Annotated in this window: 157 protein-coding genes, 2 tRNA genes and 1 pseudogene (1 of these 160 running past the window's edge); 45 read left to right on the plus strand and 115 right to left on the minus strand. The window is 60.3% G+C overall.

The window, feature by feature from the left end:
• On the minus strand, window positions 1-504 hold the 5' portion of the coding sequence (locus tag NCCP436_RS07475; protein WP_220803359.1) for a VacJ family lipoprotein. 201 nt of this gene lie to the left of the window's left edge; only the first 504 of its 705 coding nucleotides appear in the window; the start codon lies at window positions 502-504; the stop codon falls past the left edge of the window.
• A 104-nt stretch (window positions 505-608) separates the two neighbouring features.
• Between NCCP436_RS07475 and NCCP436_RS07480 the strand changes: the two genes are divergently transcribed.
• Together NCCP436_RS07480 and NCCP436_RS07485 are read left to right on the plus strand one after the other, a co-directional pair.
• Window positions 609-1,019 carry a thioesterase family protein gene (locus NCCP436_RS07480; RefSeq protein ID WP_220803360.1) on the plus strand — a complete coding sequence of 137 codons (411 nt, stop codon included), beginning with the start codon at window positions 609-611 and terminating at the stop codon, window positions 1,017-1,019.
• A gap of 213 nt (window positions 1,020-1,232) precedes the next feature.
• A complete protein-coding gene (locus NCCP436_RS07485) occupies window positions 1,233-1,499 on the plus strand; it encodes a DUF4404 family protein (protein ID WP_220803361.1) in 267 nt (88 codons plus the stop codon).
• 6 nt (window positions 1,500-1,505) lie between these two features.
• On the opposite strand, the gene queF is transcribed toward NCCP436_RS07485, so the two are convergent.
• From queF to NCCP436_RS07505, 4 genes are all read right to left on the minus strand, one after another.
• Window positions 1,506-2,336: an NADPH-dependent 7-cyano-7-deazaguanine reductase QueF gene (queF, locus tag NCCP436_RS07490; protein ID WP_220803362.1), complete on the minus strand. Its 831-nt coding sequence runs from the start codon at window positions 2,334-2,336 to the stop codon at window positions 1,506-1,508.
• Window positions 2,337-2,481: 145 nt separating this feature from the next.
• Window positions 2,482-3,276 carry an ABC transporter permease gene (locus NCCP436_RS07495; RefSeq protein WP_220803363.1) on the minus strand — a complete coding sequence of 265 codons (795 nt, stop codon included), beginning with the start codon at window positions 3,274-3,276 and terminating at the stop codon, window positions 2,482-2,484.
• Window positions 3,273-4,205: an ABC transporter ATP-binding protein gene (locus tag NCCP436_RS07500; RefSeq protein WP_220803364.1), complete on the minus strand. Its 933-nt coding sequence runs from the start codon at window positions 4,203-4,205 to the stop codon at window positions 3,273-3,275. The genes NCCP436_RS07495 and NCCP436_RS07500 overlap by 4 nt, the downstream gene beginning before the upstream one ends.
• Before the next feature lie 135 nt (window positions 4,206-4,340).
• Window positions 4,341-5,012, minus strand: a complete 672-nt coding sequence (locus NCCP436_RS07505; protein WP_220803365.1) for a transglutaminase family protein — start codon at window positions 5,010-5,012, stop codon at window positions 4,341-4,343.
• Between the two features lie 144 nt (window positions 5,013-5,156).
• On the opposite strand from NCCP436_RS07505, the gene NCCP436_RS07510 reads away from it, so the two are divergent.
• The 7 genes from NCCP436_RS07510 to guaD all read left to right on the plus strand — a co-directional run bounded on the left by NCCP436_RS07510 (window position 5,157) and on the right by guaD (window position 14,735).
• Window positions 5,157-7,604 carry an acyl-CoA dehydrogenase gene (locus tag NCCP436_RS07510; protein ID WP_220803366.1) on the plus strand — a complete coding sequence of 816 codons (2,448 nt, stop codon included), beginning with the start codon at window positions 5,157-5,159 and terminating at the stop codon, window positions 7,602-7,604.
• Window positions 7,605-7,683: 79 nt separating this feature from the next.
• Window positions 7,684-8,091 carry a PA2817 family protein gene (locus NCCP436_RS07515; RefSeq protein ID WP_220803367.1) on the plus strand — a complete coding sequence of 136 codons (408 nt, stop codon included), beginning with the start codon at window positions 7,684-7,686 and terminating at the stop codon, window positions 8,089-8,091.
• Between the two features lie 284 nt (window positions 8,092-8,375).
• Complete coding sequence (gene xdhA / locus NCCP436_RS07520) at window positions 8,376-9,815, plus strand: xanthine dehydrogenase small subunit (protein ID WP_220803368.1); 1,440 nt, start codon at window positions 8,376-8,378, stop codon at window positions 9,813-9,815.
• 63 nt (window positions 9,816-9,878) lie between these two features.
• Window positions 9,879-12,275, plus strand: coding sequence for a xanthine dehydrogenase molybdopterin binding subunit (gene xdhB / locus NCCP436_RS07525; protein WP_220803369.1), 2,397 nt, complete (start codon window positions 9,879-9,881; stop codon window positions 12,273-12,275).
• Between the two features lie 129 nt (window positions 12,276-12,404).
• Entirely contained in the window at window positions 12,405-12,536 is a 132-nt protein-coding gene (locus NCCP436_RS17630) for a hypothetical protein (protein ID WP_259651466.1), read from the plus strand.
• Window positions 12,533-13,363 carry a xanthine dehydrogenase accessory protein XdhC gene (gene xdhC / locus NCCP436_RS07530; protein ID WP_220803370.1) on the plus strand — a complete coding sequence of 277 codons (831 nt, stop codon included), beginning with the start codon at window positions 12,533-12,535 and terminating at the stop codon, window positions 13,361-13,363. Before NCCP436_RS17630 ends, xdhC begins: the two co-directional genes overlap by 4 nt.
• Before the next feature lie 64 nt (window positions 13,364-13,427).
• Window positions 13,428-14,735 carry a guanine deaminase gene (gene guaD, locus NCCP436_RS07535; RefSeq protein ID WP_220803371.1) on the plus strand — a complete coding sequence of 436 codons (1,308 nt, stop codon included), beginning with the start codon at window positions 13,428-13,430 and terminating at the stop codon, window positions 14,733-14,735.
• 106 nt (window positions 14,736-14,841) lie between these two features.
• Here the strand turns inward: guaD and NCCP436_RS07540 are convergent, their stop codons facing one another.
• The 3 genes from NCCP436_RS07540 to rnd are packed head-to-tail and all read right to left on the minus strand — an operon-like array spanning window position 14,842 to window position 17,242.
• On the minus strand, window positions 14,842-15,774 hold the full coding sequence (locus NCCP436_RS07540; RefSeq protein WP_220803372.1) for a D-2-hydroxyacid dehydrogenase: 933 nt from the start codon (window positions 15,772-15,774) through the stop codon (window positions 14,842-14,844).
• Between the two features lie 3 nt (window positions 15,775-15,777).
• Window positions 15,778-16,071, minus strand: a complete 294-nt coding sequence (locus tag NCCP436_RS07545; protein ID WP_220803373.1) for a YcgL domain-containing protein — start codon at window positions 16,069-16,071, stop codon at window positions 15,778-15,780.
• Between the two features lie 49 nt (window positions 16,072-16,120).
• The gene (rnd, locus tag NCCP436_RS07550) at window positions 16,121-17,242 is read right to left on the minus strand and encodes a ribonuclease D (RefSeq protein WP_220803374.1); all 1,122 of its coding nucleotides are present in this window, start codon (window positions 17,240-17,242) and stop codon (window positions 16,121-16,123) included.
• Between the two features lie 160 nt (window positions 17,243-17,402).
• Between rnd and NCCP436_RS07555 the strand changes: the two genes are divergently transcribed.
• Window positions 17,403-18,455, plus strand: a complete 1,053-nt coding sequence (locus NCCP436_RS07555) for an SMP-30/gluconolactonase/LRE family protein (protein WP_220803375.1) — start codon at window positions 17,403-17,405, stop codon at window positions 18,453-18,455.
• A gap of 46 nt (window positions 18,456-18,501) precedes the next feature.
• Here the strand turns inward: NCCP436_RS07555 and gdhA are convergent, their stop codons facing one another.
• Together gdhA and NCCP436_RS07565 are read right to left on the minus strand one after the other, a co-directional pair.
• Window positions 18,502-19,839: an NADP-specific glutamate dehydrogenase gene (gene gdhA, locus NCCP436_RS07560; RefSeq protein ID WP_220803376.1), complete on the minus strand. Its 1,338-nt coding sequence runs from the start codon at window positions 19,837-19,839 to the stop codon at window positions 18,502-18,504.
• A 164-nt stretch (window positions 19,840-20,003) separates the two neighbouring features.
• Window positions 20,004-20,810 carry a 1-acyl-sn-glycerol-3-phosphate acyltransferase gene (locus NCCP436_RS07565; RefSeq protein WP_220803377.1) on the minus strand — a complete coding sequence of 269 codons (807 nt, stop codon included), beginning with the start codon at window positions 20,808-20,810 and terminating at the stop codon, window positions 20,004-20,006.
• A gap of 84 nt (window positions 20,811-20,894) precedes the next feature.
• On the opposite strand from NCCP436_RS07565, the gene NCCP436_RS07570 reads away from it, so the two are divergent.
• Window positions 20,895-21,749 carry a sulfurtransferase gene (locus NCCP436_RS07570; protein WP_220803378.1) on the plus strand — a complete coding sequence of 285 codons (855 nt, stop codon included), beginning with the start codon at window positions 20,895-20,897 and terminating at the stop codon, window positions 21,747-21,749.
• Between the two features lie 462 nt (window positions 21,750-22,211).
• Window positions 22,212-23,486: an OmpP1/FadL family transporter gene (locus NCCP436_RS07575; protein ID WP_220803379.1), complete on the plus strand. Its 1,275-nt coding sequence runs from the start codon at window positions 22,212-22,214 to the stop codon at window positions 23,484-23,486.
• A gap of 68 nt (window positions 23,487-23,554) precedes the next feature.
• Here NCCP436_RS07575 and NCCP436_RS17635 read toward each other — a convergent pair whose 3' ends face one another.
• From NCCP436_RS17635 to moaB, 8 genes are all read right to left on the minus strand, one after another.
• Complete coding sequence (locus tag NCCP436_RS17635) at window positions 23,555-23,677, minus strand: hypothetical protein (RefSeq protein ID WP_259651467.1); 123 nt, start codon at window positions 23,675-23,677, stop codon at window positions 23,555-23,557.
• Window positions 23,674-24,879: an MFS transporter gene (locus tag NCCP436_RS07580; RefSeq protein WP_220803380.1), complete on the minus strand. Its 1,206-nt coding sequence runs from the start codon at window positions 24,877-24,879 to the stop codon at window positions 23,674-23,676. Before NCCP436_RS07580 ends, NCCP436_RS17635 begins: the two co-directional genes overlap by 4 nt.
• Before the next feature lie 51 nt (window positions 24,880-24,930).
• Window positions 24,931-25,335 carry a MarR family winged helix-turn-helix transcriptional regulator gene (locus tag NCCP436_RS07585; RefSeq protein WP_220803381.1) on the minus strand — a complete coding sequence of 135 codons (405 nt, stop codon included), beginning with the start codon at window positions 25,333-25,335 and terminating at the stop codon, window positions 24,931-24,933.
• A gap of 240 nt (window positions 25,336-25,575) precedes the next feature.
• The gene (gene ampE / locus NCCP436_RS07590; RefSeq protein WP_220803382.1) at window positions 25,576-26,415 is read right to left on the minus strand and encodes a regulatory signaling modulator protein AmpE; all 840 of its coding nucleotides are present in this window, start codon (window positions 26,413-26,415) and stop codon (window positions 25,576-25,578) included.
• Between the two features lie 334 nt (window positions 26,416-26,749).
• The gene (locus tag NCCP436_RS07595) at window positions 26,750-27,274 is read right to left on the minus strand and encodes a C40 family peptidase (RefSeq protein WP_220803383.1); all 525 of its coding nucleotides are present in this window, start codon (window positions 27,272-27,274) and stop codon (window positions 26,750-26,752) included.
• 88 nt (window positions 27,275-27,362) lie between these two features.
• Window positions 27,363-27,980: a C40 family peptidase gene (locus tag NCCP436_RS07600; protein WP_220803384.1), complete on the minus strand. Its 618-nt coding sequence runs from the start codon at window positions 27,978-27,980 to the stop codon at window positions 27,363-27,365.
• A 142-nt stretch (window positions 27,981-28,122) separates the two neighbouring features.
• Window positions 28,123-29,337 (minus strand): gephyrin-like molybdotransferase Glp, encoded by a 1,215-nt coding sequence (gene glp, locus NCCP436_RS07605; RefSeq protein ID WP_220803385.1) that lies wholly within the window; start codon window positions 29,335-29,337, stop codon window positions 28,123-28,125.
• On the minus strand, window positions 29,334-29,873 hold the full coding sequence (gene moaB, locus NCCP436_RS07610; RefSeq protein WP_220803386.1) for a molybdenum cofactor biosynthesis protein B: 540 nt from the start codon (window positions 29,871-29,873) through the stop codon (window positions 29,334-29,336). The genes glp and moaB overlap by 4 nt, the downstream gene beginning before the upstream one ends.
• 68 nt (window positions 29,874-29,941) lie before the next feature.
• Here moaB and mobA point away from each other — a divergent pair, with 68 nt between their 5' ends.
• The 3 genes from mobA to NCCP436_RS07625 all read left to right on the plus strand — a co-directional run bounded on the left by mobA (window position 29,942) and on the right by NCCP436_RS07625 (window position 31,016).
• Window positions 29,942-30,514, plus strand: a complete 573-nt coding sequence (mobA, locus tag NCCP436_RS07615; RefSeq protein ID WP_220803387.1) for a molybdenum cofactor guanylyltransferase MobA — start codon at window positions 29,942-29,944, stop codon at window positions 30,512-30,514.
• 97 nt (window positions 30,515-30,611) lie between these two features.
• Complete coding sequence (locus NCCP436_RS07620) at window positions 30,612-30,833, plus strand: YgdI/YgdR family lipoprotein (RefSeq protein ID WP_220803388.1); 222 nt, start codon at window positions 30,612-30,614, stop codon at window positions 30,831-30,833.
• Window positions 30,834-30,939: 106 nt separating this feature from the next.
• Window positions 30,940-31,016 (plus strand) — tRNA-Pro (locus NCCP436_RS07625).
• A 170-nt stretch (window positions 31,017-31,186) separates the two neighbouring features.
• Here NCCP436_RS07625 and NCCP436_RS07630 read toward each other — a convergent pair.
• Window positions 31,187-36,028: an NAD-glutamate dehydrogenase gene (locus NCCP436_RS07630; RefSeq protein ID WP_220803389.1), complete on the minus strand. Its 4,842-nt coding sequence runs from the start codon at window positions 36,026-36,028 to the stop codon at window positions 31,187-31,189.
• 454 nt (window positions 36,029-36,482) lie between these two features.
• Here NCCP436_RS07630 and NCCP436_RS07635 point away from each other — a divergent pair, with 454 nt between their 5' ends.
• From NCCP436_RS07635 to NCCP436_RS07660, 6 genes are read left to right on the plus strand one after another with little or no spacing between them, the layout of a single operon-like run.
• Complete coding sequence (locus NCCP436_RS07635; protein WP_220803390.1) at window positions 36,483-37,442, plus strand: MoxR family ATPase; 960 nt, start codon at window positions 36,483-36,485, stop codon at window positions 37,440-37,442.
• 56 nt (window positions 37,443-37,498) lie between these two features.
• Window positions 37,499-38,440 carry a DUF58 domain-containing protein gene (locus NCCP436_RS07640; RefSeq protein WP_220803391.1) on the plus strand — a complete coding sequence of 314 codons (942 nt, stop codon included), beginning with the start codon at window positions 37,499-37,501 and terminating at the stop codon, window positions 38,438-38,440.
• The gene (locus NCCP436_RS07645; protein ID WP_220803392.1) at window positions 38,437-38,931 is read left to right on the plus strand and encodes a DUF4381 domain-containing protein; all 495 of its coding nucleotides are present in this window, start codon (window positions 38,437-38,439) and stop codon (window positions 38,929-38,931) included. The genes NCCP436_RS07640 and NCCP436_RS07645 overlap by 4 nt, the downstream gene beginning before the upstream one ends.
• Window positions 38,924-39,931, plus strand: coding sequence for a VWA domain-containing protein (locus NCCP436_RS07650; protein WP_220803393.1), 1,008 nt, complete (start codon window positions 38,924-38,926; stop codon window positions 39,929-39,931). Before NCCP436_RS07645 ends, NCCP436_RS07650 begins: the two co-directional genes overlap by 8 nt.
• Window positions 39,928-41,670: a VWA domain-containing protein gene (locus NCCP436_RS07655; RefSeq protein WP_220803394.1), complete on the plus strand. Its 1,743-nt coding sequence runs from the start codon at window positions 39,928-39,930 to the stop codon at window positions 41,668-41,670. The genes NCCP436_RS07650 and NCCP436_RS07655 overlap by 4 nt, the downstream gene beginning before the upstream one ends.
• A complete protein-coding gene (locus NCCP436_RS07660; protein WP_220803395.1) occupies window positions 41,667-43,304 on the plus strand; it encodes a BatD family protein in 1,638 nt (545 codons plus the stop codon). The genes NCCP436_RS07655 and NCCP436_RS07660 overlap by 4 nt, the downstream gene beginning before the upstream one ends.
• A 441-nt stretch (window positions 43,305-43,745) precedes the next feature.
• Here NCCP436_RS07660 and NCCP436_RS07665 read toward each other — a convergent pair whose 3' ends face one another.
• From NCCP436_RS07665 to NCCP436_RS07710, 10 genes are all read right to left on the minus strand, one after another.
• Window positions 43,746-46,124, minus strand: a complete 2,379-nt coding sequence (locus NCCP436_RS07665) for an RND family transporter (protein WP_220803396.1) — start codon at window positions 46,122-46,124, stop codon at window positions 43,746-43,748.
• A 16-nt stretch (window positions 46,125-46,140) separates the two neighbouring features.
• Window positions 46,141-47,229: a YCF48-related protein gene (locus NCCP436_RS07670; RefSeq protein ID WP_259651468.1), complete on the minus strand. Its 1,089-nt coding sequence runs from the start codon at window positions 47,227-47,229 to the stop codon at window positions 46,141-46,143.
• A 195-nt stretch (window positions 47,230-47,424) separates the two neighbouring features.
• The gene (locus NCCP436_RS07675) at window positions 47,425-48,795 is read right to left on the minus strand and encodes a DUF1329 domain-containing protein (protein ID WP_220803397.1); all 1,371 of its coding nucleotides are present in this window, start codon (window positions 48,793-48,795) and stop codon (window positions 47,425-47,427) included.
• 163 nt (window positions 48,796-48,958) lie between these two features.
• The gene (locus tag NCCP436_RS07680; RefSeq protein WP_220803398.1) at window positions 48,959-51,037 is read right to left on the minus strand and encodes a DUF1302 domain-containing protein; all 2,079 of its coding nucleotides are present in this window, start codon (window positions 51,035-51,037) and stop codon (window positions 48,959-48,961) included.
• Between the two features lie 503 nt (window positions 51,038-51,540).
• Window positions 51,541-54,198, minus strand: coding sequence for an aminopeptidase N (gene pepN / locus NCCP436_RS07685; RefSeq protein ID WP_220803399.1), 2,658 nt, complete (start codon window positions 54,196-54,198; stop codon window positions 51,541-51,543).
• Between the two features lie 55 nt (window positions 54,199-54,253).
• Entirely contained in the window at window positions 54,254-55,090 is an 837-nt protein-coding gene (locus tag NCCP436_RS07690) for a DUF2797 domain-containing protein (RefSeq protein ID WP_220803400.1), read from the minus strand.
• The gene (locus tag NCCP436_RS07695) at window positions 55,090-55,353 is read right to left on the minus strand and encodes a YeaC family protein (RefSeq protein WP_220803401.1); all 264 of its coding nucleotides are present in this window, start codon (window positions 55,351-55,353) and stop codon (window positions 55,090-55,092) included. The genes NCCP436_RS07690 and NCCP436_RS07695 overlap by 1 nt, the downstream gene beginning before the upstream one ends.
• A gap of 44 nt (window positions 55,354-55,397) precedes the next feature.
• Window positions 55,398-56,246, minus strand: coding sequence for a rhomboid family intramembrane serine protease (locus tag NCCP436_RS07700; RefSeq protein WP_220803402.1), 849 nt, complete (start codon window positions 56,244-56,246; stop codon window positions 55,398-55,400).
• Window positions 56,243-57,217: a metallophosphoesterase gene (locus NCCP436_RS07705; RefSeq protein ID WP_220803403.1), complete on the minus strand. Its 975-nt coding sequence runs from the start codon at window positions 57,215-57,217 to the stop codon at window positions 56,243-56,245. The genes NCCP436_RS07700 and NCCP436_RS07705 overlap by 4 nt, the downstream gene beginning before the upstream one ends.
• A complete protein-coding gene (locus tag NCCP436_RS07710; RefSeq protein ID WP_220803404.1) occupies window positions 57,218-58,105 on the minus strand; it encodes an NAD(+) kinase in 888 nt (295 codons plus the stop codon).
• Between the two features lie 83 nt (window positions 58,106-58,188).
• Between NCCP436_RS07710 and NCCP436_RS07715 the strand changes: the two genes are divergently transcribed.
• Window positions 58,189-59,121 (plus strand): DUF1853 family protein, encoded by a 933-nt coding sequence (locus NCCP436_RS07715; RefSeq protein ID WP_220803405.1) that lies wholly within the window; start codon window positions 58,189-58,191, stop codon window positions 59,119-59,121.
• A gap of 2 nt (window positions 59,122-59,123) precedes the next feature.
• Here the strand turns inward: NCCP436_RS07715 and NCCP436_RS07720 are convergent, their stop codons facing one another.
• The 4 genes and pseudogenes from NCCP436_RS07720 to NCCP436_RS07735 form a co-directional block, all read right to left on the minus strand.
• Complete coding sequence (locus tag NCCP436_RS07720; RefSeq protein ID WP_220803406.1) at window positions 59,124-60,101, minus strand: 1-aminocyclopropane-1-carboxylate deaminase/D-cysteine desulfhydrase; 978 nt, start codon at window positions 60,099-60,101, stop codon at window positions 59,124-59,126.
• A gap of 3 nt (window positions 60,102-60,104) precedes the next feature.
• Window positions 60,105-61,457 (minus strand): chromosome partitioning protein ParA, encoded by a 1,353-nt coding sequence (locus tag NCCP436_RS07725; RefSeq protein ID WP_220803407.1) that lies wholly within the window; start codon window positions 61,455-61,457, stop codon window positions 60,105-60,107.
• A 316-nt stretch (window positions 61,458-61,773) separates the two neighbouring features.
• A pseudogene (locus NCCP436_RS07730) lies at window positions 61,774-62,204 on the minus strand (nuclear transport factor 2 family protein).
• A gap of 62 nt (window positions 62,205-62,266) precedes the next feature.
• Window positions 62,267-64,300, minus strand: coding sequence for an NADPH-dependent 2,4-dienoyl-CoA reductase (locus tag NCCP436_RS07735; RefSeq protein WP_220803408.1), 2,034 nt, complete (start codon window positions 64,298-64,300; stop codon window positions 62,267-62,269).
• A gap of 202 nt (window positions 64,301-64,502) precedes the next feature.
• On the opposite strand from NCCP436_RS07735, the gene NCCP436_RS07740 reads away from it, so the two are divergent.
• Together NCCP436_RS07740 and NCCP436_RS07745 are read left to right on the plus strand one after the other, a co-directional pair.
• Window positions 64,503-65,528, plus strand: coding sequence for a carbon-nitrogen hydrolase family protein (locus tag NCCP436_RS07740; protein WP_220803409.1), 1,026 nt, complete (start codon window positions 64,503-64,505; stop codon window positions 65,526-65,528).
• Window positions 65,525-66,610, plus strand: a complete 1,086-nt coding sequence (locus NCCP436_RS07745; RefSeq protein WP_220803410.1) for an AraC family transcriptional regulator — start codon at window positions 65,525-65,527, stop codon at window positions 66,608-66,610. The genes NCCP436_RS07740 and NCCP436_RS07745 overlap by 4 nt, the downstream gene beginning before the upstream one ends.
• Before the next feature lie 232 nt (window positions 66,611-66,842).
• Here the strand turns inward: NCCP436_RS07745 and uraH are convergent, their stop codons facing one another.
• On the minus strand, window positions 66,843-67,196 hold the full coding sequence (gene uraH / locus NCCP436_RS07750; RefSeq protein WP_220803508.1) for a hydroxyisourate hydrolase: 354 nt from the start codon (window positions 67,194-67,196) through the stop codon (window positions 66,843-66,845).
• 386 nt (window positions 67,197-67,582) lie between these two features.
• Here uraH and puuE point away from each other — a divergent pair, with 386 nt between their 5' ends.
• The 6 genes from puuE to NCCP436_RS07780 all read left to right on the plus strand — a co-directional run bounded on the left by puuE (window position 67,583) and on the right by NCCP436_RS07780 (window position 72,722).
• Window positions 67,583-68,509, plus strand: a complete 927-nt coding sequence (gene puuE, locus NCCP436_RS07755) for an allantoinase PuuE (protein WP_220803411.1) — start codon at window positions 67,583-67,585, stop codon at window positions 68,507-68,509.
• Between the two features lie 12 nt (window positions 68,510-68,521).
• The gene (gene uraD / locus NCCP436_RS07760) at window positions 68,522-69,037 is read left to right on the plus strand and encodes a 2-oxo-4-hydroxy-4-carboxy-5-ureidoimidazoline decarboxylase (protein ID WP_220803412.1); all 516 of its coding nucleotides are present in this window, start codon (window positions 68,522-68,524) and stop codon (window positions 69,035-69,037) included.
• A gap of 42 nt (window positions 69,038-69,079) precedes the next feature.
• Window positions 69,080-69,583, plus strand: a complete 504-nt coding sequence (locus NCCP436_RS07765) for an ureidoglycolate lyase (protein WP_220803413.1) — start codon at window positions 69,080-69,082, stop codon at window positions 69,581-69,583.
• Between the two features lie 47 nt (window positions 69,584-69,630).
• Window positions 69,631-70,932, plus strand: a complete 1,302-nt coding sequence (locus NCCP436_RS07770) for a urate hydroxylase PuuD (RefSeq protein WP_220803414.1) — start codon at window positions 69,631-69,633, stop codon at window positions 70,930-70,932.
• A gap of 267 nt (window positions 70,933-71,199) precedes the next feature.
• Window positions 71,200-71,784, plus strand: a complete 585-nt coding sequence (locus NCCP436_RS07775) for a solute carrier family 23 protein (RefSeq protein ID WP_220803415.1) — start codon at window positions 71,200-71,202, stop codon at window positions 71,782-71,784.
• Between the two features lie 77 nt (window positions 71,785-71,861).
• On the plus strand, window positions 71,862-72,722 hold the full coding sequence (locus NCCP436_RS07780) for an outer membrane protein OmpK (protein ID WP_220803416.1): 861 nt from the start codon (window positions 71,862-71,864) through the stop codon (window positions 72,720-72,722).
• A 311-nt stretch (window positions 72,723-73,033) separates the two neighbouring features.
• Here the strand turns inward: NCCP436_RS07780 and NCCP436_RS07785 are convergent, their stop codons facing one another.
• Together NCCP436_RS07785 and moaA are read right to left on the minus strand one after the other, a co-directional pair.
• Window positions 73,034-73,879, minus strand: coding sequence for an ABC transporter substrate-binding protein (locus NCCP436_RS07785; RefSeq protein ID WP_220803417.1), 846 nt, complete (start codon window positions 73,877-73,879; stop codon window positions 73,034-73,036).
• 42 nt (window positions 73,880-73,921) lie between these two features.
• Window positions 73,922-74,917, minus strand: coding sequence for a GTP 3',8-cyclase MoaA (gene moaA / locus NCCP436_RS07790; protein ID WP_220803418.1), 996 nt, complete (start codon window positions 74,915-74,917; stop codon window positions 73,922-73,924).
• A 212-nt stretch (window positions 74,918-75,129) separates the two neighbouring features.
• On the opposite strand from moaA, the gene NCCP436_RS07795 reads away from it, so the two are divergent.
• Entirely contained in the window at window positions 75,130-75,774 is a 645-nt protein-coding gene (locus tag NCCP436_RS07795; protein ID WP_220803419.1) for a TetR/AcrR family transcriptional regulator, read from the plus strand.
• A gap of 42 nt (window positions 75,775-75,816) precedes the next feature.
• Here the strand turns inward: NCCP436_RS07795 and NCCP436_RS07800 are convergent, their stop codons facing one another.
• The gene (locus NCCP436_RS07800) at window positions 75,817-76,251 is read right to left on the minus strand and encodes a heme-binding protein (protein WP_220803420.1); all 435 of its coding nucleotides are present in this window, start codon (window positions 76,249-76,251) and stop codon (window positions 75,817-75,819) included.
• Between the two features lie 316 nt (window positions 76,252-76,567).
• On the opposite strand from NCCP436_RS07800, the gene gcl reads away from it, so the two are divergent.
• From gcl to NCCP436_RS07830, 6 genes are all read left to right on the plus strand, one after another.
• Window positions 76,568-78,343 carry a glyoxylate carboligase gene (gcl, locus tag NCCP436_RS07805; protein ID WP_220803421.1) on the plus strand — a complete coding sequence of 592 codons (1,776 nt, stop codon included), beginning with the start codon at window positions 76,568-76,570 and terminating at the stop codon, window positions 78,341-78,343.
• A gap of 95 nt (window positions 78,344-78,438) precedes the next feature.
• Window positions 78,439-79,221, plus strand: a complete 783-nt coding sequence (hyi, locus tag NCCP436_RS07810; RefSeq protein ID WP_220803422.1) for a hydroxypyruvate isomerase — start codon at window positions 78,439-78,441, stop codon at window positions 79,219-79,221.
• Window positions 79,222-79,234: 13 nt separating this feature from the next.
• On the plus strand, window positions 79,235-80,125 hold the full coding sequence (locus NCCP436_RS07815) for a 2-hydroxy-3-oxopropionate reductase (protein ID WP_220803423.1): 891 nt from the start codon (window positions 79,235-79,237) through the stop codon (window positions 80,123-80,125).
• Between the two features lie 196 nt (window positions 80,126-80,321).
• Window positions 80,322-81,596: a glycerate kinase gene (locus NCCP436_RS07820; protein ID WP_220803424.1), complete on the plus strand. Its 1,275-nt coding sequence runs from the start codon at window positions 80,322-80,324 to the stop codon at window positions 81,594-81,596.
• Window positions 81,593-83,008 (plus strand): pyruvate kinase, encoded by a 1,416-nt coding sequence (pyk, locus tag NCCP436_RS07825; RefSeq protein ID WP_220803425.1) that lies wholly within the window; start codon window positions 81,593-81,595, stop codon window positions 83,006-83,008. The genes NCCP436_RS07820 and pyk overlap by 4 nt, the downstream gene beginning before the upstream one ends.
• 83 nt (window positions 83,009-83,091) lie before the next feature.
• A complete protein-coding gene (locus tag NCCP436_RS07830; protein ID WP_220803426.1) occupies window positions 83,092-83,982 on the plus strand; it encodes an urea transporter in 891 nt (296 codons plus the stop codon).
• 47 nt (window positions 83,983-84,029) lie between these two features.
• Here the strand turns inward: NCCP436_RS07830 and NCCP436_RS07835 are convergent, their stop codons facing one another.
• From NCCP436_RS07835 to ccmA, 10 genes are all read right to left on the minus strand, one after another.
• Window positions 84,030-84,353 (minus strand): hypothetical protein, encoded by a 324-nt coding sequence (locus NCCP436_RS07835; RefSeq protein WP_220803427.1) that lies wholly within the window; start codon window positions 84,351-84,353, stop codon window positions 84,030-84,032.
• Window positions 84,350-85,564, minus strand: coding sequence for a c-type cytochrome biogenesis protein CcmI (ccmI, locus tag NCCP436_RS07840; RefSeq protein WP_220803428.1), 1,215 nt, complete (start codon window positions 85,562-85,564; stop codon window positions 84,350-84,352). Before ccmI ends, NCCP436_RS07835 begins: the two co-directional genes overlap by 4 nt.
• Window positions 85,561-86,049 carry a cytochrome c-type biogenesis protein gene (locus NCCP436_RS07845; protein ID WP_220803429.1) on the minus strand — a complete coding sequence of 163 codons (489 nt, stop codon included), beginning with the start codon at window positions 86,047-86,049 and terminating at the stop codon, window positions 85,561-85,563. The genes ccmI and NCCP436_RS07845 overlap by 4 nt, the downstream gene beginning before the upstream one ends.
• Entirely contained in the window at window positions 86,046-86,585 is a 540-nt protein-coding gene (locus tag NCCP436_RS07850) for a DsbE family thiol:disulfide interchange protein (protein ID WP_220803430.1), read from the minus strand. Before NCCP436_RS07850 ends, NCCP436_RS07845 begins: the two co-directional genes overlap by 4 nt.
• Window positions 86,582-88,555 carry a heme lyase CcmF/NrfE family subunit gene (locus tag NCCP436_RS07855; RefSeq protein ID WP_220803431.1) on the minus strand — a complete coding sequence of 658 codons (1,974 nt, stop codon included), beginning with the start codon at window positions 88,553-88,555 and terminating at the stop codon, window positions 86,582-86,584. The genes NCCP436_RS07850 and NCCP436_RS07855 overlap by 4 nt, the downstream gene beginning before the upstream one ends.
• The gene (gene ccmE, locus NCCP436_RS07860; protein WP_220803432.1) at window positions 88,552-89,028 is read right to left on the minus strand and encodes a cytochrome c maturation protein CcmE; all 477 of its coding nucleotides are present in this window, start codon (window positions 89,026-89,028) and stop codon (window positions 88,552-88,554) included. The genes NCCP436_RS07855 and ccmE overlap by 4 nt, the downstream gene beginning before the upstream one ends.
• Window positions 89,025-89,201 (minus strand): heme exporter protein CcmD, encoded by a 177-nt coding sequence (gene ccmD, locus NCCP436_RS07865; RefSeq protein WP_220803433.1) that lies wholly within the window; start codon window positions 89,199-89,201, stop codon window positions 89,025-89,027. The genes ccmE and ccmD overlap by 4 nt, the downstream gene beginning before the upstream one ends.
• The gene (locus NCCP436_RS07870; RefSeq protein ID WP_220803434.1) at window positions 89,198-89,953 is read right to left on the minus strand and encodes a heme ABC transporter permease; all 756 of its coding nucleotides are present in this window, start codon (window positions 89,951-89,953) and stop codon (window positions 89,198-89,200) included. Before NCCP436_RS07870 ends, ccmD begins: the two co-directional genes overlap by 4 nt.
• Before the next feature lie 68 nt (window positions 89,954-90,021).
• Entirely contained in the window at window positions 90,022-90,693 is a 672-nt protein-coding gene (ccmB, locus tag NCCP436_RS07875; protein ID WP_220803435.1) for a heme exporter protein CcmB, read from the minus strand.
• Window positions 90,690-91,334, minus strand: coding sequence for a cytochrome c biogenesis heme-transporting ATPase CcmA (gene ccmA / locus NCCP436_RS07880; protein WP_220803436.1), 645 nt, complete (start codon window positions 91,332-91,334; stop codon window positions 90,690-90,692). Before ccmA ends, ccmB begins: the two co-directional genes overlap by 4 nt.
• Window positions 91,335-91,514: 180 nt before the next feature.
• Here ccmA and NCCP436_RS07885 point away from each other — a divergent pair, with 180 nt between their 5' ends.
• Both NCCP436_RS07885 and NCCP436_RS07890 read left to right on the plus strand, forming a co-directional pair.
• Window positions 91,515-93,047: a flagellar hook-length control protein FliK gene (locus NCCP436_RS07885; protein ID WP_220803437.1), complete on the plus strand. Its 1,533-nt coding sequence runs from the start codon at window positions 91,515-91,517 to the stop codon at window positions 93,045-93,047.
• A complete protein-coding gene (locus NCCP436_RS07890; RefSeq protein WP_220803438.1) occupies window positions 93,044-93,388 on the plus strand; it encodes an EscU/YscU/HrcU family type III secretion system export apparatus switch protein in 345 nt (114 codons plus the stop codon). Before NCCP436_RS07885 ends, NCCP436_RS07890 begins: the two co-directional genes overlap by 4 nt.
• A gap of 132 nt (window positions 93,389-93,520) precedes the next feature.
• On the opposite strand, the gene NCCP436_RS07895 is transcribed toward NCCP436_RS07890, so the two are convergent.
• From NCCP436_RS07895 to phnN, 53 genes are all read right to left on the minus strand, one after another.
• Window positions 93,521-93,934, minus strand: a complete 414-nt coding sequence (locus tag NCCP436_RS07895) for a DUF2802 domain-containing protein (RefSeq protein WP_220803439.1) — start codon at window positions 93,932-93,934, stop codon at window positions 93,521-93,523.
• Window positions 93,935-93,937: 3 nt separating this feature from the next.
• Window positions 93,938-94,417 carry a chemotaxis protein CheW gene (locus NCCP436_RS07900; protein WP_021445082.1) on the minus strand — a complete coding sequence of 160 codons (480 nt, stop codon included), beginning with the start codon at window positions 94,415-94,417 and terminating at the stop codon, window positions 93,938-93,940.
• A 99-nt stretch (window positions 94,418-94,516) separates the two neighbouring features.
• Window positions 94,517-95,308 (minus strand): CheW domain-containing protein, encoded by a 792-nt coding sequence (locus tag NCCP436_RS07905; protein WP_220803440.1) that lies wholly within the window; start codon window positions 95,306-95,308, stop codon window positions 94,517-94,519.
• A gap of 81 nt (window positions 95,309-95,389) precedes the next feature.
• Complete coding sequence (locus tag NCCP436_RS07910; protein ID WP_220803441.1) at window positions 95,390-96,178, minus strand: ParA family protein; 789 nt, start codon at window positions 96,176-96,178, stop codon at window positions 95,390-95,392.
• Window positions 96,179-96,260: 82 nt separating this feature from the next.
• Window positions 96,261-97,070 carry a flagellar motor protein MotD gene (gene motD / locus NCCP436_RS07915; RefSeq protein WP_220803442.1) on the minus strand — a complete coding sequence of 270 codons (810 nt, stop codon included), beginning with the start codon at window positions 97,068-97,070 and terminating at the stop codon, window positions 96,261-96,263.
• Between the two features lie 12 nt (window positions 97,071-97,082).
• Entirely contained in the window at window positions 97,083-97,823 is a 741-nt protein-coding gene (locus NCCP436_RS07920) for a flagellar motor protein (RefSeq protein ID WP_220803443.1), read from the minus strand.
• Between the two features lie 94 nt (window positions 97,824-97,917).
• Complete coding sequence (locus NCCP436_RS07925) at window positions 97,918-99,036, minus strand: chemotaxis response regulator protein-glutamate methylesterase (RefSeq protein ID WP_220803444.1); 1,119 nt, start codon at window positions 99,034-99,036, stop codon at window positions 97,918-97,920.
• Window positions 99,037-99,077: 41 nt separating this feature from the next.
• On the minus strand, window positions 99,078-101,264 hold the full coding sequence (locus NCCP436_RS07930; RefSeq protein WP_220803445.1) for a chemotaxis protein CheA: 2,187 nt from the start codon (window positions 101,262-101,264) through the stop codon (window positions 99,078-99,080).
• Between the two features lie 12 nt (window positions 101,265-101,276).
• On the minus strand, window positions 101,277-102,065 hold the full coding sequence (locus tag NCCP436_RS07935; RefSeq protein ID WP_220803446.1) for a protein phosphatase CheZ: 789 nt from the start codon (window positions 102,063-102,065) through the stop codon (window positions 101,277-101,279).
• Between the two features lie 24 nt (window positions 102,066-102,089).
• Entirely contained in the window at window positions 102,090-102,464 is a 375-nt protein-coding gene (locus tag NCCP436_RS07940) for a chemotaxis response regulator CheY (RefSeq protein WP_169968482.1), read from the minus strand.
• Window positions 102,465-102,570: 106 nt separating this feature from the next.
• Window positions 102,571-103,317, minus strand: a complete 747-nt coding sequence (fliA, locus tag NCCP436_RS07945; RefSeq protein ID WP_220803447.1) for an RNA polymerase sigma factor FliA — start codon at window positions 103,315-103,317, stop codon at window positions 102,571-102,573.
• Entirely contained in the window at window positions 103,314-104,144 is an 831-nt protein-coding gene (gene fleN / locus NCCP436_RS07950; protein ID WP_220803448.1) for a flagellar synthesis regulator FleN, read from the minus strand. Before fleN ends, fliA begins: the two co-directional genes overlap by 4 nt.
• A gap of 88 nt (window positions 104,145-104,232) precedes the next feature.
• The gene (gene flhF, locus NCCP436_RS07955) at window positions 104,233-105,546 is read right to left on the minus strand and encodes a flagellar biosynthesis protein FlhF (RefSeq protein ID WP_220803449.1); all 1,314 of its coding nucleotides are present in this window, start codon (window positions 105,544-105,546) and stop codon (window positions 104,233-104,235) included.
• Between the two features lie 11 nt (window positions 105,547-105,557).
• Entirely contained in the window at window positions 105,558-107,681 is a 2,124-nt protein-coding gene (flhA, locus tag NCCP436_RS07960) for a flagellar biosynthesis protein FlhA (protein ID WP_220803509.1), read from the minus strand.
• 150 nt (window positions 107,682-107,831) lie between these two features.
• Window positions 107,832-108,965, minus strand: a complete 1,134-nt coding sequence (gene flhB / locus NCCP436_RS07965) for a flagellar biosynthesis protein FlhB (RefSeq protein WP_220803450.1) — start codon at window positions 108,963-108,965, stop codon at window positions 107,832-107,834.
• Between the two features lie 2 nt (window positions 108,966-108,967).
• On the minus strand, window positions 108,968-109,744 hold the full coding sequence (gene fliR / locus NCCP436_RS07970; protein WP_220803451.1) for a flagellar biosynthetic protein FliR: 777 nt from the start codon (window positions 109,742-109,744) through the stop codon (window positions 108,968-108,970).
• Between the two features lie 13 nt (window positions 109,745-109,757).
• On the minus strand, window positions 109,758-110,027 hold the full coding sequence (fliQ, locus tag NCCP436_RS07975; protein ID WP_220803452.1) for a flagellar biosynthesis protein FliQ: 270 nt from the start codon (window positions 110,025-110,027) through the stop codon (window positions 109,758-109,760).
• Window positions 110,028-110,039: 12 nt separating this feature from the next.
• On the minus strand, window positions 110,040-110,825 hold the full coding sequence (gene fliP / locus NCCP436_RS07980; protein WP_220803453.1) for a flagellar type III secretion system pore protein FliP: 786 nt from the start codon (window positions 110,823-110,825) through the stop codon (window positions 110,040-110,042).
• Window positions 110,825-111,253 (minus strand): flagellar biosynthetic protein FliO, encoded by a 429-nt coding sequence (gene fliO, locus NCCP436_RS07985; protein WP_220803454.1) that lies wholly within the window; start codon window positions 111,251-111,253, stop codon window positions 110,825-110,827. The genes fliP and fliO overlap by 1 nt, the downstream gene beginning before the upstream one ends.
• 2 nt (window positions 111,254-111,255) lie before the next feature.
• Window positions 111,256-111,729: a flagellar motor switch protein FliN gene (fliN, locus tag NCCP436_RS07990; RefSeq protein ID WP_220803455.1), complete on the minus strand. Its 474-nt coding sequence runs from the start codon at window positions 111,727-111,729 to the stop codon at window positions 111,256-111,258.
• A 38-nt stretch (window positions 111,730-111,767) separates the two neighbouring features.
• The gene (gene fliM / locus NCCP436_RS07995; protein WP_220803456.1) at window positions 111,768-112,739 is read right to left on the minus strand and encodes a flagellar motor switch protein FliM; all 972 of its coding nucleotides are present in this window, start codon (window positions 112,737-112,739) and stop codon (window positions 111,768-111,770) included.
• A gap of 13 nt (window positions 112,740-112,752) precedes the next feature.
• Window positions 112,753-113,268 (minus strand): flagellar basal body-associated FliL family protein, encoded by a 516-nt coding sequence (locus NCCP436_RS08000; RefSeq protein ID WP_220803457.1) that lies wholly within the window; start codon window positions 113,266-113,268, stop codon window positions 112,753-112,755.
• Between the two features lie 234 nt (window positions 113,269-113,502).
• A complete protein-coding gene (locus NCCP436_RS08005; protein WP_220803458.1) occupies window positions 113,503-114,624 on the minus strand; it encodes a flagellar hook-length control protein FliK in 1,122 nt (373 codons plus the stop codon).
• 67 nt (window positions 114,625-114,691) lie between these two features.
• Window positions 114,692-115,045, minus strand: coding sequence for an Hpt domain-containing protein (locus NCCP436_RS08010; RefSeq protein ID WP_220803459.1), 354 nt, complete (start codon window positions 115,043-115,045; stop codon window positions 114,692-114,694).
• A 347-nt stretch (window positions 115,046-115,392) separates the two neighbouring features.
• Window positions 115,393-115,842: a flagellar export protein FliJ gene (gene fliJ, locus NCCP436_RS08015; RefSeq protein WP_220803460.1), complete on the minus strand. Its 450-nt coding sequence runs from the start codon at window positions 115,840-115,842 to the stop codon at window positions 115,393-115,395.
• Window positions 115,843-115,873: 31 nt separating this feature from the next.
• Window positions 115,874-117,220 (minus strand): flagellar protein export ATPase FliI, encoded by a 1,347-nt coding sequence (fliI, locus tag NCCP436_RS08020; protein WP_220803461.1) that lies wholly within the window; start codon window positions 117,218-117,220, stop codon window positions 115,874-115,876.
• The gene (gene fliH / locus NCCP436_RS08025; RefSeq protein ID WP_220803462.1) at window positions 117,210-118,010 is read right to left on the minus strand and encodes a flagellar assembly protein FliH; all 801 of its coding nucleotides are present in this window, start codon (window positions 118,008-118,010) and stop codon (window positions 117,210-117,212) included. Before fliH ends, fliI begins: the two co-directional genes overlap by 11 nt.
• A 3-nt stretch (window positions 118,011-118,013) precedes the next feature.
• Complete coding sequence (gene fliG / locus NCCP436_RS08030; RefSeq protein ID WP_220803463.1) at window positions 118,014-119,030, minus strand: flagellar motor switch protein FliG; 1,017 nt, start codon at window positions 119,028-119,030, stop codon at window positions 118,014-118,016.
• Window positions 119,023-120,801 carry a flagellar basal-body MS-ring/collar protein FliF gene (fliF, locus tag NCCP436_RS08035; protein ID WP_220803464.1) on the minus strand — a complete coding sequence of 593 codons (1,779 nt, stop codon included), beginning with the start codon at window positions 120,799-120,801 and terminating at the stop codon, window positions 119,023-119,025. The genes fliG and fliF overlap by 8 nt, the downstream gene beginning before the upstream one ends.
• Before the next feature lie 10 nt (window positions 120,802-120,811).
• The gene (fliE, locus tag NCCP436_RS08040; RefSeq protein ID WP_220803465.1) at window positions 120,812-121,141 is read right to left on the minus strand and encodes a flagellar hook-basal body complex protein FliE; all 330 of its coding nucleotides are present in this window, start codon (window positions 121,139-121,141) and stop codon (window positions 120,812-120,814) included.
• 204 nt (window positions 121,142-121,345) lie between these two features.
• Window positions 121,346-122,731 (minus strand): sigma-54-dependent response regulator transcription factor FleR, encoded by a 1,386-nt coding sequence (fleR, locus tag NCCP436_RS08045; RefSeq protein ID WP_220803466.1) that lies wholly within the window; start codon window positions 122,729-122,731, stop codon window positions 121,346-121,348.
• A 2-nt stretch (window positions 122,732-122,733) separates the two neighbouring features.
• On the minus strand, window positions 122,734-123,948 hold the full coding sequence (locus NCCP436_RS08050) for a PAS domain-containing sensor histidine kinase (protein WP_220803467.1): 1,215 nt from the start codon (window positions 123,946-123,948) through the stop codon (window positions 122,734-122,736).
• Between the two features lie 154 nt (window positions 123,949-124,102).
• Window positions 124,103-125,578 (minus strand): sigma-54 dependent transcriptional regulator, encoded by a 1,476-nt coding sequence (locus NCCP436_RS08055; protein WP_220803468.1) that lies wholly within the window; start codon window positions 125,576-125,578, stop codon window positions 124,103-124,105.
• 240 nt (window positions 125,579-125,818) lie between these two features.
• Complete coding sequence (locus tag NCCP436_RS08060) at window positions 125,819-126,112, minus strand: flagellar protein FliT (RefSeq protein WP_220803469.1); 294 nt, start codon at window positions 126,110-126,112, stop codon at window positions 125,819-125,821.
• Window positions 126,113-126,137: 25 nt separating this feature from the next.
• Window positions 126,138-126,518 carry a flagellar export chaperone FliS gene (fliS, locus tag NCCP436_RS08065; protein WP_220803470.1) on the minus strand — a complete coding sequence of 127 codons (381 nt, stop codon included), beginning with the start codon at window positions 126,516-126,518 and terminating at the stop codon, window positions 126,138-126,140.
• 89 nt (window positions 126,519-126,607) lie between these two features.
• Window positions 126,608-127,003, minus strand: coding sequence for a flagellar export chaperone FliS (gene fliS / locus NCCP436_RS08070; RefSeq protein ID WP_220803471.1), 396 nt, complete (start codon window positions 127,001-127,003; stop codon window positions 126,608-126,610).
• Window positions 127,000-128,400 (minus strand): flagellar filament capping protein FliD, encoded by a 1,401-nt coding sequence (gene fliD, locus NCCP436_RS08075; RefSeq protein ID WP_220803472.1) that lies wholly within the window; start codon window positions 128,398-128,400, stop codon window positions 127,000-127,002. The genes fliS (NCCP436_RS08070) and fliD overlap by 4 nt, the downstream gene beginning before the upstream one ends.
• A 148-nt stretch (window positions 128,401-128,548) precedes the next feature.
• The gene (locus NCCP436_RS08080; protein WP_220803473.1) at window positions 128,549-128,926 is read right to left on the minus strand and encodes a flagellar protein FlaG; all 378 of its coding nucleotides are present in this window, start codon (window positions 128,924-128,926) and stop codon (window positions 128,549-128,551) included.
• A 71-nt stretch (window positions 128,927-128,997) separates the two neighbouring features.
• Window positions 128,998-130,194, minus strand: a complete 1,197-nt coding sequence (locus NCCP436_RS08085) for a flagellin (RefSeq protein WP_220803474.1) — start codon at window positions 130,192-130,194, stop codon at window positions 128,998-129,000.
• Between the two features lie 364 nt (window positions 130,195-130,558).
• Window positions 130,559-134,080: a glycosyltransferase gene (locus NCCP436_RS08090; RefSeq protein WP_259651470.1), complete on the minus strand. Its 3,522-nt coding sequence runs from the start codon at window positions 134,078-134,080 to the stop codon at window positions 130,559-130,561.
• A complete protein-coding gene (locus NCCP436_RS08095; protein ID WP_220803475.1) occupies window positions 134,073-135,335 on the minus strand; it encodes a CDP-glycerol glycerophosphotransferase family protein in 1,263 nt (420 codons plus the stop codon). The genes NCCP436_RS08090 and NCCP436_RS08095 overlap by 8 nt, the downstream gene beginning before the upstream one ends.
• On the minus strand, window positions 135,332-136,453 hold the full coding sequence (locus NCCP436_RS08100; RefSeq protein WP_220803476.1) for a DegT/DnrJ/EryC1/StrS aminotransferase family protein: 1,122 nt from the start codon (window positions 136,451-136,453) through the stop codon (window positions 135,332-135,334). Before NCCP436_RS08100 ends, NCCP436_RS08095 begins: the two co-directional genes overlap by 4 nt.
• 97 nt (window positions 136,454-136,550) lie before the next feature.
• Window positions 136,551-138,074 carry a glycosyltransferase gene (locus tag NCCP436_RS08105; protein ID WP_220803477.1) on the minus strand — a complete coding sequence of 508 codons (1,524 nt, stop codon included), beginning with the start codon at window positions 138,072-138,074 and terminating at the stop codon, window positions 136,551-136,553.
• A gap of 1 nt (window position 138,075) precedes the next feature.
• Entirely contained in the window at window positions 138,076-139,356 is a 1,281-nt protein-coding gene (locus tag NCCP436_RS08110) for an ATP-grasp domain-containing protein (protein WP_220803478.1), read from the minus strand.
• Window positions 139,353-141,971 carry an FkbM family methyltransferase gene (locus tag NCCP436_RS08115; protein WP_220803479.1) on the minus strand — a complete coding sequence of 873 codons (2,619 nt, stop codon included), beginning with the start codon at window positions 141,969-141,971 and terminating at the stop codon, window positions 139,353-139,355. Before NCCP436_RS08115 ends, NCCP436_RS08110 begins: the two co-directional genes overlap by 4 nt.
• A 107-nt stretch (window positions 141,972-142,078) precedes the next feature.
• On the minus strand, window positions 142,079-142,540 hold the full coding sequence (locus NCCP436_RS08120) for an adenylyltransferase/cytidyltransferase family protein (RefSeq protein WP_220803480.1): 462 nt from the start codon (window positions 142,538-142,540) through the stop codon (window positions 142,079-142,081).
• The gene (locus NCCP436_RS08125; protein ID WP_220803481.1) at window positions 142,533-143,663 is read right to left on the minus strand and encodes a class I SAM-dependent methyltransferase; all 1,131 of its coding nucleotides are present in this window, start codon (window positions 143,661-143,663) and stop codon (window positions 142,533-142,535) included. The genes NCCP436_RS08120 and NCCP436_RS08125 overlap by 8 nt, the downstream gene beginning before the upstream one ends.
• A 203-nt stretch (window positions 143,664-143,866) precedes the next feature.
• Complete coding sequence (locus tag NCCP436_RS08130; protein WP_220803482.1) at window positions 143,867-144,562, minus strand: TylF/MycF/NovP-related O-methyltransferase; 696 nt, start codon at window positions 144,560-144,562, stop codon at window positions 143,867-143,869.
• 36 nt (window positions 144,563-144,598) lie between these two features.
• The gene (locus tag NCCP436_RS08135) at window positions 144,599-145,828 is read right to left on the minus strand and encodes an acylneuraminate cytidylyltransferase (protein WP_220803483.1); all 1,230 of its coding nucleotides are present in this window, start codon (window positions 145,826-145,828) and stop codon (window positions 144,599-144,601) included.
• A gap of 3 nt (window positions 145,829-145,831) precedes the next feature.
• Window positions 145,832-146,725 (minus strand): N-acetylneuraminate synthase family protein, encoded by an 894-nt coding sequence (locus NCCP436_RS08140; protein ID WP_220803484.1) that lies wholly within the window; start codon window positions 146,723-146,725, stop codon window positions 145,832-145,834.
• A gap of 11 nt (window positions 146,726-146,736) precedes the next feature.
• On the minus strand, window positions 146,737-147,933 hold the full coding sequence (locus tag NCCP436_RS08145; RefSeq protein ID WP_220803485.1) for a polysaccharide pyruvyl transferase family protein: 1,197 nt from the start codon (window positions 147,931-147,933) through the stop codon (window positions 146,737-146,739).
• Window positions 147,923-149,596 carry a hypothetical protein gene (locus tag NCCP436_RS08150; protein WP_220803486.1) on the minus strand — a complete coding sequence of 558 codons (1,674 nt, stop codon included), beginning with the start codon at window positions 149,594-149,596 and terminating at the stop codon, window positions 147,923-147,925. Before NCCP436_RS08150 ends, NCCP436_RS08145 begins: the two co-directional genes overlap by 11 nt.
• Window positions 149,597-149,767: 171 nt before the next feature.
• Entirely contained in the window at window positions 149,768-150,358 is a 591-nt protein-coding gene (gene phnN / locus NCCP436_RS08155) for a phosphonate metabolism protein/1,5-bisphosphokinase (PRPP-forming) PhnN (protein ID WP_220803487.1), read from the minus strand.
• Between the two features lie 430 nt (window positions 150,359-150,788).
• Here phnN and NCCP436_RS08160 point away from each other — a divergent pair, with 430 nt between their 5' ends.
• Entirely contained in the window at window positions 150,789-151,115 is a 327-nt protein-coding gene (locus NCCP436_RS08160; RefSeq protein ID WP_220803511.1) for an Arc family DNA-binding protein, read from the plus strand.
• A 284-nt stretch (window positions 151,116-151,399) separates the two neighbouring features.
• Here NCCP436_RS08160 and mgtE read toward each other — a convergent pair whose 3' ends face one another.
• Window positions 151,400-152,842, minus strand: coding sequence for a magnesium transporter (gene mgtE, locus NCCP436_RS08165; protein WP_220803488.1), 1,443 nt, complete (start codon window positions 152,840-152,842; stop codon window positions 151,400-151,402).
• Between the two features lie 324 nt (window positions 152,843-153,166).
• Here mgtE and NCCP436_RS08170 point away from each other — a divergent pair, with 324 nt between their 5' ends.
• A complete protein-coding gene (locus NCCP436_RS08170) occupies window positions 153,167-153,646 on the plus strand; it encodes a DUF4124 domain-containing protein (protein WP_220803512.1) in 480 nt (159 codons plus the stop codon).
• Window positions 153,647-153,787: 141 nt separating this feature from the next.
• Here NCCP436_RS08170 and metE read toward each other — a convergent pair whose 3' ends face one another.
• Window positions 153,788-156,091: a 5-methyltetrahydropteroyltriglutamate--homocysteine S-methyltransferase gene (metE, locus tag NCCP436_RS08175; RefSeq protein WP_220803489.1), complete on the minus strand. Its 2,304-nt coding sequence runs from the start codon at window positions 156,089-156,091 to the stop codon at window positions 153,788-153,790.
• Between the two features lie 172 nt (window positions 156,092-156,263).
• Here metE and metR point away from each other — a divergent pair, with 172 nt between their 5' ends.
• Entirely contained in the window at window positions 156,264-157,181 is a 918-nt protein-coding gene (metR, locus tag NCCP436_RS08180) for a transcriptional regulator MetR (RefSeq protein WP_220803490.1), read from the plus strand.
• Between the two features lie 402 nt (window positions 157,182-157,583).
• Window positions 157,584-157,673 (plus strand) — tRNA-Ser (locus NCCP436_RS08185).
• Between the two features lie 103 nt (window positions 157,674-157,776).
• Here the strand turns inward: NCCP436_RS08185 and NCCP436_RS08190 are convergent.
• The 9 genes from NCCP436_RS08190 to NCCP436_RS08230 form a co-directional block, all read right to left on the minus strand.
• Entirely contained in the window at window positions 157,777-158,061 is a 285-nt protein-coding gene (locus NCCP436_RS08190) for a type II toxin-antitoxin system RelE/ParE family toxin (RefSeq protein WP_220803491.1), read from the minus strand.
• Window positions 158,061-158,336 carry an antitoxin of toxin-antitoxin stability system gene (locus NCCP436_RS08195; RefSeq protein WP_220803492.1) on the minus strand — a complete coding sequence of 92 codons (276 nt, stop codon included), beginning with the start codon at window positions 158,334-158,336 and terminating at the stop codon, window positions 158,061-158,063. Before NCCP436_RS08195 ends, NCCP436_RS08190 begins: the two co-directional genes overlap by 1 nt.
• Window positions 158,337-158,402: 66 nt before the next feature.
• Window positions 158,403-159,449 carry a tyrosine-type recombinase/integrase gene (locus NCCP436_RS08200; protein WP_220803493.1) on the minus strand — a complete coding sequence of 349 codons (1,047 nt, stop codon included), beginning with the start codon at window positions 159,447-159,449 and terminating at the stop codon, window positions 158,403-158,405.
• Window positions 159,449-160,726 (minus strand): hypothetical protein, encoded by a 1,278-nt coding sequence (locus NCCP436_RS08205; protein WP_220803494.1) that lies wholly within the window; start codon window positions 160,724-160,726, stop codon window positions 159,449-159,451. Before NCCP436_RS08205 ends, NCCP436_RS08200 begins: the two co-directional genes overlap by 1 nt.
• 198 nt (window positions 160,727-160,924) lie before the next feature.
• Window positions 160,925-161,239 (minus strand): hypothetical protein, encoded by a 315-nt coding sequence (locus NCCP436_RS08210; protein ID WP_220803495.1) that lies wholly within the window; start codon window positions 161,237-161,239, stop codon window positions 160,925-160,927.
• A gap of 9 nt (window positions 161,240-161,248) precedes the next feature.
• A complete protein-coding gene (locus tag NCCP436_RS08215; protein ID WP_220803496.1) occupies window positions 161,249-161,647 on the minus strand; it encodes a hypothetical protein in 399 nt (132 codons plus the stop codon).
• On the minus strand, window positions 161,640-161,981 hold the full coding sequence (locus tag NCCP436_RS08220) for a hypothetical protein (RefSeq protein ID WP_220803497.1): 342 nt from the start codon (window positions 161,979-161,981) through the stop codon (window positions 161,640-161,642). Before NCCP436_RS08220 ends, NCCP436_RS08215 begins: the two co-directional genes overlap by 8 nt.
• Window positions 161,974-162,189 carry a hypothetical protein gene (locus NCCP436_RS08225; protein WP_220803498.1) on the minus strand — a complete coding sequence of 72 codons (216 nt, stop codon included), beginning with the start codon at window positions 162,187-162,189 and terminating at the stop codon, window positions 161,974-161,976. Before NCCP436_RS08225 ends, NCCP436_RS08220 begins: the two co-directional genes overlap by 8 nt.
• Complete coding sequence (locus NCCP436_RS08230; protein WP_220803499.1) at window positions 162,186-162,404, minus strand: helix-turn-helix domain-containing protein; 219 nt, start codon at window positions 162,402-162,404, stop codon at window positions 162,186-162,188. Before NCCP436_RS08230 ends, NCCP436_RS08225 begins: the two co-directional genes overlap by 4 nt.
• 454 nt (window positions 162,405-162,858) lie before the next feature.
• Here NCCP436_RS08230 and NCCP436_RS08235 point away from each other — a divergent pair, with 454 nt between their 5' ends.
• Together NCCP436_RS08235 and NCCP436_RS08240 are read left to right on the plus strand one after the other, a co-directional pair.
• Entirely contained in the window at window positions 162,859-163,188 is a 330-nt protein-coding gene (locus NCCP436_RS08235; protein ID WP_220803500.1) for a hypothetical protein, read from the plus strand.
• Between the two features lie 15 nt (window positions 163,189-163,203).
• Window positions 163,204-163,755, plus strand: coding sequence for a hypothetical protein (locus NCCP436_RS08240; RefSeq protein ID WP_220803501.1), 552 nt, complete (start codon window positions 163,204-163,206; stop codon window positions 163,753-163,755).
• Between the two features lie 337 nt (window positions 163,756-164,092).
• Here the strand turns inward: NCCP436_RS08240 and NCCP436_RS08245 are convergent, their stop codons facing one another.
• From NCCP436_RS08245 to NCCP436_RS08260, 4 genes are all read right to left on the minus strand, one after another.
• Window positions 164,093-164,482, minus strand: coding sequence for a hypothetical protein (locus NCCP436_RS08245; protein ID WP_220803502.1), 390 nt, complete (start codon window positions 164,480-164,482; stop codon window positions 164,093-164,095).
• A gap of 90 nt (window positions 164,483-164,572) precedes the next feature.
• Window positions 164,573-164,752 (minus strand): hypothetical protein, encoded by a 180-nt coding sequence (locus NCCP436_RS08250; protein ID WP_220803503.1) that lies wholly within the window; start codon window positions 164,750-164,752, stop codon window positions 164,573-164,575.
• An 8-nt stretch (window positions 164,753-164,760) separates the two neighbouring features.
• Window positions 164,761-165,345, minus strand: a complete 585-nt coding sequence (locus NCCP436_RS08255; RefSeq protein ID WP_220803504.1) for a DUF6338 family protein — start codon at window positions 165,343-165,345, stop codon at window positions 164,761-164,763.
• A gap of 115 nt (window positions 165,346-165,460) precedes the next feature.
• Entirely contained in the window at window positions 165,461-165,940 is a 480-nt protein-coding gene (locus NCCP436_RS08260; RefSeq protein WP_220803505.1) for a hypothetical protein, read from the minus strand.
• Between the last annotated feature and the right edge of the window lie 576 nt (window positions 165,941-166,516).

Here is a 166,516-nt window from a genome sequence, read left to right on the forward strand (position 1 = left end):
GTCCGGTACCCGGCTGAAGGTATCACGCACAGTACTCGGGCCAAGGAGCGGAATTACCACGTAGGGCCCGCTATCGACACCCCAGGCGCCCAAGGTCTGGCCGAAGTCTTCGTCGTTCTTCTGCAGTCCCATATGCCTGGCCACGTCAAAGAAGCCCAGCAGACCGAAGGTAGTGTTGATGATCAACCGGCCGGTATCGACACCGGCATCATGGAACTTGGCCTGCAGCAGGTTGTTGGCCAGATTGCCGACATCACCGATATTGCCGAATACATTGTGCACGCCATCTTCAAGAAATTGCGGGGTGACGGCCTGGTAGCCCTTGGCGATCGGCTTGAGGGCATAGGTGTCCAGGGTATCGTTGAAGCGGAAAATGGCGCGATTGACGCCTTCCCACGGGTCCTCCTGGGAAGCGGCCTGGCCAGCGGCAGGCAGCAGGCCCAGTCCAACAAGCGCCATCAGGCTGCCCACACGGGCGACCCAGCGAGCACCGATTACATGCATGGAAATCTCTCCTTGAGGAAAATGACGTGGCCGCCGCCAGCAGCCCAGAGGCCGCGTAGTATAAAGTCTGCCAATCACCTTGGGCAGCATAGCGGACAAATCCAATGAGCAACAAAGGTCTGCTTTACAGCGCACCTATTCCGGTACGCTGGGGCGATATGGACAGCTACGGCCACGTCAACAACATTATTTACATGCAATATTTGGAGGAAGCGCGGATCAGTTGGTTCGCCCAAGCCGGCATCATCGAGGATCAGGTGCCCTACGGCCCCGTGGTGCTACAGACGCTGCACACCTACCTCAAACCGGTGGTCTACCCGGCCACTGTCGTGGTCGAACTCCATGCCGGCGCGCTGGGCCGCAGCAGCCTGGTACTCGAACACCGCCTGACGACTCTGGAGCAGCCGGAAATTCTGTGTGGTCAAGGGCATTGCAAGCTGGTCTGGGTGGATCACACCAGTGGCCGCTCGGTGCCACTGCCAGAATCCCTGCGAGCCCTTTTCACCCCGAGCTGAGCTACTGCAAATTCACGGAACTTGCGTTGAATCAGGCAAAGCAGCCCGGGCTGGATTACCCTTCAGGCAGTAACCGCAAAACGCTGACGCAACCGGCCTGGACAGATTCAGCAACCTGCCGGTAGCAGCATTTCACGCAAACGGCCAATACGGATGGAAACCTCCGCGGCACCGCTGCGGTCGACTCTATGCCCAACGACAAGGGAGAACCCTATGCCACGCACCGATCTGCAGCAGCAACTGGAAGCCCTCAACCAGCAACTGACTGAAGATGCGCCGCTCAGTGATGAGGAGCGCGCATCGCTTTACCTGCTGGCCCAGAAGATCGAAGTACAACTGGCCCGCGAAGCGGCAGCCGCGCCGGACGCCACTCTTATCGACGGCGTCAACCTGGCCGTGGAACGCTTCGAGGCCAGCCACCCGACCCTCGCCGGCACACTGCGTAACATCATGCACAGTCTGGCCAGCATGGGTATCTGAGCGCTGCTACTGGCGAGCCAGTCGGGCGTTGTCCGGGTGCATTGCCTCCGTGCTGCGCCAGGGATTGATATCCAGCCCTCCACGGCGCACATAACGGGCATGAACCGTCAGCGACTGCGGCTGTAGCAGTCGCTGCAGGTCGAGGAAGATCCGCTCCACGCACTGCTCGTGGAAATCGGCATGCTGGCGAAAGCTCACCAGATAGGCCAGCAGACTGGCGTGATCCAGCGCAACGCCACGATACTGCACCACCAGACTGCCCCAGTCGGGCTGGCCGGTCACCGGGCAGTTGGACTTGAGCAGGTGGCTGTGCAGGCACTCCTCCACTTGCCGCTCAGGGTCACAGCGCAGCAATTCGGGCTGCGGCCGCTCGTAACAACTGACATTGATGTCCAGATCGTCGATGCACTGCCCGGGCAACGAAGCCAGTCCCTCATTCATTACCTCCGCCAACGTGCGCAGGCGCACCGTCACTGGCTTGCCGGCCACCGCGGAAAGATCGCACGCCAGTGTCTGCTGCAGCGCCTCCCAGGAGGTAAATACCGTCTGATTCAGCGAGTTGAGATAGAGCTTGAACGACTTCGACTCGATGATATTCGGCGAGTCGGCCGGAATGGCGAACTCACCGATGGCCACCACCGGCTTACCCGACGGCAACAACCAGGACAGCTCATAGCAGTTCCAGTAATCAACACCCTGATATGGCAGGCTGGCACCGTCGAGACCCAGTTCGGCCCACTTGACTGAACGCGCAATGGGAAACAACAACTGCGGACTGTATTCGGCGATGTAGGCGCTGGACTTGCCCAGCGGGGACTGCTCGGCGGGATGCTGCATGGTCGACGATCCGGATAGACAGAAAACCGTCGAGTTTAACGGCTTGGCTGTTTCCCCGCACGCTGCCGGCAGGCTAGTGCCCCAGCGGCAGCAGACCTCGCATCAGGCGATGACTCAAGCCCCACGCCCAGGCGCCCCCACTCTACTAGTGACGCATGCCACGGCCACTGGAGAGCAGACGAATGCACAGCAGGTACAGCACAGTCGTAGCCAACAGCATGAAACCAATGGCCACGCCAATGCGGATATCCGACACACCGAGGATGCCGTAGCGGAAGGCGTTGACCATGTGCAGGATCGGGTTACCCAGCGACACGGCCTGCCAGAACGGCGGCAGCAGCGTGATCGAATAAAATACCCCGCCCAGATAGGTCAGTGGCGTCAGCACGAAGGTCGGCACGATGGAAATGTCATCGAAGTTGCGCGCAAACACCGCGTTAACGAAACCGCCCAGCGAGAAGATAGTTGCCGTCAACAGCACCACCAGCACCGTCACCCCCAGGTGGTGCACCTGCAGATGAGTGAAGAACAGCGACAGAATGGTGACGATCAGCCCCACCGCCAGACCACGCAGCACTCCACCAATGACGAAACCAATGAGAATGATGTGCGGAGACACTGGTGAGACCAGCAGTTCCTCGACATTGCGCTGAAACTTGCTGCCGAAGAAACTCGAAACCACGTTGCCGTAGCTGTTGGTGATCACCGACATCATGATCAGGCCCGGCACGATGTACTCCATGTAGCTGAAGCCGCCCATCTCGCCGATGCGCTGGCCGATCAGGTTACCGAAGATAACGAAGTACAGAACCATGGTGATCGCCGGTGGCAGCAGCGTTTGCGGCCAGATCCGCACGAAGCGACGCACCTCTCTCTGGACGATAGTACGCAAGGCCACCAGGTTGGCGGCAAATTCGCTATTGAGGTAAGGGGTATTCATCGCGCTACCTTGGCCAGATTCTTTTCCACCAGGGAGACGAACAGCTCCTCCAGGCGATTGGTCTTGTTACGCAGGCTCAGCACCTGCACCTGTTGCTGCGCCAGTTGCTGAAACAGCGCATTGAGACCCTGACTCTTCTCTACCTGTACCTCCAGGGTATGGGGATCAAGCAGACGCGCCGGGTAACCCTCGAGCCGTGGAGCCTCACCGTAGGAGGCCTCCAGATCGAGCAGGAAGGTCTCGACGTGCAGCTTCTTCAGCAGATCCTTCATGCTGCTCAACTCAACGATGCGTCCATGATCGATGATGCCGATATTGCGGCACAGCTGCTCGGCCTCCTCCAGATAGTGGGTAGTGAGGATGATGGTGGTACCCTGGCTGTTCAGCTCGGTGAGAAAGCTCCACATCGAGCGCCGCAGCTCGATATCCACCCCTGCAGTGGGTTCATCAAGGATCAGCAGGCGCGGCTGGTGCACCAGCGCACGGGCAATCATCAGCCGGCGCTTCATACCGCCGGACAGCTCGCGCGAGGCTACATCGCGTTTGTCCCAAAGGCCCAACTGGGTGAGGTACTGCTCGGCGCGCTCGCGGGCAATGCGTCGTGGAATACCGTAATAGCCGGCCTGGGTGACAACGATGTCGAAAACCTTCTCGAACTGGTTGAAGTTGAACTCCTGCGGTACCACACCGAGACAGCGTTTGAGCGCATAGGGATCGCGGTCAAGGTCGTGGCCGAACACGCTGACCGTACCGCCACTTTTGTTCACCAGGGTCGACAGTACGCCGATGGTGGTGGATTTGCCGGCGCCGTTGGGCCCGAGCAAGGCAAAGAAGTCGCCCTCGGCAACATCCAGATCGATGCCATGCAGGGCCTGGAAGCCGTTGCCATAGATCTTGGTCAACTGGCGAATGGTCAGGGCGGTGCTCATGAAAATCGGATTTCCCCGCGCAAGAAAGAGATAGGTAGAGATGGGGATGCCTGCGGCCGATTACAACCAGCCGCAACGCAGCACGCACCCTACAGAGCCCTACGCCTGGAGGAAAGTCCGGAAAGCCGATGAAGACTATCGACTCAGTCGATGCACCTCAGCCTCACGCTGCATGTCTCCACCGCCCGCCAGCACTCCGACCTCGAACAGGTGCGGATAACAGCGCCGCAGGTGGTCGAAAAACAGCTGCTCGGGCAAATCTGCGAACTGGCCATGATCCTCCAGATACTCCATGTAGCGCTCACCGGCGGCGTTGTAGGGGTGGAACACGCTGTCATTGACACCATCGAAATCCAGCGGCTCGACCTTGAACACCCGGCACAGCGCCTCATGGAACGCCGGCGTAGCCTTGACCCAACGACCGTCGAGATGCAGCTCGGTGTAGCCATGCATGGCGAACACCTCGCTACGCAGGATTTCAATCAGGCGCGGTGTAGACAGGTGATTGCGCACGTCGGCCAGGCCGATGCGTGCCGGAATTGCGCAATGCCGTGCACAAGCTGCCAGCAGGATGGCCTTGGGTACGCAGTACGACTCAGCAGCAGCCAGTGCATGACTGGCCTTGAGTGTTTGCGAGTCGAGACTGAAGGCATATGGGTTGTAGCGAATATGCTCGCGCACGGCCAGATACAGGGCCACGGCCTGACTGCGCGGATCACGTGCAGGCCCACGCCAACGCTCGGCGAACTCGACTACCAAAGGGTGGTCACTGTCAATGAAGCGTCCGGGACGCAGGTAGGTCTGCATGACGGGTACTCCTGAAGTTCACCCAGTGTAAACCTGACGATTGCGCCATGCTCACGGCTATCCGGCCAAGCTCACAGCTCCTGCTGCCAAATGTGGCTATGCTCGGGCACGGCCCGCCCCACTCATGCTCATGGAGGAATACACATGCTAGTTATCTGGTTGCTGGCCTTACTACTCGGTGTTGCCTATCTCGCGCACCGGCGTACCGCCGCCCTGCCGGCACTAGGCATCACCGCCGTATTTTTGCTGGCTATGGCACTGTTCAGCCCGGTTCCCGGCTGGCTGCAATTGGTGTTCTGGATTATCACCGCCGCCCTGACCGCCTTTGTTCTGCTGCATGACCAGCGCCGGCAACTGTTCACCCGGCCGCTGCTGGCCTGGTTCAAGCGCGTACTGCCGCCAATGTCCGAAACCGAACGCGATGCCATTGAGGCCGGCACCGTCTGGTGGGATGGCGAGCTGTTCAGCGGCCGTCCCGACTGGGACAAATTGCTGGCCTACCCCAAGGCAAAATTGACGGAAGAGGAACAGGCCTTTCTCGACGGCCCCACCGAAGAACTGTGCGCCATGATCAGCGACTGGCAGGTGGGTCAGCAGATGGATCTGCCGGAAAAGGCCTGGCAACACATCAAGCAACACGGTTTCTTCGCCCTGATCATTCCCAAGCAATATGGCGGCAAGGGATTTTCCGCCTATGCCCACTCACAGGTCGCAATGAAACTGGCCACCCGCAGTGGCGACCTGGCTTCAACCGTGATGGTGCCCAACTCCCTGGGACCTGCCGAGCTACTGCTGCACTACGGCACCGAGGCGCAGCGCAACCACTATCTGCCACGCCTGGCACGCGGTGAAGAAATCCCCTGTTTTGCACTAACCGGCCCCTTGGCCGGTTCCGACGCCGGTGCCATGCCGGATACCGGCATCATCTGCAGGGGACAGTGGAACGGTGAGGAGATCATCGGTCTGCGTCTGAACTGGGAAAAGCGTTACATCACCCTTGGCCCGGTAGCCACCTTGCTCGGCCTGGCCTTCAAGGCCTATGACCCGGATCACCTGCTGGGTGATAAGGAAGAATTGGGCATCAGTCTGGCTCTGGTGCCTACCAATACCCCCGGAGTGGAGATTGGCCGCCGCCACCTGCCGCTGGGCGCGGCCTTCATGAACGGCCCCAACTCCGGCAAGGACGTGTTCATCCCGCTGGACTACCTGATTGGAGGCCCGGAGTACCTGGGCAAGGGCTGGATGATGCTGATGAACTGTCTATCCGTCGGCCGCTCCATTTCACTACCGGCGGTAGGCACCGGCGCCGCCAAGTTCACCAGCCTCACTACCGGACAGTACGCCCGCCTGCGCGAGCAGTTCAACGCACCGCTGGCTGCCTTCGAGGGTGTTCAGGAGGCACTGGCACAAATCGTCGGCAATGCCTGGCTGATGGACAGCGCGCGCATCCTCACTGCCAACGCGGTGGATCTGGGCGAGAAGCCTTCGGTGCTTTCGGCCATTCTCAAGTACCACCTTACCGAGCGTGGGCGCGACTGTATCCGACACGCCATGGACGTGCATGGCGGCAAGGGCATCATCATGGGCCCAAACAATTACCTGGCTCGGTTCTGGCAAGCTGCGCCGATCTTCATCACCGTCGAAGGTGCCAATATCCTCTCACGCAATCTGATGATCTTCGGCCAGGGTGCCATCCGCTGCCACCCCTACGTACTCCAGGAAATGCAGTTGGCCAGTCGTGAAGACAACGAACAGACACTGGCCGACTTCGACCAACTGCTGCTGAAGCATATCGGCTTCGCTATCGGCAACGCCGCCAGCAGCCTGCTGCTGGGGCTGGGCCGCGGACACTTGGGAATGGTTCCGGGGGACGATCTCAGCCGATCCTACTTCCGCGCACTAAACCGTCTGGCTGCCGCCTTTGCCATGTGCGCCGACAGCAGCATGCTGTTGCTCGGTGGCGAACTGAAACGCCGCGAACGGCTTTCCGCTCGACTCGGTGACGTACTCAGCCATCTCTATCTGGCTTCGGCCACACTCAAGCGCTATCACGATCTGGACTACCCCGAGACCATACGGCCACTGGTGCGCTGGGCACTGGAAGAAAACCTGCAATGCGCCGAGCAGGGGCTTGCCGATCTACTCGACAATTTCCCCAGCCGTCCCTTCGCTTGCCTGCTCAAGCTGCTGGTGTTCCCGCTCGGCCGCTGCCACAAGGGCCCGGACGATTCGCTGGATGCAGAAGTGGCGGCCATCATCGGTCGCCCGGCCGGCGATCCAGCATTGGAGCTTCTTCTGGAAGGGTGCTACCGGCCGCAGGCAGAACAGGACGCAGTGGGCGCCCTGCAGCATGCGCTAAGCCTGCTACAGGCCAGCGAGGATGCTCGCAAACGTTTGAGCCAGGCCCTGCGTGACGGCACCCTGCGCCCGCCCCCCGGCCAGGACGCCATCGCAGCAGCTATTGCTGCCGGCATCCTCGAGACCGAAGCGGGACAACGCCTGCAAGAGGCTGAGGCGGCACGACGTCGGGTCATCGATGTCGATGACTTTGCCCACGATGAGCTCACCCTTGCCCCTGGCCAGGTGCGCTGAAACCATCGCCCGGAAACAGGACAGCGGGCGCCAGGATCTCTATACTCCTGCGCCCGTTCCAGCCAACAGGAAGCCCGCCATGGCCAGCCATCTCGAACACCACCTTGCCCTGCTCAAGCACCTTCGCGGCATTCTGGTCGCCCTGGGCGACGCCGAACAGGTGCTCGACGACAGCCACGACCTGTTTCTCGAACGCTACGACGAACTGCTTGCTGAGCTGCCGCGCGACCCGCTCGCCAGCCAGTATCTGGGCCAGGATCTGATCAGCCAGATCTTCCACCGCTACCCACAAATCGCCCATCTGGTACCGAGAGACCTGCTGTGGTTCTTCGGCGGCGACTGCCTGCATTTCATGCCTGACGAAGAAATCACCCTGTACCAGACCCTCGACGAGCGTCGCTTCGAAGCCGAGGAAAAGGGCGAACCCTTCGACTGGAATCAGGAAAAGCAACTGCTGGCCCTGCCCACCGACGGCGCCAGCCACTAACCCTCTCCCGCCAGTGCCGCCTGCCACCGACAGGCGGCCTTCTCAGCCTCTCTCCGTTCTCCTTCAAACCCGCCCGGTGCTCATACGGCCCGAACGGCGCGCGGGTGTTCGCCTACGCTCATAACCAAAGTGAATGACAACCAACTGACCAAAAGGTCAAATATTTGTTGACCCAAAAGTCAGAAAACTCTAGATTGCAACCATGGCCACCACGCCCGGGGTTTGCGTTGCGTGCCCCCGTGAGCCAGTTGAATCGATAAAAATAAAACGCCTGGAGGTCGTCCTTGATCCAGTTTTTACTCAACCGGGAGCTGCGCACCGAGCATGCCCTGGATCCCAACGTCACCGTGCTCAATTACCTGCGTGAACACGTCGGCAAGACCGGAACCAAGGAAGGCTGCGCCTCAGGCGACTGTGGCGCCTGCACCGTGGTAGTCGGCGAGCTGGACGGCGATCGCGTCCGTTACCGCACCCTCAACTCCTGCCTGACCTTCGTTTCCAGCCTGCACGGCAAGCAGTTGATCACCGTGGAAGATCTCAAGCACCAGGGCAGACTGCACAGCGTGCAGCAGGCCATGGTTGACTGCCACGGCTCTCAGTGCGGCTTCTGCACCCCCGGCTTTATCATGTCGCTGTTCGCCCTGCAGAAGAACTCCGACGGTTTCGACAAGGGCCAGACTCTCGAAGCTCTGGCCGGCAACCTGTGCCGCTGCACCGGCTACCGTCCGATCATCGATGCCGCCGAACAGGCCTGCCGCCAAAAGCAGTCGGATCAGTTCGACGCCTTCGAGAGCGACACCGTGGCCAAACTCAAAGCCATTGCCCCGCGCGAGACTGCTGAACTCAACAGTGGCGACAAGCGCTGTCTGGTACCACTGACCGTCGCCGACCTGGCAGAGATCTACGTCGCCAATCCGCAGGCTCGCCTGCTCGCCGGCGGCACCGACCTGGCACTGGAAGTGACCCAGTTCCACCGTGAGCTGCCGGTGATGATCTACGTCGGCCATATTGAGGACATGAAGCGTATCGAGGTGACCGACGAGGCCATCGAGATCGGTGCAGCAGCGACACTGACCGACTGCTACCAGGCCCTGGCGGCCGACTACCCGGACTTCGGCGAACTGCTGCATCGTTTCGCCTCCCTGCAGATCCGCAACCAGGGCACCCTGGGCGGCAACATCGGCAACGCCTCGCCGATCGGCGACGCCCCGCCGCTGCTGATCGCCCTCGGCGCGCAGATCGCCCTGCGCCAGGGCAACAGCCGGCGCATTCTGCCGCTACAGGACTACTTCCTCGACTACAAGGTCACCGCTCGTCAGGAAGGTGAGTTCATCGAGAAGATCATCGTGCCGCGTGCCCGACCGAATCAGGCCTTCCGTGCCTACAAGGTTTCCAAGCGCCTGGACGACGACATCTCCGCCGTGTGTGCAGCCTTCAACCTGACCATCGAGGACGGCGTGGTGCGCGATGCCCGCATCGCCTTCGGCGGCATGGCTGGCATTCCCAAGCGCGCCAGTGCCTGTGAAGCCGCGCTGATCGGTTCGGCCTGGTATCCGGACGTGATCGAACGTGCCTGCGAGGCACTTAGCGAGGACTTCACCCCGCTTACCGACTTCCGCGCCAGCAAGGAATACCGCCTGCTCACTGCCCAGAACCTGCTGCGCAAGTTCTTCCTGGAACAGCAGTCACCCGAGATCGAGACCCGGGTTACCGCTTACGCCTGATGGCGCAGTGAATTTAGACGCCGCCGGCCCGCACCGGCGGCATGCGAAGTTTTGGAGGCGAAGATGTCCAGTCATATCGAACACAAATCCCAGGCTGAACTGGCCGAACTGTTCCGCGCCGGCATGACCACTGGCGTTGGCCGCAGCGTCAAGCACGAGAGCGCGGACAAGCACGTGTCCGGCGAAGCGGTCTACGTCGACGACCGCCTAGAATTCCCCAACCAACTGCATGTTTACGCGCGTCAGTCGGATCGCGCCCACGCGCGCATCCTGCGTATCGATACCAGCCCCTGCTACCAGTTCCCCGGGGTGGCCATTGCCATCACCAAGGATGATGTGCCGGGCCAGCTGGATATCGGCCCGGTGGTCGCCGGTGACCCGCTGCTGGCCGATGGCAAGGTGGAGTATGTCGGCCAAGTGGTGCTGGCGGTTGCCGCCGACAGCCTGGAGACCGCACGCAAGGCGGCCATGGCCGCGATCATCGAATACGAGGATCTGGAACCGGTGCTCGACGTGGTCGAGGCCTATCGCAAGAAGCACTTCGTGCTCGACAGCCACACCCACCGCATCGGTGATTCGGCTGCCGGGCTGGCCAGCGCCCCACACCGTCTGAAGGGCACCCTGCACATCGGTGGCCAGGAGCACTTCTATCTGGAAACCCAGATTTCCTCGGTGATGCCCACAGAAGATGGCGGCATGCTGGTCTACACCTCGACGCAGAACCCCACCGAAGTGCAGAAACTGGTAGCCGAAGTGCTCGGCGTACCGATGAACAAGATAGTCATCGACATGCGTCGCATGGGCGGTGGTTTCGGCGGCAAGGAAACCCAGGCTGCCGGCCCGGCCTGCCTGTGTGCTGTGATCGCACACCTGACCGGCCGGCCAACCAAGATGCGTCTGCCGCGCATGGAAGACATGAGCATGACCGGCAAGCGTCATCCCTTCTATGTCGAATACGAAGTGGGTTTCGACGACGACGGTCTGCTGCGCGGCATCGAAATGGACCTAGCCGGCAACTGTGGCTACTCCCCGGATCTATCCGGTTCCATCGTCGACCGTGCAATGTTCCACTCGGATAACGCCTACTTCCTCGGCAATGCCACCATCAACGGCCATCGCTGCAAGACCAACACCGCCTCCAACACCGCCTACCGCGGCTTCGGCGGCCCGCAGGGCATGGTCGCCATTGAGGAAGTGATGGACGCTGTGGCTCGCCATCTGGGCAAGGATCCGCTGGAGGTGCGCAAGCTCAACTACTACGGCAAGACCGAGCGCAATGTCACCCACTACCACCAGACCGTAGAACACAACGTCATCCACGAGATGACTGCCGAACTTGAGGAAAGCGCCGAGTACGCCAAACGCCGTGAGGAAATCCGTGCCTTCAACGCCAACAGCCCGGTACTGAAGAAAGGCCTGGCGCTGACTCCGGTGAAGTTCGGTATAAGTTTCACCGCCACCTTCCTCAACCAGGCCGGTGCGCTGATTCACATCTACACCGACGGCTCGATCCACCTGAACCATGGTGGCACCGAGATGGGTCAGGGCCTCAATACCAAGGTCGCGCAGGTCGTGGCCGAAGTGTTCCAGGTGGACATCTCGCGCATCCAGATCACCGCCACCAACACCGACAAGGTGCCCAACACCTCGCCCACCGCAGCCTCCAGCGGCGCCGACCTCAACGGCATGGCGGCGAAGAATGCGGCCGAAACCATCAAGCAGCGCCTGGTGGACTTCCTCGTACGCGAGTACCGGGTCACCCCGGAAGACGTCGAGTTCCGCAACGGTCAGGTGCGTGTGCGCGACCACTTCCTTTCCTTCGAGGAAATGATCCAGAAAGCCTACTTCGGCCAGGTATCGCTGTCTTCGACCGGTTTCTACCGTACACCGAAGATCTACTACGACCGCGACAAGGCCGCCGGCCGCCCCTTCTACTACTACGCCTACGGCGTGGCCTGCGTGGAAGTGCTAGTGGATACCCTGACCGGCGAATACCGCATGCTGCGCGCCGACATCCTGCATGACGTGGGCGACTCACTGAACCCGGCCATCGACATCGGCCAGGTCGAGGGGGCTTTCGTCCAGGGCATGGGCTGGCTGACCACCGAGGAGCTGGTGTGGAGCGACAAGGGCCGGCTGATGACCAACGGCCCGGCCAGCTACAAGATCCCGGCCATAGCCGACATGCCCATCGACCTGCGGGTGAAACTGGTGGAAAACCGCAAGAATCCGGAAGACACCGTATTCCACTCCAAGGCCGTCGGCGAGCCGCCGTTCATGCTCGGCATCGCCGCCTGGTGCGCCCTCAAGGACGCCGTGGCCAGCCTGGCCGACTACAAGGTGCAACCGCAGATCGACGCCCCTGCCACCCCTGAGCGCGTGCTCTGGGGTGTGGAGCAGATGCGCAAGCTGAAAGCTGCCAGCAAGGCGACCAACGCTGCCGAGGTTGAACCGGCGTAACGCCAAAGACCGCCCCGCTGGATGTAAAGATCGACATCCACCCTACGGGCTGCCGAGGTTCGTAGGGTGGACAACCGCGCAGCGTCATCCACCAGGGGCGTGAATGAGAAACAAAGCAGGTGTACAACAATGACAAAACACACCGAACCGAATAACCCGCCCGCACGCCCGACGCCGGTACCGATTCTCGATCCGTCGCCGAGCAACTGGCGCCTGCCGCGCCCGGGCCAGACCACTCCGAGCTGGAGACTGAGCAAATGAACTGGATCAGCGCACTCGCCGAGCTGCAGCAAAAGGGTGAAGCCTGCGTTCTGGTAACCATCATCGAGGAGCGCGGCTCAACGCCGCGCAACTCCGGCTCGAAGATGGTGGTCACCGCCGAGCGTATCTTCGAAACCATCGGTGGCGGCCATCTGGAATACAAGGCCATGGAAATCGCCCGCGAAATGCTCGCCAGCCGTAGCCAGGATACCCGCCTGGAGCGCTTCTCCCTGGGTGCCAGCCTCGGCCAGTGCTGCGGCGGTGCCACCGTTCTGCTGTTCGAGCCGATGGGCCAGCCTCAGGCGCAGATCGCCGTGTTCGGCGCAGGCCACGTCGGCCGCGCGCTGGTGCTGTTGCTCGCCAACCTGCCGTGCAAGGTGCGCTGGATCGACTCACGGGAGAACGAATTCCCCGAGCAGGTTCCTGCCGGCGTGGAAAAGATCGTCAATGACGAGGTAGTCGACGAGGTGGAGAACATGCCACCCGGCAGCTACTTCATCGTCATGACCCACAATCACCAGCTCGACCTGGAACTGACGGCAGCAATTCTCAAACGCGGCGATTTCGCCTACTACGGCCTGATCGGCTCGAAAACCAAGCGCGTCAAGTTCGAACACCGCCTGCGCGAACGCGGCTTCGACGAACTACTGATGGCACGCATGCGCTGCCCCATGGGCCTGGCCGAGGTCAAAGGCAAACTGCCTGCGGAAATTGCCGTATCCATCGCCGGCGAAGTGATCGCCACCTACAACGCCAACTTCGGCCAGGAAGTGAATAAGGGCGAGTCCGCCGTCGCCCGTCTGCTGCCCGGCTCGCGCCGCGCCTGAGCCCTCCGTACACTGACCGAAACGGGTTCGCACAGCGCACCCCACGCATGAGATCCGAATAACCATGAGCACCACCCGCAAAGCCTACCGCGCCGCCATCCTGCACAGCCTTGCCGATCCGGCGGTGGCAGGCATCGAGTCGTCCTACCAGTACTTCGAGGACGGCATCCTGCTGATCGAGAACGGCCAGGTTGCCGAGGTTGGTGAGGCCGCCAGCCTGCTGCCGAAGCTGAACGGGGTGGATATCCAGGAATACCGCGATGCGCTGATCACCCCCGGCTTCATCGACACCCATATCCACTACCCGCAGACCGGCATGATCGCCTCCTACGGCGAACAGCTGCTCGACTGGCTCAATACCTACACCTTCCCTACCGAGCGGCAGTTCGCCGACAAGTCCCATGCGGCGGACGTGGCGGCGATCTTCCTCAACGAACTGCTGCGCAACGGCACCACCACCGCACTGGTATTCGGTACCGTGCACCCGCAGTCGGTAGACGCCTTCTTCGAGGCGGCCCTGGCACTGAACCTGCGCATGATCGCCGGCAAGGTGCTGATGGATCGCAACGCTCCGGACTACCTGACCGATACGGCAGAAAGCGGTTACGCCGAAAGCAAGGCGCTGATCGAGCGCTGGCACGGCAAGGGCCGTCTGCACTACGCCGTCACCCCGCGCTTTGCCCCCACCAGCACGCCGGAACAGCTGGATCTGGCCGGTAAGCTGCTGCGGGAATATCCGGATCTGTATATGCACACCCACCTGTCCGAGAACCGCAAGGAAATCGAGTGGGTCAAGGAACTGTTCCCGGAGCGCAAGGGTTACCTCGACGTCTACGATCATCACAAGCTGACCGGCCCACGCGCGGTGTTCGCCCATGGCGTGCATCTGTGCGACGACGAGTGCAAGCGTCTGGCGGAGACTGGCTCGGCAGTGGCCTTCTGCCCCACTTCCAACCTGTTCCTCGGCAGCGGCCTGTTCAATCTGAACAAGCTGGAGCAGCACGGTGTGCGCGTCGGCCTGGGCACAGATGTGGGCGCCGGCACCAGTTTCAGCCAGCTGCAATCGCTCAACGAGGCCTACAAGGTGATGCAGCTGCAGAGCAAGAAGCTCGACCCGTTCAAATCGCTGTACCTGGCAACCCTGGGTGGTGCCAACGCACTGTATCTGGACGACCGCCTGGGCAACTTCCTGCCGGGCAAGGACGCCGACTTCGTGGTGCTCGACTACAACGCCACGCCGCTGATGAGTTACCGCATGCAGCAGGCCCGCAGTCTGGAGGAACGTCTGTTTGCCCTGACCATGCTTGGCGACGACCGTGCCGTAAAGGAAACCTTCGCCGCCGGCGTATCGGTACACCGCCGCGACGCCTGAGTGGAAGCGAAAAGCCCCGGACTCTCCGGGGCTTTTCGCTGATGCCGACAGCCAGGCTCGGTACGAAACGCGCCTGCGCTCGATGAGGCTTCGTTTCGTACGAAACCTAGTAACCGCGGGCGAAATCCACTTCACCGCGCAGCGCTTGCCGGTTCTGCCAGCGCGCCAGATTGTCGAGAAACAGCTCAGTCATCAGCGCCGGATCAGTAGGTGCCGAGCTGTGCCCGGTCAGCAACAGACGCGGCGCCGTCCAGAACGGATGGCCGGGTGGCAGAGGCTCCTCGCGGCAGACATCAATCACCGCGCCGGCCAACTGCTGCCGTTCCAGCGCTGCGACCAGATCCGCCTCCACCACCGCCGTGCCACGCCCGGAGTTGATCAGCAGCGCCTCGGGGCGGAAACATGCCAACAACGCAGCATCGTAGATATCGCGCGTGGCCGGGGTATCCGGCAGCAGATTGACCACGTAGTCGGCCCAACCGACCTGCTCAGCCAGTGATTCAAGCCCCGTCACCTCACTGAACGGCACCTGCCGGCGCGGCTGGCTGGCAATGCCACGCAGCAACACCCCGAATGGCAGAAGAAATTCGGCCACACGCTGGCCGATGTCGCCGCAGCCAACGATCAGCACCCGCCGCCCGTTCAGGCTGCGCGGCAGACTGTTGTCCCAGCGCTGCTCGATCTGCGACTGCAGGCGAGCGAACAGACGCCGTTCATGGGCCAACATATGGCCCAGCACATACTCGGCCATGACCTGACCGAAAATCCCCACCGCACGGCTCAGTCGGTAGTCGCGCGGCAAGTCGTCAGCCAGCAGCGGCGTGATCCCGGCCCAGGTGGACTGTAACCAACGCGGGCGCAACCCCTGACGCAACAGTGGTGCCAGCAGGCTCGGTTCCCCCAGCCATACCTCACATGTCGCAGCCTGCGCCTCCAGGATTTCACTATCACAGGCAGCCACACACTGCAGATCTGCACGGATGGCGGAGAGCCGCTGCGCGTAGATGGCGTGATCCTGTTCGGCAATCAGCAGTCGCATGACTTACACCGGGTCATTGCGGCGCAACAGTTCGTCCGGCAGGTGCTGGATGTACTCATCCTCCGGTGGCGGCATCTGCAGGTGATAGCCCTGTTTCTCGAGGTTCTCCAGCACTTGGCCGATATCCTCACGCGCCAGCTTGCGCTCCGGCGTCAGCACCAGGTCAAAGGCATGCACCGGCGGCCCGAACAGCGCCAGCAGGCCCTCTGGCACGCGGCTCAGTGCTTCGGCCTTGAGCACGTAAAGGTACATCTCGTTCTTACGTGGACTCTTGTAAATGGAACAGATGCGTTTCACGCAGATTTTCTCCTTCGATGGCCTGCAGGGCCTTGAATGACCGGACGGATCAGCGCTTCGCGAGGAAGTCGAGCAGAGCCTGCCCCATCAGCTCCCGGCGCCAGCCTCGCAGCGAATCGGGCAGTTGGTAAGGCCCATCGGGATAACCGCTCTTGAGCAACGCCTCCAGGCTCTTCTTGCGCAGCATCAGCTCTGGCGCAATATCCAGCCGCTCGGCCTCACGCTGACCAATCGCACGCAGTTTCTTCAGTATCGCCGCAGCTTCCAGGGGGAGTGGCTCAGGTAGTGGCTGTGGCCACTGCTCCGGAGGCAACGCGGCAGCCTCACGGATTAATTGCAGCAGGGTTTCGCCATCCTGTCGCACGGTTCGCGGGTGCATGTCATCGATACGCGCCAGAGCCGCCAGATTGTCCGGCTGAGTACGCGCCAGTGGCCACAGCGAATGCTCGCGCAGGATGCGGTTGCGTGGCAGGTCACGGGTGCGCGCCTCACGCTCGCGCCAGGCACACAGCACACGCAGCACAGCCAGTTGTTGAGATCCAAGGCGCCAGGCCAGCTTGACTTCGCGCCAGGCCTCCAGCGGATCACTCTCGCTCCCCAGATTGGCCACCAGCTCGGCACCGTCCTCCAGCACCCAGTCGAACTTCTGCCGCGACAGGCGCGTCTCCAGAGCCCGGTATATCTCCACCAGATGCAGCACGTCCTCCGCAGCGTAGCGTACCTGCAGTTCGGAAAGCGGACGCTGCAGCCAGTCTGAACGGGTTTCCCCCTTCGGCAGCTCGATGCCCAGCAACGCCTGCACCAGCCGCGAATAGCCCATGGAGAAGCCGATATTGAGATAGCCGGCAGCCAGCTGCGTATCGAACAGCGGGCTCGGCAGCACGCCAGTCAGGCGCAGGAACACCTCCAGATCCTCACTGCACGAGTGCAGCACCTTGATCACTTCCGGCGCCTGCAGGAGTGTGGCAAAGGGTGACCAGTCACCGATCGATAGCGGATCGATCAGGTAGGCCTGAGCGCCGCAGCTGACCTGCAGCAGGCCGGCCACAGGATAGAAGGTATCCACGCGCATGAACTCGGTGTCCAGCGCGACGAAGGGCTGCGCCAGCCAGGCCGCACAGTGCTCGGCCAGGCTGGCATCGTCGAGAATCCAGTGAATGTCGTTGGCCACGCGGCTCTCCCATCAACAATGGCGCGCAGTATATATGCCTGGGAAGGATGCCGGACATTCATCCGCTCAATCCACTACCGACAGCCTCCGGTCTTCCCGGTAAGCTGGCCGCCCGGAGCCCGATTGAACCGCCGGGTACCAGTACATGGGAATTACAACAATGAAGAAACTGCTGCTTCTGCCGCTGGCGGCCGTCATCGGCTATCTGACCCTGACACCCAGCCCTATCGACCCGCTGTCCTGGCAAGCTCCCGAGCCGCCAGCCATGATCGGCGTGCTGGAACCCAACGACACTCTAATGAAGGCCGAACTGCTCGCCCGCAGGCAAATCCACGGCCCGGAAGACACAGCAGTAGACGGCCACAACCGTATCTACGCCAGCCTGCAGAACGGGGGCATCATCCGCCTGCTGGCCGACGGCAGTCTGGAGACCTTCGCCGACACCGGCGGCCGCCCGCTGGGCATGGACTTCGATGCCGCAGGCAACCTGATCGTCGCCGACGCCTACAAGGGTCTGCTGCGCATTGATCCACAGGGCGCGATTCAGGTGCTGAGCACCGAGGCCGAAGGCATGCCCTTCGCTTTCACCAACGACCTGGATATCGCCAGCGACGGCACCATCTACTTCAGCGACGCCTCCTCACGCTTCCAGCAGCCGGACTACCTGCTCGACCTGTTGGAAGCCCGTCCACACGGTCGCCTGCTTGCCTTCGATCCGGTCAGCGGCAAAACCCGCGTACTGCTCAAGAATCTGTACTTTGCCAACGGCGTAGCCTTGTCGGCCAACGAGGACTTCGTACTGGTCAATGAAACCTATCGCTACCGCATCACCCGCTATTGGCTCAAGGGCGACAAGGCAGGCCAGCATGAGGTGTTCATCGACAACCTGCCCGGCCTGCCGGACAACCTGCAAGGCGACCGCCAGGGCACCTTCTGGGTCGCCCTGCCCTCGCCACGCAAGGCCGATGCCGACTTCCTCCAACGCCACCCCTGGCTCAAGGCACAACTGGCCAAGCTGCCACGTTTCATGTGGCCGAAAGCTAAACCCTATGGCCTGGTGATTGCTCTGGACGAGAACGGCAGCATCGTGCGCAGCCTGCACGATCCCAGCGGCACCCACCTGCGCATGATCACCTCGGTCAAGCCGGTCGGCGATCAGCTGTACTTCGGTAGTCTGGACAACGACCGCATCGGTCGCCTGCAGCTGCACTGACAAAAAGCCCCGGCATAGCCGGGGCTCTTCTAGTCCTCCGGGCGAATCAGACCACGCCCTGAGCCAGCATGGCATCGGCCACCTTGACGAAGCCGGCGATGTTGGCGCCCTTGACGTAGTTGATACGGCCGTCCTCCTCACCATAGTGCATGCAGGCGTAGTGGATGTTCTGCATGATGCCATGCAGACGCTCGTCCACCTCGCCGGCGCTCCAGTGCAGGCGCATGGCGTTCTGGCTCATTTCCAGGCCGCTGGTGGCCACACCGCCGGCGTTGGAAGCCTTGCCCGGCGCGTAGCAGATGCCGGCCTCGATGAACAGATCCACCGCCTCCAGAGTCGAGGGCATGTTGGCCCCCTCGGCCACACAGATACAACCGTTCTTCAGCAGGGTACGCGCATCCTCACCGTTGAGTTCGTTCTGCGTCGCACACGGCAGTGCGATGTCGCATGCCAGCCCCCAGGGCCGCTGGCCCGCAAGGAACGGCAGGCCATAATGCTCGGCCATTTCCTTCAGTCGTCCGCGACGCACGGTCTTCAGCTCCATCAGGTAGTGCCACTGCTCCTCGCTCAGACCAGCCTCGATGTGCAGGGTACCTTCGGAATCGGACAGCGAGATGACCCGGCCGCCCAGCTCCATCACCTTCTGTGCGGCGTACTGCGCCACATTGCCGGAACCGGAGATCGCCACACGTTTGTCGCAGAAACCCTGGTCGATGCGTTTGAGCATTTCCTCGGCAAAATACACACAACCGTAACCTGTGGCTTCCGGACGGATCAGACTGCCGCCATAGCTCAGGCCCTTGCCGGTCAGCACCGAGGTGAACTGGTTGGACAGGCGCTTGTATTGGCCGAACAGATAGCCGATCTCGCGACCACCAACGCCGATGTCACCGGCCGGAACGTCAAGGTCGGCCCCGATGTGCCGGTACAGCTCACTCATGAACGACTGGCAGAAGCGCATCACCTCACCCTCGCTCTTGCCCTTGGGATCAAAGTCCGAGCCACCCTTGCCGCCGCCCATGGGCAGCGAGGTCAGGGAGTTCTTGAAGACCTGCTCGAAGGCAAGAAACTTGAGCACCCCGAGGTTGACAGAGGGATGGAAGCGCAAGCCGCCCTTGTACGGACCGATGGCACTGTTCATCTGGATGCGATAGCCACGATTGACCTGCACCTGGCCACGGTCGTCGACCCAGGGCACACGGAACATAATGACGCGCTCCGGCTCGACCATGCGTTCGAGAATGCCGGCCTCGCGATAGCGCGGGTTGGCTTCGAGGAAAGGCCACAGACTGCGAACCACCTCTTCCACCGCCTGGTGGAATTCGGGCTGATCCGGATCACGCTGCTTCACGCGCGACAGAAAAGAATCGACAGACAACGACATGCGGCACCTCGACAGCACGGAGACAAAGTGGCCGGCACTTTAGCAGGCGAGCAAGCCCCAAAACAGATCAAAATGTCGCCTTAATGAAACTTTTTAGTGCCACGACCTGCAAGAGCACATCAAACCCCGCTCAGAAGCGGGCTATGTCGCACCAAAAATAGACGCTATTTCGCCCTATTTTCGATCATCTCGACTTCAAAGGGCTGCGTCTCTACCCTTGTCTCTCCTTCGCTCAACAACTGCTGCATAGTCTGACGGGTGTCGTCCATCAGCGCGGCCATGTCATCCCGGCTGTAGCGACAGGTATCGATGGGAGCGCCAATGGCCAACTGCACCGACTGATTCAGGTTCAACCTCCAGGTTCGCGCCGGCAATACCTGATGGATGCCGCGGATAGCCACTGGAACGATGACCGCATCAGTATCGAAGGCCAGGTGAAAACATCCCTTCTTGAATGGCTGCAAACGCCCGTCAGGCGAACGCGTGCCTTCCGGCGCGGCCCACAGCACGATACCGCTTTCCATCATCTGGCGCGCCAGCTCCAGATCACGACGCGCCTGCTGAGGGTTGTGCCGGGCCACGAATGGGAATTCGGCCATGCGCATGGCCCGACCGAGAAAAGGAATGCGAAACAGCTCGCTCTTGGCCAGCATGCGGATCGAGCCCGGTAGCGCGACAAAGCTGACCGGAATGTCGTAATGACTGGAGTGAGTGCACAGAATCAGATAACGTCGACCGTCACTGAAGTCCGGGCAGTCGCCCTGCACCGTCAGACGCAGCCCCACCAGACGCAGCAGCGCCGCCGACCAGACGCGGGTGTAACGGTCAACGTGTTCTCGGCGCAGCCGTCCGAGGACGGCCCGGCCCATTACCAGCAGGCAGAAATACAGGGTCACGACAACCGTCCCCAGTGCAACGCCGGCGCGCCGGGCCAGGTTGGCATGGCGTGAAGCAGGTAGCAGACTCAACATCACAGGGCTCCTTCTTGGCGGGAGATCAAACGGCGGGCTAGGCGATAAGATGCCTGCAAAGCCTAAGACGACACAGGAGGCAATATGCCATTGGCACAGCTGATCAGCACGGAACAACTTCACCAGCGCCTGGGTGAAAACAATCTCATATTGCTCGACTGTCGCTTCGCTCTGGAAGAGCCGGCCTACGGCCGCCGCAGCTATTTGGACGGCCATATCCCGGGCGCCCATTTCCTCGATCTGGAACAGGATCTGTCGGCTCCGGTGATTAGTGGTGTCACCGGCCGTCATCCGCTGCCCGACCCCAGCGCACTGGTCGAACGTCTGCGCGCCTGCGGACTGCGCGCAGACAGCCAGGTGGTGATCTATGACGACGGCCCCGGCGCCTTTGCCGCCCGTGCCTGGTGGCTGCTGTTGTGGCTGGGCAAACGAGATGGCCTGTACCTGCTCGACGGAGGCCTCAAGGCCTGGCGCGAGGCTGGCCTGACACTGGACAGCCAGCCGCCAACCGCCGGCAACGGAGACTTCTGCGCCAGCCCGGACGACAGTCTGGTGCTGAGCGCCGAGCAACTGCTGCTGCGCCTGGGCAGCAGCGACCTGACACTGCTCGATGCTCGCGCCCTGCCGCGCTTTCGCGGCGAAGTGGAGCCTATCGACCCGGTGGCCGGACACATCCCGGGGGCACAGTGCGCGGCATTCACCGACAACCTCGGAGTCGATGGCCGCTTCCTTCCCCGCGAAGCCCTGCGCGAGCGCTTTGATCGTCTGCGCGGCGAACGACCACTGAACAACCTGGTGGCTTATTGTGGTTCCGGCGTCACCGCCTGCCACAACCTGTTCGCCATGAACCTGGCCGGCTACCCGCTGGCACCACTATATGCTGGCTCCTGGAGCGAGTGGATCACCGATCCGGCCCGCCCCGTAGCCACTGGCAATTGACACCTGCTTGCAATCGCCCACCCGGCATACCCACAAACTCCGCCGTGAAACCTGGCTTAAACGCCAAAAGATCACAGCAGCCATGAAAATGAGCAGCCCGGCAGAGTCTTCTGGCCAGACTACCAGCTTGACGACTCTGCCTGCCCTCCCAGCCCCGGCGCTGCGCACGACTACCACGGCAATAACTGCCAGCGATCTCTAATCCCTTCAAGGCCACATCATCTCGACCGACGCCTGCCAGGGCAATCAGCCCACTAGCCTGCAGAATCATTCCAGCGCATGCGGTCTGAGCATAGGGACAAACTTACCAAAGCCGTCCCGGCCATCAGAACAACATCAAGATGCCAGCATGATCATGAAAATTGTCAGACAATCTTAACTTTTTACTGAACTTTATCGACTTGGCAGCAGTCCACAAACCCTGTAGCGTGCGCCCCCTCGCCTCACCACAGGAGCTTCCCCGTGAGCCAACGTCTCCTCAAGACCGGTCTGGCCATCGCCATCAGCACCCTCTCCATCCATAGCCTGGCCAGCGGCTTCGCCCTCAACGAACAGAGCATCTCCGGTATGGGCACCTCCTTCGCTGGCCGCTCGTCATCCGCTGACGATGCCAGCACGGTGTTCGGCAACCCTGCCGGTATGGCGCGCCTCAAGCGCGACGAAATCTACGCCGGGGCCGCAGCAATCCATGCTCGCAGCGACATCCGCCAGCCCCACGCCAGCGTCGGCCCGCTCTCCCTGAGCGGCAGCAACGATGGCGACATGGTGCCGACCACTGGCGTACCCATGGGTTACTACGTCAAACCGCTGGACGACAAAGTGGCCTTCGGCCTCGGCATCTACGTACCGTTTGGCCTGATGACCGACTACGAGCGCAACTTTCAGGGCCGGTACTACGCAGACAAGAGCTACGTACGCGTCATCACAATCCAGCCGACCCTGAGCTATCGCTTCAACGACAAGCTGTCGGTAGGTTTCGGCCCTACCTTCAACCATATCGAGGGAGAACTGAGTTCCTCGCTGCTCAATCCACTGAGCCCCGGCAGCAATGACGGCAAGGTTCGCGTACGCGGTGACGATACCGCCGTGGGTTTCAATGTCGGCGTACTCTACGAATTCAGCCCCGCCACCCGCGTCGGCCTTACCTACCATTCACGGGTGAAATACCAGCTCGACGGCGACACCCGGGTATCCGGCAGCGGCGCCCTGGCCGGTCTTGCCGGCAAGTATGACGCCAGTCTCGACCTGACCACGCCCGAGTCCGTGGACTTCTCGGTGACCCACGAACTGACCGATGCGCTGACCCTGCATGCCGGCAGTACCTGGACGCGCTGGAGCCGATTCCAGGAAATCCGCGTGGAGAATGATTCCACCACCCTCCCGGCGAACCTTTCCACCATCACCGAAGAGCAAAACTGGCATGACACCTGGGCGCATGCCCTGGGCCTGTCCTATCGGCTGAACCCGCAGTGGACGCTACGCACCGGCCTCGCCGTTGACCAGTCGCCGATCAACAACACCAACCGCTCGCCACGCATCCCCTCCGGCGACCGCACGATCTTCAGCCTGGGAGCCGGCTGGAGCCCGACTCAGGATCTGACCGTGGATCTGGCCTACTCCTACCTGCAGGAAGAATCGGTCAACGTAGCCCATCAAAGCCCAACGCGCGGCGACTACCGTGCACGCTATCGCAATAGCGCTCACGGCTTTGGCGCAGCACTCAGCTACCGCTTCTGATCATCTTTTGCTGGAGCCTGTTACTACAGGCTCTTAGAGCCCGATCCGATGGCCAACAAAGAGCGCAGCTAGCAGATACCGACACCCAGCTGCAGCAAGGCCAGCCCACCCTGGCGCCAGCCCCACCAGGCCAGCGCCAGCAACCCCAGAACGAGCGCCAGGACGGCCAGCCACGACACCCAACGACTCACGCCGCCGCTTCCTGCAAGCGAGCTACCGGCACTTCACGAACCGGCCAGTTGAGCACCGCCGCAACCACACTCAGAGCGATGGAAATCTGCCAGACCAGGTCGTAGCTACCGGTGTGATCGTAGAGGTAGCCTCCCAACCAGCCGCCCAGGAAGGAGCCTAGCTGGTGGAAGAGAAAGACAATGCCGCCAAGCATCGACAGATTGCGCACGCCGAACAGCGTAGCCACCGTGCCGTTGGTCAGAGGCACCGTCGACAGCCATAGCAACCCCATGGCAATACCGAACAGGTAGGCACTCCACTGCGTCAGCGGCGCCAGCAGAAACAGCGTGATGACCACACCGCGCAGCAGGTACAGGGCACTGAGCAGGCGCGGCTTGGACAGGCGTCCACCCAGCCAGCCGGCGATGTAGGTACCAAAGATATTGAACAGACCGACCAGTGCCAGCACCGTGGTTCCGGTAAGCGCCGGCAGGTGATGGTCAACCAGGTAGGCCGGCAAGTGCACAGCCACAAACACCACCTGAAAACCACAGACGAAGAAGCCCAGCGCCAACAGCCAGAAACCGGAATGACCGGCTGCCTCACGCAGCGCCTCGCCAAGCGTCTGCTCCACTCCGCCGCTGGCCGGCATCGGCGTCTCTCTTATCATTGCCGCCAGCGGCAGGATCAGCGCCACCAGCAACCCCAACGCCAGCAGTGCGGCGGACCAGCCCAACCAGCCGATCAACCCGAGCGTACCCGGCAGCATGGCGAACTGACCGAAGGAGCCGGCGGCCGCAGCGATGCCCATGGCCATGCTGCGTTTCTCCAGCGGAACTGCCCGGCCAACCACCCCGAGGATGACCGAAAAAGATGTGCCGGACAGACCGATACCAATCAGCAGGCCGGCACTCAACGACAGGGACTGAGGCGAATCGGAAAGCCCCATCAGCACTAGCCCCAGCATATACAGTAGACCGCCACTAACGATGGCCTTGCGTGCACCGAAGCGGTCGGCAAAGGCACCGGTTATCGGCTGCACCAACCCCCAGATCAGGTTCTGCAGGGCAATGGCGAAGGCAAAGACTTCGCGTCCCCAGCCGAACTCCGCACTCATCGGCGGCAAAAACAGACCGAAGCCATGTCGCGTGCCAAGCGACAGCGCCAGGATCAGCGAGGCTCCAAGCAGCAGCCAGGTGGATGAACGCCATGCAGTTGGCATCGGTATCTCCAGAGGCGGTCGCTTGCGACCGGATAGACACTATTCAGGCACTCAGGCCAGTTCTTCAAGAAGCCTCATCAGCTCGGCATGACGCTCAACGCCCAGTTGCCCGGCCAGCGCCTGCTGCGCCTGTTCCCACAGCGGCACAGCCTGTTCGATGCGCTGCACGCCGGCATCGGTGAGGCGCACCTCACGCGCACGCATATCACGCCCCTCCCCCAGCTGCAGCAGTCCCTGCTCCGCCAACACCCGCAGATTGCGTCCGAGAGTGCTGCGATCCAGCCCCATCGCCTCAGCCAGCGCCGAGATGCTCGGCTGACCAAGGCGCTGAACATGGCGCAGCAGGGAAAACTGGGCAGCCCCCAGCCCGACGGCGATAAGCGCGTCGTCATAAGTCCGGGTCACCTTGCGGCTGGCTCGGCGCAGGCGCGTACAAAGACACTGGGTCGGCAACATGCATACAGGTATATACCCGCATTACTCATTCGTCCTCATACAGCTGCGCATCGAGTTGGCGTAACAGTTCCTGATCTGCCACATCGGATTAGCTTGCGGACATGAAGATACTGCCCGGCCAGCACCGAATTCGATGGTTCATCGCCTGCAGCGGCTCGGCTCAATACAGCTACCCCACCACTGCCGGACTCGAAAGGCACGCCTCATAAGGTGTTTCGACGGAATTGTCGGGCCTCATGCTCAGGCAAACCACAGCTCCAGAATCAGCAGGCACACCAGCCACAGTGCAATACCGGTGACAAGCAGATTCAACGCCCGTTCGATGTCACGGGCCTGCGGTGACTGTCCCTGCCCTAGCCCCTGCAGACTCACCCCGAGAGCTCCGGCGCCGGCCGCCAGTACCGGACCGATGTTGGCACCCGGCCAGGCGGATGCCTGGCACATCCAGCAGCGTAGCGCGGGAGCGGTTCGGCCAAGCAGTGCATAACTCAGAGCCGTCAGCCTGGCCGGCAGATAACCAAGCACATGGGCAATCTTCAGCGCAGCCCAGCCGAAGCGCTCACAACGTGGGTTAGCGACACCCCAGGCCGTCTCCAGACCGCTGCTCAGGCGATACAGCACGACCCCTGGCGCACCTGCGATGAAAAACCAGAACAGCACGGCAAATACCGAGTCGAAGCCCTGCTGCAGCACTGTCGCAACACCGGCAGATGCGGCACCTGTATTCTCCTGCAACCGACCAGTTCCCTCAGAAGAAAAGCCCAGACGCAAGCTCTGCGCCAACACTTGAGCGCTACCGTACAGCGAGCGCAGACCAAGTGCGAAATACAGGACCAATATCTCCAGCGCCCAGCCAAATTCGGTCAGGTGTACCAACAGCCAGGTAATCAGGGTCAGCGGCAGCACCGCCAGACACCAGGCTGTCACACCATGGCTACGCCAGCCCCCACCCGCCGGATTGAAACGCTGCTCCAGGCGTTCAGCCAACCGCCCGAACGGCTCCCGGAGATCAGCATGCCTCGCTCCACCGAGCACGGCATTCAGAGTAATGCCAGCTGCGGTAATCATAAACAGACTCATGCCATCACACTCCCCCGAGACGGAAGTGCGCTCGCGGCCAGCCTTCCGGCACAATCATACATGCAGTACTTCCGTGCTTTGGATGCCCACGTAGCGCACTGCCGCAGCAGCAACCGACCTCACTCGGACATCCATATAGATCAGAACATGTGAAAAGCAGAAAGATACGCTCCCGCTGCCAGCGGAAGAAAAGCCGGGCAGCGTCCTCCGTGATGCGTTAAATCCACAGCAAGCCGGTCTCGAACTGATTTTCCCGGCGAATCCTAGCGGCTCGAAGGGTAGAAGGCGGTGACACTGCCCGTCAACGCCAAGCCTGGAGACTGACAGCCAGATATCAGGGATGGCGTGCCAGACCAGGCGTAATGATCCTCCTGGCATCCAGATAGGCGCGCTGCCAATAGCTGTTGTCCAGGCTGTCCAGACGCACTGTACCTCCACTGGAAGGGGCATGGACGAAGCGCCCTTCACCAACATAAATCCCGGCATGGCTGACAGACCGTCCGCCACTGGTGGCGAAGAACACCAGATCACCGCTCTGCAGAGAGTCACGCCGCACGGAGGGAACACGCATAGAACTCAGTTCGCGAGTTGAACGCGGCAGACTGATACCCGCAGCATCGCGGTAGACGTAGCCAATCAAACCGCTGCAGTCGAAACCGCCCTCAGGAGTATTGCCGCCATAGCGATAGGGCGTTCCGACCAAGCCCAGGGCGCGGAACAGCACATCTTCGGCCGTACCAACGTAAGCACTGGGCGTTGCAACAGGTAACTGAGGAGACTGAGGGGCCGGCGAGCGACTGGAGCAGGCACCAAGCAGTACCAACAGAAAGACGAGGGCAAGGCGAGAAATAACAGCCATGGGCATAGCAATCCTAAGCCGGAATGCACTTTACTCTGCCGGCTCGCGGCACACCATGCAACCTTGGCGGCCACGACTGGCGTAGCATTCAGCGCGACTTGGTGTCGCCCTGCTCCTCAACCGGTGCAAGTGCCAATACGCGTTTGGCTTCCAGATAGCTACGCTTCCAGTAGCTGTTATCGAGGCTGTCGATACGTACGCCGCCGCTACGACTGCTGCTGGAGTGAATGAACTGGTCGTCACCCAGATAAATCCCGGCGTGACTGACACGGCCGCGACCACGATCATTGAACAGAATCAGATCGCCAGGCTCCAGATCGGCACGCGCCACCTTGGGCGCATCCAGCTTGATCAGCTCTCGCGTGGAGCGCGGCAGCTCCAGACCGACTTCCTCACGGAACAGGTAGCCGATGAAACCGCTGCAGTCGAAGCCCGACTGCACCGAGGTGCCACCGTAGCGGTAACGAGTACCGATCAATGAGCGACCAAGCTCCAGCAAGCTGTCAGCCAACTGCGGCATCTCATAGGGTTCATCGTTCATCAGCTCACCGACTTCTTCGTCGGCAGGTTCGACCTGTAGGCTGATCGAAGGCGATTGGAGCTCAACCGGCGCCTGCATCACCAGAGGCTGCTGTGGCTGAACCGCACAGGCGGCAAGCATGGCTGCGAGCGCAAGAGGCACGAGGGGTGCGAAGCGTTTTAGCATGGGCACGACCGTGTCGATGGAATTCACAAGCTGCCGACTATGCCTTCTATGAAGTCGATTTGCAAATTCTATCGCTGTTTTGTGTGACCCACACCGACGCAAGGAACATCTAACACGCCTTGATCAGCAAGATGTGCGCTACTCAGCCCAGTATTTCGCTCAGTGGGATGAAACGCAGCCTGTCGCCCTCGGCCAGCTCCCGTCCTTCAACAACCTCAGCCAGTCCCTCGGCCCAGGCAGCGCTGCGCAGCACTCCCGAACTCTGGTTGGCATAGGGCACCGCACGACCATTTTCCAGCCGTGCCCGCAGATACTCACGACGTTTGCCAGGCCGCGACCAGGCGAAACCGGCCGGCACCTCGAACGCCAACGGCTCGACCCTGCTCACGCCCAGTCGGCGCAACAGGTAAGGTCGTGCCAGCAGACCGAAGGTCACCAGCGTAGAGGCCGGGTTGCCTGGCAGGCCGATTACCGGCACACCCTGAAAATGGCCGACCGTCAGCGGCTTACCCGGCTTGATCGCCAGCTTCCACAGCGCCAGCTCGCCTGCTTCACGCAGCGCCACACCGAGAAAATCAGCCTCACCGACGGAAACACCACCACTGGAAAGGATCAGGTCCACCGCCCCGAGATCTGCCAGCACCTGCCGCGTGCGCGACAGGTCGTCCGGCACGATGCCTGCGTCCACCACCTGACAGCCCAAACGCTCCAGCCAGCTAATCAGCAGCAGTCGGTTGCTGTTGTAAATCTGCCCCGGCCCGAGTGGCAAACCTGGTTCAACCAGCTCATCGCCTGTAGATAGCACCGCCACCTTCAGTGGCCGGCATACCTGCAGGCGTGCAACACCCAGCGAAGCAGCCAGGCCCTGTTCGACAGGCCCCAGCCGGGTACCAGCAGGCAACACGCAGTCGCCACTGCGCGTTTCCTGGCCACGGGCACGGACATTCTGCCCACGCATGAGCGGTTGGCGAAAGATCACCCGCCCAGCATCATCGAGCTCGACGTTCTCCTGCATTTCCACGGTATCAGCGCCTTCCGGCAGCGGAGCACCGGTAAAGATGCGTGCACAGCTACCTGCTGCCAACGGAGCAGGCGCTGCCCCGGCAAGGATGCGCTGGCTGACCGGCAGAGACTGGCCGTGCCAATCGTCCAGACGCAGCGCATAGCCATCCATTGCGCTGTTATCCCAGGGTGGCAGATCCAGTGTTGCAAGCAGCGGCTCGGCCAGTACTCGGCCAGCAGCCCGGGACAGCTCAACAGTCTCGACCTCGGTTACCCGACTCGAATCGGCCAGAGCCAGCAAACGCTCCAGAGCCTGCTCCAGGGGTAGCAGGCCAGGCTGATCGCAACCACTCATCCGCGCGTCTCGCATGCAGCCACGGCCTTGAGCTGAGGAACGAAGTTGCAGGGACGATGGCGAGCATCCAGTTGCTCGACAAGAATGCCGTCCCAGGCCGTGCGACAGGCATTGGTCGAGCCTGGCAGACAACATACCAGGGTGCCGTTGGCCAGGCCGGCCAAAGCCCGCGACTGAATGGTGGACGAGCCGATGTCGGCCACGGAAATCTGCCTGAACAACTCACCGAAGCCATCAACCTGCTTGTCCAGCAAGCAGCTCACAGCCTCTGGCGTACTATCGCGCCCGGTAAAGCCGGTACCACCGGTAATCAGCACCACCTGCACCTCGTCCTCTGCAATCCAGGCAGCCACCTGGGCACGGATACGGTAAAGATCATCCTTGAGCAGGACACGCGCCGCCAGTCGATGGCCGGCGCCACTCAGGCGTTCGACCAGAAGCCGCCCGGAAGTGTCGGTCTCCATCGAGCGGGTATCACTGACAGTCAGCACGGCAATGTTCAGCGGCACGAAAACCGCATCGGCCTTGTGGTTCATGACGGGTATCCAATCAGGTAAGAATGGGCCAAGTTATATCACACAGCCCGCTTCCGGAGACCGATCACATGAACATCCCCTCCTGCTCGGTACTACTGCTTTGCGGCGGTCGTGGCCAGCGCATGGGCGGCGCCGACAAAGGACTGCTGACCTGGCACGGCCGGCCTCTGGTGGCCTGGCTGCACGACGTGGTGCGACCGCTGAGCGATGACCTGATCATTTCCTGCAACCGCAATGCCGAGCACTACCGGCCCTATGCCGACCGCCTGGTAGAAGACCAGGATCGCACTTTCCAGGGGCCACTGGCCGGCATTCGCGCCGGACTGGCTGCGGCCCGCCACGAGCAAATGCTGGTACTGCCCTGCGATGCGCCACGAATTGATCACTCCCTGATCGACGCTCTGCTTGCCCACTCCGGCAACCGACCGGTAGTGATTCGCCAAAATGGCTTCTGGGAGCCGCTATTCTGCCTGCTGCCCACTGCACTGGGTCAGTCACTTGAACAGGCCTGGCAGACAGGCGAGCGCAGCCCGCAACGCTGGCTGGCCGGACTTGAACCAGTTGCCGTGGACTGCCCTCCTGACGATCCACGCCTGGCCAACCTCAACAGCCCCGATCTGCTAGCCCTAGAACCTCTCTGAGAAATATCGCCAGACCGGCAAAGGAACTCACAAAGCTGTTTCACGTCAGAGCCAGGGTAACGCAGAACTTGCGCTTCATTAATTCAGGAGACAGAGCATGAACCAACGGATTATTCCCGCCCTGCTGTTTACTCTCGGCCTGGCCACCCTGGCCGGCTGTTCCACCCCGTCGGTCATCACGCTCACTGACGGCCGCCAGATCCAGACCGTGGACACGCCGAAGTTCGACGAAGAGGCCGGCTTCTATGAGTTCGAACAACTCGACGGCAAACGCGCCACAATCAACAAGGATCAGGTTCAAAGCGTCAAGGAGCTTTAAACGCCTTCAGCGAGCATGCCGGACACAAGCCGAATGAGCGCTGTGGTGAATTTTTTTTGCCTAACCCCTTGTGCAGTAAAAGTTTTTCAGTAGAATGGTCTGCATTCGGAGTGTAGCGCAGCTTGGTAGCGCGTCTCGTTCGGGACGAGAAGGTCGCAGGTTCGAATCCTGTCTCTCCGACCAACTACCTGTTCCAGCTGGAACAACGAAAAACCCGGCCATAACGCCGGGTTTTTCGTTTCCGGCCATCTCATCCAATACCCTTCTCCCGGTTCAGGCTTATTACGCCCCCAACGGGACTGCCTGAAAAGAACAAGCCCCGCCAGAGCGGGGCTTGTTTGCAGTAGTGCAGTTCAAGCGCTCAGGGCCAGATCCATTAGTTCGCGACTGGCTACGGCATACATGGCATAGTCGTTGCCGATAGCAGAGCGAAGCTCGGCCAGCATGGTCTTCCAGCGGCCCACCAGACGTTGGTGCTGCTCCAACCAAAGCGCCACACGAGCCTTCACCTCCTGTGGTTCATCGGCCATCTGCAACACCGAAACAGTGATCGCTCGTTGCTGCCAGTCCAGGTCGTCGCGGAAGGCTTCGCGAGCCAGCGCCTGCCAGTTGCTCTCTACACTAAGGCTGGCAATCTGCTGCAGGTACCAACCCAGATCCAGCGCATCGCCAACAGCGAAGTAGACACCAGCCACCTCACCGGCATCCCGCCCGGTGACATCCGCCGCCTCGATGATCGGCAACAGCGTGTAGAGATGCCCGGTACCGGCCACCACACGGGCCAGGGCGTCCGGTACACCAGCCTCGACGAGGCCCTGATAACGCTCAAGCCACTGTTCACGCGCCGGCCCTTCAAGCAACTCATCGAGACGACCGATGAGAGCCTCGATACGCGGAGCAAAATGCGCCACGTCATGCGCGGCGTCCAACTCGTTGCGATGATTGCGCAGGAACCAGCGCGTGGCACGACGCCCCAGTTGCATCAACTCATCCATCAGTTGCAGTTGCAGGTCGGCCGGCACCTGATAATCCAGTGCCTCGATCTGCTCCCACCAGTACGGCAGACGGAACAGGTCACGCACGATCACATAGGCACCAGCGACATTAGCCGCACTCACGCCGGTAGTTTCCTTGAGGCGCTGCACAAAGGTGATACCCATGTGGTTAACCAGGTCGTTGGCGATCTGCGTGCTGATAATTTCGCGCTTGAGGCGGTGGCGACGCATAACCTCACCGAAGCGCTCTGTCAGCACATCCGGGAAGGCCGTTTCCATCTCGCGTGCCAGGTAGTCGTCGTCCGGCACGCGGGACTTGAGCAGCGACTCCTTGAGATCGATCTTGCTGTAGGAAATCAGCACCGCCAGCTCTGGCCGGGTCAGACCGCGACCATTGGCACTCCGCTCGTTGAGCGCCTCATCGGAAGGCAGGAACTCCAGAGCCCGATCCAGCTTGCCGGCACTCTCCAGAGCATTCATCAGACGCTTGTACTCGCCGATGTTTTCGCACGCATATCGCTCGGCCAGAGACAGGGCCTGGGTCTGCTTGTAGTTGTTGCGTAGCACCAGCGTGGCGACTGCGTCGGTCATCTCGGCCAGCAACTTGTTGCGCTGTTTCTCTGTCATGTCGCCGGCGGCAACGCTTTCCCCCAGCAGGATCTTGATGTTCACCTCATGGTCCGAGCAGTCGACACCACCGGCATTGTCAATGAAGTCGGTATTGCTCGCCCCGCCATTGAGGCAATACTCGACCCGGCCCAGTTGAGTCATGCCCAGATTACCGCCCTCACCCACTACCTTGGCACGCAGCTCGCAGCCATCGACCCGCAGTCCATCGTTAGCCTTGTCACCAACGTCAGCGTGGCTCTCCCGACTGGATTTCACGTAGGTGCCGATACCGCCGTTCCAGATCAGATCCACCGGTGCCTTGAGCAAGGCATTGAGCAGTTCGTTGGGAGCCAGTCTATCTGCGCAGATGTCGAAACGCGCCTTCATCTGCGGAGTGATGGCAATACTTTTGGCACTGCGCAGGAATACACCACCACCCTCAGAGATCAGCGAAGCATCATAGTCAGCCCAGCTTGAGCGCGGCAGCTCGAACAGCCGCTTGCGCTCGACATAGCTTCTGGCCGGATCCGGATTAGGATCGATGAAAATGTGCAGATGGTTGAAGGCTGCCACCAGTTGCAGACTCTGCGACTGCAGCAGGCCGTTGCCGAACACATCGCCGGCCATGTCACCAATGCCGATGACCGTGACATTGTCCTGCTGCACATCTATCCCGCGCTCGCGGAAATGACGCTGCACGCTAACCCAGCCCCCCCTGGCGGTGATCCCCATCCCCTTGTGGTCGTAACCGGCCGAGCCGCCGGAGGCAAAGGCATCCCCCAGCCAGAAGCCATACTCGGCGGCAATACCATTGGCGATATCAGAGAAGGTAGCGGTGCCCTTGTCCGCAGCCACAACCAGATAGGGGTCGTCACCGTCGTGGCGTACCACACCGGCTGGCGGAACCACCTGGCCATCGCGCAGGTTGTCGGTGATGTCCAGCAGGCCGGAAATGAAGATGCGGTAGCAGGCGATACCCTCAGCCATCACCTCGTCACGACTGCCACCAAGCGGCAACCAGCGCGGTACGAAGCCGCCCTTGGCGCCCATGGGCACGATCACGGCGTTCTTCACCTGCTGCGCCTTGACCAGGCCAAGCACCTCGGTACGGAAGTCCTCTTCGCGATCGGACCAGCGCAGACCGCCACGGGCCACGTCACCAAAGCGCAGATGAACGCCCTCGACCCGTGGACTGTAGACAAATATTTCAAACTTAGGCACTGGTCGAGGAATTTCCGGAATCAGTCGCGGGCTGAGTTTGAAGCTGAAATAACTGCGGGCTTGCCCCTTGTCATCCAGCTGGTAGAAGTTGGTTCGTAAAGTTGCCTTGATCAGGTCGAGGTAGCGCCGCAGGATACGGTCCTCGTTGAGCACCGCGACGTTGTCCAGCTCGGCCAGAATGGCCTGTTCGAGTTTCTGCTGTTTGTCTTCCAGATCCTCTGCGGTGAGCTTGCGCGCCAGGTAGAAACGAATCCGGAACAGACGCACCAGCTCCTTGGCAATTTCCGGGTGGTTGATCAGAGTGGCAGCGATATAGCTGAGGTCAAAACCCAGGCGGATTTGCTTGAGGTAATGGGCATAGGCACGCAACAGTGCCACCTCACGCCAGGGCATCGCGGCCGTCAGTACCAGACGGTTGAAGGCATCGTTCTCGGCATCGCCGCTGACGATATGAATGAAGGCATCCTGCAGCGTGTCATTGAGTTGCTGGATGTCGACAGCCAGACCTTCGGCATAGGTGAAGGCGAAGTCGTGGATCCAGAACTCACGGCCGTCGGCGCGATGCAACCGGTAGGGAAACTCGCCGAGCACACGCAGACCAAGGTTTTCCAGGATCGGCAGCACGTCTGACAATGGCAATGGCGTGTCCGCATGGTAGAGCTTGCAATGCAGCTGCCGCCCACCCTGGGCCAGCGGCTGATAAAAACTCATCACCAGCGGTCGCTCGGCACCCAGGCTGAGCAGATGCTGCATGTCCACCACCGCCGAGTGCGGCGCAAAGCGCTCGCGGTAACCGGCCGGGAAACCGTCCGGGAACTCGCTCAGCACGCGGGTGCCCTGGGCCTCGCCGAGGCTTTCCACCATTAGAGTGAAATAGTCGTCCTTCCATGAGCGACAGGCCTGGATGACTTCCTTCTCCAGCAACAGCGGATCTATCTGCACCCTGTTCTTCGCATCAACACGGAGGATGAACTGCACCCGGGCCAGTACCGACTCGGAGAAGAAGGTCCAGAATTCGCAATCGGTTGCCTGCAGGCGATCCATCAACACCTGCTGTATCTTCAGTCGTGTCTCGGTGGAGTAAACGTCGCGCGGCACGTAAACCAGGCAGTAACAGAAGCGGCCGTAAGGATCACGGCGCAGGAACATGCGGATCTTGTTGCGCTCCTGAATCTGCACGATGGCCATGGCAGTGGCGAACAGGTCGTCTACCGAGGTCTGGAACAGATCGTCACGGGGCAACACCTCGAGCACCTGAGCCAGTTCCTTGCCCAGATGCGCACTGCTGTCAAAGCCGGCGCGTTGCTTGATCTCATCCACCTTGCAACGGATATAGGGAATGTTCCAGACGCTCTCGGCGTACACCGAGGAGGTGTACAACCCCATGAAACGGCATTCGCGCAGCAGGTTGCCCTGAGCGTCAAGCTGGCGGATGGATACGAAATCGGGATAAGCCGGCCGGTGCACCCGGCTGGGTACCGCAGCCTTGGCAAACGACAACAGCTGCGGCTCAAGCAGATAGGCCACGGCTTCCGGCTCGATGTGCAGCTCCTCGGCACTGAGCCCGGTGCGCAGGCGCCGCGACAACCCGAGCAGGGAGCTCTCGTCGTAGAGCATGCTGCCACCATCGGCATTTTCGGCCACGATGAACTCTTCGTAGCCGAGGAAGGTGAAGTGGTTGTCCAGCAACCAGCTCAGGAAAGCCTTGATTTCCTCGATCTCGGCCCTATCCGCCTGGACACCGGCCTGATCGAGCCAGCCCAGCAGATCACGGGCCTTGTCCTTCATTGGCAGGAAGTCAGCCACGACCAGCCGTACATCGCTGAAGACATCCTCAATGGCCCGCTCCAGCGCGCGCAGATCACTGCTGCTGCCACAGCGGTCGATCTCCAGGAACATCAGCGCTTCCTGCAGGATACCCTCGCCCTGACTACCCTTGGGCAGGATTTCCAGCAGCCCGCCACTGGCGTCGCGACGCACGCTGAATACGCTGTTCTGCAGGGTGTGGATACTGAAGCCTCGGCGATTGAGCTCCATGCGCACCGAGTCGACCAGAAACGGTATGTCGCCGTGGAGTATCTCTACCGCCGTGTGGGTCGACTGCCAGCCATGCTTCTCGTAGTCCGGGTTGAACGCGCGCACTTGCGGCTGTGACTGATCAAAACGTCCCAGCAGTCGCCAGGCGGACAAGGTGCAGCCGATCAGGTCGGACATGCGTCGCTGAATCAGCTCCTCGAGCGCGACAATGCCGAAGAACTGTTCCGCGAACAACGCTACCTGCGGCAGCGCCTGATCACTGACATGCTGAGCCAGGGCCGCTTGCAGTTGATGCTGGAAGTCAGCTTTGCTGGCCGCTGTAAAGAAAGCCATGGTAATGCTCCTTTGGCTATTGGTTCGACAGGAGGGCAATCACGCCCTGATCACACCGTCGTCCCATTGTTTCAACCTTAGTCCACGGAGCGCCGGTGGCTCCGGCAACCGGAACTGAACCGCAACAAGGAATGGCGACCGATCAGTCACGTCTGGAAATTCAGCTTAACGAGGGTGCCCGGGCAGCCGCTTGCGATGCTGCGACATTTTCGTTCAAGGGCGTACCCTGCCCGCTCCTGCACAAGAACAAAATCGGGTCATTAATCAGGCTTGAGTGATCCAGCAGCCTGGCCTGCAACACAGAGGCTAGCTCCAGCTACCGGCACAGACTGATATCCAGTTCATCTCCAGCCACCGGATACATGGCGAGCGGGACGGCAAATGCATTAAAGTCGGCCCTCAGCACAGCAGGCGGCGCACAGCGCCCGCCCATTGCCACCATAAGAGCCCGACGATGGAACACCGTGACGCCCTGGTTGCCCTGCGACAATTTCTTTCCAGCCAGATCCTTGGCCAGGATCGACTGATCGACCGCCTGCTGATAGCGCTGCTGGCCGACGGCCACCTGCTGGTCGAAGGCGCTCCCGGACTGGCCAAAACCAAAGCGATCAAGGAGCTGGCCGAAGGCATCGAAGGCGAGTTTCACCGCATCCAGTTCACCCCGGATCTGCTTCCGGCCGACATCACCGGCACCGAGATCTACCGTCCGGAAACCGGCAGCTTCGTGTTCCAGCAGGGACCGATCTTCCACAACCTGGTACTGGCCGACGAAATCAACCGCGCCCCGGCCAAGGTGCAGTCGGCGCTGCTCGAGGCAATGGCCGAGCGTCAGGTCAGCGTCGGCCGCTCGACCTATGACCTGTCGCCGCTGTTTCTGGTGATGGCGACGCAAAACCCCATCGAACAGGAGGGCACCTATCCGCTGCCAGAAGCTCAGCTCGACCGTTTTTTGATGCACGTGAAGATCGGTTTTCCCGACGCCAGCGTGGAACGCAAGATCCTCGCCCAGGCCCGTGGCGATGCGCTCAACGGCGAGGCCAAGCCAGAACGGCGAGTCAGCCAGCAGGCGATCTTCGCCGCCCGCAAGGAAATCCTTGGTCTGTACATGGCCGATGCTGTGGAGGAATACCTGGTTCAGCTGGTGATGGCCAGCCGCACTCCCGCCAAGTTCGATGCCGAGCTGGCCGAATGGATTGCCTATGGCACCAGCCCACGCGGCTCCATCGCCCTCGACCGCTGTGCACGGGCTCACGCCTGGCTGGCCGGTCGCGACTTCGTCAGCCCAGAAGACATTCAGGCGGTGCTGTTTGACGTCCTGCGCCACCGCATCATTCTCTCGTTCGAGGCCGAAGCCTCAGGCGTGGATCAGGATCGCGTGATCCAACGCATCCTCGACGTGGTCGCGGTGGCCTGAATGGATAGCCTCGCCATCAGCTCACCAGCCCGGCTGCGGGCCCTACACTGAGTCTCATGCCGATCCGCGACTCCGCCCTGCAGGTCAGCCTTGGCGAGCTGATCGAGATGCGCAATAAGGTACGTGAAATACCGCTGTTCTCCACTCCGGCGCGGCGCAGTCTGCTGATCGGATTGCACCATTCGCGTTTGCGTGGCCGAGGCGTGGATTTCGACCAGGTTCGCGTCTACCAGCCGGGCGACGACGTGCGCACTATCGACTGGCGGGTTACCGCACGCACCCAGGAACCCCATACCAAGCTGTTCCACGAAGAGCGCGAACGACCGATCTTCATCATCGCGGAACAGAGTCAGCGCCTGTTCTTTGGCTCCGAGCGCTGCTTCAAGTCGGTTCTGGCCGCCCGTGCAGCCGCGCTGGTGGGCTGGGCCGCGCTGGAGCACAACGACCGCATCGGCGGTCTGATATTCGGCGACAGCGAATATCACGAGGTCAAACCCCGACGCAGTCGACAGAGCCTGCTGCAGTTGCTCAGCCTGCTGGCCCGCGCCAATCAGGCGCTAGCCCCGGATGCGCCACCATGCCCGTCACGTGACACCTTCGGCTTGGCTTTGCGCCGGGCGCGCGAAGTGTTGCGTCCCGGCAGCCTGGCGGTAGTGCTGTGTGATGGACGAGCGCTCAGCGATAACACCGAGCAGCAACTGAGCCTACTGGCGCGCCATACGGATCTGCTGCTGCTGCCGCTGGTTGATCCACTTGACCAAGCGTTGCCGGCTGCCGGCCTGCTGCGCTTCACCCAGAACGGCAGCGAACTGGAACTCGATAGCCACGATGGCGAACTGCGCCAGCGCTACCGGACTCTGGCCGAAGAACGCAGCCAGCGCTGGCAGCGCCTGGCGCAGAAACTTGGCGTGCCGCTGCTGCCGCTGAATACCCGGTTCGAACTGGTAGCACAACTGCAGGAGCAACTCGGCGCCCCGAGGACAAGGAGCATGCCATGAACCCGCTAGACCAATTGCTGCCGCTTATCGATCCACAACCCATACCCTGGTGGCCGCCAGCTCCAGGCTGGTGGCTACTGGCGCTGATCTTGCCATTAATGGGCTGGGGCCTGTGGCGGCTGGCAAGGTACTGGCGCAACAGGCCACGCCGAGCACCCCGGGAACAGGCACTAGACTCTCTGCGCCTGGCTGCACTGGACGAGCTCGCACAATTGTCCAAGCCCTATGACGGTGCCGCCGCAGGCCCCTGGCTGCAGCAGCTCAATGGCCTTCTCAAGCGTCTGTGCCGCCAGCGCTACCCGGATGCTGGCAGCCATGTGCTGAGCAACCGCGCCTGGCTGGCATTTCTCGACAGCCGCTGCCCGGCCGCCGGCCTGACTCGCTGGATGGTGCTGGTAGAAGGGGCTTACCGTCCCCACTGCATTCTCAGCGACAAGGCTGTCGACGAGCTCGAGCAGGCGGTCGCCACCTGGATCCGCAAGCATGTTTGAGTTCGCCTGGCCATGGATTTTCCTGCTCGCGCCGTTGCCCTGGCTACTGCGCATACTGCTGCCGCCGGCGGATAGCGGAGATGCAGCACTACGCGTCAGCTTTCTCGACGAACTGCAACAGGTCAGCGGCCGCCGGGCCCGCGCGACACTACCGGACTGGCGCAGACAGGCTCCGCTGGTGCTGCTCTGGCTCCTGCTGCTGACAGCTGCCGCGCGCCCGCAATGGGTTGGCGAGCCACTGCCATTGCCAGCCAGCGGTCGCGACCTGCTGCTGGCTGTGGATGTCTCTGGCTCGATGGAGTACGCCGACATGCATTGGGATGACGAACCGCTCAGTCGTCTTGAACTGGTCAAGCGCCTGTTCGGCGACTTTATCGAGAACCGCCGTGGCGACCGTGTCGGCCTGATTCTTTTCGGCAGTCAGGCCTACCTGCAGGCTCCACTGACCTTTGACCGGCATACTGTGCGCACCTGGCTGGATGAGGCGCTAATCGGCATTGCCGGCAAAAACACCGCCATTGGCGATGCCATCGGCCTGGCCCTCAAGCGCCTACGCCAGCGCCCGGCGCAGAGCCGCGTACTGGTCCTTATAACTGACGGCGCCAACAACGGCGGGGAGATCGACCCGCTGCTCGCCGCGCAGCTGGCAGCCGACGAACAGGTACGCATCTACACCATCGGCATCGGTGCCGACCCTCAACAGATCGGTGTTTTCAGCGCCCTGGGGCTGGGGGTCGGCCTGGAACTGGATGAGCCGACGCTCCGCCAGATTGCAGAGATAACCGGCGGCGAATACTTCCGAGCACGCAGCCAGGACGAATTGCATCAGATTCAGCGCAGCCTGGATCGCCTTGAACCCGTGGCCCAACAGTACGCTCTGGCGCGTCCGGCCAAGACGCTATATGCCTGGCCACTGGCCCTTGCGATATTCGGCTCGCTAGTGCTGAGCGCCCATACCTTGTGGCCGACAATCGGCCCATCACTGTGGAGGCGCCCATGAACCTGCTCTGGCCGGAGTGGCTAAGGCCGTTGTGGTTGCTGCTACTGCCATTGCTTGCCTGGTTGCTGTGGCGCCTATGGCATCGCGAGCGGCAAAGCGGTCGCTGGCAGCAGTTGCTGCCTGCAGCTTTCCATCCTTTGCTGCTCAAGGGTGGCACAGGCCGTAGCAGCCGCCTGCCCTGGCTGCTACTGGGGCTGGCCTGGCTGCTGGCACTGTTGGCGCTTCTCGGCCCCAGTTGGCAGCAGCTTGAACAGAACAGCCAGAAACCGGCCGATCCACTGCTGGTGATGCTGGAACTGACGCCTCAGATGCTGGCTACCGACGCAGCCCCCAACCGCCTGGAACAGGCTCGTCGCAAGCTACTGGATCTGCTCGAGGCACGCCGCGACGCACAGACCGCCATCATCGTCTACGCCGGCAGCGCCCACAGCCTCGTGCCGCTGTCCGATGACCTGGCCACCAGCCGCAACCTGCTTGAAGCGCTGAAGCCATCATTAATGCCCGAGCCAGGTCGTCGTGCCGACCTGGCCGTGCAACGTGCCCTGCTGTTGCTGGAACAGGCACAACTGGGACGTGGCCGTCTGCTGCTGATCAGCAGCGCCCTCGACGAGCAGGAGCGCCTGGGCATCGACCAGGCGCTGAAGCGGCATCCGACGACACCTTTGCTGATACTTGGAGTCGGCAGTCGTGAAGGTGCTCCGGTCACCAAGGAAGATGGCAGCTTTCTCAAGGATGAACGGGGTGCCATTCTTATTCCGCGTCTGGACAGTCGCAGCCTGCGAGCAGCAGCGGAAGCTCACGGTGGTGACTACGCGCCCATCCGGCTGGACGACAGTGACCTGCGCCAGCTGGGACTGCTCGATGCGCCCCTGGCACTGCGCGATGCCCATGAACCCACCCGTCTCGACAGCCATATCGACCAGGGTTACTGGTTGCTGCTGCCACTTCTGCTACTTGCCGCCTGTGCCGGCCGGCGCGGCTGGCTGCTATGCCTGCCGCTGCTGATGCTGGCACCGCAAAGCAGCCAGGCCTTCAGCTTCGAAGATCTCTGGCTAAGACCAGATCAGCAGGGTATGCGCCTTCTGCAAAGCGGCCAGGCTGAAGAGGCGGCACAACGCTTTCAGAATCGGCAGTGGCAGGGCAAGGCGCTGTACGAAGCTGGCGACTATGCCGCCGCCGCACAATGCTTTGCTCACGGCGATCAGGCCTCCGATCATTACAACCGCGGTAACGCCCTGGCCCGCTCCGGCGAGCTGGAAGCAGCCTTAGATGCCTACGATCAGGCGCTGGAGCGCCAACCCGAACTGGAAGCAGCCCGGCATAACCGCGCCCTGGTCGAGCAGGCACTACGCCAACAACAGCAACAACAGGAGCAAGCCCCGGCGGCAACGGACAAGACCGGCAACCTGCCGGAAAGCGGAACAGCCGGATCTTCCGCAGACGCCGCCTCCAGCCAACAGCCCCAGGACACAGAACAGTCATCCGGGTCTGCCGGGAAGCAGCCGGCGGCTCCAGATCAGGCTGACAACAGCGATAAGGCCGAATCACTCCAGCCGGACAAGAACTCAGCGGACGAAACGCCGCAACAGAGTCTGGCGACGGAAACCGACCGGGGCTCGGCCGACGAGCACCGCCAGGCCCTGGAGCAGTGGCTACGGCAGATTCCGGACGACCCGGCCGAACTGTTGCGGCGCAAATTCTGGTATGAACAGCAACAGCGTCAGGAATCCCTGCAATGAAGCGTTTCGTCATGCTGCTTCTCTTACTGGCCGGCCAGGCACACGCCGATGCCTTCGTCGCCAGCGTCGACCGAACTCGCCTGAGCGAAGGCGAAACTCTGATCCTGACACTCGAATCGACGGATCCGACTCGCTTCGGCCGACCGGATCTGAGCCCACTGGAAGCCGACTTCGAAATACTCGGTAGCCGCCAGGTCAACCGCCTGAGCAGCATCGGCGATACCCCCAGGGCCAGCACTCGCTGGATCCTTACCCTGCAGCCACGACACAGTGGCGAGCTGGTAATTCCGCCAATCCACCTCGGCGATGCGCAAACCCTGCCCATCACCCTGGAAATCGAGCCCCGCGAACAGTCTGACGGAGTCGAGCAGTTGGCGCCGGTGTTCATCGACGCCAGCCTCGACCAGTCCAGTGTCTATGTGCAAGCCCAGACAGTGCTGACCCTGCGCATCTTCCACTCGGTATCCATGTACGACGACAGCAGCCTGACCTCGCTGCAGATGAAGGACGCACGGATCGAGCAACTGGGCGAACCTCGTACCTACGAGAAGGTCATCGGTGGGGTACGCCATGGCGTGATCGAACTGCAGTACGCCATCTACCCACAGCGCAGTGGCGAATTGGTGATCCCGGGACAGACCTTCAGCGCTACGCTGGTGGATCGCTCGGCCGCAGGCGACTTTCTGCCGTTCGGCCCACGGGCGGGCAAGGTTTCCCGGGTCAAATCACCGGACATCCCGTTGCAGGTTCGGCCCAAGCCCGCCGAATACCCGGCCGATGCTCCCTGGCTGCCTGCACGGGCACTGGGCCTGGCAGAAACCTGGAGCCCACAGCCAGAGCAGAGCCGGGTCGGAGAGTCGCTGACCCGACGACTGATCCTTAAGGTCGACGGACTCTCCAGTGCGCAGTTGCCTCCCCTTCCAGCCACCCAGGTGGATGATCTGCGACGCTACCCGGATCAGCCCCAATTGAGCGATCAGAAAAGCGAGAGCGGTCTGATCAGTACCCGCGAGGAAAGCGAAGCACTGGTGCCCAGTCGCAGCGGTCAGTTCGAACTGCCGCCACTGGAAGTGGTCTGGTGGAATACCCGAACGGACAGCCTGGAGCGCAGCACCCTGCCCGCTCGCACGTTGCAGGTTGCCGAGAATCCTCAACTGCAGAACGACGAACAACCCAATACGCCGATGGTGACCACCCAGGTGGTCGAGGGGCCGGCGTTGTGGCCCTGGCAGTTGGCCTGCGCCCTGCTGAGCCTGAGCACGTTGATCGGCTTCGGTCTGTGGTGGCACGCACGTCGCCAACCGGCGATCCAGCGCGCCGCGCAGACCGGCCCAAACCCGCGCACCCTGCTCGACGACCTCAAGCGCGCCTGCCTGGCCGGCGACGCCCAGGCCACCCGCCACGCCCTCGACGCCTGGGCGCGCCAGCAACCGGAAACCCTGGCCGACATGGCGGCGCGCTACGTGCCGTTGTCGGATGCACTTGACGGTCTCAACGGCGCCCTCTACAGCGAAAGCGGCCAGTTCTGGCAAGGCGAAGAGCTGTGGAAAGCCATTCGCAGCCTGCCCGCCAGCCAGGAGCCGAGCGCGGCGCCGCAGGAAAGCAGCGCATTACCGCCGCTATATCCGCGCTAGGTGATACCCGCCCTACAGAGCGATGCGAGCGATGTGCTCGCAAGATACGCGGCCCGAGGCGTTCAACGAGTAGGGTGGGCTTCAGCCCACCGACAGCGTATGACCTTGGTGGGCTGAAGCCCACCCTACGCACTGAAGCGGAGCGCCGCCCGGCTCACCCTACTTACAGCCTCCACGCTGACGGCGATCATCCGTAGGGGGCGCCGCGCGCACCGGCTCCCGACTCCGGCACATCGGATCGCCCCTCACCACTGACAAGATTTCTCCAGGCGACCTGTGCATGTGCATCGCCTCCAGCGCAACAGTATCGGCGGTGCGCACGGCGCACCCTACGTGAACGTAGGCACACATCGGTAAGCGTACCGTGCACGCCCTTCCCTAGGGCTCATAACGAAAAAACCGCGGCCCAGGGGCCGCGGTTTTCGTTAAACACTGCCTGCCTTAGTGAGCCAGCAGCGAGCCACCCTTCTTGCCCACCAGCTTCTCGGGCTTGATCAGGAAGCGCGCCAGTGCCGGCAGCAGCAGCATGGCACCGAACATGTTGACGATGAACATGAAGGTCAGCATCAGCCCCATGTCGGCCTGGAACTTGATCGCCGAGAACATCCAGGTCGCTACGCCAATGGCCAGGCACAGACCGGTGAACAGCACCGCCTTACCGGTCGACTTGAGCGTCTGGTAGTAGGCTTCTTGCAGCGGCAGCCCAGCACGCAGGAAGCTCTCCAGGCGACTGTAGATATAGATGCCGTAATCCACACCGATACCCACGCCGAGTGCGATCACCGGCAGGGTTGCGACCTTCATGCCGATGCCGAGGAAAGCCATCAGCGCATTCCCGAGAATCGAGGTGAGGATCAGCGGCAGCACGATGCAGATCATCGCCGGGATCGAGCGGAAGGTGATCAGGCACATGATCGCCACCCACAGGTAGACCAGCGTCAGCATCAGCAGCTCGGAGGTGGAGATCACCTCGTTGGTCGCCGCCTCGATACCTGCGTTACCGGCAGCCAGAAGGAACTCCAGGCCATCGCGGTTGTGCTCGTCAGCGAACGCCTGCACCGCCGCAACGGTACGCTTGAGCGTCTCGGCCTTGTGATCCTCGAGGAACAGCAACACCGGCGCCAGCGAGCAATCGGCGTTGTACAGACCGTCAGCACGGGCGATGGAGTTGTTCAGCACGTCCTGGTTGCGGGACAGGGTTTCCCATTTCAGGTTGCCCTCGTTCATGCCTTTGATCAGCTGCTTGGACACCGTGACCATGGAGATGGCCGACTGCACGCCCTGGGTGTTCTCCATCTTCCACATCAGCTCGTCCATCGCCGACAGGGTTTCATAGGTCGAGCAGGCCTCGGCCTCGGTCTTGACCATGACCACCAGCACGTCGGAGCTGGTCGAGTAGTTCTGGATGATGAAGTCGTTGTCCAGGTTGTAGCGCGAATCCGGACGAAGCTCCGGCGCTCCCTGATCGAGGTCACCGATCTGCAGGTTGGCCTTCTGGTAGAAGAAGCAACTGACGCCGGCGAGCAGACCCAGCACGACCATGAACGGCGCCACGTTGGGATGGGCGACCTTGGCCAGCAGGCGCCACATCGGCTTCTCGGTGACTTCGTCACGCTTGCTGCGCTCGATGGCGCGCTTGCTGATGCCCAGATAGGAGATCGCTACCGGCAGCAGAATCAGGTTGGTGAAGACGATCACCGCGACACCGATGGAAGCACCGATGGCCAGCTCGTGGATTACGCCTATGTCGATGATCAGCAGCGCGATGAAACCCACGGCGTCAGCCAGAATGGCGATCATCCCCGGCAGGAACAGCTGGCGGAAGGTACGCCGCGCCGCCATCAATGAGTTCTCGGCGCCGCTGGACTGCAGTGCGATACCGTTGATCTTCTGCACGCCGTGGGACACGCCGATGGCGAAGATCAGGAACGGAACCAGCATCGAGTACGGGTCGAGACCGAAGCCGGCCAGGTGCATCAAGCCCAACTGCCAGACCACCGCGATCAGGGTGGTGACCAACACGCCGATAGTGCTACGGATACACCAGCTGAACCAGTACAGCAGGACGAAAGTGATCAGCAGCACGATGGCGAAGAAGCCCACCACCATGATCAGGCCATCGATCAGGTCACCCACCTTCTTGGCGAAACCGATGATGTGGATCTGTACGTTGGGATTTTCCAACTGGTACTTGTCGCGGATCTTCTCTTCCAGCTCGTCGGAGAACTTCTGGTAATCCAGCTTGATCAGCTTGCCCTGATCGTTGGGATCCGGATAGGACTCCAGCAATGGCACGTCGATGATGCTGGACTTGAAGTTGTTCGCCACCAGACGGCCGATCTGCCCGGACTTGAGCACGTTGCTGCGCAGCTCTTCGAGGCTCTGCGCGCTGCCGTCGTAGGTCTGCGGAATCACTTCGCCGCCGGCGAAACCTTCTTCGGTCACTTCGGTCCAGCGTACGCTCGGGCTCCACAGCGACTTCAGGTTGGAGCGGTCGACGCCATTGATGTAGAAGGCCTCGTCATGGATCTGCCGCAGCGTTTCCATGTACTCCTTGGCGAAGATGTCGCCGTCCTTGGCCTCTACCGAGATACGCACGGTGTTGCCTAGGTTGGCCAGGTCGTTACGGTGCTCCATCATCTTCTCGATGAACGGATGCGACAGCGGGATCATCTTCTCGAAGCTGGTCGAGGGACGAACCTGGGTGGCCTGATAGAGCAGGAAGATGGTGGTCAGCAAACAGAGCAGAATGACCGCCGGCCGATTGTTGAAGATCAGACGCTCGAGAAAGCTCGCCTTGTCCTGGTGATGATCGGTCATCGAAGACTACCCCTTATTATTGTGCGGTCGGCATGGCGCCAGTCGGCGTAGCCAGGCGAACACCACCCTGCCCAACCAGAACCAGTTGACCCTTGTCACCTGCAGCTACCGCTGCCAGGGACAGGCGATCCGGACGATTGAACAGGCTGAAGCTGCGCCCACCGTCATCACTCTTCAGTACCGTGCCACCGTGCCCGACCACCACGATGGAGCCGTCGGCCAGCAAAACCGCACCAGACAGACCGAATTCCAGCGGGCCGTTGCCGGGGTTCTCGAGTCGAATTTGCTGCCAGCTGTCACCGAAGTCGCTGGAACGGAACAGATGGCCGCGCAGACCATAAGCCAGCAGAACACCGCTCTGATCGGTTCCCATCACGCCGAACAGCGATCCCTCGTAGGGAGGCTCTGCGATCTTCTCCCAGCTCTCGCCCCAGTCGGCGGAACGGAACATGACGCCCATTTCGCCAACGATGAACAGGCCACTGTCCTTGACGGCGGCGATGCCGTTGAGGTGATAGGCATCTTCGTTATCGAGGCGATCGCTGACGTCGTCCCAGGTCTTGCCGCCGTCGAGGGTCTCCAGCAGCGCCCCGTATGCGCCGACGGCAAAGCCGTGATCGGCATCCTTGAACCAGATATCCAGCAGTGGGGCTTCACGTTCGAGATCGTCGAACTGCTTGACCCAGGTTTCGCCGCCATCGGTTGTGGCGAGGATCTGTGCATCATGTCCGACCGCCCAGCCATGTCGGGCGTCGACGAAGAACAACGAGGTCAGCATCTGGCGGCTGGGCACACGGGCCTGCAGCCAGCTTTGACCCTGATCCTCGGAGTAGAGAATGTGACCACGGTCACCCACGGTGACGAGGCGCTCGCCGGTGTCAACCACGTCGAGCAGCAGGCTGTGAACGGCCTTTACCGACTCGATGGCATAAACAGCCTCGGTCGAGGCATGCAGCGGCAAGGGTGCGGCAGCAATAACCAGAGCGGAAAGCACACTGCACAACGAGAGCGCTTTGGCCAGCGGCGAATGGACACGGAACGCCGGCATGCACGTCCGTCTGGACGCCTGACCGGAGCGGGTGCGCCGCATGACGGGCTCACTCATATACCTTCCCCCTTCTTGTTATAGGTGGCGCTGCCTAATGACAGGCTCCCCATCCTAGCGAGCTTCGGAAAGCCCTGACAATCGGTGCGACGTTATGTTTTGTTAAGGTCCGGACGCTTTATCACGGCACATTCGCCTGGCTGATGCGAAAAGGCCGCTACAGTCGTAGCGGCCTTTTGCCGGACTGCACCGGAATCAGCGCGTACCGCGGCGACGCAGGGCAGCAGGCTTGAAGTAGCCGTCGTCCGGAGTAGCCTGGGTGAAGTCGATGGTGTTGCTCTCTTCGTTATCCAGGTTCTGCACGTGGTAGCGACGAGCCTGCAGATCATGGAACACGTCCAGAGCGGACCAGGTGGTCGGCAGGTCGTAGTAGTTCTTCAGGTAGGCGATTGACACGCGCCACAGTTCGCCGCGGCCGTCGTACTGATCCACTATCGCAGCCTGCCAGCTGTCCTCGTCGAGGAACAGGGTGCGCTTGGAGTAAATGTGACGGGAACCCGGCTTCAGGGTGCCTTCGACGACCCACACACGGTGCAGTTCGTTGCGGGTCAGTGCCGGATTGAGGTGGCCGACCTGCAGCAGATCCTTGTACTTAACATCCGGACTGGTGACCTGGTAGTTGTTGTACGGAATGTAGATTTCCTTCTTGCCCACCAGCTTCCAGTCGTAGCGGTCCGGAGCACCGTTGAACATGTCAGTATCGTCGGCGGTACGCAGACCGTCGGCGGCAGCGATCGGAGTGTCGTAGGCCAGATTCGGTGCGCGGCGCACGCGGCGCTGACCGGCGTTGTAGCCCCAGGCCTGACGCGGTTCCTTGACCTGATCCAGGGTCTCATGAACCAGTGTTGCGCCACCGGCCAGACGAGCCGGGCTGGTAGTGAACGACAGGTAATAGAACATGATGTTGTTCAGATCGGCGAAGGAGCCGTTCTGCAGGTAGTACTTGAACAGCGCTTCCTGCTGCGAAGTCACCAATGAGTAGGAACCGTTGCGCTGCACAGCCACCTCGGAGGCGCGGCGCACAATGTAGGTACCGCGGTAACGCGCGATGTGGTTCCACAGTGCTTCGACACCGCTCTGCGGAATCGGGAACGGGATGCCGCCGTAGGCATCGACAAAACCGTTACCACCGTCGACCAGCTTGGCACTGGCGGCGTTCTTGATGGTGTTGTCATACACCCACTGCGGTGCGGAACCGGAACGACGGGTCTGGTAGACCGGCATCTGGTAGGTGTCCGGGTAGGCCTTGAACATGGCGATCTGGCCAGGAGTCAGGTTGGCCTCGTACTGACTCAGGTTGGCCGCAGTGATGGTGAACAGCGGCTTGTCATCCGGAAAGGGATTGACGTGGTGCTGGCCCGGACGGCTATAACCGGCCGGCACCTGGGTGATGCCGCCGGTCCAGGCCGGGATGGTACCGGCCGCGTTGCCGGACTTCTCGGCGCCGAAGGGAGTCAGGGTATCGCCGAGCTTGGCAGCTTCCTGGGGGGATACCGCAGCTACAGCGGAACCGGCGGAAAACGCCAGTGCAACGGCAGCGGCCATCAGCCTGTGCTTGATCAGCATGGGTAATTCTCCGTGAGAGGTCTGACCGGGCGCGACAGGCGCCCGGCGTATTTCTGGTTATGGGTACTGCGGCGTCCTGCAGGACCGTAGGCCAAAGCCGTGTGATGCGGAAACAGCCGGACACCCCACTGTTCCGCGCCGCATGGCCGACTGCAGCGCCCGTTTAGAAGGAGTACTTGACATTCAGGCCAATGTTGTCGCGGTCACGCGCACCGTTGTTCTGACCGGCGCCATAGAACTCGGTGTACTGGATCTCGGCTTCCAGGCTGTTCAGGTAGCTGGCACGCAGACCGACAGTGTAGGCCTTGCGACCTTCAATGAAGTTGCCGGTCTGGTGCGAGTTGCCCTCAAAGTCGTGCTTGAACACGGCGAACGGCGACAGGTTCACACCGGCATAGACATCGTTCCAGGTGCCAGACAACACCAGGGTGTAGCCGTAAGCATTCTTGTTGACCTGGTCGTCGCGGTCGTAGCCAGAGATGTAGGAACCATTGCCACGACCGGCAAAGTAGCGAGTACCGTTGCGCGACTCGTACTTCAGACTGTCACCGCGCAAGTGCTCGGAGGCCAGCTCGGCCACGCCGAACAGCGAGTCGAAGCCAAGGCTCGGGCCGAAGTTGTAGATGGTACCCAGCGAGGCGTTGAAGGCCTCGACACGGGTGTAGTTGTGGATCTGGTCACCCAGTTGCACCTGCTGGCCACCGATATTCACCTGACCACCAGAAGCGAGTTGCGGAGCCTGAGTCAGCAGGTCGCCAAGCAGATCGTTGGTAGCGGCGATACCGATCGGCAGGTTCGGGCGGTAAGCCAGCTCACCGAATACCGAAGCATTGCCAACGGTGGTGTTGAAACTGAAGCCATACATACGGATGTCTTCAGCGTATTCACGACGAGCAGTGACGTTGTTGGCCACGTCGATGGTCGCCAGACCACCAGCCGCGTTGGCCGCAGCACTGCCCAGCGCAGCCTGATACTGACCGAGAATCGCCAGTTCGGTGGCAGCCGAGCCCAGGGTCGTACCGTTGGCACCGGTATTGATGATGTTGTCCAGCATTGCCCCAGTGAAGCCCGGATTCACGTTCTGCTGCACACCAGCGACCACCCCCTGACGCACCACCGGATCGAGCTGGGCAGAAGCAGCGGCACCGATGGCTGCCAGGTCGAGGCCGGCATAGTTACCCAGATCGGCATAGATGGTGGGCTCTTTGCCGTGGTAATTGACGAAGTAGAAGCCGAACTCGGTGGAGTTCAGTTCCTCGGCAATGTAGCGGAAGGCCACACCGAACTGGCCGTCATTGCGGGCATTGATATCCGAGCCGATGCTGGCCACCTTAATGTTGCCATTACCGTCGACGGTGCGACCGCCCTGCAAGCCACCGACGCCAAAAGCGCTCAGGCCCGAATACAGGCCAGCCAAAGGAATCAGGGCCGGCTGAGTCGAGTAAGCGGTGTTGCCACCGGCGGCGAACAGGTCAGTCTCGGAGAAATAGGTGCCAACCGGGTCGATTGCCGACTCTTTCCAGTTGAACTGGTAGAAGGCTTCCATGGACAGGTTGTCGGTCAGGCCGATGTTGAAGCTCAGAGCCTCAACCGGCACCAGCACTTCCTTCACTTCGGAGCCGGGCAGACGGAACTTGGCCGCATCCACCGGGTTGGTGGTATTGACACCGCCGCGATAGAACAGGCCCTCGCCCCAGTTGAATACCTGCTTGCCCAGACGACCGGAGACCGGCATGTTGCCGACGTCCCAGTTGCCGTAGACGTATGCGTCGAGGATCTGCGCATCACGCCCGGCCTTGTGGCGGGTATCACGGGTGAAGGTATTGTCGCGCGGCGCACTCTGGCTGGGCTGAACGCGTGAGTTGGCGTTGTAGTAGTCGTTGCGCTTATCCATGATCTGGGTGTCATAGAAAGCGGTACCGCGGACGAACAGGCCGTAGTTCTGATAGGAGACTTCCAGGTCCGAGGTGATCTTGAACACTTCGGAAACCAGACCGGTATCGAAGTTGCGATTACCGTCGTTGGTGTTGATGTCGTCGTTGGTCTTGTCCTGGCCCTGCACACGCCACAGTTGGCCATAGGAAAGCGTGGTATCGATGGAGCCGGTGACTTCGTTATCGGCAAAACTGAATTCCACCGCCTGTGCATGAGCGGTTACCAGCAGCGGCAGGACACCTGCAAGGGCGAAGCCGGCCTTGGCCGGTGCATAGCGCAGAACAGGCTTGCGGGACTTAATTACCATCGAGACGTACTCCGTGGACAGATCATTCTCTTGCGCGGCCCATTGGCGGTACCGCAATACGCCGTACTGACGACGGCTTTTTTATTGGCTGAAGCTGCCTGATCCAACGACAGCTGCAGCTTCGCGGGATCAAATCCAGCCGGACTTTGCAACCATGATGCCAATTCAGGCCGTCGGATCAGCATGAAAAGAGGCCAAACAGCGTTTCTTTTCGTGACTGGTCGTTCACTGACCAACAAGGAAGGATTTGAGAGAGAGGATGGCGCGGATTGTCCTACGATCTGACGCGATATACTCCTTGTATAGGGCATTCCAGAGCGGTACGGAGCACCTCTGGATATTTTTTGAAAAGTCTGCCTTCCTGATTTTTGTGTGCAAAATCAACGAAAGACGAATACACCCTCACTCTGGTAACAAAAAAGTGTTACCAGTCAAAGACTGGTAACACTTCCCATAGGCTCACTGCCTGTCGCTGCCCTAGGCTATCGGCAGCGTCGTCAGATTCAGGCCAGGCTCTTGCTGACCACTTCGTAAACGTCGCTGGACAGTTCCCCCGAGGTGAGGATGCGCTCGAGTTCGGCCTTCATCAGCGTCTGGCGGGCACTGTCGTACTTGCGCCAACGTGTCAGCGGAGCCAGCAAACGCGAGGCAATCTGCGGATTGAGTGCGTTGAGGGCAATCACCTGGTCGGCGAGGAAGCGGTAGCCCGCTCCGTCGGCGCGGTGAAAGTTGATCAGGTTCTGGTTGGCGAAGGCCCCGATCAGCGCACGCACCTTGTTCGGATTCTTCAGGGTGAAGGCCTCGTGCTGCATCAGTGCATGCACCCGCTCCAGACCGCCAGGCAGCGGGCAGCCGGCCTGCACGCTGAACCACTGGTCCATGACCAGCGCGTCGTCCCTGAAGTAGTCGGCGAACATGGCCAGAGCCTTGTCGCGCTCCTGCTGGAACGGCGAGTTGACCAGCACGGCCAGCGCGGCCAGGCGCTCGGTCATGTTGTCGGCATTCTCGAACTGCTCGACGCAGGCTGCCAGCACCTCCGGCTTCTCGCTGAGCATCAGGTAGGACAGCGCGATGTTCTGCAGGCTGCGGCGGGCAAAATGCGCCGCCTCGGCGACGTACGGGGTGGCCCTGGAGACTTCGCGGTTGGCCTGATAGCGCGCCCACAACGGGGCGAACAGCGTCATGGCCAGCTCCTTGCGGGCGAACTCGCGAGCCGCGTGGATGGCCTCGACATCAGCCACCTCGCTGATCTCGGTCAGATAGGCCTCGCCCGGCAGCGAGAGCATTTCCGCGACCATGGCCTGATCCAGTGTCTCGTCTTCCAGCAGCGTACGCAGCGCGCTGACCAGGCGTTGATCCAGCACCAGAGCCTCGCCGCGCTGATGCTGGCCGATCAGTTCCTGCAGTACCTGCACGGACAGCTGCTGGCCGGCTTCCCAGCGGTTGAAGCCATCGTTGTCATGCTGCATGAGGAACATCAGCTGGTCGCGGTCGTAAGGGAAACCCAGCTTGACCGGCGCGCTGAAACCGCGCAGCAGCGACGGCAGCGGCTTTTCGGCAATACCCTCGAAAGTGAAGGTCTGCTCGGCCTCGGTCACCGACAGCACGCGACTGCTGCCCTGCGCTGCAGCCTCACCCTGCAGGCGCAGCGGCAGTTCATTACCCTGCGCATCGAGCAGGCCGAGCGCCACGGGAATCACGAACGGCAACTTCTCGCTCTGCCCTGGGGTGGCCGGGCAGCTCTGGCGGAAGGTCAGGCTATAGGTCTGCGCAGCGGCATCATGGGCCTCAACGACCTCCAGACGCGGCGTGCCGGCCTGGGTGTACCAGCGCTTGAACTGGGTCAGGTCGATGCCGCTGGCATCCTCCATGGCCTTGACGAAATCGTCGCAGGTCACGGCCTGGCCATCGTGGCGCTCGAAGTACAGATCCGAGCCCTTGCGGAACAGCTCCGGACCGAGCAGGGTGTGGATCATGCGCAGCACTTCGGCACCCTTCTCGTAGATGGTCAGGGTGTAAAAGTTGGAGATCTCCATGTACGCGTCCGGACGCACCGGGTGGGCCATGGGGCCGGCGTCCTCGGCGAACTGATGGGTGCGCAGGTAGGCCACGTCCTCGATGCGCTTGACCACCCGCGAATGGGTGTCGGCGGAGAACTCGCTGTCACGGAACACGGTGAAGCCTTCCTTGAGCGACAGCTGGAACCAGTCGCGGCAGGTCACGCGGTTGCCCGACCAGTTGTGGAAATACTCGTGGGCCACCACCGCCTCGACGCGCTGATGAGCGGCGTCGGTGGCGGTTTCGGCCTTGGCCAGCACGCAGCTGGAGTTGAAGATGTTGAGCCCCTTGTTCTCCATGGCGCCCATGTTGAAGTCGTTGACCGCGACAATCATGAAGATGTCCAGGTCGTACTCGCGGCCGTAGACCTCCTCGTCCCACTTCATCGAGCGCTTGAGGCTGTCCATGGCGTGCTGCACCTTGTCGATGTTCTCCGGCTCGACATAGATGCGCAGCGCCACTTCACGTTTGCTCATGGTGGTGAAGCTGTCTTCCACGCACCAGAGATCACCAGCGACCAGGGCGAACAGGTAGGCCGGTTTCTTGAACGGGTCTTCCCAGGTGGCCCAATGGCGACCGCCCTCCTCGCTGCCGCTGGCGATCGGATTGCCGTTGGACAGCAGCACCGGATAGCGATGCTGCTCGGCGCTGAGCGTGGTAGTGAATTTGCTCATCACGTCCGGGCGGTCGAGGTAGAAGGTGATCTTGCGAAAGCCCTCGGCCTCGCACTGGGTGCAGAACATCTTGCCGGACTTGTACAGCCCCTCCAGCGCGGTGTTGCTCTCCGGATGGATGCGCACGCTGCTGTCGATGACAAAGCGCTCGGCGCTCGGCTGCAGGGTCAGGTGGCTGTCGGTCAGGGTGTAGTCGCCCTCGCCCAGCACGCGGTCGTCGAGCTTGAGCTCCAGCAGCTCCAGCTGCTGGCCATCGAGCACCAGCGGCGGCAGGCCGACGCCGGCTTCCGGGTTGCGCCGCATGACCAGCTGCGCATGCACCAGGCTGTGATCCTCGAACAGCTCGAAGGTCAGATGGGTCTCGTCGATCAGGTAGTCCGGAACCCGGTACTCGCTGAGGTAGATCATCTTCGGTTGTTCGGTGCGCATGGCGATAGCTCTCTCGTCTGGGGCGCGACAGGAGCGCCCGGTGCATTCGGTCGGTTCAGCCGGCGATCTGGTGGACGGCCAGCTGGTAGGCGGTGTACTTGCGGATATTGATCACGCCGGTATCGAACATCAGGTACTGGCCCTTGATACCGAGCAGAGTACCTTCGGCCAGCGGTTGTTTGTCCAGATTGAAGCTGGTGATCTTGGCTGGATAGGCCTCGATGGGATAGCGAATTTCCAGTACTTCGGCAGCGGACAGCGGCTGGATGGCTTGCAGGCCGAAGCGCTGCTGCAGCGTGGTAATGCCCCCGGCGCAGGCATCCAGGACCTGCTCGCGAATGGCAACCAGGTCGACCGGCGCGGCATCGCCCTTGAGCAGTGCGCGCCAGTTGGTCTTGTCCGCCACCTGGCTACGCAGCAGATCCTCGACGAAACCGGACTGCTGCCGGGTAGCCACACGCATGATCGGTAGCGCCTGACTGGCGCCCTGGTCGATCCAGCGCGTCGGTACCTGACTGGCACGGGTGATGCCGACCTTCACCCCACTGGAGTTGGCCAGGTAGACGATATGGTCGGTCATGCAGAACTGCTCGCCCCAGCTCGGCTCGCGGCAAGTACCCTGGTCGAAGTGGCACCTCTCCGGACTCATGATGCAGACATCGCACTGCGCCAGTTTCTGCATGCAGGGGTAGCAGTAACCCTGGCTGAAGCTGGTCTTGGTCTTGCGCCCACAATGGATGCAGTGAATGGCGCCCAGGTATTCCAAGCGCAAAGTCTTGCCCACCAGCGGGTTGACCGGCAGCTCTTCCTCGCCCAAGCGAAATGCGTACTGCACAGGGGCTTCCAGGCGCGCCTTCATCTTGCTTAGCGAGCCACGTCCAAGCTCGATCATCAGTGCAAGGTATCCGAGGACTTGAACAACAGGTTAGGCACCGGCTCGGACTTGCTGCTGCACTCCTGCGGGCCCATGTAGCCGGTACGCTCTTCCTCCGGCAGGTTCTGCGTCTCCCAGGCGATCATCGCCTGCAGGGTCAGTTCCTTCTGCTCCTGAGTCAGCTTGCGGCCATCGGGCCACTTGCCGATTTCCACGGCCAGCTTCAGGCGTTCGTAGATTTCCGGCGTGATGTTGTCAATGGCTTCGAGAAAGGCAGACATGGCGTTCTCCAGTTAAACCGTGGGGCGGGTTAGCCGCCAAAAAATCAGCGTCGGGCCAGCATACCGCCAAGCAGGCCGGTCAGGCAGCCCGCCAGCAGGCCACCGACATGCGCGGCGTTGGCGATGGCGCCAAACTGCAGCAGCTCGAAAATGCCGGTCATGCAGATTGCCAGCCAGGCCAGCATCATCACCAGAACTCCGGGCGGCAGGCGATAGGCCGCGTTCGGCGCCAGGCGCTGATAGATCCAGCAATGCCCCAGCAGGCCGTAGAGCACTCCGGAAAGGCCACCAAAAAGCGAAGGCCCGGCCCACCAGTACTGGGCAAAATTCGACGCCAGTGCAAACAGTAGTGTCAGCCCGAGCAGCCCAATGGCGCCTTGGCGAAACTCGATGCGGCGCCCTAGTTCCCAATACCACAGGCTGTTCATTGCCAGATGCAGCCAGCCAAAGTGGATCAGCATCGGCGTGATCAGACGCCACCACTGACCACTATCGAAGGTGGCCTCCAGATAGGTCAGATAGATGCGTTCACCATCAACGCGAAAATCGACGAAGCTCAACCAGCGAATGGTGGAAAAATTCTCTCCAGCCAGGGTCACGGCAAAGACGATAAAGGTGCTCAGCAGCACCAGGGCCGTCAGCGGGCTACGCCGCAACTGACTCAGAAACCCTTCACGAACCGCTTCTTGCTGCGGCTCTGCTCCTGCATCACCCTGCGGCTGGCGTGCGTATAGTTCGCGCACCTGAACCGCCAGGGACTCATCCGGTACCCAGAGCACCTGTTTGCCACCCTCCTCCGTAACCCGGTGCGGCACCTGCAGGCGCCGCAGCAGAGAAACGAAGCCACTCAGATCAGCATCCAGCGGCAGACGCAGTACTTCAACGGCACTCATCTCGGTACCTCCTGCGCATCCACTTCAACCCAGACGAACTTGTCCGCATCCAGCCGACGCTCCCGATCCAGCCGATAGGCCACCAGCTTACCGCCCACCACCGCGCTGTAATCCAAACAGGCCAGGTTGGGACGAATCGGTGCCGGACGACCCTGCCGCCAGTAGTGGCCGACGAACAGTAACGGCTCTTGGGCGCCGTAGCGTAGCAACTCGTCCTTCTGCAACTCGGTCAGTGGCGTCTGTGCCGCCAGCTCCGGTAGAGCATCGGGCTGGAAGACGATGTCGCCATAGGTCTTGGGATTTTCCTCCCAGAACTTGGTCCGGAAGTAAGATCGGGTAAATCCGTCATCACCGGTCAACGTCAGACCGTGCGGCAAGCGCATGTCGGTTCCGCGCAACAGGCGGTCAATGGCCATATTGGCGAAACTGCCGGGAGTAGCGGCGGCTTTGAGAAAACCCTCGTCAATGCAGCCGTTGGTGAACTGCGCCTGCAGCGGCTTAATAAAATCGGCATCCCAGCAGGCATGTACGGCTCGGAAATGACCTGCATCGAGAAACAACGGCATCCGGTAGAACCAGCGCAAAAACTCGCTCCACTCCTGCGGATAGGCCTCAAACTGGGCCAGAGTCTCGCGGATCAAACGCTGGTGTCGTGGAGTATGCTCGCGTACGTAACGACGACCACTTCCGGGCGGAGCCGGGGTGCTCCAGCCCAACGCGTAGAACTCGTGGTTGCCCATGACGCACAAGGCCTGGCCGACCTCGACCATCGCATGCACCTGGTGCAGGGTTTCACGGATGCCCGGCCCACGATCAAGCAAGTCGCCAAGAAAAATCGCCATGCGCGAGGGGTGCCGCCAGATGCCTCCCTGGCGCCTGTAGCCCAGAAGCTCCAGCAGACGCTCCAGGGTTCGCACACAACCGTGAACATCACCGATCAGGTCATAGCCGCGATAAGGGTCGAGGGTCATTCAGCCCTGTCCTCCCAGGCGGCTTCCCCAACCCAGCTTGGTGCGGCAGATCTCATAATAGTTGTGGTCCAGCGGGTGGATGAGTCGCAGCTTCTGCGCCTTCTTCGCCACATGCAGGGTATCGCCCGGCGCACAGGTGAAGTGGTTCTGCCCGTCACAGGAGACCTGCGGATAGACCTGCAAATCCTGCGACACGACAATTTTCAGCTCGCTGTTGCCATCAACCACTATGGGCCGGCTGGACAGGGTGTGCGGGTACATCGGCACTACCACAATAGCATCGAGTTTAGGGTGCATGATTGGCCCGCCAGCCGACAATGCATAGGCGGTGGAGCCAGTCGGAGTGGCCACGATCAGGCCGTCGGCCTTCTGGCTGCAGACGAACTGGCCGTCGATGTACAGCTCGAACTCGATCATCCGTGTTGACTTGCCCGGGTGCAAAACCACGTCGTTGAGGGCATCACCCTGACCAATGGCCTCGCCATTGCGGCGCACCTCAGCCTCCAGGAGGAAACGGTTCTCAGTCAGGTACTGCCCTTCCAGCACCTGGGCCACCTTTACCTCCAGTTCGTCCGGGCGGATATCCGTGAGAAAGCCCAGACTGCCGCGGTTGATCCCCAGCACCGGCACCTTGTGCCGCGCCAGCGCGCGGGCTGCGCCCAGCATGCTGCCATCGCCGCCGACAACGATAACCAGATCGCACACCTCGCCCAGCAGCTTTCGCGAGGCTGTCTGCAGACCATGCCCTGGCAGAACCTCACCGATGGCATCCTCAAGAATTACGTGCAGATGGCGATCAAGAAGAAACCGCTTGAGCCTGCGTACCGTTTCCAGCACACGGGTGCTGCCAAGGCGTCCGATGATACCGATATTGCGAAATTGATCCATGGGACTCCCGACAGCCAGGTAAGAAACAGAGGTGAATTATCGGTCAAAGCCCGAGGTGCCGGCAAACCGGCTATTCTCAGGCAATGCCGATCCCCTGCCTGCTACCCGAGCTGCTGCAGATTCTTCACACCCCCGCGGTGCGCGATCTGACCTGGACACTGCTCTCTCCACCATTGCTGGACAAGACATGCGGCCCGCTGCGCCATCCGTTGCAAGCCAGCGACTGGGTACGGCATCCACAGCAACTGGCCGACTGGCTGCTGCTCCTGGACCGCCAGCCCGATGTTCTGCATGCCTGGCTGAGTGCGCGACCGTTGCGGCGGCTTGGCCTGTACTACGAACGGCTCTGGCAGTTCGCCCTGCAGGCGGCTCCCGGCATCCAGGTAATCGCGGCAAATCTGCCGATCCGTCAAGGCAGCCGGACACTGGGTGAACTGGATCTGCTATTGCGCGATGCCGAGGGCGAGCACCATCTGGAACTGGCGGTAAAGTTTTACCTGGGCACGAACAGTGACGACGAGCCCCGCACCGCCTGGCTTGGCCCGGCCAGCCATGACCGGCTCGACCTCAAGCTCCGTCATCTGGCCCGTCACCAGTTGCCACTGTCAGCGCGGCATGAAGCCCGGGAAATCCTCAATCCGCTGCAACTGAACCACCCCCGAGCCTCATTCTGGCTGGGCGGCTATCTGTTCTACCCCTGGCCGCACGGCTGCCAGCCACCACATGGCGCTACACCCGGTCACCTGCGTGGCAACTGGCTGCATCACAAGCAGTGGCAGGCTTTCAATACCCTGAGTGACGGCACCTGCTGGCAGCCGCTGCCACGTCTGGCCTGGCTGGCACCAGCACGCTTCGCCGTCAGTCAACTCTGGACTGCAGAGCAACTGCAACACTGGCTCGGCGACCTGACACCCAGCTGCCCGGGGCAATTGCTGGTACGCCTGAAAGAAGATCCCACAGGTAACTGGCAGGAGGTCGAGCGGTTCTTTCTGCTCAACGATCGCTGGCCCGCCTGAAACTAGCGACCGCGCTCAATCTGCGGCTGCTTCGTGTACGTCTCCCCTGACCTGGATTTAGCTGCCATCAGTACCCGTCCCCCCTGCAGCCCGCCGGTATGAACAAATATCAGGCGCGTCCCCGGAGCCAGCTCGCCCCGAGAGCACGCCTCGCGCAGTGCCAGCAACGCCTTGCCAGTGTATAGCGGATCCAGCGGCAGACCGGTGCTCTGCCCGGTTTCGAGGATGAACCTATGCAGCGCATCATCCACTCGCGCAAAACCCAAACGCGCAGCCTCCAGCAGACGGTAACGGCGCTGCATCTGCCCGGCCTCGTCAAGCAGCGCCTCCACCTGGCGGGCCACGCCATGATCGCCTGGTACCGCCATGGCGCCATACACCATGCGCCGCCCCTGCTCCCCAAGCACCAGCCCGGCCAGGGTCGTACCGGTGCCGGCCGCCAGCCACCAGCCGTCGAAACCCGCCCAGCCGACAGACGACAGCTGCGCATCGACCATCTGAATCAGCGCACTGCAGCCACGAGCACCGGCTAGGCCAAGGCCGCCCTCGCCCAGCGGGTAGAAATTCTCATAACGGGCCAGCCAGGGCTGCCAGAAATCCGCTTGATGGCGTGCGCGATAACCTCCATAACCCAGCCAGTGCAACTGCATGCCAAAAGCCTGCAGATCGCGAACGGTCGGTGTGTCCTGCGGCTCGCCACGCAATAGGCCAATGGTGGCGAACCCGAAACGACGACCGGCCGCAGCCAGCGCATGTAGATGATTGGAATGGGCACCACCCAGGCTGATCAGCCCCCGCGCACCACTGGCCTGCGCCGCCTGCAGATAGGGCGCAAGCTTGAACCACTTGTTGCCACTGATCAGCGGGTCGATCAGATCCAGACGCAGACAGGCCAGTTCAACGCCTGCCTGCACGAGCCAGTCCAGCTCGAGGGACTGCAGAGGTGCCAGCGGGCGCCAGTCGGCAATACGCGATTGCAAGGCTCAGTTGACGCTACGCAGGCGGCTACCGGCCTTATGCCGGGCGCAGCAGTTGGACTCGCCGAGTACGAAACGGCTAGGCGCATCGATTCGGTCGATGGGAATGCCGCAGCGCTCGCCCGTGGACAGCGTCGCATCGCAGGACGGCTGCTGATAATGCGCCAGCCAGTGACGATACTGCTGCTGGGAGACGAAACACTTGGCCGCTGCATAAGCCAGCGGATCCTCCTGATAACGGGCCACGTCCTGCAGCGGAATCGTCAGGTGACCGGCGCCTGGGTGATAAACCACGAACACCACTCCAAGACTGGCCAGCCGTTCCAGAGCCTGATCACCACGCTGACTGGCGATTTCGTCGCGCTCACGCTTGAGCTGTTCGATTTCCGCCTGCAACTGCCCATCCAGCTCGTTGCGGTAAGCCAGCTCCACGTCACGAATGGCTATCTGCTCCTGGTATTGCGCCACGGCTGCCCTTACCTTCGCCTGAATTTCGCTCTCGAGCTGGGCACGCAGGTTCTTGCCTTCGCTGCGTCCGTGCTGCTCCAGCTCGCGTATCTGCCGGGCCATTTCCTCACGGCTACGCTGGAAGCTCTCTGCCTGCGCGGTCAGTTGCGTCTTTAGGCCGGCGTTGAGTTCTTCCTGCTGATGTAGGGCCTGCTGCAGGGACTGAATCTGTGCCTGCAACTCGCGAAGTCGCTCCTCGCCGGCTTGCTTGAGCCGTGCCAGCTCCTCTTCGTGCTGCTTGGCCAGGCTGGCGATGTGCAGGCGCTGCTGCTGGATCATCTGGGCGGTCTTGGCAGGCTGTTCCTGCTGCGGATCAGTCTGAGACGTCGCCTCACACGCAGCATCAGGGGCATACCATTTGTCTTCGGGAGCCACCTGCAAGCGCTCGGGCACAACCACGGCCTGTATATTATCCTCCTCAACGAGCAGGCCCAGTTGGTTGAGCTTGACCGCATCACGCAACTGCACCAAGTCGCTCTGGCCCGGATCCCACAGGTGCATCTGATGCCAGGACACCGGGCACTGGCTGCGACAGGCCAGCCGGATCGGCCCGCTCCCCAGATCCGGCCCACGCCCGGCACGCTCGGCCAGGTGCTGCAAGGGAATGTTCCAGCCGCGATCCGGACGACCGTCCTCGTCGAAGTCGAGATAGAAGAACACCACGGCCCTGATCAGCAGCCGCGGATTGATGACCACGAAAGCCGCACGCAACTGCTCGTCAGCGAACTCCGGCATGTTGACCACGCCATCGAGCAACGCCTCGAACTCGGGAAACATCATCTGTTTGCAGATGCCGCGCTCACTGAAGAACATCACGGCCTCCGCCATCTGCGGCTTGTTCTGCATGCTCATCGAAAGCCCTCTGCACCCAAGGGGGAATATGTGCGTGCACTGTCACATGCCGGAATCTCGGGAACCGGGCATGGATGCCGACGTTGATCGGCCCGCCAAGTCTAGGGGAAAACTCACGAGCCGCAATGTGACTCGGTTGGCAGTGGTTCGGCGCGCTTCCTGCAAATCTTTAGAGGATTAGCCAAAACTGTGACGAAGACGCGAAAGCCACACTTGCGACAGGGCAGTCATCGGGCTGGCTCAAGAGCATGTCCCGGCTAACAGCCTGACACGTGCCTCTGCCGAGGGGCCGGCCAGCTGCACAGGAGCACTTGCCTCAGTGCTTGTCGGCTGCCAGAAACGGGGCAAGGCGCTGCGCCATCTCCCCCCCAGCACCTGCAGGCCACTGAGCGGCCGCACCATCACCTCGAACTCGACGATCCGCCCCTGCTCATCGAAACGGATCATGTCAATGCCCTTCAGCTCGCGGTCGCCAACCCGTGCAGAGAATTCCAGCACCACGTTCAGCCCGTCAGCGCTGGCCAGTTCACGGTGATAGGTGAAGTCCTCGAATACCTTGAGCACGGTATTGAGGATCAGATTGACCACTGACGCGCCCGGATAGGGCTTGTGCGCCATGGGCGAGCGAAATACCGCCTGCTCATGCAGCAGCTCCGACAGACAGCTCAGATCCCGGGCGGAGACAAACTGGTGCCAGCGTTGCAGCGTGGCGGCCGCAGCAGGTTGTAGTCGGGCCTCCAAGGACATCGGCTTCTCCTTGTGGTTATCGATCCGATGGCAAACGCCCCGCACAAGGCGGGGCGCCTCTGTCACAGCTCGGCAGCGAGGCGCGAGCCCTGATTGATGGCGCGTTTGGCATCCAGCTCGGCAGCCACATCGGCACCACCGACCAGATGCACACTCTGACCGGCCGCCACCAGGGCGTCGTGCAGCTCGCGCAGCGGCTCCTGCCCGGCACAGACGATCACGGTGTCCACCGACAGTACCTGCGGCTCGCCACCGGCAATGCGCACGTGCAAACCGGCATCATCGACCTTCAGGTACTCAACCGAGTTAAGCATCTGCACCTTCTTGTTCTTCAGTCCGGTTCGGTGAATCCAGCCGGTGGTCTTGCCCAGACCGTCGCCCACCTTGCTCTTTTTGCGCTGCAGCAGGTAAACCTCACGGGCCGGAGCATGCGGTTGCGGCTGTACACCGGCCACGCCGCCGCGCGCTTCAAGACCCAGATCGATGCCCCATTCCTTCCAGAAGGCATCACGATCCAGGCTGGTGGACTGACCATCATGGGTGATGTATTCGGAAACATCGAAGCCGATACCACCGGCACCGATCACCGCCACCTTGCGGCCGACCGGCTTGCGTTCGAGGATGGCATCCAGGTAGCTGATCACCTTGGCATGGTTGATACCTGGGATATCCGGGGTACGCGGCACGATGCCGGTAGCCAGGACGATTTCGTCGAAGCCGCCCTTGACCAGATCATCGGCTGAGACGCGGGTATTCAGACGCAACTCGACGCCGGTGGTCTCCAGCTTCCTGCGGAAGTAGCGCAGGGTTTCGTGGAACTCCTCCTTGCCCGGCACCCGCTTGGCTACGTTGAACTGACCGCCAATCTCGCCAGCCGCATCGAACAGGGTCACAGCGTGGCCACGCTCGGCGGCGACGGTGGCAGCGGCCAAACCAGCCGGGCCAGCGCCCACCACGGCAATCCTCTTAACCTGCTGGGTGGGGATATAGTTCAACTCGGTCTCATGACAGGCGCGAGGGTTGACCAGGCAACTGGTCAGCTTGCCGCCAAACGTGTGATCAAGGCAGGCCTGGTTGCAGCCGATACAGGTGTTGATCTCGTCGGCACGGCCCTCGGCGGCCTTGTTGACGAAGTCCGGGTCTGCGAGGAACGGACGGGCCATGGACACCATGTCGGCATCGCCATCGGCCAGCACCTGCTCGGCCACCTCCGGAGTATTGATGCGGTTGGTGGTGATCAGCGGGATCGACACCTCGCCACGCAGCCTGGCGGTGACTTTGGTGAAAGCTGCACGCGGTACCTTGGTGGCGATGGTCGGGATACGCGCCTCATGCCAGCCGATGCCGGTGTTGATTAGCGTGGCTCCGGCCTGCTCGATGGCTTTGGCCAGCATCACGATTTCGTCCCAGGTGCTGCCACCTTCGACCAGATCGAGCATCGAAAGTCGATAGATGATGATGAAGTTCGGCCCCACCGCCTCGCGCACGCGGCGGACAATCTCCACCGGCAGACGCATGCGGTTCTCATAGCTGCCGCCCCAGCGATCGGTGCGATGGTTGGTGTGAGCCACCAGGAACTGGTTGATGAAGTAGCCTTCCGATCCCATCACCTCAACGCCGTCGTAACCGGCCTGCTGAGCCAGTACGGCACAGTTGGCAAAGTCGGCAATCTGCTTCTCGATGCCCTCTTCATCCAACTCACGCGGCTTGAACGGGTTGATCGGTGCCTGGATGGCACTCGGCGCCACCGACTTCGGGCTGTAGGCGTAGCGTCCGGCATGCAGGATCTGCATGCAGATCTTGCCACCTGCCTCATGCACGGCGCGGGTGACAACCTTGTGCTTCTCGGCCTCCTCCGGAGTACTCAGCTTGGCTGCCCCGGAGTAGACGCCCCCCTCCTCGTTCGGACCGATGCCGCCGGTAACCATCAGCCCGACACCACCACGGGCACGTTCGGCGAAATAGGCCGCCATACGCTCGAACCCGCCCGGCCGCTCTTCCAGGCCGGTGTGCATTGACCCCATCAGGGTGCGGTTCTTCAGTGTGGTAAAGCCAAGATCGAGAGGAGCCAGCAAGTGGGGGTAACGAGCAGTCATGGAATTCTCCACATCGCGGTGCAGTTCACGGATTGCCGCGGTCTCATGGGCACGCGGTCGGTTTATGGAGCCGACAATAAAGAGCCCTCACCACAGCAGCAATGATCAAAACTGACAAGATAATGATCATAGCGCGCAAGATGGCTTGGAATTGCCGCCCTGCTGACCTACCATGAACCACAGATAAACCGAAATCACCGACATGCGCCTACTGACCACTCTGCTACTGCCCCTTGCCCTGCTGGCCGGTCTGGGCAGCTATGCCTACTGGTGCCAGCAGCGCCCCACCGGCCACTATTTGTCGGATCTGCGCAGCCAGCTCGCCCTTGAATTCGGCCAACCCGGCGGCCATGGCAATCTCCTGGGCATCCAGCCCGAGCTGTTCGTCGCCGATTACCAGAGCCTTGCCCGTCTGCGCCTGAAGCTGGCTGCCTATCTGGATCAGGCACGCGCGCAGGGGCTGCTCGGCGAACGCACCGTGGTCGTGCTACCTGCGCACATCGGCACCTGGCTGCTGGCCGTGGGGGAGAAGGAAGAACTTCGCCACGCCGGCGAACTGCGCCAGGCTTTGCACTGGCTGGCAGCGAGTAACCCGCTATCGTTCGCAAGCGCACTGTTTGCCGCCAAACCGGGCCAGCGTCTGGATGATGCTCTGCTGCGCACCAAGGCAGGATCAATGGCCCGCGACTATCAGCAGCTATTCGGCGGACTGGCCCGCGAGTACCGGATAACTCTGGTTGCCGGCTCCATTGTGCTGCCGGAGCCGCGAGTGGAGCAGGGGCGGCTCGAAGTCGGTCACGGGCCACTGTACAACGTCAGTCTGGTCTTCGATCAGGCCGGCAATCTGCTCGGCCAACCACAGCGCCAGCGCTTGCGCGCCGGCGATCTGAGCACAGCTCCGGCCGATAGCCTACAGGTGCTGGACACCCCAGCCGGCCGGCTGGCGGTGCTGCTCGGCAATGAAACAAGCCTGCCGAGCGCACTGACAGCGGCAGACGAGGAACCGATCGAGCTACTGGCCCTGCCCGGCTTTCTCGGCGAAGCAGCGGACGCAGCATCGCTCGGCCAGCACTTACAGAACCTGGGCATCCATGCCGGGCTGATAGTGCAGCCACGCGGCCGGCTCTGGGAGTTTGCCGGCCAGCCCCGGGCACAGGCCTTCATGGACGGACGGGTGATCGCCGGACCCGGCCGCCACGGCGCACAACTGGTCAACCTGTGGCTATGAAGCGCGCACGTGTTCGTCTGGGCGACCTGTCCGTCGGTTTCACCCAGGCTCTGGCCAACACCCTGCGTGCCCGGAACCTGAATCCTGATCCACTGCTCGAACAGTTTGGCTTAGATGCCCGGCGCCTGAGCGAACCACGCGCCCGGCTGTCGATTCCGCGCTTCATGCGTCTGGGTCATAGCGCCATAAGCCTGTGCAATGATCCGGCCCTGGGCCTGGAGATGGGCCGTCACAGCCGCCTGAGCCAGGTCGGCCTGGCTGGCATCTGTGCAGCCCAGGCACCCAATCTGCGCGAGGCGGCCCGGGTTATGACACGCTTCGAACCGCTTTACGCCGCCAACTACCGGGGCCGCTCCGGCTTCTGCGAGGATCCTCGCGGCGCCTGGCTCCAGTTCTACTCCATCAGCCCGTACAACGCCTACAACCGCTTTGTGGTGGACTCCGTGCTGGCAGGCTGGCAAGTCAACCTGGGCCAGGTGGCAGGCCAGGCAATAGTTCCGGAGAAAGTCGAGATAGAGTTCCCCTCGCCCGCCTATGGCGAGCGCTACGAGACGCAGTTCGGCTGCGTGGTGGAGTTCGGTGCCGCCACCAATCGGCTGCGCCTGAGTCAGGAAACCCTGGATCTGCAAAATCCGCAGCACTGCCCGGGAACCTGGCAGCACCTGCTTGAGCTGTGCGAGCGCGAGCTGGATCAGTTGACCCGTACCCGCAGCCTGCGCGAACGGGTGATCCAATTGATCGGACCACTATTGCATGGCCACGAACCGGACCTGGAAGAAGTCGCCCGCAGCCTGCAAATGCCCAGCTGGACACTGCGACGCCGACTGGCCGAGGAAGGCACGCAGTTCCGCACCATCCTCAATGACACCCGCCGTGACCTGGCTACTGCCTATATCCGCGATACCGAGCTGAGTTTCGGTGAGATCGCCTACCTGCTCGGCTTCGCCTCGGCCGAGGCTTTCCAGCGGGCGTTCCGCCGCTGGCTGGGACAGACGCCCGGAGACTACCGTCGTACCCAGCGCCGTACCGCACAATCACCTGTGCCCGGAAAGCAGCAACCAGGCAGTCTGAATACGGGTTGACATCGGGACTTCGCTCAGGTGATTCACGTTGGGCAGTGCTCCTGTTCATACCGGGCAGTCGCCACCCCGGCAGCAGCCGCAAGCTGGGCAAAGCCAATTTACGTCTGACTCTGCCAAGCCACCTTCCCTATCCCGCAGACAAAAAAATGCCCGCTGGATGAGCGGGCATAAGGACTCTAAAGGAGTCGGAGGGTGACAAGCATTCGTTGGGCAGGACATGCCTGCCGCCGTTTCAGCTACCCCGATAGGTGGAGTAGCTGTAGGGGGAAATCAGTAGCGGTACATGGTAGTGCTCCTGCCCGGCATCAATGCCGAAGCGCAATACCACCACATCAAGAAAGGCCGGCTCAGGCAGGCTGACACCACGCGCGCGGTAGTAGTCACCGGCATGGAAGTGCAGCTGGTAGACCCCTGTACGGTAGTCTTCTCCCTGCAGCACCGGTGCGTCGCAACGCCCGTCGTCATTGGTGATCACACTGTTGATCAGCTCCAGCTGCGCGTCGTCCACGCGGTACAGCTCGATCTTGATGCCCTGCCCCGGACAGCCGTGCGCGGCATCCAGTACATGTGTCGTCAAACGTCCCATGGCTCTCGGGGCATCCGCCAGCGGCACAAGGCCCGCGGACACCACTCCTCCTCTATGCTGTTGAAACCGGCTCGGTGTAGCACCCGCACTCAGACGGGATAGCACGCCAAATGAAATAAAACATTTTCACAGATAATTGTACACAATTATTTTTCACAAAGCCCGCGAAATCCAGGCAAAACGCCTTGCCATCACCCATATTCAACGACCCCAGCCTGCTTCTGGCGAAACCCGAAAAGCTGCTACCCAGAGCGATCTGAGAGTTTTTACGCAAAAGGTGATTTACAAGCGGCGATTCACTTTGTATACAATTAGCCATCCAGGTCACACTGTCACTTCTTTATCCGGTGCGTAGTGGCCGCAACATTCCATATAGGAAGACTGTAGTGAACGCTGATTACCCACGCGACCTGATCGGCTACGGCGCAAACCCACCCCATCCACACTGGCCGGGGGACGCTCGTATCGCCCTCTCCTTCGTGCTGAACTACGAGGAAGGTGGCGAGCGCAACATCCTGCATGGCGACAAGGAATCCGAGGCTTTTCTCTCCGAAATGGTGGCAGCCCAGCCGCTGCAGGGGCAGCGCAACCTCTGCATGGAGTCTCTCTACGAGTATGGCAGCCGTGCCGGGGTATGGCGCCTGCTCGAACTGTTCCGCCGTCACGACATTCCCTTGACCATCTTCGCCGTGGCCATGGCCGCCCAGCGTCACCCCGATGTGATCCGTCAAATGCTCGCCGCCGGCCATGAAATCTGCAGCCACGGCTACCGCTGGATCGACTATCAGTATGTCGACGAAGCCACCGAGCGTGAGCACATGTACGAGGCCATCCGCATCCTCACTGAACTCACTGGCGAGCGTCCACTAGGCTGGTATACCGGCCGTCTCGGCCCAAACACCCGACGCATCGTGCGCGAGGAAGGTGGTTTTCTCTACGACTCCGACACCTACGACGACGACCTGCCCTACTGGGATCCGGCCAGTACTCCGGAGAAGCCCCATCTGGTGATTCCCTACACCCTGGACACCAACGACATGCGCTTCACCCAGGTACAAGGCTTCAACAAGGGCGATGACTTCTTCGAGTACCTCAAGGACGCCTTCGACGTGCTCTACGCCGAAGGCGAGGCCGGCGCACCGAAAATGCTGTCGATCGGCATGCACTGCCGCCTGCTCGGTCGTCCGGCCCGCCTGGCTTCGCTGGCCCGTTTCCTGGATTACGTGAAGAGCCACGACAAGGTCTGGTGTGCACGCCGCATCGACATCGCCCGGCACTGGTACGCCACTCACCCCTTCCGTGTCACCGAATAAGAGAGAACTGCCATGAGCCGCTTCCAGAGCCTGACCCCGTCCCGACTGAGCCGCGAGGATTTCGTCGCCGCCTTCGCCGACATTTATGAACACTCGCCCTGGGTGGCGGAAAAAGCTTACGACCTGGGAGTCGATGCTTCCCTGGACGAGATCGAGACACTGCAGCAGCGCATGGCCGACATCCTGCTTTCGGCCAGCCGCGAAGAACAGCTGGCACTGATCAACGCTCACCCGGATCTGGCCGGCAAGGCCGCCATCCGAGGCGAGCTGACCGCCTCCAGCACGGCTGAGCAGTCCGGTGCTGGAATTCACGAATGCACGGCAGAGGAATTCGCCCGCTTCACTGAACTCAACGACGCCTACAAGGCCAAGTTCGGCTTCCCCTTCATCAAAGCCGTCAAGGGCAGCAACCGCCACCAGATTCTGGCGGCCTTCGAAGAGCGCATCCATAACTCGCCGGAACAGGAGTTCGCTACTGCTCTGGCGGAGATCAACAAGATCGCCATGTTTCGCCTGCAGCAGCTGTAACTGCGGCAGCCCGATAACCCAATAGAATAAGTAGAACAAGCCATGCGCAGCCTGACTATCGAGCCTCTGACCAAGGAGGCCTTCGCCCCGTTCGGTGACGTTATCGAAACCGAGGGTAGTGACTTCTTCATGATCAACAACGGTTCCACCCGCCGCTACCACAAGCTGGCTACGGTGGAGACCGCCCAGCCCGAGGATAAGGCCATCATCAGCATCTTCAGCGCCGAGGCGCTGGAAATGCCGCTGACCATCCGCATGCTGGAACGCCATCCGCTGGGCAGCCAGGCGTTCATTCCGCTGCTCGGCAACCCCTTTCTGATCGTGGTCGCGCCACTTGGCGATGTACCTGTATCAGGGTCCGTCCGTGCCTTCCTCAGCAATGGCAGGCAGGGCGTCAATTACCATCGCGGCGTCTGGCACCACCCGGTGCTGACGATCGAAAAGCGGGATGACTTCCTGGTGGTTGATCGCAGTGGCTCCGGCAACAACTGCGATGAGCATTTCTTCAATGAGGACGAGCTCCTTCTCCTCAATCCCCACCAATAAGAGAAGCCCGGGGCTGGCGTGCCTCCCCCGGGAAAGAGGTACAGATCGTGGAAGCACACTTCACCGAATGGCTAAACCTGGGCATCCGCTGGATCCACATGATCACCGGTATTGCCTGGATCGGCGCATCCTTCTATTTCGTCTGGCTGGAAAACAACCTCAACCGCAGCAATCCGCGCGAGGGCCTGTCGGGAGACCTCTGGGCCATCCACGGCGGCGGTATCTACCACCTGGAGAAGTACAAACTGGCGCCGCCGAAGATGCCGGAGAACCTGCACTGGTTCAAATGGGAGGCCTACTTCACCTGGATGTCGGGCGTGGCCCTTCTGCTAGTGGTGTACTACCTCAACCCCAGCCTCTACCTGATCAAGCCGGGTGTTGATCTGGCTCCAGCGGCCGGCATTCTGATCGGTATCGGCTCGATGGTTGCCGCCTATGTGATCTATCACTTCCTCTGCGACTCGCCACTGGGCAAGCGTCCGGCCCTGCTCGGCGTCGTACTCTTCGTGCTGATCATCGCTGCCGCCTATGGCTTCAGCCTGATCTTCAGTGGACGTGCTGCCTACATCCACGTCGGCGCGGTGATCGGCACCATCATGGTCGGCAACGTGTTCTTCACCATCATGCCGGCGCAACGCGCACTGGTTAAGGCCATCGAGGAAAACCGCGAACCGGATCCGGTACTGCCAGCCAAGGGCCTGCTGCGCTCGCGCCACAACAACTACTTCACCCTGCCGGTGCTGTTCATCATGATCAGCAACCACTTCCCGAGCACCTATGGCAGCCAGTACAACTGGCTGATCCTGGCGGGCATCGCAGCACTGGCGGTACTGGTACGTCACTACTTCAATACCCGCCACGACAGCAACCGCTTCGCCTGGACCCTGCCGGCTGCGGCCCTGGGCATGGTCTGCCTGGCCTACGTCACCTCGCCGGCTCATCGCGCCGCACCGACTGTTGTGCCCGCAGCCCAAACCGAGCAGCCGGCACCAGCACCGCTAGCCGACACCGCACCAGCCAAGGTCGAAGCAGCCCCTACCGAGAACACCGCAGCCGCTGCTCCGACAACTGCTGATGCCGGAAGCCAGGTCGACTTTGCCAAGGTGGTGAGCGTAATCCATGAGCGCTGCACCGTCTGTCACTCGGCTACACCTAGCAGCCCACTGTTCAGCACTGCACCATCCGGTCTGCTACTCGACACGCCTGAGCAGATGCAGGCTCAGGCCGCCAAGATCCACGCTCAAAGCGTGGCCACCCAGATCATGCCACTGGGCAACATCACCCAGATGACCCAGGACGAGCGTGACCTGATCGGCGCCTGGATTGCCAAGGGGGCCCAGATCAACTGATTGCCACACATGCCGTATCCACTTTTCGGTGCGGCATCTTTTTATACGGACGGGCGCAAAGACTCGTCGACAGCCGCCGGCAGTGCGAACTGACCGGCGGCTTTATTTTTGTACACAATTTTAAAATAAAGCGTTCCAAAAATTGTCCACAAGTTGTTATAGTCAACTCAACCTGACCGCCAGGACAACTTCTGGCCGATCAGTGCTAAGGTGCCGTAAACCTTGAGCAAGCCCATGACCGTATAAAAACAACCGGCAGGCTACGACATGACCATCGACCGCAACACCACGGCTGCGCCCGAGCTGATCTACCAGCTGGACAATACTCCTGCTTTCTTCTCCGCCCTATTTGCTGCGCTGCAGAACATGCTGGCCAGTTTCGTCGACATCATCACTCTCCCCCTGATTGTCGGCAGCGCTCTCGCCCTGTTCCTCATGCTCGGCGCAGTGCTGCAACTGATGCCCGAGCCAGTACTGGATGGTGCATCTCCGGTCATCTACGGCATCGTTGCGCTGGCCGGGGGCAGAATCCTCAGCGAAGCCAGTCTGCCTCGGCGTCACAAACACATCGTTTCCATTTCTCTGGGACTGGGCCTGAGTGCAGCAGCAATGCCCGAGGCTCTGACGCAAATACCGGAAATGCTGCGCAATATCCCCGGCGTCCCCATTGCCATCGGAGCTTTCTGTGCCATTGCGCTGAACATCTTCCTACCGGAGGAGCCACTGGCCGAGGACGACTACGAGCCCGAAGCCCAACTTCATACAGTGCTGCAAAACCGCACGACGGACGATGAGGCAGACAGTCTCGACTTCCTCGTACGCGACCTGCATGAGGCCATCCGCCCAAGCTGACCACGATATCAGCCCGAATTCTCCCGGCGGCCTGCTGCCGGATATAGACGCCTGCACCTCAACAACAAGGAGAACCCATGAAAATCAAGCATCTACCCCACTGCCTGGCACTCGCCTGCGGCCTCGGTGCCGCCCAATACAGCCTTGCCGGAGATCTGCTCTACTGGCAGGACAACAGCCTGACCTACCTCTACGGCGAGAATTTCCAGCGCATGAACTTCAATGGTGAAGAACAGCGCACCCAGACCACCTTCACCTTCGAGCATGCCAGTGGCTGGGCCTGGGGTGACATTTTCTATTTCATCGATTACATCCGTGCCGACAACGTACAGACCCGCGGCAGCTTCGACAAAGGCACCTTCCGCCAGCACGACAAGGACTCCTTCTACTACATGGAGTTCTCCCCGCGAGTGAGCCTGAGCTGGCTGACCGGGCAAAATCTGTCGGCGGGCCCGATCAAGGACGTGTTCGCGGCCTTCACCTACGAAAAGGGCAATGGCGGTCCCGGCACGGAAAACTACCTGTACGGTATCGGTCTGGACTGGAACGTGCCCGGCTTCACCTACTTCAAGAGCAACCTGTACCGGGTGAAGATCAACAATCACACGTTCTTCGCCGACAGCAACAGCAACGGCCATGCGACGCAACTGACCGTCACGGCGGCCTACCCGTTCAGTGTTGGTGACCAAGACTTCCTGGTGGACGGCTTCATCGACTGGCGCTCGCCCTCAGGCAACGCCGGTACCCAAACCTCAGTCGGCTCCTCAATCCAGATCAAGTGGGACGCCGGCAAGGCGCTGTTCGGCAAGGAGCGTCAACTCTATGTCGGTACCGAGCTGAACATGTGGCATAACAAGTACGGCGTGAAGCCGGTGGACGGTTCCACCGACGGCTTCGACCAGACCGCCGTCCAGGCCTTGGTCAAGTACCACTTCTGACCCAGCCTGACCGAACTTGGCCGGCGTCGGGTAGGGACGACGGTCAGGTACCAGGGGGGATGGGCCTTGTTGCCCTCCCCCCTTTTTTCTCGCCCGCACCAGTTATTTCCTGACTCCCTCATAAAAGCGGATCTTGAGACGGACAGCGTGTCCGATACATCTCTCAGGCTTTCGTCGAGAGGACGAATGCCTACGCGTACCGGGCAGTCGTCATTTCCGCATACGTCCCTGCAGAAGCCGCGCGCTCACAGCAAAGCGGATTTCCGGCCGCTCCTGCAGCCTCCGAAGAACTTACGAAGTCAGCCGTGGATTCAGCGTGATTCAAGGTTCGCTTCCCGTGCTTCCGCACGGGCCTTCTGGCGCTCCAGGAAATCCACCTTCCACTGTTCCAGGCCCATGTACTCGCTGTCCAGATTGGACTCTACCCGGTGACGCTGCTTGAGTGCCAGCACCTCGGCCTCCTTCTCCTGCAGGAAATGGTCGAAACGGGAAATCACCTCTGGATGACGTCTACTGGACAGATGAAAGCTGCCACGAACATGCGGCAACGCCGGATCAAATACCAACGCCCCGGGACTGGCGCGGACGTTGTCAAGGTAATGAGTGGCCACCACCACATTGAAGTAAGCCCCATCGACATCCTTCTTCAGTGCCTGACGAATCATCTGTCGCAAGTCGTTACTGTAGTTCACCCTGATCTGTCCGCTGGCAATATGCTCCTCGTAGCCTCGTGGCGTCCATCCCTCCACCATGGCCAACTGACGCACGTCATCGAGCTTCATGCCCTGGCGTTTCGGCGCTACCAGCACACCATCGACATAGGCCACCACAGGAAGGCTGTAGTGCATGTTCAGACCGGCCTTCTCATCCACAGCCCAGTGCGGACTGTCCGGATACTTGAAATCGATCTTGCCCTCACGCAGCGCCTCGATCAGTTGCACCGGCGCCAGCGCCCGATACTGCAGAGTCACACCGCTGTCGGCAGCAAAGGCATCGAGCAGCTCACGAGCAAAGCCTCGGTACTGGCCGTCATCGTCGAAGTAGAAGTGGGGAGCATAGCGCGGAAGATTTTCGACCCCGACCACATAGCTTTCAGCCGAGGCACTGGAAGCGGCCAGCAGGATGGATGACAGATACAAGCGTACGGGCTTCTTCATCAGAGCCTCCTCTTATTGTTGTTGTGCAAACAGAAAGACGAATCAGCCGCCGGTCATGCTCATAAAGCGCACCACCTGCACTTGCTCGTCACGGGCAAAGTGATGTCGCTCGGGCTTGAGCCTAAGCGCCTCGACCAACGCCTGACGCAGCCGCTCGCCGTCACCCGGATGGGCCCGCAGCAGCCCCTTGAGATCCAGAGCGTCGTCGTGCCCAAGGCAGAGCACAAGCCGCCCTTCAGCGGTGACCCTGACGCGATTGCAGTCGCCACAGAAGTTGTGGCTGTGCGGCGAGATAAACCCCACCTGAGTCCGATAGCCAACTACCTGCCAGTAGCGCGACGGGCCACCGGTAACCCGGCTGCTGCGCACCAGCGCATAGCGCTGCTCGATCCGCTCGCGCACTTCATCACTGGAACAGAACGTCTGTTGGCGGGCATGAGTGACAATGCTGCCCAGTGGCATTTCCTCGATGAAACTGATATCCAGATCCCGCTCGATGGCGAACTCCAACAAATCGAGAATCTCGTCATCATTGCGTCCGCGCTGTATCACGGTATTGATCTTGATACGAGCAAAACCCGCTCTTCGTGCCGCCTCGATGCCGTCCAGTACCTGGGCGAGGCGGTCTCGCCGTGTCAACGCAGCAAAGCGTTCGGCACGCAGGGAATCGAGGCTGATGTTCAATCGCCGGACACCCGCCTCACGCAGCGACTGCGCCAGCGTCGCCAACTGCGAGCCATTGGTCGTAATGGCCAGATCCTCCAGCTCTTCACGGCCCCCCAGCCTTCGCAGCAACTGCAACAGGTTCTTGCGCACCAGCGGCTCGCCGCCGGTAACACGGATGCGCCGCACCCCCAGGCCGATAAATGCATCGGCAACGGCATAAAGTTCTTCAAGGGTGAGGATCTGCTGACGCGGAGCAAACTGCATGTCTTCGCTCATGCAGTAGGTACAGCGGAAATCACAGCGATCCGTGACCGACAGACGCAGGTAGGTGATACGACGACCGAAGGGGTCGACGAGCTGATTGGTATTCACGGCAGGTCTCCTGGAGCGTCACGCGCCGGGACTTTTTGTTAGATCGAACGTCTGCAGATAAAAGCAGAAAAGGATGTTTTTGTATACAAGTAAACTGACCTATAGGTCAGATTCATTCCAGACAGCCATCCCCCGCCAGCTTGAGCCGTCGGCGAGGCCGGTGCTACCATGCCTGCCCGCCATTCGGCGGCGAAAGAATCAAACAGGGCCTTATGACCAGCATTCGCGAGCGAAACAAAGAGCTCATCCTCCGCGCAGCCAGCGAAGAATTCGCCGACAAGGGCTTCGCCGCTACCAAGACCAGCGATATTGCGGCCAAGGCCGGCCTGCCCAAGCCCAACGTCTATTACTACTTCAAATCCAAGGAAAACCTCTACCGCGAGGTTCTGGAAAGCATCATCGAGCCGCTGTTGGCGGCCTCAGCTCCGTTCAATCAGCCGGGCCATCCGAGCGAGGTGCTGACAGCCTACATCCGCTCGAAGATCCGCATTTCTCGCGAGCTACCCCATGCCTCAAAGGTGTTCGCCAGCGAGATCATGCATGGCGCCCCACACCTATCGGCAGAACAGACCAAACAGCTCAATGCGCAGGCACGACACAACATCGGTTGCATTCAGAGCTGGATCGATCAGGGGCTGATGGCGCCAGTCGATCCGCATCACCTACTGTTCAGCATCTGGGCGGCCACTCAGACCTACGCCGACTTCGACTGGCAGATTTCCACCGTTACCGGAAAGGCCAGGCTCGACGACTCCGACTACGAAGCAGCAGCCCAGACCATCATTCGCCTGGTGCTCAAGGGTTGCGAAATCAGCCCGGCAGCAATGACTGTCAAAGAACCGTGTCACAGCCTCTGAGGCCACTGGCGGGCTCTGCGCCAGCCCGCCAGTCGTCCGCCCCTACTGCCCCGCGTCCGCCTTCAGCCCCAGCGACTCCAACGCGCTGATTGCACATCGCTCGTCAATATCCGAGGTATCGCCGGTAACGCCCACGGCACCTATTACCTCGCCACGATCGTCACGAATCAACACCCCACCCGGAGCAGGCACCAACCCACCCTGCGCCAAGTTGCTAACCGCCCCGATGAAGGCCGGGCGCTGCTGGGCATCAGCAGCAATCAGGCGAGAGCCTTTGCCCAGAGCCAGAGCGCCCCAGGCCTTGCCTATGGCGATCTGCGGTCGCAACAGACTGGCTCCGTCCTCGCGCTGCAGACTGATCAGGTGACCTCCCGCATCAAGCACCGCAACGGTCAGCGGTGCAGCATCAATCTCGCGTCCGACAGCCAGGGCCCGGCTGCCAATGGCATTGGCGGTTTGCAGGTTCAATTGGCTCATGGTGAATACTCCTGAAGTGGAAAAGGGATGACCCACTCCGGACGCAAAAGCCTCCGGAGCAATCCAAAGCTCTTTCTCACTATCCCACCAGAAACAAAAAACTCAATACCCTTATACAATATTATTTTTTATTGTATACATGTTTTCAGGCAGGCTTTCTTATCAACAGAAAAACCCCACTGGATAAGGCACTTTCAAAAGCCAATCACCTGCCGACAAGCTGCAACGGAAAAGATGTTGACCACGGAGTCATGGTCTGCATAGAATCGCTAAAAGAATTTTTGTATACAATCTGATAACAAAAGAGGCACAAGATATGGCCAGAATGAGAGCAATTGAGGCAGCCGTGCTGGTGATGCGTCGTGAAGGCGTTGACACCGCATTCGGCGTCCCCGGCGCCGCCATCAATCCCCTGTATGCCGCGCTGCAGAAAATCGGCGGCATCGATCACGTCCTGGCCCGTCACGTCGAAGGCGCTTCGCACATGGCTGAGGGCTATACCCGAACCAATGCCGGCAACATCGGCGTGTGCATCGGCACCTCGGGCCCGGCCGGAACCGACATGGTCACCGGCCTGTACTCGGCCAGCGCCGATTCCATCCCAATCCTCTGCATCACCGGGCAGGCGCCGCGTGCCCGCATGCACAAGGAAGATTTCCAGGCCGTCGACATCACCAGCATCGTCGGCCCTGTCACCAAGTGGGCGACCACCGTCATGGAGCCTGGCCAGGTACCTCGTGCTTTCCAGCGTGCCTTCTATGAAATGCGCAGCGGGCGCCCGGGCCCGGTGCTGATCGACCTGCCGTTCGACGTACAGATGGCTGAAATCGAATTCGATATCGACGCCTACGAGCCGCTACCGGTGGCCAAACCGACGACCAGTCGCATTCAGGCCGAGAAGGCCATTGCCATGCTCAACGAAGCCGAGCGCCCGCTGCTGGTAGCTGGTGGAGGCATCTTCAATGCCGATGCGGCCGACAAACTGGTGGAGTTTGCCGAACTGGTCGACGTACCGGTCATCCCAACCCTGATGGGCTGGGGTGCAATTCCTGATGATCATCGCCTGATGGCCGGCATGGTTGGCCTGCAGACCTCGCACCGCTATGGCAACGCCACCCTGCTGGCTTCAGACCTGGTATTCGGCATCGGCAACCGCTGGGCGAACCGCCACACTGGCTCGGTAGAGGTCTACACGGAAGGCCGCAAGTTCATCCACGTCGACATCGAACCGACGCAAATCGGCCGCGTTTTCAACCCGGATCTGGGCATCGTCTCCGATGCTGGCAGTGCCCTGGAGGCCTTCATCGAAGTGGCCCGGGAGTGGAAAGCTGCCGGCAAGCTGAAGGATCGCAGCACCTGGGTTGAATCCTGCCGTGAACGCAAACGCACCCTGCAACGCAAGACCCACTTCGACAACGTGCCGGCCAAGCCACAGCGCGTATACGAGGAAATGAACGAGGCTTTCGGCAAGGATACCTGCTACGTCAGCACCATCGGTCTGTCGCAGATCGCCGGCGCTCAGTTCCTGCACGTGTACAAGCCGCGCCATTGGATCAACTGCGGCCAGGCCGGCCCGCTGGGCTGGACCATTCCGGCAGCGCTCGGCGTGGTCAAGGCCGATCCGCAGCGCCAGGTAGTGGCTCTGTCCGGCGACTATGACTTCCAGTTCATGATCGAGGAGCTGGCCGTCGGTGCGCAGTTCAAGCTGCCCTACATTCACGTGCTGGTGAACAACTCCTATCTGGGTCTGATTCGCCAGGCCCAGCGCGGCTTCGACATCGACTACTGCGTGCAGCTGTCGTTCGAGAACATCAACGCGCCAGAACTGGGCGCCTATGGTGTCGACCATGTGTCGGTTATCGAGGGGCTGGGCTGCAAGGCAATCCGCGTGTTCGACCCGAGCGAACTGCAGAACGCCTTCGCCGAAGCCAAGCGGCTAATGGCCGAGCACCGCGTACCGGTGGTGGTCGAAGTCATCCTGGAGCGTGTCACCAACATCTCCATGGGCACCGAGATCAACGCAATCAACGAGTTCGAGGAGCTGGCCGAACGCGGCGCGGATGCCCCGACCGCCATCGCCCTGCTCGACTGATGCAACCGTAGGGTGGATATCGCGTAGCACATCCACCAATCCCCAGGTGGAAAACGCTGAGCGGTTTTCCACCCTACGCAACCGAGGAGTTCGTCATGCCCCGTTTTGCCGCCAACCTGTCCATGCTGTTCACCGAAGTGGACTTCCTGGATCGTTTCGCCGCCGCTGCCGAAGCCGGTTTCAGCGGTGTGGAATACCTCTTCCCGTACGATTTCCCAGCCGAGGAAATCAAGTCCCGTCTCGACGCCAACCAATTGGAACAGGTGCTGTTCAACCTGCCGGCCGGTAACTGGGCCAAGGGCGAGCGTGGCATCGCCTGCCACCCGGGTCGAGTCGAAGAATTCCGTGCTGGTGTCGACCAGGCAATCGCCTACGCCAAGGTGCTGGGCAACAAGCAGATCAACTGCCTGGCCGGCATCCGCCCGCAAGGCGTGGACTGCGCCACGGTCGAACAAACCTTCGTCGACAACCTGCGCTATGCGGCCGACAAGCTGGCCGCCGCCGGCATTCGTCTGGTAATGGAAGCGATCAACACCCGCGACATTCCCGGCTTCTACCTGAACAACACCCGTCAGGCGCTGGAGATCCGCGAAAAAGTCGGCAGCACCAACCTGTATCTGCAATACGACATCTATCACATGCAGATCATGGAAGGTGACCTGGCGCGCACCATCGAAGGCAACCTGGCAGCCATCAACCACGTGCAACTGGCCGATAACCCGGGCCGAAACGAACCCGGCACCGGCGAGATCAACTACCGTTTTCTCTTCGAGCACCTGGATCGCATCGGCTACCAGGGCTGGATCGGCTGTGAATACAAGCCGGCAACCACCACCGCTGCCGGCCTCGGCTGGATGAAAGCGCACAACGCAATCTGAGGAGATTCAACTCATGGCTAAAATCGGATTCATCGGCACCGGCATCATGGGCAAACCCATGGCTCAGAACCTGCAAAAGGCCGGTCACACCCTGTTTTTCTCCGAGCATTTCGAGAAGGCACCGGCCGAGCTGCTGGGCGACAACGGCATCGCCCTGGCCACCCCGAAGGAAGTAACTCAGGAAGCCGAGTTCATCATCATCATGGTTCCCGACACTCCGCAGGTCGAGGACGTGCTGTTCCGTGCCGACGGTGTAGCCGCTGGCGCCGCTGCCGGCAAGGTCGTGATCGACATGAGCTCGATCTCGCCGACTGCCACCAAAGCCTTCGCCGAGAAGATCAAGGCCACTGGTGCCGCCTACCTGGACGCGCCGGTCTCCGGTGGTGAAGTCGGCGCCAAGGCCGCCACTCTGTCGATCATGGTCGGTGGCTGCCCGAATGCCTTCGAACGCGCTCTGCCGCTGTTCCAGGCCATGGGCAAGAACATCACCCGCGTTGGCGGCAACGGTGACGGTCAAACCGCCAAGGTCGCCAACCAGATCATCGTCGCCCTGAACATCCAGGCGGTGGCCGAGGCTCTGCTGTTTGCCGCGAAGAACGGCGCCGACCCGGCCAAGGTTCGTGAAGCGCTGATGGGCGGCTTTGCCGGCTCGAAGATTCTCGAGGTGCACGGTGAACGCATGATCAAGGGCACTTTCGATCCGGGCTTCCGCATCAGCCTGCACCAGAAGGATCTCAACCTGGCACTGTCCGGCGCTCGCGAGCTGGGCCTGAACCTGCCCAACACCGCCAACGCACAACAGGTGTTCAGCACCTGCGCAGCACTTGGCGGCAGCAACTGGGATCACTCGGCCCTGATCAAGGGTCTGGAACACATGGCCAACTTCAACATCCGCAACGAGTAAGATGGCCATTCGCGACGCATCGGCAGTGCGTCGCGAACCCTGACATCCGGGCCTGCCCGGTACCCTTTCGACCTTCCTGGCAAGAGGAGTCACGGCCCGATTGCCAGGTTGGTCGATTCCACTCCACAGCTGCTGCACCGCGGCATCTGTGGACTGGAATCGATCCAGCGTCATCACCAGAACAAGAGAAGCCGCCATGACCCTCGATCCGCAAAGCCTGCTGCGCGACCTGTTCGCTACCGCCATCGCCGCCGCTCATCCCCGTCAGGTGCTGGCCGATCATCTGCCGGCCGAACGCAGTGGCCGGGTGATCGTTATTGGCGCCGGCAAGGCGGCTGCTGCCATGGCCGAGGTGATCGAGCAACAGTGGCAAGGCGAGGTCAATGGTCTGGTGGTGACTCGCTATGGCCATGGCGCCGACTGCCGACGAATCGAAGTGGTCGAAGCCGCTCACCCGGTTCCCGATGATGCTGGCGAGCGCGTGGCCCGTCGCGTGCTGGAACTGGTTTCGAACCTGTCCGAGGCCGACCGGGTGATCTTCCTGCTTTCCGGCGGCGGTTCCTCGCTGCTGGCGCTACCGGCCGAAGGGCTGACTCTGGCCGACAAGCAGGCAGTGAACAAGGCACTGTTGAAATCCGGTGCCACCATTGGCGAAATGAACTGCGTGCGCAAGCACCTCTCGGCGATCAAGGGCGGTCGTCTGGCCAAGGCCTGCTGGCCGGCTACCGTCTACACCTACGCGATCTCCGATGTTCCCGGTGACGAGGCCACAGTGATCGCCTCCGGTCCCACCGTGGCCGATCCGACCACTTCCGCCGATGCCCTGGCCATTCTCGCCCGCTATAGCATTGAGGTGCCTGCCAACGTGCGCGCCTGGCTTGAAGATCCACGTTCTGAGACGCTCAAACCCGGTGATCCTATGCTCTCCCGTAGCCACTTCCAGTTGATCGCCACCCCGCAGCAGTCCCTCGACGCGGCAGCCTCCCGAGCCCAGGAAGCGGATCTGCCGGTACTGATTCTTGGTGATCTGGAAGGTGAGGCCCGCGATGTAGCCAAGGTACATGCCGGTATCGCCCGCCAGATTCTGCTGCACGGGCAGCCAATCAAGCCGCCATGCGTAATCCTCTCCGGAGGTGAAACCACCGTGACGGTACGTGGCAATGGCCGCGGCGGACGCAATGCCGAGTTTCTCCTCAGCCTCACCGACAGCCTCAAGGGCCTGCCCGGTGTCTACGCCCTGGCCGGAGATACCGACGGAATCGACGGCTCCGAGGACAATGCCGGCGCACTCATGACTCCCGACAGCTACGCCCGCGCCGAAGCCCTTGGCCTGTCTGCCCGAGACGAACTGGACAACAACAACGGCTATGGCTATTTCGCCGCCCTCGACGCGTTGATCGTTACCGAACCGACCCGAACCAACGTCAACGACTTCCGCGCCATCCTGATCCTTGAGAGCCCTGTCCAATGAAAGCCGACAAGAAAGTAAAGATCCTTGCCACCCTCGGCCCGGCGATCCGCGATGCCGACCATATCCGCCAGCTGGTGGAAGCCGGGGTCAATCTGTTCCGCCTCAACTTCAGCCACGGCGAGCACGCCGACCACGCCCAACGCTACCAGTGGGTGCGCCAGGTGGAGCGCGAGCTGAATCAGCCGATCGGCATCCTCATGGATCTGCAGGGGCCGAAGCTGCGCGTCGGCCGCTTTGCCGAAGGCAAGGTGCAGCTGATCAACGGACAGACTCTGCGCCTGGATCTGGACAGTACGCCGGGCGACGCCAGCCGGGTCAACCTGCCCCACCCCGAGATCATCGAGGCACTACAGCCGGGCATGAGCCTGCTGCTCGATGACGGTCGTCTGCGTCTGAAAGTGACTGCCAAGCAGAACGATGCGGTGATCACCGAGGTGATCGCCGGCGGCGAGTTGTCCGATCGCAAGGGTGTCAACGTACCCGAAGCGGTGCTGCAGCTTTCCCCGCTGACCGAAAAGGATCGCCGCGACCTGGCCTTCGGCCTCGAACTGGGCGTGGACTGGGTGGCACTGTCGTTCGTCCAGCGCCCGGAAGACATCGCCGAAGCCCGCGAGCTGATCCGGGGCAAAGCCTTCCTCATGGCCAAGATCGAGAAACCTTCAGCGGTGACTCACCTGGAGGAAATTGCCCGCCTGTCCGACGCCATTATGGTGGCGCGTGGCGACCTGGGCGTTGAAGTGCCGGCCGAGAATGTACCGCGTATCCAGAAGGACATCGTGCGCATCTGCCGTCAGCTTGGCCGCCCAGTAGTGGTGGCTACGCAGATGCTTGAGTCCATGCGCTTCTCCCCGGCGCCGACCCGTGCCGAAGTCACCGACGTGGCCAATGCCGTGGCCGAAGGCGCTGACGCGGTAATGCTGTCGGCCGAGACGGCCTCTGGTGACTATCCGCTGGAAACCGTGCAGATGATGAGCAAGATCATCCGCCAGGTGGAAAACGGTCCGGATTACCAAAACCAGCTTGATGTAGGCCGACCACAAGCCGAAGCCACTGTCAGCGATGCCATCAGTTGCGCCATCCGCCGAATCAGTTCGATTCTGCCGGTGGCGGCGCTGATCAACTACAGCGAGTCTGGTTCCAGCAGTCTGCGCGCCTCGCGCGAGCGGCCGATGGCTCCGATCCTCAGCCTGACCCCGAATCTGAATAGCGCACGCCGCCTGACAGTGGCCTGGGGGATCTATTCAGTGGTCAAAGAACGCCTGGATAAAGTCGAAGAGGTCACCCGCACGGCTCTGGAAATTGCCCACGCGCAAGGTATGGCCAACTCCGGTGAGACTGTGGTAATCACCGCAGGCGAACCGTTCGGCCAGTCCGGCAGCACCAACAGTCTGCGGATCGAAACTCTGCCCTGAAGCCTGCTCCCTCGTTCCGGCCCGCGGGGAGCTAAGCTGCCCCGCATGCCGTCCGGGCCTTGCTACGAGGGTTACCCATCACCATGCACCTAATCTCCGCTTCCTTCTTGCGAAGCCTGCGCATCCTGCTCAGTGGTTTTGCTCAGGTTTTCCTGCAACAACATCCGGGCTGCGGCCTGCTGGTGCTACTCGCCCTCCTCATTGGCACGCCCGAACTGATACCTGGTGCTCTGCTTGGCGGACTGGCATCGCAGCTAACGGCACGTCTGCGCGGTTGCCCGGAAGCGGATCTGAACATCGGCCTGTATGGTTACAACGGTGTACTACTGGGCCTGCTGCTGAGTTTGAAGCTGCCAGCTACGCCGCTATTAGCGCTGCTTATCGTGCTGCTGGCCGGACTCTCCAGCCTGCTGCTGATGCCCTGGATGCAGCGGATGCGCCAACGAGGCTGGCCACCCGCCTTTACCCTCCCTTATGTCACCCTGAGCTGGCTGGCACTGGCGCTTTACGCACCTGCGACGCCAGCTATTGCACTTCCCGCTCCAGTAGATATGGATGCTCTGCAAGCATTGCTGGCGATCCTTCGGGGAGTGGCTCAGGTGGTATTTCTCGATTCTGCCGCTGCCGGCTTCTGCCTGCTGCTGGCCCTGCTGCTGGCGGACTGGCGCGCCGCGCTCTGGGCAGTGCTCGGCTCCAGCGTCGGCCTTGTCCTGGCGCTGCTGCTGGTCGGTTCAACGGCTGACACCCTCGCCGGGATATACGGCTACAACCCGGTGCTGGCAGCCATTGCTCTAGCCCAGGTACACCGTAGCCCGCTACTGCCAGTACTCGGCATACTGCTGGCCGTGCTGCTGCAGCCGATTTTTCCCGCCCTGGGCATGCTGCCATTGAGCATGCCATTCATCCTCGCCTGCTGGCTGGTCAGAGCCGGCACACAAAGCTGGCAAAGAGCGCTTCACAGTTGCGACAGGTAACTGGCAACTCCGCGGCTGGAATTCTTCCAGGCAGTTGAGTGAGAGTGTCAGCGACTGAGGTAGTGGCGATACAGTCCGGGCGGCACGCCGGTACTGTCGATGGACCGCCAGGGGCCACCTGGTCGCGGCGACCAGCTCCAGCCCCCGTCATAACGGTAAAAGACGCGCTCACGGTAGTAGAGATCGCTTACACCCTCCACTACGTAGACGCCCAATGCCGGATTCCAATGGCTCTTTACTGCAGGTGGTGGGGCATAACGCGGGTGCGTGCGTTGCACCGCGGGAGGCTCGGTCTGCGGCGCACCTGGCGGCTGCAGCACGCAACCGCCCAGGGCAAGACCCAAGGTGACGAGTAGCGCCAGGCACCTCATCGGGACTCCTGATCCGCGCTGTCGATCAACAACGTCTGAACTTCACCGGCGCTGGTGGAAACCGGACCAAGCTGGCCAATCCACTCACCCTTGATAGCGTTGCCTTCGCGGGAAACCCGGGCCACCAGTTGTACCTGCTCGAACAGTGACAGCTTGGGCTCCGGCATCATCGCGTCAACGTCGGAAAGGCTGACCTGAACCGGCAGGTCCGAAACCTTCAGACGCTTGACTGCCAGCGGCATCGGCGGGCCGCTGAGCGCACGGGCAAAGATGAATACGCTATCGTCCGGCAGCACCTGCGCCTGCACTTCAGGCGCCAGTGATACGCTGACCTCCAGCACCTGCCGAGCCGTACCCTCTGCTGCAACAGCCGCACCCGACTGCTCACCTTCACCAATCTGCTGACGGGCACGCTCAATGCCGCTGGCAATAGCCTGTCGCGACGGATCCTGCTCCGGCAAAACCGCCACCAGGCGTTCCCAGTAACTCACCGCATCGGCAAAGCGCTGGCTTTCATAGGCAGCGATGCCGAGCAGGCCAAGGCTGGTGACCTCCTGCGGATCGGCCTGCAGGGCTTCGTCAGTCAGCGCCTGCAACTGCTCGCTCCACTGCTTGTCGCCGGCGAAATAAAGCGCCTGAGCCCACTGGCCAAGCAACTCCGGCGCACGACCGGCAATATTGACCGCCTGCTCGAAGGCTTTGGCGGCATCGCCAGCGCGCTCCTGGGCCATGTAGGTACGACCGAGGAAATACCAGGCCTCGGCCGACTGGGGCTGCTCGCGAACGCTCTGCTCCAGCCGGGAAGTCATTTCCTCGATGCTCTGTGGTTGACGGCTGGCCAGTTCACGGGCCTGATCGAGCTGATCCAGTGCGCCCCAGTGCAGGTACAGCACCACTCCAAGCACCGGCACCAGCAAGGCGCAGGCCAGCGGAACAGCGCCACCCAGCGTACTGCTGCGGAGCTGCACACCTTCAGTATCAGCCAGCAGTTCACGAGCGGCTTCAGCACGACCGGCCTCCAGTTGCGCCTCGTCAAGCACACCCGCCTGGCGCTGGGCTTCCAGCTCCTGCAAACGCTCCTGATACAGGGTGACATTGAGCGCGGTACGGTCTTCCTCGGCCTGCCGCTTGCGCGTGCGCAGAGCCGGAATCAGCAGAAATGCCAGGGCTGTGAGCAGCAGCAGCCCGGCCGGTAGCCAGAAATCGATCATGAGTCTTTCTTATCCTGGGAGGCCTGTTGCAGCAAAGCAGCAAGACGCTGCTGCTCATCGGTAGAAAGGGTGGCGGCAGTACGGGCCTGTTGCTGACCACGACGACGCAGCAGGATGACGCCGAGCACACCGAAGCCGATCAGCAACAAACCGGCCGGGCCATACCAGAGCAGCAGGGTGCGACTGGTCAACGGCGGCTTATAGAGCACGAAATCGCCATAGCGCGAGACCAGGAAATCGATGATCTCCTCGTTGCTCTTGCCCTCCTCCAGCATGCGATAGATCTCACTACGCAAATCCATGGCGATCGGCGCATCGGAGTCAGCAATATTCTGGTTTTGGCACTTCGGGCAACGCAGCTCCTCGATCAGGCTGCGATAGCGCTGGCGCTCCGCCTCGCTGGAAAATTCGAAGGTGTCGATGGCGGCATGGGCTCCGGCAAACAAACCCAGCGCCAGCGCGGCGCCGGCTAGCAGACGTTTCATGGCGTCACCTCGTCCACCAGCGACTGGTAGATCGGCGCCAGTTGCTCGCGCCAGATGCGCTCGTCGATGGTTCCGACGAATTTGTGGCGGATGATCCCTTGGGCGTCGATAAAGAAGGTCTCCGGCGCGCCGTAGACGCCCAGATCCAGGCCCAGGCTGCCCTTGGCATCCTCGATGTTGAGCTGGTAGGGGTTATGCAGCTCACGCAGCCATTTCTGCGCCGAGTCACGCTGATCCTTGTAATTGACGCCGTAGATCAGCACGCCGGCCTCGGCCAGTTTGTTCAATACCGGGTGCTCGTAGCGACACGACGGACACCAGGTCGCCCAGACATTGACCAGCGCCGGCCGCCCCTTGAGATCGGCCTCGCTGATAGTGCCTCCTGGCTCGTCCAGCGACGGCAGGCTAAACGCCGGGAACGGCTTGCCGATCAACGCCGAGGGCAGCTCGGAAGGATCGAGGAACAGGCCGCGATAGAGAAATACCGCAATGGCCAGAAAGGCCAGCAGTGGCAACAGCAGCAACAGACGTCTCATGCATTGGCCTCCTGCATTCCCAGCGCCTCGCGCACACGGGTTCTGACCTTGATCCGATAGCGTTTATCCGCTGCTGCCAGCAGGCCACCCAGAGCCATCAGCAAACCGCCGAGCCAGATCCAGCGAACGAACGGCTTGATATGGATCCGCACAGCCCAGGCGCCCTGCTCCAGAGGCTCGCCAAGAGCGACGAACAGATCGCGAGTGAAGCCGGCGTCAATACCTGCCTCGGTCATGGTGGCCTGCTGCACGGTGTACAGGCGCTTCTCCGGGTGTAGTACCTTGATCTGCCGCTCGCCATCGAAGACTCGCACCGTGCCCCGATCCGAAATGAAGTTGGGGCCTTCATAGTGCGCTGCGCCATCGAACTGGAAGCGGTAGCCAGCCAGCTCAACCGAATCGCCGGGAGCCATACGCAGATCGCGTTCATAGCTGCCCAGACTGGTCAACACCACACCCAGCGCACAAACTGCAAAGCCCAGGTGCGCCAACTGCATGCCCCAGTAGCTGCGGCTAAGGCCCGGCAGCCCCTTGAGCAGGCCCTTATGACGGGTCTTGTCCAGGATATCGCGCCCTCCGGCCAGCACCACCCACAGCGCCAGCAGACACACCGCCAGCACGGCCCAGTGGAAATCGCCATGAACGAAGGTCGCCAACACCGCCAGCAGCACGCTGGTTACCAGCACCGGCGCCAGCATGCGCCCCAGCCAATTCAACGGGGTGTCCTTCCAGCGTACGATCACGCCGACGCTGATCACTGCCATCAGCAAGGCCATCAGCGGCACGAACAGTGCGTTGAAATAGGGTGGCCCGACCGACAGCTTGGCTCCGGTCAAGGCATCAAGCACCAGCGGGTAGAGCGTGCCGAGCAGGATCATCGCAGCCGCCACCACCAGCACGATGTTATTCACCAGCAGCAACGTCTCACGTGACCACAGGCCAAAACCCACCTGACTCTTGACCACCGGCGCACGCAGGGCAAACAGCGCCAGTGAGCCACCGACCACGACCAACAGGAAGACCAGGATAAACACGCCACGCTCCGGATCAGAAGCGAAGGCATGCACTGAAGTGAGCACCCCGGAGCGCACCAGGAAGGTACCCAGCAGACTCAGGGAGAAGGCGGCAATGGCCAGCAACACGGTCCAGCTCTTGAACACACCGCGTTTTTCCGTCACCGCCAGTGAGTGGATCAGCGCCGTACCCACCAGCCAGGGCATGAACGAGGCGTTCTCCACCGGATCCCAGAACCACCAGCCGCCCCAGCCCAGCTCGTAGTAGGCCCACCAACTGCCCAGAGCGATGCCAATGCCGAGGAAGGCCCAGGCCACCACAGTCCAGGGACGCGACCAGCGCGCCCAAGCAGCATCCAGCTTGCCGCCAAGCAGTGCGGCGATGGCGAAGGCGAAGGCTACCGAGAAACCGACATAGCCCATGTACAGCATCGGCGGGTGGACGATCAGGCCGAAGTCCTGCAGCAACGGGTTGAGGTCACGGCCATCGGCTGGCGAATGCGGCAGCAGGCGCTCGAAAGGGTTGGAAGTGATGATCAGGAACAGCAGAAAACCAACGCTGATCATGCCCATCACCGCCAGCACCCGCGCCAGCATCTCTTCCGGCAAATGGCGCGAGAAGATCGACACGGCAAAGGTCCAGCCACCGAGAATCAGCGCCCAGAGCAAGAGCGAGCCCTCGTGCGCACCCCAGACTGCACTGAATTTGTAGTACCAGGGCAGTGCGCTGTTGGAGTTGGCAGCTACATAGGCAACCGAGAAATCATCAACCATGAAGGCATAGGTCAGACAGACAAAGGCCAGCAACAGGAAGCTGAACTGCCCCCAGACCGCCGGCTGCGCCAGGCTCATCCATTGATGGTCGCCGCGCCAGGCTCCGATCAGCGGCAGCGTTGCCTGTACCAGACTCAGGCACAGCGCCAGGATCATCGCCAGGTGGCCGAGTTCAGGGATCATTGCGCACTCTCCCGCTTGGCTGCGGTAGCCGCATCGTGCTGCTGCTTCATGCCGCTCTGCTCCAGCGCCTGCATTACCTCGGGCGGCATGTAGTTCTCGTCATGCTTGGCCAGCACCTCGTCGGCTTCAAGCACGCCGTCGGCATTAACCCGCCCCAGTGCAACGATGCCCTGCCCCTCTCGGAACAGGTCCGGCAGGATGCCTTGGTAGCGGATGGTCACGCCATGGGCACCGTCGGTGACCACGAAGTCCACTGCCAGCGAGTTGCTGGAGCGCTGCACCGAGCCCTCCTGCACCAGACCACCGGCGCGAATACGGGTATCCAGTGGTGCTTCACCGTTGGCTATCTGGGTCGGGGTGTAGAACAGGTTGATATTTTCTTGCAGGGCACTCAGGGCCAGTGCCACGGCGATGCTCACACCGCAAAGTATGGCCAGGACGACATACAGGCGCTTCTTGCGAACCGGATTCACTTGGACTTCTCCCGGCGCATACGACGCGCCTCGTCTTGCAGGTAACGACGGCGGGCCAGAACCGGCAACGCCACATTCAACGCCAGCACCGTCAGGCTGATGCCATAGGCGCTCCAGACGTAGACGCCATGTGTGCCCATGGCAAGGAACTCGGCAAAGGAGGAAAAGCTCATGCCCGCCCCTCCAGCAGCTTGCGCACTTCGGCCTGCACCCAGCTGCTGCGGGCCTCGCGCCGGAGTACCTCCAGGCGCATGCGGTAGAACAGCAGGGCAGCGAAGAAGCAGTAGAAACCAAGCACCGCAAGCAACAGCGGCAGCCACATTTCCACCGGCATCGCCGGTTTCTCGGTGATCTTGAAGGTGGCAGTCTGATGCAGCGAGTTCCACCACTCCACCGAGTACTTGATGATCGGGATGTTGACCACGCCAACAATGGCCAGCACCGCACAGGCCTTTGCCGCGCTGTCACGATTGCTGATGGCGTTGCCCAAGGCAATTACGCCGAAATACAGAAACAGCAGGATCAGCATCGACGTCAGGCGGGCATCCCAGACCCAGTAGGTGCCCCAGGTTGGCTTGCCCCAAATGGCTCCGGTCAGCAGCGCGACAAAGGTCATCCAGGCACCGATCGGAGCGGCCTGCTGAACGGCGACATCGGCCAGCTTCATCTTCCACACCAGGCCGACCAGACCGGCGACGGCCAGCATGATGTAGATCGACTGCGCCAGGAAGGCGGCTGGAACATGGATATAGATGATGCGGAAGCTGTTGCCCTGCTGGTAGTCCGGCGGTGCGAAGGCCAGCCCCCAGACCAGTCCGGAGATGATCAGCAGCATGGCAGCGACACTGAGCCAGGGCAGCCAGCGGCCACTCATCTCATAGAACCACTTGGGCGAACCCCATTTGTGAAACCACGTCCAGTTCATGCTCGACTCGTTATTCAGGCTCGATCCGGCAGCTGTCCGGCTCGGAAATCATTGGTCACGGTTCTTTCTTATTCGCCAACGCTGATGGTCAGACCGGCGGCGATAGCAAAGGGTGTCAGAGTCACCGCCAATGCGGTGAGGCTGGCCAGCCACAACAGGTGGCCGGCAGCCGGCAGTCCTTGCAGAGCCGCCTGCAATGCCCCACTGCCAAGAATCAGCACCGGGATGTACAGCGGCAAAATCAGCAGCGCCAGCAGCAGTCCGCCGCGCTTGAGCCCGACGGTGAGCGCGGCGCCTACAGCACCGAGCAAGCTCAGCACAGGCGTACCCAACAACAGGGACAGCAGCAGCACCGGCAGGCAGCGGCCCGGCAAACCGAGCATTAGTGCCAGCAGAGGAGCCAGCAACACCAGCGCCAGCCCGCTAAACAGCCAGTGTGCCAGCACCTTGGCCGACACCAGAAGAGGCAGGGGGTGCGACGAAAGGACCCACTGTTCCAGCGAGCCATCTTCGAAATCACTGCGGAAAAGCCCGTCCAGCGAGAGCAGCACGGCCAACAGCGCCGCCACCCAGACCAGACCCGGCGAAAGGGTTTGCAACAATTGCGTCTCCGGCCCCACCGCCAGCGGAAACAGAGCAACGACTATGGCGAAGAACACCAGTGGATTGGCCAGATCCGACGGACGGCGGGCCAACAGGCGCATCTCTCGCGCAAGCAGTTGTATGAATACATTGCTCATGCCGCGTACCGTCCCAGATCCAGATCCCGGTAGCTGGCAGGTCTGTGCTGCAGGCTGTGGTGGGTGGTCAGTACTACTACACCACCGCCCTCACAATGAGTGGCCAGATGTGCCTCAAGCTGCGCCACAGCGTTCTTGTCCAACGCGGTAAAGGGTTCGTCGAGCACCCACAACGGTGGTGTGTCATCCAGATACAGGCGCGCCAGAGCCACTCGGCGCTGCTGGCCGGCCGACAGGGTATGACAGGGAACATCCTCGAAACCACGCAGCCCAACGGCTTCCAGCGCTTTCCAGATGACCTCTCGGCTGGCCGGACGATGCAACGCACAGAGCCAGGCCAGGTTCTCCTCGGCAGTCAACAGCCCCTTGATGCCGGCAGCGTGGCCGATCCACAACAGACTGCGTGCCAGCTCGCTACGCTGCTCGGGCAAAGCCCGCCCATGCAAACGGATTTCACCGGAAGTCGGTTGCCGCAGACCGGCCAGCAAACGCAGCAGGCTGGTCTTGCCGCTGCCATTGGGGCCGCTGATCTGCAACATCTCGCCAGGTTCCAGGGAAAAGGCCAGTTGCTCAAAGAGCACGCGCCAATCCCGCTCACAACTGAGCGCCACAGCTTCTAGGAAAGGAACGGAAGAGGTCATCGATACCTGGCTGGGTTAAAGTCGACGGAACCACGGCCGCTATACTGAGGCGTGCCGGATTAACTGCGCAGCAACGGGGCGGCATTATACATGGCCTACTGCTGCCCCCGCAGTCAGCATTTTCGACAGGGTGTGAACGAGGCAGTAACGCTTCGGCCGGCCCCACTCGTACGAGACAACATGAGCGAAATCAGTAGCCCGCGTCCTGTTCCCGCCTCTGCCCCCGTCAGCCGTAGCAGCCCGACGGCCACTGAACTGGCCGTTCGTTTGCTGCAACCGCTGGAGGGCATGCTCAAACCGGGTGAAAGCGCCCGGGCCGAGGTGATTGCCGTACGCGAACAGGCACAGAGCTTCGAGCTGTTACTGCGTCTTACCCTACAGGGCGGTCGCCAGGCCACTCTCAGGGCCGAGAGCCTGCGTCCGCTGCTGCAAGGCAGCAACCTGACCCTTACCGCCCTATCCGACACCCGACTGAGCGTACAACTGCGTGCGACGGAGAATCCGCCACTAAACCGTCTTGATCTTGGCCAGGTACCTCCCGGCACCCTGCTACAGGGCAAAGTGATCAACAGTACACCTTTGCCGGCGGCCAATGCGAGTGCCGCCTACCGGGTGATGGTCAATCTGCTCAACACACCATTGGCCGGCAGTACCCTAGCTATCGACAGTCTCCAGGATCTCGCCATCGGCAGCCTGCTCAGCGCCCGAGTGCAGGACAGTCAGCAACTGGCCTTTCTGCCCCTGAGCAACCGCCTGGATCAACTGGCCCTAGCCCAACAACTGGCGGCCCAACAGAGCCGCCAGGGCTCGCTGGAAGGCTTGCTCAAGGGGATACAGAGCATGAACGGTGTCGACGAGGCCCTGCGCGGCAGCATCGACAGACTACTCGCAACTCTGCCGGACAGCGCCCAGCTCAGCACTGCCCGCGGGCTGGCCCAGGCACTTGAAGGCAGTGGGCTGTGGTTCGAAGCACGACTGCTGCAGGGGCAGACCAGCGCTCTTGCAGTTGATCTCAAAGCCAACCTGTTGCGCCTGATTGCCCAACTGACGGTACAGTTGCCTGGCGGCAACGCTGCCCTGGCCAGCCTGCAAAATGCCTTTGGTCAAAACCTGCCGGGTCTTGCGCGGCAACTCTTTGGCCCACAGGCAGGCGGTACCTTGCGTCAACAAGCACTGACCTTTCCCCTGCCCTCACGCCTGCTGCAGAACCTCGACGGCGAGGCTGACCTGGAAACCCTGCTCAAACTCGCCGCCGCCGCCATTTCGCGACTGCAGACTCACCAGTTGTCGAGCCTGGCTCAGACTCAGGTAGACGCCAACGGCAACCTGCTGACGACCTGGCAACTGGAGCTGCCGATGCGCCATCAGCTGGATCTCATCCCACTGCAGATAAAGCTGCAGCGCGAACAGCAAAAAGGTCGCGACGACAAGAGCGAGGAGCGGGACATGCTCTGGCGTATCGAACTGGCCTTTGACCTGCCACATCTTGGCCCGCTACAGGTACGCGCCCAATTGCTACGCGGCAGCCTGTCCAGCCAACTATGGGCCGAGCGCACTGACACCGTATCGCTGATCAACGCCGAACTGGAGAATCTGCGCGAGCGCCTGCGCTCTGCCGGACTGGAGGTAGGCGAACTGATCTGTAACCAGGGCATGCCCCCCCAAGGCCCACGCACCTCGCTTGAGCAGCGCTGGGTGGACGAAACCGCATGAACAGAAGAACAGAAAGCGCAGGTCGCCAAGCCATCGCCCTCAACTATGACGGACAGAATGCCCCTGTCCTCAGTGCTAAGGGTGACGACGAGCTGGCCGAGGCCATCCTCGCCATCGCTCGCGAGTACGAGGTGCCGATCTACGAAAATGCCGAGTTGGTGCGCCTGCTGGCTCGCCTGGAGCTGGGCGAGGCGATTCCCGAAGCGCTCTATCGCTGCATCGCCGAAATCATTGCCTTCGCCTGGTATCTGCAAGGCAAGGCACCGGCCGGATTTTCCGCTCAGCAGGCAGACTCCCAGACAGACGTAACTGCACTACCCCGCCTGCCCGGGCCGGAATAAGGAGGAAAACCAGGCGCTGCAGGAAAAGTCGCCGAGCGAAAGCCTGGCAAGAATAAAACAGGTGAATAGACGCAGTTTAGTGCGCCAGACAAGTACTCCGAGCCTGTTTTTAGCCCCCTTTTCGGACACAGCCTAGGGTTTCTTCGGCTGATGCAAGCGACTGATCAATTCGGCCTCGGCCTTACTCAGGCCACAGGACTGGGTGAGATCCTCGACACTGGCCCCCATACCCACCAGCCGGGCTGCCTGGGTAAAGGACAGGCTGTCGGGATCGCGCTGCTCGATCTGGCTGAGCTTGTCCGGTAGCGGCGCGACAATGCGACGCAACTCGTGTAGTTCCTCACCCATGCGGATGCTTCCGGTAAGGTAGGCATCCAGGCGCTTGCTCAATTCACGAATCCGCCCGTCACGCGCAGCGTCACGCCGCGCCTGCTCCGCCAGCAGACGCTGCTGGCTGCGGTACAAGCCGTTGCAGACGATGCCCAGTGCCACACACAGCAGCGTCACAAAGGCCAAACCCAAAGCCAGCAGGGCGAATTCGGACATGCTTCAGATGCTCTCCAGCTCCGACCATTCCTCTTCGGTCATCATCTTGTCCAGCTCGACCAGAATCAGCAGTTCGCCGTTCTTGTTGCACACGCCCTGAATGAACTTGGCCGATTCGTCATTACCGACATTCGGTGCGGTCTCGATCTCCGACTGACGCAGGTAAACCACTTCGGCCACGCTGTCGACCAGGATGCCGACCACCTGCTTGTCTGCCTCGATGATGACGATACGGGTATTGTCGGTCACAGGGGCCGACCCCAGACCGAAACGCTGGCGGGTATCGATCACGGTCACCACGTTGCCGCGCAGGTTGATGATGCCCAGTACATAACTGGGCGCACCCGGAACCGGGGCAATCTCGGTATAGCGCAGGACTTCCTGAACCTGCATCACGTTGATGCCATAGGTTTCGTTATCCAGGCGAAAGGTCACCCACTGCAGAATCGGATCTTCGGCGCCCTGTGCAGAACTTTTCTTCATGTCCCTAGCCTCGTCAAAAACCGCTCAGCGCGGCATGCGCGGGTCTGCCCGCTTGTCATCAATCACTGGATCCGCTCGCACGGACCCCACCCACTTTTTTCAATGCATCCGGACACCGGCCGGGCCCCGCGTGCCGCCACTGGCGATCAGTTCGGCAAGCGCCGCCACGTCGAGCAACGCACACATGTGCTCGATTACCGTACCAGCCAGCCAGGGCCGCTGAGTCCTCTGGCTACGCCACTTGACCTCAGCGGGATCGAGACGGATCGAGCGGCTGACCTGATGCACCGCCAGCCCCCATTCGTATCCTTGCACCGAAATCACATACTGCAGGCCATCGCGGAAATCATCCCGATAGCGATCAGGCATCACCCAGCGAGCCGTGTCTAGTACCTTGAGGTTGCCATTCTGGCTTGGCAGGATGCCGAGAAACCACTCCGGCTGACCAAATAGGGGCGTCAGCTCCTGGCCGTTAAGCGGATAAATGGTACCCAGGCAGATCAGCGGCACCGCCAGAGTCAGACCAGCCACGTCGAACAGCAGGCACTCGAAGGGTTCCTCGGCCCAGCTCGGACGGCCATCAGTCAACAGTACCGACGGACGAACCTCCGGAACAGGTGGGACAACCGGCTCAACGACAGGCGCCGGCGTCGGTTGAGACACAACCGGCTCGACCTCGACCCGCGCCAGTACTTGAGGCGCCGACGCGACAGGCGTCATGACCGGTTTCAAACGTGCATCGCGTACCTGCTCCTCAAGCACCGCCGCCTCGAACTCGTCGAGACTGACGCTAGATGCCTCCAGTTCGACAGTGGCTTCCTGCAGCAAGCCGTCAAGATAGGACTGCAAGGCCAGATGGGAACGCGGCGTAGTGGCAACATTACGACTCATGAGGCAAATCCGATGCAGAAGCTACCCAGACTATCGGCCGCAACGGCATGCGACTTGAGCGCAATCCGACAGGTATTCATATCAGGCTACCTGTGAAGCCGGCTGCTGCGTCAGCAGGTGCTTGAGCAGAGCCCGATAGGCAATCACCCCGCGGCTGTTGGCATCGAACTGGGAAGGCGTCAGACCGGCCCGACTGGCGTCACGCAGACGGGTATCAATGGGAATGTAGGCCTGCCAGAGATGATCCGGATGGGTGCTGCGCAGAATCTTCAAAGTACTCATGGATGCCTGAGTACGACGATCGAACAGTGTCGGCACGATGACATAAGGCAGCGACTGCTTGCGCGAACGGTTGATCATGGCCAGCGTGCTGATCATCCGCTCCAGCCCTTTGACCGCAAGGAACTCGGTCTGTACGGGGATTACCAGTTGCTGACTGGCGGCCAGAGCATTGACCATCAGCACCCCGAGCAGCGGCGGACTGTCGATGATCGCGTGATCGAAACTGCCCCATAACTGTGCCAGACTCTTGGCGATCACCAGCCCCAGACCACTCTGTCCCGGAGACTGACGCTCCAGCGTGGCCAGTGCAGTGCTCGACGGAAGCAGCGATATGTTGTCATGGCTAGTGCCATGCAGCAGTTGCTGAGCAAGCCCCTGCGGTACGCTTCCCTGGTGCTGAAACAGATCAAAGCAGCTGTGTTCCAGAGTATCGGGATCGTGGCCGAAATAACTGGTCATCGAACCGTGTGGATCCAGATCAATCACGACAACACGCTTGCCGGCCTCAGCCAACAGGCCGGCCAGAGCAATGGAAGTGGTGGTCTTGCCCACTCCCCCCTTCTGATTGGCAACTGCCCAGACTTTCATTTTTCTTCATCCTCCCGGCATGAGGCATCCAGGCCGAGATTGGCAAACGCCGACCCAAAACAGGCGACTGAAATTTGACAGCTCACAACTGCGACTCCTCTGATGCAGACGTCGGTGCAGATTGTGTGCCACCCCCGGCAGACGACGGAGCTACACCGCTCTCACCCTGCCGGGTATCCAGATTGCGCGAAATGACCAGAACCACACGCCGGTTGCGCGCGCGCCCCTCAGCCGTGGCATTGTCGGCCACCGGCTGAAACTCACCGTACCCCACTGCCGCCAGACGGGTTGGATCCACACCATCCATCGCCAGCATGCGCACAATGCTAGCGGCCCGTGCCGAGGACAGCTCCCAGTTGGTCGGATACTGGGCAGTCTGGATTGGCAGATTGTCGGTGAATCCTTCGACCCGGATCGGATTCTGATAGGGCGCCAGAATTTTGGCTACCTTTTCGATAATGGCAAATGCCTCGTTATTGGGAATGGCATCGCCGCTGGGAAACAGCAGACTGGAGCTGAGTTCAATCTCGATCCAGGTCTCGTTACCTCGCACGATCAGTTGATCACTGCCAATCAACTCCCCGAAGGCCTCACGCACACTATTGGCAATGCTTTGCAGGCTGGAGTCCGAACTGGGGTCGTCCATCTCGGTATTGTCCGGTTCGCTGGTACGCGGGCGCTCCTCACCGACGGGAATGGGCTGGACAGACCTATCCGGCTGATTGAACACACCGGTCAGCGACTCCGAAAGAATCTTGTACTTTCCTTCGTTGATTGAGGAAATCGAGTACATCACCACAAAAAAAGCGAACAGCAGGGTAATGAAGTCGGCGTAGGAAACCAGCCAGCGCTCATGATTCTCGTGCTCTTCGTAGGATCGCCTGCGCGCCATGGCCTTCCTCCATCAGTCCATGAAGCCCTGCAGCTTCAGTTCGATGGAGCGTGGGTTTTCGCCTTCGGCAATGGAGAGGATGCCCTCAAGCAGCATCTCGCGGTAACGCGACTGGCGCAACGCGATGGACTTGAGCTTGTTGCCTGCCGGCAGCAGCATCAGGTTGGCAAAACCAACACCGTAGATGGTTGCGACGAAGGCCACCGCAATACCGTTACCGAGCATGCTCGGATCAGCCAGGTTGCCCATTACGTGGATGAGCCCCATCACCGCCCCGATGATGCCGATGGTCGGGGCATAGCCGCCCATACTCTCGAACACCTTCGCGGCCTGAATGTCACGTGCTTCCTGAGTGTAGAGGTCGACCTCCAGAATGCTGCGGATCGACTCCGGCTCGGCACCATCGACCAACAGCTGCAGGCCCTTGCGCGCATAGGGGTCGGCTTCGCTATCGGCCACCGACTCCAGTCCCAGCAACCCTTCCTTGCGCGCCACCATGCTCCAGCCGACCACCCGGTTGATGCCACCAACCAGGTCGATCTGTGGCGGAAAGAAGATCCAGCGCAGCGTTCCCAGAGCGCGCTTGAACACGCTGACCGGTGTCTGCAAAAAAGCCGCGCCAAGTGTGCCGCCGAATACAATCAGCGCCGCCGGCCCGTTGATCAGGGCTCCGGCACTACCGCCTTCAAGATAATTGCCACCCAGTATCGCCACAAAAGCGAGGATGACGCCGATCAGACTCAGTACGTCCATGCAGGCACGTCCGAATTGACAAACGGTTGATCGCCTCGGGCAACACCGGATACAGGCAACCCAGTCGGCGACACGCCAGTTGCAGCTCCGCGCATCACTGGCAGGCCTCGGTCAGATGGCGGCCGATGTCGTCCAGGCTGTACACAGCATCGGCCAGGTTGGCCTTGACCACCGCCATCGGCATGCCATAAATCACGCAACTGGCCTCGTCCTGCGCCCAGACCTGACTGCCACCCTGCTTGAGCATTCGCGCGCCCTCGCGACCGTCGGCCCCCATACCGGTCAGCACTACCGCCAGCACCTTGTCACCGTAAGACTTGGCTGCCGATCCGAAGGTGATGTCGACGCAGGGCTTGTAGTTGAGACGCTCGTCTCCCGGCAGAATTTTCACCGTACCACGCGCGTCCACCATCATCTGCTTGCCGCCGGGAGCCAGCAAAGCCAGTCCCGGGCGCAACTGATCGCCGTCTTCTGCCTCCTTGACACGGATCTGGCAGAGCTTGTCCAGTCGCTCGGCAAAAGCCTTGGTAAAGGCAGCTGGCATGTGCTGGATCAGCACCAGGGGAGTGGGAAAGTTGGCCGGCAGTTGGGTCAGCACGCGTTGCAGGGCCACCGGGCCACCGGTTGAAGTACCGATGGCAACCAGCTTGTATGCCTTGCGCCGTGGCGCAACGCCGGTTGGGGCAGTACTAGCGGCAGGTGCTGGCGATGGCTTGGGCGCAACCGGAGTTGCAGCCGGACGCGGAACTGCGACACGCGTAGCCGGTGCAACAGGTGCTGTAGCCGATGGCGTTGAAGGAGCGACAAAGCGGCGGTTGCTGCGAGCGATGGTATGCACCTTCTCACAGAGCAGTTGCTTGACCTTTTCCGGATTGCGCGAGATGTCCTCAAAATTCTTCGGCAGGAAATCCACCGCTCCGGCATCCAGAGCGTCGAGCGTGACCCGTGCGCCCTCGTGAGTCAGCGAGGAGAACATCAGAACCGGTGTCGGACAACGCTGCATAATGTTTCGAACAGCCGTGATGCCGTCCATCATCGGCATCTCGTAGTCCATGGTGATCACGTCCGGTTTGAGTGCCAACGCCTGGTCGATGGCTTCCCGTCCGTTGGTGGCCGTCCCCACTACCTCGATGCGTGGATCGGCCGAGAGAATTTCCGAAACACGCCGGCGGAAGAATCCGGAGTCATCCACCACCAACACTTTGACTGCCATAAACACTCCTCAACGGCGCGGCCCAGCCGGCGCCGCAACCATCAGAAACGCCGGGCGTAGCGCTTGAGCATGCTGGGGACATCGAGAATCAGGGCGATGCGACCATCGCCGGTGATAGTCGCCCCGGACATGCCGGGCGTGCCCTGCAGCATCTTGCCCAGAGGTTTGATGACCACCTCCTCCTGACCCACCAGCTGATCAACGACAAAGCCAATACGCTGGCTGCCGACAGTTAGGATCACCACATGCCCTTCACGCTGTCCTTCCTGGAAGGCTTGCGGCACCAGCCAGCGCTTGAGGTAGAACAGCGGCAGCGCCTTGTCCCGCACAATCACTACCTCCTGACCATCGACCACGTTGGTACGCGACAGATCGAGGTGGAAGATCTCGTTGACGTTGACCAGCGGGAAGGCGAAGGCCTGGTTTTCCAGCATCACCATCAGTGTCGGCATGATCGCCAGGGTCAGCGGCACCTTGATAACGATCTTCGAGCCCTGCCCCTTCTGCGAGAAGACATTGACCGTGCCGTTAAGCTGGGAAATTTTGGTCTTGACCACGTCCATACCGACGCCGCGGCCGGAGACATCGGAAATCTCGGTCTTGGTCGAGAAGCCCGGGGCAAAGATCAGGTTGTAGCACTCGAAGTCGTTGAGCCGTTCGGCCGCATCCTTGTCCAGCAAGCCCTTTTCCACGGCCTTGGCACGCAACACGTCAGCATCCATGCCCTTGCCGTCGTCGGTGATGGTCAGCAGGATGTGATCCCCCTCCTGCTCGGCCGACAGCACCACGCGTCCGGTACGGGGTTTGCCGGCCTTCTCGCGCTCCTCTGGAGTTTCCACGCCATGGTCGACGGCATTACGTACAAGGTGCACCAGAGGATCGGCAAGCGCCTCGACAAGGTTCTTGTCCAGATCCGTCTCTTCCCCCACCAGCTCCAGGTTGATTTCCTTCTTCAGCCCTCGCGCCAAATCACGCACCAGGCGCGGGAAACGACCGAATACTTTCTTGATCGGCTGCATGCGGGTTTTCATCACCGCAGTCTGCAGATCGGCCGTCACTACATCGAGGTTGGAGACTGCCTTGGACATAGCCTCATCGCCACTATTGAGCCCCAGGCGTACCAGTCGATTGCGAACCAGCACCAGCTCTCCGACCATGTTCATGATCTCATCGAGACGCGCGGTATCTACACGAACCGTGGTTTCCGTCTCATGCCCCGCCTTGTCCGCTACCGCCGCAGCGGCACGCGGTGCTGCCGGTTTGGCTGGCTCTACCTTGGCTGTCGGTGTCGGCTTGGGAGCCTCTGCCCTGGAGGGCTCAGCCTTCGGCTGAGGTGCGGAGGCAGCTGGCGGGGCCGGTTCACTGGGTGGAGAAAACTTGCCCTTGCCATGCAATTGATCAAGCAGCGACTCGAATTCCTCGTCGGTGATCTCATCGCTAGGCGACGCGGCAGCTTCGCTGGCAGCAGGTTCAGCAGCAGCCGGCACCGCGGAGAACTGGCCCTTGCCGTGCAACTGGTCGAGCAAGGCCTCGAATTCTTCATCGGTGATCTCGTCACCAGCCGGTTCAGCTGTCGCCAGCGGTGGCGTAGTGGCGACAGCCCCGCTGAATTGGCCCTTGCCGTGCAACTGGTCGAGCAACGACTCGAATTCATCGTCCGTGATCTCGTCACTGGCGGCACTATTTACATCGGCTGGAGTCTCGTCCAGAGCGTCAAGCAGTTGCTCGAACTCGCTGTCGGTAATATCCGCCGCTTCGCTCTCGACAGAGACAACGGACTCTGACGGCTCAGGGCTGGCGACCGGTTGCTCAGCCTGAGGCGGCATCTCATCGGCCCGGCCCGGCTCGGCCAGACGGGCAAGCGCAGCCAACAGTTCGGGAGATGCGGGGGTCGGCTCGCGCCGCTCGCGCACCTCGGCAAACATGCCATTGACCGTGTCCAGAGCAGCGAGAACCACATCCATCAATTCCGAATCGACGCGACGCTCGCCCTTGCGCAGTACATCGAAGACGTTCTCTGCAATATGGCAGCACTCCACCAGCTCATTGAGCTGGAGAAATCCTGCTCCGCCCTTGACAGTGTGGAAGCCGCGGAAGATGGCATTGAGCAAGCTCATGTCGTCCGGGCGGCTTTCCAGCTCGACCAACTGTTCGGACAACTGTTCGAGAATCTCGCCGGCCTCTACCAGGAAATCCTGGAGAATCTCTTCATCGGCGCCGAAGCTCATAGTGTGTGCTCCTTAGAACCCTAGACTGGACAGCAGGTCGTCGACATCATCCTGACTGCTGGCGACATCATCACGCTTATCGGCACGAATTTGCGGACCTTCACCCCGGGAAGACTCTTTTCGTTCTTCAACTGCGGCGCGCAGGACGGCATGATCGTGCTGGATGCCGGCAAAGCGGTCGACCTGACTGGCCATAACCACCAGTTTGAGCAGATTGCTTTCCACTTCGGTCACCAACTGGGTGACACGCTTGATCACCTGGCCGGTGAGGTCCTGGTAGTCCTGCGCCAGCAAAATGTCGTTGAGATAGCCGGACACCTTCTGTCCATCCCGTTCGCTACGGGCAAGGAACAGCTCAATACGCTTGGCCAGCTCGCGAAAGCCCTCAGCCCCCATTTCGCGACGCATGAAGCGCCCCCACTCGGCGCTCAGGCTCCGCGCCTCATCACTCAGGCCGTTGACCAGTGGCGCACTCAGCTCAACCAGATCCATGGTGCGGTTGGCTGCCCTCTCGGTCATGGTGACCACATAGTTCAGGCGTTCGGTAGCGTCGGAGATCTGTGACAGTTCTTGCGCATGGGGCATGCGCGAATCGATCTGGAAGTTGACAATAGCGTTGTGCAACTCACGGGTCAGCTTCCCGACCTCATGGTACAAGCCGCGATCCCGAACCTTGTTGAGTTCGTTGATCAGTTGCACTGCAGCGCCAAAGTTACCTTGTTCGAGGCTATCGACAAGGTCGCGGGCATTGCTTTTCAGGGTCGACTCAAGGTCGCCCAGCGTGGAGTCATCGTGTTCCATAGCACCCTCGCGGCCAAGACAACCTCAACCGTTGACCCGCTCGAAGATCTTCTCGATTTTTTCCTTCAGCACCTGGGCGGTGAAAGGCTTGACCACATAGCCGTTCACCCCGGCCTGAGCCGCCTCGATGATCTGGTCGCGCTTGGCCTCGGCGGTCACCATCAGCACCGGCAGGTGCTTGAGGCGCTCATCGGCGCGCACCGCGCGCAGCAGGTCGATACCGGTCATACCAGGCATGTTCCAGTCGGTTACCAGGAAGTCGAAACTGCCGCTCTGCAACATCGGCAAGGCCGAGGTACCGTCATCGGCTTCCGCGGTGTTGGTAAAACCCAAATCCCGCAAGAGGTTCTTGATGATCCGTCGCATCGTCGAAAAATCATCAACGATGAGGATTTTCATGTTCTTGTCCAAGTCGACCTCCGTACAGTCCCAGACGTATTGCGTTCGCAACTACGCCCTTCAATCGCCAAACCGTTCAGCAGGCTCCCGCCTGCAACTACGCTGTTCAGCCAGCGCGCCATTCACTCAGTCGCGAACGCAGCCGGGCAGCACACTGGCTATGCAACTGACTCACACGCGATTCGCTGACCCCCAGCACTTCACCGATTTCCTTTAAGTTCAGCTCTTCATCGTAATACAGTGCCAGCACGAGCCGTTCACGCTCCGGCAAACCGGCAATGGCCTCGGCCAAGGCCGCCTGAAAGCGTTCATCTTCAAGTTCCCGCGAAGGTTCGAGGTGGGTGTGCCCAGCGTCTTCGTGCAATCCGGAGTGCTCGCCGTCCTGCAGCAGGTCGTCGAAGCTGAACAGTCGGCTGCCCAAAGTGTCGCCAAGAATGCCGTAGTAATCTTCCAGACTCAATTGGAGTTCGGCCGCAACCTCATGATCTTTAGCGTCGCGACCGGTTCTTGCCTCAACGGCGCGAATCGCATCGCTGACCATACGGGTATTGCGGTGTACCGAACGCGGTGCCCAGTCGCCCTTGCGCACCTCGTCGAGCATGGCACCGCGGATACGAATACCGGCAAAGGTTTCGAAACTGGCCCCCTTGCTGGCGTCGTATTTGCGAGAGGCCTCCAGCAGACCAATCATCCCGGCCTGAATAAGATCGTCGATCAACACGCTGGCCGGCAGACGCGCCATCAAATGGTAAGCAATGCGCTTGACCAGCGGCGCATGGCGTTCAATCAGCTGATACTGGGAATCCTGCGTGCACGCCTTGTTGTACATACGAAGTCCAGTGGCTGCTGTCATAGGGTCGAGCCTGCCGTGGGTTGCTGTACCAGACGCTCGACAAAGAACTCCAGATGGCCACGGGGGTTGGCCGGCAACGGCCAGTTGTCGACCTTCTGGGCAATCGCCTTGAACGCCAGGGCACACTTGGAACGCGGAAACGCTTCATAAACAGCACGCTGTTTCTGCACGGCCTTGCGTACGCTCTCGTCGTAAGGCACGGCCCCCACGTACTGCAGGGCAACGTCAAGGAAACGATCCGTCACCTTGGTCAGCTTAGCAAAGAGATTGCGCCCTTCCTGGGGGCTGTGCGCCATGTTCGCCAGCACCCGGAAACGGCTGATGCCGTGATCACGATTGAGTAGTTTGATCAGCGCATAAGCGTCGGTAATGGAGGTCGGCTCATCACACACCACAATGAGAATTTCCTGCGCCGCACGGACGAAACTGACCACTCCGTCGCCAATGCCGGCGGCAGTATCGATCACCAGTACGTCGAGGTTCTCGCTGATGTCACTGAAGGCTTGGATCAATCCGGCATGCTGCATCGGTGTCAGGCTGACCATGCTCTGCGTACCGGAGGCCGCCGGCACGATTCGAATGCCGCCCGGCCCCTGCAGCAGCACGTCGCGCAGGTCGCATTCACCGGCGATCACATCAGCCAGCGTGCGTTTAGGCGTCAGCCCGAGCAGCACATCGACATTGGCCAGACCAAGGTCCGCGTCCAGCAGCATTACCCGGCGCCCCAGATCAGCCAGGGCCAGGGACAGATTGACCGACACATTGGTCTTGCCGACGCCACCCTTGCCGCCAGTCACCGCGATAACCTGTACGGGATGCATACCCATGTTTTTCCTACACCTTGTCTTACTTCGCCTTGGCCATCTGGCCGTTCTCACCCGCCTTGTCCGCAGGAGATTTTTCAGCAGTAGCCTTTTAGCCGGCTCGTGCCGGCTTCTGATAGAGCCCGGCAAACAGTTGCGCCATGGTCTCCTCGCTCGGCTCCTCGGCAGCCTGCAATCCCACGGCACGGCTGACCAGCTGATGACTGCGGGGCACCTGCAGATCATCCGGAATACGCGGCCCATCCGTGACATAGGCTACCGGCAGATGCTGGCCTATAGCCAGACCCAAAACTTCACCCAGACTCACTGCTTCGTCCAGCTTGGTCAGTATGCAACCTGCCAGACCACAGCGCTTATAGCTATGGTACGCGGCCTTGAGCACCTGAGTCTGGCTGGTTGCTGCCAGCACCAGATAATTCTTCGCCTTGATGCGCGCCGATGCCAGACTTTCCAACTGCAGGCGCAGAGCCGGATCACTGCTCGGCAGACCGGCGGTATCGATCAGTACCAAACGCTTTTTCGCCAGCGGAGCCAGCACCTGTAACAGTGACTGACCGGGATCCATCTGGACCACCGGTACGCCAAGAATGCGCCCCAGGGTCTTGAGCTGCTCCTGGGCACCAATACGGTAGCTATCCATGCTGACCAGAGCCACCTGCTGTGAGCCGTACTTAAGGACATAGCGAGCCGCCAGCTTTGCCAGGGTGGTGGTCTTGCCCATACCGGCCGGCCCTACCAGAGCAATCACTCCGCCCTCTTCCAGCGGTTCAACCTTAGGCGTCCTGATTGCATGGGCCAAATGCGCCAGCAGCAAACGCCAGGCCTGCCGCGGCTCGGCCACGCCGCCCACCTGATTCAGCAGATGTTGCGACAGCTCGGCTGAAAACCCCATGCGCTGCAGACGGCGCCACAGACTGGCCTGTTGCGGACGATGGCTCTGCAGCTGTCCCCAGGCAATAGAGCCCAGCTGTACCTCGATCAGCTCCCGAAGGCCATTGAGTTCAAAACGCATGGCCTCCAGTGCCGCTGGATCAACCGAAGGCGCCGCCGGCTGTGGAGTCGGCTCGGCGGGACGCTGTGCCCGAACCGGCGTTACCGGCAACTCCGGGGCCAGTAGGGATTCGTTGGCGAACAACTGGCGGTCCTTGAGCGCACTCTGCTCGGCACGCAGGGCCAGCTCTGCCTGCGCTCCAGCAATACGCGCCTGGGTCTTGCGCAGTTCGGCCTCCAGAGCCGGATTGGGACGCACCGGAGCAGGCGCCACCTGATAATCCAGCGCTGCAGTCAACTCCACTCCACCGGCCACACGACGGTTGCCGATGATCGCGGCATCAGCACCCAGCTCGTCACGCACCAGTTTCATGGCAGTTCGCATATCGGCGGCGAAGAAGCGTTTGACCTGCATGACCCTTTACCTCAGTTCTGGCCCACGGTAGCGACTATGGTGACCTGCTTGTTATCCGGAATTTCCTGGTAGGCCAGCACATGAATGCTAGGCACCGAGAGCCGCGCAAAGCGCGACAACATCGCCCGGATCGGACCGGCCACCAGCAGGATCACCGGCTTGCCGAGCATTTCCTGGCGCTGCGCCGCTTCCACTAGGGAACGCTGCAGCTTCTCGGCCATCCCTGGCTCAAGGAGGATGCCCTCCTCACTGCCCTGACCGGCCTTCTGCAGGCTATTTAGCAATATCTGTTCCAACCTTGGCTCCAAGGTAATCACAGGCAGCTCCGGCTCTAGTCCCACAATGCCTTGGACGATTGCACGGGCCAGTGCCACGCGAACTGCAGCGACCATCGCGGCGGGATCTTGACTCTTCGGCACCACGCTGGCGATCGCTTCGGCAATGGTGCGGATGTCGCGCACCGGCACCTGCTCGGCAAGCAGCGCCTGCAGCACCTTGAGCAGAGTCGACAGCGACACCAGTCCCGGCACCAACTCCTCGGCCAGCTTGGGCGAGCTTTTGGCCAGCAGTTGCATCAGTTGCTGCACTTCCTCGTGGCCCAGCAGTTCATGAGTGTGCTTGTGCAACACCTGATTGAGGTGGGTGGCGACCACGGTACTGGCGTCTACCACGGTATAACCAAGCGATTGGGCTTGATCACGCTGACCCGGATCGATCCAAATGGCCTCCAGACCGAATGCCGGATCCTTGGCGGAAATACCATTGAGCGTGCCAAATACCTGTCCCGGATTGATGGCCAATTCCCGATCCGGATAAACCTCGGCCTCAGCCACGCACACCCCCATCAGAGTCAGGCGATAGGCATTGGGCGCCAGATCAAGGTTGTCGCGAATATGTACTGAGGGCATCAGAAAGCCCATTTCCTGCGACAGCTTCTTGCGTACGCCCTTGATCCGCGCCAACAACTGTCCGCCCTGATTGCGGTCAACCAAGGGGATCAGGCGGTAACCCACTTCAAGGCCGACCATATCCACCGGCGTCACATCGTCCCAACCCAGCTCCTTGACCTCCTGCGCCTTCTGAGCCGGCAGCAGCTCCTGCTGGCGCTGTACCTCCTGCCGCTCCTGCTCCTCGGCACGACGCTTCTTGTCAGCGATCCAGTAAGCACCACCGGCCGCCACCAAACCCAAGCCGATAAAGGAAACGTGCGGCATGCCGGGCACCAGCCCCATGGTAATCAGAATGATCGAGGCCACGGCCAGTGCGCGCGGCGACGCGAACATCTGCCGATTGACCTGCTGGCCCATATCCTCGGAATTGGATACCCGGGTCACCATGATTGCCGCCGCGGTGGACAGCAACAGAGAAGGAATCTGCGCCACCAGACCGTCGCCAATCACCAGCAGGGCGTAGATCTGACTGGCGTCGGAAAAACCCAGCCCATGCTGAAGCATGCCGATGGCCATGCCACCGATCAGGGTGACGAACATGATCAGCAGACCGGCGATGGCGTCGCCGCGAACAAACTTGCTGGCACCATCCATGGAACCGTAGAAGTCGGCCTCCTGAGCCACTTCAGAACGGCGCTTGCGAGCCTCGTCCTGATCAATCAGGCCGGCGTTAAGGTCTGCATCGATAGCCATCTGCTTACCAGGCATGGCGTCAAGGGTGAAGCGCGCGCTGACTTCGGAAATCCGTCCGGCACCCTTGGTGACGACCACGAAGTTGATGATAACCAGGATGGCGAAGACCACCACACCGACCACGTAGTTACCGCCGATCACCACCTCACCGAAGGCCTGGATCACCTTGCCCGCGGCGTGCGGGCCTTCCTGGCCGTGCAGCAGCACGACGCGAGTTGAGGCGACGTTGAGCGCCAGGCGCAACAGGGTGGCCACCAGCAGGATGGTGGGGAATACGGCGAAGTCCAGCGGGCGTAGCGCGTAGACGGCGACCAGCAGCACGACGATGGACAAGGCGATGTTGAACGTGAACAGGGTGTCGAGCAGCAGCGGCGGGATTGGCAGCGTGACCATGCCCAGCAGCGCCAGCAGCAGCAGCGGGATGCCCAGGCTGCCCTGACGCAGACCCGTCAGATTGCCCCTTACGTCCCCGATGATTTGCGAGCGATTGATGTTGAATGCCACTTGCCCACCCCAGACAGTTCAATCTTTTGACGCAAAGATGCGTTTCAGAATGGATATGGCAAGAAGTGTTCCACAACGACACAGTAGCCAGATTCACGCCGCAAGAAAGCCTTTCGCGACGCCAGGAGCCGCCGTTTCTCAGTCGCGCCGCAGATCCGGGGGAATGGGCAGATCGGGCAGCGGCCCCGGGCGCTTGCCCTTACCGGCGCGGTACTGTCGCACCTGATAGACGTAAGCCAGCACCTGCGCCACGGCCAGGTACAGACCGGCCGGAATCTCCTGATCGAGCTCGGTGGAATAGAACACTGCACGGGCCAGTGCCGGCGACTCCAGCACCATCACCTGGTGTTCCTGGGCAATTTCGCGAATTTTCAGCGCCAGGAAGTCGCCACCCTTGGCCAGCAGCACCGGCGCACCGCCCTTGTCCGGGTCGTATTTAAGTGCCACCGCGAAATGGGTCGGGTTGGTAATGACCACGTCGGCCTGGGGTACTGCCTGCATCATGCGTCGTTCGGCAATTTCGCGCTGCATCTGGCGAATGCGTCCCTTGACCTCCGGCTTTCCTTCAGCGTCCTTGTGCTCGTCGCGCACCTCCTGCTTGGTCATCTTCAGCTTGTTCTTGTGACTCCAAAGCTGGAACGGTACATCCACCGCCGCGATCAGGATCAAGCCGCAGGAAAGCCAAAGTGCGCTCCAGCCGACCACCTGCAGGCTATGCATAATGGCTGACTCAAGCGGCTCGTTGGCAATGGCCAGCAGATCGTCCTGATCCATGGACAGCACCAACAGGGCCACGGCCAGAATCACCAGAAACTTGGCCAGAGCCTTGAGCAGTTCCACCAGCGCCTGAACAGAGAACATGCGCTTGAGCCCGGCAAGCGGATTCATCCGACTACCCTTGGGCTGTAGCGCCTCAAGCGAGAACAGCCAGCCGCCAATGACGATGGGGCCTACCACCGAAGCAATCAGCAGCGCGATAAAAAACGGCTGCATGGCCATCAGCACATGCTTGCCCGAGGCAAACAGGTGCAGTGCCATACTGGCCTCACTCATCAGCACCTCTCGCGGCAAACTGAAGTTACCGCGCATCAGATCTAGCAAGGCGTTGCCTATCTGCGCCCCAAGCACCATCAGCGCGACAGTGCCGATAAGGGTCACCGCCAGGGTATTAAGCTCCTTGGAGCGAGCGATCTGACCTTTCCTGCGCGACTCCTCAAGCCGCTTGCCAGTAGGTTCCTCGCTCTTTTCGGCACCGCTTTCGGTCTCGGCCATGGCTACCTCGTGCGGGCGAAATCGCCCAACTGCTGCAGGGCTTCGCTGGCCAGCCCCTGGAACAAACTGCCGAAGTCGTAGAGGCCCACCCAGAAGATCACCAGGCCAAGCACCAGAGTCATGGGAAAGCCAATGCTGAAGATATTGAGCTGCGGCGCAGCACGAGTCATTACGCCAAAAGCCAGGTTGATGACCAAAAGCGCCGTGACCATCGGCAGGGTCAGCAGCAGCCCGGCACCAATCACCCAGCCCAGCTTACCGGCCATGTCCCAGTAGTGAGTAAGCATCAACCCCTGGCCTGGCGGCAGGGTAACGAAGCTTTCGGCGAGAATCTCCAATACCATCAGGTGACCGTTGATGGCGAGAAACAGCAAAGTCACCAGGATCAGCATGAACTGGCCGAGTACCGGCACAGACACACCGTTTGACGGATCCACCATGGAGGCGAAACCCAGGCCCATCTGCATGGCGATAATCTGCCCGGCGACGGTAAACAGGTGGAAGAACAGCTGGAGGATGAAGCCGAACATGACGCCAATCAACACCTGCTCGGCGATCAGCAGCAGGCTGCGCAGGCTCAGGGCGTCGACCGGCGGCATCGGCGGCAGAGTCGGCACCAGCACCACACTGATGGCCAGTGCCAAATACAGACGTACGCGGGTCGGCACCAGTTGAGTACCGATGATCGGCATCACCATCAGTGTCGCCGCAATGCGAAACAGCGGCAGCAGGAACTGACCGACCCAACCGCCAATCTGCTCATTGCTCAGCTCCAGCATGACCAGGCCGGCCTCAACCGATCAGGTAAGGGATGTTCTGAACCAGCGTCTGGGTGTAGGCCATAAGCTGGCTAACCAGCCATGGGCCAGACCAGATCAACGTCAGCAACATCACCATCAGGCGCGGCAGAAAGCTCAGGGTCTGCTCGTTGATCTGAGTGGCGGCCTGAAACATAGCCACCAGCAGGCCCACCACCAGGCTTGGCACCACCGCCAGACCGACGATCATCACGATCAGCCAGAGCGCTTCGCGAAGCAGGTCAACCGCGATCTCAGGGGTCATTGGTAAACCTCGCTACAGGGTGCCGAAACTGGCGGCCAGAGTGCCCATGATCAGCGCCCAGCCGTCAACCAGCACGAAGAGCATGATCTTGAACGGCAGGGAAATGATCAGCGGCGAGAGCATCATCATGCCCATCGCCATGAGGATACTGGCCACCACCATGTCGATGATCAAGAACGGAATGAAGATCATGAAGCCGATCTGAAATGCGGTCTTCAGCTCGGAAGTGACGAAGGCAGGCACCAGAATACTCAGCGGCACATCCTCAACGCTAGCCAGATCCGTACGCTTGGACAGTCGCACGAATAGCTCAAGGTCGCTCTCGCGAGTCTGCGCCAGCATGAAGTTGCGGATCGGCACTTCGGCCCGGCTCAGCGCCTCCTGTGCTGCGATTTCCTCATTGAGATAGGGCTGCAGGGCATCGGTGTTGATGCGGTCGAACACCGGAGCCATGATGAACAGTGTCAGGAACAGCGCCAGGCCAACCAGAATCTGGTTCGACGGTGTCTGCTGCAGACCCAACGCCTGACGCAGGATAGAGAATACAATGATGATGCGGGTAAAGCTGGTCATCAGCATGACGAACGCTGGGATGAAACTCAGCGCCGTCATGATCAGCAGAATCTGCAGACTGACCGAATATTCCTGCTGGCCCTGCTCGTCGGTGGACAGGGTAATGGCCGGAATCGACAGAGGACTGCTGCCCGGCTGGATCAGCGCGCTGCCAGCCTGCGGGATGTCGGCAAAAGTCAGCGGCGAGACCAGCCCCAGCAACAGCACCAAGAGCAAGCGCAGCATCAGGATTTGTCCTTCTGATCCTTGCCCAGCAGCTCCATCAGGCGCTGGGCGAACTCCGGCGTGGCCGGCTCGGTATCAGCCAAATGTACCGGCTCCTTGAGAACATGCAGAGGCGTGATGCGCCCTGCTGAAACACCCAGCAGGATCTGCTCACTCCCCACCTGCACCAGCACCAGACGATCACGCGGGCCGAGCATTTGCGTCGCCAGCAAACGAATCACCTGGCCGCTGCGCGGGGTAAGTCCCTGCACCCGACGCAGAAGCCAGGCCAGCAGGAAGATCAGCCCTACCACCAGCAGCAGGCCCAGCAGCAGCTGGCCAAGCTGGCCGGCCGCATCACTGCCGGCCATCGGCGTTACCTTGCCACCCGGCTCGGCCGCCTGAACCAAAGCCGGTAGTACCAGCAGCCACGGAAGAAGGCGCCTCATGATCAGCGCAGCTTCTTGATGCGTTCACTGGGACTGATCACGTCGGTCAGGCGGATGCCAAACTTCTCGTTGACCACCACCACCTCGCCATGGGCGATCAGGGTACCGTTGACCAGCACATCGAGCGGCTCCCCGGCCAGGCGGTCAAGCTCAATCACCGAGCCCTGATTGAGCTGCAGCAGATTACGGATGGTGATATCGGTGTTGCCCACCTCCATAGAAATGGACACCGGGATATCGAGGATCACATCCAGATTCGGCCCTTCCATGCCGACCGGATGGCTGGGTGCAGGTGCTACTGCGGTGAAATCCTCCATCTGCACGCGTGGCGGCGCCGACCGCGCGGATGCAGCCTCGCCCTGCCCGGCCAGCATGGCATCGATATCGTCCTGGCTGGTGTCACCGGCCTCGGCCAAAGCTGCAGCCCATTCGTCGGCCAGCGCCTGCTCCTCGGGAGAAGTGTTTTCGTCTGCCATCGTAATTCCTCGCGTAGCTCAGATGGTCGGGCAGCGCCTCAGCGCTGCCTCTCGACCGGTTCAAGTACCTGCAGCGCCAGATTGCCCTTGTGCGCCCCCAGCTTGACCTTAAAGGTCGGCACGCCATTGGCGCGCATCACCATGAATTCCGGCAGCTCCACCGGAATCACGTCGCCCGGCTGCATGTGCAGGATGTCGCGCAGCTTCAGTTGACGGCGCGCTACAGTGGCGGCCAGCGGCACGCTGACATCGAGAATGTCGTCGCGCAATGCCCGACTCCATCGCTCATCCTGATCATCGACATCGGACTGGAAACCGGCATCAAGCATCTCGCGGATCGGCTCGATCATCGAGTAGGGCATGGTGATGTGCAGGTCACCACCACCACCGTCCAGCTCGATGTGGAAAGTAGATACCACCACCACTTCACTGGGGCTGACGATGTTGGCCAGCGCCGGGTTAACTTCGGAGTTGACGTACTCGAAGTTGATGTCCATCACCGCATGCCAGGCCTCACGCAGGTCAACGAAAGCCTGGTCGAGCACCATGCGCACCACGCGCAGCTCGGTAGGAGTGAACTCACGCCCCTCGATCTTGGCGTGGCGTCCGTCACCGCCAAAGAAATTGTCCACCAGCTTGAACACCAGCCGGGAGTCGAGAATAAAAAGGCCGGTGCCGCGCAACGGCTTCATCTTGACCAGATTGAGACTGGTGGGCACGTAGAGCGAGTGGACGTACTCGCCAAACTTCATCACCTGCACACCACCGACGGCGACATCGGCCGAGCGGCGCAGCAGATTGAACATGCTGATACGGGTATAGCGGGCGAAACGCTCGTTGATCATTTCCAGCGTTGGCATGCGTCCGCGGACGATGCGATCCTGGCTGGTCAGGTCATACTGACGGACACTGCCGGGCTCTGCGGCATCCTCCGTCTCTACCAGCCCATCGTCGACACCATGTAGCAAGGCATCGATTTCGTCCTGGGATAGCAGGTCTTGTACGGCCATAATCGGCTCCGGGCTACTGCAATACGAAATTGGTGAACAGCACCTGTTCGACTACAGGGCTGCCGGTTTCTTTTTGAGCCAGTTCCTGCACCTTGGCCAATGCCTGCTGCAACAGCTGCGCCTTGCCCTCAGGCGTACGTAGAACAGCGAAATCCTGGCCAGATAACAACATCACAAGTTGGTTGCGCAGCAGCGGCATGTGGGTTTTGAGGCGCTCCATACCAACAGCGTCACGCCCCATCAGCGCCATGCTTACCTGCAAATAGCGGGTGCGGTTCTCATAATTGAAATTCACCACAAAAGCCGGTTGCAAGTCCTGATAAAGCGCAGGCAGACGCACCGGCGGCAGCGCACTGGTCTGCTCCGGAACACTCTCGGCATTTTGACGATCCTTGCTGAGGATGAACCAGGTTCCGCCAACGGAAAGGCCGACAGCCAGAAGCAGGCTCGCCACGATCAACACAATGAGCTTGAGTTTACCTGTGCCGGACGCACTGCCGTCGCCGCCCGCAGCCCCATTCTTAGCCATGCCAATAATCCGTCACGATAAAAGTTCTTTCCGGGTTCAAGAGGTTAGGAGCAAGTGTTATGCCAGCATCCTGACTGACTTGTCTAATTTCCTGAGACCGCTGGCACCAGTTCATCTGCCACAATATTCTGGAAATGGCTCCGGGGTGCGGATTTAACAGCGCCACGTAGCAACTGTCACGTCAAACGACAGCGCCCAGGCAATTGCCCGGGCGCCGCGAGTAAAAACACCAACTCAAGCGTAGTAGTCCACCAGCCCCCTGCCTGCACGCAGCGTATCCATACGCTCGGCAGCTTCGCTCAGGCGCTCATCGGCAAACAACGACTCATCAGCCGAGCTAGCGCGCGCACGCCCCTCGCGCGCTTCCTGCCCCTCACGCCCCTGGGCATGATCCGAAACATTGGCATCTGCCAGGTTCATGCCCTGCTGGGTGAACAGCTCGCGCAGGCGGTGCATCTGCCCCTCAAGCGCCTCTCGCACACCAGCGTTGGCACTGGCGAAGGAAACCTGAGCCTGATCCTGGGTCAGGTTGACTCGTACCTCCAGTCGCCCCAGCTCGGCAGGATCGAGCTGTATCTCGGCTGACTGGAGGTTCTGGCTGGACAGCCACATGACCCGCTCAACCAGCGCCTCACTCCAGCCGGCCTGCTGCATAATCAGAGGCTGACCCGGTACCAGCGGCAAACGCTGTGCCGTCACAGACTGCTGGCCAACAGCTTGGGCCAAAATACTCAGACGTCCGGCAAGCGGATCTGCGCGGCTGGGTTCGACGCTCTCCTTCTGGCTCTCCAGCCCCTCTGACGGACTGTCGAAATGCAGCTCGGTAGGCGCCTCCTCGCCTTGAGCGCCATCCTCCAGTGCCATGGCAGACATCGCCGCGGCAAAGTCTCCGCGCCCGGTACGCTCGCTACGCGTGGCCAATAGCCGCCCCTGGTCTGCCAGCTGCGACTTCGGATCTAAGGATGCCTCGGCATCCAGCTGCAGCTGCTCACCCAGGTTCCCGCCGTCAGGCTCAGGGGGCATCTCACTCTGCAGCTCCCCAGCCAAAGCCATCGCCAGCAGTGGATCGAGAACCTGCGGAGCATCTTCCGCGTCCGGCAAAGCATTGCCGGTATCGGCAACATCCGACTGCTCAGCGGCAGGCTCGGCGGCCTTCCCTGCCGGCCGCCCGGTTGCGGCATCGTTATGCTTCGCCCCCTCGGAGCGTTCGACAGAACGGCCCTGGCGCTCCTGCTCATAGACCTCGGAAAAGCTGGAACCCTTGTTCCGAGAGGGCTCCAGCGCCCTGGCAGAAGGCTGAACCTTGCTCTTGGCCTCAGGCGGAGCCTGCAGGCGCAATTCGGGCAACGCGGACATGGACAGTCTCCGTCTATTGATTCGTGATAACACCAAAGCAAAGGACGGGCCAACTCGGCAGAGAGCTTTAGTGACGGTAACGTTGGCGCTCAGACTTAAGCAAAATGCGTACGATGGCGAATTCGCGCTCAATCTTGCCGATCAGATCCGGCAACTGCTCTAGCGCCTCATGGTGTCCGAGATCCTCCAGCTGGCGACAGAGCTCGGCCAGCAAAGGAGCGCCCATGTTACTGCAGCTGCCTTTAAAACTGTGGGCAGCCAGGCGTAGCCCCCGGCTATCGCCCTCTATCGCGGTGCGACGCAATAGTCGCAAGCGTTCCTCAGAGTCAGCTACAAAGGTATCGAGCAAAACCGGATACTCGTCTTCCATAACCTCCTGCAGAGCAGCCAGCACAGCATCGTCAAGATGGATGTCAGACACCAGATCACTCCCTGATTGCCGGGCTCGTCACGAACCAGGCTTTGTACGAAAGGAGCCTGTGCTCGATGACTTTCCGTATAGAGCCTAGCAACGCCTGCAACTCCAAAAACAGCGCCTCCGGCTGCCAGCGCAGCCTGTGAAAGCAGCCGGCATTATGCCTTAGCGAATCAGCAAAACTCTACGCTGATACCGCGCTCATCCGGCCAGACATTAGAATGTCGCTAAAAGCGAATGTGCTTCAGACCTGCGCTCAATGCATTTTGACGGGCAGCATGATCGACGCCGAATCGAAGGCCACTCAGATGCCGATTTACTGCTGACAGTGCATCGTCGATGCACAATCACGCTCAGCCGTCGTCACGCTCCACCAGACGCTGCGCCAGTTCATCGAGCAACTTCTGTTCGCGCTTGTCCTCGGCCAACCGTGCCTCGTTCAGGTAGCGTTGTACCAGTTTGCGCAAGCCTTCCAGACGTGCATAACGCTGCTGCCAGGCAGCACGCGCCTTCTCCAGATTGGCCTTATGCCACTGGATACTCTGCCACTGCTGCTCAACAGCCAGCTCAAGCTGTGTCAGAAAACGCTGGTAATTTATCAGCCACTGCCCGGAAACGCCCTGACTACCCTGGTTGATCCACTGCTGCTGGTAGTCGTCTCGGTAACGTTCCAGCTCGCCGAGCTTGGCTTCAGCCTGGCTCACCACCCCCTGGCAGTGACCCAGCTGGCGTGCAGCATCGCGCTCGGCCTTTTCCGCCATATCAACGACCGGCTGCAGGCGCTTGGCACGGCTCAGGCTCATGCTTAGGCTCCTGGTTCAGGCACTGCTGTCATCACGACTCCAGCACCGCCATCAGTTGATCCCGACTCTGCGTCATCGGCACGCACTCGCTGAGCCCCTGACGCAGGTAGTGGGCCATGGCCGGCTGACGGGCGATGGCCAGATCTGTGTCGGGATCGCCGCCGGCGACGTAAGCCCCGACGCTGATCAGGTCGCGGCTCTGCTGGTAACGCGACCACAGCTGCTTGAAGCGCTGTGCCTGCCTGAGGTGCTCGGGACTGACCACCTGCGGCATGACCCGGCTGATCGAGGCCTCGATGTCGATGGCCGGGTAATGGCCCTCCTCCGCCAAGCGGCGCGACAGCACAAAGTGCCCGTCGAGCACGCCGCGCGCAGCGTCGGCGATTGGATCCTGCTGGTCGTCACCCTCGGAAAGCACGGTGTAGAAGGCTGTGATCGAACCACCACCGGCCTCGCCGTTGCCGGCACGCTCTACCAGCTTCGGCAGCTTGGCAAACACCGACGGCGGGTAGCCCTTGGTTGCTGGCGGCTCGCCGATGGCCAGAGCAATTTCGCGCTGAGCCTGGGCATAACGGGTCAAAGAATCCATCAGCAGCAGGACGTTCTTGCCCTTGTCGCGAAAATATTCGGCGATACGCGTGCAGTACTGGGCGGCACGCAGACGCATCAGCGGCGCATCGTCAGCTGGCGAAGCCACCACCACCGAGCGTTTGAGGCCCTCCTCGCCGAGAATCTCGTCAATGAACTCCTTGACCTCGCGACCACGCTCACCAATCAGCCCAACGACGATAATCTCGGCCTCGGTAAAGCGGGTCATCATGCCCAGCAACACCGACTTGCCGACACCGGTACCAGCGAACAGTCCCAGACGCTGGCCACGACCGACGGTGAGCAGGCCGTTGATTGAGCGGATGCCGACATCCAGCGGCTGACTGATCGGGTCGCGCTTGAGCGGGTTGATAGTGGGGCCGTCCATCGGCACCCAATCCTCAGCCTTCATCCCGCCCTTGCCATCAAGCGCACGACCGGCGCCATCAAGCACCCGGCCAAGCATGCTCATACCCATCGGTAGGCGCCCGGTCTCCGCCAGTGGCACGACACGCGCCCCCGGGGCTATACCGGCCAGACTGCCGACCGGCATCAGGTAGATTTTGCTGCCGGAAAAGCCCATTACCTCGGCTTCGACCTGCACCGGGTGGTAGCTGTCATCGTTGATCACCAGGCAGCGGCTGCCAACTGCGGTACGCAACCCCTCAGCCTCCAGAGTCAGCCCCACCATGCGCAGCAGACGGCCTTCGACAACGGACTGAGCCGGCAGGCGGATGGCGTCGATATAGCTATCCAACCGACGGGCAAAACTGATGCGGTCAAGACGCATCGTCGTCATCCAGACTCAGGTGGATGTCAGCCTCCGGCGACTGCGAGAACTGTGCGCGCTGCTGTTCGAACAGCTGCTTGAGAGCCTGTGACAGGCGCGTCTCGATGCTGGCATCGATCTGGCTGTGCTCCGTCTCGATACGACAGCCCCCCGGCAGCAGATTGTCATCTTCGAGAATGCGCCAGCTTTCCTCGTGTCGCTCACGTAGCGCACGAATGGTTTCGAAATCCTGCGGATTGACCTGGATACGCACATTACTGGCCCCCATCGGCAACAGCTTGAGCGCCTCGCGCAGTACCTGGCGGATCTGACTGGAGTCGATGCTCAGCTCGCGCTGAACCACCTCGCGCACCATATGGCCGACCAACCGTACCAGAGCGACTTCGAGCTGCTGATCCTGCTCTGCGATAGGCTCGAACAGCTGGCTCATGAGTTTCTCCAGGCTGCCTAGTCTGAGCGCCAGCTGCGCTTCGGCCTCCTGCCGCGCCTTGAGCTGGCCGGAGTGGAACCCATCCTTCTCGCCAGCAGCAAACCCTTCGTTGTAGGCGTCCTGGCGGATGGCCTCAAGCTCCTCCAGAGTCAGCGGCTGCACCTGTTCGGGCGGAACCTCCTCAATCTGCACGGGAAGCTCCGGTTCGGTCTCCACCGGTTCAGACTGCGGTTCCTCCAGCACTTCAGGCTCTTCGGAGGCCTCCACCGAGGCATCGAAGCTGGGCAACGCCCAGCGGTCGAAGACACCCAGCTCGCTGGCACGGATCAGCTCGCTTTCCGATTCCTTGTTCACCGCCATGGCTTAGACCATCTCCTCGCCACCCTTGCCACCGAGCACTATCTCGCCAGCTTCCGCCATACGACGGGCAATGGTGAGAATCTCCTTCTGCGCCGTTTCCACGTCGCTGACCCGTACCGGCCCCTTGGCCTCCAGATCGTCGCGCAACAGCTCGGCGGCACGCTTGGACATGTTCTTGAAGACCTTCTCCTTGACCGCGTCGTCGGCCCCCTTCAGCGCCAGCACCAATACCTCAGAGGAGACCTCGCGCAGCAACAGCTGGATGCCACGGTCGTCGACATCGGCCAGGTTGTCGAAAACGAACATCAGATCCTCGATCTGCATCGACAGATCCTCGTCCATCTCGCGAATGGCATCCATCAGTTGCCCTTCGATGGAGCTGTCGAGGAAGTTCATGATGTCCGCTGCACGCTTGACCCCGCCCATGGCAGCACGTGACGTATTGGCGCTACCGGAGAACTGCTTCTCGAGGATCTGATTGAGTTCCTTGAGCGCCGAGGGCTGCACAGTGTTAAGCGATGACACGCGCAGGATAATGTCCAGGCGCACCTTATGATCGAAGTGACTAAGCACCTCGCCGGCCTGATCCGGGTCGAGGTAGGCCACCACGATAGCCTGAATCTGCGGGTGCTCGTAACGAATCACGTCGGCTACCGCGCGTGGCTCCATCCATTTGAGACTGTCCAGACCACTGGTGCTGCCACCCAGCAGGATCCGGTCGATCAGGTTGCCTGCCTTATCCTCACCCAGGGCCTGGGTGAGCATCTTGCGGATGTAACCATCGGCACCGACACCAAGGCTGGTCTGGTCGCCGACGATCTCGACAAACTCAGCCATCACCTGCTCCACCTGTTCACGGTGAATATTGCGCATCGCGGCCATGGCCATGCCAACCCGCTGCACTTCCTTCGGCCCGAGGTGACGCAGCACCTGCGCCGCGTCGGTCTCGCCCAGCGACAGCAGCAAGATGGCTGCCTTGTCAACCTTGCTCAACTTGCTGACGGTACGATTGTCACTCATCGGCGTTGATCCATTCTTTCACCACCTGGGCCACCCGGCCCGGGTCTTCAGCCACCAAACTCTTGATGGCATTCAGTTGGGCATCATAACCCTCGCTGGGACTGGGCAGCAGGATACTTTGCGGGCCGCCCAGACTGACGCGATCCTCGGCCAACTCACCATCAAGCCCGGCCATGTCGCCCAGCTCGCCCTCACCGGCTGCCTCCAGCTCACGGCTCTTGCTGCCGCTAATATTGTTCAGCAGCGGACGCAGCACGATCAGCGCCAGAACGGCGATGATCAATACACCAACCACCTGCTTAACGATGTTCCAGAACCATGGTTCGGTGTAGAACGGCTCACTCGGAATCACCTCATCCTGTGCATCAGCGAAAGCGCTATTGATCACACTGACACTGTCACCCCGGCTGGCATCGAAACCGACCGAATCCTGTACCAGACGGGTAAAGCGGGCCAGGTCGTCAGCACTCCAGGGTATCCGGGTGGTCTCACCGGTGGCCGGATCCACCCGGATCTGGTCGTCTACCACCACGGCGACGGAAAGACGACGCAAGCGCCCCTGCTGCTGTTTGGTGTAACTGATCGAACGATCCAGCTCGAAGTTGCGGGTCGACTGCTCGCGCTTGTCGGCCGGATACGGCGCCAGCATCGGCTGACCTGTCACCGGATCCATGATCTGCTGGCCGTTGGCGTCCACCAGCGGCTGCCCCGGCGCCACCGGCCCAGCACTACCGGCCACCCCCCCCGTCTGTTCCGGAGCGCTGGCCGGGCCCGGCGGCTGATTGGAAAGAGCGCCAGGCACGCCCTGTGGCGGCAGGCTGCTCTGACGCTGTTCGTTGACCTGTTGTTCGCTGCGCAGTGCCGGCTGATCCGGGTTGAACATCTCGGAGGTGGATTCGACCGAGCTGAAATCGACGTCCGCCGAAACTTCCGCCTTGTAGCGTCCGACGCCAAGCACCGGCTGCAGGATGTTATGCACGCGCTGGGTGAACAGGCTTTCCATCCGGCGGGTGTAGTCGAACTGCTTGCCGGCCATGGTCAGTTCAGACAACTCCTGCTGATCCGAGAGTAGATTGCCCTTTTGGTCGACCACGGTGACTTGGTTCTTGTCCAGCTCAGGCACACTGGTAGCCACCAGGTTGACAATCGCCATCACCTGGCTTGGCTCCAGCGCCCGCCCCGGATACAGCTCAACCAGTACCGAGGCGCTGGGCTTGCGTTCGTCGCGTACAAACACTGAAGACTTCGGCACGGCCAGGTGCACACGTGCGGCCTTGACGTTGTTCAGGCTGGAGATGGTGCGGGCCAACTCCCCTTCAAGACCGCGACGATAGCGGGTCGCCTCCATAAACTGGCTGGTGCCCAGTCCCTGCTCACGATCCAGGATCTCGAAACCCACGCTGGTATCGGTCGGTGCGACGCCGGCCGCCGCCAGACGCAGCCGCGCACGCGCGAGATCCTCGGACCTGACCAACAAAGCGCCAGAATTGGGTTCAAGGGTGTAGTCGATGCCGGCAGCAGTCAGAGTGTCCAGCACCTGAGTTGCATCCATGCCGTTGAGACTGCCGTAGAGCGGGCGGTAATCCGGCTGCTGCGACCAGAGTACTACGGCAAAACCGATGGCCACGCTGGCCGCCAGCCCGACCAGCAGGCCAAGCTGACGCAACACCGACATATCGGCCAGATTCTCCAGAAAGCTCAGGCGCAGCAGCGGGCTCTTAGCTTCAGCGGCCTCGGCCTTGACAGGAACATTTGCAGCGGCTTCAGACATGTATCAACCCTCAGACCGGCATCTGCATGATGTCTTGGTAGGCCTGAACCAGCTTGTTACGCACTTGGGTCATCGCCTGGAAGGATACGCTGGCCTTTTGCGAAGCGATCATCACGTCAGTCAGGTCGACGCCACTCTGGCCCATCTCGAAGGCCTCGGCCAGCTTGTTGGAAGCTTGCTGGGTTTCATTGACCTTGTTGACCGCCTGCCCAAGCATTTCCGAGAAGCTCGGCACACCCTGCACTGGCTCGCTTGCCACAGGCTTTTGCCGCGCCATGGCCTCAGCCTGCATGGCACGCATTTCCAACATCAAGCGATTGAATTCGACACCCTGGCTCATGACTTCCTCCACCGTCCGCTTTTTGACACAAGCGGCCTTGTACATGGATATCTGCAACAAGAATGCCAGAACGCTAATTAGCAGCTATATCGACTGACAGACTTGTGCCCATGTGTCTCGGTCGAGCAAAACCGGATCAGAGCTGGCCAGCCTGCGAAGGAAGAAAAAACCGGGCACTCCGGCCCGGTATGTATTGCTCAGTGTTCAGCTGGCGTAGAGGTAGGCCTCGACATCCATGCCTGCATCGCGCATTTGCGCCAGCTTGTAACGCAGGGTGCGCGGGCTGATACCCAGACGCTCGGCAGCTTCCTTGCGCCTACCACGCTCGGCACGCAATGTGTCGATAATCATCTGGAACTCGCGACGGCGCAGATCCTCACCCAGAGCGCCGGCCTCAACAGTCACCGCTGGCTCCACAGGCGGCTGCGCAGAAACGCTGACGGGCGCCAATGCCAAGCCGGCCTGTACCTGCAAACACAGATCCTGCGGCACAATCACCCCGCCTTGCTGCAGGATCAGCGCCCGCTGGATGGCATTGTCCAGCTCCCTCACATTGCCGGGCCAGGAGTGCTGCACCAGGCAACGCGCGGCCTCTCCGGACAGACGCACCGCCGTCTGGTTCATTTTTCTCGCATGCTTGGCCAGCAGACGCTCGGCCAGCGGCAGAATATCGGCAGGACGTTCACGCAGTGGTCGCCAGGCCAAAGGAAAGACCGACAAGCGATAGTAGAGATCCTCGCGAAAACGCCCAGCTGCCACTTCACTGGCCAGATCCCGGTTACTGGTAGCCAGCACTCGGATATCCAGACGAGTCGGCTTGCGTGCGCCGACTCGCTCCACCTCTCGCTCCTGCAGTACACGCAACAGCTTGGCCTGCAGCCCCAGCGGCATTTCGGAAATCTCATCAAGCAAAATGGTACCGCCATCGGCCAGCTCAAACTTGCCCGGCTGAGCGCTGACAGCCCCGGTGAAGGCCCCCTTCTCGTGGCCAAAAAGCGTGGCTTCAAGCATGTTGTCGGGAATTGCAGCACAGTTGATTGCGATAAACGGCCCACTGGCACGTGGCGACTGCTGGTGAATGTAGCGCGCCAGCACTTCCTTGCCGGTACCGGACTCACCAGTGATCATTACCGTCGAGTCGCTCTGCGCCACGCGTGCGGCCAGCTCCAGCAACTGCCGACTGGCAGGCTCAACCGCCACCGGCCCGTCCTGCTCGGCCACCGGCAGGCGACCAAGAGCATGCCGAGCCACAAGCTCCAGCAGCGTGCGCGGCTCGAAGGGTTTTACCAGATAGTCTGCCGCCCCCTGACGAATGGCATCGACCGCCCGCTCCACTGCAGCAAAGGCCGTCATCAGCAAAACCGGCAGCTGCGGATAGCGATTGCGGATCAGCCCCAGCAACTGATGTCCGTCCATACCTGGCATGTTGACGTCGCTGATTACCAGTCCGAACGACTCCTCGTCCAGCGCAACCAGCGCAGCTTCGGCACAGTCGACAGCCCGGTAGTCATACCCGCCGAGGCACAACGTGTCGGCCAGGGCTTCGCGCAGCGCGCGATCGTCTTCAACCAACAGCACTTTGGCAACCATGGTTACTCCTGAGTCGAGCAAGGAGCCGCTTCAAGCAGCGGCAGGGAGACAATGGCACAGGTACCACGCCCCTCGCGGGAGCGCAGCAGCAGCTGACCGTGGTGCGCGCGCGCCACGGCCTTGACGACGGCCAGACCCAGACCGGTTCCGGTGGTCTTGGTGGTAAAGAAGGGTTCACCCAAACGCGCCAGAGTCTCGTGGCTCATGCCCGGACCGTTGTCGCTGACGCACAGGCGCAACTGGTTGGCACGACGATACAGGTGGATCTTCAGCTGTGACCGAGGGCCAGCTGCTTGCACCGCGTTGTCGATCAGGTTAAGCACGATGCCAACCAGAGTGTCGCGATTGCATAGCAATTCACCCTCGCGTACGTCGCACTGCCAACGAACCCTCACCTCACCCAGATGCGCCTCGGCAGCGGCTCGCACAGCATCGAACAATTGCCTCGGCGCCAGACGATCCGACAGGGGCAACTCGCCGCGTGCGAATACCAGCATATCGCGCACCTGGTTCTCCAACTCGTGCAACCGTTCCTTCAGACGTCCGGCAAAACGCTGCTGCTGCTCGACAGGCAACACATGGTCACTGAGGTGACCGGCATATAGCAGGGCAGCCGACAGCGGCGTGCGGATCTGATGAGCCAGAGAGGCGACCATACGGCCGAGAGCGGAAAGACGCTCATGACGGGACAACTGGTCTTGCAGGCGGCGGGTTTCCGTCAGATCCGTGAGCAGTACCAATTGTCCAGGCTCGCCATGTAACGAGCGCGTGGCAATTGACAGGCGACGACCGTCATGCAGGGAAATCTCGTGCCCATCGTCCTTGCGAGGTGCAAAGCAGCGGGCGATCACCTGACGCCAGAGCATACCCACCAGCGGCTGGCCAAGCAGAGCCCGGGCCACAGGATTGGCTTCGCGCACCACGCCCTGCCCATCGATCACGATGACCCCGCCAGGCAACAGATCCAGCAGGCTCTGCAGCCGATGGGCCAGACGTTCTTTCTCCGCCAACTCCTGCATGCGCTGGGCACTAACCAGGGCCAACTGGCCCTTCAGCTCATTGACCCGCGCCTCCAGCAGACTGTAGGACTCGCTCAACTGGCTGGACATCTGGTTGAACAGGGCGAGAGCCTGTTCCATACCGGCACGGCTGGCAGAATCGAAGGACGCAGGCTGGCCTGGCTCGACGGGCTCGAATGGACGAAGGTTGACTGTCATCGGTTCCTCTCGCATGACACACCGTCAGAATACGGGCGGTTACGAGAGGTTTAGCAATCCTCATGCCGACTTTTTTGGCGTTTATTATCAACAACTTAAAAATAAAGCCGGCAGCTCGCGTCAAAGCTCCGGCTTCATTGTCGACCTGGAATACTCAGTCAATGGCCTGGCCGTCCTCATCTCGACGTCCCATGCCGTACTTGCGCATCTTCTCCACCAGAGTCGTACGACGGATACGCAGGCGCTCGGCAGCTCGCGCCACAACGCCACCGGCATCATCCAGTGCCTGCTGAATCAGCCCCTGCTCCAGGTTGCCGAGGTAGTCTTTCAAGTCTAGCCCCTCCGGCGGCAGCATGGCCGGCGAATCGACGCCAGGCAAGCCGGCCATGATCGCCGCCCGTTCCTCCATCTCGTCACGCAGACTGGCTGCCAATTGTTCGTCCTCGTCATCCACATGGCGGAACTTCTTCGGCAACTCGCCGACTCCGATGACGCCGTACGGGTGCATGATCGCCATACGCTCGACCAGGTTGGCCAGCTCTCGCACGTTGCCTGCCCAGTCATGGCGACACAGCGACATGATGGCTGCGGAATTGAAGCGTATGGAGCCGCGCTTTTCGTGCTCCATACGGGAAATCAGCTCGTTCAGCAACAGAGGGATATCCTCAATGCGCTCACGCAGCGGCGCCATTTCGATAGGGAACACATTGAGGCGGTAGTACAGATCCTCGCGGAAGGTACCTTCCTCGATCATTTTTTCCAGATTCTTATGAGTCGCCGCAATGATGCGTACATCGGCAGTCTGCGTTTTGTTGCTGCCAACCCGCTCAAAAGTGCGCTCCTGCAATACACGCAAAAGCTTGACCTGCATGGGCAGCGGCATATCGCCAATCTCGTCAAGGAACAACGTGCCGCCATTGGCCAGCTCGAAACGCCCTGCACGACTGGTGATAGCCCCGGTAAAGGCTCCTTTTTCGTGACCAAACAGTTCGCTTTCCAGCAACTCAGCCGGAATAGCGCCACAGTTGACCGGCACGAAGGGCGCCTGACGCCGCTTGGAATGGTAGTGCAGGTTTCGCGCTACCACCTCCTTGCCGGTACCGGATTCGCCAAGAATCAGTACGTTTGCCTCTGTGTCAGCCACCTGCTGCATCATTTGCCGGACCTGCTGAATCGCCCGACTGGTACCAACCAGACTGCGAAACAGATTTGGCTCGCGCTGGCGACCACGCTCCCGGGCCTGATCGTACATCTCTCGATACACCTGGGCGCGGTGCAACGAATCCAGCAATTTGTTGTAGCTCAGTGGAACTTCCAGGGTGGCCAGCACACGGCGGCGTAGATCCTCTGGCCATTCATGACTGGCCGAATCACTCAGCGCCAGCAATGGAAGAAACTCATCCCAGGCAGCGACCTGTTTGGTCAACTCGAGTGCCCCGCCCCGACTTTCAACCTCTCCCAGCAACACACAAAGCACTTCCCGACTCGACTCCAGAGCGCTCACCGCCTCACGCCAGCTCTCGCTAGTACAGCTCAGGAATTCCTCGCCGAGAAAATTCAGAATGATCGCAAGTTCGTGACGGCGCGCAGCATTGTCGTCGATCAGCAGGATTTTGGTTTCACGCCACATGTTGTGCTTGTCTGACCCTGGAGATGAAAGTGATGATGCGCCTGCCGCTGGACATAGCCAGGCAATTGGCCACTAGTAAAGTCAAAAAACTCAAGGCTGTCAAATTTATGACGTACGAGTAGATATATCAGAGTCCCAGATAGCCAACCGCAGTACCGGATGAACAGCTATGAAGGACGAAAGGAAGTCAAGCGGGAGGGTAGCGAGGCCCGGATTACCGGCCCCGCAAAACATAGAAAATCAGCCGAAAAGCTGATAAACCTTAGCACCCTGGTGAGACTGGTTGAGCTGGATCAGCTCTCCGGCAAGACGTTGCTGCTCAGCCTGGCAGACGCTGACCAGCTCGCGATACAGCGCCAGCAGGTTCTCCATGCTGCTCCGCAGCTGAGCCTCATCCTGACTGTCGACCATGGCCGCTTCCACCGCCAGCCTGCACTGCAAGTCCAGCTCACCGATGGCGGACCAGTCCTGCCTGACCAGAGCATCACGCAGAGCCGATCCGGTCGCCTCCAAACGCTGGACAGATGAACTCATTCTCTTCTCCTCCGGTGCCATTGGCTCAATCGGCGATGCCATCCCAACCGGTCTTGATGTCCCGCAGCAAACCTGCAACCTCCTCAAGCACAGCCGGTTCATTGCTGATGTTCGCCTCGGTCAGACGCGCCATCATATACCCGTACAGGCTATCGAGGTTACCCGCCAGTTCACCACCCTGCTGGTGATCCAGACTATCACGAAGCCCGGCAATGATCGCAATGCTCTTGCCGATCAGTTCGCCTTTCAATGCCGTCTGCCCGCGCTCCATGGCACCACGCGCCTGAGCGATACGGGTCAAACCACCTTCCATCAGCATCTGGATCAGGCGATGGGGACTGGCATCGACGACACGTGCCTGGGTATTGACACTCTGATACTGCTTAAGGGCCGACGCTGCATACATGGTCGATCTCGCTATGTTGACTGGCTGATACCCAAGTTATCGGCCAGCGCGAGATAAGCTTTAGCCATTGCAGGCAAAATCACCCAGATTTATCGCCCAGCCTCATCATGAGCCTCGACTTCCGAGGCGATGGCATCCCATGCGTCCTTGACCTGTGCCAGCAAGATCTCGACTTCATCCAGGCTGCGCACTTCCTGCTCCAGAGCTACCCCGGCAAGCCGGCGGGTCATATAGTCATAGAGAGCTTCAAGGTTCTCGGCGATTTCCCCGCCAGTCTCCTTATCCAGACAGGCCTGCAACACGCCGAGAATACTCAGGGTGCTACCCACAGCCATGCCACGGGCTTCACTATCACCCTTGAGCTGAGCCAGACGTGCCCGACGTAGCCGCTCCAGAGCACCGTCAAGCAGCATCTGTACGGCACGATACCGTGACACTTCCTGGCTACTATTGATACTTCTGTAGGTATCAATGGGGCTGCTCATTTGTCTTTCCTGACAACTCCCGGAAGATTGGCTAGGGCACTGCTCATCCAGTCGCTGGTACGGGTCAACTGGCCAATGAGAGTGTCCATCGCATTATATTGGGCGTACAACCGAGCCTGCATTTTCTCCACCCGCAGATCCAGCGCCGCACGCTGTTCCTTGACGTCTTCGCGGGTTTTTTCGTAGCCCTTGACACGCTGTTCCAGTACACCGTCAGTTTTGGTATAGCTGTTCACACTATTGTTCAGCCGCCCCATCAACCCTTCAGTCCCCGTCAGGAAACGACCAACACCGTCATAGTTCTCCGCAAGCGCCTTGTCCAGCTTGGCACTATTGATAGACAGCTTGCCGTCCTTGCCAGTAGTGATACCAAGATCGGCCAGCACCCGAAAGTCCCCGGACTCAGTATTGGCAGCCGGCGCCCCCAGTTCTTTGCGCAAACCGTTGAGCAGATTGCGCACCGAGGTGTCCCCCACCAGGCCTCCCACCAACGGTGTGCTGCCGCTCACCTGGGTCACCCGGGTCAACGAATCCGTAGTGGTAATCAGCTTGTTGTAGGCATCAACGAATTTCTGCAGGTTACTCTTGACCGCTGCGGTATTGTCACCAACGGTCAGATTGATCACCTTGTTTTCATCTGAGCCATTAGCCTGCAGCAAGTTGAAGGTCACGCCCTCAATTACCTTGCTCACCTGGTTGGAAGCGCTTTCCAGCTCCAGACCATCGACTTTAAAGCGAGCATTGGTGGCACTGACAACGCTTGCACCGCTAGCCAGAGCGTCCAGTGATGAGGGATTGTCGGGGTCGTTCGCCTCGACGGAAATACTGAGATCGTTGCCGTCCCCGGTCTTGTTCGAAGAAAGTACCAAACGCGAGCTACCAGCAACCGGATCGCTGATGATATTGGCGCTGATACCCTCATCCTTGAGGCGCTCATTGATGGCATCGCGCACATCCTTGAGGGTAGCTCCGTCGGCGATCTCCAGATTGAACTCCTCAGTACCGAGCCCTATACGCAGCGTGCCTCCGGTCTCGAAGACAGCCGAAGAGTCACCCGCAACTACGCCCGAGGTCAGCTTGCTGGAGGTGGCCAGGCTCAACACTTCAATACTGTACTTACCGGCAAGTGCGTTCTTGTCAGCGGTAGCAGTCACCCGCGCACTATCGGACGAGGAGGCCGTGCGCGTGTTGAACAGACTGATGTCGTTAAGCCCCTTCAGCGCCGTCTGGAATTCGCTCAGCGCGCTGCGCAGGGTACCCAGAGCAGAAATCTTGGCGGTCGCGTTGGCTTCCACTCGGTTCAGCTGGGAATCTTTAGGAGCACGCTCCGCCGCAATCGTCGCCTGGACGATCGAGTCGATGTCGATGCCCGAACCTATACCTGTAATACCCGCCATAATCTTCCACCTCGTCAGAAAACCGACATCCGCCAGCCATCACGGTAGATACATCAAGAAACGTGCCGATGACCTTCAAAACGCAAAACGAACTCTGCAGGCAAAGCCTTGTAGCTTTGCCTGCAGAGTTCGTTTTCTCTGATCATCCTTACACCTGCGCCGTAAACAGCAGACTGCGCGCTTCGGATAGCCTCTCGGCCAACTCCAATGCCTCCTCGGAAGGAATCTGCCGGATTACGTCACCGGAGTGAGTATCCGTGACCTTGACTATCACCTTACCGGAACTGTCATCAAGCGAGAAATTCAGATCGCGCCGTACCGACTGTACGAACTCCTGAATATTCTCCACGGCTTCCCGAATCCCCCGCGCCCCAGACTGCGCAACGGCTACCGGCTGCACCTTATCCTCCACACCTTCGGCCCGCCTCGTGGATTCATCACCCCGGGCACTACCGGAAACCTGTTCAGAGGTTCTGGGCGCTGCAGTTCTGGTATTCAACCAATCATTTATTGAGCTGATATCCATGGTTTTTTCCTCGTAATGAGGTAATGGGGAGAAAGGCTACCCTTTCTCCCCATCCTTGTCGCCCACTTCGCTTAGCCAAGCAGACTGAGTACCGCCTGTGGCAGCTGGTTGGCCTGGGCCAGGATCGCAGTACCGGCTTGCTGCAGGATCTGGTTCTTGGTCAGGTTAGCCGTTTCTGCGGCGAAGTCAGTGTCCTGAATCCGGCCGCGGGCCGCCGATACGTTCTCCGAGATGTTCTGCAGGTTGGCGATGGTATTTTCGAAGCGATTCTGCACAGCACCCAGATCGGCGCGCTGAGCATCAATCGCCTGGATGGCCTGGTCGATAACGATGACTGCCTTCTGCGAACCGATAACATCGGTAATATCGATGTCGTCCACTCGGTTACCGCTTTCCACATTGGCGACCGCAATGTTGGTTCCAGTTGCCGCTTTTGCCGCCGCCACAGTCGCGCCACTGGCAAAGGTGAAGCTGGCAATATTGGTGCTGGAAGCACCCACTGCACCAGAAGTCAGCGAGGTGACCAGGTCGATGTCGCCGGAATCGTTGATGAAGGCGCCCACACCGATATTGGCGTCGTTGATCACTGTTGCCAGTGCCTGAACCTGCTCTTTCACCGTTGCGCCACTGGCGAAAGTCGCAGTGAAGGTGCGAATCTCCCCCCCCTCCATCTGCACTTTGACGGCAATGGCACCGGAGGCGGCAGCCTTAGAAGAGGCAATGGAGGATGCAGAAATGCTGCCAGAGGCGAAACTACCCTCCAGCGACTCGGTGCTCATCTCGTCAATCTTGACGCTGATGGTTTCGTTGGCCGCACTACCAACCTGGAAGGTAGTGGTTTCGAAAGTACCGTCGAGCAGTTTGCGACCACCGAAAGTGGTGGTATTCGCAATACGGTTCAACTCTTTCTTGAGCTCGTTCACTTCCGAGTTCAGGGCCTTACGCTCTTCATCACTGTTGGAACCGTTGGCTGCCTGCAAAGCCAGATCGCGCATGCGCTGCAGAATATTGGTGGACTGTTGCAGAGCTCCCTCGGCGGTTTGCGCCATGGAAATACCGTCATTGGAGTTCTTGACCGCAACGTTCAGGCCATTAATCTGACTGGTCAGACGGTTGGCGATCTGCAGACCGGCGGCATCGTCCTTGGCGCTGTTGATGCGCGAACCGGTGGACAGACGCTGCAGGGAAGTATCCAGAGCCTTGGACGAAGTATTCAGATTGCGTTGAGTATTCAGGGACGCAATGTTGGTATTGACGGTCAAAGCCATGATGATTGTCCTCCATCGGACCTAGCTGTTTGCCTGAGCCTGCGACCTCGGGCGGGCAGTGCCCAGGCACCCATAAAGTTCGCATTCGTCTCTTGTATCGGCGCTTTCCGTCAGAGCTTTAGGCTTTTTTGCAGTTTTTTCACCATTCCTATTTTTTTCTTATAAAACAATAACCTAACTAACAAATCCGCTCTCAGTGACGGCAAACGATGCCTCCATTGCGCTCTCATGCGCCTCACTTGCCCGAAGCGAGAAGCATCAGGCCTGTACGCAATCGATACAGGCCCGCCGTCCGTTGAATCGGCGTCAAACCATGAATGGCCTGGGCCTGTCATTACCGACTGCGCTCTGCAGCCTACAGTCCTCAGTCCGGCAGCCAGGCCTGACGCCACAACTCCAGTTTGTCTCCCTCCAGCATCCAGTCACGCCGTACCCGAGCCTGCAGCTCATCGCCCATGCGCTCACTGGCATCTGGATCATTCAGATGCATGCGGATAGCATCGACCCAGTCCTTGAATCGGTTCTTCACCCTGGTCACCGGCAGGCTGTCGTCCTGATAGCAACGGATATCGCTGCAGATCACCGGGAACCCACAGGCGCCATACTCCAACAGACGCAGATTACTTTTGCACTCGTTGAACAAATTCTGCTCTACCGGTGCAAGAGCCAGATCCAGATTCAAACTGGCCAACAGGGCCGGATAGCGGGTGATCTCAACCCCCGCGTGGAACTCATGAACGTAAGGCCGTAGTGCCTCCGGGCACATGCCGAAGAATACCCACTCCACCTCGCCGGCCAGCTCCCGAACCACATCGGCAATCATCTCCAGATCGCCTGTGTGACTGGAGCCACCGGCCCAACCGACCCGCGGCCTGACCGACGTCCTCCGGCGCCCCTGCAGCCCCTGCCACCAGCTCACCGGCAGACGGTTCTCCACCACCCGGATATCTTCGTGCAGACCAGCGAAGGCCTCGGCCAATGGAGTAGTGGAAACCACAAAACGATCCACGCAGGACAAGCCGCGACGTAGCGAACGAAGGATGTCCTTGGGCATGCTTTCGCGATGCAGGTTCTTCAGGGGAAGATTGGGCAGATAGTCGTCCAGCTCGTAGACTTTGAAGGCTCTGGAAAATGCCTTCATCCGCCGCATCGCCTCCAGTCGATCCTCGCCGATTTGCCGCTGCAGGATGACACTGTCCGGCTCGTAGCGTTCCAGATCCGTGACATGCATCAGGCCGTAGGACAGCGCCCCATCGATCATCCCGGCCTGCTGCAGGGCAGTGAACGGCTGCATGATACGGTAATGGCCACAACCGAATTGATCCGCAGGGTGTGCCAGCACCGTGGGCAGCGGCCTCCAGGAGGAAAGTGGGCGCCAGGCCAGTGCCGGATCAGCCAGTTTGAAGCCGCCGGGCTGCACCAGAGAAAAGCCAGGGTTGTAGGCTGGATCACGGGCCAGCCGGGGCAGCCAGCGAGCATAGAGAGCATCCTCGTCCTCCGTACTGACCATCTCACGCCCGGCTGGCAGATCCACCAGAAGTGGCACGCGCGGTGTCCAAACATTCAGATACCCCGCCTGCTGCAGACGCAGGCAAAGATCAACTTCACTCCAGGCCGCCAGCTCGGCCGACTCGTCAAACCCTCCAAGCTCGATGAACAGTTCGCGGCGCAGCATCAGACATTGAGCAGCCAGTGCCGAATGATTTTGATCCACCTGCAGGCGCTGCATGTAACCGGAATCGTCATGGGACAGTCCGGGGAACACAGGCCCCACGGGCCCGCCCAGTCCGAGGATCAGCCCACCATGCTGCACCTTGCCGTCAGCCGCCAGCAGCTTGCCGCCCACCACTCCGACCTCCGGGCGCTGGGCATGGTTGAGCAGTTGCTGCAGCCAGTCGGAGGCCAGTACGCCAGCTGAGCCATCCAGCCACAGGAGGAAATCGCCACGAGCCTGCAGGGCGGACTGATTGCGCCAGGCGGCCCGTGACAGGTCATCGCGTGCCCGCACCACGCGCACCTGATCTGCGCCCATCTGCTCTACGGCAGTCAGCCATTCACATACTGCCGGCTCATCGCTGCCCTGCAACAGCAGCAGTTCATACTGCGGATGCGAAGTGTGCTCCAGCACGCTCTCGACACAGCGCTGCGCCACGGCCAGACGCTCCCGCACCTCGACCAGGATACTTACGGACGCCAGCTCCTGATGCCCGTAGTCAAGCTCATAACGACCAGGCAGACGCGAATTCACCCGGGCGCGGGTATAGCCGCGAGCCTGCAGGTGCTGCTCGATCACCTGCCGCTGCGCGGCATCGTCACGCAGATAGCCGGTTCGAGCGATCAGCAGCGGCTCGGCCACATGACCAATGCAACCGAAGCCCAGCTCATGGATCAGTCGCAACTGATAGTCCAGCTCAAAGGCTGTGCCACGGAAGCCCCTCCGGGCAATCAGGGCCTGACGCTGGAACAGCCAGTGGGGGGACAGCCCGCCTGGAAAGCTGAGCAACATATCGAGATTCAGATCCGGGCGCAGCGCCAGGCCGCGCTCATCCTCGCCCAGTTGCACCACTTCATCGCCATATACCGCAAGGCAACCTTCCGGAGCCCCCAACAACTCCAGCGAAAGGATCAGAAACCCGCTGGGAGTAAATTCTGCGCCAGCTTCCACCACCTGTAGCCAATCGGCGTTCAACTCATCCAGCAGACCATTAATGGTCGCTGCCACACCCTCTTCACGCAGCGAAACGCAGCGGCAGCCTTCTGGCCCCTGTACACCAGCAGGCAGCAGTGCCACCGGTAGCAGGTTGCCGTGACCATTGAGCGCAGTCAGGCTATCAAAGCTACGCTGCAGCGCTTGCGCATCACCCTGCTCGTCCAGCAGCAATACGGCAATCTTCGGTCCACCGCCATGCTCTGCCAGGCGTTGGTCGATCAGCCGCTGCTGAACTTCACTGGGTTTACGCGCCTGCAACCAGATATCGAGAGAAATGCTGCCATAGCCTGCGGCTCGGTAGATGGTCTCAAGCAAGTGCACCGGTTTGAACACCCGCGCCCTGAGCTGGGTAATAGCCGCCACGCGCACAGTCTGTCCCTGCCCTTCACGGTGCCAGCCAAGATCGCGGATGGCCTGACGGAAGGCGGCATGAGCCTGTTCACCGATCCCCGGTTGGTCACGGCCGGCCTGACTGAACTGCTCACGGGACACACGAAAATCGGTCAGCGATTCGGCCAGCATGGCCAGATTGCCACGCTGCAGCAGCTTCACGTACATCGCCAAATCGGCGATCCAGGTGATGCGCACGCCATTGAGTACCGAAAGCCCTTCGCTGAAGGTCAGCAGATCTTCTCGCCGGCACAACACGGTACTGGGCTCGCCGATGAAGTTGATCGTGTGCTCGGCAAGGAAGGAAACCAGATCGGCGCCATCGATCAGTACATCGCCACTAAAGGGATAGATGGTTGCAAGGATATCCGGCAACGGATTGCCGTCCTCGTCGATACGCCGGCGGCGCGAGCTGGCCAGCGCCACGCCCGGATCCGCCTCCATGACCCTCACAAGCGATTCGATGCAATCGGCTCGCAGTATGTCATCGTCGTGCAGGATCTTGATGTACTTGCCCTGCGCCAGCGAAACCGCACGTGCGGTGCTGCGCATCTCCCACAGACGCTTGATATTGCGCTCATAGCGGATCGGAAAATCAGCCTGTGCGCGGAAGGCTTCAACGACCTGCTCAACCTCATCGCCACGGGCATCGTCACAGATGACCAGCTCAATCGGTCGGTAGGTCTGCGCACGAATGCTTTCCAGCGCCTCGTTCAGATACTGGCTCTTGTACGCCGGCATGACCACGCTGACCAGGGGATTGTCAGCGCTCGCTTGATTAGACATTTCGTGCCTCTGTCATCAGGTTTTTCAAACGTTCCACCACGCGCCGGGAATTACCGTCGTCCTGGTAGTTGAAAAAGAACTTGCGCACCATGCGGTAACGCTCACTGGAAAGCTGCCGAGAAAGGCTCAACTCCTGATCCAGTGCCTCGAGCAGCTCATCGAAACTTCGGTTTACCGGCCCGGGAAAGGCCAACTGCAAGTCGTAGAGCAGGCCATTCTCCCGACTCTGGTAATGCTCCAGGTCGTAGGCGAAGCTAAATACCGGCTTGTCGATGTACAGTGCATCGATATAGACCGATGAATAGTCGGTCACCAGCATATCGGCCTCGCGCAGCACCGGAGCAATCTCGCTGATACGGGCATGACCGAGGTCAATGATGCTGTCGTCATCCACATAGTGTTCCAGATTGAACAACTGCTCGCCCTTGCGGAAGTAGTGCATGCGAAAGCCAAGCACCGCGTCATGCCGGCGCAACAGCTCGCGTAAACGTTCGACTTCCTCGTCACTGAACTGGTAGTAGCGGGCCGTCTCGACACTGCTCTCCCGGTAGGTCGGGGCATAGACGATCAGTCTGCGCCCCCGTTTCAGTGCCCGGATCTCCTGCACCTCCTTGCTCAGAAAGCCCGGCAGGGCCGCATCAGGCATACGCAGAAAGTCGTTGCGCGGTAGGCCGGTAATCCACACGCTGGCCGGATCTATGGGATGGAACATTGCTGCCATGGCATGGCTGTCGACATCCGAGGAACTGATCAGCCCACGGTAATGAGCGCGCTCCTTGCGTCGCAACTCCACCCGGTCCACATGTCGCCGCAGTTCCGAACGGGTCAGGGCGAACAGGCGCTTGAGCGGGATGCCATGCCACAGGTTGACCACTATTCGCCGCGAAAGACTGGGGCGGAGCACGGCAAAACGACCATCGCGCCAACGCCAGGAAGCATCCAGCGCGACCGAGTTGGTTAGCAGCAAGACCCCGCATCGGCTCAACCAGGCCAGCCCGCGCAGGCTCTGCAGGTCGACCAGATGGACGTTGCTGCCACCATCCAGATTCAGCTCGGTTGCCGTTCCGCGGGTAAAGATCACCTTGCAACAGGCCGGATCATTCTTGACCTGCTCAAAGACCGCCCGGGCGTTCTCGACGAACTGATCCGTTTTCAGCGGATGTACGAAAAATGCCCAGTGATCCACTCGCTTCGGTAGCAGCCGATCGTACAGCCACCAGGCCGTAAGCAGGCAGCGCGCAAACCAGACACTCATCCCCGATGCTCACCCGATTCCCGGATAAAGGCACAGATGGACTCGACCTCGTCATCCTGCAGATCCGGGTAGATCGGCAGACACAGAACGCTGCGGGATATGGATTCGGCCACAGGCAGACAGGCCGGCGCGGCCGAGGGCAGCCCTCGGTACATGGGGAAATCGCTGATCAGAGGATAGAAGTAGCGGCGCACCATGACGCCCCGGCTCCGCAGAGCCTCGTACAGGCCATCGCGGCTCAGCGCGAAACCCTCGTCGATCAGCACGGGAAAGTAAGCGTGATTGGCAAAACTCTGGCCCTGAAGTTCGACACAGCGCAACCCGGACAGCCCGGCCAGACGCCGCCGGTAGAGAGCGTCAATCTCCCGCCGCCTGGCCAGCGCGGTATCGATGTAGCGCAACTGCAGCAGGCCGAAGGCGGCATTGATTTCGCTCATTTTGCCGTTGATACCTGGCGCCACCACGGTGGTCTCGTTGACGAAACCAAAATTCTTCAGGTGATTGATGCGTTGGTAGGTCTTCTCGTCCGGACAGATGATCGCCCCGCCCTCGAAGGTATTGAACACCTTGGTGGCATGAAAGCTCAGTACGCTCAGATCGCCATGACGCAGAATGCTGCCGCCTTCGTCACGCACCGCGAAGGCATGGGCGGCGTCGTAGATCACCCGCAGGTTGTAGCTGTCGGCGATGGCCTCGATGGCGCGCACGTCGCAGGGATTGCCATAGCAGTGCACCGGCATGATCGCAGTGGTCTGCGGCGTGATAGCCGCCTCGATCTTCGTCGGATCGATGTTCAGGCTGTGCGGATCGATATCGACAAACACCGGCCTGATGCCGTTCCACAACAGCGAATGGCCGGTGGCAACGAAGGAGTATGGTGTAGTGATGACTTCCCCGGTAATACGCAGCGCCTGCAGCGCAGTGACCAGAGCCAGTGTTCCGTTGGCAAACAACGCAATGTGCTCAACCCCCAGGTACTCGCAGAGCGCTTGTTCCAGCGCCCGGTGCATATCACCACCGTTGGTAAGAATGCCGCTCTGCCAGATCTGCTCCAGATACGGCAGGAACTCCTCCAGAGGCGGCAGCAGCGGGCGAGTGACAGGAATGTTTTGTGTCATGCTAGAACACCGAAAGGAGCCTTGAACGCATTAAAGCAAGAAACGGCCCAACCCCGACAGGGCCAGCCACCCGGGACGCTGTAGCACCGGCAAAAACTCAGTAAAGCCGTATGGCAACGCCACCAGCCTCCGCGCTGTAAAGCAATTGCAGACCACTGCCGACAGATAGCGGAAGACGGCTCTGCACCTCGGCCGCAAGCAGGCTCCAGCCTATCCGGTAGTAGCCTTGAGCCTGCCCACAGGTATATTTCAGCACCAGCCCCAGCAATTCAGACTCTGCTACAGGGTTCTGCGATAACTCTGCCACTGGTAGCGAGAATCCATAGAGATGCGGCGCTATCTGCCCCTGAGCCTCGAACGCCAGAGTCCGCTCACCGTACAGAGAATGCAACTCGAAACTCAGGCTGCAGCGCGTCATCACCGCGTCATGCAGACTAAGCCCCAGGCGAAGCTGCCCGTTGGCGAGCGTCAATTCGCTGACATTGAAGAAGCCGATGGTGGGGAAGTCCACCCGGCTAATCTCCCGCCCAATTTCCAACTCGGCATTGTCCAGAAACGGCTGCTTCCAGTAGCAGGCTCCGTCCAGCTCTACCAGATCTCCACCGGTCGGAAGCCCCAGCAGATAGCACAGTCCGCCGATCTCATTGCGCTTGAGCAACTCCAGATACAGACAGCGGCGCACCCCCAGCGAGCGATAGTCCAGATCGCCGTAGAGCCTCAACAGACGCTGCATACCCTCGACGAAAACGGTCCGAAAACTCGGTGAAGCGACGATTTCGTGGCTGACGTGCAGTGCCCGCTGCAGGTTTGAAACCGCAATCATCCGGCGATAGGAGTCGGCCTGAGCCACACCCTCGAAATCTGCCCACTCGATCTCCACCGAGCGCATCCTATCGAGGAAATTCGCGCTGGCCGACTTGTTCTGTGTGATGGATAGGCTCGCGCCGGATGGGCGGCTACGCCAGAGATACACCAGATCCGGAATAACCACCGTTTTGCGGCTGTGGAAATAAGCCTTATGCACAAAGGGACGATCCGCATAGAGCAATCCCGGCACCATCCCAAGATGATGTTCAATAAGGAATGTACGGCGAAAAACCTTGTTCCAGTAAAAGCCATCGTGCATCAGCTCGGGAAACTCGTGCACAGACTCCAGTGTCCGGCGCCGCGCCCAGACAAAGGGTTCGTAGAGAAAGGCTGCAGCCGAGATACCGCTCTCGGTCAGCCGCGCCGCTCGGCCAATCACTATATCGGCCGAAGCCGCCACCGCCTCGGCCATCAGCCGAGCATAACCCTGCGCCGTGACCACATCATCGGAGTCAACCAGCGCCACGTACTCGCCACGAGCCAGGCCCACGCCCAGGTTGCCGACCACCGCACCGCCGTCGTTAGAAGCTTTCGCCACGCAGCGGAAACGAGCATCCTTTGCCTCGTAGGCGCGGCAGATCTCCAGACTTGCATCGGTGCTGGCATCGTCAATGGCAATGACCTCGATATTCCTATACTGCTGCTCCAGCAGAGAGTCGAAGCACTCCTCCAGGTACTCAGCGGTGTTGTAAACCAGTACTACGATCGACAGCAGCGGAAGATCATCCGAAGCTGCCGGGCGATTGCAATCCATGTCAGCTCCTTGTTTCCAGCAGTTGCTCCAGAGCGTCGATATCGAACACGGGAATGCCGCACTCTCGGCTCACATCCAGCCGCTCGCGCCAGGAATCATCGATGAAGATTGCCCGGCTGCCCCGCTCGATAACGCAGCTCTTGGGCGACTCGTCGCAGATATGGATGATGTCGGCAAACAGCGAATCAGCCAGATGGTAGTTGCGCAGGGTCTGCCGCGGGCATCCCGCATGGCGAGTCACCAGCACCACCTCTATCCCCTGCGCCGCCCACTGATACAGCAGTGCCGCCAGGGTAGGATGCACACGCTGTTCGACGATCAGAGTATCGTCAAGATCCAGGTATACACGCTGATAGTCGTGCTCCACCCGAAAGCGATTGGTCAGCGCGCGATCCAGGCGGATGGGGAAATCCTGTTCCAGAACGCTGAAGGGCATGCCTAGGTAGGCATAGAGAGTCAGCAGCGCATAGTTGATTCCACGATTGCGTGACAGCGCCATGGAGCCGGCGACTCTCGGTGCGATTTCCAGCAGGCGCCATTCCCCCTGCCGATCACGCTTGAGTTGAAAGAACCAGGCACCACGCAGTTGCAGAGCTGAAGCTATGCTGTCGGCGATACGTCTGAGTTGCTCATCTACCGCAATGGGTCGAGTCGCTACACTGATGCCAGACTTGACCCGTTCGCGCACACGGGGCGAAAGATGCAGCAGTTGCCCCTGCGCATTGGAGATGCAGTCGACCGTGCACTCGATACCCGGTAGGTATTCGGAAAACACGTGCTCGATGCCACTGTCGAGCAGTTGCTGATGACGCTGCCTGTCCTTGACCTGCTCCGCACCCTGCGATCCCTGACCGACGGCCGGCTTGGCGAAAATGGGATAGATCCCTTGCGCCGGTGCGGCAATCGTTCGCGGTACGAAGCCGGATGCGGCGAAAAAGGCATAGGTGGCATTCTTGTTGCGACACAGGCGCGCCACTTCCGCAATCGGTGCCGCCACCTCGGCCCGCAGCCGCGCACGCTGCTCGGCCAGCACGAGAATCACGCTGTCATGGGCCGGCATGACAATATCTATCTGCCACTCATCAATCAGCTCATTGAGCTGCTCGACAAAGTCGGCAGAGTCGGCTCGGGCATCGATCTGGCGGTAGCGAGAATAGACATATTCGCCATGATCGGCCACCGAAGAGACACCAAACAGTTGCACGGCCTTGTTGAAACGCAATGCCGCGTGAATCTCCAGGCCTATTTCCGAACCACAGGGAAATACCAGAGCCCTGATCATGGTGCGGCTCCGAATACCGCCTCGACCACCCGGCGACTGGCCTGTCCGTCATTGAGCGCGCAGAACCGCTGGCGGAATTCGGCATAGCGTGCCTGATAGCGCCGCGCCAGGCCGTCCAGGTCGGCCAACTCCTCTACCAGAGCAGCGGTATCTCGCACCATCGGCCCGGGCAGATCGCGCTCGACATCCAGATACAGCCCCCGGGTCGCCCCCATGTAGATTTCCAGGTCATAGCAGTAGAACAGCATCGGCCGGCCGGTTACGGCAAAGTCGAACAGTACCGAGGAGTAATCGGTAATCAGTGCACTGGCCAGCACGCACAGATCGTTGATGTCCTCGACCCAGGACATGTCGCGGACATTATCCGGCAGGCTGTCGGCGTCCAGCTGTTCGGAAACCAGGTGATGAGCCTTGATCAGCAAGACGCAGTCGTCGGGCAGCCCCGCAGACAACTGTTCGAGATCAAGGCGCAAGTCGAAACGATGCTGCCATGCGCCCAGAGCCTGATCATCGCGCCAGGTAGGTGCATAGAGAATGAAACGCCGCCCTGTTGGCAAACCAAGTTTCTGCAGGCGCTCTGACTGCTCCTCGAACGGTTCGAGAAGCACATCGGTCAGCGGGTAGCCAGCCTCCAGCACCTGGCCGTCATAGCGAAAGGCCCGGGATAGCGCCATGCTGGAATACGGGTTTTCGCTCAGCAGCAGGCTCCAGGATCGCGATTCCCGGTACAGGGCGTCACGCGCGGCGACCTCGGGGCCGTCCACCTCGATGTCGTAGCCAAGGCGCTTGAGCGGCGTGCCGTGCCAGGTCTGCAGGTAGACGGTTTCGTCCTTCTTGCCGCAGACCGGGAAACGGATGTTGTTCACCCGGTACTTCGCCTGAGCCAGCAACTGGAAATACTCGGCCGAGCCTCTGCGAACGATCTGCGGATCACCCGGGATCCTCGTCTCGCCGTTATAAGACCATACGCACTTCAGATCCGGCCGCAACTGACGCAGCACTTCATAGATATAGCGCGGATTGCCCGCATAGGCCTTGCCGAGAAAGCTCTCGAAGAGAACCAGATCCTCGCGCAAGGGCAAGTCGCGCAGGTAGTTCGGAAAGTTGTGGCGGGCGCTCTCCTCGGCGCACACCCGTTCATGGCGAGCCCCTTCATCCACATACAGCGCCAGGGAAGACTCGCTTTCGGTCAGGTAGGCGGAAATGCCGTAGTCGCCGAAGCGTTCGTTGATAAAGTGGCGCGGCCTGCCGGTCTGAGCACTGCCGAACACCCGCTGCCGACCGATGACCTGCTCCCCGCGAACGCTCTCCAGCCAGACATCCCAGCGTCCTTTCATGGCCTCGCCGATGACCGGCAGCACGACACGAATGCTCGACCCTGCATATTCAAGCGGCAAGGAAAGGCAGTCCGTGCCGGCACGCGACAGCAACAGCAGGCGATCCTCGGCGCTGCCGAGCGACTCGCCGCGCTGCAGTTCCAGCACGATCCGGTCGGCCTCGCGCCGCACATCAGACAGCGTGACCGGCATCTGTGCCTTCAGCTCCATCCACAAGGCCTGGCTCCTGGCGTACTCCTGCCGGTAGGCATCGAGCGCATGTAAAGCCGCCCCGACACCCGGAGACGCCTCAAGCACCGCGGGAGAATCAGTACGCGCCTGCGCACGAGGCGTCAGCAGGATGACACCCTCGGTGCCCAGCTTCAGTTGAACCCACTTGAACTCATAGTCGTAATCGAAGCTCAGGCTGTCGAGAAACGCCGGAATGGTCAGGACATCGTCCCACTTGTGATACAGGCAGAGCGCCATGCGCGGGCGGAAGCGTTCTATCGTCTCGCGCGCACCTTCCAGTGCCGGAATCTCGGCGCCTTCGATATCGAACTTGATGAAATCGACACGCGTCAGACCTCGCTCCTTAACGTAGTCGTCCAGACGCACCATCTTCACCTTGAGGCTGCCCGGATACATCAGCGACATCGACGCCTGCAGTCGGGTCACGCCGATCGACAGCTCGATATCACTGGCATCTCCCAGCGCCAGCCGGTTGACAAATACCCGATCCATCAGGCCGTTGTGCTGGAGGTTGCGCTGCAACAACTTCAGGTTTTCGTCGAACAGCTCGAAAGCGTGGATCTCGCAGTTGCCACCGGTCTTGGCGTCGAACAGTACCGCGCTATCGCCGATGAAGGCTCCGCCATCAATGATCACGTCACCCGGTCTGACATCGAAGCCCCGTGACGCGTACTGATCGAAGTAGATGTCGTGCACCCCGGTAAACCAGTCATAACCGAGCAGAGAAAAATCGTAACCGGCATAGTCATAGCGTCGAAGGACGTAAGTCTTGCCGTCGATGCACTCCTCGCCGTACCGAGCAAACGAACGCCTGACGATGTTCTGGTACTGCTCCAGCTCATCGGGTGAAAGAATGTCGATCTTCGCCCAGCGCTTCAGGAACCAGGCAACGAAACGCTGCTGCTGCTCCGGGCAAAACCGCTTGTACAATCGATCAGATATCTGCGCCAGGTTATCCCGGTACTTGTGCAGCAATTCGGCGAACCGGTACAGCTCATCCTTGTCCAGCGAACGGGAAACCTTCAGCAAATCCGATAGAAACTCCATTGCATCCCCCCGATTGTTCAGCAAGCCACTTCAGAAATCGGCCGGTACACGTTACGCCAGTAGCCACGCGACCTTCCGCATGCTCCGCTACCGGCTGGCGATTATTCTCATGACAGACTGCGATGCAGTCCTTCGATCATTGCCAAATCCGACGGCTCGTCGATGCGCTGTGCCTCGATCAGCCGTCCTAGTGCCTGCTTGAGTTCAGAAGACGAGATACCCGAAGTACGCTCCAGATAGACCACCTCGCAGTAGGCCTTGAGCTCATCGAAACACCCGCGCCAGTCATCGCCCATGACGAATACATCGACGCCATAGCGCTGGATGTCCTCAACCTTCTGCGCCCAGGACGTCTCGGCAATCACCAGATCCACACAGTTCAGCGCCTCGATAATCTCCCGCCGCTCAGCGTAGGGAATCAGCGCTCTCTTGCCTTTCTGCGCGTTGAACTCGTCAGTGGATACGGCAATGATCACTCGATCGCCCAACTTGCGCATGCGCTTGAGCAGCCGTAGATGGCCGATATGGAACATATCGAAGGTGCCATAGGTAATGACGGTCTTAGCCATGTGCTTCACTCCGGCAGGAATCCTCGCCCAGCAACGCCGCAACCCGCTCGGCGATGTCTTCGAACAACAGCGTCAGCAGCAGATAGTCCTCCGGACAGACCACTTCGAACAGCTCCGACGGCTGACCAACTACCTCTAGGCGCAGTTGCAGACCTTGTGGTCCATGGCTTAGCCGCACACAGGGCGCAGTCCCGCTGCAGCCACGACCGACTGAGGCCAAACTCGCAACCAGCCGACGGGCAACCGGCTCCAGTACGCCTTCACCCAATACCTCCGGGACACCTTCCGCCTCCAGCAGACGGGCCAGGCGTGCGCCGCATGTCTGCTGAAACGCCAGCAACGTATCGCCATGACGAGTCAGATAGCCTGAAGCGCTCTGAACCCGCTCCTTGAGTTCCGGCAGCGCTTCGCACCGGCAGTAGAAGGTCATGAAGTTGCCGTAGAACGGCGGCGAAACCCTGGATGTATCGAGCAGAGCCAGCAGACTGTCCCGGTTGAAGTAACGGGTTGCGAAATAGGGGTAATCGACCTGCTCGATGCGAAAACCGTGATCGCGCAGAAAGCGGTGCATCGACTCGTTGCTGAACAGACTGATGTGGGTGACATCATGCAGCAGACGATAGCTGGCGCCGTAGCGCCGGGCCGCACCACTGTCGAAGTCCGGGGTGCCGAGAATCAGCCAGCCGTCCGGCTTGAGGATTCGCCGGATTTCCTTCAGCAAGGCAAGCGGATCAGCCACATGCTCGATGACGTGATAGATCACCACCAGATCGAAATACCGATCCGGATAGCCAGCCTCCTCCAGCAGCCCCTGATGAATCTGCCCGTAGCGCGCGGCATGCCCCGCCGCAAAGGCGGATACCTCAACGCCGTGGCGCTCCCACTCATCAGCCACGCCTGAGAGAAGAAAGCCCAGCCCACAGCCGACATCGAGCATCCGTCCGGGCGGCAGGGCATTGATGAAGGCCAGTTCGGTGGCGATGTCCTGCAGGTAACGCTCCCGCTCCCCGCGGCGATCCCGCACATTGCCGTCCGGATCCGTAATCACCCCCCAGTACGACTCTTCATAGGATGCGTCAGTCGGCAACTCACGGCGAACGAAATACTCCTGCTGCATATTCATTACCTGCCCCCTCGCGGATACCTGCCAACCATCCGGAGTTCCAATGCCAGATCGTTCAGTTTGTTTGCCATGCCGGCCCCTCGCCTCACAGCAGCCCTCCTGTGGTGTGGTCGCTGAAGCGCTGCGGAAACATGCCGAAGGCCTCCCAAGTACAAACAACTCCGAACATGGCACGTCTCCTGTTAGCAACGACTCACAGTTAATCAGCTCTTCGGCTTGATGTAGTACGGGCTGCCCTTGATGCTCTCGTGAAGATCCTTTACCCGCTCACCGAGAAATTCATGTACAGCCTTTCTTGCTCCGGGAAAACGCTCATAGGGATCCGGCTCGATCTTGAAATCGTCGAATACGATCACACCGCCCGGTGCGACCTTATCGTAGAGATGCTCCAGAGCATTGCGATAGGGCTCGTAGAGATCGCAATCCACATTCAGCAGGGCGATCTGCCCGCCCTGATATGAGGGCAGCGTGTCTTTCAGGTAGCCTTTGACGAAGTTGACCCGAGACACATCAGCTTGCGCCTCCTTCAGCAACTGGCCGATAAATTCCGGGGTATAGTCGTAAGCACCGGATGGCGAACGAGCCCACTCTCCCTTGCAAGGCTTGCGCCACGAGTCATCCTGCGGGCTTGGCTCATCGAAGCCGGCAAAGCTGTCGAAGGCCCAAATGTCTCGTCCGCCGCCCTCCTCTGGCTCATACAGCGAATTGAGCGCCGAGAGAATCAGCAACGAACGCCCTCTACCCACGCCACACTCGACAATGCTGCCCGGAATATCACGAACCAGCTTGAAGAAGTAGTCCCAGTAAAGCACCCGCCCTACCATCGATACATCCAGCACATGAAAGCGCTCGTCAATGCCCGCCGGATGTGGCTGGTCGAAATCACTTATACGTTTCACGCGTCCCCCGGGCAAAAATCCATCATCAGAGAATCATCAGGCCATCGAATCATGGCCGAGATACCACTGCGCCACTTGCCGGATAGCACCTCGTCCTCCTGCCTTGTCTGTCACCAGATGAGCGATACGCAATACCGCCGGATGGGCATCGGCAGGGGCAATAGCCAAACCGACGTGCGCCATGCAGGCCAGATCATTCAGATCATTCCCCATGTAGGCCACCTGCTCAGGCTGCAAACCCCGCTGCGCCAGTATTGAATGCAGGGTCACCAACTTGTCTCCCTGCCCTGGGAAGCACTCCAGTCCCAGCTTGCGGCAGCGCTGTGCCACCACCGGATTGGTCTCGGTGGACAGTACCAACATGGCCAGCCCGGCTCGTTTCAGGTAGTCCAGCCCAAGGCTGTCTGCGCGGCTGCAGCACACCGACTCCTCGCCCGAGCTGCTGACATACACCAGGTTGTCGGTAAAGATCCCGTCGAAATCGAACACCAGCAGGCGGCTTTCCCTCAGCCGGCGCAGCGCCGGCAACTGCGGCCCGGGGATAGACAGCGCTGCCATGCAGGCTTCAATCAACGCTACATCCTCCGGCTCGTCCAGTTGCAGCGACTGCACCGGATTCATGGGATAGACCGTAATCCGCCCACCCATTCGGCTGCCGGTTCGGCGCAATAGCTCGGGACGCATCACGTAGATACTGCCGTTCTCCAGATATTCGAGCGGATAGTCCTGACGCATCGGCCGGCTCCTGGGACGGAAGTTGACCGGCTCGACACTACCCTCTGACGTGCGCCGCCAACGCCCGGTGAAGTGTTCAGCGCAGGCACTAAAGCAGGAATCGGCCTGCTCGGCTCGCAGACTCTCGATGGTGCCGTCCACGTCCATGCCACGCCGCAGCGGGGAAGTAGCCTGCAGAAAGACCAGCAGTTCCGGATGGCAATCCTGTTGTGCCAGATGATCCAGTACATGCATCAGCGCCGCCTCGGACGGGGCCTTGTCGCCACTGATTTCGGCCGGTCGCAGGACGACCTCCGCACCATAATCCCGGGCGACCGCGGCAATCTCTGCATCGTCGGTACTGACGATCACCCGATCCACATGCCGAGCCTCAATGGCAGCGAATATGCTCCAGGCCAGCAGCGGGTGACCCGCTAGCGGCAGCAGATTCTTGCGCGGGATCCCCTTGGATCCGCCACGGGCAGGAATTACGGCTACGACCCTTGCACCTGACGCGGGTACCGTGAGGTTCTGAGCGCAATCTTCACTCATACGTCATTCCCAGTAACGCAGCTTCTTGGCAACCTTTTCTTCCTCCTCGGTCACCCGCTTCACGCCATCACCCAGAATCAGCGGCAGAAAGTTGACGTAGGCCACCATCTTCTTCAGCCCGGCCTGCTCCAGCGAGGCAGACTGATCGGTGCCATACATGGTGCGATCCAGAGTGATGTGCCGTTCCAACGCCACAGCCCCCAGCAGGGTGGCAAAGTTCACCACATTGGCCATCACCGTTTCATGGCCGCTGTAACCCACCGGCAGGCCGTAGCGCTCGCGCAACGAGTTGATGGTCAACAGGTTCAGATGCTCCACTGGGGCCGGGTACTCGGAGACCGAGTGCATCAGCACGATGGGACACTGGTGCCGAGCGAAGATCTCCACGGCCTGATCTATCTGCTCGTAAGTGGACATACCGGTCGAGACGAAAGTCGGCCGCCCTTCGCCCGCCACTTCTTCGAGGAACGGCAGGTGCGTGATCATCGCCGAGGCGACCTTGTTGTATGGCAGGTCGTACTTGCGCAGAAATTTCAGACTCTCGATATCCCAGGCCGAGGCGAACCAGCCGATGCCCTTGCTGCGGCAGTAGGCGTCGATCTCGTCGTACTCCTGCTCACCGAATTCCAGGCCCATCTTCTGTTCACGCTGGGTGGTGCCCCAAGGGCTCTCCCGAGGCAGGGCCAGCTGTTCGGGGGTATAGACGATGTCGATGGTTCGCTTCTGGAACTTGACGAAATCGCAGCCGGCCTCGCAGGCCATATCGATCAGTTTCCTGGCGATCTCCAGCGAACCGTTGTGGTTGATGCCGATTTCGGCGATCACGATGGGTCGGCGCACGATCGGCCAGGGCGAGGTCTGGATGTAATCGAAGTCAAACCCGTTTGCAGTGTTCATTTAAATACCCCTTAACCGATCCGTTGTACCCAGTTCATATGCCATGCCCACATCTTTTCGTGATACTGCTTCAGCGCCTGTCGCTGCCGGGCCAGTTCAGCTGCGATCCCCCCGTGATAGGCCGATGGATCTCGCAACAGCTCCAGCGCCCGCCGGGTCAGGTGCTGTGACCACTCTTCAGTGTCCAGGCTCAGTGCATCGCCCGGCCGCTGCAGACCAGTGAAAAAACCCTGTACCTTGTGGTGAGTCGAGATACCCAGCGTCGGCGTTCCCTGCCCTACGGCCACCACGCATGCGTGGAAGCGCATGCCGATGACCAGATTCGCCTGTCGGTAGATATCGAATATCTCGAACCAGCTATCGCCGCCATTAAGGCATGGCGCCACACTTACATGCCGACGCCGGTACTCGTCAGGCAATCCTTCGAGCACCTTAACGATCAAACCGAGGTCGGCATGCAGATGGGGCACAAACACCACCCGCACGCCAGCCTCGGCCTCCAGCAGCGCACAAGTCAGCCCGCAGATCTCCCGGACGAAGGCATCCTGAGATGGCCGCGTTCCCACTGACGAAGACGCCTTCGTGGAAAAACGCACATCCGCCATATCACCGGCCAGATTGATCGCTACAAGCTTGCGGGCCGGATACAGACTGGCCGTACGCGCCGGTTGCGGATCGGCAAACAACCCACCATCGGCAATGACCGGCATAACGTCGATGTAGTCCGCTCCCAGGTTTTCCCGCAGGATGTCTTGGCTGCCATCGTTGCGCAGGGAAAAGCGAAAATCGCGCTCATACGCAATATCCAGAAACCGCCGGCAGCGCGACCGGGTAGACTCCCGCATCATGCCCCGGGTAGCGTCGCAGCCCAGGCCGTGGAACAGCACCGGGATACGTATCCGCGTCAGCAGCTCGGGCGCAATGTCGAAACGCATGCCACTGATTGTGTCATCGCGCCAAAGCTCGAAACCGACCAACCCTCCGAAAATGGCCAGATCAAAAGTGTTCAGATAGTCGACGAAGGCCTCGTCGAAACGACGTTTCCCCCAATGGAAGAAGTCGCGCACCTCCAGCGGAGTATGAGCAAACGGCCGAGGACAGTCCGCCCCCCGGGTTCTATAGGCACCATCATGCATGGCGCTGTCACCCAGGTTTCCCTGAAACGAAGCGACGTGCAGCACCCTCACGGCATCAGTGTTAGGCTTCAAGCAGCGGTCCTCGTGCCGGTCTTGCCAGGAACCTGGCATGCGCCGCGCTTAATCGATCCATGTAGGTCGCCACTGGCCAGGACAGGATCTCCTGCAACACCTCGTCGACCTCAAACAGGCCACGCTGCACCATCCGCTGCATCAGAACAAAGTTGCTCACAGGGTCATGCAAGGAAGCGTTGGGAAAAATATTCCCACCGTTGCGTGCCAACGAAGATAGGTGCAGATACTCCCGGCAATAGCTCATGCCCGTGTACAGGTTTGAACAGAAGAGCTTGACGCGACTGGGCTTAAAACAGAGCAGGTCAAACAACGCCCGGGGCACAGCGTTGGCATAGCCCGTCAACAGTGGATTATCCAGGTAATTCCAAATGCCTTGCTGCTCTCGTTTACGGCATGTTGTCTGCTCCAACCAGACACAGCCTTCAGCAGCATTCTTGATGAACACCACGTAATCAAGCTCCGACATTCCGGCCAACAGACCAGGAGGCGGTTCCGGCCTGCCCAGCAGCGCCTTGACGTAATAGGACACATCTGTGCGACTGCCAAAGCATCTAGGTTCATAACTCAGCCCTGTCCGGTGATTGAAACGCACGACCCGGTCAAAGCCATCGATCTCAGCTCCGCTGTCCAGGCCGACATCCACCGGACCGACGATAGCGATGCTCTTGCCCCGGATATATTCGGCAAAATCCCTGTCTTGATCTTCGACAGCACGCTCATAGGGCTGCCCCACATGGTAGATCGCCGAAATCCTCGCATACTCCCGGGTATCCTCCTGTTCCTGGGCAATCTCACTGAGCCTGACGAATTCGGCTGAATCACCCAGCTCGTTGGCTAACGCCAGTCGGTAAGCAAAGGCAACCTTGGACTTATTGCCTGAATCCAACAACCTCTTCAGCGCAGAGATGAACTCTCTTCTTAGCTGCAGATACAGATCCAGATAACCGAAACACAGGAACAAGCGCGCAAAGAACTCGCAGTCACCTGCCGACAGCGCTTTGAGCACCTTTGCGTTGCTTTGCCAGAAAGCTGCCAGATCTGCCACCGCTGCCGGCAGCGCCGGATCCTCGATAAATCGAACAGGCTGGTCATAACAGCGCAGACAGTCGATCAGCGGCTGCACGCAACGGCCGAATTCGGCTCGCAGGGGTACTGGCCACCCTTGACAGTCCGCCCACAGCAGGATGCCTGCAATACGCTGAGGCAGAAGCTCACTGGACTTGAACAATGACAGTTCGTTGAGTACTTGCAGACGTTTGGACGTTTCCTCGACCAAGGCCAGGGTCTTTTCGTAACGAGCCTGTCGACTCCAGTAGAAGAAACCGCACGGCCAATCGAAGGAAAGTGCCTCCTTGCGTAATGACTCCAGCAACTCCCAAGCCTCCTGCCAACTGCCGGAGTGCATAAGTGCAACCGCACGGGCATGCTGTTGCCGGATTTGCAGGGGACGATCTTCCGGAAAATGCTCCAGCCCACAGGTAATGACATACCGATAGAGCGCCCACTGCCCCAGACGCTCGCAGCTACGAGCACAGGCATTGTACTCGGCAGCCGTCAACGGCTCGTCGCCATCCAGGCAGGCTTGCCACAAAGCACCGGCCTGTTGCCAGCGCCCCTCGCCCATGGCCTGGATTGCCGATATCGCTAGTGGATCGCTCACTGAACCTCTCCTCAGCGCCGATCTCACTATGCGTTCGGCGTCACTTACTTGTCAGTTCTTCCCCTTCAGGCAATAAGCGAGCCAACTCGCAATCAAAGCGCCATCATCGGCCATCTACTCTCATGCATCGAGTATGAGCTGCCCCCCCTGCTCACTTTGGCCGCAAGAACTTCAGGCGCACTGACGGTTGCTCTCAATTAACTGCAACAGCCGCACAACGGTTTGCGACAAGGGACCGGAGTTCTCCAGCAGCAGCGGGGCAAAGCAGCCGTCATTCGAGCCCTGCGCCTGAAAACCGACGCTCTGCTCCTGCAACCTGCGATTGCGCACCAGACGCTGCTCAATCTGTTCCGGCGTTTCCCGCCCCCGGGCCAGCAGACGCTGACGCAGAACGCCCTCATCAACACGCAAAAGAATTGCCAACAGATTCGGATAGCGCTGCCGGGCAGCAGTCAGGTGAGCCCTGGAACCATTGACCAGCACATCATGGCCCGCAGCCAGCCAGTCATCGACCTCTCGTGGAATGCCGTAAGCCAGACCATTGGCCCGCCAGCTCAGCGCAAAGGCCCCTGCCCGCTCCAGGCGCTCGAACTCGTTCACCGTCACACCCAGCGCATCTTCTCCTTGAGATTCGGCGCTGCGGGTAATCACGCGCCGAGCCAGACGGCAGCCGAATGCCTGCAACGACTCACGCGCTGCCTGTAATAGACTGTCCTTGCCCGCCCCCGAAGGCCCCATCAAATAGATCAACCGCCCCTGCATCACCACGCCCCTGACGCTTGCACCCCGTCCCGCGACAGCTCCAGACGGCAGCCAGTTCAAGCAAAGAGCGCTATGATAATTGCCCCGCCGCCTTCTGGCATGGAAGCCTTAAGCAAGCAGACCGAAATTGACTCAGGCAGCGCGTACGACCAGCTTTGCTGGCCAGTCGATAGCGTAATAAGGAATCTTTGCCAGACAGCACTGTCAGAGTGATGTGACAATGCCGAGGAATACGCATTTCTGACAATCGGTGCTGGCATAAAGCCTCTATCCGAAGCACAATTCGCCGTGTATTTGGCGTCAATAAATCGCCCCTGACCACCCTGTCAGAATCCGATTTGCCATTGAACTGCTAGTGCGAAAGACGGTCAAACCCTCGACAATCTTGAAACCGACTATCAGTGTCGCTCCCCGAACTAACAGGTAATGTATACGCCCTATGAAACAGGCTACCTATTCCAGCCGCACGGCTGACAAATTCGTCGTCCGCCTGCCTGATGGCATGCGTGAGCGCATCGCTGACGTAGCGCGCAACCATCACCGCAGCATGAATTCGGAAATCATCGCCCGACTGGAGCAGAGCATGCTGCAGGAAGGTGCCCTGGACGATAATCTCAACCTTCGTCTCGACAGCCCGGAGCTGAGCCTGCACGAGCGTGAGCTGCTGCAGCGCTTCCGTCAGCTGTCGCGTCGCCAGCAGAATGCGCTGATTGCGCTGATTGCCCACGACGCGGAAATGGCCGCCGAAAAGGCCTGACCAGACTCTATCCTGCGAAGTGACCGGCCCCCACGGGCCGGCCGCCTTCACCTCAGGCCCCAGGCAGCGTTTACTGCCACGCAGGCCTGCAACTTACGTCCTTCAAGACCGAACGCCAGAACAAGCGCAGACGCACACCTCCCCCACCGGTATCTCACCAATCTTCAGCAAGCACTCTTGCCGCCGGCGTACGACCTTGAGTCCGAGAGCAGGGATCTGGCCGCAACAAACAGATTACGGCCAGCTTTCGACAATCGGACTCCATACCCGTGAGCTGCCTACGACTACAGCAGGAAGATCGAGGCCAGCCCAAGGAAGATGAAGAAACCACCACTGTCGGTCATCGCGGTGATCATCACGCTGGCCCCCATCGCCGGGTCACGCCCCAGACGCGCCAGGGTCATGGGGATCAGCACCCCCATCAGCGCTGCCAGCAACAGGTTGAGCGTCATTGCCGCGGTCATTACCACCCCCAGCGACCAACTGTCGTACAGGTAGTAGGCCACCCCACCAATTACCCCCCCCCAAAGCAGGCCATTGATCAGGGAAACACCCAACTCCTTGCGCACCAGACGCGCGGTATTGCCGGTACTGACCTGATCCAGGGCCATGGCGCGCACGATCATGGTGATGGTCTGATTACCGGAGTTGCCACCAATACCCGCCACGATGGGCATCAGCGCGGCAAGCGCTACCAACTTCTCGATCGAGTCTTCAAACAGGCCAATGACCCGCGAAGCGAGAAAGGCCGTCACCAGGTTGATCGCCAGCCATGCCCAACGGTTACGCACTGACTTCCAGACCGAGGCGAAGATATCTTCCTCCTCGCGCAGACCGGCCATATTCAGCACTTCGCTTTCGCTTTCCTCGCGGATCAGATCCACCATTTCGTCGATGGTCAAACGGCCGATCAACTTGCCGTTCTTATCCACTACCGGAGCAGAAATCAGGTCGTAACGTTCGAAGGCCTGAGCGGCATCGTAACCGTCCTCGTCCGGATGGAAGGTAACCGGATCATCGGCCATCACCTCGCCCACCTGCTTCTCCGGGTCGTTGACCAGCAGGCGCTTGATTGGCAATACCCCCTTGAGCACGCCGTCATAATCGACCACAAACAGTTTGTCGGTATGCCCAGGCAGCTCCTTCAGACGGCGCAGGTAACGCAACACCACCTCAAGACTGACATCCTCACGGATGGTCACCATCTCGAAGTCCATCAGCGCGCCGACCTGATCCTCCTCATAAGACAAAGCCGAACGCACACGCTCACGCTGCTGGGCGTCGAGCGACTCCATAAGTTCGTGAACCACGTCGCGCGGCAGTTCAGGAGCCAGATCGGCCAGTTCGTCAGCATCCAGATCACGGGCCGCAGCAAGAATCTCGTGATCGTCCATGTCGGCGATCAGACTCTCGCGCACTGCATCGGAGACCTCCAGCAGGATGTCGCCATCACGCTCGGCCTTGACCAGTTGCCAGACGGTCAGACGCTCTTCGAGCGGCAGAGCCTCGAGAATGTAGGCAATGTCTGCGGGGTGGAGATCATCCAGCTTGCGCTGCAGCTCGGCTAGATTCTGCCGGTGAACCAGGCTTTCCACCCGTTCCTGATGCTCGCCCTCCTGACGGTGGGCGAGGTCTTCAACCAGCTTGTGCCGATGCAACAGATCGATCACCTGCGCCAGGCGATCCTGCAGGCTCTCTTGCGGTTTTTTTGCTTCTACTTCAGTCATGACGCGCTCCACCCCCAGTTGGCGGGCACGCCAGTGGGGATCAATCAGGTGTTACACGATTGTGCGAAGGGAGTATTGAGTAACTACTGGGTAAGTCCATGGTGGTATTCCACAAGCCCCGGCGGGGCTGACACGGCGAATGATAACACCGCAAAACAGTTTTTACGTGACAAAAACACGGCAAGAACAACTGCTTGCGCCGTGAACTTCAATCACGATTGAAACCTTGCCATGCGACGTCGCAGGCCGGCATCAGGACACGCCGCCAGCAAAAAACCGACTAGACTTTCAACGACAGCTCAGGGAGGACACCCCGTGCGAGGAATGCACCTTGCAGCGCTATGCGCTACCATCCTGCTTTACCCCGATCTGCAGAGCCAGGCCGACACTGTGTTCCGCTGCACCGATGCCAGCGGGCACGTCACCTTTACCCAGCACGGCTGCAGCGATGCCGAGCAACAATACCAGCAGCGAGCGCACAACCCACCGCCTGGCAGCACTCAACCATCCGCAGCGAAGCGTCAGAGCGCCAGAGAACGAAGGAAAAGCACTGAACTGGTAGTCGTCGGCCAGCTGGATGTTGCCTGCGGCAACCTGCTCAGCCGAAGCGAGCGACGTCAAGCGATCATTCGCCGGGAAATCCGCCGCGGCATGAGCCGGACCGATGTGGAAAGCAGCCTCGGCAAGCCGGACAAGGTGACCGTCAGCAATGGTGTGCAGCGTTACCACTACCAGGCAAAGCGCAAGGGAGGTGCCAGCCGCCAGGTCAGCTTCGACGAGACCGGCTGTGTAAAAGTCAAATGAACGGTCAAAAGGCCGTATGGCCGATAAGACAAAGTTCTTGTATGAAAAGTCGTCAAACGAAACATCACCGACCGTAGACGCTTTTCGTCGGGAACCCAAGACAACCCGGGCCGTACGCTTGCGCGCACGGCCCGCCAGATATCAGCCCAGCTCGACGCGTAGCTGCCGGGCGGCCGACACCATGTTTACCAGAGCTGCTTCAGTCTCCGGCCAGCCACGCGTCTTCAGACCGCAGTCCGGATTGACCCACAAGCGCTCGACGGGAATCCGCTGCGCTGCCTTGCGCAACAACTTTACCATCTCGGCTGTATCGGGCACACGCGGAGAGTGAATGTCGTATACACCCGGGCCAATCTCGTTGGGATAGGCAAAGCGCTCGAATGCCGCCAGCAGCTCCATGTCCGAACGCGAAGTCTCGATAGTTATGACATCGGCATCCATGGCTGCGATGGACTCGATGACATCGTTGAACTCGCTGTAGCACATGTGCGTATGGATCTGGGTGTCATCACGCACCGCACTGGCCGCCAGACGGAAGGCTTCGGTAGCCCAGTCCAGATACGACTGCCATTGAGCCCGGCGCAACGGCAAGCCTTCACGGAAGGCCGCCTCGTCGATCTGAATAATGCGAATACCGGCGGCCTCCAGATCTGCCACCTCGTCCCGAATAGCCAAAGCCAGTTGGCGCGCCTGTACCTCCCGCGATACATCTTCACGCGGGAACGACCACATCAGCATGGTCACCGGCCCGGTCAGCATACCCTTCATCACCTTGTCGGTTAGCCCCTGGGCGTACTGGATCCAGCGCACTGTCATGGACTGCGGACGGCTGATGTCACCGAAGATAACGGCTGGTTTGACACACCGTGAGCCGTAGCTCTGAACCCAGCCATAGCGGGTAAAGATGTAACCGTCCAGCTGCTCGGCAAAGTACTCCACCATGTCGTTGCGCTCGGCCTCGCCATGTACCAACACATCCAGCCCAAGACGCTCCTGTACCTCCACCGCATGACGGATCTCGCTGTGCATGGCCTCGGTATACTCCGCTGCGCTCAGCTTGCCCTGGCGGAATGCCTGGCGTGCCAGACGAATGGCCGAGGTCTGCGGAAAGGAACCAATGGTAGTAGTCGGCAGCAGTGGTAGCTGAAGACGCTCGCGCTGCTGTGCAATTCTCTCGGCAAAAGACGAATTACGCTGGCTATGCTGCGGCAGGATCGCTGCCAGCCGTGCCTGCACCTGAGGCTTATGAATACGCGGAGAGACAGCCCGTGCCGACTGCAGCGCACGACTCTGCACCAGAGCCGCCTGCACTTCAGCAGCATCTGGCGTTACCAGCGCACGCCCGAGCAGCGCCACCTCCTCACACTTCTGCACGGCAAAGGCCAGCCAACCTTTCAGTTCTTCGTCCAGTCGATCCTCGCGAAGCAGATCCACCGGGCAGTGCAACAGCGAGCAGGACGGTGCCACCCACAGCCGCTCCCCCAGACGCTCATGAGCATGCCGCAACACTTCCAGCGCCTTCTCCAGATCACAGCGCCAGACATTGCGCCCATTAATCACACCCAGTGACAGCACCTTGTAGGCCGGCAGCCGATCAAGAATGGTCGGATATTGCTCGGGGGCTCGTACCAGATCGATATGCAGACCATCCACCGGCAGGTTGGCCGCCAGCCCAAGGTTGTCCTCCAGCCCGCCAAAGTAGGTAGCAATCAACTTTTTGCAGGGCTCGCGCTGGATCAGGTTGTAGGCACGCTCAAAAGCATTCTTCCAGTCCTGCGGCAAATCCAGCACCAGAATAGGCTCATCTATCTGCACCCATTCCACGCCCTGCACCGCCAGGCGGCGAAGAATCTCGCCATACACAGGAAGCAGTCGCTCCAGCAGTTCCAGCTTGTCGCTACCATCTTCGCGGGCCGCTGCCCCCTTAATCTTGCCCAGCCACAGGTAGCTCAGTGGACCAATCAGCACAGGCTTGACCTGATGCCCCAGCGCATGGGCCTCGTCAACCTCCTCGAACAACTGCTCCCAGCTCAGGGCAAACTGCTGGTCCGGGGTAAATTCGGGCACCAGATAGTGATAGTTGGTATCGAACCACTTGGTCAGCTCCTGCGCATGAGCTCCGCCACAGCCCTCCTGGCTGACACCGCGCGCCATGGCGAACAGCGTGCCCAGGGTCGGCTTGCCATCGGCTGGGCGGAAACGCTCGGGAATTACACCAAATGCCAGCGAGTGTCCTAATACTTGGTCATACCAGGCAAAATCGCCCACTGGCAGCAGATCAATGCCGGCCTCCTGCTGCAGGCGCCAGTGCTCGGCACGCAACTGCCTGCCGACAGCGCGCAGCCCGGCCTCATCTAGCTCGCCTTTCCAATGGGCTTCAAGAGCCTTTTTCAGTTCGCGGTCGCGCCCAATGCGAGGGAAACCGAGTGAGTGGGACAGTGCCATGTCGTAACGCTCCATATCGATTCGAGATGGCGCCATTCTCCGCAGAGCAATTGAATGAGACAAACTCAAGATATTTGTTTTGATATATAGAATTTCTCATGTAGGGTGATGGCACTTCTCCGTTATCCCGAGACATGGAAGCGCGTCATGCACCTAGTCGTGAGTCTGCTGCATGCTTGAACTACGTCACCTGAAGACCCTTCACGCCCTGCGTGAAACCGACAGTCTGGTAGAGGCTGCTGAACGACTGCATCTAACCCAGTCGGCACTCTCGCACCAGTTCAAGGAACTGGAAGAACGCTTGGGCCTGCAGTTGTTCGTGCGCAAAACCAAGCCGGTACGCTTCACCAGCGCCGGCTTGCGCCTACTTCAACTGGCCGATGCCACCCTGCCCCTGCTGCGCAGCGCCGAGCGCGACCTGGCGCGCCTGGCTGGCGGCACCGCAGGTCGCCTGCACATGGCCATTGAATGTCACAGCTGCTTCCAGTGGCTGATGCCCACCATCGACCAGTTCCGCGATGCCTGGCCGGAAGTGGAGCTGGATCTGGCCTCCGGTTTTTCCTTCGCACCGCTGCCGGCCCTGGCGCGCGGCGACCTCGACCTGGTGGTAACCTCGGATCCGGTCGACCTCAGCGGAATTACCTACGTACCTCTGTTCACCTACGAAGCCATGCTGGCAGTCGCCAACCAGCATCGCCTGGCCAGCAGGCCGTACATCCTGCCGCAGGATCTGGCCAGCGAAACACTCATCACCTACCCGGTGGAGCGCGATCGGCTGGACATATTTACCCGTTTCCTTGAGCCAGCCGACGTAGAACCAGCCCAGGTTCGCACATCCGAACTGACGGTAATGATGATGCAACTGGTGGCCAGCGGCCGGGGCGTATGCGGTCTGCCCAACTGGGCTCTGCACGAATACAGCTCGCGCAACTATGTACGTGCCAAACGCCTGGGCGAAAAAGGGCTGTTCGCCACGCTCTATGCAGCAGTGCGTACCGACATGCTCGACGCCCCCTTCATGCGTGATTTTCTGCTTACTGCCAAAGACACCTCCTTCGCCAGCCTGGAGGGTGTCAGCGTCGCACGTTGACCTCACAGAAACGACAAAGCCCCCGGCAACAGACCGTGTGAAACGTAATGGCCAGCTTTTACACAGCCTGGCAGAGGGGCTTGGCAGGCATGTCCAGCACGGACGGCGGACACAGAATGAAAAAACCGAGCTAACGAAGTGCATGGGGTCGGCATCCTGCCTGTTGGACACTTCGTTAGCCCGGTGACCGGAGAGTAGTCCAGACAGTGGCACCGTGCCAACCCCAAAATACACATCTCCTTTCACAGATCTTGCCTTACCCCGCCAGGTTGGCTCCTGCCAAGTCCCGCCAGCCCTATACGTGCCCGGCCCCACCTGCATGCCCAAGCAACTGATAGCACAAGAAAACTTGAAAAATTAGCTTCGCCAAAACGAAATCAGCTGTTATCATGCGCGCCGCTTGGGAAGATGCCGGAGTGGTCGAACGGGACGGATTCGAAATCCGTTGTATCCGCAAGGGTACCTAGGGTTCAAATCCCTATCTTCCCGCCACATCTCAAGCCTAAGCCCCTGAAATTCCTAGAGTTTCGGGGGTTTTTGCTATCTGCGGCATGCAAGGTGTCGAAGAAGTGTCGAAAGCGGGTTGAGACTGCTGCTAGCTCTGGATCGGCGGCCACATCCTGGCGACGTGCACCAAGGCGAGAATCCAGACGGCGTCACGCTCAGTCTGATAGACAAGGCGGTAGTTTTCGTGGGGGATCAGTTCGCGAGTACCGACGACCGTTCCCAGCCTGCCCTTGTCGGGAAAGTCAGCCAGTGAGGCTGCAGCAGCGCTGAATAGCTCGTCCATATGCACGGCAGCGGTGGGATTGTCGGCGGCAATGTATTCCCAGATATCCAGACGATCCTGCAGGGCCTCGGGTGTCCAAATTACCTGCATCAGTGGCCCAGAGCCTTAGCACGGCGAGCGGCAAATTCAGCCTCAACATCGTCATTGGATCGACCACGACCGGCCTCTACGGATGCCCTGGCAGCGGCGACCTTACGTTGCAAGAACTCATCATGCTCTTTGGCCTGTTCTTGCTGGCGAATGAAGTCGCGCATCAAATCACGCATGACCTGGGAAGCCGGCCGGTGTGCGGCTTGAGCAGCTGCCATGAAGCCTTCCCTCAGTTCGGGTTCAAGCTTCAGGTTGAAAACGGCTTCTTTGGCCATGGTGGGTCACCTATCAGTCAATTCGTAATTACAACGTATATACGTTGTACATATGCTAGGCAATGCTCACGTAATTGGAAAGCACATGCCATCGGAAGTGGCTGGAGCGATGATGCCGAGAAAGCGCTGGTGATCGCTAGCAGGGCCAAGCTTGACGGCGTCCTGCAGGTGATCAGGTGCAAGGTGCGCGTAGCGCATGGTCATGGCCAAGGTGGTATGACCCAGGATTTTCTGCAGGGTCAGAATGTTGCCGCCGTTCATGACGAAATGGCTGGCGAAGGTGTGCCGTAGCACGTGTGAGGACTGGCCAGCAGGCACCGGCAAACGGGACTCACCTAGGGCCTTGTCGAAGCTGTTCAGGCAGTTACTGAACTGGCCGTGCTGCTTGAAGTGCCGGTGTATCTGCTGTTCCAGCTCCAGGGCAATGGGGATCGAGCGAACTCGCTTGCCTTTGGTGTTCACGAAGGTAACCAACTGGTTGCGTACCCGGTCGGGCGTCAGGGCCTGAGCTTCACCCCAACGGGCACCCGTGGCCAAACATATGGCGGCGACCATGGCGACGTGGGGCGTCCGGCAATAACGGTGAATGGTGGCGAACAGCGTCTCTATCTGGCTATCGGTCAGGTAGGCCAGTTCCTTTTCCTGCAGACGCAGAGGACGGACGCGAGCCAGCGGATTGGCGTAGTCGATTTCACCTAGCTGGTGCAGCACGTTGAAGACTGAGCGCAGGTAGCCCAGGCGGTTGTTCAAGGTCTTGGGGTTGGCACCGGCTTTGATCGCCTGGGTTCGATACTCGGCGTACTCGTTGCCGGTCATCTTGATGGCCACCGGGTCGCCCAGCTCTTTGGCCATGGTATCCAGCAGACGACGCCTTGCCTCACCATCGCTCAGGGTGTGGGCATGCAGTGTTGCCCAACGGTCGATCAACTCAGAGAGCTTGCGACGATCCTTTGGCTTGGGTGCCCACTCCGGCGCATTGATGACCTTGGCCCTGCAGGTTGCTTCGAAGCGCTGGGCTTCGCCCTTGGTCTTGAAGGTCTTGCGAAAGCGTTTGCCCTTGATGGGCTCTACATCGACCTTCCAGCGTCCGTCAGGCAGTTGCTCGATAGCCATCAGACCGCCCTGCCCCACCGCACGTGTCGTTCCTCTAGGATGCCTTTGATATGTTTGTAGAGTGCATCTTCATCCATGCCTTTGGCGGCATAGTGGTCGCGGATCACCGGCCAGCACTCCCAATCCTTGAGCCGGTGAAATCCCCTTCTAGCGCCCACTCGCTCCCGTGCCAGCAGGCTTACGAAGTTTCCCAGGAACAGTTCCACGTTCTTGCCAGAGAAGCCCCGAGACGTTTTGTAGCTGCGCCTGTATTCAGTGTCATCCAGCAGGGAATCCACCGGCAGATCCACGCGCACGTCGTCACGGATCAACGTCCAGATCGGTTCGAAGTAGCCAGGACGGGCAAGCAGCTTGAACTGGCGCAGGCCATAGCGCCACAAGCCATCGAGGTGTGGAGCGAAGGCAGCGTAGCTGTTGGTTTCGATGGTCTGGCCGGTCTGCAGATCGACGGAGCCACTGGCGAACTGTTGGATGATCGAGTGGTGATAACGCAGCTCTACGCGCCAAACGGTCTGGTTCGGGTTGTAGTTGTCCGGGTCGCCTTCGTCGAAGCTATCGCGACGCCGCCAGACGCCTTCCCAGTAGTCGAGCTTGTCGGTGGCCTTGGCCTGTTCGGTTTTGTTGTAGATCGCCAGTTGGACGCCACCGGCAGAGCCGAACATGTAGGTCTCGCCGCGGCCGTAGACGCTGCTTTTGGTCTCCCAGGTGATTTCCTTGATGCCGGAAATGTCACGGGCAGCGCGTGCGCGGCAGTGCATGCGGGCGACCAGATCGGAAGGCGGTTGCCAGCCTTGAACATCCAGGGCGAGATGGACCGCGCATTGGTTGCGTTCGATGTTGGTAAGGATCTGCTCGGCGTAGAAATCCATGCGGGCCTGCAGGCGCTCAGGCGACAGGCTGTCGATGGCGTGGGGTGACACTTCGATTTTCAGGTGCGGGCCGATGTTCTCGACTTTGGCGTTGTAGTTCTTGAGCAGCAGCACAAAGCCCAGGTCGGCGTTCTGCAGCTTGTACTGGTAGCCCGAATCCTTGCTCACACGGCCTGCATGCCAGCGCTCTCCAGCGAAGTCGACGATGGTGCCGGGTTTGTCGAACAGGCACAGCAGCTCCGGCCGGAGCAGGCCGCGATAGAGCTGGCGGACGGTATCGACGCCGCAGCGCAGTAGGCGAACCCGGCATAGATCGACGATCTGAGCAGTACCAGGATCAACGAAAATCCGGCCTTCGGAGCTATTCGATCCATTGAGGTCGAGACGGGCAAAGTCTTTGATGCTCATTGCTGGGTTTCCTTATTGGCCATTACTTGCCACTTCATTCTTCGTTTATCTGACGTGTTACAGGGGCGTCAGGCGGCGGGCGCGCCGCGTGGCACCGGCGCCGGTTGCGCTACGCTGACTCGGCGCTGGTGTCAGCTCGCGGCGTGCGGCGCCCCCGACGCAGCCGAACCCGTCTCGGCTGCGCCGAGACACACACGGCTACGTCAGGGGCTTGCACCGCTCTTGCTTCATCCATCGTTCAAGCTCCTTGAATGGGTCTGGTTCGATCAGGCAGTTCTGTTCCTGGATGTAGGAAGGCACCTGGGGACGTTCAAAGGGCGGGAGGCTGGCGTACCAGAGGAAGGCGCTCAGCAGCGCCAGGAACACGAGGTGCAGGCAGTCAGCGAAGTGCAGCGGGCGGGGCTGGATCAACACCAAGGGCTTTGCCCTTGTCATCCCACTCTTGCCGCCGAGGGCTCGGGAGCGCGGGGCGGTGAAGCTGCCCCACTCTCCCGTGGTCAGGCTTGTTTTCATGGCGTGGGGTCAAGGGTTCGCTGCGCCCGTGCTTCCGTTCGCCGGAACGGTGAAGCTGTTCCGACGAGCCGGGAGCGCGGCCCCTGACCCGGTTACATCGGTGGAATGGGTCAGGGTCATACGGTCCAGTACGTTGCCGGAACCGTGCCGGTCGCGGTGCCGCATCGCCCTGATAGAGCAGATATCGTCGAAGTAGAACTCGTTCGGGTTGCGCGTGCTGGAGCTGAGCTCAACACCCAGGAAGCACGGCGCACCTTGCATATCCGGCGTAGGTATCAGCACGCCGACAATCTGGATGCATTGCCAGAAGGATTCCGGCTCAGCGTCCCAGGCGGTTTCGACCAGTACGGTCTTGCCGACATAGCTCAGAGCAGTAGCAGCATCGAGCTGGATACGCGGCTTACGCATGGCGGCGTTCTCCTTCCTTGGTTTGGCCCTGGAACAGGTGCGGCAGCGGCAGGCAGCCCAGCACCTTGCCTACGGAGTGGCGATCTTTGATGCAACGGATGGTGTTGATGCTGTCGAAGTAGACTTCTAGCGGCAGGTCTTCGCCGCCATCGAACGGCATGATCAGGAAGTAGCCTTGTTCGAATACGCCCGGCACCGGCAGCACCACGCCGACGATGTGGTAGCAGCGCCAGAGCATTTCGTTGTCGTCGTCCCAGCGCAGTTCCATCAGCACGGTTTGGCCGATGAAGCCGATAGCGGTGATGGGGTCGAATACCAGGGCAGGCTTAGACATGGGCGTAGTCCCCCGCACTGAATACGGTCTTCCCCTTCTCCAGATCGGCCCGGAGGCGGGCAAGGTTGACCATGCGGAAGTCGGCCAGCTTCATGCTCGGGATGGTCTGGCTGTCTACCCAGTTGATGACCTCTTCGACCGTCACGCCGCTCAGCTCGGCGAAGGTCTTCACGCTGCACAGGTCGAGGCTTTCGTTCGTGGCGGTCATTCGTCCCACTCCTGTTCCAACAGTTTTTGAGTGAGCAGCGCGACATTCACCATCACATGGCGCCCCACCTTGCGGTGCGGCAGGTAGCCGTTGCGCATCCAGCCGCGAACGGTGTCGTGGTCTTCACTCATGCGAATCCAGTTTGCGAACTCGCGCCATGGCATCAGCGGAGGCGGGTTCACAAGGTCTTTCAGCGTCAGGGGGATTCCTTCCATCGGAGTGGCCTTTGTTGCACTATGTTGGTCTTTGTTGGCAAAGCCGAGCTTTGCGTAAAATTTACTCCTGCGTAATATTTACACGGCATCATGTCTGCGTAAAGGTTACGCACAATGATTTGTGTCTATATGGACTCTGTTCGAGATAGAGCGCTTCAATTGATTAGGGCTGTAGGACCGAAACGCCTAAGCGAAAAGGGCGGGAAGAACTACGACCGCTGGCGGAACATCAGCAGCGAGAAAATTCGTATCGGTACAGAGGAAATCGGCATCCTTGCAGATGCCTTTCCTGAGTACGCGCTTTGGCTAGTGAGCGGCAGGGTTGAGCCAGAGGGCGGACATAGAAGCCCGGATTACGACGAGGCCAACCGAAACTTGACCGATCAAGACGCGGGATAGCGATCACCCAGGAAGTAGCTAGGCGCTGGTATGCCCGAAGGGAGGTGGGTAAAGAATGAAGAGAGCAGCCATATTGGCACTGGCCATCGTCAGCCTTGCAGCCAACGCAGACGATCAGACAGCTCTGTCCAAAGCCATCGACGCGATCAAACCCGCCACAAACGCGGCAGGTGAATACGTCAGCAAAAGCATCATGCAGAGCCTGTCGGGCAATGACACCCCGATGGGCCGAGCTGCACGCAGTAACCTCGAGCGTCAGGCCAAGGCAGAGCGGGAAGCCAACCGCGGCACACGCAAGACCATGAAAGAGTGCATCAAGCCCGGCAACGTCATCGATGAAGACGTGCAGGAGTGCATCATGGGCATGCGAGAAAGGGACTGGTAAGGAAGGAGTTCAAGGATGAAAGCTGACAGAGACGACGCCCCAGAATGGCTAACCAGCCGCCCGAGTAAAGGTAGCCATCTAAAGGTTGTACTGGCAGGAACAATCGGCACTGTCGTTACCCTTGGCGCTCTGACTCTGGCCGGTCAAGCGTTCATGCAGAACACCGTAAAGAACCTGGCCGCGAACAGTCAGCAACCGAAGCCCAAGCCGGTTGCCGAGATCACCCGAGCAGAATCAGCAACCAGGAACGACTGGGAGAGCATCGTGGAAGAGCAGGCAAGGCGAGACGCAATGTTTCAGCAGCAACCTGAGCAACCCACTGGCTCAGATAGCCCTGCTGTCAAACAGACCGTGTTCAACGATCAGAACTACACCCCGAGAGGGGCTGACAATGTGCTCAGCTCTAGAGAAATTCCCAAGTCTGTGATTCAAGAGCAACCCAAAGAGAAGTTGCAAGTTACTGGAATCAAGGAAGAAAGAAAGCTGAAGGATTTCTGCGGAGGAAAACAAGGGAGCATTGAGCGACGGAATTGCAAGTCGCATGTTGGACTTAACTACCGGGACTAGTTATTGATTAAGCTCCGTCTATCGTGACAATCGATAAGCCGCAGCAAGTAAGGAAATGCCAATCGCTGACCATATAAGACCAATGAGATAAGAACCTACCTCGGGGCCAAAGGAAGTAGAGAATAGCAGGCCTAGACCACAGATGGCCCTACAGCTTGGATCAACCGAAGTCGGCAATACTTTAAGCCCAACAATGAAACTCGCACCCAAGAATAAAAATAGCAGCCCGACCGCCCCAATAATTAGAAATGGCTTCGATTTCATTTTTTTAAAAATCCTTAATTAAGTAACAGGGACTGATGGAGCGCTTAGGTCGACTAAGAAATTCAGATTTACATTAGTTTTTAGTAAAATCCTCTGCTTCAATAAAAGTATCCGTCACTATGTCGCTGGTATTGAAGCGCACTACCATTGAGCTGTGTTTCCAATTCCAATGACATTGACCGAGACTATAGCGAAATTCGGTGGAGTCAGTTGGATTTTTAGTGCTGCCTAAAAGTGCGAAAACCTCAGTTTTTTGAAGGCCAATTAACCTGTCATTTCGTATAAGAGATAGAGCCATTCCACCCCTAACGCAGCCAGGATCGTTCAGCATTGACTCTCCATTGAGATTAATCCACAAGCCGGAGTCAAACGATTGTTCCTTTGTATGAGGCGTTGTGAAATTTAGATAAATACCGCCTATAGCCACAATCAGGATAAACGCTACGGTGATTCGAGCAATCATATCTATGTCATGAAATAACGTTTGGTTAAGGGGCGGGCTTTAGCCCGTCCCAGTGAGCGAAGCGAACGGTTTGAACCAGTTGTTATACGCTCACTCATCGCCTGGTGGGGTTGGCACGTTGCTTGGATTATCTCCTGAGCTCGTTGGCTGATAGCCACCTTGAGGTTTTGGATCGCCCGTTGGAATATTAATAGGCGCTGAAGGCTGATAACCTTTTTTAATGATTTCTGGCTGGTAGCCTTCGATTATAATTTTCTTATCTTCAGTCATGACAGCTCCTAGTTTCTTAGCTCTATATGTGAAATTTCACTTGATAGTACAATTACCCCCGCCGTGTTGTTTTTTGGCCTTTCAAATCCTCCCTTGTCATTTATGATCCAGGTTTCCTCTAAATAAATTTGCTCTTCGGCAGGAGCACTGGAGGCAAATGATTTTTCTGCATAGCGCCCGGCAATTATAGTTCCGTCTTTAAGATGAATTTTTACCCAGTATGGTTTTCTCTGTAAAAACACATAGTCCCAAGGCTTAGCTGTTGGGTGCGGAGCATTGCGCTGGAAAAACTCTCTCGTCCGCAAAAATCTCCATATTAAGACCCAGATGATAGGTGCTAGGAAAAGTACAAAAATATAGAAAATGTTATATAGAACTGGGTGGGCTTCTTTTAATAGGCTGTTTTCCACGCCTAGTATCGGGAAGATAAGAAGTGCGTAATTTATTGAGCTATAGGCGACAGCATCAATCAGTTGGTCGCTTGTTGACACTGTTACGCTTGGGAATAGCAGTTGATATGCTTTGATGCTAATAAAGCCAGGAATTACAAAGGCAATGAATAGAATTAGCTTGTCAATTTCCCATATTTCCACGCAATTTCCTCATGAGTGTATAACGCCCGGCTCACCGAGCAAATTTTTGATGGCGGCTTTTGTGCGGTTTTTGCACAAAAGGTGACAGCGGAAATTTGTCCAGTGCAGCCGCTTGTTATGTTCTTGGCCTAACTGTGGCCATATTGGTAATTAGTAACCTCAATTCTGATTTTGAAGGTTCAATTCCGAGCGCTGCGCAAAGAGTTGAGAGTGCCCTAGCCATTTCTGTTCTGAATTTTTGCAAAGACATAAATATTTTGTACTGTCCCTGCCTAGTTTTGTCATCGAAGCTATATATATTTGAAACTTCTGTTTTTGTGGCGTTGACGATGGCTTGAATTACTTTTTTTAGCTCAGGGTCACTAGAGCAGGTTGATAGTAATTGTCTGGAGTTTGCCAATATATCTTCCATGCTTGATATCACTGCTTGCTTTACTTCAAGATCAAGTTCAGCCCATAGAACAGATCTAGTTTCAAGATCTGCGATATAGCCAGAAACTTCGTTTTTAAATGGTGTTTTCGCTAAACCATTCAAAGTTACACCAGTGATGCTTGAAAATGCAGAAACAAGACCAACCAATTCTAGAAATGACAATTTTTACTCCTTATATTTAAAACATAACAGTGATTAGATAGTCTTCTTCACTAACACATTAGTAGAGCCGGCGGTCTAACTCCGCACTGCAGGGTGTAACCATCCATAGCAAGCACTTAAAAATCAATAACTTACACAGAAGGCTATACGGCTGAGCGTATTCGCTTGACTTCCACATTTTGCGCTTTCATTACTACTGGACAGATATACACAAAAGCACTGCGACGGTGCAAGGACAGCGAGGGTGCGTGTCGAAAAAGTGTCGAAATCAATGGGCGGCAGAGTGCCGCAATGGGCAGAAGGCATGAGGCGAAAGCCGCGATTTTGCTGGCTTTGGGCAACGATGGGCAGCAACGGGCACACGCTAAAACGGGTTCAAATCCCTATCTTCCCGCCATACTGTAAAGCCCTGAATTGCAATGCAATTCGGGGCTTTTGCTTTTCTGGGGCCCGCCGCGTCAGGATAGTTGTCGTGTGAGTTGATTCGATGAGTCTTGGTCGGTGGGCGGAAGTGAGAGCCGTGTGGCGCGTTATTCGATAGAGCATCGGGAGTGGGTGGTGCGGCAGATGATGCCG

Origin of the sequence: Pseudomonas sp. NCCP-436, assembly GCF_019656335.1 — a bacterium.
GTDB lineage: Bacteria > Pseudomonadota > Gammaproteobacteria > Pseudomonadales > Pseudomonadaceae > Aquipseudomonas.

Excerpts from the sequence above, each read along its gene's own strand:
- pepN (WP_220803399.1), bottom strand. The coding sequence starts at position 54,198 with ATGCGCACCGAACAACCGAAGATGATCTACCTCAGCGAGTACCGGGTT.
- fliG (WP_220803463.1), bottom strand. The coding sequence starts at position 119,030 with ATGAGTGACAATCGTACCGTCAGCAAGTTGAGCAAGGTTGACAAGGCA.
- NCCP436_RS08090 (WP_259651470.1), bottom strand. The coding sequence starts at position 134,080 with ATGTCTAATCAAGCGAGCGCTGACAATCCCCTGGTCAGCGTGGTCATG.
- ccmD (WP_220803433.1), bottom strand. The coding sequence starts at position 89,201 with ATGAGCTTTTCCTCCTTTGCCGAGTTCCTTGCCATGGGCACACATGGC.
- NCCP436_RS07540 (WP_220803372.1), bottom strand. The coding sequence starts at position 15,774 with ATGCGACTGCTGATTGCCGAACAGGATCACGCCATCTACGCGCAGCGG.
- guaD (WP_220803371.1), top strand. The coding sequence starts at position 13,428 with ATGAGCACCACCCGCAAAGCCTACCGCGCCGCCATCCTGCACAGCCTT.
- phnN (WP_220803487.1), bottom strand. The coding sequence starts at position 150,358 with ATGCAGGGGCGGTTGATCTATTTGATGGGGCCTTCGGGGGCGGGCAAG.
- NCCP436_RS08240 (WP_220803501.1), top strand. The coding sequence starts at position 163,204 with ATGAAAGCTGACAGAGACGACGCCCCAGAATGGCTAACCAGCCGCCCG.
- NCCP436_RS07645 (WP_220803392.1), top strand. The coding sequence starts at position 38,437 with ATGAACCCGCTAGACCAATTGCTGCCGCTTATCGATCCACAACCCATA.
- NCCP436_RS07820 (WP_220803424.1), top strand. The coding sequence starts at position 80,322 with ATGACCCTCGATCCGCAAAGCCTGCTGCGCGACCTGTTCGCTACCGCC.
- NCCP436_RS07745 (WP_220803410.1), top strand. The coding sequence starts at position 65,525 with ATGAAGCGCGCACGTGTTCGTCTGGGCGACCTGTCCGTCGGTTTCACC.
- NCCP436_RS07830 (WP_220803426.1), top strand. The coding sequence starts at position 83,092 with ATGCACCTAATCTCCGCTTCCTTCTTGCGAAGCCTGCGCATCCTGCTC.
- fliP (WP_220803453.1), bottom strand. The coding sequence starts at position 110,825 with ATGCTGCGCTTGCTCTTGGTGCTGTTGCTGGGGCTGGTCTCGCCGCTG.
- hyi (WP_220803422.1), top strand. The coding sequence starts at position 78,439 with ATGCCCCGTTTTGCCGCCAACCTGTCCATGCTGTTCACCGAAGTGGAC.
- NCCP436_RS08235 (WP_220803500.1), top strand. The coding sequence starts at position 162,859 with ATGAAGAGAGCAGCCATATTGGCACTGGCCATCGTCAGCCTTGCAGCC.
- NCCP436_RS08220 (WP_220803497.1), bottom strand. The coding sequence starts at position 161,981 with ATGTCTAAGCCTGCCCTGGTATTCGACCCCATCACCGCTATCGGCTTC.
- NCCP436_RS07510 (WP_220803366.1), top strand. The coding sequence starts at position 5,157 with ATGCTAGTTATCTGGTTGCTGGCCTTACTACTCGGTGTTGCCTATCTC.
- xdhC (WP_220803370.1), top strand. The coding sequence starts at position 12,533 with ATGAACTGGATCAGCGCACTCGCCGAGCTGCAGCAAAAGGGTGAAGCC.
- NCCP436_RS07655 (WP_220803394.1), top strand. The coding sequence starts at position 39,928 with ATGAACCTGCTCTGGCCGGAGTGGCTAAGGCCGTTGTGGTTGCTGCTA.
- pyk (WP_220803425.1), top strand. The coding sequence starts at position 81,593 with ATGAAAGCCGACAAGAAAGTAAAGATCCTTGCCACCCTCGGCCCGGCG.
- NCCP436_RS08080 (WP_220803473.1), bottom strand. The coding sequence starts at position 128,926 with ATGGATATCAGCTCAATAAATGATTGGTTGAATACCAGAACTGCAGCG.
- gcl (WP_220803421.1), top strand. The coding sequence starts at position 76,568 with ATGGCCAGAATGAGAGCAATTGAGGCAGCCGTGCTGGTGATGCGTCGT.
- NCCP436_RS07905 (WP_220803440.1), bottom strand. The coding sequence starts at position 95,308 with ATGAGTCGTAATGTTGCCACTACGCCGCGTTCCCATCTGGCCTTGCAG.
- NCCP436_RS07500 (WP_220803364.1), bottom strand. The coding sequence starts at position 4,205 with ATGAGCACCGCCCTGACCATTCGCCAGTTGACCAAGATCTATGGCAAC.
- NCCP436_RS08125 (WP_220803481.1), bottom strand. The coding sequence starts at position 143,663 with ATGAATATGCAGCAGGAGTATTTCGTTCGCCGTGAGTTGCCGACTGAC.
- motD (WP_220803442.1), bottom strand. The coding sequence starts at position 97,070 with ATGGCGCGCAGGCGATCCTACGAAGAGCACGAGAATCATGAGCGCTGG.
- NCCP436_RS08110 (WP_220803478.1), bottom strand. The coding sequence starts at position 139,356 with ATGATCAGGGCTCTGGTATTTCCCTGTGGTTCGGAAATAGGCCTGGAG.
- NCCP436_RS07480 (WP_220803360.1), top strand. The coding sequence starts at position 609 with ATGAGCAACAAAGGTCTGCTTTACAGCGCACCTATTCCGGTACGCTGG.
- NCCP436_RS07570 (WP_220803378.1), top strand. The coding sequence starts at position 20,895 with ATGCCATTGGCACAGCTGATCAGCACGGAACAACTTCACCAGCGCCTG.
- NCCP436_RS07885 (WP_220803437.1), top strand. The coding sequence starts at position 91,515 with ATGAGCGAAATCAGTAGCCCGCGTCCTGTTCCCGCCTCTGCCCCCGTC.
- NCCP436_RS07660 (WP_220803395.1), top strand. The coding sequence starts at position 41,667 with ATGAAGCGTTTCGTCATGCTGCTTCTCTTACTGGCCGGCCAGGCACAC.
- NCCP436_RS07580 (WP_220803380.1), bottom strand. The coding sequence starts at position 24,879 with ATGCCAACTGCATGGCGTTCATCCACCTGGCTGCTGCTTGGAGCCTCG.
- fliE (WP_220803465.1), bottom strand. The coding sequence starts at position 121,141 with ATGAGCCAGGGTGTCGAATTCAATCGCTTGATGTTGGAAATGCGTGCC.
- NCCP436_RS07765 (WP_220803413.1), top strand. The coding sequence starts at position 69,080 with ATGCGCAGCCTGACTATCGAGCCTCTGACCAAGGAGGCCTTCGCCCCG.
- fleR (WP_220803466.1), bottom strand. The coding sequence starts at position 122,731 with ATGGTTGCCAAAGTGCTGTTGGTTGAAGACGATCGCGCGCTGCGCGAA.
- NCCP436_RS08250 (WP_220803503.1), bottom strand. The coding sequence starts at position 164,752 with ATGACTGAAGATAAGAAAATTATAATCGAAGGCTACCAGCCAGAAATC.
- NCCP436_RS07675 (WP_220803397.1), bottom strand. The coding sequence starts at position 48,795 with ATGCTGATCAAGCACAGGCTGATGGCCGCTGCCGTTGCACTGGCGTTT.
- NCCP436_RS07940 (WP_169968482.1), bottom strand. The coding sequence starts at position 102,464 with ATGAAAATCCTCATCGTTGATGATTTTTCGACGATGCGACGGATCATC.
- NCCP436_RS07700 (WP_220803402.1), bottom strand. The coding sequence starts at position 56,246 with ATGAGTGCCGTTGAAGTACTGCGTCTGCCGCTGGATGCTGATCTGAGT.
- queF (WP_220803362.1), bottom strand. The coding sequence starts at position 2,336 with ATGCAGCATCCCGCCGAGCAGTCCCCGCTGGGCAAGTCCAGCGCCTAC.
- NCCP436_RS07620 (WP_220803388.1), top strand. The coding sequence starts at position 30,612 with ATGAACCAACGGATTATTCCCGCCCTGCTGTTTACTCTCGGCCTGGCC.
- NCCP436_RS07505 (WP_220803365.1), bottom strand. The coding sequence starts at position 5,012 with ATGCAGACCTACCTGCGTCCCGGACGCTTCATTGACAGTGACCACCCT.
- NCCP436_RS07695 (WP_220803401.1), bottom strand. The coding sequence starts at position 55,353 with ATGTCTGCCTTTCTCGAAGCCATTGACAACATCACGCCGGAAATCTAC.
- NCCP436_RS07815 (WP_220803423.1), top strand. The coding sequence starts at position 79,235 with ATGGCTAAAATCGGATTCATCGGCACCGGCATCATGGGCAAACCCATG.
- NCCP436_RS08140 (WP_220803484.1), bottom strand. The coding sequence starts at position 146,725 with ATGAACACTGCAAACGGGTTTGACTTCGATTACATCCAGACCTCGCCC.
- NCCP436_RS07920 (WP_220803443.1), bottom strand. The coding sequence starts at position 97,823 with ATGGACGTACTGAGTCTGATCGGCGTCATCCTCGCTTTTGTGGCGATA.
- ccmB (WP_220803435.1), bottom strand. The coding sequence starts at position 90,693 with ATGAGCAATGTATTCATACAACTGCTTGCGCGAGAGATGCGCCTGTTG.
- NCCP436_RS07710 (WP_220803404.1), bottom strand. The coding sequence starts at position 58,105 with ATGGATCAATTTCGCAATATCGGTATCATCGGACGCCTTGGCAGCACC.
- NCCP436_RS07890 (WP_220803438.1), top strand. The coding sequence starts at position 93,044 with ATGAACAGAAGAACAGAAAGCGCAGGTCGCCAAGCCATCGCCCTCAAC.
- NCCP436_RS08230 (WP_220803499.1), bottom strand. The coding sequence starts at position 162,404 with ATGGAAGGAATCCCCCTGACGCTGAAAGACCTTGTGAACCCGCCTCCG.
- NCCP436_RS07900 (WP_021445082.1), bottom strand. The coding sequence starts at position 94,417 with ATGAAGAAAAGTTCTGCACAGGGCGCCGAAGATCCGATTCTGCAGTGG.
- NCCP436_RS07870 (WP_220803434.1), bottom strand. The coding sequence starts at position 89,953 with ATGAACTGGACGTGGTTTCACAAATGGGGTTCGCCCAAGTGGTTCTAT.
- NCCP436_RS07585 (WP_220803381.1), bottom strand. The coding sequence starts at position 25,335 with ATGTTGCCGACCCAGTGTCTTTGTACGCGCCTGCGCCGAGCCAGCCGC.
- glp (WP_220803385.1), bottom strand. The coding sequence starts at position 29,337 with ATGAGTGGTTGCGATCAGCCTGGCCTGCTACCCCTGGAGCAGGCTCTG.
- fliS (WP_220803471.1), bottom strand. The coding sequence starts at position 127,003 with ATGAGCAGCCCCATTGATACCTACAGAAGTATCAATAGTAGCCAGGAA.
- NCCP436_RS07850 (WP_220803430.1), bottom strand. The coding sequence starts at position 86,585 with ATGAGACGTCTGTTGCTGCTGTTGCCACTGCTGGCCTTTCTGGCCATT.
- fliJ (WP_220803460.1), bottom strand. The coding sequence starts at position 115,842 with ATGAGCCTGAGCCGTGCCAAGCGCCTGCAGCCGGTCGTTGATATGGCG.
- NCCP436_RS07715 (WP_220803405.1), top strand. The coding sequence starts at position 58,189 with ATGCCGATCCCCTGCCTGCTACCCGAGCTGCTGCAGATTCTTCACACC.
- NCCP436_RS07855 (WP_220803431.1), bottom strand. The coding sequence starts at position 88,555 with ATGATCCCTGAACTCGGCCACCTGGCGATGATCCTGGCGCTGTGCCTG.
- fliM (WP_220803456.1), bottom strand. The coding sequence starts at position 112,739 with ATGGCCGTACAAGACCTGCTATCCCAGGACGAAATCGATGCCTTGCTA.
- NCCP436_RS08170 (WP_220803512.1), top strand. The coding sequence starts at position 153,167 with ATGCACCTTGCAGCGCTATGCGCTACCATCCTGCTTTACCCCGATCTG.
- uraD (WP_220803412.1), top strand. The coding sequence starts at position 68,522 with ATGAGCCGCTTCCAGAGCCTGACCCCGTCCCGACTGAGCCGCGAGGAT.
- NCCP436_RS07630 (WP_220803389.1), bottom strand. The coding sequence starts at position 36,028 with ATGGCTTTCTTTACAGCGGCCAGCAAAGCTGACTTCCAGCATCAACTG.
- metE (WP_220803489.1), bottom strand. The coding sequence starts at position 156,091 with ATGGCACTGTCCCACTCACTCGGTTTCCCTCGCATTGGGCGCGACCGC.
- NCCP436_RS07565 (WP_220803377.1), bottom strand. The coding sequence starts at position 20,810 with ATGTTGAGTCTGCTACCTGCTTCACGCCATGCCAACCTGGCCCGGCGC.
- NCCP436_RS07735 (WP_220803408.1), bottom strand. The coding sequence starts at position 64,300 with ATGACTGCTCGTTACCCCCACTTGCTGGCTCCTCTCGATCTTGGCTTT.
- NCCP436_RS08000 (WP_220803457.1), bottom strand. The coding sequence starts at position 113,268 with ATGGCTAAGAATGGGGCTGCGGGCGGCGACGGCAGTGCGTCCGGCACA.
- NCCP436_RS07930 (WP_220803445.1), bottom strand. The coding sequence starts at position 101,264 with ATGAGCTTCGGCGCCGATGAAGAGATTCTCCAGGATTTCCTGGTAGAG.
- NCCP436_RS07845 (WP_220803429.1), bottom strand. The coding sequence starts at position 86,049 with ATGAAACGTCTGCTAGCCGGCGCCGCGCTGGCGCTGGGTTTGTTTGCC.
- NCCP436_RS07740 (WP_220803409.1), top strand. The coding sequence starts at position 64,503 with ATGCGCCTACTGACCACTCTGCTACTGCCCCTTGCCCTGCTGGCCGGT.
- NCCP436_RS07775 (WP_220803415.1), top strand. The coding sequence starts at position 71,200 with ATGACCATCGACCGCAACACCACGGCTGCGCCCGAGCTGATCTACCAG.
- NCCP436_RS07665 (WP_220803396.1), bottom strand. The coding sequence starts at position 46,124 with ATGACCGATCATCACCAGGACAAGGCGAGCTTTCTCGAGCGTCTGATC.
- flhB (WP_220803450.1), bottom strand. The coding sequence starts at position 108,965 with ATGGCCGAGACCGAAAGCGGTGCCGAAAAGAGCGAGGAACCTACTGGC.
- NCCP436_RS07780 (WP_220803416.1), top strand. The coding sequence starts at position 71,862 with ATGAAAATCAAGCATCTACCCCACTGCCTGGCACTCGCCTGCGGCCTC.
- mgtE (WP_220803488.1), bottom strand. The coding sequence starts at position 152,842 with ATGACTGAAGTAGAAGCAAAAAAACCGCAAGAGAGCCTGCAGGATCGC.
- NCCP436_RS08200 (WP_220803493.1), bottom strand. The coding sequence starts at position 159,449 with ATGGCTATCGAGCAACTGCCTGACGGACGCTGGAAGGTCGATGTAGAG.
- NCCP436_RS08190 (WP_220803491.1), bottom strand. The coding sequence starts at position 158,061 with ATGCAGGTAATTTGGACACCCGAGGCCCTGCAGGATCGTCTGGATATC.
- NCCP436_RS08215 (WP_220803496.1), bottom strand. The coding sequence starts at position 161,647 with ATGCGTAAGCCGCGTATCCAGCTCGATGCTGCTACTGCTCTGAGCTAT.
- ccmA (WP_220803436.1), bottom strand. The coding sequence starts at position 91,334 with ATGACCTCTTCCGTTCCTTTCCTAGAAGCTGTGGCGCTCAGTTGTGAG.
- NCCP436_RS07895 (WP_220803439.1), bottom strand. The coding sequence starts at position 93,934 with ATGTCCGAATTCGCCCTGCTGGCTTTGGGTTTGGCCTTTGTGACGCTG.
- NCCP436_RS08095 (WP_220803475.1), bottom strand. The coding sequence starts at position 135,335 with ATGAGTGTCTGGTTTGCGCGCTGCCTGCTTACGGCCTGGTGGCTGTAC.
- fliA (WP_220803447.1), bottom strand. The coding sequence starts at position 103,317 with ATGACAGCAGCCACTGGACTTCGTATGTACAACAAGGCGTGCACGCAG.
- fliO (WP_220803454.1), bottom strand. The coding sequence starts at position 111,253 with ATGAGGCGCCTTCTTCCGTGGCTGCTGGTACTACCGGCTTTGGTTCAG.
- NCCP436_RS08105 (WP_220803477.1), bottom strand. The coding sequence starts at position 138,074 with ATGGATTGCAATCGCCCGGCAGCTTCGGATGATCTTCCGCTGCTGTCG.
- NCCP436_RS07555 (WP_220803375.1), top strand. The coding sequence starts at position 17,403 with ATGAAGAAACTGCTGCTTCTGCCGCTGGCGGCCGTCATCGGCTATCTG.
- NCCP436_RS07600 (WP_220803384.1), bottom strand. The coding sequence starts at position 27,980 with ATGCTAAAACGCTTCGCACCCCTCGTGCCTCTTGCGCTCGCAGCCATG.
- NCCP436_RS07640 (WP_220803391.1), top strand. The coding sequence starts at position 37,499 with ATGCCGATCCGCGACTCCGCCCTGCAGGTCAGCCTTGGCGAGCTGATC.
- xdhB (WP_220803369.1), top strand. The coding sequence starts at position 9,879 with ATGTCCAGTCATATCGAACACAAATCCCAGGCTGAACTGGCCGAACTG.
- fliR (WP_220803451.1), bottom strand. The coding sequence starts at position 109,744 with ATGCTGGAGCTGAGCAATGAGCAGATTGGCGGTTGGGTCGGTCAGTTC.
- NCCP436_RS08060 (WP_220803469.1), bottom strand. The coding sequence starts at position 126,112 with ATGAGTTCATCTGTCCAGCGTTTGGAGGCGACCGGATCGGCTCTGCGT.
- NCCP436_RS08195 (WP_220803492.1), bottom strand. The coding sequence starts at position 158,336 with ATGGCCAAAGAAGCCGTTTTCAACCTGAAGCTTGAACCCGAACTGAGG.
- NCCP436_RS08245 (WP_220803502.1), bottom strand. The coding sequence starts at position 164,482 with ATGATTGCTCGAATCACCGTAGCGTTTATCCTGATTGTGGCTATAGGC.
- NCCP436_RS08135 (WP_220803483.1), bottom strand. The coding sequence starts at position 145,828 with ATGAGTGAAGATTGCGCTCAGAACCTCACGGTACCCGCGTCAGGTGCA.
- NCCP436_RS07925 (WP_220803444.1), bottom strand. The coding sequence starts at position 99,036 with ATGGCAGTCAAAGTGTTGGTGGTGGATGACTCCGGATTCTTCCGCCGG.
- NCCP436_RS08050 (WP_220803467.1), bottom strand. The coding sequence starts at position 123,948 with ATGACAGTCAACCTTCGTCCATTCGAGCCCGTCGAGCCAGGCCAGCCT.
- NCCP436_RS07800 (WP_220803420.1), bottom strand. The coding sequence starts at position 76,251 with ATGAGCCAATTGAACCTGCAAACCGCCAATGCCATTGGCAGCCGGGCC.
- NCCP436_RS07670 (WP_259651468.1), bottom strand. The coding sequence starts at position 47,229 with ATGAGTGAGCCCGTCATGCGGCGCACCCGCTCCGGTCAGGCGTCCAGA.
- NCCP436_RS08210 (WP_220803495.1), bottom strand. The coding sequence starts at position 161,239 with ATGAAAACAAGCCTGACCACGGGAGAGTGGGGCAGCTTCACCGCCCCG.
- NCCP436_RS07485 (WP_220803361.1), top strand. The coding sequence starts at position 1,233 with ATGCCACGCACCGATCTGCAGCAGCAACTGGAAGCCCTCAACCAGCAA.
- fliN (WP_220803455.1), bottom strand. The coding sequence starts at position 111,729 with ATGGCAGACGAAAACACTTCTCCCGAGGAGCAGGCGCTGGCCGACGAA.
- NCCP436_RS07495 (WP_220803363.1), bottom strand. The coding sequence starts at position 3,276 with ATGAATACCCCTTACCTCAATAGCGAATTTGCCGCCAACCTGGTGGCC.
- NCCP436_RS07635 (WP_220803390.1), top strand. The coding sequence starts at position 36,483 with ATGGAACACCGTGACGCCCTGGTTGCCCTGCGACAATTTCTTTCCAGC.
- NCCP436_RS07935 (WP_220803446.1), bottom strand. The coding sequence starts at position 102,065 with ATGGAACACGATGACTCCACGCTGGGCGACCTTGAGTCGACCCTGAAA.
- NCCP436_RS08120 (WP_220803480.1), bottom strand. The coding sequence starts at position 142,540 with ATGGCTAAGACCGTCATTACCTATGGCACCTTCGATATGTTCCATATC.
- NCCP436_RS07515 (WP_220803367.1), top strand. The coding sequence starts at position 7,684 with ATGGCCAGCCATCTCGAACACCACCTTGCCCTGCTCAAGCACCTTCGC.
- NCCP436_RS08225 (WP_220803498.1), bottom strand. The coding sequence starts at position 162,189 with ATGACCGCCACGAACGAAAGCCTCGACCTGTGCAGCGTGAAGACCTTC.
- fliH (WP_220803462.1), bottom strand. The coding sequence starts at position 118,010 with ATGGCGGTGAACAAGGAATCGGAAAGCGAGCTGATCCGTGCCAGCGAG.
- NCCP436_RS17630 (WP_259651466.1), top strand. The coding sequence starts at position 12,405 with ATGACAAAACACACCGAACCGAATAACCCGCCCGCACGCCCGACGCCG.
- metR (WP_220803490.1), top strand. The coding sequence starts at position 156,264 with ATGCTTGAACTACGTCACCTGAAGACCCTTCACGCCCTGCGTGAAACC.
- NCCP436_RS08205 (WP_220803494.1), bottom strand. The coding sequence starts at position 160,726 with ATGAGCATCAAAGACTTTGCCCGTCTCGACCTCAATGGATCGAATAGC.
- ampE (WP_220803382.1), bottom strand. The coding sequence starts at position 26,415 with ATGAGTCTGTTTATGATTACCGCAGCTGGCATTACTCTGAATGCCGTG.
- flhF (WP_220803449.1), bottom strand. The coding sequence starts at position 105,546 with ATGCAGGTCAAACGCTTCTTCGCCGCCGATATGCGAACTGCCATGAAA.
- mobA (WP_220803387.1), top strand. The coding sequence starts at position 29,942 with ATGAACATCCCCTCCTGCTCGGTACTACTGCTTTGCGGCGGTCGTGGC.
- fleN (WP_220803448.1), bottom strand. The coding sequence starts at position 104,144 with ATGGGTATGCATCCCGTACAGGTTATCGCGGTGACTGGCGGCAAGGGT.
- fliQ (WP_220803452.1), bottom strand. The coding sequence starts at position 110,027 with ATGACCCCTGAGATCGCGGTTGACCTGCTTCGCGAAGCGCTCTGGCTG.
- NCCP436_RS07795 (WP_220803419.1), top strand. The coding sequence starts at position 75,130 with ATGACCAGCATTCGCGAGCGAAACAAAGAGCTCATCCTCCGCGCAGCC.
- NCCP436_RS07595 (WP_220803383.1), bottom strand. The coding sequence starts at position 27,274 with ATGGCTGTTATTTCTCGCCTTGCCCTCGTCTTTCTGTTGGTACTGCTT.
- NCCP436_RS07835 (WP_220803427.1), bottom strand. The coding sequence starts at position 84,353 with ATGAGGTGCCTGGCGCTACTCGTCACCTTGGGTCTTGCCCTGGGCGGT.
- NCCP436_RS08115 (WP_220803479.1), bottom strand. The coding sequence starts at position 141,971 with ATGGAGTTTCTATCGGATTTGCTGAAGGTTTCCCGTTCGCTGGACAAG.
- NCCP436_RS08100 (WP_220803476.1), bottom strand. The coding sequence starts at position 136,453 with ATGACACAAAACATTCCTGTCACTCGCCCGCTGCTGCCGCCTCTGGAG.
- NCCP436_RS07725 (WP_220803407.1), bottom strand. The coding sequence starts at position 61,457 with ATGAGCATGCAGAACAAGCCGCAGATGGCGGAGGCCGTGATGTTCTTC.
- fliI (WP_220803461.1), bottom strand. The coding sequence starts at position 117,220 with ATGCGTCTTGACCGCATCAGTTTTGCCCGTCGGTTGGATAGCTATATC.
- NCCP436_RS07690 (WP_220803400.1), bottom strand. The coding sequence starts at position 55,090 with ATGATCGAGCTTGGACGTGGCTCGCTAAGCAAGATGAAGGCGCGCCTG.
- moaB (WP_220803386.1), bottom strand. The coding sequence starts at position 29,873 with ATGAACCACAAGGCCGATGCGGTTTTCGTGCCGCTGAACATTGCCGTG.
- NCCP436_RS07910 (WP_220803441.1), bottom strand. The coding sequence starts at position 96,178 with ATGAAAGTCTGGGCAGTTGCCAATCAGAAGGGGGGAGTGGGCAAGACC.
- fliD (WP_220803472.1), bottom strand. The coding sequence starts at position 128,400 with ATGGCGGGTATTACAGGTATAGGTTCGGGCATCGACATCGACTCGATC.
- fliF (WP_220803464.1), bottom strand. The coding sequence starts at position 120,801 with ATGTCTGAAGCCGCTGCAAATGTTCCTGTCAAGGCCGAGGCCGCTGAA.
- gdhA (WP_220803376.1), bottom strand. The coding sequence starts at position 19,839 with ATGTCGTTGTCTGTCGATTCTTTTCTGTCGCGCGTGAAGCAGCGTGAT.
- NCCP436_RS08005 (WP_220803458.1), bottom strand. The coding sequence starts at position 114,624 with ATGTCCGCGTTGCCCGAATTGCGCCTGCAGGCTCCGCCTGAGGCCAAG.
- ccmI (WP_220803428.1), bottom strand. The coding sequence starts at position 85,564 with ATGATCGATTTCTGGCTACCGGCCGGGCTGCTGCTGCTCACAGCCCTG.
- fliS (WP_220803470.1), bottom strand. The coding sequence starts at position 126,518 with ATGTATGCAGCGTCGGCCCTTAAGCAGTATCAGAGTGTCAATACCCAG.
- NCCP436_RS07650 (WP_220803393.1), top strand. The coding sequence starts at position 38,924 with ATGTTTGAGTTCGCCTGGCCATGGATTTTCCTGCTCGCGCCGTTGCCC.
- NCCP436_RS07785 (WP_220803417.1), bottom strand. The coding sequence starts at position 73,879 with ATGAAGAAGCCCGTACGCTTGTATCTGTCATCCATCCTGCTGGCCGCT.
- NCCP436_RS07705 (WP_220803403.1), bottom strand. The coding sequence starts at position 57,217 with ATGACCCTCGACCCTTATCGCGGCTATGACCTGATCGGTGATGTTCAC.
- NCCP436_RS08055 (WP_220803468.1), bottom strand. The coding sequence starts at position 125,578 with ATGTGGCGTGAAACCAAAATCCTGCTGATCGACGACAATGCTGCGCGC.
- NCCP436_RS07680 (WP_220803398.1), bottom strand. The coding sequence starts at position 51,037 with ATGGTAATTAAGTCCCGCAAGCCTGTTCTGCGCTATGCACCGGCCAAG.
- NCCP436_RS08085 (WP_220803474.1), bottom strand. The coding sequence starts at position 130,194 with ATGGCTTTGACCGTCAATACCAACATTGCGTCCCTGAATACTCAACGC.
- uraH (WP_220803508.1), bottom strand. The coding sequence starts at position 67,196 with ATGGGACGTTTGACGACACATGTACTGGATGCCGCGCACGGCTGTCCG.